We start from the raw sequence: 220,348 nt of genomic DNA on the forward strand, positions 1-220,348 counted from the left end.
GCGCCACGAATAGGACAGCTGCACGCAGTGGCGGTAGGCGCCGTCCGGCCAGCGGCCGACGGCATGGAGCGTCAGGGGCCGGCCGAGGCGGACGCGGCCCAGCACCAGCCAGGCCTCTTCGGCCGCGGGGCAGAGGGCGCGCGTCAGTCCGCGGCCGTCGCCTTCCGGCGCGATGGCGTAGATGGAGGTTTCGGTCGAACCAGTCGGCAGGACGCGCCGCACGGCGTCGGGACCGCCGCGCCGGATGTCGGCCGCGCCGCGCTGCGAGGTGGAGATGATGCGCCGGACGCTGATGGCGCCGAACAGGCCGCGGTCGGCCTCGAGCGTCACGCCGCGCGTCAGGGCCTGCGTCACCCGGTCGGAGGCATCATACGCGAGGTAGCGGGTCTCGGCCGTGGCCGGACCGGCGACGGAAACGATGGCGAGGACGGCGATCACGAGGCTGCGCATGTCACTTCATCCGCGATGCATAAGGCGAAACGGCGGCGCTTTTCCTCCCCATATCATGGGGAGGTGGATCGGCGCGAAGCGGCGAGACGGAGGGGCTGGTTCCCGACCACGACCGTTGCGCGTCCGAGAACCCCTCCACCACTTCGTGGTCCCCCTCCCCGCGGAGCGGGGAGGAAAACTAGTCCAGCGTGCGTTTGATCTCTTCGACCGTGAAGCACTCGATGTAATCGCCGGCCTTGATGTCCTGGAAGCCCTGGAAATGCATGCCGCATTCCTGGCCCGACGGAACCTCGTTGACCTCGTCCTTGAAGCGCTTGAGCGTCGTGAGGGTGCCGAGTTCCAGCACCACAACATCGTCGCGGATGATGCGGACCTTGGCGCCCTTGCGGACCACGCCCTCGGACACCCGGCAGCCGGCGATCTTGCCGGTCTTGGAGATGTCGAAGACCTGCAGCACGGCTGCGTTGCCGAGGAAGGTTTCGCGCTGCAGCGGCGCCAGCATGCCCGAGAGCACGCCCTTCATGTCGTCGAGCAGGTCGTAGATGATCGAATAGTAGCGGATCTCCACGCCCTCGCGCTCGGCGAGATCGCGGGCCTGTTTCGAGGCGCGGACGTTGAAGCCGAGGATCGGCGCCCCGGCCGACTTGGCCAGTTGCACGTCGCTCTCGGTGATGCCGCCGGCGCCCGACATGACGGTGCGCGCGCGGACCTCTTCGTTGCCCATCTTCTCCAGCGAGCCGACGATGGCTTCGGCAGAACCCTGCACATCGGCCTTGATGAGCACGGGCAGTTCCGAGACCTTCTTCGACTGCAGCTTCGACATCATGTCGACCAGCGAGACCTGGTTGACGCCGCCGGTGGCCTTCTCGCGCTTCACGCGGGCGCGGTACTCGGTCAGCTCGCGGGCGCGGGCCTCGCTCTCGACTACGGCGAACGGCTCGCCGGGGCTCGGCGCCTCGTCCAGGCCGAGGATCTCGACCGGAACCGACGGACCGGCTTCGGTCAGCTGTTCGTTGCGCTCGTTCAGCAGGGCGCGGACCTTGCCCCAGGCGGAGCCGGCCACGACGATGTCGCCGCGCTTCAGGGTGCCGCGCTTGACCAGGACGGTGGCGACCGGGCCGCGGCCCTTGTCCAGCTTGGCCTCGATCACCACGCCTTCCGAGGAGCGTTCCGGGTCGGCCTTGAGGTCCATGACCTCGGCCTGCAGCAGGATGCCGTCGATCAGACCGCTGAGGTTGGTCCGCTCCTTGGCGGACACCTCGATGATCTGGGTCTCACCACCGAGGCTTTCGGCGATGACTTCGTACTGCAGCAGCTCGTTGACGACCTTCTGCGGATTGGCGCCCGGCTTGTCGACCTTGTTGACCGCCACGATGATCGGGGCGTTGGCCGCCTTGGCGTGCTGGATGGCCTCGATGGTCTGGGGCATGACGCCGTCGTCGGCGGCCACGACCAGAACCACGATGTCCGTCACATTGGCGCCGCGGGCGCGCATCGCCGAGAAGGCGGCGTGGCCCGGGGTGTCGAGGAAGGTGACCCGCTGGCCGTCTTCCAGACGCACCTGATAGGCGCCGATGTGCTGGGTGATGCCGCCGGCCTCGCCCGCCGCCACGTCCGTGGTGCGAAGCGCGTCGAGCAGCGAGGTCTTGCCGTGGTCAACGTGGCCCATGATCGCCACCACCGGCGCGCGGGGCGTGACCGCCTCGTCGTCGATGGCGTCGGACAGGAAGCCCGTTTCGATGTCGGATTCCGACACGCGCTTCACGGCCATGCCGAACTCGTCGGCGACCAGTTCGGCCGTATCGGTGTCGATGACGTCGTTGATCTTCATCATCAGGCCCTGACGCATCAGGAATTTGATGATGTCGACGCCGCGCACGGCCATCCGGTTGGACAGTTCCTGCACGGTGATGACGTCGGGAATGACGACCTCGCGCGGACGGTTCGGCGCGTCGGTCGAGCCGCCCTTGCGCTTTTCCTTCTCGCGTTCACGCGCCCGGCGGACCGAGGCGAGCGAGCGCATCCGTTCGGCGGCGTCCTCGTCGCCACCGGCCACGGCCTGAATGGTCAGACGGCCTTCGCGGCGCTTCGGCTCGCCGCGCGTGCGGCTGACGGCCTTGCCCGGACCGGCGTCCGAGAAGCGCTTGTCGCGATCCTCCTCGGCCTTCGAACCCGCGGGACGGCCGAAGCCGGCGCGGACAGGGCGGGCGACGTCTGGCGTCGCGGGCGGAGCGTTCGGGGCCGGACGGCCGCCGGGGCCGGTGCGCGGACCACCCGGACGGGCGGCGCCGGGGGCGGGACGCGGATTGAGGGCCGAATAACGGACCGGTTCGGCCGGACGAGCGGCGCCGCCCTGCGGACGGGCCGGAGCCTGCGGGCGTTCGGCGTAGTTGCGCTCGCCGCCGCCCATGGCGGCTTCGCGGGCCGAACGGCCGCCGAAGGCGGGGCGCTCGGCGGGAGCACGGCCGGGATTGCCCGGCTTGGGCGCACGTTGGCCGAAATTGACCACCGGGCGAGCCGGCGGAGCCGGACGGGCCGGAGCCGCGGGCGCGGCGGCCTCGGTCGGCGCAGGTGCGGGGGCCGGCGTCGGGGTCGGTTCGGGAGCCTTGGCCGGCGCAGGGGCCGGTGCGGCGGCTTTCGCGGGCGCCTTGGCCGGAGCGGCGGCGGTCAGCTTGGCGGCCTCGGCGCGAGCGGCCTCAGCGGCGGCGCGGGCGGCGGCGGCTTCAGCCTGGGCCGCGCTGGCGGCCTTGTCGGCGGCGGCGGCCTGTTCGCGCGCGGCGGCGTCGCGGCGGGCGCGTTCGGCGGCGGCGGCGGCTTCGCGTTCAGCCTGCTGGCGGGTGGCCAGTTCGATGGCGCGGCGGCGGGCCTCCTGCTCGGACGCCGACAGACCGCCGGCTTCACGCGAGGGCGCGGCCGGACGCGGGGCCTGGGCAGCGGGCGCCTCGGTCTTCGGACGTGCGACGTCGAAGCCCTGCGGGCGCTGATGCCCGGGGACCGCGCCGACGCGGCGCTTGGTCTCGACCACCACGGTCTTGGTGCGGCCGTGGCTGAAGCTCTGGCGCACAGTGCCGGTCGAAACCGACCCCGCCTGCCGGGGCTTCAGGCTCAGGGGCGCGCGCGGTCCCGTCTGGGACGGAGTCCCGGTCGGGGTCTGCTGGCCGTCGTTGGTCTTGTCGTTCTCGTCAGTCATCCGGTCGCTTTACTCGGGACGGCGGGATATCCGCCATCGTCTCGTTCAAACACAAAAAGCCGTGCGTCGCCCCGCTCCCTCAGGAAGCAGAACCCCGCCCGCTCAAATCCTTGTCCGGGTCCTCAGCCGGCCTCGCACCCCACTCCGGGGGCAGAAGCGGTCGAAATCCCGCCAGTCGTTCGACCTCGAAGGTCCAGCGATCGGCCCGCCCGCCCTCAAGCAGGACGGCGTGTATCGCATTTTCCAGCCCGAGGGCCAAACTCAAATCGTCCGCCGTGAAGGCGCCGCAGACTTTCGGGGGCGGCGTCATGTGTTTCGCGAGCGAAAGCAGCTTGCCGCGACCGTCGGCGGATCCGTCCGCCGCCTCGATGATCCACGCGGCCTTCCCCGACCGCACATTGGCCACGGATTTCTCGAAGCCAGAGATAAGAACGCCCTCGCGCCGGGCAAGCCCCAACTGGTCCAGACAGCGCCGGAAAAGCAGGCTTTCGACCAGATCGGGCAGATCCGCCGCCGGCTTCAGCTGAGCCTTGGCAGCGCGCGAGAACAGGTTCTTCTTCACCGCCGCCTCGACGGAGGCGCGGTCGGCCGCGACCCACAGGCCACGGCCCGGCAGCTTGCGCGCCAGATCGGGAGCGACCGAGCCGTCCGGAGCGGCGACGAAGCGGATCAGGCGAGACTCGTCCATGACCTGGTGCGTCACCAGGTCCCGGCGCTCCCTATCGATCGTCGCTTCGCGCAGACTCATGGAGGGCCCGGTCTCCCATCACGCGTTTTCGGGCTGATCGGAGTCCTCGGCGAGGACCTCGTCTTCGTCGCCTTCCGGCGCCGCCGCTTCGTCGCCTTCGCCTTCAGCCGGCGCGAAGACGGCGTCGGCGTCGTATTCGCCCTCGTCCTCGTATTCCGGTTCCGGCTCGGGCTGCGGCAGTTCCGAGGCGTCGATCCAGCCGGCCGCGACGCGGGCCTGCAGGATCAGCATCTCGGCATCTTCCTGCGCCAGGTTGAAGCTCTCGAGCACGCCCGGGACCTTGACCCGTTCGCCGTTCTTGACCTCGTAGCCGCCGCGGATTTCATCGGTGGCCAGATCGGCCAGGTCCTCGACCGTCTTCACGCCGCCTTCGCCCAGGGCGACGGCGATCTGAAGCGTCACGCCCGGCACGTCCAGCACGCCGTCCTCGACGCCCAGCTCCTTGCGCTTGGTGTCCAGAATGGCGGCCTGACGGTCCAGCCAGTCGCGGGCGCGGGCCTGCAGTTCTTCCGCCGTCTCCTCGTCGAAGCCCTCGATGTCCGAGATTTCGTATGGCTCGACGAAGGCCAGATCCTCGACCGTGGCGAAGCCTTCGGTGACCAGCAGCTGGGCGATAACCTCGTCGACGTCAAGCGCTTCCTGGAACAGGGCGGTGCGCTCGGTGAACTCGCGCTGGCGGCGCTCCGAGTCCTGGGACTCGGTGATGATGTCGATCTGCCAGCCGGTCAGCTGCGAAGCGAGGCGGACGTTCTGGCCGCGGCGGCCGATGGCCAGCGACAGCTGTTCGTCGGGCACCACCACCTCGACGCGATCGGCTTCTTCATCGAGCACGACCTTGGACACTTCGGCCGGCGCCAGGGCGTTGACGATGAAGGTCGGCTCGTCGGGGTTCCACTGGATGATGTCGATCTTCTCGCCCTGCAGTTCGGCGACGACCGCCTGAACCCGCGAGCCGCGCATGCCGACGCAGGCGCCGACCGGATCGATCGAGGAGTCGTTGGACAGCACGGCCATCTTGGCGCGGGAGCCGGCATCGCGGGCGGCGGCGCGGATCTCGATCACGCCGTCATAGACCTCGGGCACTTCCTGGGCGAACAGCTTGGCCATGAAGCCGGGGTGCGAGCGCGACAGCATGACCTGCGGCCCCTTCGCTTCCGGACGCACGTCGTAGATGTAGGTGCGGATGCGGTCGCCGATGTTGAAGATTTCGCGCGGGATGGAGTCGTTGCGGCGCATGATGCCCTCGCCCCGGCCCAGATCGACGACGGTGTTGCCGTATTCGACGCGCTTGACGGTGCCGTTGACGATTTCGCCGACGCGGTCCTTGAACTCTTCGTACTGGTTGGCGCGCTCGGCGTCGCGAACCTTGCCCATGACGACCTGGCGAGCCATCTGGGTCTGCACCCGGCCGAACTCGAACGGCGGCAGGTTTTCGATATATTCCTTGCCGACGACGGCTTCCGGATCGCGCTTGGAGGCGTCCGTCAGGCGCACCATGGCGCTGTCGTTGAACTCTTCCAGTTCGTCTTCCGGCTGCCAGTCGTCCTCGACGATGGTGACGTGACGGGTCAGGGCCAGTTCGCCCGACTTGATATCGATCTTGGCGCGGATGTCGTGGTGGGCGCCGTAGCGCGACTTGGCGCCCTTCTGGATCGCCTCCTCGATCGCCTCGACGACGATCTCCTTGTCGATGTTCTTCTCGCGCGCGACCGCATCGGCGATCTGCAGCAGTTCAAGACGGTTCGCGGAAACGCCGGCGACAGCCATGCTCTTAGTCCTCGGTCTCAGTGTTATCGTTACGGGCGGCGCGCTTCTCGGCGCCCGCCTTCATCAGTTCGTCGGTCAGCACCAGCTTGGCGTCGACCAGCCATTCGAACGGGATCAGGGCGGTGTCTTCCTCCCCGTCCAGATCGATGGCGATGTTCTCGCCGTCGGTTCCGGCGATCATTCCCTTGAAGCGTTTCCGCCCCTCGATCATGCGATCGGTTTCCAGACGCGCCTCATAGCCCTCGAACAGGTCGAAGTCCGACTGGCGGGTCAGCGGACGGTCGACGCCGGGCGACGACACCTCCAGCAGATATTCGCCGTTGATCGGATCGGCGGCGTCGAACACCTCCGACACGGCGCGGCTCAGACGGGCGCATTCCTCGACGGCGATGTCGTGATCGGATGGCCGCTCAGCCATGATCTGCAGTCGCCGGCGCAGGGTGCCGCCCATCAGGCGCACGCGCACGATGTCGAGGCCCAGGCTCTCCGCCACGGGTTCGATCAGCTCCAGCAGAGCGCGGTCTTCGACGGTCTTGGCCTTCAAGGTCGGGTCCGGAATAAAACAAAAGCGGCGGGCCATCCGGCCGCCGCTTCAATCGGCGCCGTCGGACGCCGGTCTAACGATGTGAGGCGGCATATAGACCCGCGAAACCGGTTTGTCAGCCCCTGACGTCGCGGGGACCTCCGGACGCATTGCCAAGACTCTCGCACCCCGCCAGAACAGTTCGCGATGAAAGTGTACTGGATTGGTCTCGATACGCCCGGTCGTCTCGGCGTCTCGCGCAAGCCCGACGGCGGCGAAGCGCTGGATGGGCAGATCGCGAAACTGGCCCACGGCATGGTCGACCACGTCGTCAGCCTGCTGGAGCCCGAGGAGGCGGCGAAGTTCGGACTCGCCGACGAAGCCGCGGTCTGCGAACGGCACGGGGTCGGCTTCTACAACTTCCCCATCACCGACCACGGTCTGCCCGCCAATGTCGAACACTACCGCCGCGTGGCCCACGCCATGGACCGGCGGTTGCGTGCCGGTCAGGCGCTGGTCGTCCACTGCCACGCCGGCCTCGGCCGGGCTCCGTCGCTGGCCATCAGCGCCCTGATCGCCGGGGGCACGAACGTCGACGAGGCGATCCTGCGCGTCGGCCGCGCCCGTGGACGCCCGGTGCCGGAGACAGACGAGCAGTACGAATTCCTCAAGGCCTTGGCGGCGGGCGAGGTCTAGGCCCGATCTAGACCCTTACGAAGTCGAGGAAGATCGGCGCGGTGTCGCCCAGCTTCTTCTCTTCATAGCGGGTGACCACGTGATCGGCCGGCGCCCCGCGCCAGTCGTCGGCGCGATCCGCGGTCCACTCCAGCCCGGGCGTGCGCTCGAACCGCTCCAGCGCCCAGTCGGCATAGTCCTTCCAGTCGGTGACGAACCGCAGTCGGCCCCCCGGCTTCAGCAGGCGCACGATCTCTGCGGCGAATTCGTCCTGCACCAGCCGCCGCTTGTTGTGCCGCGCCTTGTGCCAGGGATCGGGGAACAGGATCATTACCCGGTCCAGCGACCCGTCGGGCAGGGCCGCCATCACGTCGCGGGCGTCGTCGCCGTGCAGGCGGACGTTCTTCAGCCCACGCTCGTCGACGTGACGCAGGGCCGAGCCGACGCCGTTCAGAAACGGCTCGCAGCCGATCATCAGCGTCTCCGGATGGCGGCTCGCCTGTTCGGCCAGATGCTCGCCGCCGCCGAAACCGATCTCGAGCCAGACAGCCTTGGCTTCCGGCATCATCGCCTGCGGATCGATCGGCCCGGCCGCCGGATCGGGCACGGCGATGGCCGGCAGAAGGGTGTCGAACAGCGCCGCCTGCCGCGGCTTCAGCGCCCGCGACTTGATGCGGCCGAACGAGCGGAGGGGGCCCCGGGTCTGGGGCGAGGGAGCGTCGGGGTCGGAAGACATGGGCGCCTTATAGGCGGTCGGGCGCGAGGCGCGAGTCCTTCACAACGGCTCCGCTGGCCCCATGTGATCCAGAGCACGGGAGCGCGTCATGACGGACATCATCGGCTGGGCCGCGGGCCTCGGTCTCGTCGGACTGGTGATATGGGCGACGGTCGCCGTGGCCGGCGGTCGCGGACGGCTGGCCTCGAAGCGCAAGGGCGGCGGCGTGCAGATGATGGCGGCCCTGCTGCTCGGCTTCGGCGCCGCGCTCGATCCGCCGCAGCGGCACGTGGCGGAGGCGAAGGATGAAACGCCGAAGGGCTCGCCCGAGAGCGGCGAGCCCGACGACTAGACCAGCGCCTTCAGCGCCTCGACCAGATCCGTCTTCTCCCACGAGAAGCCGCCGTCCGCGTCCGGCTCGCGGCCGAAATGGCCATAGGCGGCGGTGCGGGCGTAGATCGGCCGGTTCAGCCCCAGATGCTCGCGGATGGCGCGCGGCGTCGCGCCGCCGATCAGACGCAGCAGCTTCTGCTCCAGAATCGCTTCGTCGATCTTGCCGGTGCGGTGCAGGTCGACGTGGATCGACTGCGGCTCCGCGACGCCGATGGCGTAGCTGATCTGGATGGTGCAGCGATCGGCGAGACCGGCGGCGACCACGTTCTTCGCCAGATAGCGGCAGGCGTAGGCGGCCGAGCGGTCGACCTTGGTCGGGTCCTTGCCCGAGAAGGCGCCCCCGCCGTGCGGAGCCGCGCCGCCATAGGTGTCGACGATGATCTTGCGGCCGGTCAGGCCGGTGTCGCCGTCCGGGCCGCCGATCTCGAACACGCCCGTCGGATTGATGTGCCAGACCGTCTGGTCGGTGATGAAGCCCTCCGGCAGCACCGACGTAACCACCGGCCTGACCACCTCGGCGATCTCGGCCTGCGACAGGCCTTTGGCGTGCTGGGTCGACACCACGATCGAGGTCGCGGCGACCGGGCGGTCGTTCTCGTAGCGCAGGGTGACCTGGCTCTTGGCGTCAGGCTCCAGGCGGGTCTCACCGCCGTGGCGCAGCTCGGCCAGCTTCTTCAGGATACGGTGGCTGTAGGCCAGGGTCGCCGGCATCAGCTCCGGCGTCTCGTTCGAAGCGTAGCCGAACATGATGCCCTGATCGCCCGCGCCCTCGTCCTTGTTGCCCGAGGCGTCGACGCCGACGGCGATGTCCGCCGACTGGGCGTGCAGGTGGCACTCGTAGGACGCCGTCCGCCAGTGGAAGCCCTCCTGCTCGTAGCCGATGTCGCGCACGGCGGCCCGGACCAGCGGCTCGAGGCTGTCGATGATGCCCTGGGTGAACGCTTCGTTCTGTTCCTTGCTGTTCCCCGGCTGCGTCGCCCGCACCTCGCCGGCGAGCACGATGCGCTGGGTTGTCACCAGGGTTTCGCAGGCGACGCGCGCCTCCGGGTCCTGCGCCAGAAAGGCGTCGACCACCGTGTCGGAGATGCGGTCGGCGACCTTGTCGGGGTGTCCTTCCGAAACGCTTTCGGAGGTGAACAGGAAGGACGATCGGGCCAAGGCGGACTCCTGGGGCGCGGGAACGGCCGCCAGAGATATAAAGATATGTTTATATGTTCAAGGCGCAGAGCGTTCTTGAGCGCTCGATCGCCAGATCGCGAGCCGGCTCGCGGCCGGTTCTCCGGCCAGCCAGCGCTCGCCCACGCCCGCCAGCAGGCTGAGATCCAGCGCCAGCACAAGCCCCAGATGCGCTGAGATTTGGGGACGGCCCCGGAGATGCGGAACGAAGGGCAGTGCGACGTAAATCAACACGCCGAGCACCATGACCGCCGCCGCCGCGAACGGCCACCAGCGCGATCCCTTCATCGCCATGAAGACGAATGCAGCGAGCAGGGCGCTCTCCACCAGGGTGTCGTAGACCGGCACATAGGCGACCTCGAACCGCGTCAGCGGGAACGGAATGACGCCAGCGACCGCGAGCAGCTGCGCGGCAAGCCAGACCAGCACCACGGCGGCGCCGAACCGCTCGGGATGACCGCCCCTGAACCATGCGATCAGCAGGGTCAGCAACGTCGCTACGAGGGCGGCTGTCTGGAACGGGGTCATGTCAGGATCTCCGCGCTGCCGCGCCTCCGCCGGGTTCGAGAGGACCGACCCGGCGCAGCCTGTAAGGCTGGCTACAGGTCGGGATTGATCGCCAGATCGATCTCGCTGGCCTGTCCGGTGTAGGCGACCATCAGATCGGCGACCGCCTTGATCATCACGGCCACCAGCACGACCGCCAACAACAGAATCAGGACGCGATAGATTCCGCCGCGGGGCGGAGGGCGGTAGCCGAAGCGCCGCTCTGCATACTGCTCTGCGCTCCCACCTGCGCCATCACCCAGCCCGCGCTCAGCACCTGCTGCAGCAGCTCCCTCGGGCTCGCCTCCCGCGCGTCGTCCGCCAGTCCCCGCATCAGATGGCTGCGCACCGGATCGTTCGCGCCCAGCGGGCTGAACGCGTCCAGCGCGGCTTCGAGATCCTCCCACGTCCAGTGGGGAAGCGGCGTACTCGTCAATGCCATGGACTGTCTCCGTGTCGTCGGAGACATCAGCACCGGACGGACCGGCCGCGCCAATGGGGTCTTTCGGCCCTGGTACGTTTCGTTCCAGCAGCGCCAGCGCCGCCTTGCGCCGGTTCACGCCCAGCCGGCGGCAGGCCTCGTGCACGTGTTTCTTGACCGTGGCCTCGGACAGGCCCAGCCGCGCGGCGATTTCCTTGTCGGTCAGGAAAGCGGTGAGCCTCAGACATTCTTCCTGGCGGGCGCTGAGGCGCTGCGACATTCTACGCTCCGGTACAGCCGGAATAGCTACGTCCTGCGAACGTCGGCGTCCAGTAGCCGACACAAGGAAACGGCTCCGCCTTGCGGCGTGTCGTCGTGTTTCCAATGTCAGAAGAAGTGGTGCCGCTTAGGTGACTCGAACACCTGACCCCCGCATTACGAATGCGATGCTCTACCAGCTGAGCTAAAGCGGCCTTGGCGCGGCGGGCGGCTCTGCCCGCGCGAGAGGCGCTCTTTATACGGGAGGGGCGGGCTTGCCAAGCGCCTGCAGCAGCGCCGCTTCATCGGGGTGGACGGCGACCCGGACATCCAGCCCGCAGGCGGCGCTCAGCGGCGCCGCGGCGGCCTCGGAAATCGCGATGGCGGGCTGACCTGCGAACGGTCCCAGCGCCGCCAGCGCCCGCCCGGCCCGCGGCGAATGGATCAGCACGGCGTCGAACCCGACGGGCGCCGGAGCGCCGGTCTCGAAGGCCTCATAGACCGGCAGGCGCCGCACCTCGACACGGCCCGCGAGCAGTCCTGCCAGGTCGCCCGCCGGCTCGAGCGCTCCGGGCGCCAGAACGACGCCGGGCGCCGCCTCGGCCAGCAGCCTCGCCAGATCATCAATCGCGCCGCCGGCCGAGCGCACCTCAACGAAGCCCGCCGCCCGCGCGGCCTCGGCCGTGGCGTCACCGACCGTGAACACAGGCCGGTCCCGGGCCTCCGTGAGGACGGCGAAGGCCTCGACGCCGTTGCGGCTGGTGATGGCCAGCGCGGCGATCCCGGTCAGATCGGGCGCCGCCTGCGGGATCGGACGGATGGCCAGCAGCGGCGCGACCACCGGCTCGAGACCCAACGCCGTCAGCCGGGCGGCGGTGCGCGCGGCGCCGGGCTCGGCGCGAGTGACCCAGACGCGCCGGATCGGGCTCAGAGGTCGACCCGCTGGTCGCCCGCCGCGTCGCGGACCTCGGCGCCGAGCCGGAGGCCCAGGGCGCGAGCCTCGTTCACCGCATCGCCCGAAACGATGTCGGCGGCGATCTCTCCCACCCGCCGCCAGCGGGCCGATCCGTCGGGCGCCAGCATCTCGGTCGTCAGCCGCAGCCGGCCGCCGGCGATGTCGGCATGGGCCCCGATGGCGGTGCGGCACGAGCCCTCCAGCGCCGTCATGGCCCCGCGCTCCGCCGCCACCGCCAGCGCGGTCGCCGGATCATTCAGCGCCCCGACCCAGGTCGCCTCGCGGGCGTCGGCCCGCGTCTGCAGCGCCAGCGCCCCCTGACCCGGCGCCGGCAGGAAGTCGTCCAGCGCCAGCCGCTCGCGGATCACATCCTCGAACCCCAGCCGGTTCAGTCCCGACACCGCCAGCAGGATCGCGTCGAACTCGCCCTCGGCCAGCTTCCTCAGGCGGGTGTCGACATTCCCCCGCAGCATCTCGATCTTGAGGTCCGGCCGCAGCGCCAGCGCCTGGGCCTGGCGCCGCAGCGACGCCGTGCCCAGCCGCGCCCCCGCCGGCAGCTCGCCAAAGGATCCGAAGGCCTCGCTGACAAAGGCGTCCCGCGCGTCCTCGCGTGGCGGCACGGCGGCGATGCAAAGGCCGTGCGGCTGCTCGGCCGGAACGTCCTTCATCGAATGCACTGCCACGTCGACGCGGCCCTCCTGCAGCGCCTCCTCGATCTCCTTGGTGAACAGCGCCTTGCCGCCAATCTCCATCAGCCGCCGGTCCTGCACCCGGTCGCCCGTCGTGACGATCTCGACCAGAGGCACGGCCTCGACCAGATCGGCGTCGGCCACGCCGAGGGCCCGGCCGATGGCGCGCTGCATCATGCCCGACTGGGTCAGGGCCAGTTTCGAGCGGCGCGTGCCGATGCGGACGAGAGGAGCCATGAGAGTCGTTGCGCCCAGAGTTGCGCCGAGAGTTGCGCCCAGAATCGTTGCGTCAGGGGGTCGGGGTCGTTACCTCGACCGGATGAACCTGGGCGCGGACTATAGCAGCGAAGGGGGCCGGGCAACCGCGCGCGACCTGACCGTGCTCGGCCTCGAGACCAGCTGCGACGAGACCGCCGCCTCGGTGGTGCGGCTGACGCCCGACGGCGCGGCAACCGTCCTGTCCTCCGTGGTGCACAGCCAGATCGACGACCACGCGGCCTACGGCGGCGTCGTGCCCGAGATCGCGGCCCGCAGCCACGTCGAGATGATCGACGGAGTCGTCCGCCGCGCCATGGCCGAGGCCGCGCTCGACTATGACGGTCTCGACGGCGTCGCCGCCACCGCCGGTCCCGGCCTCGTCGGCGGCGTCATGGTCGGTCTCAGCTTCGGCAAGGCGGTGGCTCTGGCCCGCGACCTGCCGCTGATGGCGGTCAACCATCTGGAGGGCCACGCCGTCTCGGCCCGGCTGGGCGCCAGGGTCAAATACCCCTTCCTGCTGCTGCTCGTCTCAGGCGGCCATTGCCAGCTGCTCGAGGTGCGCGGCATCGGCGACATGACCCGGCTGGGCACCACCATCGACGATGCGGCGGGCGAGGCGTTCGACAAGGTCGCCAAGGCGCTGGGCCTGGGCTATCCGGGCGGCCCTGCGCTGGAGAAGCTGGCGGAGAACGGCGACGGCGCCCGCTTCGACCTGCCCCGCGCCCTGCTCGGCCGCAAGGACTGCGACTTCTCCTTCTCCGGTCTCAAGACCGCCGCCTCCCGCCTCGCCCACACCTGCGAGACCGATCAGGACCGCGCCGATCTCGCCGACGGCGTCCAGACGGCCATCGCCCGCCAGCTCAGCGACCGCTCCGACCGGGCCATGAAGGCCTATGCGGAACAGCATCAGCACCGCCTCTTCGTGGTGGCGGGCGGCGTCGCGGCCAACAGGACGGTCCGATCGACCCTCGAAGCGACGGCCGCGAAGAACGGCTTTGCCTTCCTCGCCCCGCCCATGGCCTATTGCACCGACAACGCGGCGATGATCGCCCTGGCGGGAGCGGAACGGTTGCAGAAGGGTTGGGTCTCCGACATCGACGCCGTCGCCCGTCCGCGCTGGCCGCTGGATGAAAAGAGCGCGCTCGCCGATCCGGCCCACAAGCCGGGCCGCAAGGGCGCCAAGGCTTAGGGATACCGAATGGAATTTCGCACGGCGGGAGTGATCGGCGCGGGCGCCTGGGGCACGGCCCTGGCCCAGGTCGCGGGCTGGGCAGGGCTCGACGTCCTGCTGCAGGCGCGCGAGCCGGACGTGGTCGAAAGCATCCGCGAGCGCCGCGTCAACGAGGCCTTCCTGCCGGGCATCACCTTGGACGACCACGTCAGGGTCACCTCGGAACTGGCCGATCTGGCCGCCTGCGACGTGATCCTCGCCGTGCCGCCGGCGCAACACATGCGCTCGACCCTGAACGCCTTCGCCGCCCACCACCGCCCCGGCGTGCCGGTGGTGCTGTGCTCCAAGGGTATCGAGCGCGGCTCGCTCAAGCTGATGACCGACGTGCTGGCCGAGACCCTGCCGAACGCCCCCGCCGCCGTCCTCTCCGGACCCAGCTTCGCCGCCGAGGTCGCCCGCGGCCTGCCCAGCGCCGTCACCCTCGCCTGCGCCGACGAGGCCCTCGGCGAGGCCCTGATGGAGACGCTGTCCGCCCCCGCCTTCCGGCCCTACCTCGCCACCGATCTGGTCGGGGCCGAGGTCGGCGGAGCGATCAAGAACGTCCTCGCCATCGCCTGCGGCATGGCCGAGGGCCGGGGTCTGGGCCGCAGCGCCCACGCCGCCCTGATCACCCGCGGTTTCGCCGAGATGACTCGTATGGGCGTCGCCCTCGGCGGTCAGGCGGAGACCGTCGCCGGCCTGTGCGGCCTCGGCGATCTGGTCCTGACCTGCTCCAGCCCCCAGTCGCGCAACATGAGCCTCGGCCTCGCCCTCGGGCAGGGCCAGACGGTTGAACAGGCGCTGGCCGGCAAGCGTTCGGTGGCCGAGGGCTATGAGTCCGCCCCCGCCGTCCGCGAACTGGCCGCCAAGATGGACGTCGACATGCCCATCTCCCTCGCGGTCGCCGCCCTGCTGAACGGCGAGACGACGGTGCAGGAAGTCATCGACGCCCTTCTGTCGCGCCCCCTCAAGGTCGAGCGGGACTAAGGCTTTCGATGACAGAGGCGACGGAACGCAAACGCGTCTGGAAGACGCCGCCGAACGTGCCCCTGTGCGCCGAAACCGACATCGCCGAGCCGGGCGCCCGCAGTTTCGTGCTGCAGATCGGCGAGGCCTTCTTCCACGGCTTCGTGGTGCGCAAGGACGGGCAGGTCGCCGGCTATGTCGACCGCTGCCCGCATCAGGGATTTCCGCTGGCGCTGGAGCTGGACCGCTATCTGACGCCGGACGGCTCGCTGATCCTGTGCGGCTGGCACGGGGCGGTGTTCGAGCCGCTGACCGGCGAATGCACCGGCGGCCCCTGCGCCGGCGGGCGGCTGACGCCCTGGCCCGTGGCGGTGTCCGGCGGCCTGATCCGGACCGCCTGAAGCCTTACTGCGCCGCCGGGTTGAAGAAGCCGACCATGGTTCCGAAGCCCGCGACCATGTCCAGCCACAGGGCGGTGTGGTCGGTCAGCTGTTCGACATCGCCCTCGTGGATCAGCACGTCGTACTGCACCACGGCGGTGTTCTCGCCGTTCTCGCCGGGCACGAAGAAGGCCTTCAGGAAGCGCCGGTCGCGGTTCCAGTCGTTGACCATGGTCTGGGTGATCGTCGCATTGGAGAAGCTGGCCGCGTATTGAACGTCGCCGCACACGTCGGCCTGGCAGCTGTAGAAGAAGATCACCCACGTCAGCGGACCGTCCGCGATGCTGATCCAGGTCTCGCCTTCGCGGCGGTTGATCTCGCTGACCGTACCGCCCTTGCTCGTCAGCCAGGCGCGGACCGCCTCGATCGACACCCCCGGATCGGTCGCGGTCTGAACCGGCGTCGGGATCGTGGCTGCGGTTGCCGGGGCGGCCATGGCCATGACGGCGGCGGCGGCGAGGGTAGCCAGACGGATCATCGGTTTCTCCTGCGAACACCGTCACCTGACGATGGACGCAGGGCGAAAGCAAGGCGTCAGTCGCGTTCCCGCGCCAGCCACTCCGCGCTGGCCATCTCGTTCAGACGCGACACGGTCCGTTCGAACTCGAACGCCCCGACCCCCTTCGGATACAGCGCCTCGGGCGGAGCTTCCGCCAACGCGACCAGCCGCGTCCCGGCCTCGTACAGGGCGTCGATCAGGGTGACGAAACGGCGCGCCTCGTGATGGTTGGCCGGACCTAGCACCGGCACGTCTTCGACGAACAGGGTGTGGAACCGCTCCGCCACAGCCAGATAGTCCTGCGGTCCCAGAGCCGTCCCGCACAGTTCGTCGAAGGTCGCGCGCGCCAGCCCGCCATCGGTGCGCGCGATGACCACGTCGCGGCCCAGCACCGTCAGGTGCGCCGGACACTCTGCCTGATCTCCCTTCAAGTCGGACCACAGGGTCTCGAACCCGGCCCGCGCCGTCTCGTCCGGCGGGGTGAACCAGACCCGATCGCCCATCAGCCGGTCCAGCCGCCAGTCCCGGGCCCCGGCCACCGACACCACCTCGCAGCGCGCTTCGATCAGATCGATGAAGGGCAGGAAGAGCTCGCGGTTGATCCCGTTCAGATACAACTGGTCGGGCGCCCGGTTCGACGTCACCGCCAGCACCACCTTCTTCTCGAACAGGGCCTCGAACAGCCGGCCCAGGATCAGGGCGTCGGCGATATCGGTGACCTGAAGCTCGTCGAAGCACAGCAGCCGTGCCTCCGAGGCGATCAGCTCGGCGACCGGGCGGATCGGGTCATCGCCCTTCGACTGTCCGAAAACAGCCTTGCGCGCCGCCGCGTCGCCCTCGCGCCACTGGCGGATCAGCCCATGCACCCGGGCCATGAAGGCGTGGAAATGCGCCCGTGTCTTCCGCGGCTCAGGCGCGCAGGCGAAGAACAGGTCCATCAGGATGGACTTACCCCGTCCCGGCGGGCCCCACAGATAGACCCCGCGAACCTCGGACGCGCCGCCGAAAAGCCCGCCCAAAACGCCACCAAGCGGGCCCTTGCGCGTCAGGTCGATCTCGACCCGCGCCAGCGCCTCGACCACCGGGACCTGCGACGGATCGGGGGTCAGCCGGCCGTCGGCCAGCCGCTTCTCATAAGCAGCGCGAATGCGTGATCCCATCGATCTCGGGCTTCGCACAGGCCGCCGCCGCTGAAAAGCGATTGCTTCGCGCCTGCGAAGGCCTACATGCGGAGCCTCCGCATTCACTGATACCTGCGCTCAAGCAGCGAGGCTCCGCGAGCCGAGCGTTAGCGCGTCCGAAGGACATACTGGCATGGGCTATAAAGTCGCCATCGTGGGCGCCACCGGCAACGTCGGCCGGGAGATGCTGAACATCCTCGAGGAACTCGAATTCCCCGTCGACGAAATGCACGCCGTCGCCTCGCGGCGGTCCAAGGGCGTCGAGGTCTCCTGGGGCGACCGCACCATCAAATGCCAGGACATCGACGGCTTCGACTTCTCGAAGGTGGACATTGTGCTGATGAGCGCCGGCGGCGACGTCTCGCGCGAATGGTCCGAGAAGATCGGCAAGGCCGGTCCCATCGTGATCGACAACTCCTCCGCCTTCCGCAAGGACCCGGACGTGCCGCTGATCGTGCCGGAGGTGAATCCGGACGCCATCAAGCTGGCCCGCAAAAAGAACATCATCGCCAACCCGAACTGCTCGACCGCCCAGCTGGTCGTGGCGCTCAAGCCCCTGCACGACGCCGCGAAGATCACCCGCGCCGTGGTCTCGACCTACCAGTCGGTCTCGGGAGCGGGCAAGGAAGGCATGGACGAGCTGTGGAACCAGACCAAGGCCATCTACGGCCTCGGCGACGCCACGCCGAAGAAATTCCCCAAGCAGATCGCCTTCAACGTCATCCCCTTCATCGGCTCGTTCCGCGATGACGGCTACACCGACGAGGAAGCCAAGATGTGGGACGAGACCCACAAGATCCTCGACCCGGCGATCAAGCTGACCGTCACCTGCGTCCGGGTGCCGGTGTTCGTGGGCCATTCGGAATCGGTGACCCTCGAGTTCGACCGTCCGATCAGCCCCGACGAGGCGCGCTCGATCCTGCGCGAGGCGCCGGGCGTCATGGTCATCGATAAGCAGGAGCACGACGGCTACATCACGCCCGTCGACGCGGCCGGCGAGCACGCCGTCTATGTCTCTCGCATCCGCAAGGATCATACGGTCGAGAACGGCCTGTCGCTCTGGGTGGTCTCCGACAACCTGCGCAAGGGCGCCGCCCTGAACGCCGTCCAGATCGCCCAGCTCCTCGATGAGACGGGCACGATCAAGCCGTCGTCCGGGTACCGCTCGATCACCGTCTGACCGTCCGATCGCCGCTCCCCCGGCGAAGGAGTTCCTCATGACCACCGCCACCGGCTCCGATCAGGGCCGCGCCGCCCTGCTGTCCGCCTTCGGCTGCTACGTCCTCTGGGGCGTGATGCCGCTGCTGTTCATGGGACAGGCGGCCGCCGGCTTCGACGCGCTCGAAATCCTCGCCCACCGCGCTCTCTGGGCCGTGGCGGTCGCCGGCCTGCTGGTCTTCCTGGCGAAACAGGGCGGTCAGGTTCTCGCTGTCTTCACGGCGCCCAAGACCCTCGCATGGCTGGCTCTCTCGACCGTCCTGATCGCGGTCAACTGGGGCATCTACGTCTGGGCCACCACCCACCACGCCACGCTGGAAGCGAGCCTCGGCTACTACATCAACCCGCTGCTCAACATGATCGTGGGCCTGTGGCTGTTCCGCGAGAAGATCGACCGCTGGGGCTGGATCGCCATCGGCCTCGCCGCCGTCGGAGTGCTGTTCCAGGCGCTGGCGCTGGGCCGCCCGCCGTGGATTTCCATCGTCCTCGCCATCAGCTTCGCCAGCTATGGCGTCATCCGCAAACGCGTGCCGATCGAGGCCCAGGCCGGTCTGCTGGTCGAATGCCTGCTGCTGGTTCCGTTCGGTCTCGCCTGGGTCCTGTGGCTCCAGCACACCGGCGCCGGCGTCGCCTTCGACAGTCCGGCGAACACCCTCTGGGCGCTGGCCAACGGACCGGCGACGGTCCTGCCGCTGGCCCTGTTCGCCTGGTCCGCCCGCCGCCTCCCGCTCTCCACCATCGGCTTCATCCAGTTCCTCGCCCCGACCCTCCAGTTCGCCGTCGGCGTCTGGGCCGGCGAGGCGCTGACGCCCCTTCGCATCATCTCCTTCGGCTTCATCTGGGGCGGAGCCGCCGTCTTCGCCGCCGCCGCCTTCTTCCGTCACCGCGCCGCCCGGCTGGCCTTGAAGGAGACGGCGGAACCGGCCTAGCCTCCGCCTCCCACCGGAGCGCGCCATGGCCGATGTCGATCAACCGCTGTCGGCCGCCCGCAAGCGCTGGATTCTCGCCGCCACGGTTCTCGGCTCCAGCCTGACCTTCATCGACGGCTCGGCGCTCGGCGTGGCCCTTCCGGCGATCCAGCGCGACCTCGCCGCCGGGACCGCAGCGGTGCAGTGGGTGACCAACGCCTATCTGCTGACCCTCGGCGCCCTCGTCCTGATCGGCGGCGCGGCGGGCGACCGGTTCGGGCGCCGACTCGTCTTCCTCATTGGCGTCGCCGTCTTCGCCCTCGCCTCCGTCGCCTGCGGCCTCGCCCCGACGGTCGAGCTGCTGATCGCAGGCCGCGCGGTGCAGGGCGTCGGCGCCGCCCTCCTGACCCCCGGCGCCCTCGCGGTGATCGGCTCGGCCTTCCCGCCGGAAGAGCGCGGCAAGGCCTTCGGGACCTGGGCCGGGGCTGGCGCCCTGTTCGGCATGATCGGCCCGCTGCTCGGCGGCTGGCTCGCCGACGCCGCCGACTGGCGCTTCATCTTCTGGATCAATGTCCCGCTGGCCGCCCTGACCGCCGCCCTCACTCTCAAGGCCGTCCCCGAAAGCCGCGACGACAGCGCCAAAGGCCTCGACTGGCGGGGCGCCCTGCTCGCCATGAGCGGCCTCGCCGCCCTGACATGGGCCCTGACCGCCGCGCCGGACCTCGGCTGGTCCAACGCGATGATCCTGTCCGGCCTGATCGGCGGCGTGCTCCTCCTCGCCGCCTTCCTGTTCGCCGAGGCCCGCGAGCGCCACCCGATGATGCCGCTGGGCCTGTTCCGGTCGCCGGTGTTCAGCGGGATCAATCTGCTGACGCTGCTGCTCTACTTCGCGCTCGGCGGAGCCATGTTCTTCCTGCCCTTCGACCTGATCCGTGTGCACGGCTGGAGCGCCACCAAGGCCGGCGCGGCCATGCTGCCCTTCGCCGTCATCATGAGCCTGTTCTCGGGTTACGCCGGCAGGCTGGCTGACCGTTTCGGCGCCAGACTGTCGTTGAGCCTCGGTCCGATCCTCGCCGGCGTCGGCCTCGCGCTCCTCGCCCTGCCCGCGCCCGGCGCCGGCTACGTCGATGGACCGCTCGCCGGCATGACCGTCATGGCCATCGGCATGACCCTCGCCGTCGGCCCGCTGACCGCCTCGGTCATGGGCGCCGTGCCCGAGGGCCATACCGGCGTCGCCTCCGGCATCAACAACGCCGTCGCCCGCGTCGCCGGCCTGCTCGCCATCGCCTTGCTGGGCGTGATCCTGTCGAGCGTCTTCGTCTCCGGCGTCGACAGCCCCGACGCCCGCGCCCTGCTGGGTCAGGTCATGGCCGGCGCCGACCTCGAGCCCGCCGCCCGCGACGCCTTCCACGCCGCCTTCCGCGCTGTGATCCTCACCTGCGCCGGCCTCGCCGTCCTGTCGGGCGTCATCGGCGGCCTGACCGCCCCACGCCGTTAGAAGACCGAGTAGAGCGCCTCCTGCAGCCGCACCGCCCGCGGGTCGCCGATCAGATGCGGCGACTGCCTGGTCATGACATAGGCCGCCGACAGCCCCGGCTCCGGATCGGCCCAGACGCAACTGCCGCCCCAGCCGTAGTGCCCGCGCGCCTCCGGGTTCGGCCCGAAGATCTCCAGGCCCCGGTTCGAGGTCCAGCCCGCGGCCCAGCCCATCACGAACGGCAGCACCTTGTCCTGCCCATGCACCCGCTCCCGCCGCGCCGCCTCCAGCGTCCCCGCCGACAGCACCTCGCGCCCCTCGAACGACCCCGTCGCCACCACCGCCATGATCCGCGCCAGATCGCGCGCCGTCGCATGCATGTTTGCCGAGGGAATCTCCGCCGTCCGCCACTCGGTCGCCTCGCGCGGCCCCGGCGACGAGCCCCGGTCGAAGAAGGCCGAGCGCTTGATCGCGTCCACCGTCCCGAGGCTCGGCGCCGCCGACGGCTTGCGCATCTGCGCCACCCGCCCGTGCTCGGCCGCCGGCAGGCCGATCCACAGATCCAGCCCGGTGAAGTCCGCCCGCAGCGCCGTCCCCATGCTCCGCCCGTCGACGATCCGGAACAGTTCGCCCGCCAGATAGCCGATGGTGATCGGGTGATAGCCGGACGCCGTTCCCGACTCCCACATCGGCGCCTGGGCGCACAGCCGCGCCAGCACCTTCTGACGATCGAACCAGTCCCCCGGCTCGATCGCCTCCGCAAATCCCGGCAGCCCCGCCTGATGGCTCATCAACTCGCCGACGGTGATCGCCTCCTTGCCGGCCTGTCCGAAGTCGGGCCAGTAGCGCGCCACCGGCTTGTCGTAATCCAGCAGCCCCCGCTCGACGCAGGTGGCGATCAGCAGCGCCATCACCGCCTTGCCCGCCGAAAACACGGGCGTCAGCGTGTCGGCCGCATAGGGCGCCGTCTGCGCCGTATCCGCCCAGCCGGCCCACAGGTCGATCACCGGCTCACCGCCGAGGCAGACGCTGAACCGCGCCGCCCGTTCGTTCAGCCCTTCCGGCGCATCGGTGAAGTTGGCGGCGAAGGCGTCCTTCACCGCCGCGAAACGGGGCGGACAGACGCCGTGGATGTCGGGGAGGTCGCTCATCCGCTCCTCCTACCGTCCTGCGCCAGCCAGTCCAGCACCCCCTCCGCTGCGACCACGCCCGAAGCCATCGAAGCCTGCAGCAGATAGCCGCCCGTCGGCGCCTCCCAGTCCAGCATCTCGCCGGCGACGAACACGCCCGGCAGGGCCTTCAACATCAACCGCCCGTCCACCGCCTCGAACCGCACCCCGCCCGCCGAGGAGATGGCCCGCTCCAGCCCCTGCACCCCGGTCAGGGTCAGCCGCACCGCCTTGATCCGCCGCGCCAGCTTGTCCGCCCCCTCCGGCAGGGCGCCCGGTATCTCGCGCAGCAGCCCGACCCCGACCGGCGACAGCCCCGCCGCCTTGCGCAGCCAGTTCGACACGCTGTCCTTGCCCCGCGATTTCGTCAGCCGCCCCGCCAGCTGCTCGACCGTCAGATCCGGCCGCAGGTCCACGACCAACGTCGCCGATCCGTCCCGCTCGACCGCGTCCCGCAGCGTCGCCGACAGCGCATAAACCGCCCCGCCTTCGATTCCATACCGCGTCACCATCGCCTCGCCGCGCACGGTCGCCTCGCCGATCGTCAGCGCCACCGGCTTGAGCGGCTGCCCGGCGAACCGCTCTGCGAACACCTCCGACCAGGCCACGTCGAAGCCGACATTCGACGGCCGGAACGGCGCCACGTCCACGCCCTCCGCCTCCAGCCCCTCGCGCCACGCTCCGTCCGACCCCAGCCGCGGCCAGCTCGCCCCGCCCAGCGCCATCACCACCGCATCGGGCCGCTCGATCCGCTCGCCCTCAGGCGACGAAAACACCCATCCGCCGTCCCGCCGCCCGACCCAGCGCGACCGCGTCCGCACCTCCACGCCCAGTTCCGCCAGCCGCCCCAGCCACGCTCGCAGCAGTGGCGACGCCTTCATCGTCCGCGGAAACACCCGCCCGGACGAACCCGTGAACACCGGCTGTCCCAGCCCCTCGGCCCAGCCCATCAGATGCGTCGGCGAAAACCGCTCCAGCCATCCAGCGACCGCGCCGCTCGCCCCGCCATACCGCCCGGTGAACGCCTCCAGCGTCTCCGAATGCGTCAGGTTCAGCCCGCCCCGCCCCGCCATCAGGAATTTGCGCGCCACGGACGGCATGGCCTCATGCACCACCACGCTCGCGCCAGCCTGAGCCAGCCGCTCGGCCGCCATCAGCCCGGCCGGCCCGGCGCCGATGACGTGCACGGTCTTGGGTAAGTTACTCATGGCGGACCCACTACGCTTTTCCACACCTCTGGGCGAATGGATCAGGTTGGCGCAACGCATCCCTCCTTTCTGCCATCCTCCGGCCAGCCACGAAGCGGCGCAGAGCGGGGGCTCGCCGGAGGATGACGAAAGGTAGGGAGCGCACACGAAACTCTGTCCGGGAACGGCCGTATCGCGCATACGCTTCCACACCATGAGCGTTGCATTTACCCGCGAGGAGGATCTGGAGGCTACCGCCGCCGATCTGCCCGACCGCCCGATCTCGCCCCACCCCAACCTCGTCACCCGCGACGGGCTGGCGCGGATGGAGGCCGCCCTCGCCGCGGCCCGCGCCGCCTACAGCGCCGCCCAGTCGAAGGGCGACATCGAGGCCGACCGCACCGCCATGGCCCGCGCCACCCGCGACCTGCGCTACTGGTCCGCCCGCCGCGCCTCGGCCCAGCTGGTCGAGACCGAGCCCGACGGCCGCGTCCGCTTCGGCGGCTCCGTGACCATCGAACGCGAGGACGGCCGCACCCAGACCTGGCGCATCACGGGCGAGGACGAGGCCGACCCCGCCGCCGGCTCCGTCAGCCACGTCTCGCCGCTCGCCGTCGCCCTGATCGGCAAGGGCGTCGGGGACGAGGCCGTGGTCGCCGGCCAGACCGTCGAGATCGTCGCCGTCGATTGACGGTTGTTGCAACGCTCAAGGCGCCCCACCTTGGGATCACACAGCGCGCCGCTCCCCGGCGCAGGCGCCAAGCGCCGGAAAGGAAGCCGCCGCCATGGCTCGCAAACCCAACTACAGCTTCGAACGTCAGGAACGCGAGCGCGCGGACGCCAAGAAAGCCGCCGAAAAAGCCGCCGCCAAGGCTGAAAAGCGCGCCGCAGCCCGCGGCGAGACGCCTTCGGAAGAGCCGCAGGACTGAAGCTGAGCCAAATTCGCCGAGGCGCGTTGATCGTCCGTGACCATCGGTCAGGGACGGGAGACGCGGGTGCGCGGCGAACTGGAGACCTATCAGGCCAAACGTCGCTTCGGTGAGACGCCGGAGCCGAAGGGCAGGAAGGGCAAGGCCCGCAAGGCCGGGCTGACCTTCCTCATCCAGCGCCACGCCGCCACCCGGCTGCACTACGACTTCCGCATCGAGCTGGACGGCGTGCTCAAGTCCTGGGCCGTCACCAAGGCGCCCTCGCGCGACCCCTCGGTCAAGCGGCTGGCCGTCGAGGTCGAGGACCACCCGCTCGATTACGGGACCTTCGAGGGGACCATCCCCGCCGGCAACTACGGCGCCGGCACGGTGCAGATGTGGGACCGCGGCACTTGGGAGCCGCAGGAGGACGACCTCGACGCCGCCTTCGCCCGGGGCAACGTCAAGATGATCGTCCACGGCGAGCGCCTGCAGGGCAAATGGGCCCTGATTCGGCTCAAGGGCGATCGCGGCAAACCCTCGAAGCGCAACAACTGGCTGCTGATCAAGGAGAAGGACGAGTTCGCCGTGCCGGGCGAGGGCGACGCCAATATGGAGATCGACGCCTCCGTCGTGACCGGCCGCAGCCTCGCCGAGATCGCCGAAGGCAAGAAACAGTGGGGCTCCTCGAAGAAGACCACCCGCGCGGCGCCCGCGAAGCCGGAGGCCCGCGCCGCCGTGAAAAGCCACGCCTCGAAGCCGCACCCCTTCGTGCCGATCCAGCTGTGCAAGATCGCCGACTACCCGCCGCAGGGGCAGGGCTGGGCGCACGAGATCAAGTTCGACGGCTACCGGCTTCAGGTCTCCGCCGGCGGCGGCCGGTCGACCATCCGCACCCGCAAGGGCCTCGACTGGTCCGACAAATTCCGCGAACTCGCGGCCGACGCCGCCCATTGGCCGGACGCCGTGGTCGATGGCGAGCTCTGCGCCCTGGCCGAAAACCACATGCCCGACTTCTCGGCGCTGCAGGCCGCCATCTCGGACCAGAAGACCGGCGACCTGGTCTATTTCGCCTTCGACCTGCTGTTCGAGGGACCGGAGGACCTGCGCCAGTTGCCCCTGTCTCACCGCAAGGCGCGGCTGCAGGCCTATATCGACCGCATCCCGAAATCCGCCTGCGGCCGCATCCGCTACGTCGACCATTTCGCCACCACGGGTCAGGCCATCCTCGAGAGCGCCTGCCGCATGGACCTGGAAGGCGTCATCTCCAAGAAGCTCGATGCTCCGTATACGGAGGGCCGTTCGACAACCTGGCTGAAATCCAAATGCCGGGGGCGCGATGAGGTGGTCATCGGTGGCTGGACCTCCGAGGGCGACCGCTTCCGTTCGCTGATCGTCGGGGTCGCCGACGAAGACGCCAAACAGGGCAAGGGACTGCGCCATCTCGGCCGCGTCGGCACCGGCTACAACCAGACCCTGCTCAAGACCCTGCTCCCTGCGCTCAAGAAGGCCGAGACGGACCATAGCCCCTTCGTCGGCAAGGCCGCGCCGAAGAAGTCCCGCGCTGGCGGCATGACCGTCCACTGGACCAAGCCGGTGCTGGTCGCCGAGGTCGAACACGGCGGCTACACCGACACCGGCTCCCTGCGCCAAGCCGCCTTCAAGGGACTGCGCGAGGACAAGCCCGCAGCCGAGGTCACACAGGATCCCCAGCCCCCCGCCGACCTGTCGAAGGAGAAGGGCCGCGTCTCCCGCCCCGCCGCCCTCGCGATCCCCGGCGAGACCCCGGCCGCCCCGGCGCGTCCCGCCGGCAAGGGCAAGCTGGTTGTCGCCGGCGTCACCATCTCCAATCCGGACAAGGTTCTGTGGCCGGCGGTCGACGGCCAGCGGGCGATCACCAAGGCGGAACTGGTCCGCTATTATGAAATGGCCGCCGAGCGCATCCTGCCCCACGTCGCCGACCGGCCCGTCTCCATCATCCGCACGCCGGAAGGCATCACCGGCGAGAAATTCTTCCAGCGCCACGCCATGCCGGGCTCCAACCCGCGTCTCAAGCTGATCGATGTGAAGGAGCGCAAACCCTATATCGGCGTCGTCGACGTGGGCGGGCTCGTCGCCATCGGCCAGTCCGGCGGTGTCGAGCTCCACCCTTGGGGCTGCAAGCCAGGCGATCCGGAGACCCCCGATCAGATCACCTTCGACCTCGATCCCGACGAGGGCCTCGACTTCAACGACGTCATCTCGGCGGCCAAGGTCCTGAAGCGCGAGCTGGAGGGCCTTGGCCTCAATCCCTTCGTCAAGACCACCGGGGGCAAGGGCCTGCACGTCGTCGTGCCCATCGCCACCGATGCTAATAGCCGGATCGAATGGGATCAGTGCAAGGCCTTCGCCAAGGAGATTTCAGAGATCGTCCGCCGCCGTGACCCCGATCATTTCACCACCACCATCGCCAAGAAGGCTCGCGGCGGGAAGATTTTCCTCGACTATCTGCGCAACGGCCGCATGGCCACCGCCGTCGCCCCTTGGTCCGCCCGCGCCCGCCCCGGCGCCGGCATCGCCTTCCCCCTGTCCTGGAGCCAGGTGAAGACCGGCCTCGACCCCAGGGCCTACACCCTCCACACCGCCGCCGCCCTGCTGAAGAAGCCCGACCCGTGGAAGGATTTCCGCGAGGGCGCGTTGAACTTGAGACCGGTGCTGAAGAAGGTGCTGTGAGCTTCCAGCTCGGTAGTCGTCATCCTCCGGCGAGCGTAGCGAGACCGGGGGATGACGAAAGTTAAGCCGCCTTCTTCTTCGCCGGAGCCTTCTTCGCCGCGGGCTTCTTCGCGGGGGCCTTCTTCGCCGGCGCCTTCTTCTCCGACCCTGCCGACCCCTTCAGACTCGCCCGCAGCGCCGCCATCAGGTCCACCACATTGGTGTCGTCCGGCTCCGGGGCCTCGACCAGTCCCTTGCCGCCCTTCTGCTTGGCCTTGATCATCTCCTTCAGGGCCTCGTCGTAGCGGTCCTTGAACTGGGACGGATCGAAGTCCGCCTCCTTCTGGCCGATGATCCGGGTGGCGATGTCGACCATGTCCTTGTCAGCCTTAACCGTCGGGATGTCGTCGAAATAGTCGTTCGCCTCGCGCACCTCGTCGTGCGGTCGCAGGGAGTAGGCGACCAGCCCCTTGCCCCGCACCTCCAGCGCGATCTGCCGTTCGCGGCCGCGCAGCACCAGACAGCCGATGGCGATCTTGCCCGCCGCCTTCATGGCGTCGCGGATGACCGCGAAGGCCTCGGCTCCCACGCCCTTCTCGGGCACCACATAGAAGGGATCGTCCCAGTACAGACGATCGATGTCGTCCTCGTCGACGAACTGGCCGATGTCGATCGTGCGCGTCGACTCCAGCTTGACCTTGTCGAAGTCGGCGTCGTCGAACAGGACGTATTCGTCCTTCGACACCTCGTATCCCTTGACCAGATCGGACCGTTCGACCGGCCCCGCGTCGGGGTCTGTCGGGACCATGCGGATGCGGTTGTTGGTCTCGGGATTGATGAGGTGAAAGCTGACGTGGCTCGACGACGACGTCGCCGTGTAGAGCGCCACCGGGCACGTCACCAGACTGAGCTTCAGATGCCCCTGCCAGGTTGGTCTCGCGGCCATGATCGCCTCCTCGTCGCTCTGTTCGCGACTCGAACGCGGGCGGCCGGGGATTCGTTCAGGCGTCCCGTTCCGCCAGCGTGTCTTCCAGCGCCTCGGACAGGCTGTCGATGCCATAGGGCTTGGGCAGCAGGCGGAAGGCCTCGCCCGTCGCGGCCGACGCCGCCTCGCTGAAGCCTGTCGTCAGCAGCACCGGGGTGGCCGGCAGCCGCCGTCGCACCTCCTGCGCCAGTCCCAGTCCGTCCATCTCGCCCGGCATCACCATGTCCGAGAAGATCAGGTCGAAGCCGGGGTCCTGCTCCAGCACCTCCAGCGCCTCCGCCGCGCTGGCCACCCGCACATGTGTGTAGCCGAGGTCGTCCAGCATATGGCCGACCCCCGCCGCCACCGCGTCGTCGTCCTCGACCAGCAGCAGCCGCAGATTGGCGTTTCGGGCTCCCGCCGCACCGTCCCGCGCCGGCGCCTTGACCGCCTCGGCCGGGGCCGGCGGCGTCTTGTCGGTGCGCGGCAGGCACAGGGTGAAGGTCGTGCCCTGACCCTCGCGCGACTCGACGCTGATCTCGCCGCCCGACGACTTCACGAAGCCGTAGACCTGCGACAGCCCCAGTCCCGTCCCGCGCCCGACCTCCTTGGTGGTGAAGAAGGGTTCGAACACCCGCAGCGCCACCGCCTCAGGCATGCCGGCGCCGGTGTCGGCGACCCGCAGGCAGACCATGTCCACCGCCTCGCCCGCCGCCTCCGCATTGCTGGCCGAGATGATCAGCCGCCCGCCCTGGGGCATGGCGTCCCGCGCATTCACCGCCAGGTTCAGCAGCGCCAGCTCCAGCTCGCCCCGGTCCGCCTCGACAGGCCAGAGCCCCTCCGGCAGGTCCAGCACCACCTCGATGTCCTCGCGCAGCGACCGCTCCAGCAGGAAGCGCAGGCTCTCGATATGCGCCCGCACGTCCAGCACCTCGGCCTTCAGCGGCGAGCGCCGCGAGAAGGCCAGCAACTGCCGGGTCAGGGCCGCGCCCCGCTCCACCGCCTGTTTGACGCCCGCGCTCAGGCTCGCCCGCCGTTTCGCATCCTCGGTCCGGTCCAGCAGTTCGATGCCGCTCGAGGCGACCATCAGCAGGTTGTTGAAGTCGTGGGCGATGCCGCCGGTCAGTCGGCCGATGGCTTCCATCTTCTGGCTCTGGCGCAGCGCCTCCTCGGCCTTCTCGCGCTCGATCATCTGCTGCTGCAGCAGGCTGTTGGCCTGCACCAGTTCCGCCGCGCGGTCGGCCAGCTGCCGGTTGGCCCGCCGCAGCGCCCCTTGCGCCACCGCCAGCACGATCACCACCAGCCCCGCCAGCCCCAGCACCAGCAGCAGGCCCGCATAGCGGCTGAACCGCTGCGCCGGCGGGGTCTCCAGCAGCTTCAGATGCACCACCCCCAGCTTCTGCCCCGCCTCCTCGACCGGCCGGGCGACCAGCAGGTTGCCGTCGTCGAACAGGGTCTCCCGCTCGATCGAGGCAGCCGAGTGGAAGATCGTCTCTCCGTCGCGGACGAAGCTGGCCACCATCCGGCCCCGCTCGTCATAGACCGCCGCCGCCAGCACGCTGGGATTGACCTGCACCGCGTCGACATAGTCCTGCGCCGCCGCGCGGTCGTCGAAGGCCAGCGCCCCGCTAACCGCCGAGGCCAGCAGGTCGGCCTGCGCCCCCGCCGCCCGCGCCGTCTGCACCCGCAACGCCTGCTCGTTGACCACCGCGATGGCGATGCCGGCGATCAGCAGCACCAGCAGCGAGGCCAGCGCCACCACCGGGAAACGGCTGGATCTCAGACGCGCGAGCAAGGCCATGCGCTCAACCTCCCCGCACGCTGAGCGCGAGGTTCAGCAGGCGCGAACTGATCGACAGCCCGCCGCGCGACGCCGCCTGCAGGTCGATGTGGAACCGCACCCGGTCGTCGCTCAGCACGAAATGCACCATGCCCCGCTCCGCCTGCACCGCCCCGTCCGTGACCAGCAGGATCGAGCGCGGCCCCTCCGGAATCATCCCGCCGCCCCCTTGGCCGACATAGAGAATGTGGCACCCGGCGGCGGCCTCCCGGTCCCCGGGCCGCCGGACCGTCAGCGGCCGCCCATAGGCCGTCTGGTTCTGCGCCGCCCGCTCCAGCGCGCCCCGGAACGGATCGCGGCCGGCGACGCAGATTACGACGGGCGACTGGGGCGCGGCGAACGCCCGCGGCGGCCACTCCACGAAGGCGGCGAACCGCACCAGGTAGTTGGCCTTGACCGAATATTCGAGGCTCGCCTGCTGGGGCGCCTGCGCGCTCGCGGCCTGAACCGGCGCCAGCCAGATCAGGGCGACCAGCATCCGCAATGCGCCCCGCCCGAGGATCATCTCAGAAATTCACCCGCAAGGCGGCGAAGACGGTTCGGCCGAACGCCCGCCGCCGCAGCGGGTCGCCCGTCTCGTAGCGCCTTTCCTCGATCAGGTTCTGCCCGGTTAGCGACAGTTCGAGCCGGTCCGTCATCCGCCAGCCCAGCCGCGCGTCCGCCTCGACATACCCCTCCGTCGAAGCCAGGTCGTCGACCGCGCGCAGCCGCACGTCCAGCTCCAGCGAATCCGTCAGATCGCTCTGCGAGCGCAGCAGCAGCTGATACTCCGGATCGTCGCCGATCGAGACCAGCCCGCTGATGTCGTCCGGGGTGATCTTCGCGTCATATTCCTTGTTCAGGGTGCTGAGCCCCGCACTCAGCCGCCAGCCGTCCGAGACATCGTAGCTGCCCCAGGCCTCTACCCCCCAGGTTTCCGCCTCGCCATTGTTCGTCAGGCGCAGCGGCAGGAAGGTCGCCGGCGTGATCGAGACGGTCCGCAGGTCGTCGTAGACGTTGTAGAAGGCGTTGATCGAGAACGATATCTGCGGCGTGGGCGTGGCCCTGTAACCCAGCTCGTAGGCTGTCACCGTCTCCGAGCGGAAATCCGCCCCGATCAGGAAGCCCGGCAGGGTCAGGTCCCGCTCGATGCGGTTCGGGGTCCGGCTGGCCCGGCCGACCGAGGCCCACAGCAGGTCGCCGCCCGGCCTCTGCCAGCCCAGCCGCACGTTCGGCAGGAATTCCTGCCCCGAGAAACTGTTGTCCTCGAACTTGGCCCCCAGCGTCAGGGTCAGGGCGTCCGTCAGGGCGATCTGGTCCTGCACGAACACATTGGTCAGGGTCATGGTCCGCTCGGGCGGATCGAGGAAGGCCCCGCCCGGCGCCGCCGCGAAGGCCGAGTCCACGACCCGGTGTCCCGCGCCGAGCACCAGCTGGTGGCGGCCCATGTCGAACGCCTGCTGCACCGCCAGATCAAAGGTGTCGGATTCCTCCAGCGACCCCGGCTCCTCCCGCTCGAACCGGTCGTAATAGGCCTGGACCTGCAGCTCGCCTCCGGCCAGCGGCCGAACCCAGCGGCCCAGCACATTGGCGCCCCGCACATAGGTCTGGACGCCCAGCATGTCCTCGTTGACGGCGACCTCGTGTTCGAACGCATCACCCTGCAGCGTCAGATGGTTCGCGCCGGCGCTCCAGTCGATCCTCGCGCCGCCCCGCAGCCCGTCCCCATCGTCGTTCGATCCATTACCGAGCGCGTCGAAACTCTCGTCCCGCGCAAAGGCCGTCAGATATGCCCGCCACGCGGCCGTGTCGCCCAGCGTGCCGCCGTGGCGGATCGACAGGCGCGCATCCTCGTTGCCGGCGCCGGCGCTGATCAGCGTGCCCTGCGTATCAGCGGCCGGGCGAGTGATGATGTTGATCACGCCGTTCATCGCGTTGGAGCCGTACAGGGCGCCGCCCGGCCCGCTGATCACCTCGATCCGCTCGACGTCTTCCAGCATCAGGTCGCGGGCGTCCCAGAACACGCCCGAGCTCAGGGTCGAATAGATGCTCCGCCCGTCGACCAGCACCAGCAGCTTGTTCGATGTCTCGTAGCCGTTGAAGCCGCGCGCCGTGATCGCATAGTCGACGGCGTTGACCCGCTGGACGTTCAGGTTCGGAGCCAGCCGCAGCGCCTCGGGCAGGCTGGTTACGCCCGACCGGCGGATATCGTCGGCGCTGATGACGTAGATCGCGGCAGCCGCGTTGGCCAGCGCCTCCGGGCGGCGGGACACCGAGGTCACCTCGACCATCGCCAGTTCTTCCAGCGAAAGGCGCGCGAGGTCCTGGTCCTCGCCCATGCTGACCTTGATCAGTTGCGGAGACGGCGGCGCGTCGGACGCGCGCGCCGCCTCCCCGGCGTGAGCCGCCGCCGGCATGACGAGAACAAGGGCCGCGACGGCCCCCTGCCCGAGATGACGCATCTTCACCTACCCCCTCGCGATCGTGCGATCGGATAAAACGCTGTGACCTGCAACCGGTTGCTGAACCGCAAACGAGCGGATCAGGCCGAGCCCGCGGCGAAGCTGCGCGCCAGCTTGCGCGCCAGTTCCGCCTGCACGAACGGCTTGTGCACGATCTGATGGTCGCCGACGCCCGTCAACGCCTCCGCGTCCGCATAGCCCGTCGCGAACAGAATCGGCACGCGCGGCCTCCGCGCCCGCAGCTCCCGCGCCAGATCGGCCCCGTTCATGCCGGGCATGGCGAAGTCCAGCACCACGGCGCTGATGTCCTGATGCCGCTCCATCATGTCCAGCGCCGCCCCGCCGCTGCCTGCCTCCACGACATTGTAGCCCAGGTCCGCCAGCAACCCGGCGGTCACCTCGCGAACCGCATCGTCGTCGTCGACGACCAGCACGACCAGATGCTCGTCATGCGCCGATGGGGCCGCGCCCGCCTCGTCACTCTCCGCCACTGGCGCAGCGCTGGCCTTGGGCAGATAGACCCGGATCGTCGTGCCATGGCCCGGTTCGGTGTCGATGCCGATGCCGCCGCCGGACTGTTTGGCCAGCCCGAACACCTGGCTCAGCCCCAGACCCGACCCCTTGCCGACCTCCTTGGTGGTGAAGAAGGGCTCGAAGGCGCGGACCCGCACCTCATCCGTCATGCCCGAGCCGTTGTCGCTCACAGCCACCATCACGTATTCGCCGGGCGGCGGCGCTTCCGGCGCGTCCGGCTCGCCGAGCGTCACATTGGCCGTGCTGATGGTCAGGGTTCCGCCGACGTCCATGGCGTCCCGCGCGTTGATCGCCAGGTTCAGGATGACCAGCTCGATCTGGGTGGGGTCGATCATCGCCGGCCACAGGCCATCGGCCAGCTGCGGCGCATTGATCTGGACGCTGCCGCCGATCGTGCTCTGCAGCAGATCGCGCATGCTTCGAACCGTGTCGTTCAGATCGACCGGCCTCGGCTCCAGCGTCTGCTGGCGCGAGAAGGCCAGCATCTGCGCGGTCAACCTCGCCCCGCGCTGCGACGCCTCGCTCATCATCGCCAGCCGGCGTTTCAGCACCGGGTCTTCCGCGTGCTTCCGCATCTGTTCGACGTTGCCGAGGATTACCGTCAGCAGATTGTTGAAGTCGTGGGCGATGCCGGACGTCAGCTGCCCGACCGCCTCCAGCCGCTGCGCCTGCCGCAGGGCGGATTCGACCTTCTCCCGCTCGGCGATCTGCGAGGCCAGCTGACGATTCGCCGCCTCCAGCTCGCCGGTCCGCTCCGCCACCCGGCGCTCCAGCAGCGCCTCGCCGCGCCGGATTTCCTCGATCCGCTCCCGCGCCTCATACTGCCGCCGACGCCCCCGTAGCGCCGTCTGAACCGCACTGACCAGCGTCGTCGGATGGAAGGGGCGCTCAAGGAAGCTGACGTTGCCCAGCGTCACCGACAGCCGCTGGGCCATCGGATTACGCTCGACGCTCCCACCGCGCTGGGTCAGCACCACGAAGGGGAAGTCCGACCAGGTCGGCTGCTCCTCGATCCAGACCGACAGGGCGGTCAGATCGCAGTCGCGCAGCGCCTCCTCGACGACCACTGCCAGACCCGCGCCCTCGTCCAGCCGCTCGTGCAGCATGTCGAGGCTGTTGCAGACCAGCGCCGGCACGCCCGCCTCCTTCAGGATGGCGGCGGCGATGGCGGCGTCTCGCCCGCTGGGAGCAAGGACAAGCGCGCGCTCGGAAAGGTCGCCCCCAAGGCTCATGCGGAGGCTTCGCCCATCAGGCCGGAGCCCTGACCCACGAAGTTGGGCACCCCCCGCAGCACGCCCTGGAAGCCATGCAGCGGCTCGCCCATCGTCAGACCCGTCTGGCCGATGTCGAACTCGCGGATAGTCTTCTCGTGGCCGCCCGCGCGCTTTTTGATCACCGAAACGGCCCGCCGCACATGGCCCGCCGCCTCAAAGTAGCGCAGCAGGATCACGGTGTCGGCGAGGTAGGTCACGTCGACCGGCGCCTTCATGTCGCCGACCAGGCCGTGTTGGGCCACGGTCAGGAAGGTCGAGGCGCCCTGACGGTTCAGATACTGCAGCAGTTCGTGGATGTGCAGCACCAGGAACTGCTCCTGCGGCATGGCCGCCTGGTATCCGTTCAGACTGTCGATGATGACGGTCCGGATCTGCTTCTTGCCTACGCAGTCCCTGACCCGCGAGGCGAACTCGCCCGGCGACAGCTCGGCCGCGTCGACCTGTTCGACGATCAGCGAGCCTTCCTCGATCATGGCTTCGAGATCGATGCCCAGCCCGCGCATGCGGTCGTAGAGCAGCCCCAGCTCCTCGTCGAAGACGAACAGCGCCGCCTTCTCGCCGCGCTTCACCGCAGCCACCGCGAACAGCAGCGCGAACAGCGACTTGCCCGTGCCCGCCGGCCCCAGGATCAGGGCGCTCGAGCCGCGCTCGACCCCGCCGCCCAGCAAGTCGTCGAGCCCCGACACGCCGCTCGTCGCCTGCGTTCGCTCGAAGACAGTGCGGTGCTCCGAGGCGACGATGCGCGGGTAGACCTCCAGCCCGCCGGTCTTGATGGTGAAGTCGTGATAGCCGCCGCGGAAACGCCGCCCGCGGTATTTGATCACCCGCACCCGCCGCCGCTCGGCCCCGTACTCCGGCGCCAGTTCCTGCAGCTGGATCACGCCGTGAGCGACGCTGTGCACCGTCTTGTCGTTGATGTCCGTGGTCAGGTCGTCGAGCAGCAGCACGGTCACGCCGCGCTTGGCGAAATAGTGTTTCAGCGCCAGCACCTGCCGCCGGTAGCGCAGCGATCCCTGCGCCAGCAGCCGGATTTCCGACAGACTGTCGACCACCACCCGCATCGGCTGCGTCTTCTCGACCGCCTCGAAGATCATCCGGGTGGTCTCGCCCAGCTCCAGGTCCGAAGAATACAGCAGGCTCTGCTGCTGCTGCTCGTCCAGCAGGCTTTCCGGCGGCACGAGTTCGAAGATGTCGATGCCCTTCAGCGACCACTCGTGCGACCGCGCCGTGGCCCGTAGCTCCTCCTCCGTCTCGGACAGGGTCACGTACAGGCAGCGCTCGCCGCGCTCCGCCCCATCCATCAGGAAGCTCATGGCCGCCGTGGTCTTGCCCGTGCCGGGGTTGCCCTCCAGCAGATAAATGCGGTCGCGCTCCAGCCCTCCCGCGAGGATGTCGTCCAGCCCGGCGATCCCGAAACGGGCCTGATCCGGTTTTGGTGCTTCCGCCTTGTCCTGCATGTTCAACAACGTCTCTGTGATTCAGCTTTGCCGTAACGCGCGACTTCGCAACGGGTTACATCGGAATTTCCCGGACCGCGGTCCGCCCGTCAGGCCGCCGGCCCCGACAGCACCACCCGCAATCCGGGCCGGGCTTTCTGGTATTCGACCGTCGCCCCCAGCTGCCCCGCCAGACTCTCGATCATTCGCGAGCCGAAGCCCTTGCCGGTCTCGCCCTGTCCCACGCCCTGATCGGTGACAATGAGCCGGATCGTACCGCGCACCTGCTCCAGCACGATTCCCAGCGGCCCCGGCTTGCCGCCATAGGCGTATTTCTGGGCGTTGATCATCAGTTCCGTCAGCACCAGCCCATAGGTCACCGCCCGCTGGGCCGGGACGCTGATGGGGGCCAGTTCGGTCTGTATATGCGACGCCCACTCCACGCCCGACGACAGCCCCATGTCCTCGATCAGCTCGCCGAAATACCGGCCGAGATCGATCGTCTCGAACTGGTCGGCCTTGTAGAGGCGGCTGTGCACCAGCGAGACGGCCTTCACCCGCCGCTGCGCCTCCTTCAGCACCTCCCCCGGCGACTGACCGCCGCCGTTGTCCCGCGCCTGCAGCGCCAGGAAGCTGGCGATCAGGCTCAGGCTGTTCTGCACCCGGTGATTGACCTCGCGCAGCAGGAAGTCCTGATGCTCCAGCCGCAGGTCCTTGTCCGCCACCGTCTCCTGCAGGCTCATGTTCACCGCCCGCATCTGCCGCATCGAGCGCAGGTCGAACAAGGCTTCGCGGAACCGAGCCGCGGTCTCGATCTCAGGCGTCGACCAGCGCCGCGCCTTGCCCCGCACCGTCTCGGTCCAGTCCTCGAAAGAGGCTCGCGGCGTCAGCTTGCCCGACGGGCCCGTCTTGACCGCCGCGTGCGGATCGCCGGCCCAGCGCACCACCTCGACAGTCTCAGCCCGGAACCACATCACCACGAACGGCTCCTCGGCCGATATGACGAAGGCCATCAGCCCGCTCGCCTCCGCCGACCACGCCTCCGCCGCCGGATAGATTTCCGCCAGACTGTTGGTGGTCACCACCCGCCCGGCCGCCGTCCTGGCCAGCCATTTGCCCAGCGCGACGATCGCGTCCCCGGGCGGGCAGACGCCGCCGCTTCGAACCGTCTTGCCGCGCATGACCGCCGCGCCATTGGCCTGCACCAGATCGACCGTCTGCTGCAGATTGGCCGCGAGCGAGGCCTCCAGCGGCTCCTCCAGCGGGATCCGCGCCAGCAGCTCGTCCTCCAGCCCGCGCAGCCGCACCCGCTCGCGATAGATGTCCGCCTCGTCCTTTGCCTTCAGCTGCCGCGCCAGCCCGCGCGCCAGCGCCGCCGCCGCGATCCGCACCTCATGCGTCATCAGCTTCGGCGTCGCATGGTGGCAGGCGATCAGCCCCCACAGCATGCCGTCCGTCACGATCGAGATCGAGGCCGACGCCCCCACCCCCATGTTGCGCATATACTGCATGTGCACCGGCGAGACGCTTCGCAGCACGCTGTCGCTCATGTCCAGCGGCGGCCCCGCCAGCGCCGGCCGCAGCGGCGCGGGCTCGTAACCGACGTCGGGGATGACCCGCACCGTATTGCGCACATACAGCGCCCGCGCCTGCCGCGGGATGTCCGTCGCCGGGAAGTGGTGGTTCAGGAACGACGCCATCCCCTCGGCCCGCGCCTCCGCCAGCACGCTGCCCGCCTCGTCGTCGAGGAAGCGGTAGATCATCACCCGGTCGAAGCCGGTCAGTTCGCGGAACTCCTCCGCCGCCCGCGCGGCCAGGCTGCGCACATTGCCCGCCCGTTCGAACGCCGCCGCCGCATGGTCCAGCCGCGACAGCAGGGCGATGCCCGTCTCCGGCGCCTGGCTGCTCCGCTCCGCCTCGACCACCCGCCGGCCGCCCGCCAGATGCGTCGTCACATCGTGCCAGACCCCGTCCGCCGCCTGCCAGCGCCCCGCGTACGACAGCCCCTCGGGCCGCTCCAGAGAGGCCACGGCCTCGGCGATCTCCGGCGTCAGCAGCGTCTCCAGCCGCGCCCCGACCCAGTCGTCCCGCCCGGTCAGCCGCTCGACCCCGCCCGCGCCCTGCACCACCGTCGACACATCGTCGTCCAGCACCAGCATGATGCCATGCGGCTGGATCGAGCCCGGGATATGGATCGGCTCGCGGTCGCAGTCGTTCAGCGCCGCCTCGACGGTCGTCTCGCTCACATCAGGCTCCACACAGCACCTTCGAAGCGTGTTCGAACCCGTCGACGCCCCCCGCCACGATCTCATCCCTGTCCGCCTCGCCCGTGCGATGCAGCCGGTCCAGCTCGGCCACGAAGGCGCGCCACCGCGCCCCCGCCGCTTCGCCATACGGATTCAGGAACCCCAGCCCGCGCGCGTCCAGCCCCCGCGTCTCCAGCGCACGATGGATCGTCCTGCCGCCCAGCGTCGATCCTTCCAGCACGTAGAGCCACCCCAGCGCCCGCCCCAGCGACCCGACCTCCGGAGCCTGCGGCGCGTCCGTTTCCACCGCCCCGCCCAGCAGGGCGAGGTCGGCCCGGATCAACGAAGCGCGCAACCGGGTTCCAGGTTCCAGTCCAGCGTGTGGAGCCAGCCACGGCGCCAGCCGCGCCTCCGCCCCCTCGTGCAGCGCCAGGAACCCCGCCACCAGCCGCCGCCGCTCACCGGCGTCCGCGACCCGCTCCACCAGATCCAGCGCCGCCTCCAGCCGTGCATGCGCCGCCCCCGTCGCCGCCCGCAGCCTCGCGATGATCTCCGGCGTCGCCATAAGGCCCCTCTGCCCGACCGCGCCGCCCCGCGCCAGACCGCTACCGTACACAGGCCCAAAGCGTCACAGGATGGGGCGTCACAGGATGGGGCGTCACAGCACCCGCACTCTCGGCCCCGCTCCGCCACGCCCCGGCATCAGGTCCGTGACCGCCCACACCAGCGCGTCCGCCCGGTCTGGCGAGCGCCCGCCGGCCTCCTCCCCGCCCAGCCCCATCAGCTCCTCCTCCAGCGCCTCCAGCCCGGCCGCGTGCGCCACCCGCCCCTGTTCGTACAGCGCCGCCACCGGCTCGGCCCGCGCCACCTTGCCCAGCGACGCATGCACCCGCCGCACCGCCATCGTCAGCCCCGAGGCCTTCAGCACCGCCTCGGCCATGGCCCCGCCGTTGTTGCTCTCGACCACCACCCGCGCCGCCCCGAATTCCTCCGCCGTCCGCCGCACCCGCGCGGCCCAGCACTCCGGCGACAGCCCCGCCGCCGTCCGGTCCGCCAGCACCATCAGCCGTCCAGCCCGCCGCCCGACCGCCACGATCCCGCACGCATCCCTCGGCCGCCCCGACAGCGTCCCCGCCGGCGGATCGACGGCGACCACCACCACCTCGCACGCCCCTTCCCACGCCGCCCCCGCTTCCTTCGCCCGCTCCACATCCGCCAGCGAGAACAGCGCCCCCTCCGCCTCCAGCAGCCTTCCCTCCAGCTCCTGCGCCGCCCGCCGCGTCCCGCCGTACAGATCCTGCATCGCCTCCAGAAACCCCGGCGCGAGGTTCGCCGCATTCGCCGCCGTCGGCGCATCCGTCCGCGCGCACGCGCTCTCCGCCAACACCCCCCGCATCAACCGCCCCGGCTTGGGCGTCGAGGTCAAAACCAGACGCGGCCCCTCACCGAGCCGCAACCCCAGCCGCAGCATCGCCAGCACCTCCTCCCCCCGCCCCCACGCGCACACCTCATCCCCCCAGGCCGCATGAAACTGCGGCCCCCTCAGCCGCTCCGGCTCCTCGGCCGAGAACAGCAGCCCGACCGCCCCGCCCGGAAACGTCACCCGCCTCAGCGACGGCACATATTTCGCCCCCGACCGGTACGGCAGGCTCAGCACCCCCGACGGCCCCTCCACCATCACCGACCGAGCGTCGAACAGCGTCGGCCCGACCAGGGCGATCCGCCCCCCGGCCCCCAGCCGCGCCGCCGTCTCCCACACCCACTCCGCCCCCGCCCGCGTCTTCCCCGCCCCACGCCCGCCCAGAAACACCCAGGTCCGCCAGTCCCACTCCGGCGCCCTCTGCCCGTCATGCGCCGTCCGCGCCCACATCGTCTCCCCCAGCGCCGCCGCCTCCAGCAGCCCCCCGCCCCCACTCACGCCAGAGCCTCGCGCCGCAGGAAGTCCAGCGCCGCCTGCCGCCCCCGCTCCGTCCCGTCCGGATCGCTCCCGTCCGTCCCCGCCGACCCCCGCGCCAGCCGCTCCAGCTGCCCCGCCAGCCGCGCATAGGTGTAGCTGCGCGCCGGCTGCGCCTCCCTCAGCATCAGGATCGCCGTCTCCGCCGCCGCCCGCGCCGCCTCCCCCAGAGACGCCCCTTCCGCCAGCGCCCGCACCGGCGCGTCCGCCGCGCAGCCGCGCCCCGCCCGCACCGCCTCATGCACCGCCCCCTCATCGAGGGCGCACGCCACCACCGGCTGATCCTTCCTCAGACAGCCGTGCTTGCTCACATGCGTATAGAGGGTCCGCTCGGTCCCCCCGAACCGCTCCGCCAGCGACTTCGCCGTCGCCCCCGCGCGATACAGCGCCCGTATCTCGGCCCACTCTTCCTGAGAGCGCCGGCAATACGGCCGCCCCGCCAGCCGCCCCTCGCCCCCCGTCCCGCCAATCCCCTCCATCGCCGTCTCCCGAGCCATCTCCAACAGCCCGAAAGTCTACCCCCGCCCGTTTGTGCGGCTGACAAGTCGCATCGAGAATCCCCCAACCCCCTGATCCCCCACGCCTTCGCCCCCACTATCCGACTATAAATCCCCGGATTGTCAGCACAGCGTCACGGCTCCGCCACTCCTTCTCCCCTCGAGGGAGAAGGTGGCCCGGAGGGCCGGATGAGGGGGCTGTTCCCTCCGCCCCAATCCCCGTCAGGCCCCAGCCGAAGTCTCCCCCTCCAACACCCCCAGCACCTCCCCGAACAGCGCCTGCGCCTCCCGGTCTCCCAGCGCCTCGAAGTCCACCCCCGCCGTCATCCGCTCCAGCCTTCGCACCACGTCGCCGCAGTCCGCCCGCGCCCCCGGCGCCTCGTCCAGCACCCATTCGGCGATGGCGGCGATGCTCTGCAGCGCCTCCTGGTCGGTCATCTGCCCGCCCTCCAGCCCCGCCACCGCCGCGATCTCCCCGATCTCGCGCAGCGCGCGGCGGCAGGTCTGTGGATCCCTGAATCTGGTCATCGCCGCCCAACGTCCCGCAACGCCACCGGTTCACCCCCCGTCTCCTCCCTGTCGCGCAGCGATGGGGTGGAGGAACGGTCGCCGGAGGCGATCGGACGACGGGACCGTCCGAAGCCGCGCAGCGGCGAAGGAGGGTGGAGGGGCGAAACAACCGCACAGGTCTCAGCCTGTTGCCCCTTCCACCCAGCCCGGCGCGCCCCGCGCGCCCGCCACGCCCAGCCCCGGCCGCCCGACCCGGCGCGGGTCAAGGACAGGCCGTCCCGGCCTGCCGCGCGAGCGGCGCGCAGCGTCCTTGAGGCGCGCCGGGGCGGGTGGCTCAACGATCGTCGCCACCGTGTATCGTTCCCGAGGGGCGGCTAACGGTTATGGCTAATGTCACTGGTAGTGCTACGCTTGCCGAACGTTGACCGCAGAGACGCTCCTTGCCTCTTCCTCGTCTAAGGCTTCTTCAGGTTGGGGATGTTCACCTCCCGGGTGCGGTGAAGATCAAGCGCGCCGTCGATAACAAAGACGGTCGGTTTCCGCTCGAACTCAGAAACATCATCGCCGACCAGCCGACGAAAGTGGTTTTCAAGGAAATCTACCGCCTCATGGAGCGTGGCGGCATCTCAGCCGCGCTCTTCATGGGCGATCTCACCGATATCGGCGATCAGGCCGGCTATCTCGCTTCGGCAAAGTACATCGCTCAAGCGCTGCAGCTTGGCACTTCCGGCGCTTTTGCCGGCCTTCCGATTGGTATCGTCCCCGGAAATCATGACATCAACCGCACCCTGGCCGCAGAGTCAGACCTAACGTCCAAATTCGGGCCGCTTCTGCAAGCAATGGCGCAGAACGGCTTGCCTCCGCTTCCCGTATTGAAGCCGATCTGGATGAAGGCCGTGAATGGGGCCGCTGTGGCGAACATCGCCCTTCTCAATAGTTGTTGGGGTTGCGGCTCCAAGGAATTCATCCCGCCGGAATTCCGTGAAGGCGTGTCCAAAGCCATCGAGGATGCATTGGCGCACCCGACTGACGACCCTGAGGCGCACGAACGCACCGTACGAGCCTATTATGACCGGCAGTTCGATACCCCAGCGTTCAGCGAGGACACGATTCGAGAGCTAGCGATCGAGGGGAGTGAGACTCAGAGGCGCGGTCTTCTCGTCGCGTGCGCTCATCATAATATCCTCCCCCAACGACTAACCCGCTTGGCTCCGTACACCGAGTTGGTGAACTCGGGAGCCTTTCGGAGCACGCTCGCTGAGATGGGGCGTCCTATTATTTATCTCCACGGTCACATCCACGAAGATCCCATTGAGATTCTCCAAGTGCCCGGCGGCGATCCTGTCGTCTCGATTTCCGCGCCGGCGGCGACCGCAGGCTTTAACATTCTCGATCTGGTATTCACTCGGAGCGGAATCCCGTTGAGTTGTCAGGTGACCGGCTGGCGCTTCAACGAATCTGGCATTTTGAGACCGCGGCGCCCCATCATTGTTCCTCTGATCGGACGGAAGACCCGCTCGACGAGCGGGCAGTTGGCGCAGCTGTACGGGGCCCTATTGGCCACTCACGATCTGTATTGGAGCGACGTGGTGAAGCTGGCCACAACAATCTACGACACAGATGTGGAGGCGAATGTCGAAGAAGCCTTGGAGCTACTTGCGTCAGATGGGAGTGTGTCGATCGAGAACTATCGTGAAGACCGTTCGTCTTGGATCGTGGGAGCCAGAATATGAACCCCACACCACTCAATCCCTTTAGGCCCACTCGTTGGGAGCACCAACGAGATGGGTTTCAGCTCATCTGGTTTACGAAGACGGCAGAACTATTGGCCGCAGAGAAATCTGTGTATGTGAGAGGAAGTCGGGGAAGCGGTAAAACCACGCTTCTTAAAAGTATATGCTGGGAAGATCTGTCGAAGAACACGTCTCTTCGGATGCAGAAGTCGTTATCCGATTTCGCTCATTTGGGTATCTACATTAGATTTCCAGACCACATGAGCAGTGCCGTGTCATTCTCTTCTTGGTCCGAGATTTACCCAGACGCTCCCGATCCTACGCTAGAGTTCCACCGATACTTTTCCTTGTTGGTCGAGTTGACCTGCGCCGAGCGGGCGCTAGTCGCGTGTCACGACCTCCGAGTAAACGCCTTTTTGGAGATTTCACCAGACCAAGAGTTGGCGTTAGCTCGGGGGGTCTTAGCCGAGTTTCCCGCCCTGCAAGGGTTCGCCGATGAGCCGCCGAAAACCTTTAGCCAAGTCTCGCGCTTAATGCGCACAGTGGTCCGTCGGATGAATGAGGCCGCAGGTCGCGGCTTGATCCAAGAACTAAATCAACGCCTTCCTGGCCGCGAACCCGGCGAACTGTTGGCCTACGTAGCGGCTCAGCTTTCAGCTTCTATTCGCCTTATAACCCCCTTGGGCAGGACGCAGCCTGCGTTCAAGTTTTGTCTGGACGATTGTGAGGTGCTTTCTCTCCTACAGCAGAAAAGCCTCAACTCCCTTGTAAGGACCAGTCAGTTTCCAGTCTCTTGGGTCGTGAGTTCGGTTGGCGCCTTCTACGACAGCACAGAAACTTTTCTTGGCCAGCAACCGCTCACAGATGCCGACCGGCGGGTCATTTCGTTGGATGATCGCGGGGACGAGGATTTCCGCGAGCTCTGCCAAGCTGTCGTGAGCCTCCGGCTGCTGTTTTCTGTCTCAGAATCGGTCAGGACCGCACACGCAAACAAGGCGCTGGCTGATTTTTTCCCACTGGACGCACGTTTGGGAAGGCGAGGTGTCAACGACATGATGGCGGTCATCGCCCAACGGTCGGCCAGTCCGATGCCAAAGTTGCTGGTATCTATTGCTGAGCGGTTCCAAGCGCTGGCCAAGGGTGCGTTTGGGATCGTTGGCGCGCCGTCAAAATCCCGCCCCCTGCCGCTGTACCAGACCTACCTACTCTTGCTGTGGCAGGGACGAGAAGACTCCTTCAAGGTCACGTTTGACGCACAAGATGAAGCGAAGCTGACTGCCTACGAAAGTTCTTACAACACACCGGCTTTCCAAGCATGGATTCGGCGTAAGCAAAGAGCAGCCTTATTGCACTTTGCGGCCGCGTTGGGCTTCCGGCGGCTTCCCTTGGGAGGGGCCGCCGCCGTCGTGTCCCTAGCGGACGGTTCGATCCGCGATTTCTTGGAAATCCTGGGAGAAATCTACGCTGCTTATGCCAAAGACCATCGCTTTGATATCCGGAGCACTGAGAGCCTTGAGCGGTTTGCGTCGTCCCGGACGCAGATAGGATGGGACACCCAAACAACGGGCATTTACAACGCCAGCGAAGCCTACATCGACGGAGTAAGCGGCCGGGCGGAGCGCACCGCAGACGCTGTTCTGCGGCTCCTCGACGGCCTCGGCCAACTCACCTCACTCCTTCAGTCGGACCCCTCAGACCCCACAGTTTTGGGTCGAGCAGAGCGTGGAATATTCTCGATCCGGTTCTCATCCCCGACGAGAAACTACATCGGAGATGCAGCGCCCAGCCGCGAACAGGCGGTATGGAAAGCAATCAGGCAGGCTGAGATCGCAGGCTACATTCGGACAACGGAAGCCCGCTCCAGCGATGCCAGCAAGACCACGGGCGAACCCGATCACCACGGCCGGACGATCTCCTTTCGTCTCCACCGGCGCTTCGCCCCTCACTTCAGGTTCTCATATCGGGGAGCTTATGAAGTTGTGACGATCGCCGCCACGGACCTGTGGGCGCTGTGCGATGAAAGGGTCCCGGTCGATGCGAAGGCTTGGGCTACCGACATGGCGAATCGCACGCCTCTGTCCGGTCTCGGCCAACTGCCACTTCAGTTCTACAGCGACGATCCCGATGCATAAGCCTCTGATCGTCGGAACGCTGTCTCTCCAACAGAGCGGGCCGCATACCTCCATAGATCTCTGCCGCGCTTACGATCTCGTCCTGTCAGCCCTGAGTTGGGAGCGCCGGGCGACCTCGGCCGTTTCTGCGATCAAAGAACTGAAAAGCCCACTCACTCTGCTCAAATTCGCCTCCTCGTCGGAGGAAATGGAAGCCGCAAAGGCGGAGAGTTTGAAGACCTTTCAAACTTTGACGGGCGAGATATCCATCGTTGAGCTGCAGGGTTCTACCCAGTTCCAGAAGAACGCGGACAGATTAGTCGATCTCATAACAGAGCGTGTGACAGTTGTTGGTCGACCTATCAAGATTCTTGTCGACATCACCTGCATGCCGAAAGCATACTCTCTATTCCTTATGGGGATGGGCTTTGCTAACGGCTACATTTCCCGTATCGACTGCATATATGCGGAGGGAGCATACTCGTTAGCAGATCCCAATACGGATCAATCACCAAATCCAGACCCGAGAAGCATCATTTCAGATGGTGAATGGGCCTCGCTGCAGGTGCCCTATTTCAGCGCGGATGTCGCGATCCCTAACAGCCGAGATATAATCGTAGCTATGGGAGGAGAGATCGGCCTTTCTCTACCATTCATAGAGAAATATGAGCCGGTAATGCTAAGTCTGGCGCTGATCACAGAGAGCATCGTTCAGCAACCAGAACTCCTTCTGCCAGGCGAACGAGCAGCTTTGGACGATTTGCTTTCAGAGCCCAACGCCGTCCGCATCAACGTCCCTCTGTGCGATGTATCTGCCTTGGCCGATCATGCAGTGACGTTCGCCCGCAGTTCCGGTTCTGAAGTCGTCAGCGCAATCGCTCTGGGCTCGAAGCCACACGCTTTGGCCCTCGGTTTGGCTGCGTTGAGCGAGCCGAACTTGGAGATAATCTGCCGTGTTCCGAAGCGGTACAAGCCCTTGGACGTAGCACCCCTTGGTCCAATCTGGCTCTACGAGATCGAGGACCGTTTTGAGCCGAGCGCCTACTTCTGAGGCAGCTGAGCTGTTCGGCGCTCGTTGGTGCCAGCGGCAGCCGCCAAAAAAAGGCGCCCCCGTCGCCGGGAGCGCCCTTCCTGTCTCAGCCTGTAGCGACCGAGCGACGCGGACCTAGAAGTCCATGTCGCCCATGCCGCCCATGCCGCCGCCCATGCCGCCACCGGCGCCGCCGGCCGAGGCCTTCTTCGGCGCGTCGGCCACGGCCGCTTCGGTGGTGATCATGATGCCGGCGACCGAGGCCGCGTCCTGCAGGGCGGTGCGGACCACCTTGGCGGGGTCGATGACGCCCATGGCGACCAGGTCGCCATACTCTTCGGTCTGGGCGTTGAAGCCGTAGGTGGCCGAAGAGTTCTCCAGCACCTTGCCGACCACGATCGAGCCTTCGACCCCGGCGTTTTCCGAGATCTGGCGGATCGGGGCCTGGATGGCGCGGCGGATGATGGCGATGCCGGCGGTCTGGTCGGCGTTGTCGCCGGTCAGGCCTTCAAGCGCGCGGGTCGCCTTCAGCAGGGCGATGCCGCCGCCCGGGACGATGCCTTCCTCGACGGCCGCACGCGTGGCGTTAAGGGCGTCGTCGACGCGGTCCTTCTTCTCCTTGACCTCGACCTCGGTCGAGCCGCCGACGCGGATGACCGCGACGCCGCCGGCCAGCTTGGCCAGACGTTCCTGCAGCTTCTCCTTGTCGTAGTCCGAGGTGGTGTCCTCGATCTGCTTCTTGATCTGGGAGACGCGGGCCTCGATGGCGGCCTTCTCACCCGTGCCGTCGACGATGGTGGTGTCGTCCTTGGTGATGGTGATCTTCTTGGCCTTGCCGAGCATGTCGATGGTGACGTTCTCGAGCTTGATGCCGAGGTCTTCCGAGATGACCTGGCCGCCGGTCAGGACGGCGATGTCCTCCAGCATGGCCTTGCGGCGGTCGCCGAAGCCGGGCGCCTTGACGGCGGCGACGCGAAGGCCGCCGCGCAGCTTGTTGACCACCAGCGTGGCCAGGGCCTCGCCCTCGATGTCCTCGGCGATGATGACCAGCGGCCGGCCGCTTTGGACGACGGCCTCGAGGATCGGCAGCATGGCCTGCAGCGAGGACAGCTTCTTCTCGAACAGCAGGATGAGCGGCTCCTCGAGCTGGGCCTCCATCTTGTCGGCGTTGGTGATGAAGTAGGGCGACAGGTAGCCGCGGTCGAACTGCATGCCCTCGACGACGTCGAGTTCGGTTTCGGCGGTCTTGGCTTCCTCGACGGTGATGACGCCTTCGTTGCCGACCTTTTCCATCGCCTGGGCGATCATCTGGCCGACTTCGGTGTCGCCATTGGCCGAGATGGTGCCGACCTGGGCGATCTCGGAGTTGGCGCTGACCTTCTTGGACGACGACTTGATGTCGGCGATGACGGCGGCGACGGCCTTGTCGATGCCGCGCTTCAGATCCATCGGGTTCATGCCGGCGGCGACGGACTTGAGGCCTTCCTGCACGATCGACTGGGCCAGGACGGTGGCGGTGGTGGTGCCGTCGCCGGCCTTGTCATTGGTCTTGGAGGCGACTTCGCGGATCAGCTGGGCGCCCATGTTCTCGAAGGCGTCTTCCAGCTCGATTTCCTTGGCCACCGAGACGCCGTCCTTGGTCGAGCGCGGGGCGCCGAAGGACTTCTGGATGATGACGTTGCGGCCTTTCGGGCCCAGCGTCACCTTGACGGCGTTGGCCAGGACGTTGACGCCCCGCAGCATCTTCTCGCGGGCGTCGGTGGAGAATTGAACTTGTTTCGCGGCCATGTGTGGCGGCTCCTAAATCGGTGTTGTCAGGGAAGAAGGGTCGACGCAGCGGCTCAGAGCACGCCCAGAACGTCGGATTCCTTCATGATGATCAGGTCCTCGCCTTCCAGCTTGACCTCGGTGCCCGACCATTTGCCGAACAGGATCCGGTCGCCGGCCTTCAGCTCGAGAGCGTTGACCTTGCCGGATTCGTCACGGGCGCCCGGGCCGACAGCGACGACTTCGCCTTCCTGCGGTTTTTCCTTGGCGGTGTCGGGGATGATGATCCCGCCCTTGGTCTTGGATTCCTCTTCCACGCGCTTCACGAGCACGCGGTCGCCGAGCGGACGAAACGCCATCTGTAGTATCTCCCAATCAGTTTCGATTTGAGCGCCCGGTCGCGGCTTTGGCAGCCGCAACCCCCGAGTGCTAACGCGAGCGGCAGGTAGGACCCGGCTCCGGCGCCGTCAAGGACTCCGTGGCCGAAAATTGGCCGCGGCGGTTCCGGCGATGAACGCCGGATGAACCCTCTTACCCCCGGCTGTTCAGGCGGACAGGCGCATACAGGAGCCTCATCGGCGCACATCGCGCGAAACCGGGAAAGGACCGACCATGAAGACGTTTTCGAAGATCGCCGTCGCCGCCCCCGCCATGGTCGGCGCCATGGCTCTCACCGTGTTCGCCGCTACCCCGGCCGACGCCCAGAGCCGCTACCGCGACCGTGACCGCGACAATGACCGCACGGGCGACGTTCTGCTCGGCGCCGCCGTCGGCGCGCTCGCCGGCGCCCTGATCGGCAATGGCGACGGAACCTATATCGCGGGCGGCGCCCTTGCCGGCGCGGCGGTCAGCGCCGGCTCTAGCAATGGCGACGACTGCGGATACTACCGCGGCGGCCGCTGCTACCGGAACCAGGGCCACTGGGAACGCGAGCACGGCATCGACAGCCGCGACTACAACTCCAGCTACCGCTACGAGCGCGACTATCGCAGCGACCGCCGCGATGAACGCCGCGACTACCGCTACGACCGTCGCTGGTAGCAGGTCTCCATTCGTCCGGCCGCGTGAGTATTGGCCGGGCGTGGGCGAGGAAGGCGGGCGCTGGAAACAGCGTCCGCCTTTTTCTTGATCACACCATCAACCGCTTCATCAGCTCGGCCGTCGAGGGATCCAGCCCGGCCGACGGCTCGCCCGCCTGAACGTCCTTCAGTATGGCCTTGGCGAGCACCTTGCCCAGCTCGACGCCCCACTGGTCGAAGCTGTTGATGTCCCAGATCACGCCCTCGACGAAGGTCTTGTGCTCATACAGGGCGATCAGCGCCCCCACCGCCTCCGGCGACAGGGCGTCCATCAGGATGGTCGTCGAGGGCCGGTCGCCGGGGAAGGTCTTGTGCGGCGCCAGCCGGTCGGCCTCGGCCGCATCAGCGCCCGCCGCCAGCAGCTCGGCCCGCGCGTCCTTCTCCGTCTTGCCGACCATCAGCGCCTGCGCCTGCGCCAGGGCGTTCGACCACAGCGGCGCGTCCCCTTCGCGCGCGTCCAGCGCGGCGTCAGAGGTATGGCCGACCACGACGAACTCCGCCGGAACCACCGTCGGGCCCTGATGGATTTGCTGGAAGAAGGCATGCTGGCCGTTGGTGCCCGGCTCTCCGAACACAATCGGGCCCGTAGCGGTGTCGACCGGGGTTCCGTCCCGCTTCACCCGCTTGCCGTTCGATTCCATCTCCAGCTGCTGAAGGAAGGCGGGCAGCCGCCGCAGACCATGCGCGTACGGAGCGACCGTCCGGGCGCCTCGCCCCAGACCCTCGACATTGAAGACCTGCGCCAGCGCCATCAGCACCGGGGCGTTCTTCTCCAGATCGGCGGTGGTGAAATGCTCGTCCATGGCGCGGGCGCCGGCCAGCACCCGTTCGAACACGTCCCAACCCAGCGCCACCGCGACGGAGAGACTCACTGACGACCACAGGGAATAGCGACCGCCGACCCAGTCCCGGAAACCGGAGGTCCGCCCGCAGCCCCATGCTTCCGCTTTCTCCGGTGCTGCGGTCACTCCGACGAGATGCCGGACCATGCGGCGCGGCGACAGGCTCTCGGCCAGCCAGGCCTTGGCGAGGTCCGCGTTGGCCAGCGTCTCCTGGGTGGTGAAGGTCTTGGACACGACCACAACCAGCGTGGTCTCGGGGTCCAGCCCCGCCAGCGCCTCGCCCATGTCGCGCGGATCGATATTGGCGACGAAGCGCAGGTCGATCGTCGGCTCCAGCGGCTTCAGCGCATCCCACAGCAGGCGCGGCCCCAGATCCGAGCCGCCGATGCCGATGTGGACGATGGCTGTGAACGGCTGTTTGGTCCCGCCCGTCTCGGCGCCCGAGCCGACGTCGGTCGCGAAGGCCGCCATTGCCCGGCGCGTCTCCGCAACCTCCTTCGACACGGGTTCGCCCAAGGCTCGGAACTCCGCGTCCTCTGCGGCCCGCAGCGCCGGGTGCAGGACGGCGCGCCCTTCGGTGTTGTTGACCGCCTCGCCGCCGAACAGGGCGTCCCGCCGCCCCTCGACGTCGCAGCTGCGCGCCAGATCGATGGCGGCCTCGAACCCTTCGGCGCTCCACGACTGTTTCGACAGGTCCACATACAGACCCGCGGCCTCGACCCCCATGCGCTCGACGCGGCGGCGGTCGGTGGCGAAATGGTGGACGATGCGGGTCCCCTCGTCCTTCCGCGCCACGGCGCGAAGCATGTCGAAAGCCTGGGAGCGAGCGGTCATTCGGCGAACTCGATGCGGAGGAGGGTAAACCCTCGTTTACGGGTGGGGCGTAAGCCGGTTCAACGCCGAATCGTGATTCGGCTCACAAATGAGTCCGCCCAAGAGGTTCCCCATGTCCTGCGGCGTCGCCCTCGCTGTCTCCCTGCTGCTCTCCGATCCGAACGTGGCCATCGCCGCGGCCCAGCCGCCCGCCGCCGTCGACGCGCCGGTCTCAGTCGCCGCAGAGCCCCTGTTCGCCGACATCGTGTTCCGCTCGGGCGCGCTCAAGGGCGTCGTCGACCAGTGGCGGGCGAACCTGGCCTCCACGCCGGGCTGGTCTCTGACGCCCGATGTCTTCGGCCGTTTCAAGACCGAGGCCGAAGGTCTCGCCGCCATGGACATGCAGGGTCATCTGGTGCTCAAGCAACGTGGCACGGACGGCGACCTGAAATGCATCCTGCGGGGCATTTCGGAAGACATTCCGGTCAAGGTCGCCGCCGTCGAGGCCGCCGCCACCCCGGCCGCACGAAGCGTCGCCCTCGATGAGCTGGCCTACCTGCTCAACGACAACGTCGAGGTCATCACCTCGCCGCCGCAGCCCGACGCCCAGTCGGGCGTGCCGACCTAGTTGCCCGCGCTCGCCAGCGCCTCCACCACCACGCCTTCGGTCAGCAGCTGCGGCAGGATGCGCGGCTCCGTCTTGCCGGGCGTGTAGAGCAGATAGAGCGGCACGCCTGAACGGCCGTGCCGTTGCAGCTCCGCGGTGATCGCGTCGTCGCGGCGCGTCCAGTCGGCCACCAGATAGACGGCGTTCGCCGCCCTCAACGCCTCGCGGGTCCGCGCGGACGTCAGGGCCCCGCCCTCGTTGATCTTGCAGGTCACGCACCAGTCGGCGGTGAAATTGACCAGCACAGGCCTACCCTCGGCGAGGGCCGCGTCCACCGCCCCGGTCGACCAGGGCGCGCTGGCCAGTCCCGCGGCGGAGTCCGGCGTCGGAGCGGGCTCGGCCGGCAGACGCACAGCCATGGCCGCCGACGCCAGCGACAGGACGAGCGCCACAACTCCGGACAACCCCAGCAGGACGCCCCGGCGCCCGACAGCCCGCTCCGCCTGCGCGAGACCGAGCAGCCAAACCGCCAAGGCCAGCAGCAAACCGCCCGCGAACAGCAGACCCAGCGCGTCGCCGCCGGTCTGCCGGCCGAACACCCAGGCCAGCCAGAGCGCAGCGCCGTACATCGGGAAGGCCAGCAGGCCCTTCAGCCGCTCCATCCACGGCCCCGGCCGCGGCAGGCGCGACAGCAGGCCGGGTGTCAGGCTGACCAGCACATAGGGCAGGGCCAGACCCAGCCCGAGCATCAGGAACACCATCAGCGCCATCGGCCACGGCATCAGCAGGGCCGACCCCAGCGCGACGGCCATGAACGGGGCGGTGCAGGGCGCGGCCACCACCACCGCCAGCACGCCGGTCAGGAAGGCGGCCGCCGTCCCGCCCAGCCTCGCCAGAGGGCCGGACCCGACACCCTGAAGTCCCGCGCCGACATGGAAGACGCCCGACAGGTTCAGCCCGACCGCCAGCATCAGCAGCGCCAGCCCGGCGATCACCGCCGGGGACTGCAGCTGGAAGCCCCAGCCCGCCGCCTGCCCCGCAGCCCTGAGCGCCAGCAGCACTCCGGCGAGCAGCAGGAAGGCTCCCAGAACGCCGGCAAGGAAGGCCAGCCCGTCCCGGCGGGCGCGCGGCGCATCATGGGCGGACCCGGCCAGCGCCGCCGCCTTCATGGCGAGGATCGGGAAGACGCACGGCATCAGATTTAGGATCAGGCCGCCCAGCAGCGCGAACAGGGCGGCCTGCACGAAGCCCGCCGTGGAAGGCGCCTCGTTGCCAGACGGCCGCCCTTCGGCCGCGGGCGCGAGGTCGCCCGAGCCGCTGGTCCCGGGCAGGGGCGGACCGACCTCCGCCGAGATCTCGAAATTTCCCACCGCGGTCGACAGCACGCCGCGCACAGGCCCCGGCGTCCGCGCCAGCCCGCTATCCGGCGTCAGGGCGAGGGTCAGCCCCTGTGGCCCGTAGCCGCCCGACTGCGTCGCCGCGTGGGTGATCACGCCCGCCTCGAACGGGAAGAAATAGCTCGGTCCGGGATCGCGCCCGGCCAGCGCCCCACCAGTCGCCGTCAGGGTGGCGGAGCCCTCGCCCAGGGTGATCCGGGCGGTCAGGCCCGCGGGCCGGGGCGCGGTCTGGACGATACGCTGGATGGCCGCGCCGTGCCGACGGTCCAGCGGCGCCGCGCCGTCGCGGATCGGCAGGTCGAGCGACAGGGTCAGTTCGTCGGGCACGCACATGTCGGCGCTGCACACGAAGAACAGCGCCTTGACCGTCAGGGGCAGGGTCGTCCCCGCTCGCGCGTCGGCGGGGATCGTCACCGGCACCGGTAGATAGACCTCGCCCGTATAGCCGAAATTCATCAGCGTCTTCAGACGCTGACGCTCCGGCATCGGCCAGACGATGTCTCCGGCCGTCGCTTCCGCCGGCAGCGTCCACGTCAGGGTGGTCGGGCCACCGGAATCGCCCGGATTGCGCCAATAGGTGTGCCAGCCCGGCTCGATCGCCTGCCGCACGGCCACGATGGCGGTGGAGCCCGGCGCCGCCCATTGCGACATGGGCACGAGCTCGGCGGCGATGCGCTCGGTGCGCTGCACGCTCCCGTCCTGCGCCGCTGCGAGCGACGGAACGAGCATGAGCCCGATCAGGACGAGGAATTTCAGGAGACGGATCACGGCGGCGACCTTAGCCGCGCCGACCCGCCCGCGTCACGCGTCGTGCTGTCTCAGATCAGCCCGGGATCAGCGCGGTGCGGCGTCCACCACCACTTCGGTCCGGCGCCGCATCGGCTCGCTGGCGCCCTCGGCGGTCACCGACCCCGACTCGCCCGCCACGACCACATTGAACACGGGCGAGGGCCAGCCCGCCGCCATCAGCGCATCCGCCACCGCCAGCGCCCGCCGCTCCGACAGGTCCAGATTGGCCGTGGGACCGCCCCGCGCGTCGGCCAGGCCGATGACCTGCACCGCGCGAATGTTGCAGCCCTGCAGCTGCGTCGCCGTCAGTCCGATGGCCTGCCGCGCCGCCTCCGTAAGCCCCGCCTCGCTGTCGCGGAAATAGACCTCGAACCGCTTCGGCGTGCACACCTCGGGCTCGGTCACCAGCTCGCTGCGGTCCCGCATGCCCGGTATCGTCGAACACCCGGCGACCAGCACCCCGGCGCCCAGCAAAATCCACAGCCCCTTCATCCCGCCCTCCTGTCGTAGAAAGGGCGGTTCGCCGATGACGAACCGCCCTGATCACTTACGGAAAACCACCCGCGCCTAGTAGCGGCGCTGGCCATTTTCCCAATAGCACTCGGACTGACGGCCGTCGTAGCAATAGTAGTACCGGCCTTGGCTGTCGCGGTAGCGCTGCTGGTTGTTACGGTCCTGCTGCGAGCCGCGGATCGCGCCGGCGGCGCCGCCCACGACCGCACCGATGGCCGCGCCGGTTCCGGCATTGCCGTCGCCGACGTTGTTGCCGATGATGGCGCCGGCGACAGCGCCGATGCCGGCGCCGATGGCGCCCTGACGGACCGTCTCATTGGTGCCGCCGTATCCGTCGCTCGCGCAAGCCGAAGCCAGCAGACCGGCGCCAGCGATCGCGATGATTGCCTTTTTCATGGGTGTATCCTTCATCCCTCGGGTTCGCCCCACGGGTGATAATGCTGGATAAGCGTGACGGTTCCCCCGCTATGCTGTCGGTTAAGCCTGTATTAGGCTTTACGGTATGCCGCACGGAGGGTGCGGATGGCCCCGAAAGGGGTTTGAGACGGGGGTTTCGTATGCGTTTTTCCGAACCGGTCCGCATGGCGGATGACGGCGATCACAGTCCCGTGTGGGCGCGCAGCAAGCGCCGGCGCGGCAATCCTTTCATCAGCCTGATAGTCACCCTGCTGGCCATCTTCGGCGTTCTGACGGCTGTTCTCGGCATCAAGGAGAAATCCTTGGCCGAAGGCGGGGCCATGATGGACGGCTGGATCGCCAAGGCCGTGTCGACGGTCAAGGGCGAGGCGCCCAGGGTCGCAGATCAGGCTGGCGACGCCGCCGGCGCGGCTGCGGTCAAGGCCGGTGACGCCGCCCAGGCCGGCGCGGCCGCGGCTTCGAACGAGCTGAAGAAACAATAGTCACGCTTCGGCCGTCCCGCCCGGAACATCGCTCCGGGCGGGACGTTCGGGCCGGATGACCGCGACCCTGACGCCGACGGCCGACCGTACACCCACGACCGAAACCGCGCTCGAGGCGGCGCCGGCCGCGGAGCCGCGCGTCCTGACCCGGCACGTGCCGCTGAACCGCGTCATCGTGCTGGTGAACCCGCTGTCAGGCAGCGTGGGTCCCCGCGCGGCGGAGGAAGCCGAGGCCCTGCTCGAGGGCTACGCCTGCGAAACCTCGGTGGTGACGCTGGAGCCGGGCCAATTCGACGTTCAGATTCAGGAAGCGTTCGACGCCAGGCCCGACGTCCTGTTCGTGCTCGCGGGCGACGGCACCGCCGGCAGCATCGCCGCACTGGCGGGCCCGGACGGCCCCTTGGTCGCTCCATTACCCGGCGGCACCATGAATATGCTGCCCAAGGCCCTTTACGGCACCGCCGACTGGAAGGCGGCCCTGAAGGTCGCGCTGGAGGAGGGTGCGCCTCAGTGCGTGGCCGGTGGCGAGGTCAGCGATGGGCACACCACCAAGGCCTTCTACTGCGCCGCCATCTTCGGCTCGCCGGCCCTGTGGGCCCCGGCCCGCGAGGCGATCCGCGTCGGAAAGCTGGGTCTCGCCTGGGCCTATGCGCGCCGTGCCCTGAAACGGGCCTTCTCGGGCCAGATGCGCTTCACGCTCGACGGCGGCATTCCCCGGCGGGCGGAAGCCCTGGCGCTGATCAGCCCAATGATCTCGCGGGCGATGGACGAGGACACCGGGCTCGAAGCCGCCGTCATGAACCCCGCCGATGCCGGACAGGCGTTTCGCATGGCGGCCCACGCTGTCTTCGACGACTGGCGCCAGGACCCGGCGGTGACCACCCGCGCGACCCAGCGGGTGGCGATGCGCGCCCGCTCGCGCATCCCGGCAGTCATCGATGGCGAGCCCATGCTGCTGCGCCACGAGGCGAAGGTCCGCTTCATCCGCAAGGCCTTCCAAGCTCTGGCGCCGATCCCGGCGGCGGCGGAGGACAGCGTCTAGTGGGGCGCATTCTCCAGTTCTCGGACGTTCATTTCGGCTGCGAACACCGGCGGGCCTGCGCGGCCGCGCTGGAGTATGCGCACGGCACGCCGTCCGACCTTATCCTGATCACCGGCGACGTCACCCAGAAGGGCTTCCCGGACGAGTTCGCCGCAGCCGGCGACTGGATCCGCCGCATGCCGGAGCCAACCTTCGTCATCGTCGGCAATCACGACGTGCCCTACTGGAGCCTGACGGCGCGGCTTTTCCACCCGTGGAAGGCCTTCGAACAGGCGATCGGCCACCCGGCCCACGACCATCAGTTCCTCAGCCCGTCGCTGATGGTGCGCGGCGTGGTCACGGCGCGTGGCTGGCAGGCGCGGCCCAACTGGTCCAAGGGGGTCATCGATCTGGCCCAGACCCGCAAGGCCGCCGAGGCCCTGCGTCAGGCTCCCGCCGGCGCCCTGCGCATCCTCGCCTGCCACCATCCGCTGGTGGAGATGATCGGCACCCCCATGACCGGGGACGTCAAGCGCGGCGACGACGCGGCCCTGATCTTCGCCGAGGCCGGGGTGGACTTGATCACGACCGGCCATGTGCACGTGCCCTTCGCCCTGCCGATCAATGTGGGCGACCACTGCTCCTATGCTGTCGGGTGCGGGACCCTGTCGCATCGCGAGCGCGGCGCGCCGCCCAGCTTCAATCAGATCGAGTGGGATGCGGGGGAGATCGTGGTCACGGCCATCGCCTGGACCGGCGACCGCTTCGAGCCCGGTCAGGTGTGGCAACTGCCGCGCCGTCAGGACACCCGCAAGCCGTCCACCGCGCCGGATCCTAACGTCGCCGGCGAACGCGAACGCGCCGCCACCTGATCTCCGGACAAACGAAAAGGGGCCGCGGCGAACCGCGGCCCCTTCAGTTTCTGCAGCCTGCGCAGATTCAGAGTCGTGTGCCTCGGCGTCCCTGGAAGAAGTGCACGATCAGCAGGATGATGAAGATGACGAACAGCACATAGGCGATGTTCATCGACAAACCCGCGACGCCACCGGCGCCCAAGGCGCCCGCGACCAATGCAAGCACGAGGAAAATTAGTGCCCAGCGAAGCATGAGCGTTACTCCCGAAAGTGTTGATCCAAAGGGGAGCGGCTCAAGACCGCGCCTGTCAGATCAACGTTTCGCAAGCTCTGGTGTTCCGCCTCAGCGGCGGCGGCGGCTGTGCGACTTCTCGGTGAAGGCCGCCGCGACCATGGTGGCCAAGGCAGGGTTGCGCAGGAAGATCCAGCCGCCCGCAAGAGCCGCCACCGTCCCGAGGATCGGCCGCTGCCTGAACAGGGTGTAGGCGCGCTCACCCATCCCCATGGGCTCATCATCCTCCAGTTCGTCCTCTTCCGCCTCGCGACGCAGGAAGACCAGCACCACGATGAGCGCGGCGAGGGCGAACAAAAGCATCGTCACGGCGGCTGCCGCGAGCGGCAGGAGAACGAGGCACAGGGCGTAGAATACGGTCGCCCCCAGCGCGATGACAGCGACCAGCGCCGCCCCCGCCGCCGCAGCGGCGGCGACGGCCTTCCTGACGACCTTCTGTCCCAGCCCGCCCAGCATCAGCGGCGACGGCCCGCGAGCAGCAGGCCGAGAACGACGCCGACACCGAGGGCGATCGCGGTCGACTGCATCGGGCGCTCCTGCACCCGCTCGGTCAGATAGCGTTGGGCCTCGTCCATCCGTTCGGAGGCTTCGTCGTAATACTCCCGGCCACGAACCCGGGCGGTGTCGTAATAGCCGCGGGCGCGTTCGCGAAGCACTTCGCTCTGCTCACGCAGACGGGCCTCGGTCTCGGCCGCCTTGGCGCGCAGGCGGGTTTCCGCCGCCGTCGCCTTCTCGCGCAGCCGGGCTTTCTCCTCGGCGCCGAGGGTTTTCAGATCGTCTTTCAGCGTATTGATGTCGTTCTTCACGGCTGTCCGTGCTGCCTTGGTGGTGGCCATGTGCGCGCTCCGCTTTGCAAGCTTGACGGTTAGATAGAGAACCCTGAGCCGGAACGCCACTGTGACGTGCCGGTTCCGCAGCGCAGCATGGCAGACGCTGGCGGAGCGGCGCTCGTCGTCCTAGAAACCGGCATGATCGATTGGTTGTTCCCGCCTCACCCGCCCGTCTCTCTTCCCATCCTCGGCAGGCGCGAACGGCTGCCGGTGCGCCGCATCCTCTGCGTCGGCCAGAACTACGCCGCCCACGCCCGCGAAATGGGCCACGAGCGCGCCGAACCCTTCTTCTTCTCCAAGCCCGCGGACGCCCTGGTCACCGACGGAGCCGATCCGCTTTTCCCGACCTCCACGTCGGACCTGCACCACGAGGTCGAACTGGTCTGCGCCATCGGCGAGGACGGGGAGATCGCCGGATGGGCCGTCGGCTGCGACCTGACCCGCCGCGATCTTCAGGCCGCCGCCAAGGCCAAGGGCCGCCCGTGGGACGCCGCCAAGGGCTTCGACCAATCCGCGCCTTGCGGCCCGTTGACCCTCGGCGCGCTGCCTGATCCGGCGGCCCCGATCACCCTGTCCGTCAACGGCAAGACCCGCCAGTCGGGGCGACTCGACGACATGGTGTGGGCTCCCGACGAGATTCTGGCTAAGGCCCGCACGCTCTGGGAGGTCCAGCCAGGCGACCTGATCTTCACCGGCACGCCCGAAGGCGTCGGCCCGCTTCAGCCCGGCGACCGGGTCGAGGCGACCATCGGCGGCCTCGAAACCCTGACCTTCACCATGAGGCCGCGATGATCCTGCACGGCTACTGGCGATCGGGCGCGGCCTATCGCACCCGCCTCGCCCTGAATCTCAAGGGCCTCGCCTACGAACAGAGCGGCGTTGACCTGCGCACAGGCGCCCAGCGGTCGGAGGCCTTCGTGGCCCTCAACCCGCAGGGCATGGTGCCGGCGCTCGAGGTGGACGGCGCTATCCTGACCCAGAGCCCCGCCATTCTCGAATGGCTGGAGGAGACCCATCCGACCCCGGCGCTGCTGCCGGCCGACGCCCTCGACCGGGCCCGCGTTCGCGCCATGGCGGCCTTGGTCGGCTGCGACATCCACCCGCTCAACAATCTCCGTGTCGGCAAGGCCCTCCGCGAGACCTTCGGCGCCGATCAGGCCGCCGTCGACGCCTGGGCCGCCCGCTGGATTCTGCCTGGCTTCGAGGCCTTGGAACGGCTGGTGGCGACCCACGGCAATGGCTGGTGCTTCGGTCCCACGCCGACACTCGCCGACTGCTACCTGGTCCCCCAGATCTATTCGGCCCGAAGGTTCAACGTCCCGCTCGACGCCTTCCCCCGCCTGCTGGCCATCGAAGCGGCGGCCCAGGCCCACCCCGCCTTCGTCGCCGCCCATCCCGACAACCAGCCGGACGCCGACTGAGTCAGGCCATACCCGTAGCGGACCTCCCGGTTTGATGGGTATCGTCCTCTGGGGAGGGCCGATGCAGAGCATCTTGATCTACATCCGGATTGTGATCAGCCATACGCCAGTCTGGGCATGGCTGGTTCTTGCTCTACTTTGCTTGCTCGGCATCCGCCGATTGCGGACACGCGCGACGTCGATTTGGGGGTTGGTGGCCACCCCGGCGATTTTTCTCAGCTGGAGTTTCGTCGGCGCCATACGCTTTGGCCAGGCCCTTGGGCTGGGGGTCGCGTTGGCCTGCTGGGCCGCCTGCATCGCGGTCGGGCTGCTGTCATTCAGGCTTGTCGGGCCGCCGCCAAGCACCTGGCTTGATGAACACCGCGTCGTCCGTCCGGGCTCGATCGGGCCATTGAGTGTCTATCTCGTCATCTTCGGCGTACGATACGGTCTTGAGGTCTGGGCAGGCTTCTTCCCGGAGAGAGCAACGCTCGCCGCCGCCCTGGCGCTTGTCCTTTCCGGGTTCATGGCCGGCCGGACAACAGGGGATCTGAGGTTCGCTGTGCTGGGAAGGCCAGCCCCGCTCGCCACTTCGAGCTAGGCCGGGGCGCGCACGCGGCGCGGCTGTTCGACCTGCCGGGAGTTCGGCGGATTCCGGGACCGACGACTCAGGCCAGGAACCGCTCCACGGCCGCGAGGAACCGCGTCGGCTGGTCGATCATGACCATGTGCTCGGCGCCTTCGATCCGCTCGAAGGTGGCCGGGCGGGGCAGGTTGGCGTAGGCGCCCCGGAAGAGGCTGTCCGCCCGGCTGCGCGGAGAGGCCTCGTCCGCGCTCCAGCCGTAGACCACCGTCACGGGCGCAGTGATGTCAGGCAGCCGGTGGCGCAGATCGACGGTCATCACCTCATAGAGCGCCTGCGCCAGAACCCGCCGGTCGCCGCCCTGCCAGCCCATGGATCCGAACACCGCATCCGCCGCGCCGCCCAGTTCGAGCCCCATCGCGCGGCCGCGGTCGCGCAATCCTTCGTCGCCGAGGAACTGCACCGCTTGGTAGGCCAGCTGGGCGATCGGCTCGACATCGCCGACCGTGGCGCCCGGACTGATCAGGGCGGGGAAGAAGGGCGAGGCGTCGACCGTCATCAGTCGGCCGATGCGGTCTCGCGCGTCCGCGGCGAGACGTATCCCGACCTGCCCGCCCATCGAATGGCCGATCACCGCGGGCCGCTGCAGTCCGGCCTCAGCGATGTAGCGGCGCAGCTCTGCCGCCACCGCGCCCATGATCGCCCCCCCGGCGTTGGCGCCCGCCGCCAGATCGCCGAAGCCCCGCACTGACACCAGATGCAGCCGCCGGCCCTCCCCCAGCCGCGCCGCCGTCCGGCTCCACACGGCCGAGGTCGAGGCCAGCCCTGGGATCAGCACCAGATCGGGGCCGCTCCCGCGTGCCTCCACCGTGATCCGGTTGGACTGGAACGGCAGCCGCGCCAGCGCCGGCGCCCCGCCCGCCATCCACAGCGCCGCGCCGCCGATCAGACCCTTGAGGATGTTTCGTCTTTGTTCCATCGCACCGTCGGTCTAGATTGCCCTCGCAGAACACGAGGGAGGTCCAGATGATCCAGCCGTCAGACGACGAAATCGTCTTCTACACCAACCCCATGTCGCGCGGCCGGATCGCGCGCTGGATGCTGGAGGAGCTCGGCCGGCCCTACCGCACCGTGGTGCTGGATTTTGGCACGACTATGAAGTCGCCCGAGTATCTGGCGGTGAATCCGATGGGCAAGGTGCCCGCCGTCACCTGGCGCGGCGTCACGGTCACGGAATGCGCGGCCATCTGCGCCTGGCTGGCCGACGCCTTCCCGGAGGCGGGGCTGGCGCCGGCGTTCGACGACCCGGCTCGCGGGACGTACCTGCGTTGGCTGTTCTTCGCCGCCGGCCCGGTCGAGGCGGCTGTCACGGCCAAGGCGCTGGACTTGCTCGCGCCTGCGGAGAAGGCGGGCATGGCGGGCTATGGCACCTTCGATCAGGTCGTCGACGCCTTGGAAAGCGCCGTCTCGGACGGCCCCTGGCTGCTGGGCGACCGGTTCTCGGCCGCGGACGTCTATGTCGGCAGCCAGATCGTCTGGGGCCTGCAGTTCAAATCCCTGCCCGAGCGAGACGCGTTCAAGGCCTATGCGGAGCGTCTGTCCGCGCGCGAGGCCGCTGTCCGGGCGCGTGGCATCGACGACGCCCTGATCGTGGCGGCGCAGGCGGGAAGTTGAGGCTCGGCTTTAGCCTTGGGCGGGGCGCAGGGCGCCGTCGAGGCTGGCGCGCTGGACCTGCGGACGGCGCTCGCCACCGGCCGCGATGATCCGGTCGATCCGGGTCTTTTCGGCGCGGAAGGCGGCCAGATCGGCGCCGGCGAGGACAGTGCCCTCGGTCGTGCGCACGCCGGCCGGATTGATCCGCCGGCCGCCCTGCCAGATTTCATAGTGCAGGTGCGGGCCGGTCGAGGCGCCGGTCGAACCGACGAAGGCCACGACCTGTCCCTGACGAACTCGCTGGCCGGCGCGAATGCCCCCGGCGTAACGCGACAGGTGGCCATAGCCGGTCTCGAGGCCGTTCGGGTGACGGATGCGGAGCCAGTTGCCGTAGCCGCCCCAGCGCCGCGCCTCGACGACCACGCCGTCGGCGGGGGCCACGACCGGCGTGCCGGTCCCGGCCGCGAAGTCGATGCCCTGGTGCATCTTGCGATAGCCGGCGATCGGGTGCCGACGGAAGCCGAAGGTGGACGAGACGCGGAAGCCCCGCTCCAGCGGCGTACGCATGAAGGCCGAGCGTGTGTTCTTTCCAGTGGCGTCGAAATACTGGGCTTCCTTCGCGCCGGCAGGCTGGAAGCGGTAGAAGGCCACGCCCTTCAGCTCGGCGTAGAGCAGGCCGTCGGTGCCAATGGTGCGGCCGTTCTCGGTGACGGTCCGTCCATAGACATAGGTGAACTCGTCCGTGGCGCGGATGTCCCGGTCCATGTCGAACTTGTGGGAGAACAGCTGACCGGCCTTGCGGCGGACGGCGGAGGGAACGCCCTCGCGCTGGGCCGACGCCGCCAGCGAGCCCTCGACCTTACCGTTCAGGACCACCGTCTCGTGGGTGACCTTTTCCTCGAGCGCACGCAGGCGCAGGGCGCCGTCGAAGGTGCGCGACACGGTGACCTGGCTGGCCGGGCCCGTGCGCATGGTCAGGCCGATCAGGCGCGGATCGCCCCGGCCGCCGCGCGGCTTGGCGATGGCGGTCTCGAACCGCAGACCGGCGCGAATTTCGCTCATGTCCATGGCGTTGGACAGGGTCGCGGCCACCGCTGAGGCTTCCTCCGGAGCGATGCCGGTGCGGCGCATGGCCTGTTCGAAGGTTTCGCCGCGGCGAATCTGGACGGGAATGGCTTCCGGCGCGGTCAGCCCCATGGGCGTGCCGGCGGCGGCGAAGGCCTGGGCCTCGATGACGGCCATCTGGGCGGGAGTCAGTGCGGGAACTTCTTCAGCCTTCGCGGGCTGGTATACACGTCCGGCAAGGAGGGCCACCGAGAGAGCCGCGACCGCCGTAAGGGCATGAGGCGCGAGACGCATCGGTTGGCGACGTGGATCGAACTGAGCCATCGGTCCCCGAAAACTGCGACGCCCACTGGCGCCCAAGCCACTAAGAAGCAAGGATCGCGCCTGAAGAAGCCCCCGGCGCGAGACAGGCCCTATAGCCCGTCCGTCCCATCATGGGAAGTCAGTTCGTTACAGACCGTTAACCGGAGCCATTGAGGGCGGTAAAGCCTGCGTGATGCGTCAGCTTATCGACGGGAGCCAACAGTGTATTGGCGACGTTTGAGCAAGGTATTCGGGGTCAACTTGCCTGCCTGCCTTGATCTGGCCGCCACTGCATTCAAAGTGGCTCATGCGCCACTCTACTGTGTTTCCATAGTCACGCCCGCTGTGCTGTTTCAGGAGCCCTGTTTGTTCATCGTTCGGGTCAAGGCATGACGGACGCCGTCTCCCCGGCGTCGGCCCCCACCCCGGCGCCCCGGCGGCGTGGAGGCCGCACCGGACGCCGCTTCCTGATCATCGTGGGCGCGCTGGTCTGCGTCCTGCTGGTGCTGGTCGGCCTGCTCTATCTCAATCGGCGGGCCGCCACGCGTCAGGTGCTGGTGGGCTGGCTCGAGCGGCAGGGCATCCCCGCCGACGTCGATATCGAGCGCGTCGAACTCGACAACATCGTCGCCAGCATCCGCATCGGAGATCCTCGCAACCCGGACGCCGTGGTCGAGCGGGTCGAGGTGGACTACGCCATCGGCGCGCCCTGGTCCAAAGCCGGCCTGGGCGTCACCCCCAGCCGCATCCGGCTTGTCCGGCCGGTGCTCCGCGCCTCGTTCCGGGACGGCGAATTCTCGCTCGGCTCGCTCGATCCGCTGGTCGAGAAATTCACGGGCCGTCCCCCGCGCCCCGACAGCCGGGGGCCGCTGGTGCTGGTAGAACAGGGCCGCGTCCGGCTCGACACCGACTACGGCCCGGTCGCCATCCTCGGCGACGCCCGCATCGACGACGGCAAGCTGATCCGGCTGGCGGCCCGAATGCCCGCCTCGAACCTGAAGAGCGGTGACATCGAGGCCCGCGGCCTCGCCGCCACGGTCACCGTCGACACCGTCGTGGACCGTTCGACCCTCCGCGCCACGGCCTCCGCCGATCAGGCGGCCTTCCCGGGCCTCTCGGGCGCCGGCGTCCGCCTGACGATCACGGGCGACCTGCCCTATCCCGATCTGAAGCAGCGCCGGGGCGACGGCCGCGCCCGGCTCGATCTCGGCCTCGTCGCCACCCGCCTGACCGCCGGAGACGTTTCCGCCCAGGACGCCGTCGCCCGGCTGACCTTCGACGGCCAGACCTCCGGCTGGATCGAAACCTTCCGCATTCAGGGCGCGGCCGACGCCGACCTCCGCGCCGCCCGCCTGCAGGGCCCCGACCTGTCCGCCAGCGCCGCCGCCGTCCGCTGGAACGACGCCCGCGCCACCCTCGCCCGGGATGACCGCGGCCTCAGCTGGCGTATCGATGGCCCCGGCAGGGTCTCCGCGGCGCGCGCCTCGGGCGCCGGGCTGGACGGCTCAGTCGTCACCCTGACCTCCCGAGCCCTGACCGCCGGCGGCCGGAACGGCGCCTTCGAGGTCAGCGGCCCCCTCGCCCTCGCGGCAGACCGCCTGGCGTGGGACGACCTGTCCCTGTCCGGCGCACGCGGCGCGGCCGATCTCCAACTGGTCTCGGACGCGGGTCTGCGCCTCGACCTGTCAGGCGGGCTGAGGGCGGCCCACGGCGCCTGGCCCCTGTTCGGCCCCGCCGCCCGGGACGACGGCGACGACCTGCGGGAGATGAAGCGGGCGCTCGGCGACTTCGCCGTCGACGTCCCCGCCTTCTCGGTCGCGGTCGGCGGCGCCGGAACGCGCGTCTCGCTCAGCCGCCCCGCCACCCTGCGCCCGGCCAACGGCGGCGTCCTCACCCTGCGCCCGGCCCGCAGCCCGATCTTCGCCGCCGCGCCGGGACAGGCCGGAGGCGGCGCCCTCTCGCTCACCGCCACACGCGGCAAGGGCCTGCCCGAGGCCGTTTTCGACATTCCGGCCTGGCGGCTGACAGACAGCGGGTTCACGGCCCAACTCGACGGCCGCGCCGCCCTGGACTTCGACCTCGCGCGAGGCATCCAGCTCCGCACCCGCGGTCGCCTCACCTCGGCGAACGGCCGGATCACCTATGTCGCGGCGGACTGCGTTCCGGTCACCGTGGAGCGACTTGAACTCGGCGAGAACGACGTCGTCGACATCTCCGGCCGCGCCTGCCCGTCCGGCCGCCCCCTCGTCACCATCGCCGATGGCGGCTGGCGGGCCGAAGGCGCGCTGGCTGGCGTCGATGCCTCAGCCCCCTTCCTCGCCCTGCATTTCCGCGACGCCAAGGGCCGCTTCACCGCCACAGGTGGCCCGCGGGGCGTCGGCCTCGATACCCGGATCGACAGCGCGTCCGTCGTCGACGCCACGGAGCCGCTGCGCTTCAACCCGCTGCAGGCCTCCGGCTCAGCCCGCCTCGCGAACGAGAACTGGACCGGCGCCTTCGACTTGGCCCGCGAAGGCGTCGCCCTCGGACGGCTGAACCTGGCTCACGACGGAGCCTCGGGGTCCGGCGGCCTGACCATAGACGCCCCGTCCGTCGTCTTCGCCGAGGGCGGCCTGCAGCCGTCCGACCTCAGCCCGCTCGCCGGGGATTTCGTCGGATCGCCCGCTACCGGCTCCGTCGCCTTCCAGGGACGGATCGACTGGCTAGAGGACGCCGAGGGCTCCAGCTCCGGCCGCCTGACCATCCCCGGCCTCGACTTCGTCAGCCCCGCCGGGCCGGTGAAAGGTCTGAAGGGAATAGTCGACTTCATCAGCCTCGCCCCGCTCGTCACCGCCCCGGGCCAGCGCGTTACCGCCGACCGCCTGGAGTCCGTCACCCCCCTGACCGACGTCACCCTGACCTTCGGCCTCGACAAGGCCGCCATCACCGTCGAGGGCGGCGAGCTCAAGGTCGCCGGAGGGACCATCCGGATCGAGCCTTTCGCCCTGCCGCTGGACCGCAGCCAGCCGTTCGGCGGCGTCATCGTGCTGGAGAATGTCCAGCTCGGTGAGGTGATCGCCGGCTCGGGCTTCGGGGACAAGGTGGCGCTCGACGCCGTCGTTTCCGGCCGCCTCCCGTTCACCTCCGACCCGGTCGACGGCATCCGCATCGCCGGCGGCTCCCTCGCCGCCGTCCAGCCGGGCCGCCTGTCGATTCAGCGCGAGGCCCTGGTCGGGCTCGAGGCGGGCGGCGGCGGCGAGGGCGTGCCGCCCAACACCGTGCAGGATCTGGCCTATCAGGCGATGGAAAACCTGTCGTTCGACATCCTCTCCGCCGAGGTGAACAGCCTCGACGCGGGCCGCATCGGCGTCCTGTTCCACATCCGCGGCCGCCACGATCCCCCGGTGCACCAGGAGCTGCGCATCGGCATCGCCGAATTCATCAGCCGCGAATTCCTCAATCGCGAACTGCCCCTGCCCTCAGGCACAGGCATCGACCTGACGCTCGACACGACCCTCAACCTGAACCAGCTGGTCGGCGACTTGCTGGAGCTGAACCGCGCCCGCAACGGCGCGCCTTCGGCCGCGGCCGCCGCCCCGCCTCCCGCCGAACCCGTCCCCACGCCATGATCATGCCGGCTTGGCCGTTCAGAACCCGTTCACCCTGTCCGGCGTTAGATCGCGGCGGATCAATACCGGAGACCCTGCCATGACCCGGACGCGCGCACGTCTCGCCCTGATCGGCTTCATCGCCGCCACCGGCGCCGCCGCCTGCACGCCCACGGTTCGGCTGCAGGTCGACCCGATCCAGATCTACGCCAAGCTGGACGCGGATATCCGCGTCCGTCTCGACAAGGAGCTTCAGGACCTCCTCGTCGAGAACCCCAACCTGTTCTGATGCGAAAGCCGCTTCCGATGTCGTTCCGCAAGCTCTTCGTCATCGCCGCCGCCGTGGCCGCCCTCGGCGTCGCGGCCGGCGCCGCCTTCGCCCAGACCTCGCAGCAGAAGGCCCTGATCGACGCCGCCAAGGCGCAGGGGACCGTGGGCGAACAGGCCGACGGCTTCCTCGGCTTCCGCCAGGGCTCGTCCGACCCGGCCCTGACCCAGGCGGTGACCGTCACCAACAACGCCCGCCGCGAAGGCTACGCCCGAAGCGCCCAGGCCGCCGGCGACGGCGCGACCACCGAGGCCGCCGGCGCCCGCGCCTTCCAGACCATCGTCATGCCGCGCATCCAGAGCGGCCAGTGGTATCGCAATACCCAGGGCCAGTGGGTCCAGCGCTAGGCCGGCGGCGCGGCTGATCCCGCCGCCATGGCTGGCCGGCCCTTCCGCCTGATCGGCAGCCTGCTCGTCGCCGCCGCCATTGCGGCAGGCGCGACCGTGGTCATCAGCGTGCTGTGGGCCGCGATCGGCGGCGGCGACCTGCCGCTGCATGGCTGGATCGCCCTTCTGATCGGCGTCTTCGGCACGGTCTGCCTCGCCTGGGTGCTGATGGCGCTGGCCTTCAAGTCGGACCGAGAGGGCTGGGACGACCGGGTCGACAACCGCTTCGATCCGGGACGGGACGAAGACGACAAGCCTTGAGCGCGTCCGCCGCCCGCGCGATAGGTCGTCCATGACCGACGCATCCGACCAGAGCCCGTCCGGGATCACCTACGCCGGCTATCTCGCGCTCGACGATCTGCTCGCCGCCCAGCATCCGCTGTCGGACGAACACGACGAGATGCTGTTCGTCATCATTCACCAGACCAAGGAGCTGTGGCTCAAGCAGATCCTGCACGAGGTGGCGCAGGCTCAGGAGCTGGTCCGCGCCGGCGACCTCGTCCCCGCCTACAAGAGCCTCGCCCGCGTCAGCCGCATCCAGGCGGTGATGACCATGAGCTGGGACATCCTCGCCACCATGACGCCGGCCGACTACCTGCGTTTCCGGGGGGTGCTCGGCTCCTCCTCCGGCTTCCAGAGCGACCAGTTCCGCCGCTTCGAATACATGCTGGGCCTCAAGGACGAGCGCTTCCTGCGGTTCCACGAGGAGCGGCCCGAGGCCCATGCGGCGCTGAAGTCGGCCCTCGCCGCGCCCAGCCTCTACGACGACGCCCTGGCCCAGCTCGCCGCCGCCGGCCTGCCGGTTCCGGCCGAGGTGCTGAACCGCGACGTCAGCACGGCGTGGGAGCCCTCCGAAGGTGTCGAAACCGCATGGCTCGAAGTCTATCGCGACACCACGCGCTGGTGGCCCTTCTACCAGCTGGCTGAAAAGCTGGTTGATCTCGACGACGCCCTGCTGACCTGGCGACACAAGCATGTCGTCACCGTCGAGCGCATCATTGGCCGCCGCCGCGGCACCGGCGGCACCGAGGGCGTCGCCTATCTGACCGAGACCCTGCAGCGTCGCTGTTTCCCCGAATTGTGGTCGCTGCGCACCAAGCTCTGAAGGAGCTCTGTATGCGAACCTACCTGCTGACCGCCCTGCTGGCCCTCGCGGCCTGCAATCAGCCGGACGCTCCGGCGCCGACCGCTCCCGTCGAACCCCTGCCCATTCCGTCGAAGCCGCCTCTCGTCGAGCCGCCGGCCGCGCCCGTCAGCATGGGCTTCGTGGACGCCGGCGGCGTGGAACGCCTTCAGCTCGCCTGCCGTGAAGACGCGCCGGCCTTTCGCATCACCGTTCCCGGCTTCCGGTCCATCGGCAGCGAGGACCGCCTGACCCTCGGCGTTGGCGACGAGGCTTTCGCCCACGCCGCCGATCTGGAGGCGTCCGGTCCGGGCGTGACCGGCGGCGGCCCGCTGGAAGCCGATCTCCTCGACCGTCTCGCTCGCGGGGAGCCTGTGCGGGCTGTCTATGGCGCCCAGTCCATCGGTCCGCTTCAGGCGGGGCAGCCGTCGGACCTGCCCGCCTTCACCCAACGCTGCCGGGGGTTGCAGACGCCCTGATCAGGCAACCAACACGGCCACGGCGCAGTTAAGCGACAGAGAACACGCGGAAATCTCGCCATGTCCAATGCCAATCGCCACGACATCCAGGTTCTGAACGGCCTGATCCAGACCACGCTCGACAGCGCCGACGGCTATCGCGCCGCCGCGACCGAGAGCGGCGATCCGGGCCATCGCGCGCTGTTCGAGCGCCGCAGTTTCGAGCGTCGTCAGGTCGCTGACGAACTCCAGTCCTCCGTCCGCGGCCTGGGCGGCGACGCCGCTTCCGACGGCTCGATCCTCGCCAAGGCCCAGCGGGCCTTCGCGGACGCCCGCCATGCCCTGATGCGTGACGAGGCCAGCATGATCGGCGCGGTCGAGACCGCCGAGGACGCCGTCCGCGACCGTTTTGAAAAGGCGCTGGAAGACAGCCGCATCTCGGCCACCACCCGCGAAACCATCCGCCGCGCCTTCGGCCGCGTCAGTGAGGGCCGCGACGAGCTCCACGACCTGCGCCACAGCCTCGAAGGCCAGCGCGACGCCGGCAACCGCCTGTTCCCGCACTAGACGGGGCGCACGAAAAAGGCCCCGGCGTTTCCACCGAGGCCTCTTCATATCGTTCGTGTGAAGCGATTTACGCTTCGGTGTCAGCCGGACCTTCGGCCTTGCCGGTTTCCGGCACCACGACGCCCTTGGGCGCGCGGACCGTCTGCTTCTCGGCGATCCGGGCCGACTTGCCGCGACGATCACGCAGGTAATAGAGCTTGGCGCGCCGCACGACGCCGCGACGCTTGACCTCGATCGCGTCGATGTTCGGGGACAGGATCGGGAAGACCCGCTCCACGCCCTCGCCGAACGAAATCTTCCGCACGGTGAAATTCTCGTTCACGCCGCCGCCGGCGCGGGCGATGCAGACGCCCTCGAAGGCCTGGATGCGTTCGCGCTCGCCTTCCTTGATCTTGACCATGACCCGCAGCGTGTCGCCGGGCTGGAAGTCGGGGATCGAGCGTTTCTCGATCAGGCGGGCTTTTTCTTCGGCTGCGATCGTCTGCAGGATGTTCATGTCATTCTCCTCGAGCTTTTGCGCTCTTTACCTGTGATTTGGCGGGGTCATGCCCCGCGGTCTTTTGCAGATGCGCCGCCCAGAGGTCTGGCCGCCGTTCCCGCGTCGTCTTCTCCCGTTGCTCTTCGCGCCATTGTGCGACCTTCTTGTGGTCGCCCGACAGAAGCACCTCGGGAATCTCCAGCCCCTCGAACGTCCGCGGTCGCGTGTACTGCGGATGCTCCAGAAGACCGTCCTCGAAGCTCTCCGAACTCAGGCTTTCGGCCTGACCCAGCACTCCGGGGATCAATCGAACGCACGCCTCGATCACCACCATCGCCGCCGCCTCGCCACCGGCGAGCACCGCGTCTCCGACGGAGACTTCCTCGAACCCGCGCGCGTCGAGCACCCGCTGGTCCACCCCCTCGAACCGGCCGCAGAGGACGGTGATCCCGTCCGCCTTCGCCCATTCCTTGACGCGCGCCTGGGTCAGGGGCCGACCCCGGGCGCTCATGTACAAAAGCGGCCGCGCCGGTCCGGATACGCTGTCGAGCGCCCTCGCCACCACGTCCGCCTTGAGCACGGCTCCCGGGCCGCCACCCGCGGGGGTGTCGTCCAGGAAGCCGCGCCTATCCTCGCTGAAGCCCCGAATGTCAAGGGTTTCGAGGCTCCAGAGCCCGCGCTCGCGCCACGCGGTGCCGATCAGAGACACGCCGAGCGGCCCCGGAAAGGCTTCCGGAAACATGGTCAGGACGGTGGCGGTGAAGGGCGGCGCGGTCATCGCGCGGCTCATAGCGCAATCACGCTCAGGCAGCGAGCCGCCGCGGGGTGAGCGGTAGCGCGCAACCTGCGCTCTGGCAGCGAGCGACCGCATCGCGAGCGCTAGCGCCCGCCGCCCGCCGCGATCCACGCGTCCACCTGATCCGCCAGCACATCCAGCGGCACCGAGCCCGACCCCAGCACCACCGCGTGGAAGTCGCGGATGTCGAACCGGTCGCCCAGCGCCGCCTGCGCCTTCTGCCTCAGCTCCATGATCTTCAGCTCGCCGATCTTGTAGCTGGTCGCCTGGCCCGGGCTGGTGATGTAGCGCTCCACCTCCTTGACGATGTCGCGCTCGCTCAGCAGTGAATTGGCCCGGAAATACTCGATAGCGTCCTCGCGGCTCCAGCGCTTGGCGTGCAGCCCCGTGTCCGTCACCAGCCGCACCGCCCGCCACAGCTCGGTCGAAAGCCGGCCGAAGTCCGAATACGGGTCCTGATAGAAGCCCATCTCCTTGCCCAGCCGCTCGGCGTACAGGCCCCAGCCCTCGGCGTAGGCGCCATAGCCGCCGAAGCGGCGGAACGACGGCAGGCCCTGCATCTCCTGCGCATAGGCGATCTGGAAGTGATGCCCCGGCGCGCCCTCGTGATAGCTGATGCCCTCGATCTGGGGCTTCAGCACCTGGGTCATGTCCGACAGGTTGACGTAGTAGATGCCCGGCCGCGAACCGTCCGGGGCCGGGGCGTTGTAGAAGGCGATCGAGGCCGTCGCCTCGCGCCAGGCCTCCACCGCGCGCACCTCCAGCGCCGCCTCGGGCAGGTCGCTGAACCATTGCGGCGCCGCCGCCATCACCTGGGCGATGAAGGCCCGGCTGTCGGTCAGATACTGCTCCTTGCCTTCCGGCGTGTTCGGATACTGGAAGCGCGGGTCGGTCTTCAGGAAGGCGAACATCTCCTGCAGCGATCCCTCGAACCCGACCTGGTCCATGATCGTCTGCATCTCGCCCTGCAGCCGTGCGACCTCGTTCAGCCCGATCTGGTGAATCTGGTCCGCGGTCAGGTCCGTCGTGGTCGAGAGCTGGAGCCGGGCGTTGTAATAGGCCTCGCCCTGCGGCAGCCGCCACACGCCGCCGTCCCGGTCCGGCATGGCCGCCGCCTGCTGCTGCACCTCCGCCAGAGCCGTCAGCACATGCTCGTAACCGCGCTTCCACTCTCCGGTCAGCGCCGCCCGGCCGTCCGCCAGCAACCGGTCCTTCTCGGCCTGATCCACCGTCAGCGCGGCCACCTTCTTCTGGAAGTCCGCCCACACCGGATTGTCGGCTCCGTCGTCGAACGGCGCGCCGGTGATGATGTTGCGGGTGTTGGCGATCGACGGTTCGAACACGAAATTCGGCGAGATCACCCCCGCCGCCGCCCGCTGGCGCAGCTCGGCCGCGATCTCGCCCATGACCCGCTCCGAGTCCTTCAGACGCGAGACATAGGCTTCGGCGTCGGCGACGCTGTCGATCCGGTGGTTGTTGATCATGAACACGGGGAGGCCCGTCGTCGGATTGCCGTTCGCCGCGAACTGATAGCCCCAGTCGCGCCAGCGATCGCCCAACCGCGCCTGCTCGACGCCGTATTCGAACAGCCGCCACGACATCCGGCTCTCGGCGCTTAGCGCCTGCGGATTGAACTGGTCGTTCAGCTGCGCGACCTGCCGCTCCATCAGCGCCAGCCCCCGTTCCGACGCCGCGTCGGTGTTGTCGTCCAGCTTGCCGTAGTCGCGCTTGATCCCCAGCGACGTCATCGTCTGCGGCGACAGGGCGATCCGCTCCTGGAACGCCTGCTCGAAGAACGCCGCCAGCCGCGCATCCTCGCTCTGCGCCGCGGCCGCCGCGGGCGCCGTCTCCTGCGCCAGAACCGCGACAGGGGCCCCCGCCAACACGGCAACGGCGCAGACGGTGGAAACAAGCAGACGACGCATGGAAACCCTCCCGAAAACTTCAGCCCGGGACCATCACCGCTCGCACCGTCCGGCGCAAGCGGGCGAGATGGTCAGGATTTCCGCTTGGCCGCGATCCTGGCGCTCTCGGCCTTCAGCGGCTTGGACACCGGACAGACCTCCTGCGCATAGGCGTGCAGGGTGTTGGCCAGATGGTCCGGCACCAGCCGGTAGTGCACGAACTGGCCCCGCTTCTCGCTCGTCACCAGTCCCGCGTTCTCCAGCACGGTCAGATGCTGGGACACCGCCGGCTTGGATATCTCGAACCGCGCCGCGATCTCGCCCGCCGTCATGTCGGCGTGGGCGAGATACGCCAGGATCTTGCGCCGGACCACCGACGACAGGGCTTCGAAGACGCGTTGCATGCCGCGACATTTAAGCGATTTGCTAACCGCTTGCCAGCGGCGTATTTCAGTGATTAAGTTATGTCTTAAATACTAAAGAGCTTGCGATGCTCGATCCGGACGATCCCTGCGCCGTGAACAGCCTGGTCGAGGCGCCGGGCTGCAGTCCGGTCGAGGGCCGCGTCGTCTGGGATCCCGCACACTCCATGTGGAACGGCGCCATGCTTGCGGCGACGCTCGTCCTGGGTCCGCTGACCATCAGCCCCATGGCCCTCGTGGTCTTCGCGGTCTCCACAGGAGCCTCCCTCCTGCTGGGCCACTCCGTCGGCTTTCACCGCCGCCTGATCCACGGCAGCTTCAAATGCCCGCTGTGGCTCGAGCACATCCTGGTCTGGGTCGGGACCGCCGTCGGCATGAGCGGCCCGTTCTGGATGATCCGCACCCACGACATGCGCGACTGGGCCCAGCGCCAGACGGACTGCCACGACTACCTCGCTCACCGCCGGCCGATGCTCATCGACGCCGTCTGGCAGATGCACTGCCGGCTGGAGCTGGCGGATCCGCCGGCGTTCGACCTCGGCCGCATCGGCTGCGACCGCTTCTATCGCTTCCTCGAACGGACCTGGATGCTGCAGCAGCTCCCGATCGCGGCGGTCCTCTATCTGATGGGGGGCTGGGACTTCGTGGTCTGGGGCGTCTGCGCCCGCGTCGCCGCCTCGGTGACCGGCCACTGGTTCGTCGGTCATCTGGCCCACCGGCGCGGCCCCCAGACCTGGCGGGTCAAGGGCGCGGGCGTTCAGGCGCATGATGTCCCGTGGGCCGCCATCCCGACCATGGGCGAGGCCTGGCACAACAACCACCATGCCTTCCCCGGCTCCGCCCGCATCGGCCTCTATCCCGGCCAGAGCGACTGGGGCTTCCGCTTCATCCAGCTGCTGGTGCGTCTGGGGCTGGCTTGGGACGTAAGAACGCCGGAGGGGATGACGGGGCGGAATGGGGTGCTTCAGGCGGCGGAGGTCGGGCGATGATGCTGCTGGTAACTCAAAGAGCTCCGGAAGCGCTGGTGACCGCGGCGGCGGCGGGCGGCGTGGCCACGGGAGCGGGATTCGTCCTCGCCATGGCAGGCACGACGCTGCCATCCAGCCTGCCGTCACCGCTCGTCGTCGTGACGGGGCTAGCGATGGCCGTGGTCATGCTCGGAGTTATCGCCGTCCTCGCGGCCTTCGTCTTTGCCGCAGGCCTTTTCATCGTCGGCCTGCCCGCTTGGGCGGCCCTCTACAAGCTCGGCTTCCGCGCGCGTGTCGACGTCATCGTGGCGGGCGGCGTCCTGACGGGAATAACGGTGGCGCTGCTTTTTCCTTGGTATGCGCTCAATCCGGATACGGCTGTCTTTCCGATGCTGATGATCCTGCCCGGCGCCTTCGCGGGCTGGACTTTCCACCGCATCGCCTATGGCAAGGCCGGACCAGCCCCCGCCTAAAACTCCCGCCAGCTGTCGCCGGGGTCGCGTTCGCCGGGGTCCACGCTCTGCTGGCCCCAGGCGACGATCATCAGCAGCTTGTGGCTGCGGATGCGGAACTCGCCGGTCATGGGCAGGACCGCGCCCAAGGGGGCCCCGGTCTTCGGCTCGTAGAGGAAGCCGGAGAACTCGGCGACGCCGACCCGGTCGCGGCGGCTGTAGACCGACAGCTCGGGGACCGACACGACGTTGAAGCTGTCATTGATCGGGATGCGCATCTCCGGCACCCCGAACACGCGCCGCATCTGCTCCAGCGACAAGGCGCCGGCGCGCAGCTCCAGCACTGCCTCGGCCTCCTGTTTCGATCCGGCCAGCGCATAGCCGGCTTCTGACAGGGCCCCGCGCACCGCGCTGACCGCATAGGGGGCGTTTTCGGCGCGGAAGAAGGCGTCGTCGACGAACACCCGCGTGCCCTGCGGGATCGGCAGGGTCAGGCCCTCCACGGCGCGGTCGGCGGCGCGGGCGACGAGCAGCTGCTCGGTCGCGGTCCGCGACGGATAGGTCTCGGACGTCGAGGCGCAGCCGGTCGACAGCGCGGCCAGCAGCAGGGCGGGGATCAGGGCCCTCAGCTTACCAGCTCCCGGTGTTGGGCATCGAGGCCCAGGGCTCGGCCGGCGCCAATGGCGCGCCCTCCTGCAGCAGTTCGATGGAGATGCCGTCCGGCGAGCGGACGAAGGCCATGCGGCCGTCGCGCGGCGGCCGGTTGATCGTCACCCCGCCGTCCATCAGCCGCTGGCAGGCGGCGTAGATGTCGTCGAACTTGTAGGCCAGATGCCCGAAATTGCGCCCACCGCTGTACGGCTCCGGATCCGGGTCCCAGTTGAAGGTCAGCTCCACCTCGGGCGACCGTTCGGCCTCGGAGCGCGCGCGATCCGCCGGCGCGGCGAGGAACACCAGCGTATAGCGGCCGGCCTCGCTCTCCATCCGCCGCACCTCTTCCAGACCCAGCAGGTCGCAATAGAAGCGCAGCGAGGCGTCGAGGTCCGTCACGCGGACCATGGTGTGCAGATAGCGCATGGTCTTCCGGTCCTTGGGGAGAGGCGGGAGGCGGCCTCTATAGCGACCGATGGCCGCGACCGCGACTCACGCCCTGTTTCGGCAGGTGCGCGCCGCCGCCACGGCTGCTAGAGCCGGTGCACGGGCGCCGTCGGGCGAAGTCCGGGGGATCCATGCTTCGCAAGCTCTACGACTGGGTGTTCTCGCTGGCCCGCAGCCGGCACGCCACGCCGGCCCTTGCCGTCATCTCCTTCGCCGAGAGCTCGATCTTCCCGGTCCCGCCCGACGTCATGCTGGCGCCGATGATCCTGGCCCGGCCGGACAAGGCCTATTTCTACGCAATGGTCTGCACCGTCGCCTCTGTGCTGGGCGGCATCCTCGGCTACGCCATCGGCTTCTACATGACCGATCTCGGCCTTTGGCTGATGAACCTGCTCGGCCATTCCGACGGCCTCGCCGAATTCCAGCACTGGTTCGACCGCTGGGGCTTGGCCGTCATTCTGGTCAAGGGCCTGACCCCCATCCCCTACAAGCTGGTGACCATCGCCTCGGGGCTGGCCGCCTTCAGCTTCCCGGTCTTTGTCGCCGCCTCCGTCGTCACCCGTGGAGCCCGCTTCTTCATCGAGGCCTGGGTGCTCCGGCGCTGGGGCCCGGCCATGCTGGCGCAGGTCGAGAAGCGGCTGGCCCTGTGGAGCGTCATCGGCATCGTGGTGCTGGTCGGCGCCGTCGTGGCGGTCAAGCTTCTCTGAGCGGGCGAGCCGCATCGACGCCGCGCTCCGGCCCGGCTATGAACAGGGTCAGATGAGAGGCCTTTATCGACTCCTGACGCGGTGGTGGACCGCCTTCGCCCTCGCCGCCTCGCTGGCGCTGCTGGGCGCGGCGCACGCGTTCGAGCGTTTCGGCGGCCTCGCGCCCTGCAACCTCTGCCTCAAGCAGCGCGAGGTCTACTGGGGCGCCGTGGCCATCGCCCTGACCGCCACCCTCTGGCATCTGGTCAGCCGGGGCAGCCGCGGCACGCCCCGCATCGCCGCCTTCATGCTGGCCGTGGTCTTCACCACCGGCGCCGTCACCGCCGTCTTCCACATGGGCGGCGAGAACAACTGGTGGGACCTGCCGGCCGCCTGCGCCGGCGGCGGCGACGTCAGCATCGAAAGCCTGGCCGCACTCGCGCTGGGCACGGCCCCCGCCGCCCCGCCCGTCTACTGCGACGCGGTGACGTGGCGCTTCCTCGGCCTCAGCATGGCAGGATGGAACGCGCTGATCTCGGTCGCATTGGCCGTGTTCAGCCTGTTCGCCGCCAAGAGGCCCAAGGATGCCCGTGCCCCCCGCCCCTGAATCCGCGGCTGAACCGGCCTCCGGGTTCGGCCCCGACTTCGAGCCTTGTGAGAGGGCTGCCCGGCCTGTGCGCCTGCCGCGTCCCGGCCTCGGCGCCAGCCGTCGCCGCCGCGCCGAAATCCTGCGTGTCGATCACGCAGGCGAATACGCCGCCGTCCACATCTACCGGGCCCAGCGCGCCGTCTTCGAAGGCCGCGCCGGCAAGGCGGCCATCGCCGCCGACATGGGCGAGATGCAGGGACAGGAAGCCGTCCACCTCGCCCGCTTCGAGGCCCTGCTCAACGCCGAGCGCGTCCGCCCCACCGTCATGACCCCGATCTGGCGACTGGCCGCGCTGGGCCTCGGCGCCGGCACGGCCCTGCTGGGCGAGAAGGCCGCACACGCCTGCACCGAGGCGGTCGAAAGCGTCATCGAGGAACACTACGCCGACCAGATTTCCGAGCTCGCGGATCGCGATCCCGACCTCGCCGCCGAACTGACCCGGTTCCGCGACGAGGAACTGGCCCACCATGACCACGCCGTCGGCCAGGGCAGCCGCGATGCCCCCGGCTACGGCCTGCTCAGCGCCGTCATCAAGGCCGGCTGCCGCGCCGCCATCAAGATCAGCGAACGGGTCTGACGTCGAACGCCAGCAGCAGCGTCCGCTGCCGCCCGCTGCCGTTGTCGTCGGACAGGATGTAGATCCGCACGCCCCCGCCCTGCGCCGTCGCCGCGATGCCTTCAAAATTGTCGACCGTCGACGGCAGGCTCAGTTCAACCAGCACGGGCCCGAGCGAACCGTCCCGCACCATTCGCCGGACCCGCGCCCGCACATCGACCGGCGGCCGGTAGCGCCGCTCGACGACCCAATAGCCGTCGCCAGACGGATCGCGATCCATGCCGGTGATCCGGTATTCGCTGTCCGGGATCGGCTCTGGCGGCGGGGCGACCACCACAGCGCAGGCATCGGGCGCGCACTCCCAGACGCCGCCGCTCTCGCCGGCCACGCGCAGGCAATGCCGGTTCCGCGACATCATCCGCTCCAGCGGCGAGTCTCCGCAGACGCGCTCGCCCGTCGTGGCGATCGCCTCCATCCCGTCGTTCAGTGTGAAGGCGAAGTCGGGGCGGGGCAGGGCGGTCGGGACCTGTCGCGGCGCATCCACCGGACCGTAGTCCCAGATGCGGTGATCGCGCTCGAAGCTCACCAGCACATCGCCGTCCTGGCTGACCGCCAGCCCTTCGGCGTCTCCATCCGCCTTGTCGATGATCGGCCGGCCGTCGAGCAGCGTCAGCCGCCGATGGCGCAGCGAGTCCACGCCTTCCAGACGACCGGTCGCCCCAAGGCTCAGCCGCCCGCGCACCAGATCGCCCGCGTCGGTGACCGAGACGAACTCACCACCGTCCAGCAGCTTCAGGTCCGACACGCTGTGCAGCGGCGAGTCCGGCTCCAGCACCCATTCGACGCCGCCCGCGAACCTGACACCCCGCGCCAGGGCGACCCCGCCGGGTATCCCCAGCCCGACCGGCCTCACCTCCGCTTCCGCCGCGCTCCAGCCGTTGCCCGCTCCGCTCCATACCGGCGCGGGAACCGCGGTCGCGCAGGCCGACAGCGCCAAGGCCATCGCCAACACCGCCGCAGCGGACAGTCTCACGCCGCTCGCCTTCGCCGCTTCGGCGCCGCCTTGGGCTCGCTGTCGAACAGCTCGGCCAGTTTCTCGATCATCACCCCGCCCAGCTGTTCGACGTCGACGATGGTCACCGCCCGCCGGTACCAACGGGTCACGTCGTGGCCGATGCCGATGGCGATCAGCTCGACCGGCGAGCGGGTCTCGATCTCGGCGATCACCTGCCGCAGGTGCTTGTCCAGATACAGGGCCGCATTGGCCGACTGGGTGGAATCGTCGACCGGCGAGCCGTCCGAGATGACCATCAGGATCTGCCGCGCCTCGGGCCGCGCCAGCAGCCGGTCGTGCGCCCAGTTCAGGGCCTCGCCGTCGATATTTTCCTTCAGCAGCCCCTCGCGCATCATCAGGCCGAGATTCTTCTTGGCCCGCCGCCACGGCGCGTCGGCGGACTTGTAGATGATGTGGCGCAGGTCGTTCAGCCGCCCGGGATTGCCCGGCTTGCCGGCGCTGATCCAGGCCTCGCGCGCCTGTCCGCCCTTCCACGCCCGGGTCGTGAAGCCGAGGATCTCGACCTTGACCCCGCACCGCTCCAGCGTCCGCGCCAGGATGTCGGCGCAGACCGCCGCCACCATGATCGGCCGCCCGCGCATCGAGCCGGAATTGTCCAGCAGCAGGGTCACCACCGTGTCGCGGAACGGGCTCTCGCTCTCGGCCTTGAAGCTCAGCGGCGACGTCGGGTCTGTGATGATCCGGGTCAGGCGGGCGGTGTCCAGCACCCCCTCTTCCAGATCGAAGGCCCAGCTGCGGTTCTGCTGCGCCATCAGCCGGCGCTGCAGCTTGTTGGCCAGCCGCGCCACCACCGACGACAGCGCCGTCAGCTGCTGGTCCAGCAGCGACCTCAGCCGGTCCAGCTCGTTCGGATCGCACAGCTCGGCCGCGTCGATGATCTCGTCATGGGCGGTGGTGAACACGCGATAGGCGTCGACGGCCCGGCCGTCGTCGCCGATCTCCTGCCGGTTGGGCAGGGCACCCTCATTCAGTTCCGGCCCCTCGTCCGAAGCGTCGCCGTCCGGGTCCGCCGGCGCGCCGTCCGGACGGCTGTCGCGCTCCTCGCCGGCGGTCTGGTCGTCGGTCGAGCCGTCCATCGACTGCCCTTCGCCGCCGCCGGCGTCGTCCTCCTCGTCCTGTTCGTCGGAGGCCTCCGGCTCCTGCGGATCGGCCTCGTCCTCGCCCTGTTCGTCCGAGGCGTCGTCCCCGCGTCCGTCGCCCGGATCGAGGTCCAGCGCCCGCAGCACGTCCTTCAGCCGCGCCGCGAACGCCGCCTGATCGTCCGCCACCTCGGCCAGCGCATCGATCTTCGCGCCCGCCTTCGTCTCCAGTTCGCCACGCACCATATCGAGCAGGGCGCCCGCCCCGTCTGGCGCCCGCTGCCCGGTCAGCCGCTCCCGCACCAGCAGAGCCACGGCCTCGTTCAGCGGCACCCGGTCGGCCGCCGCGGCCCGCAGGGCCCCACTCCGCTCCAGCCGCGTCAGCAGCGCCGCGTTCATATTGGCCCGCACACCCGCCAGCGACTGCGACCCCACAGCCTCCACCCGCGCCTGCTCGACCGCCTCGAACACATCGGCCGCCTGACTGTCGGACGGCCTCAGCCGGGCGTGCAGGGTCTCGTCGTGATTGGCCAGCCGCAGGGCCAGCCGGTCAGCCTGTCCGCGCAGCGAGGCGCTCTCCGGGGCGCCTGGGTCGCGCGGCGGATGGGGCAGGGTCAGGACGCCGTCGGCCAGCCGCGGTCCATCCGAGCCGAACACCACCTCGAGCTCCGACTGCTCGGCCAGCGCCCGCGCCGCATGAGCCAGCGCGCGCTTGAAGATTTCGGCGGGAGTTTCGGCGGATGCCATGGCGTCCGGTTAGCCTTTCCGCGGCCCGCTGAAAAGCGGAGCGGTCGATCCGCTCAGTGCGCTTCCGGCGGCCGCGCGGCGGGGCTCAGATATTCGCTCTCGGGCTTCGGCCGCGACGACAGGGCGAAGCGGCGGTCGCAATAGGCGCATTCGACGAAGTCGTCCTCGCCCATGTCCATATAGACCAGCGGATGGCCCAGGGCGCCGCCGCCGCCGTCGCACGCCACGCGCTTGGTCGAGACCACGATCTCTTCCGGCGGGGGGATGATCGCATCGGGGTGGCGGGGCGGCATGATCGACCTTGGGCTGGGAGGGCGCGTCGGTGCGATTTCCTAGGCGGGCCCGCCGCCGCCGTCAAACCTCGCGCGGCTTGCGGCGGAACATCCGGTCGAACAGAGCCTTGCGACGCTTGAAGATGGTCCAGCCGAGCGTGCCCGCCGCCACCCACAGGCCGATCTCGCCGATCACCGCCAGCGGCCCGCCGAACAGCAGCGCCTGCTGCACATCGAGATGCCCCAGCTTGAAGAAGACGGCGACGGCGGCGGATGAGCCATAGCCCAGAAGGCAGACCGCGAAGGCGCTCCAGCCGATCATCTTGGTGCGGGTCATCCCACGGCTCCGTCAAGGACGCTGTTCACAATGACAAGGAAGCTAGACATTCTCATCCGGATGTCAAGCACGTTTGACAAACCGGGGGGCTTGGCCCGGTCCCGCCCCGCGCCTACCTAGGCGGACCGCTCCGCCTGAAAGCCGCCCATGTCCGCATCCGAACCGCTCCCCGCCAACGCCATCGAGGTCCGCGGGCTGGAGAAGACCTACGCCGGTTCGAAGAAGGCCCCGCCGAAGACCGCCCTGCGCGGCGTCGACCTGGTGATTCCGCGCGGCTCGATGTTCGGCCTGCTCGGCCCCAACGGCGCGGGCAAGTCGACCCTGATCAACATCCTCGCCGGTGTCGTGAACAAGACGGGGGGCACCGCCTCCATCTGGGGCCGCGACATCGACAAACAGCCCCGCGACGCCCGCGCCGCCCTCGGCGTCGTGCCTCAGGAGATCGTCGCCGACGTCTTCTTCACGCCCCGCGAGGCGCTGGAGGTCCAGGCCGGCTTCTACGGTGTGCCCGCCAACGACCGCCGCTCCGACGAACTGCTCGCCGCCCTCGGTCTGACCGACAAGGCCCACGCCTATGTCCGCGCCCTCTCGGGCGGCATGAAGCGCCGCCTGATGGTGGCCAAGGCGCTGGTGCACAATCCGCCGATCCTGATCCTCGACGAGCCCACCGCCGGCGTCGACGTCGAGCTGCGCCGCCAGCTCTGGGAATACGTCCGCCGCATCAATGCCGAGGGCGTCACCATCCTCCTGACCACCCACTATCTCGAGGAAGCGCAGGAGCTCTGCGACACCATCGCCATCATGAACCGCGGCGAGGTCGTCGCCTGCGAACCCACGCCCCAGCTGCTGCGCCGCCTCGACACCCGCAACGTCGTGGTCACGCCCGAGGGCGAGCTCGCCGGCCCTCCGGCCCTGTCCGGTTTCGAGGTCACCCCCCGCCCGAACGGCGCCTTCGCGGTCAGCTACAAGAAGGGCCAGTCGTCGGTCGAACAGGTCCTCGCCGCCGTCCGCGCCGCGGGCGTCACCATCGCCGACATCTCGACCGAGGATCCGGATCTGGAGGACGTCTTCCTCGCCCTGACCTACGGCGACGCCACTCAGGTCAGCCCGACGAGGGACTGACGGCCCAAGACCACGCCGGAACCATCGGGATTCCGGCTCGCTATGCTGCGATGCAACATCCTGAACGCCGGATCCTTGAGGTCGAGGGGCTTCCGATCGCCTGCGCCCAGGTCGGAGAGGGCCGTCCCGTCGTCTATCTGCACGGCGCCCTGACCACGCTGGAGGAAGGCCTGACCGGCCTGGCCGCGACCCTCGCGCCCCGGTTTCGGATGACGGCCTTCGATCGCCCCGGCCACGGCCACAGCGGGCGGGACGCGGGAACCGGATCGGCGTGGCGGCAGGCGGAGCTCATCCATGCCGCCCTGACCATGCTGGGTCTGGAACGGCCGGTCATCGTCGCCCACTCGTTCGGCGGCGCGGTGGCGATGGCCCTCGCCCTCCGGTTTCCCGGGTCGATTTCGGGCGCCGTGCTGATCGCGCCGATCGCCTTCCCCGAGCCGCGTCCCGAGATGATGATGTTCGGTCCGCGCGCCCTGCCGTTCGCGGGCGACGGCCTGTCGCTCCTCGCCGCGCCGGCGGACGCGGTCATGCTTCCGGCGCTGTGGAACGCGATGTTTCTGCCCCAGCGGATGACGGCGGCTTTCCGCGACGGCTTTCCGTTCGAACTCGCGTCCGGACGAACCCAGCTCCAGGCCGATGGTCAGGAGGCCCTGGAGATGATCCGGAGCCTGGCCCGGAGCGCTCCGCTGTATGCCGCCTGTCAGACTCCCGTCCAAGTCCTTCAGGGCGACCGGGACCTCGTGGTGAACCCCTTGCTGCATGGGCGGCCTCTCGCGGCCGTGCTGCCGCGCGGCCGGTTCGTCAACCTGCCGGGACTCGGCCACATGGCCCACCATTTCGCGCCGGAGCGGGTCGCCGGGGCCATCGACGAGGTGTTCCTGCAGGCGGACGCCTAGACCACCATCACGGTCCCGATCAGCAGCCGCGCGCCCGCCCGGCCCAGCGTCCGGTCGGTCGCCGCCTGAAGCTGGGTCACCAGCCGCTCCACGTCCGGCGGCGCACCCGGCAGCAGGGCGTTGGCCGCCTGCTGAACCACCGTCGCATAGGCCGCCCTAAGCCGCGGCGCGGACTGCGCCACCCGGGTCCGCAGGGCGGCGTCGGCGGTGTCGAGGCCAGTCTCGACCGTCATCACCCCGCGCCGCCCGCCGGGCCGCGTGACATTGGCCGTGATGGTCGGCAGGCGCAGATAGCTGGCCTGCGTCGCGCCGGAGCCGCCGTTGGTCTTCGACGTCGAGTCTTTCAGTCCGAGAAGGGCGCGGCGATCCATCCGCCCACGCTAGCCGACAGCGTTTAAGGCCCGGTTACGCCGCCACCGCCGCCGGCTTCGGCTCCATCGGCCTCAGGTCCAGCAGGGCGAACAGGGCTGCGTCCTCGTCCTGCTTCGGATTGGGCGTGGTCAGCAGCTTGCCGCCGACGAAGATGGAGTTGGCGCCCGCAAGGAAACACAGCGCCTGCATCTCCGGGCTCATCGTCTCGCGCCCGGCCGACAGCCGCACCATGGCCTTCGGGCAGACCAGCCGCGCCACCGCCACCGTGCGCACGAACTCGATCGGATCGATCTCGCCCTCCCGCTTCACCCGGTCCCCCAGCGGCGTGCCCGTCACCGGCACCAGCGCATTGACCGGCAGGCTGTCGGGATGCTCCGGCAGGGTCGCCAGCGCGTGCAGCAGTCCGGCCCGGTCGCGCCGCGCCTCGCCCATGCCGACGATGCCGCCGCAGCAGGTGCTCATGCCCGCCTCCCGCACATGGGCCAGTGTCTCCAGCCGGTCCTGATACGTCCGCGTCGTCACCACCTCGGCGTAATACTCCGGCCCGGTGTCGAGGTTGTGGTTGTAATAATCCAGCCCCGCCGCCTTCAGCTGCCGCGCCTGATCCGCCGTCAGCATGCCCAGGGTGGCGCATGTCTCCAGCCCAAGCGACTTCACCCCCGCGATCATCGTCGCCAGCTTCGGCGTGTCGCGGTCCTTCAGCTCACGCCAGGCCGCGCCCATGCAGAACCGGCTGGCTCCGCCGGCCTTGGCCGCCATGGCCTCGGCCATGACAGCCGTCGCATCCATCAGCTTCTCGGCCTTCAGACCGGTCTGGAAACTGGCCGACTGCGAGCAGTAGCCGCAGTTCTCGGCGCAGCCGCCGGTCTTGATCGACAGCAGCTGACTCTTCTGCACCTCCGACGGGTCGAACCAGCGCCGGTGGACGCTCGCGGCCTCGAACACCAGCTCCATGAAGGGTCGGGCGAACAGCGCCTCCACCTCTTCCAGCGTCCAGTCGTGGCGGGGGATCGAAAGGTCACGGGTCATGGACCGGTTCCTGACGCAGGCGAACGCCTGCGGCAAGACCTCAGACGTCCATGATGATTTCGCCGCGCTTCAGGTCGATCACGATACGGTCGAACACGCCCAGCACGTCGACCCCCATCAGCATGGCGGGCGTATTCTCGAGCCCCAGCAGGCGGAAGATGTGGAAGTCGCCCATCAGCACGGCCAGCTTGTCCAGCACCAGCTCGTCGAAATGCACCGCCGACACGACCATGGCCTGGGCCGGGGCGGCGCGTCCGGTCGGCGACTGCACCAGCATCTCGCCCGTCGAGGCGGCGCGGCTCTGGAACGGGCGGGCCCCCGCAGCGGCGGCGAGCGCGGGATTGATCAGGGTGACCTGCGCGCCCGTGTCGACCACCGCCTGCACCGGCTGGCCGCGCACCAGCGCCGTCAGCACCATCAGTTCGGCGCCGCCCCCCTGCGGTGGCTGGAACCGAACCCGCGGTCGTACGACGCCGAGGAACTGGTCTGGATCGGGTCGCGACCGGTTGATCGAAGACCGGCCCTGACCGCGGAACCGCATGATCAGACGCTGGTCAGCCAGCAGGTCCAGCCCCAGCAGCCCGTCCAGACCGATCAGGCCGGGGCGCGAGCCCACCGCCATCCGCGCCTCGCCCACCGACAGGGAGCCGCTCGACAGGGTTCGCGCCCGAACCGCCGGAACGCGCTCGCGGCCGATCACCGTATTCATGTCCAGTTCGCCGGCGGGGGCGATCCCGATCCGTTCGACCAGATCGCTGGCCACCACCGAGGCGCTCGCCGCCGTATCGACCGCAAAGCGGAACGGCCCCTCGCCATTGATGAACACGGGCACCGTCGAGCGCCGGACACGGTCCGTCGTCTGGTCGGCGTGGAATTCGTCGATCTGGGTCTCTTGCGCGAAAGCGAGGCGTGGCGCCGCGAGACCGGCCAGCAGCGCGCCGCCCACAAGCCGCCGGCTGGGTCCGTCTGCCCTCATCGCGCTCCTCCCGATACGGATCGTTGCACGGAAATCCGTGGTCGGCGAGCGCTGTCCCCCAACCTGTCCGAAGCTTCATATAAGGATGTCCTTATATGTTCATTGCCCGGAACCGGCCGCCGGGCTATAGCGGCGCCCAATCCGACATACGCGCCCGATACAGGCGCAAGCATCCGCCGAGGCCTCCATGACCGACTACATCGTCCGCGACATTTCCCTCGCCGCCTTCGGCAATAAGGAAATCGCCATCGCCGAGACCGAAATGCCGGGCCTGATGGCGCTGCGGTCGGAATACGGCGCGGCCCAGCCGCTCAAGGGCGCCCGCATCGCCGGCTCCCTGCACATGACCATCCAGACCGCCGTGCTGATCCAGACGCTGGAGGCGCTCGGCGCCGAGGTCCGCTGGGCCTCCTGCAACATCTTCTCGACCCAGGATCACGCCGCGGCCGCCATAGCCGCCTCCGGCACGCCGGTGTTCGCCACCAAGGGCGAGACCCTGATCGAGTACTGGGACTACGCCCACAAGATCTTCGAATGGGCGGATGGCGGCTATCCGAACCTGATCCTCGACGACGGCGGCGACGCCACCCTGCTCTGCGTGCTCGGCCCCAAGGCCGAGAAGGACCCCTCAGTCCTGAACAATCCGCAGAACGAGGAGGAAGAGGCCCTCTACGCCGTGATGAAGCGGTATCTGAAGGAAAAGCCCGGCTTCTACTCCGCCATCCGCGACGCGATCGGCGGCGTGTCGGAAGAGACCACCACCGGCGTGCACCGCCTCTACCAGATGGCCGAACGCGGCGAGCTGCCGTTCCCCGCCATCAACGTCAACGACAGCGTCACCAAGTCCAAGTTCGACAACCTTTACGGCTGCCGTGAAAGCCTCGTCGACGCCATCCGCCGCGGCACCGACGTCATGCTGTCGGGCAAGGTCGCCGTGGTCTGCGGCTACGGCGATGTGGGTAAGGGTTCGGCCGCCTCGCTGCGTCAGGGCGGCGCGCGGGTGAAGGTCACCGAGATCGACCCGATCTGCGCCCTGCAGGCCGCCATGGAAGGCTATGAGGTCGTCACGCTCGAGGATGCCGCGGGCGATGCCGACATCTTCGTCACCGCCACCGGCAACAAGGACGTCATCACCGTCGACCACATGCGGGCAATGAAGAACAACGCCATCGTCTGCAACATCGGCCACTTCGACTCGGAGATTCAGGTCGCCGGCCTGAAGAACTTCAAGTGGGACGAGATCAAGCCGCAGGTCCACCACGTGGAATTCCCGGACGGCAAGAAGATCATCCTGCTGTCGGAGGGCCGTCTGGTGAACCTCGGAAACGCCACGGGCCACCCGTCCTTCGTCATGTCGGCGTCCTTCACCAACCAGACGCTGGCCCAGATCGAACTCTGGACCAACAAGTCGGCCTACCAGAACCAGGTCTACGTCCTGCCCAAACACCTCGACGAGAAGGTCGCCATGCTGCACCTCGACAAGCTGGGCGCGAAGCTGACCACCCTGAAGCCGGAACAGGCCGACTACATCTCCGTGCCGGTGCAGGGCCCGTTCAAGCCGGACCACTACCGGTACTGACCGTTCGTCCCCGCGAGGGGACGCGCCCTCAGGCCGCCAGCATTCGCTGGCCGAGGTCCTGATCGCGGTCCGCCAGGCCCGTCTCGAAGTCCATGAAGACGTCGATCAGCTCCTCGACGCCGACCGGCGCCGCGCCCGGGCTGAAGCGGAAATGCCAGAAGCTGACCACGTGCTGGATCGCGCCAAGCTGCTCGCCCAGCCGGGTGAACAGGCGCGGCGCCTGCAGCAGGAAGTCCCGGAACGCGCCCGGCCGCGAATCCTGCGTCAGCGCCGCATAGGCGTCGTCATAGATGCGCAGCGTTCCCGCCGCTTGGCCGCTGACGGTCGCGATCCGCTCGCCCAGCACGTGGCGGCCGCGGTCCAGATATTCCCGCGCCGTGCGGTCGACCTTGCCGTTCGGCTTCACCGTCGCAACGGCCTCGGCCACGGCCGCCAGTTCGGCGGTCAGGCTGGTCAGGACCCATTTGTAATAGAGGAAGCCCTTCCAGCAGAAGAGACCCTCCTGATACTCCTCGGGCCTCAGATGCAGGGTCTGGCGCAGCGCCTCCATCCGGTCGCCGGGCTCATTGGACAGAATCTTGCCCGCCAGCCGCCGGGTTGAACCGACCGCCTCGATGTCGTCGCCAAGGCTCAGCGTCACCAGCGGCCGGATTTCCGCCTCCACGAACTGAACCATCCGGCTCATGTCGCTCTCGCTGATCGAGAAATAGCAGGGCGCCGGCTCGACGCCCGCGCGGCGCAACTGCTCTCGCAACAGGAACGGGTCCAGCGAGGGAAGGGCGTCCATCAGCCGCAGCGTCGTCAGGTCCGGGTGGCCCGCCTCCAGTCCGAAGGCCTCGTGCATGATCCGTTCGAACCGCTTCTGGTCCACGAACACATAGCGGCCCCCGGTCTTCAGATCGGCGGCGTCGATCGGGATCACCACCTTGGTCGCCACCTGCCGCCGCATGTGAAACGAGTCCAGCTCGTCGCGGCGCAGGCGGTGCTTGATGATCAGGGCGCAGTTCAGGGCCGGGGTCTGAAAGACCGGCCGCGCCTTCCAGTCCGGGTCCCGGCCATGGTCGAGGCTGACCTTCAGCAGGTTCAGCACGCGCGCCGTCGAGGCCGAGCGTCTGAGATGCGCCAGATTGCGGATCGCGCGGTCTGTCATGAGGCCCCCGGAAAAATCCACCGAACCATGAATTGATGACCAACGGCTTAGCTTGACCATGCGCGGCGCTGTGGCGCTGGTTTCGCGGCGGAGCCGGCTCTAGAGTGACCGCATGAACGTACTCGACGTCCTCATCATCCTCGCCATCATCGCCGTGGCCATCACCCTCGCCTTCGGCATCCGCTCGCTCTACCAGACCGGTCCCGAGGCCCGCTCCCGCTCCAACAAGCTGATGCGGCTCCGCGTCGCGCTGCAGGCCCTCGCCGTCGCGCTTCTGGTCACCGGCATGTGGTGGAAGTCCACGCACGGGGGCTGACCCGATGGTGGTCCTGAACCGCATCTATACCAGGACCGGCGACGGCGGCGAAACGCGCCTTGCCTCCGGCGCCCCGGTGTCCAAGACCGACCCCCGCGTCGAGGCCTACGGCGCGGTCGACGAACTCAACGCCGTGATCGGTCTCGCCCGTCTCAACTCGGGCCAGCACGACCGCATCGACGCCATGCTCGGCCGTATCCAGAACGAGCTGTTCGATCTCGGCGCCGACCTCGCCACCCCGCACGACCCCGCCCCGAAATGGGAGGCCCTGCGCATCCTCGACAGCCAGGTCGAGCGGCTCGAAACCGAGATCGACTGGATGAACGACAGCCTCAAGCCGCTGGACAGCTTCATCCTGCCGGGCGGCTCGGCCCTGTCGGCGCATCTGCATCTGGCCCGCACCGTCTGCCGCCGGGCCGAGCGTGACGCCGTCCGCGCCCGTGAGGCCGGCTGCGACCTTTCGCCCGCCGCCCTGCGCTATCTCAACCGGCTGTCGGACCACCTGTTCGTCGCCGCTCGCCGCGCCAACGCCAACGGAGCCGACGACGTCAAATGGAGCCCCGGCGCGACCCGCTGAGCCCCTACTGTCCCGCGAGGGCCGCGCGCTGGCGCTCCACCTCGGCGTTCCGCTCGGCCTGGGCGGCAGCCAGACGGTCCTCGATCTCAATCAGCTCGCGGTTCTTGGCGTCGGAGGCTTCGGCCCGGCTCTGTCCCGGAGCCCGCCCCGTGACCTCCGCGATCGAGATCGGCCGCGCGCAAATCTTGGTGTCCCCGTCCCACCAGCCGCCGCCGCGTTCGCATCGGTCGCCCGGCGCGACCACCAGCGCCTGCCAGGCGAACACCGCCCCCACCAGCACGGCGAAGCTCGCCAGGAACAGCACGCTCAGTCGCTTCATGGTCAGCAGGCGGTGCATCGTCTCTTCCGTTCTCGTTCAGCGCCCCGGCGCCGCATCCCTTGACGCGGCGTTACGTTGACAGGCCGGGGCAGGCGTTCCATTCCCTGCCCGCACATTCCGGCGATCTGATGGACAGCGCAATGAAGGTACTCGTCCCCGTCAAACGGGTGATCGACTATAACGTCAAGGCCCGCGTCAAGGCGGACCAGACCGGCGTCGATCTGGCCAACGTCAAGATGAGCATGAACCCGTTCGACGAAATCGCCGTCGAAGAGGCCGTGCGTCTCAAGGAAGGCAAGGAGCATCACGCGGCGGGCACGGCGACCGAGATCGTCGTCGTCTCCATCGGCGTGACCCAGGCCCAGGAGACCATCCGCACCGCCCTGGCCATGGGCGCGGACCGCGGCCTGCTGATCCAGTCCGACAGCGACCTCGAACCCCTCGCCGTCGCCAAGCTGCTGAAAGCCGTGGTCGACGAGGAGAAGCCGGACCTCGTCCTGCTCGGCAAACAGTCGATCGACGGCGACAACAACGCGGTCGGCCAGATGCTGGCCGCCCTGCTCGACTGGCCCCAGGCCACCTTCGCCTCGAAGATCGAGATCGGCGGCGGCAAGGCGACTGTGACGCGCGAAGTCGACGGCGGCCTCCAGACGCTCGCCGCGACCCTGCCTGCGGTCGTCTCCGTCGACCTGCGCCTCAACACGCCGCGCTACGCCTCCCTGCCCAACATCATGAAGGCCAAGAAGAAGGAGATCGCCGTGAAGGCCACCTCCGACTACGGCGTCGATGTTGCCCCCCGCCTGAAAGTCCTCAAGGTCACCGAGCCGCCCAAGCGCGCCGGCGGCATCAAGGTCACGGACGCGGCCGATCTGGTCGCCAAACTCAAGACCGCGGGGGTGCTGTAATGGCCGTTCTCGTCATCGCCGACCGCGACGGAAACACCGTCCGCGACACCACCCACAAGACGGTCACCGCCGCCCTCGCCCTTTCCGGCGACGTCGATGTCCTGATCATCGGTCAGGGCTCGAAGGCCGCCGCCGACGCCGCCGCGAAGATCGCGGGCGTGCGCAAGGTGCTGCTGGCCGAAAGCGCCGGCCTGGGTCACCAGCTGGCGGAAGCGGTCGAACAGACCGTCGTCGGCCTCGCCGGCGGCTATGACGCGATCCTCTCGCCGGCCACCACGGACGGCAAGAATTTCATGCCGCGCATCGCCGCGAAACTCGACGTCGCCCCCATCTCCGACATCGTCGAAGTGGTCAGCGCCGACACCTTCGTGCGCCCGATCTACGCCGGCAACGCGCTGGAGACGATCCAGTCGTCCGACGGCAAGAAGGTCATCACCGTCCGTCCGACCACCTTCGCCGCCGCCGCTGAAGGCGGCTCGGCCCCGGTCGAAACCGTCGCGGGCGCCGACGCCGGCAAGACCGCCTTCGTCAACGAGGAGATGGTCAAGTCGGACCGGCCCGAACTCGGCGCCGCCAAGATCGTCGTCTCCGGCGGCCGCGCCCTTGGTTCGGCCGAGGAATTCCACGCCGTCATGGACCCGCTGGCCGACAAGCTGGGCGCCGCCGTCGGGGCCTCGCGCGCCGCGGTCGACGCCGGCTATGCGCCCAACGACTACCAGGTCGGCCAGACCGGCAAGGTCGTCGCCCCGGCCCTCTACATCGCCATCGGCATCTCGGGCGCCATCCAGCACCTCGCCGGGATGAAGGACTCCAAGATCATCGTCGCCATCAACAAGGACGCCGACGCCCCGATCTTCCAGGTCGCCGACTTCGGCTGGGTCGCGGACTACAAGACCGCCGTGCCGGAGCTGATGAAGGCGCTGGGGTAGGATTCGGCCCAGGATTGACTGAAGGGGGCGCGGTGCCACAGGGCCGCGCCTTTTTCGTTGGTCGGGGCGCTTGGTCTTGGCAGAGTGCAGGCGGATTTCGGCAGCGGAGCACCCCCAAGATGACCCCCTTGCAGGCTGTTAGCCGTGGCTACTGGACCGTCAACGGCGGCGTCATGTTCATGATGCTGGGTGTTCCGATCATGACCCATGTAATCGTGACGTCGCTCGGTCATCCGGAATGGGCAATGATGGCAGCGGGACTCGCCTTCCTCGTCAGTTGGCCGGCCGCTTGGCTGACGTGGTCCCTTCTCGTGACTCGCTGGAGGATTTGGGCCTACGAGCGTGTTGAAGACCTCGATGAGCTAAAGGCCGTCGGAGTGGCCGCCAAGCTCCTCTGGCCCGAAGGTCATTCCATGGCACGCACCGAGATTCGTACGCGAGCCCAACAGCAGCGCATTCGTAGCCTTGAAGATGCTTGGGCTCAGAAGCGTTCGGCCTAGAAGCTACGTCCCGAAATCCGCCGTCGCCCTCGACCGCGGCGGCCAGTCGCGCACCAAGATGCTGACGATCGACGGCCTCACCGACGACGAGCTCCACTCCCGCCTTACCGATCTGTAATGTTTCCGGCCTTGTCGGATCACGGCTGAGCCTCTTGTAATCCCCCCTCGTTCTGCGCCGCCGGCGCATCAGGGGAGCGTCCGATGATCGTCAACCGCCTGCGGGGCCCCAGCCTCGCCGCCCTCGCCTGCGTCCTCGCCGGCGCCCTTTCCCTTTCGGCCTGCGCCACCACCGGCGGAGACGAGACGCCCGCCGCCGATGGCTCGTCGTCCGCCGAGGCGCGTCAGCCGCTTCCGGCCGGTCTCGATTTCGCGAACAACCCCGATCCCTATCCCTCGACCTATCGAGGCCTCCCCCGCGAGAACATGGCCATCGTCGGCGGGACCGTCTTCACCGGCGCCGGCCAGCGGATCGACAACGGCGTGGTCATCGTCACCGACGGCCGCGTCGCCGCCGTGGGCGGGGCCTCGACCCCGATCCCGGCCGGCCACCGCCGCGTCGACGCCGCCGGCCGCTTCGTCACCCCCGGCATCATCGACGCCCACAGCCACCTCGGCGTCTATCCTTCGCCGGGCGTGCAGGGGATGAGCGACGGCAACGAGGCCACCAGCCCGAACACCGCCCAGGTCTGGGCCGAGCACAGCCTGTGGCCGCAGGACCCCGGTTTCAACGCCGCCCGCGCCGGCGGCGTCACCACCCTCCAGATCCTGCCCGGCTCGGCCAATCTGTTCGGCGGCCGCGGCGTCACCGTCCGCAACATCCCCTCGGTGACCATGCAGGGCATGAAGATGCCCGGCGCGCCCTACGGCCTGAAGATGGCCTGCGGCGAGAACCCCAGCCGCGTCTACGGCAGCCGCAACCAGTCGCCGGCCACCGGCATGGGCAATGTCGCCGGCTATCGCGCCGCCTTCATCGCCGCCCGCGACTACAAGGCCAAATGGGACAAGTGGCGCGAGGACGGCGAGGGCTCGCCCCCGACCCGCAACCTCCAGCTCGAGACCCTCGCGGGCGTCCTCGACGGCTCGGTTCTGGTCCAGAACCACTGCTACCGCGCCGACGAAATGGCGGTGATGATCGATATCGCCAAGGAGTTCGGCTACCGCATCACGGCCTTCCACCATGCGGTCGAGGCCTACAAGATCGCGCCCCTGCTGGCCCGCGAAGGCATCTGCGCCGACATGTGGACCGGCTGGTGGGGCTTCAAGATGGAGGCGCTCGACGGCATCGAGGCCAACGCCGCCATCGTCGACGCCCAGCCGAACAGCTGCGCCGTCATCCACTCCGACGACGCCGAACTGACCCAGCGCCTCAATCAGGAAGCCGCCGCGGCCCTCGCCGCCGGCCGCCGCATCGGCATGAACATCCCCGAGGAGCGGGCGATCAGCTGGGTCACCCTCAATCCCGCCCGGTCGCTCGGCATCGCCGACCAGACCGGCTCGCTCGAGGCTGGCAAGCGCGCCGACGTGGTGATCTGGAGCGCCAATCCGTTCAGCGTCTACGCCCGCGCGGATCAGGTCTTCGTCGACGGCGGCCTCGCCTTCGACCGCTTCAACCCGGCCTACCAGCCGGTGTCCGACTACGAACTGGGCCAGCCCGGCTACGGCATGCCTTCCGCCAACGTTCCGCAGGGAGCCCGCTGATGCGCCTCAGGACCCTCATCCTCGCGGCGGTCTCGGCCGCCGCCCTCGCCAGCCCCGCCCTCGCCCAGGAACTCACCGCCATCACCGGCGGCCGCGTCCTGACCGGAACCTCGGTGATCGAGAACGGCACCGTCGTCATCCAGAACGGCCGCGTCGTCTCCGTCGGGACCGGCGCCGCTCCGTCGGGCGCCCGGGTCATCGACGCCCGCGGCAAGGTCGTCGCCCCCGGCTTCGTGGCGGTCGACTCCGGCCTCGGCGGTTCGGAAATCTCCTCCGTCGGCGGCTCCGACGACCTGACCAACGGCGCCAACTCCATCAGCGCCTCCTTCGACGTCAGCTACGGCCTCGACCCGTGGTCCTTCACCCTGCCGGTCGCCCGTCTCGGCGGCATCACCCGCGCCATCGTCGTTCCCAGCCATCCCGGCGGATCGGCCGGTCACGAGCATCAGGACGACAGCGACTTCGCCGGCGTCGGCGAGGGCGGCTACCAGTCCCCCAGCCTGTTCGCCGGTCAGGCGGCCATCATCCATCTCGCCCAGGGCGGCGACATCCTCGTCAAGCCGCGCGTGGCCATGGTCGCGCCCTTCGGCGAGGCCGGCGCCGGCGTGTCCGGCGGCGCCCGCGGGGCCGAGTTCGTCCAGTTCAAGGAGACGCTCGCCGAGGTCCGCCTCTACGCCCGCAACAAGGGCGCCTACGATCGGGCGGGCCTGCGCGACCTCTCCCTGTCCCGGGCCGATCTCGAGGCCCTGATCCCCGTCGCCAACGGGACCATGCCCCTGATCGTCACCGTCCACCGCGCGGCCGACATTCAGCAGGTGCTCCGCCTCGCCCGCGAGGAAGGGGTCAAGGTCATCCTCGACGGCGCCGAGGAAGGCTGGCTGGTCGCCGACCAGATCGCCGCCGCCGGCGTGCCCGTCCTGCTCAACCCGATCTCCAACCTGCCCGGCAGCATCGAGACCCGCGCCGCGCGGATGGAGAACGCCGCCGCCTTGGACGCGGCCAATGTGACCATCGCCATCAAGGGCAACGAGGGCTCGATCCACCGTGCCCGCGAGATCCGCTACAACGCCGGCAACGCCGTCTCGCACGGCCTGTCCTACGAGTCGGCCATCGAGGCGATCACGGTCAATCCGGCTCGCATCTTCGGCATGGCCGGCCAGTTCGGGGAGCTCCGCCCCGGCGCGGCCGCCGACGTCGTGGTCTGGTCCGGCGACCCGCTCGAACCCCTCAGCATCGCCGAGACCATCTTCATCGGCGGCGCCGAACAGGCCCCCGCCAGCCGCCAGTTCCTCCTCCGTGACCGCTACGCCCGCGGCGAAGGCGCCATGCCCCCGGCCTACGGGCGGTAAAACGCTGTCTCCTCCCCGTTCGCTCTCCGCGAATGGGGAGGGGGACCGCTCGCGCGACTCAGCGCGAGGGGTGGAGGGGCGAAACCGCGCCTCGGTCTACCGCCCCTCCACCATGCTTCGCATGGTCCCCCTCCCCATCGCTGCGCGACAGGGAGGAGACGTGACGCTGTGCTTACAATCCGGAGATCTATAGTCGGATAGCGGAGAAAACCTCCCGCCTTTCCAGACACATGGCCTTTTCTCGACGCGACTTGTCCGGCTGACAAACCGGCGGCCGTATACTGCAGCCCTTCGTTTCCCGCCGGTCTTTGATAACTCAACCCGCCCGAGCCGTCCAGGCGCTTCAGCTGCTGCGCCGCTCCGCTGGCAGAGCAAAACAGACTCTACGGACTCTATGGACTGTATTTTTATGAGTTTCATCCGGGGAAAATCGCCGGGCCGCCGCCCCCCCCTCCCCGCCTTAAAACCAGCCCGATCTGTGGTATAAGACCTGCCTCCCGCCACCCAAGGACAACGCCTTGAGCCTCACGCTCGACCTTTCGCGCACGCCGAACGCCGCCCCCGCGGGGCCCGTCAACCTGTCCGGTCTGACGCGCGGCGAACTGCGTCAGGCCTTGGTCGACGCGAACATCTGCCCGCCGGAAAAGGCGAAGATGCGCGCTTCGCAGGTGTGGAGCTGGATCCACCACTACGGCGTCACCGACTTCGCAGCGATGAGCAATGTCGCCAAGGACATGCAGGCGAAACTCGCCGACCACTTCACCCTCGCCCGGCCCGAGATCGTCGAGCGTCAGGTGTCGAAGGACGGCACCCGCAAATGGCTGATCCGCACCGCCCCGGGCATCGAGATCGAGACCGTTTATATCCCCGATGTCGGCCGCGCCGGCGCCCTGTGCGTCTCGTCCCAGGTCGGCTGCACCCTCAACTGCACCTTCTGCCACACCGGCACCCAGAAGCTGGTCCGTAACCTGACCGCCGCCGAGATCGTGGCCCAGGTCCAGGTCGCCCGCGACGACCTCGGCGAATGGCCCTCGCCCAAGGAAGATCGCCGCCTGTCGAACATCGTCTTCATGGGCATGGGCGAGCCGCTCTACAATCTGGACCATGTCGCCGACGCCATCGACATCATCTCGGACAACGAGGGCATCGCCCTGTCGCGCCGCCGGATCACCGTTTCCACCTCCGGCGTGGTGCCGCAGCTCGACGCGCTCGGCACCCGCACCCAGGCCATGCTGGCGATCAGCCTGCACGCCACCAACGACGCCCTGCGCGACGTGCTGGTGCCGCTGAACAAGAAGTACAATCTCGAACAGCTGATGGCCGGCATCCGCGCCTATCCGGGCATCTCCAACGCCCGCCGCGTGACCTTCGAATACGTCATGCTGAAGGGCGTCAACGACAGCCCCGACGAGGCCCGCGCCCTGCTCAAGCTGATCGAGGGCATCCCGGCCAAGGTCAATCTGATCCCCTTCAATCCTTGGCCCGGCACCGACTACGAATGCTCGGACTGGAAGACGATCGAACGGTTTGCGGCCATCCTCAACAAGGCCGGCTACGCCTCGCCGATCCGCACCCCGCGCGGCCGCGACATCCTCGCCGCCTGCGGTCAGCTGAAGTCGGAAAGCGAGAAGGTTCGCGCCAGCGTCCGCCGCGCCGAACAGGCCGCCGTCGCCGGGACGGTCGAAGCCGCCTGACCGTCACAGAGCGACACCAATCTTGACCGACTGTGGCGCCGCGGCGCTTGCGGAATAGGGCGGGAATGGGGCACAGCCTCGGCTGTGTCACCCGCCCGGACCGCAATGGACTCCTCGTCTCTCACCCAGGTTCTCGAAAGCGCCGAGGTCCAGGCCTTCGCCTCGGGCTTCCCGACGACGGTCGCCCATCTGGCGGTGACGCTCGGTCTGCTGGTCGCCGGCGCGATCATCTACGCCCTGCTGACCCCGTGGAGAGAGATCACACTGATCCGCGAGGGCAACGCCGCCGCCTCCGTCGCCTTCGCCGGCGTCCTTGTCGGCCTCGCCATCCCCCTCGCCGTCAGCCTCAGCGTCTCGACCTCGGTCCGCGACATCGTCATCTGGGGCGTCGCCACCGTCGTGCTCCAGCTACTCGCCTTCCGCATCGTCGACCTGCTGCTGACCGGCCTGCCCCAGCGCATCCGCGAGGGCGAGGTCTCCGCCGCCGTCCTGCTGGCCGGCGCCAAGCTGTCGACGGCCCTGATCCTCGCCGCCGCCCTGACCGGCTGAGGCCATGGCCCGTCCTTCCGACTGGGTCGTCTACACCCTCGTCCTCGCCGCCCTGATCGGCGCCTCCCTCGGCCAGCGCGAGAACGCCGACGCCCCGCCCGCGCCGCCGCCGCCCGACGAGATGGAAGGCGCACTGCTCGGGCCGATCACCCCCTTCGATCCCGCCGTCACCGTCAACGCGCCGGACATCCCCTTCCAGCCTGCCTCGGGCACCGCCTTCTCCATCGCCGGCGAGGGCCGCTGGGTCACCGCCCGCCACGTCGTCGAGGGCTGCCGCCGTCCGGCGATCATGGTCGGGGGCGGCCGGGCCGTCGCCGCCGACGTCCGCCTCGCCCCCCGCGCCGACATCGCCGTGCTTCAGACCGCCGGCGGACCCGCCGCCATTCCGATCGCCACCGGCCAGCCGCTGCACAAGGGGCAGCGCGCCTTCCATCCGGGCTATCCGCAGGGCCGTCCCGGCGAGGTCACCTCCCGTCTGCTCGGCCGCGAGACCCTGCGCGTCCGGGGCCGCGGACAGCGCGAGGAGCCGGTGCTCGCCTGGGCCGAGGTCGGCCGCACTGACCTTCTGGGCGGCACACTGGCCGGCCTGTCCGGCGCGCCCGTGCTGGACAGGCAGGGCCGCGCCGTCGGCGTGACCATCGCCGAAAGCCCACGCCGCGGCCGCATCTACACCACAGCGCCCGACACCTTCGGCCCGGCCGTCCGCGGTCTGCAGAAGGCCGACGAGCCGCTGACCGGACGCACCATCGACGTCGACAACTATGGTCTGGTGGCCGACGACCTGCGCCGCGATCTCCGCGTGGCGCAGGTCGTCTGCCTGTCAGTCTGAGGCCTAGCGCAGCGCCGCCGAGTCGATATTCAGAGCCGACAGCGGGATCACCTCGACGTTCGGATATTTCGCCCGCAGCGCCTCTAGGAACTGCGACGCGTCGCCGACGATGACGAGGCTCGCGTTCGACGCCGGCAGATGCTCGGCCGCCGCGGCGCGGATCTGCGCCGGCGTCACGCCGTTCACGTCGTCGTCGTAGCTCGCCAGGTCCGACAGCGGCAGGCCGTACAGCGCCAGATTGGCGACCAGTCCGCCCAGTCCGTCCACCGTCTCCAGTGATCGTCCGAAAGCGCCGATCAGGGTCGCCTTGCGCGGCGCCAGTTCCGCCTCGGTCGCCTCGCTGCCCGACAGGCGGGCGATCTCGGCGAGGATCAGGTCGGCGACCTGCGGCACCGCGTCGTTGCGGGTCTGCGCCGAGGCCGAGAGCAGGCCCTCGTCCTCGCGGGCGCTCAGGCTCGAATAGGCGCCGTAGCTGAGGCCGCGCTTGATGCGGATTTCCTGGCTCAGCCGCGCCGAGAAGCCGCCGCCCATGACGCCGTTGGCGACCACCAGCGGGAAATAGTCCTCGTCGGTGCGGGCGATGCCGCGCATGGCGGCATAGACCGCCGCCTGACCCGCGCCCGGCTGATCGATCACGATGACCCGCGGCGCCACGGCCGGACCGGCGGGATCGGCGACCGGCGCGCGCGCCGCGCCCGCCTGCCAATTGCCGAACGCCTGCTCGGCGAGGGCGTAGGCAGCCTCGGGCGTGATGTCGCCCGAGAACACCAGCGTCGCATTCGACGGCTGATACATGCCGCCGTGGAAGGCCACGAGGTCGTCACGCGTGATCGTCGGGATCGTCGACGGCGTGCCCGAACCCGGGATCCCATACGGCGCATTGCCATAGACGGCGCGGGTGGCGGCGATCCCGGCGACGGGTCCCGGCTGGGACAGTTGCACGCGCAGACCGTTCAGCGTCTGGGTCTGCTCACGCTCCAGATCCTCCGCCGTGAAGGCCGGATTGCGCACCACGTCCGCCAGCAGCTCCATCACCTGCGGGAAGACATTGGACGGCGACGAGGCGAACACGTTGGTGAAGTCCACCCCCGCGCCGGCGCCGATGTTGGCCCCAAGCCGCTCGATCTCGGTGGCGATCTCGGGCGCCGAACGGGTGTTCGTGCCTTGGGTGAGCAGGGAGGCGGTGAAGTTGGCGACCCCCGCCTTGCCGCCCGCGGCGTCATCCGACGTTCCGGCCTCGAAGCTGAGGCGGGCCGAGACGAGCGGCAAGCCCGGCTTGGGCGCGACCAGCACGCGCATGCCGTTGGCCAGCCGGCGCTCGGCGACCTGAGGCGTGGCCGCCTCGACCGCGGCGCCCGGCTCGGGCAGCTGCGCGCGCTGACCTTCAGGCAGCAGGGTCACCGGCTCGCCCGCCGGAGCCAGCTCGGCCAAGGTCACCGGGGCGGTGAAGACCTCCTGCACCGTCGAGGCCGGATGGGCGTCGTCGGCCTGCAGATAGCGCATGGCGATGGCGCGATCGTCGCGCAGATATTGGCGGGCGACCCGCTGGATGTCGGCGACCGTGACGCGCTGGATGTCCGGGATGTCCCGGTCCGCCGCCGTCGGATCGCCGGTCATGATCAGCGTATAGCCGAGCTGGAAGGCCCGACCGTCGATGGTTTCAAGGCCGCGCAGGGCCCCGGCCACCAGTTCTGTCTTGGCCTCGGCCAGTTCAGCCTCGGTCACCGGTTCGTCCCGGATGCGGGCGACCTCGGCGCGCAGGGCGGCGAGACCTTCGTCGGCGGTCTTGCCCTCGCTCATGATGGCGAAGGTGTTGAGCACGCCGACCTGCTGCTGCTGGTCGGTCGAGGAGCTGGCGGTCGTGGCGATCTGCTGGCGATAGACCAGCGCCTGATACAGACGCGAGCTCTCACCGGTCGACAGGATGCCGTCCAGCACCGACAGGGCGGCGCGGTCCGGGTGATTGTAGGGGACGGTGGGCCAGCTGATCTGCACCATCGGCAGCGGCACATTGGGCCCGTAGAACGTCGCCTCACGGGCCGGGCCGTAGCTCTCGGGCACATTGTTGACCGGGAGCGGACGGGCGGGATTCTCGATGCCGCCGAAATAGCCGTCGATCCAGCGATCCAGCTGCGCCTGGTCGAAATTCCCGGCCACGATCAGATAGGCGTTGTCGGGCCGGTAGAAGGTCTCGTGGAAGCGCAGGACGTCGTCCATCGTCGCCGAGTCGAGATCGGCGATCGAGCCGATGCCGGGCCGGCGATAGGGGCTGTCCTGATAGATGAAGGCCTGGGAATGCAGGCGCTGGAACCGGCCATAGGGCGTGGACAGCACGCGCAGCCGGAACTCCTCCTTGACGACGTCGCGTTCGCTGCCGAACGAGGTCTCGTCGACGACCAGCGAGCCCATCCGCTCGGACTCCGCGAACAGCATCCGCTCCAGATGCTGGGCCGGGACGGTCTCGTAATAGTTGGTCAGGTCCAGATAGGTGGAGGCGTTGTTCGAGCCGCCGACGTCCTCGGTCAGCCGGTCGAAGGTCTCCTGCGGCAGGTTCCGCGTCGCCTTGAACATCAGGTGTTCGAACAGGTGGGCGAAACCCGAGCGGCCTTCCGGATCGTCCTTGGCGCCGACCTTGTACCAGACCTGCACCGTGACGTTCGAGGTCGCCGTGTCGCGCGCCGTATAGACCTTCAGCCCGTTCGGCAGGGTGCGCTCGCGGAAGCCCAGCGGCGGCACGACGATCGCATCGGGCGCGGTGGAGGCGACGGGCGCGTCATCGTTCATCGCCATGTCTGGCGACATGTCGGCGGCGGGAGCCGTGGCGCAGGCGGCGACGCCCAGCAGCAGGGCGGAGATCGAGGCGGCGGCGAACAGGCGGGACTTCATGGGAACGGCTCCGAAAGCCCGGCGCGTGCGGGCGAGGCGACCCTATCAGGGCCGAAACCGGGCGCACCTTACGGAGTCGTAATGAGTCCGGCTCAGTCCAGCCGGAGCGCCTCGGCCAGCAGCCGCGCCTCCGCCGCGCGGCTGGAGCCGGTGCGCCAAGCCACCACGATCTCGCGGCGCGGGGCCTTGGCGGAAATCTGCCGCACCACGACGCCGGGCATGTCGGCCAGACCGGCGCGGACCGCCATCTCGGGCAGGAAGCTGACGCCCAGCCCCGATGAAACCATCTGCACCAGGGTGTGCAGGCTGGTCGCGGCGAACACGTCGTCGCCCTTCGGCGGATCGATGTCGAAGGCGGCGAGCGCCTGATCGCGCAGGCAGTGACCGTCCTCCAGCAGGATGAGGTCCTCCGCCTTCAGCGAACCGGGAGGGATGGGGCCGCGCCCCGCCAGGGCGTGTCCGACCGGGGCGGCGGCCAGGATCTCGTCGTCACCGATCCGGGCGTGATCGATGCCCGCGGCGGAATAGGGCAGGGCGATCACTGCGGCGTCCAGCTGGCCGGCCTTGAGCCCCGCGACCAGACGGGGCGTCAGATCCTCGCGGATGAACAGCCTCAGCTTGGGATAGGCCTCGCGCAAATCCGGCAACCGCGCCGGCAGCAGGAAGGGCGCGACCGTCGGGATCACCCCCAACCGGAACCGGCCCGACAGCGGCTTGCCGGCGTTCCGCGCCGCCTCAACCAGATCCTCGGTGCGAGCCAGCACGTCCTCGGCGCGGCGCACGGCCTCGGCTCCGACCGCCGTCAGCTGGACATTGCCCCGGGTCCGCTCGACCACCGGGGCGCCGAGCACCTTCTCCAGTTCCTGCACCCCGGCCGACAGCGCCGGCTGGCTCACATGGGCGGCCTCGGCGGCCCGGCTGAACGAGGCGTGCTCGGCCAGAAGCTTGAGGTACTGGAGCTGGCGCAGGGTCGGAAGCATCCCTCCGACATAGGGCCTCGCTATCCTCGACGCCATGCTCATCCGCCCGCCCTATGGCCGCCGCGACCCGTCAGGATCGCGGCGGCGGAGGGTCAGACGGCGGCCGTGCCGAACTCTTCGTCGAGGGTGACGTCGAAGCGATCGGCGTTCATCACCTGCGTCCAGGCCGAGACGAAGTCGCGAACGAATTTCTCGCCCGCGTCGGATGAGGCGTAGACCTCTGACAGCGCCCGCAGCTGGGAGTTGGAGCCGAACACCAGATCAGTCCGGGTCGCCGTCCAGAGCTCTTCGCCGGAGAACCGGTCCGAGCCCACGAAGACCTCGTCGCCACGGTCGTCGACCTCCTTCCACGCCGTCCGCATGTCCAGCAGGTTGACAAAGAAGTCGTTGGTCAGCTGGCCGGGCCGGTTCGTCAGCACGCCATGCTTCGAGCCGCCGTGGTTGGCGCCGAGCACCCGCAGGCCGCCGACGAGGACGGTCATCTGCGGCGCGGTCAGGCCCAGCAGCTGGCTGCGGTCGACGAGCAGCTCCTCGGTGGGAACGTTGAAGCGGACCTGCAGATAGTTCCGGAAGCCGTCGACGCGCGGCTCCAGCACCGCGAAACCCTCGACATCGGTCTGCTCCTGACTGGCGTCGGTGCGGCCCGGCGTGAACGGAACCTCGATCGAAAAGCCGGCCGTCTTCGCCGCCTGCTCGATGCCGACCGAGCCGCCGAGGACGACGAGGTCGGCGACGGAGACGTTCAGGCCTGACGACGCCTTGATGTCCTCATAGACGCCGAGGACGCGCGACAGCTTCGCCGGCTCGTTGACGTCCCAGTCCTTCTGCGGGGCGAGACGGATGCGACCGCCGTTCGCGCCGCCCCGATGATCGGAGCCGCGATAGGTGGACGCCGAGGCCCAGGCCGTGCTCACCAGTTCGGCGACCGAGAGGCCGGCCGACGCGATCCGGTCCTTCAGCGCCTTGATGTCGGCGGCGCCGATCACGGGTCCCGACCGCACCGGGATCGGATCCTGCCAGATCAGGTCCTCGGCGGGGACTTCGGGGCCGAGGTAGCGGACCTTGGGACCCATGTCGCGGTGGCACAGCTTGAACCAGGCGCGGGCGAAGGCGTCGCCGAAATAGGCGGGATCGGCGCGGAACCGCTCCATGATCTTGCGGTATTCCGGGTCGACCTTGAAGGCCATGTCGGCCGTGGTCATCATCGTCGGCACGCGCTTGCCCGGCGTATGGGCGGCGGGCGCCAGCGTCTCGTCCGGATTGCCGACCGGCTGCCACTGCTTGGCTCCGGCGGGACTGCGGACCAGTTCGTATTCGTGGTCCAGCAGCATGTCGAAATAGGTCATGTCCCAGGTGATCGGCGTCGGCGTCCATGCGCCCTCGATTCCCGAGGTGATGGTGTGGTCGCCCATTCCGCTCTCGTGGCCCGAGATCCAGCCAAGACCCTGCTGGGCGATATCGCCGCCCTCGGGCGAGATGCCGACCTTCGACGCGTCGCCGGCGCCGTGGGCCTTGCCGAAGGTGTGGCCGCCAGCCGTCAGCGCCGCCGTCTCCACGTCGTCCATACCCATCCGCTTGAAGGTTTCGCGGATGTCGCGGGCCGACTGCAGGGCCTCCGGCACGCCGCCCGGACCTTCCGGGTTCACATAGATCAGACCCATCTGGATCGCGGCGAGCGGCTCCTCGAGCGCCATCTCCTTGTCGGGCTGGATGCGGGTTTCATTGCCTTCGTCGCCGACCCACTGCTCCTCCGTGCCCCAGTAGACGTCCTTCTCCGGCTCCCAGACGTCGGCCCGGCCGCCGCCGAAGCCGAACACGGGACCGCCCATGGACTCGATGGCGACATTGCCGGCGAGGATCATCAGATCGGCCCAGGACAGGTTCGCCCCGTATTTCTGCTTGATCGGCCACAGCAGGCGGCGCGCCTTGTCCAGGTTGCCGTTGTCCGGCCAGCTGTTCAGGGGCGCGAACCGCTGCTGCCCGGCGCCCGCGCCGCCCCGGCCGTCGCCGGTGCGATAGGTGCCGGCCGAGTGCCAGGCCATGCGGATGAAGAAGGGGCCATAGTGGCCGTAGTCCGCCGGCCACCACGGCTGGCTATCGGTCATCAGGGCATGAAGGTCGCGCTTGACCGCGGCGTAGTCGAGCTTCTTGAACGCCTCGGCATAGTTGAAGCCGTCGCCCATCGGATCGCCGGTCCGGCCCTGCTGGTGCAGAATGTCGACCGCCAGATGGTTCGGCCACCAGTCCCGGTTCGTCCGGCCCAGCAGGCTGCGCAGCGCCGCCGGCTTTTTCCTGGGATCGCTGAGGGGCGAGGGTCCGCCTGCGTTTCCGTCCATGATCTGTCCTCCCGGGGGTTATGATTATGGGAGGAGCCTAGGCCCGGGCGGGGCAGAGGGATAATCAATAAACTTTGTCGTCGGGATAAGCGAAGCTTACGCTTCTGTTTCGGCGAACCAGCGCATCCGGCAGGCCATGATCGCCGTCTCGCCGAGCCGGTCGACCAGTCGCCAGCTGATCACGGCCCCGATGGGCGCACCGACCGCGGGGATCAGCTGCGCCAGCTTCGCCAGGTCGATGTAGTCCCGATATTCCTGCTGGAAGCGCCGCCAGTCGTAGTCGTCGACGCCTTCCGCGCCGACGCTGGTCGCCATCCAGCCTTCGAGCGCCGCGAGGGCCTCCGGTCGCCGCTTGGGACTGGCGAACGCGAGATGGAAGATATGCAGCAGGAACAGCCGCTCGCGCGGCGCGCCGCCGCCCCAGCCATAGACGCTGACGATGTCCGCCAGCATCCGCACCTTGATCGCCATCAGGGCCGGGAAGTCGGCGGCGGCCAGAACGAAGCCGCCGGCGCCGGCGACGCCGCCCTCGACCCCGGCGGTGTTGCGCCAGGTCCGGATCAGGCCCAGCACCTTCGCTTCCCGCGCGGCCAGCGAACCGCCCGACGGCGGCCGCGCCTTCAGCACCTCCGATCCGGTGAGAATGCCCTTGGTCATGGCCTCGACACCGGCGGTGATGACGGCGTGGACCCGCTCCGGGATGATCCGATTGATCCGGTCCTGTGCGGCGCGCGACGCCTTGTCGAGCAGGCCGGGCCGCTTGAGCATCCGCGCCCGCCATGCCTCCAGCTCCAGGCGAACCGCACCCTCGTCGGCGACCGGGATCAGGTCCGTCGGCACCTCGTCCGGCGCGATGAACTCTGGCAGGGTCTCCGGTGGGCGGGGCATGCTCTCTCCTGACGCCGCGTCACGGTTGCAGGCGAATGCGGTCGGGTCTAGACCCCGCCCGACAGCGGTTTCGCAACCGCAAAACCTTCCTCCCGGAGACAGACAGTATGGCTCGCGCGAAGATCGCCCTTATCGGCGCCGGCATGATCGGCGGCACCCTCGCTCACATCGCGGCGCGCGAGGCGTTGGGCGACGTCATCCTGTTCGACATCGCCGAGGGCACGCCGCAGGGCAAGGCGCTGGACATCGCCGAAGCCACCGCTGTGATCGGCACGGACGTTTCGCTGAAGGGCGCCAACGACTACGCGGACATCGCCGGCGCGGACGTCTGCATCGTCACCGCCGGCGTGCCGCGCAAGCCGGGTATGAGCCGCGACGACCTGATCGGCATCAACCTCAAGGTCATGAAGGCCGTCGGCGAGGGCATCAAGGCGCACGCTCCGAACGCCTTCGTCATCTGCATCACCAACCCGCTCGACGCCATGGTCTGGGCCCTGCAGAAATTCTCGGGCCTGCCGAAGGAGAAGGTCGTCGGCATGGCCGGCGTGCTGGACTCGGCGCGCTTCGCCTACTTCCTCGCCGAGAAGACCGGCGTGTCGATCCAGGACATCAACGCCTGGACGCTGGGCGGTCACGGCGACGACATGGTGCCGATGGTGCGCCATTCGACCATCGGCGGTCTGCCGCTGCCGGACGCCGTGAGCGCCGGCTTCCTGTCGCAGTCCGAGCTGGACGCCATCGTCGACCGCACCCGCAAGGGCGGCGGCGAGATCGTCGCCCTGCTGAAGACCGGTTCGGCCTTCTACGCCCCGGCCGAGAGCGCCGTCGCCATGGCCCGCTCCTACCTGCTGGACCAGAAGCGCGTCCTGCCCTGCGCCGTCTGGTTGTCGGGGGAATACGGCCTGTCGGACCTCTATGTCGGCGTGCCCGCCCTGATCGGCGCCGGCGGCGTCGAGAAGGTCATCGAGTTCACCACCAACGACGGCGAAAAGGCCATGCTGGCGAAGTCGGTCGAGTCCGTGCAGGGCCTGATCGAGGCCTGCAAGACGGCCGATCCGTCGCTCGCCTGACCAGCGGAATGACCAAAGCTTAAGCTGACGCCCCGCGCGGGCGGCGGCATGAGGGGCCCGTCTCAACCGGACGGGCCCTTTTCCATGTTCGCCATCCTCGCCCTCTCCGCCGCCCTTGCCGCCGACCCCGTCGCGGCATGCGAGAGCCGGCTGCTGTCCTACGCCGGCTGGCGGGAGACTCCGGACACGGTCTGGAACCTCGAGGTGGGCAGCCACGCGGGTGGACGTCTGAGCTATTTCGGGGCGCAGCATTCCCGCGACCCGGCGGATCCGCAGTTCGTCGCGATCGAGGCCGCCTTCCGGGCCGCCGCGCCGTCGGTCGTCTTCTACGAGGGTCCGGATCGTGGCGTCGGGGCCGACGGACCAGAAACGATCTCGAGCCGCGGCGAGTCCGGCTATGTCCGGTGGCTGGCGGCGCGGGACGGGGTGGGGGTCACAGCACTGGAGCCGTCTCCGCTGGACCAGTTCAAGGCGCTGACCGAACGTTTCCCCGCGGATCAGGTCGAGCTGTTCTTCGTGCTGAGGGAGGCAGTCCGACTGCGGGATCGTGAGAACCTCTCAGGCGAGGCGCTGGACGGCGCGCTGGAGTCGCTCCTGTCCCGCCTGTCTGGCATGACGGCTGCGGCCGGCATCCAACTCCCGTTCGCCGATCTGGCCGGGCTTGAGGCGGCCTACGGACAGCATTGGCCGGACGGGCCCGACTGGCGAGTGGTCCCCTCCAACTGGTTCGACCCGCTGGCGAACGACGCTAAGACCGGCGGCCGGTTCATGGCGGCGATCAACGCGGCGTCCAGCGAGACCCGCAACGTCCACATGTATCGCGTCCTCGCGAAGGCGGCCCGCTCCGGAGACCGCGTGTTCGCCGTCGTGGGTCGAAATCACGTGCCGATGCAGGCCGAGGCGCTGCGCTGCGCCCTTGCGGTGGACTAGGCTCCAAACCGGCCCGTCGGCCCGGTGTCGAACCGTCGTTGCGGCACTCCGCTCCGGCTATGGCGCAGCGTCGGTTTCGCTCGCAATTCCCCCGGAAAATCCTATATCTTGACAGCTCCGGCGCGGACGAGATTCGCGGTCCGGAGACTGACGATTCCGGACGGTGTGATCGCCGTCTTTTCCGGCCCGCAACGGGCGATGATCCGACCGAATATATGACCGACCAGACCCCGCCATCCGACAACCTTGGGCGCCACGAAGACACCGCCGAAGAGGCCGCCTACGGCGCCGATTCCATCAAGGTCCTCAAGGGCCTCGACGCGGTGCGGAAACGTCCGGGCATGTACATCGGCGACACCGACGACGGGTCGGGCCTGCACCACATGGTCTATGAGGTGGTCGACAACGCCATCGACGAGGCGCTGGCGGGTCACGCCGACCTGGTTCAGGTCATCCTGAACGCCGACGGCTCGGTCACGGTCACGGACAACGGCCGCGGCATTCCGACCGACATCCACGAGGGCGAGGGCGTCTCGGCGGCCGAGGTCATCATGACCCAGCTGCACGCCGGCGGTAAGTTCGACCAGAACTCCTACAAGGTCTCCGGCGGCTTGCACGGCGTGGGCGTCTCGGTGGTCAACGCTCTGTCGGACTGGCTCAAGCTGGTCATCTACCGCAACGGCAAGCGGCACGAGATGCGCTTCGAGCGTGGCGACACGGTCGAGAGCCTGCGCATGACGGGCGACGCCCCGCTGCGCGACAGCGGCGGGCGGGCCGGTCAGCCCCTGTCGGGCACCGAGGTGACCTTCTATCCGTCGGTGACGACCTTCTCGCACATCGATTTCGACCTGAAGACCCTCGAACACCGGCTGCGGGAGCTGGCCTTCCTGAACTCGGGCGTGGTCATCAAGCTGCGCGACGACCGCGGCGCCGAACCGTTCGAGGAAATCCTGCACTACGAGGGCGGCGTCGAAGCCTTCGTGCGTCACCTCGACAAGTCCAAGACGCCGATCCTCAAGGACGTCATCGTCATTCGCGGCAAGAAGGAGGGGATCGAGCTCGATCTCGCCCTGTGGTGGAACGACAGCTATCACGAGACGATGCTGTGCTTCACCAACAACATCCCCCAGCGGGATGGAGGCACGCACCTTTCCGCCTTCCGCACCTCGCTGACGCGGGTCATGGGCAGCTACATCGACACGGCCGGGGCAGCCCGCAAGGAGAAGGTCTCCGTCTCCGGCGAAGACGCCCGCGAAGGCCTGACCTGCGTCCTGTCGGTCAAGGTGCCGGACCCGAAATTCAGCTCCCAGACCAAGGACAAGCTGGTCTCGTCCGAGGTGCGCCCCGCCGTCGAGGCGCTGTGCACCGAGGGCCTGTCGACCTGGTTCGAGGAGCACCCGGTCGAGGCCAAACTGGTCGTCGGCAAGATCATTGAGGCCGCCGCCGCCCGCGAGGCCGCCCGCAAGGCCCGCGACCTGACCCGCCGCAAGACGGCGATGGAGATCAGCTCCCTGCCCGGCAAGCTGGCCGACTGTCAGGAACGCGACCCGGCCAAGTCCGAACTGTTCATCGTCGAGGGCGACTCCGCCGGCGGCTCGGCCAAACAGGCTCGCAACCGCGAGAACCAGGCGGTCCTGCCGCTGCGAGGCAAGATCCTGAACGTCGAGCGGGCCCGCTTCGACCGGATGCTGTCGTCCGATCTGATCGGCACGCTTATCCTGGCGCTGGGCACCGGCATCGGCCGCGACGACTTCAACGCGGACAAGCTGCGCTATCACAAGATCATCCTGATGGCCGACGCCGATGTCGACGGCGCTCACATCCGGACCCTGCTGCTGACCTTCTTCTACCGGCAGATGCCGGAGCTCATCGAGCGCGGCCACGTCTACATCGCCCAGCCGCCGCTCTACAAAGTCTCCAAGGGCAAGCAGTCGCGCTACCTGAAGGATCAGGCGGAGATGGACTCCTATCTGATCGAGGAGGGTTCGTCCGAGGCCGAGCTGGACCTGCCGACCGGCGAACGCCGCACCGGCATGGACCTGCAGGCGCTGGTCCGCGAAGCCAAGGCGTTCAAGGCGGGCGTCGACCGCCTCAGCCAGCGTGCGCCGGCCTTCGCGGTGGAGCAGGCGGCGCTGGCCGGGCTGTTCGACGAGGCCGCTGCCGAACCGTCCAGGGCCGCCGCCCGCCTCAACCTCTACGCCGAGGAAGGCGACGGCGACTGGGCCGGCTCGCCGGGCGCTCAAGGCGCCGTCGTGTTCGAGCGCGTTCGCCGTGCGGTGACCGAGCGCATCGTCCTGGAAGAGGCGCTGATCCGCTCGCTGGACGCGCGCCGTCTGTCAGAGCGCGCCGCCGCCTTCGACGGCCTGTTCGACAAGCCCGCCGTCTATCGCCGCAAGGACAAGACCGTGACCATCCGCGGCCCGCTGGATCTGCTGGAAGCTGTTCTGGAGGCCGGCAAGAAGGGCATCGCCATCCAGCGCTACAAGGGTCTGGGCGAGATGAACCCGGAGCAGCTGTGGGAGACGACCCTGGACGCCAACGCCCGCACCCTGCTGAAGGTGTCGGTCGAGCATCAGGAGGACGCGTCGGACCTGTTCGCCAAGCTGATGGGCGACGTGGTCGAGCCGCGCCGCGAGTTCATCCAGGCCAACGCGCTGGACGCCGCCGTCGACGCCTGACGGGGCTCAGGAGGCGTCGGGGCGACCGGCCTCGACGAATGCCTGGATCGTCGGCCAGTGAGGCGGCACCGCGCGGGTGCCGTCGCACGCGATCTCCTTCAGATAGCCGGGCATGGTCTGTGGTCGCACAGGCTGCCATTCGGCTTCGGATTCCGGGTATTGACCAGACTCCGCCCCGTCGGGGCCGAACTCGACCACGCCGGCGGTCCGCCACTGGTTCGCGCCGCAGCGAAACTGATACATTTCCACCGAGTGGCTGAAATCCCCGGCCTCGCCAACGCGGGGTACGGTGGCGACCCGGATGGAGCTGACGCCGCCGTCCTCGGCGATACTGTCCACGTCGGCCATGAACGCATTGTTCGTGCTGCGCGAAAACGCCTGCCAAGTGTCGGCGGCGGCCGTTCCAGCGAACGCGAGGGCGGCCATGCCCATCAAAGCTGCGACTTTCATTGCGACCTCCCCAGATCAACATCGCCATGATGCGCGCCGCCGGCCCATTGGCAAGAGCCGGGTGCGGATCGTCTGACAGAATGAGGAGAATGGCGCACCCGAGAGGATTCGAACCTCTGACCCCTGCCTTCGGAGGGCAGTACTCTATCCAGCTGAGCTACGGGTGCGTCTGACGGCGAAAGCCGGGACGAAGGGCCTTACAGCAGGACCGGGCCGCTCTCAATCCCGAATGCGCAACCGGCTTGGCGAGCGCAGTTCCAGCGCCTAGCGTGCCGCCGCTCACGATGGAGACCCCGATGCGCGCGATCCTGATCAGCCTGCTTTGCCTTGTCGGCGCCTGCGCCACGCAACCGGCCGCCGTGGCCGATCCGTCCGGCGACAGTCTCGACGCAATCGCCCGCGACTACGTCGCCATGACACTTGAAATCGGCGAGCGGGAGGAGGGCTATGTCGACGCCTATTACGGTCCTCCGGAGTGGGCCGCCGCAGCCAAGGCCAATCCGCGGACCGTGCCGCAGCTGATCCAGGGCTCCGCTTCGCTGACCGAGCGTCTGAACGCCGTCTCGACCGCGGGGGCCGAGCCTGCGGTGGCACAGCGCAAAGCCTATCTGCTGGCGCACGTGTCGGCCGCCTCGGCGCGGCTGCGGATGCTGTCGGGCGAGAAAATGAGCTTCGCCGACGAGGCCGAGGCCCTGTTCGGCGTCCGCCCCGAACTGCGTCCCCTGTCGACCTACGACCCTGTGTTGGCGGAGATCGACGCCCTGCTGCCGGGCTCCGGCACGCTCGCCGAGCGCTACACCGAGTTCAAGTCGCACTATGTGATTCCCAAGGATCGCCTGCAGGCGGTCATGGACGCCGCCATCGCCGAATGCCGCCGCCGTACGGCGCGGCACATCACCCTGCCCGCCAACGAGAATTTCACCCTCGCCTTCGTCGGCGACAAGCCGTGGTCGGGGTATAATTATTACCAGGGGAATTCGCAGTCGAAGATCGAGATCAACGCCGACTTCCCGATCTATACGGAGCGGGCGATCGATCTGGGGTGCCACGAGGGATACCCGGGTCACCACGTCTACAACGCCCTGCTCGAGCAGACCTTCGTCCGGGGCCGCGGCTGGGTCGAGATGAGCGTCTATCCGCTGTTCAGCCCCATGTCGTTCGTCGCCGAGGGCAGCGCCAACTACGGAATCGACCTGGCCTTCCCGGGCAACGAGGGCACGGTGTTCGAACGCGACGTGCTGTTCCCGCTGGCCGGGCTCGATCCATCGACGGCGGAGAGGAAGGCGCAGCTGGGCGCGCTGACGCGGCGGCTGGCGCGGGCGGAATACACCATCGCCGACGCCTATCTGGCGGGACGGATCAGCCGGGACGCGGCGATCGAGCAACTGATGAAATACAGCCTGTCGGATCGCGCCAAGGCGACCCAGCGGCTGCGCTTCATCGACACCTATCGCAGCTACATCATCAACTACGGCCTCGGCCGGGACGTGGTGCAGGCGTGGGTCGAGCGGCAGGGGCCGGACCACTGGCAAGGCATGGAGACGCTGCTGAGCAGCCAGATCCTGCCGGCCGATATCGACTGACAAGGCGGCGGCAGCCTATTGGGCCAGCATGCCGCCGTCGATCTTGAACTCGGCGCCGGTGACGAATTTCGACTCGTCCGAGGCGAGGTAGAGGACGCAGTAGGCCACGTCGTCGGGCTCGCCGATGCGCTTCAGCGGAATGCCGCGCGCCAGCTTCTGGTGCGCCGTCTCCTCGTCGCCGCCGGCCATGGCCACGAACGGGTCGAGGATCGGCGTCTTGATGAAGACCGGATGGACCGAGTTGCAGCGCACGTTCCAGCCGCCCTTGGCGGCCTCGAGGGCGATGGTCTTGGTGTACATCCAGACGGCGGCCTTGGTGGCGTTGTAGGCCCCCATGCCGGGAGCGGCGGCGAGGCCGGCGACCGAGCTGATGTTGACGATCGAGGCGGCGCCGGACGCCCGCAGATGCGGCATGGCGTGTTTGCAGCCCAGCATGATCGACTCGACATTGACGGCCTGGACCCGCCGCCAGTTCTCCAGCGTGTCCTGCTCCGACCAGACGAAGTCGCAGCCGATGCCGGCGTTGTTGACGAGGATCGACAGCCCGCCCATCGCGGCGACTGATTGATCGATGACCGAAACCCACGCCGCCTCTTCGGTGACATCGTGGGCGAAGGCGAAGGCAGCGCCCGGATGTTCGGCGCTGATCGCGTCGGCGAGCGTCCGGGCCCCATCCGCGTTCATGTCGGTGACGGCGACCTTGGCGCCCTCGCGGGCCAGCATCCATGCCATGGCCTGACCCAGCCCGCCAGCGGCGCCGGTGATCAGGGCCGCCTTGCCTGCGACGCGGCCGGTCACGCCTTCGCTCCCATCGCTGCGGCGGCTTCGTCCATGAAGCGGGCCATGGCGACGTCGCGCTGCGTGACGCCGCCCGCGTCGTGAGTTGTCAGCACCACCTCGACCCGGTTGTAGACGTTGAACCATTCGGGATGGTGATCGACCTTGTCGGCCAGTAGGGCGACGCGGGTCATGAAGCCAAAGGCGGCGTTGAAATCGGAGAAGACGAATTTGCGTTCGATGGCGGGCCGGTCACCGGGGTGTGCGCGCCACGACGGGAGCTCCGCCAGAACCTCGTCCACGTCCAGCCGGTCAGCCATATCGCGTCACTCTCGCCTTGCAGATCGCCGCCCGACGGGCCGCGCTCGATCCTGCCTATCCCGCGCGTCGGGACCCGACAAGACGTCGAATTCCGACTCAGGAACAGAGGGACAAGCTTGGGCGTTACCGACCGTCCCCAATCGACGCGGAGCCCTGTCATGGACAATCTGTGGATCGCCGCGCTCGACCCCGCCGATCGAAAGCGGATCGAGCCGCACCTGAACGAGCGTCCCTTCTCCCAGGGTCAGGTCCTCTATGACGCGGGCGAGTCCGTCGGCGAGGTCTGGTTTCCGATGAGCGGCGTGGTCTCGCTGATGACCGTGCTGGACGGCGACAAGATGATCGAGACGGCGGCGATCGGCCGAGAGGGGCTGGTCGGGGTCACCTGCGGTCCTCTGAACGCCCGCGCCGCGAGCCGGGCGATCGCCCAGGTGGATGGCGTGTCCGCCTGCTGCCCCGCCGCCGTGTTCGCGGACGCCCTGAGCCACAGCGAAGGCATGCGCACCGCCTTGGCCAAATTCACGGAGAGCCTGTTCGCCCAGGTTCAGCAGATCGCGGCCTGTAACGCGCAGCACCGGCTGGACGAGCGGCTGGCGCGCTGGCTGCTGACCATTCACGACCGGGCCGACGCCGACCGGTTCGCCCTGACCCAGTCGGACATCGCCGGCATGCTGGGTGTGCGACGGGCCACGGTGTCGGAGGTGGGGTCGGCGCTCGAGGACAAAAAGCTTATCCTGCGTGGCCGCGGCTGGGTCGAGGTGCTGGATCGCAAGGCGCTGGAGGGCGCTTCGTGCGGCTGTTACGCCCTGATGCGGGGGGTGATGAAGGATCTCGGCGTGCCGCGGCCGAACACCTCGACCCACTGACCCTGCGGCCATGCGAACGGATGACGGCGCGGCGGCGAGGCGCTAGACCGCTGGCATGACCGACGCGGCCTCCACTGACACGCCTTCGGGCAAGACCTCATCGTTCGGCTTTCGCGACGTTGACGCGACCGAGAAGGTGCAGCTGGTGCGCGGCGTCTTCGACAGCGTGGCGTCGAACTACGACCTGATGAACGACCTGATGAGCGGGGGCGTGCACCGGCTCTGGAAGGATGCGGCGGCGGCGAAGCTGAACCCGCGTCCGGGCGAGACCATTCTGGATGTCGCGGGCGGGACCGGCGACATGGCGCGGCGCTATGCGAAGATGGCGCGGGCGGCGCAGCAGCGGCGCGGCGGAGCCGACGCTTCGGTCATCGTGCTGGACTACAACGCCGAGATGATCATGGCGGGGGTCGGCAAGGGCGGCGAGCCGGAGATGCAGTGGACCGTCGGCGACGCCATGGCCCTGCCGATGCCGGACGCCTCGGTCGACGCCTATTCGATCAGCTTCGGCATCCGCAACGTGGCCGACATTCCGCAGGCGCTGAGCGAGGCGCGGCGGGTGCTGAAGCCGGGCGGACGGTTCCTGTGTCTGGAGTTCTCGCGCCCAACGGCCTCGGCGATCCGCAAGGCCTATGACGCCTGGTCCTTCCACGCCATTCCGCGTATCGGCGGCTGGGTGGCGGGCGACCGGGACAGCTACCAGTACCTCGTCGAGAGCATTCGCCGCTTCCCGGACCAGCAGACCTTCAAGGCCATGATCGAGGCCGCGGGCTTCAGCCGGGTGACGGTGACCAACCTGTCCGGCGGCGTGGCGGCGATCCATCACGGGTGGGCGATCTGAGCCGCCGGATCGACCCCGCGACCCCGCCGCCTCCGCCCGCCACGGTGCCGGTGCGGCGGCCGTTCGACGCCAGCCTGAGACTGCTGAGCTGGGGCTGGGTGCTGGTCCGGCACGACGCCCTGCTGCCGCGCGAGATCACGCCGCTGCTGCCGGTGTGGGTGCGCTGGATCGCGCATCTGCTGCACGCCTTCACGGGGCGGGAGGCGCGGGACGGGCGGCCGGGGCAGCGTCTGGGCAAGGCGTTCGAGCATCTGGGGCCGGTGGCGATCAAACTGGGTCAGGTGCTGGCGACCCGGGCCGACATCTTCGGTGTCGAGTTCGCCCGCGACCTGGGCCGGCTGAAGGACGCGCTGGAGCCGTTCCCGGTCGATCAGGCGCGGCGCGAGATCGAGCGGTCGCTGGGCCGGCCGGTCGAGGCCCTGTTCACGGACTTCGGCGCGCCGGTGGCGGCGGCTTCACTGGCGCAGGCGCATCCGGCGTGGCTGGCGGACGGACGCAAGGTGGCGGTCAAGGTGCTGCGGCCGGGGGTCGAGCGGCGCGTGGCGCAGGGGCTGGATTCGATGCGGCTGGCGGCGCGGCTGGCGGTGCGGTTCGTCGCGCCGGCGCGGCGGCTGGAGCCCTCGGCCTTCGTCGAGACCATCGCACGGGCGCTGCAGCTCGAGCTGGACATGAGGCTGGAGGCGGCGGCGGCGTCCGAGCTGAAGGACATCATGGATAAGGCCAGCGGCTCGGGCGGCGGGCATATGACCGCGCCGGCGGTGATCTGGGACGGCGTCGGCAAGCGGGTGCTGACGCTGGAGTGGGCCCCGGGTCTGGCGATGACCGATCCGCTGGCGGTCGAGCAGCCGGGGCTGGACCGCAATGCGCTGGCCGACAATGTGGTGCAGGCCTTCCTGACGCAGGCGCTGGACTACGGGACGTTCCACGCCGACCTGCATGAGGGCAATCTGTTCTGCCATGCGCCGGCGGAACTGACGGCGATCGACTTCGGCATCGTCGGGCGGCTGGGGCCTTCGGAGCGGCGCTATCTGGCCGAGATCCTGTGGGGCTTCCTGAGCCGGGACTATGAGCGGATCGCCCGGGTGCATTTCGAGGCGGGCTATGTGCCGCCCGAGCATTCGGTCGAGGCCTTCGCCCAGGCGCTCAGGGCGGTGGGCGAGCCGGTGATCGGCAAACAGGCGTCGCAGGTGTCGATGGGGCGGCTGCTGGGCCAGCTGTTCGAGATCACGGCCCTGTTCGACATGCATCTGCGGCCCGAGTTGATCCTGCTGCAAAAGACCATGGTTTCGGTCGAGGGCGTGGCGCGGCGGCTGAATCCGGACCACGACCTGTGGGCGGCGTCCCAGCCGGTGGTCGAGCGCTGGATCCGGCGGGAGCTGGGTCCGCAGGCCCAGGTGCGGGACGCGCTGGAGGAACTGAGGGCCACGCTGAAGGCCCTGTCGCGGCTGGCGCAGAACCCGCCGGCTCCCCAGACCGTTATCGTTCGCGAGACCCGGGCGCCGGCCTGGCTGATCGTCTGCGTCACGCTGGCGACCGCGGCGTCGGCGGCCGCCCTTGTTCTGTCGCTTTGGCCCGCCATCGTCTGATCTCAGTCCGGAGACGACCCCATGAAGCCGCTTCTGCTCGCCGCCGCCGTCCTTCTCCTGCCCGCCGCCGCCCATGCCCAGGTGGCCGCGGGCGCGGTGCCCAACACCTTCGACGGTCCCGCCGCCCAGACCGCGCCGGCCCAGCCCGCGCCGGCTCCGGCCGCCCCGGCGGTGTCGAACACCCCGGCCAACGCCGCCTCCGAGGAGATGCTGCGGACCCTGATCGCCGGGGCGCAGGCGGGGGCGATGGACTACAGCCTGATGACCGAGGGCCTCGCCGCCGCGATCAAGCCGCAGGAGGCGACGGTCACGCCGCTGATTCAGGGCTTCGGCGCTCTGGTGTCGCTGGACTTCGTCGGCAGCCAGAACGGCATCGACGTGTTCAGCGCGGTGTTCGCCAACGCCGCCACCCAGTGGCTGATCGGCATCGACGAGGGCAAGGTCTCGGCCCTGCGCTTCCGTCCGGCCGAGTAGAACGCGCCTAGTCCGACAGGCCCGGCTTGCCGCGGCCGCTCTTGATCGTCGAGCGTTTCGCCTTGCCCTCGAGCCGGCGTTCCTTCGAGGCGCGGGTGGGGCGGGTCGGCACCCGGTAAACCGGCGCGATGGACGCCTTGTCGACCATGGCCTGGAGCCGCTCGATGGCGTCGGCGCGGTTACGCTCCTGGGTTCGGAAGCGGACGGCGGTGATCAGGATGACGCCGTCGAGGGTCAGGCGGCTGCCCGCCAGCTTCATCAGCCGCGCCTTGACCGCCTCGGTCAGCGACGGGGAGTTGCGCACGTCGAACCGCATCTGGACGGCGGTGGCGACCTTGTTCACGTTCTGGCCGCCGGGACCGCCGGCGCGGAAGAAGCGGAACTCCAGTTCGCTCTCGGGGATGGCGGTCATCGAGGGACCCGTTTGGCCATGGTCACGGCGCGGTCGAGGGCCTGAAGGAAGGCGGAGCGGTCCTTGGGTCCGAAGGGCGGTGGGCCGCTGGTGGCCACGCCCATGGAGCGAAGGTGTTCGCCGACGAGTCGTCCGGCGAGGGCCGAGCCGATCGAATCCGGGGTGAAGGACTGGCCGTTGGACTTCAGCGCCTGGGCGCCGGCCTTGAGACAGCGGTCGGCCAGCGGGATGTCGGAGGTGATGACGATGTCGCCCGGTCCGGCCCGTTCGGCGATCCAGTCGTCGGCGATGTCGGGGCCGGCGTCGACGACCACCTGCTCGATCCACGGCTCGCGGCGGGTGTTGATCCAGCCGTTGGAGACCACGAAGACCTTGAGGCCGTAGCGTTCGGCCACGCGATAGACCTCGTCCTTCACCGGGCAGGCGTCGGCGTCGATGAAGAGGCGCGGCAGGGTCATGGACGCTAGGTGTCTGTCCGGCGGCGCATTGTCAAAGTGCGGCTCGCGGATGCCGTTCCGGAAGGGCGGAGCCGCGCTTTCGGACCCAAAAACAGGGTCCAAAGAGTCCGAAGAGTCGGTTTTGCTCGATTATCGAATGATTTCAGGCCGGCAGGGCGTTGGCGCGCCTCTGGCGGCGCGGGTGGGGTGAGTTGTCAAAGACCGGCGGCGAAATGAACGCTGACATTATACGGCCGCCGGAAAGCGTGCGCAGAAGATCGGGTCGAGAAAAGGCGAAGGCGTTGAAAAGGCGGAGGTTCGTCCGCGCTATCCGACTATAGAAACGCCGATTGTAAGCACAGCGTCATGGGCCGTCGTCTCCTCCCTGTCGCGCAGCGATGGGGAGGGGGACCATTCCGGCTGAGTCGCCGGAATGGTCCCCCTCCCCGTTCGCGAAGAGCGACCGGGGAGGAGACGGGAGCGGTCCGCACTTCAGTCCGCGCCGTCCTCGATGCCGTGGATCTGGTGGTCGTCGAGGCCGAAATGGTGGCCGATCTCATGGATGAGGACGTGGGCGATGATCTCGCTGAGGCCGACGTCGCCGCGTTCACACCATTCGTCGAGGATCGGGCGGCGGTAGAGGAAGATGCGGCTGGCTTCGGCGGCCGGACCCATGCTCTCGCGGCGGCCGACATCGACGCCGTGGTAGAGGCCGGTCAGTTCGAACGGGTCCTCCATCTCCATCATGGCCAGCGTCTCGTCGTCGGCGAAATCGTCGATGCGAATGACGACGTCCCCGGCCAGCGAGCGGAACGGCTCGGGCAGGGCATCGAAGGCCTCCCGCGCCAAGCGGGCGAAGTCGTCGAGTGAGGGAGCGACCTGATCGGTCCAGCGACTGTTCATGCGGAGCCATATCGGGCTTAGCGAGCGTCCTCGCAAATCGCGCGGCGCGGGTTATGGTTACCGAATCGGTATTGGGCGGCCCGCGTGACGGGGCCGGGGCGCGGAGCAGATCGACAGGATGGCCGAGGCCGACATCGCCTATGTCGCGACCGCGGGCGCCGCGGGGCTGGCGCTGGCGCTCAGCGCCTGGGCGGCGCGACTGCGCGGCCGGCTCGCCGAGCGGGCGCAAGGCGCCGAGGCGGAGCTGTCGGCGGCGCACGCGGCGCTCGCCGACCGCGACGGGGCGCTGGCGGCGTTCGAGGACGCCCGGCTGGCGCTGACGCCCGATGGCCAAACCCGGCGGCTGGGCGCGACGTCGGCCTGGAACGCCATCACCCGCGAACTGGCCGGACAGGAGTGGCCCGAGGTCGATCCGGCGCTGGTCGTGCTGGACGCCGTGCGCGCGGCGGCGGGACCGCGGCTGGACGCCCTGATCGATCAGGGGGAACCGTTCGACGCGGTGCTGGACGGGGCCGGCGGGGCATGGGCGGTCGAGGGCCGATCCTCGGCGGGCGCGGCCTGGCTGCGTGTCTCACGGTTGGGACTGGTCGGCACGGCGGCGGAAAGCGGACTGGGCCTGCTGGCCGACGCCTATCCGGCGCCGACCTGGATCACGGATGCGGCGGGGCGGCTGGCCTGGGCCAACAAGGCGTGGCTCGCCGAGATGAAGGCCGACAGCGTCGACGCGGCGCGCGAGAAGGGGCTGACCTTCGATCGCGGAGCGGACGCCATTGTCGCGGAGGCGGGACGACTGCATCAGCGGCAGGAGGGGTTCCGCTGGACCACCGGCGGCGGGCGACGGCGGGCCTGGCGGATCGTGGCCGAACCGGCACCCGGCGGCGCAGGGGCGGTGCTGGCCTTCGCCCTCGACATGACCGAGGCGGAAGAGACGCGCGACACCCTGCGCCGTCACGTCGAGGCGCATGACGAGACGCTGAACCACCTCGCCGATGCGGTGGCCATCTTCGGCCCGTCGAAGCGGCTGGCCTTCCACAACACCGCCTTCCAGCAGCTGTTCAACATCGATCCGGCCTGGCTGGATGAGCGGCCGACGCACGCCGAGCTGCTGGACCGGCTGCGCCAGCGCCGCCTGCTGCCCGAGGTCATCGACTACGCCGGCTGGAAGGCCAATGAGCTGGACTTCTACGGGGCGTCGGAAGCGGCGCCGGACGACAGCTGGTCGCTGCCGGACGGGCGGACGCTGCGGGTGGTGCGCCAGCCGCACCCGCTGGGCGGCGTGCTGCTGCTGTTCTCGGACATCACCGACGAGCTGAAGCTGCGCAGCCGGTTCAACGCCCAGATTCAGGTGCAGAAGGCGACGCTGGACAAGCTGAACGACGCCGTGGCGGTGTTCGGTTCGGACGGCCGCATCCGACTGCACAACGAGGCCTTCGACACCTTCTGGAACGTGCCCGGCGAGGCGCTGGATGCGGCGGGCGACTTCGACGCCGTCGCCGCCCTGTGTCACCAGACCATGCCCGACCCGGCGCTGTGGCTGGGGCTGAAGGCCCGTGTCGCCGACCCCGATCCGGAAAGCCGTGTGCCGATCTCGGGCGAGGGACGGACGGCGGACGGACGCATCGCCTCGTGGCAGACCCGGCCGCTGCCGGACGGCGCGACCCTGGTGGCGTTCTCGGACATCACCGCCCGGCGCGGACTGGAGCAGGCGCTGGCCGCCAAGGCACAGGCGCTGGAGGAATCGACGGCGTTGAAACGCGAGTTCGTCGGCAGCGTCAGCTATGAGCTGCGTACGCCGCTGACGACCATCGTCGGCTATTCCGAACTGCTGGAAATCCAGGCCGATCTGCCGGAGCGCAGCCGTCAGCATGCGGGGGCGATCCGCGTCGCCGCCAGCCAGCTGGCCGGATCGATCGACGATGTGCTGGACATGGCCCAGATCGACGCCGGCGAGATGGAGCTGACGCTCGGCGACGTGCGGGTCTGCGACCTGCTGGACGAGGCGGCGGAGAAGGTGCGCGAGCGGATCGACGGAAGGGGCGCCATGCTGACGGTCATCTGCCCGACCGGGATGAAGCCGATCCGGGCCGATGCGCAGCGGGTCGGACAGGCGCTGGAGTATCTGCTCGACAACGCCGCGCGGGCCGTGTCCGAGGGCGGGGCCGTGACCCTGACCGCCGAGGCCGCGCCGGCCGAGGTCCGCATCCGCGTCGAGGACACCGGGCGGGGCATTCCCTATCACCTGCAGGCCCACGTCTTCGACCGGTTCGTGAAGCGCGAGCGCGGCGGGCCGGGCGTCGGTCTGGCGCTGGTCAAGGCTCTGGTCGAGCTGCACGGCGGCTGGGCCGAGGTGGAGAGCGAACCGGGCAAGGGTGCGGCGTTCATCCTGCACCTGCCGCTGGAAGCGACCGGCGTGGCGGCGGCGCCGGAGTTGCGGCTGGGCTAGATTGGTTTAGAGCGGCGGAGAACGCAGGATACCGCCATGGCCAAGCCGCTGAAAACCGCCCTGATCTACGACTTCGACGGCACGCTGGCGCGCGGCAACATGCAGGAGGTCACCTTCATCCCGTCGGTCGGCATGGGGATCGGCGACTTCTGGGGCGCGGCGGACAAGCTGACCCGCGAGGCGGATGGCGACAACATCCTGATGTACATGCAGCTGATGCTGCAGCGGGCGCGGGAGAACGACCACCCGATCACCCGCAAACTGCTGGCCGAGCACGGCGAGGACGTGAAGCTGTTCGACGGGCTGAAGTCCGACCTGACCGGCCCGGGCTGGTTCGACCGGATCAATGAGGTCGGGGCGAAATACGGGCTGGAGATCGAGCACTACATCATCTCCGCAGGCCTCGAGGAGATGATCGACGGCTGCCCGATCCGGCCCGAGTTCCGGCACGTGTTCGCGTCGAAATTCGTCTACGACCAGCACGGGGTGGCGATCTGGCCGGCGGTCGGCGTCAACTACACGACCAAGACCCAGTACCTGTTCCGCATCAACAAGGGCGTGTTGAACCACTGGGAGCACGAGAAGATCAACCGCTTCATGGCCGACGACGACAGGCCGGTGCCGTTCGAGCGGATGATCTTCCTCGGCGACGGCGATACCGACGTGCCGACCATGAAGATGATGCACACCAAGGGCGGCTTCTCGATCGCGGTCTATGACCCGCGCAATTCGGAGAAGGACCAGAAGAAGATCTACGGGCTGATCTCGGAGGACCGGGTCAATTTCGTCGCCGCGGCGGACTATCGCGAAGGGTCGGCGCTGGACCTGATCGTCAAGGGGCTGATCGGGCGGATCGCCATCAACGCCGGGACCATGCCCGAGGGCGTCTAGGCGCTAGCGGCCGCCGGCGCGCAGGAAGGCGGCGCGGGCTCCGGCGAGGCGGGACGGCACGAGGCCACGCAGCGAGGCGGCCCCGCCGCTGCGCTTGATGCCGGCCTCCATCCCCTTGCGCCAGACGACATCGGCCTCGACGGCGGTGGCCTGGGCCATGTCGATCAGCAGGATCTGGTTGGGCAGGGCGAGGTTGCGGTCGAGCCTGAGGCGCACGCCGGAACCGGACTGGTCGACGATCAGACAGGGCAGTTCCAGACCGGGCGAGACGACGAGACCGCGCGCGTTGGCGGGCGCGCGGGGCTCCAGTCTGCGGTCTTCGGGCCTGTTCATCGGACGATGGATACCGACTGACGGTTTCGATCCAGTTTCACCGTAACGCTTGAACGCACGCCGCCGGTCAACATGCGGCGGGTGATGCGCTCGAAATACTGGATGAAGCCGGCAAGGCGGGCGCGTTCTTCCGGCGGCAGGTCGGCGGGGGAGACGCCGAGCAGGTCGGCCTCCTGCTGGGCGCGCCAGTCGAGCACGATGTCGAAGCCGGGGGCCTGAAGGAAGACGACGGCGTCGAAGCGGGCGGCGAAGTCGGCATAGGGGCCGGCGACGAAGCCGTCGACGGCGCGGCGCCAGCGGCCGTCGGGGTCGTGGTCGCGTTCAAGCTCATTGATCGGGGCGGCGAGGGCGGGCTCCTCTTCGGGCAGGGCGGCGAGGCACCAGGCGTCGATCAGGATGGCGGACGGGCGGCCGGTGAAGCCGCGCCAGCGCTCGACCGGCCAGCGATCGTCGCCGCGCTTGTCGAAATCGGGGATCAGGGTCTCGTCGCCGGGGCCGGCGCCGGAAAGGTCGTCGATCAGCCGCTGGAGCAGGACGAGGTCATGCGTCCCCGGCGGGCCGCGGGTGACGAACAGGGGATGGACGTCACGGGACATGGCCTCGCGCTCCGCCCGGGTCAGATAGACGTCGTCGATGGAGATCTGGGCGGCGCCGAAGCGTTCGGCGGCGGCGCGGGCGAGGGTGGTCTTGCCGGACCCCTGGGCGCCGACGACGGCGATCAGCGCGGGCCGGTGCTTCGGACCGGCGTCAATCAGCTCGCCGACGAGGTCGACCAGATCGGGATGCGCGCGGCCCAAGGCGGGCTCAGTGCTGGGATTCGGGCAGGCGGACGATCAGGCCGTCGAGATCGTCGCTGACCCGGATCTGGCAGGACAGGCGGGAGTTCGGCTGGACGTTCTCGGCGAAGTCCAGCATCGACTCCTCCATGGCCGAGGCGCGGCCGGTCTCGGCGGCGAAGGCCTCGTCGACATAGACATGGCAGGTGGCGCAGGCGCAGGCGCCGCCGCAGTCGGCGTCGATGCCGGGGACGTTGTTGCGGATCGCGCCTTCCATGACGGAGAGGCCGTTCCTGACCTCGACGACATGCTCGCGGCCGTCGTGCTCGATGTATCTAATTTTGGCCATGAGCACCGCTCTTAGCGCGCAATTCGGCGCTGGCAATGCGGAACGATGCAAAGCGCCGAAGGTTGGCGCGGGCCATGAAGATTCATCACATCAACTGCGGCACCGACTGTCCGTTCGGCGGGGCGCTTATGGACGGATGCAGCCACGGACCGCTGGCCCGGCTGGTGTGCCACTGCCTGCTGATCGAGACGCCGTCGTCGGGTCTGGTGCTGGTCGATACCGGCTACGGGCTGAACGACGTGCGCCGGCCGCATCCGCGCACCAGCCGGCTGATGCACGGCCTGCTGAACATCCGCTTCCGCGAGGAAGAGACGGCGCGGCGGCAGGTGGAGGCGATGGGCTATTCGGCGCGGGACGTGCGCCACATCGTGCTGACCCATCTGGATTTCGATCACGCGGGCGGGCTGGAGGACTTCCCCGAGGCGCAGGTGCATCTGACGGCGGCGGAGCTGTCGGCGGCGCGGCGGCTGGACGGAGGGGTCACCTCGCGCAAACGCTACCGGCCGATGCAGCTGGACGGGGTGCGGAACTGGCGGGATTACGAGGCGACCGGCGGCGACGGCTGGTTCGGCTTCGAGGCCGTGCGCGATCTGGCGGGCCTGCCGCCGGAGATCCTGCTGATCCCGCTGAAGGGCCACACCTGGGGCCATGCCGGGGTGGCGGTGCAGGGGCCGGACGGCTGGCTGCTGCACGCCGGAGACGCCTATTTCTTCCGCGACGAGGTCCGGCGGCCGGAGCGGAAATGCACGCCGGGGCTGCGGCTGTACCAGAACCTGATGGAGGTCGATCGCGGCGCGCGGCTGGCCAATCAGCAGCGGCTGCGCGAACTGTCGCTGGACCGGAGCGCCGGGGTGCGGATGATCTGCGCCCACGATCCGGTGGAGTACGAGCGGGCCGCCGCCGGCGCCCCGCTCGTCTGATCCCCGTTCGTCTGATCCGATGGCCTAGTGGCCCGCGTGGCCGCCGGACGAGCCGCCGCCGTTCTGCATGGCCATGATCTGGTTGTAGTGGCGGGCGACGATCGGAACGGCGGCGCCGGCGGCGGTCTTGAGCTCGGCTGTGTCGCCGTTGCGCGAATAGCTGGTGTGCAGGGTCAGGGCTTCCTGGTGCGCCATGACCTGCTGCTGAATGTAGAGGTCGTCGCGGGCCATGCCCTGCGCCGCCTGAAGCTGGCGGATCATGTCGGACTTGCGCTGGTCGAGCGCCGGCGGCGGCGGGGTCATGCCGGCGGCCTGGGCGGCGCGCATGACGGTCTGGGTCGTCATCGTGTGGTGGTCGACCATCATCTGAGCGAACTCGCGGACTTCGTCGTTCCGGGTGGTCTGCATGACCAGCTGGCTGGACTGGATCTCGTAGAGGTCGCTGGCGCCGGCCATGCGCACGAACTCCATGGCGGCGGGGGCGGGCTGGTCCATGGCGGCCTCGGCGACCATGGCGGCCTCGCCGGTGGGCATGGAATTACAGGCGGACATCAGCGTGGCGGCGGCCGCGCACAACAACAGGCGTTTCATCGATCAGCTCCTGACGCGCGAAAGTGCGCGGGGAGCAACCGGGAGATGGGCCCGTCGTTCCTAAGTCAGAATCTGGCGAACCGGGGGGGTCGCTCAGACCGCTTCCGTCTTCTTCCGGCTCGGCGAGACCATCAGCTTCTTGGTCTCGGCGATGGCCTTGGCGGGGTTCAGACCCTTGGGGCACACCTGGGCGCAGTTCATGATGGTGTGGCAGCGGTAGAGCTTGAACGGATCCTCGAGGTCGTCGAGCCGCTTGTCGGTGGCGTCGTCCCGGCTGTCGGCGATCCAGCGGTAGGACTGCAGCAGGGCGGCCGGGCCCAGGTATTCGGTCTGGTTCCACCAGTAGCTGGGGCAGGACGTCGAGCAGCAGGCGCACAGGATGCATTCGTAGAGGCCGTCGAGCTTCGACCGCTCTTCCGGCGTCTGCAGACGCTCCTTCTCCGGGTCCGGTTCGTCGGACTGGAGGTAGGGCTGGATCGAGTCGTACTGGGCGTAGAACAGGGTCAGGTCGGTGACCAGGTCCTTGACCACCGGCTGGTGCGGCAGGGGCGCGATGGCGATGGTCGAGGACGAGCATTCGTCCCAGCCCTTGGTGCAGGCCAGGGTGTTGCGGCCGTCGATATTCATCGAGCACGAGCCGCAGATGCCCTCGCGGCACGAGCGGCGGAAGGCCAGCGTCGGGTCGATCTCATTCTTGATGTGGATCAGGGCGTCCAGCAGCATCGGCCCGTGGTCGTCGGCCGAGACCTCATAGACGTCCCAGCGCGGATCGGCGTCGACCTCGGGGTCGTAGCGATAGACCTTGTAGGTCTTGACGTTCTTCGCCCCGGCCGGGGCCTTGTGGACCTTGCCGGTCGTGGGCTTCGAGCCCTTGGGGAGGGTGAGCTGGACCATTCTAGTAAACCCGCGCCTTGGGTTCGATGTAGGAGACCTCGTCCGACATCGTGTAATTGTGCACCGGACGGTAGTCGATCTTCACCGCATCGCCGGGGACCTTCCAGGCGAGGGTGTGCTTCATCCAGTTCACGTCGTCGCGGTCCGGATAGTCCTCGCGGGCGTGGGCGCCGCGGCTTTCGGTGCGGTTCAGCGCGCCCTCGATGGTGACCAGCGCCTGATCGATCAGGTTGTCGTATTCCATCGTCTCGACCAGATCGGTGTTCCAGATCAGGCCGCGGTCCGTGGTCTTGATGTCGGCGCCGCCGGCGTGGATGGCGCGCAGCTTGGCGACGCCTTCTTCCAGCGTCTTGCCGGTGCGGAAGACGGCGGCGTCGGACTGCATGGCGCGCTGCATCTCGATGCGCAGTTTGGACGTGGGCGTCGAGCCGTTGGCGTGGCGGAAGCGGTCGAGGCGGGCGAGGTGCTCATCGGTGGCGGAGGCCGGAGCGCTCGGCACGGCCGAGGCCTTGTCCACCACCTCGCCGCAGCGCAGGCCGGCGGCGCGGCCGAACACCACGAGATCGGTCAGGCTGTTGGAGCCGAGGCGGTTGGCGCCGTGCACCGAGACGCAGGCCGCCTCGCCGACGGCCATCAGGCCGGGCACCACGGTGTCGGCGTTGTCGCCGACCTTGGTCAGGACCTCGCCGTGATAGTTCGTGGGGATGCCGCCCATGTTGTAGTGGACCGTCGGCAAGACCGGGATCGGCTGTTTGGTCACGTCGACGCCGGCGAAGATCTTGGCGCTTTCCGAGATGCCGGGCAGGCGCTCGTGCAGGATCTTCGGGTCGAGGTGGTCGAGGTGCAGGTGGATGTGGTCCTTGTTCGGACCCACGCCGCGGCCTTCACGGATTTCGATCGTCATGGAGCGCGAAACCATGTCGCGCGGGGCCAGATCCTTCACGGTCGGCGCATAGCGCTCCATGAACCGCTCGCCTTCCGAGTTGGTCAGATAGCCGCCCTCGCCGCGCGCCCCCTCGGTGATCAGGCAGCCGGCGCCGTAGATGCCGGTCGGGTGGAACTGGACGAATTCCATGTCCTGCAGCGGCAGGCCGGCGCGCAGCACCATGGCGTTGCCGTCGCCGGTGCAGGTGTGGGCCGAGGTGGCGCTGAAGTAGGCGCGGCCGTATCCGCCGGTGGCCAGGATCACCATCTTGGCGCGGAAGCGATGCAACTGACCGGTGTCGAGCTGAAGCGCGGTCAGGCCGGTGCAGGCCCCGTCCTGCATGATCAGGTCGAGGGCGAAATATTCGACGAAGAATTTCACCTCCCGCCGGACGGACTGGCCGTAGAGGGTGTGCAGGATGGCGTGGCCGGTGCGGTCGGCGGCGGCGCAGGTGCGCTGCACCGGGCCCTCGCCGAAGTTTCGGGTCATGCCGCCGAAGGCGCGCTGGTAGATCTTGCCTTCATCCGTGCGGCTGAAGGGCACGCCCCAGTGTTCCAGCTCGTAGACGGCCTTGGGCGCGTTGCGGACGAGGTATTCGATGGCGTCCTGATCGCCGAGCCAGTCCGACCCCTTGACGGTGTCGTACATGTGCCACTGCCAGCTGTCCTCGCCCATGTTGCCGAGCGAGGCGGAGATGCCGCCCTGGGCCGCGACGGTGTGTGAGCGGGTCGGGAAGACCTTGGTGACGCAGGCGACCTTCAGCCCCTGCTGGGCCGCGCCGAGCGCCGCGCGCAGGCCGGAGCCGCCCGCGCCGACGACGACGACGTCGTATTCGTGATCGATGAATTCGTAGGCAGCAGCCACGCGATCAGGCTCCCAGGCCGGCGGGCAGCGGGGCCGAACCCAGCGCCAGACGCACGATGAAGAAGACGCCCGCGGCGGCGGAGACGACGCACACCAGACCGATCAGGCCGAGCAGGGCGCCGCGCGAGGCGGGACGATGGATGTAGTCGTCGACGATGACCTTCAGGCCCATGTTCATGTGCCACAGGCTGATCAGCAGGGTCGCCGCGAGTAGCGTCGCGTTCACCGGCGAGCGGAACCACGCCAGCGCGCCGTCGTAACCGGCGCCGGACAGGGCCCAGCCGCTCCACAGGCCCCAGAGAGTCAGGGGGATCAGGATCAGCGACGACAGCCGCTCCTGCAGCCATTCGCCGGCGCCGTGGCGCTCGGAAACCTTGACGTCGTTGATGAAACGCTTCGGGCCGCTCACAGGACCACCTTCCCCGTCATGAAGAGGATCGCCCAGAAGGCGACGACGATGACCACCGCCGCGACCATGCTTACGATCGTCAGGCTGGTTGCGGATTTGGGCGTCAGGCCCGAGCCGGCGTCCCAGATCATGTGCCGGACGCCCGCGGTCAGGTGATAGGCGCCGGCGAGACTGAGACCGAACCAGATCAGCAGGCCGACGGGCGAGCCCATGATCGACGCATAGGTCTCATAGGCGCCCCGACCGAAGGCGGCGGCGGCCAGCCAGCCGACCACGAACAGGGCGCCGACGGACAGGGCCCCGGCCGCGATGCGGTTCAGGATCGAGCCCAGCATGGTCAGGTGGAAACGCCAGACCTGCAGGTGGGGCGACAGGGGGCGGACGCGGCCGTTCGGCTGGCGCACGAAACGGCCGGACTGGTCGTCGGTCGGATCGTTCGAAGCGTCGCCCGGCAGGGGAGAGGTCGACATATGCGAATGGTTCTCAGAAACCTGAGCGAAATCAGCCGCTCGAAATCGGTGAACAGGCTTTAGTCCAGCCGCGCGGCGGGGGTCAACGAAGGACCGGCGGGCGCGGCGACTCGTCCCCCGATGCGATCCGTCAGCCGGTCTGGTGGAGGCGGATTCGCGAGGCGGCCTCCTGCAGGACCTGGGCCCCGTAGGGCAGCGCCTCGCCCCGGCCCCAGACCGGATCGGGCCAAAGGCCGTCGTCATGACGGCGGCCGATGACGTGGACGTGCAGCTGGGCCGTGATGTTGCCGAGGGCGGCGACGTTGAGCTTCTGCACCGGTCGCAGCACCGCCTCTCCGAGCATGCGCACCACCCCGCCAGCGCGGACGACCTCGTCCAGCAGCAGGGCGCGTTCCGCCGGGGTCAGATCCTCGATCTCGTGCCGCCCCATCAGGCGCGGGATCAGGATCAGCCATGGGAAGCGGGCGTCGTCCTGAAGCCGCACCTGACACAGCGGCCAGTCGCAGACGACGATGGAGTTGGGGTCGAACGTCGGGTCGGCTTTGAACTCGGAACTCATCCGCCTTCGGTCGCCTGCGTCGGGCACGGCGTCAACCTGAGCCGTTCTAGTTCAGCGAATAGACGACGCAGGCCTGGTCCGTCAGTTCGCGCAGCGGCGGCTGGAGGGTCAGCCGGGCCGCCTCGATCTGCGCCTCGGACGGCGCTACAGCCCCGACCACCGGGGCCGGCGCGGGCGGAGGCGGCGGAGGGGGCGGACCCATGCGGGCGCCGGTGACGACAATGTCGCTGGAGTCGACGTCGGTGGGCAGGCCGCCCCCGCCGTAGGAGGGCCAGCCGGCCAGCACATCGGTCTGGCAGGCGCGACCGGTCGGATCGATGACCTTGACCTCGCCCAAGGTGGCGCCGGCGTTGGCGGCCGCTTCACGGGACCGGCGCGCGGCGTCCTTGACCGCTTCGCCCTGCAGCCAGGTCTTCACCGCGTTGTCGGGCTCGAGGTTGAACCAGACCTGGCCGATGGAGGTCGGCTGGGAGGCGACGATGGTGGCGTAGACACGCTCCAGCACCCGGGTGTCGCGGACGGTGACGCTGACCGTGGCGTCGGCCTGATAGCGTTCGATCCGGTCGGCGCGGACGTTGTCGCGCAGGATGCCGTCGGCGTCGCGGTACTGGTCGTAGAGGGGGCGGGTGGTCAGGGTCGTCTCGACCCGGACGATGTCGGCGCCATAGGCGGCGAGGGACTGGCTGAGGGCGCGGATCTGGTCGGCGGCCTTGCGCGAGGCGTCGGCGGCGGTGCGGTCGATCGACTGGAAGCTGGCGGCGAAGCCGGCGCGGTTCGCGGGCACCTGGGTGCGCACCTGCCCGACCGAGGCGATGACCGGCTCGCGCATCCACCACGGCGCGGGGACATAGCGTTCGCCGATGGTGGCGGGCGGGGTCTGGGCGGCGGCGACCGTGGGCACGGCGGCGGCGGCGAGCAGAACGGCGGCGATCAGTCGGTTCATCGGACGGGCTCCTGTTGCGCCCCGACCGTGCCGCCGGGCGGAGCCGCCGTAAACCCGGGGAGGACCAATCGTCAGGGCCCGTCAGGCCTATGATCTCTATAGAGATTATCTATCGATCAAAGCCGCTTCAGAACATTGACATTGTGCACTGCAACCGCCAATTCGCAGCTGCGGCGCCACCCTCCCCCCGGCGCTCAAAGTTTCCCAATCGCAAAACCATCTGGAGAACAGCGCATGCTGGGCGTCGGTCAAAAACTGCCGGAATTCAAGATCACGGGCGTGAAGCCCGGCTTCAACAGCCACGAGGAAAACGGCGTCTCGGCGTTCGAGGCGATCACCAACGACAGCTTCGAAGGCAAGTGGAAGGTCATCTTCTTCTATCCGAAGGACTTCACCTTCGTCTGCCCGACCGAGATCGCCGAGTTCGCCTCGCTGGCGCGCGATTTCGACGACCGCGATACCGTCGTTCTGGGCGGCTCGACCGACAACGAGTTCGTCAAGCTGGCCTGGCGTCGTGACCACGCCGACCTGAGCAAGCTGCCGATCTGGCAGTTCGCCGACAACGGCGGCAAATTCGCCCGCGCGCTCGGCGTTCTGGACGAGGCCGAGGGCGTCGCCCTGCGCGCCACCTTCGTGGTCGACCCGCACAACGTCGTGCAGCACGTCTACGTCACCAACCTGAACGTGGGCCGCGCTCCGGCCGACACCCTGCGTGTCGTCGACGCCCTGCAGACCGATGAACTGTGCGCCTGCAACCGCCCGGTGGGCGGCGAAACGCTCGCTGCGTAAAGGCGGCTGACCGAGCAATGGAAGGCGGCGGTGCTTGCGTCGCCGCCTTTTCGCTACTCGCTTGTTTTTTGGGCGCTATGCTCGGCTCGCGGAGCCTCGCGGCTTGAGCGCGATCGCGCCCGGTCACCAACATCCATGCGGCTCAAGCAGCGAGCGACCGCGTCGCGAGCGGTAGCCGCTTCCCGAAGGGAACCTGACAAAATGTCGATCGACGCCCTGCGCGACCTCATTCCCGCCTATGCCAAGGACATCTCCCTGAACCTCGGCTCGCTCGCGTCCGAGACCGTGCTGAACGACCAGCAGAAATGGGGCTGTTTCCTCGCCTCGGCGCACGCCATCGGCGTCGCTCCGGTCGTGAAGGCGATCGAGGCGCAGGCCGCGGCCGTGCTGTCGCCCGAGGCGCTGAACGCAGCGAAATCCGCCGCCGCCATCATGGGCATGAACAACATCTACTACCGGTCGCTGCACCTGATGAAGAACCAGGAATACACGACCATTCCCGCCCGCCTGCGGATGAACGTCATTGCCAATCCGGGCGTCGAGAAGATGGATTTCGAGCTGTGGTCGACCGCCGTCTCGGCCATCAACGGCTGCGGCGCCTGCCTCGACGCCCACGAGGGTGAGTTGCGCAAGCACGGCGTCCCGGCGACTCAGGTTCAGGCCGCCCTGCGCATCGGCGCCGTGGTCCACGCCGCCAGCCGGATCGTAGCCTCGGAGAGCGCGCTGACTGCGGCCGCTTAACCGTTTCTCAGCCGCGCCGTCCCATGCTGGCCTGAAGAGAGGCATGGGACGGCGTTGGGCATGACGAGAATCCGCGTGGGCGAGCGCGTGCCGCCGATCCGGCTTGGGAGGCTGCACGAAGGCTTCGTCACCAGCCAGAGTCTCGAGACCCTGTTCCAAGGCCGGCGCGGCATCGTCATCGGCGTGCCCGGAGCCTTCACGCCCGTCTGCACCGGATCCCATGTGCCGGACTTCGTCGAGCGCGCGCCGCAGCTCAAGGCGTCGGGCTTCGACTTCATCGCCTGTATAGCCAGCAACGATCCGTGGGCGCTGGACCTGTGGAGCCGTCAGCTGGATCCGGAGGGGCGGCTGATCTTTCTGTCCGACGGCAATCTGGAGTTCGTGCGCAAGACGGGGCTGACCCGCTCCGACCCGGACCAGTTCCTCGGCGAGCGGTGCCGGCGGTTCATGATGATCCTGAACGGGGCGGTGGTGGAGAAGCTGTCGGTCGAGGCCGAACTGGCTGCCCTGACCTGCACCCGTTCAGCGGACGTGCTGCTGGACGCCTGATCAGGCGCTCGGAGCCGGCGCCTCGCCGTATTCCAGATAGTACAGCCAGCGCTGGTAGCCGGCGCCCATGACCGCGTCGACGCCGTCGGCCATCGCCCCGATGCCCGGCCCTTCGACGACCATCATCCAGGTGGGCGTCCAGCCACGGTTCGCCGCCGGCCAGGTGACCGTCAGCTCGGCCTTGGTCGTCTTGCCCCGCATCGGACCGAAGGGGGCGCTGAAGACGAAGCTGTCCGGCCCGACCGAGACGGTGCGCCCATGGTCGAAGGCGGTCCCGTCGGGCAGTTTTTCGCACCAGCAGCCGCCGGGCGTCAGGTCGAGGCTGAGGTTGCTCGCCGAGCCGCTGTAGGTGTGGGCCGGGTCCCACCATTGCGGCAGGGCCGCGAGGGCGGGCGCGATGTCGTCGGGCGCAATCTCTACAGCGACGGCATAGCGAAGGGTGAAGCTGTCGGTGGTGCGGGACACAACCTCGGCGCCGGCCGGGGCGGCGGACAGCGCCAGAACCGCGGCGGCGAGCAAGGGTCTGAACATCGGAAATCCTCCCGCCGCCAAGGGGCGACGAAAGGCCTCCGCGGTCAAGTCAGGCCGCGGCGAAGGTCAGTGGCGCGCCCCAGAACTGGCTGACCAGATCGGACTGCGGGCCGGGCTGGCCGGAGGTCAGGAAGTCGCGGCGGCCCGAGCCGCCCAATGCGTATTCCGGGTGGCGCGCGAAATAGCGGTCCAGGGCGTCGGCGACGGCGGTCGGCTGGTGGATCACCGGCGTGCCGTCGGGCAGGGCGGCGGCGAACAGGTCGGCGACGATCTCATAGTGGGTGCAGCCGAGGATGGCCTTGTCCGGATGGCGGCCGATGCGGCGGCGGAGGGCGTCGACGTGGTCCTGCACCACGACCGTCAGCTCTTCGGCGGGCGCGCCCAGCTCGATCAGGCCGGCGAGGCCGGGGCAGGCCTCGGAGAAGACCGCCAGATCCTCGCGCCGCTTGTCGATCTCGATCTCGTAGACCCGGCTCATGGCCGTGGCGGCGGTGCAGAAGACGCCGGTGATCTCCAGCGCCTCGATCTTGTCGCCCAGCCGCTCGGCCTCATAGGTCCACGGCAGGCCCGTGGCGGCCTCGATGGTCGGGACGATGATGCCGAGCACATTGATCGGCCGGCCGTGCCGGGCGCGCGCCTCGGGGACCCAGGTCTGCTGCAGGCGGCGCAGGGCGATGGCGCTGGCGGTGTTGCAGGCGAGGACGATGACATTGGCTCCGGCCTCGAACAGCCGCTCGCAGCCAATGCGGGTCAGGTCGACGATCTCCTCGCCGCCGCGGCCGCCGTAGGGGGCGTTCGCCTGGTCGGCCAGATAGACGAAGTCGCGGTCGGGGAAGCGCCGCGTGAGTTCGCGGTGAACCGTCAGTCCGCCCACGCCGGAGTCGAATACGCCAATCGCCATGCGCGGGTGCTTAGACGCGCCGCCGGGCCCCGTCCACGCGGAAGATTTTCGCCCAACATTACAGGCTGTTCATGTGGCAGTCAGCGCAATCAAGGCCTAGGTTGCCGGAACGAACGGCACGGATGGAGCTTCCTGATGCACAGACGACACCTTCTTATCGCGGGAGGCAGCTTCATGGCCCTCTCGGGCTGCGCCTCGATGGGCGCTGGAACCGGCGGCGGCGGCGCCGCGCCCGACCCGGCCTCGCTGGCCGAGGAAGCGCGGATCGCGCGCGCCGTTCTGCCGGTACAGACGCCCCGCGCCGAACTGCTGCAGCCTTGGAGCGGCCCGTTCGGAGGCGTGCCGCCGTGGGACAAGGTGACCGCCGCCAAGCTGCGCGCCGCCCTGATCGAGGGCATCGAACTTCAGCGCAACGACTACAACGCCATCGCCAATAACCCCGAACCGCCGACCTTCGCCAATACCCTGGTGGCGATGCAGATGGCCGGCGAACCGCTGGATCTGGCCGGATCGATCTATGGCGTCATGACCTCGAACATCGGTTCGGACGACTACAACGAGGTCGACACCGAGCTGTCGCCCCTGCTGTCGGCCGCCGGCGACGAGATCAGCTTCAACGAGAAGCTGTTCCAGCGGGTCAGGACGGTCGCCGACAACGCCGACGCCATGGGGCTGAACGCCCAGCAGAAGCGGATCGCCGTGCGCAGCCGCGACAGCTTCATCCGAAGCGGCGCGGCCCTGAGCCCCGCGGGCAAGGCAGAACTGGGCCGGATCAATACGGCCTTGGCCAACGCCTTCACCGCCTTCAGCCAGAAGGTGGTCAACGACGAGAAGACCTGGACCGTCGTGCCGAACGAGGCCGGCATGGCTGGCGTGCCCGCCGACAACAAGGCCGCCGCGGCCGCCGCGGCGCGCGCCCGCAATCTTCAGGGCTGGGCGATCGTCAACACCCGCTCCAGCGTCGATCCGTTCCTGTCGTTCGCCAATGACCGCGGCCTGCGCGAGCAGGTCTGGCGCAAATTCGTCAACCGCGGCGACAATGGCGACGCCAACGACACCAATGCGACCATCGCCGAGATCGTCCGTCTGCGTCAGGATCGGGCGCGGCTGCTGGGCTACCAGAACCACGCCGAACTGCGGATGCAGGACACCATGGCCAAGACCCCGGCCGCGGCGTTCGATCTGATGAACCGGGTGTGGGCGCCGGCCAAGGCGCGGGTCGCGGAAGAGGTGGCGGACATGCGCGCCATCGCCGGCCACGACATCGAGCCGTGGGACTATCTGTACTACGCCGAGAAGGTCCGGAAGCAGAAGTACGACCTCGATCAGAACGAGCTGAAGCCGTATTTCGAGCTGAACAACGTCCGGGCCGGCTCGTTCGAGATGGCCCACCGGCTGTACGGCTTCACCTTCGACAAGCTGCCCCGCGGCGCGGTTCCGGTCTGGCATCCCGACGTCGTCGTCTATGAGGTCAAGGACGCGGGCCGCCACGTCGGCCTCTACTACACCGACGACTACGCCCGTCCGGGCAAGCGGTCGGGCGCCTGGATGACGACCTACCGGTCGCATTCGACGTTCGACGGCGACAAGAACACCCTCGGCTCGAACAACAACAACTTCATCAAGGCCGAGGGCGGCGAACCGATCCTGATCTCGCTGGACGACGCCGAGACCATGTTCCACGAGTTCGGACACACGCTGCACGCCTATTCGTCCAATGTGGTCTATCCGGCGCTGGGCGGCACGCCCCGCGACTTCGTGGAATATCCGTCGCAGGTGCACGAGCATTGGGTGCTGAGCCGCCCGATCCTGAACGGCTATATGAAGCACGTGCAGACCGGCCAGCCGATGCCGCAGTCGCTGGTCGACAAGATCGAAGCGGCGTCCACCTTCAACCAGGGCTATGCGACGGTCAGCTATCTGTCGTCGGCGCTGGTCGACATGGACCTGCACACGCAGTCGACGCCGCCGACCGACATCGACGCGTTCGAGAAGGCCTCGCTGGCGCGCTACGGCATGCCGAAGGAGATCGTGATGCGGCACCGCCTGCCGCAGTTCAATCACCTGTTCACGTCGGACGCCTATTCGGCCGGCTATTACAGCTACCTCTGGTCCGAGACGATGGACGCCGACACCTGGGCCTATTTCGAGGAGTCGGGCGACGTCTTCAATCCGGAGATCGCGGCCCGCTTCAAGTCGATCATGCTGGCTCCCGGCAACACCGTCGATCGCGGCGAGGCTTATCGCGCCTTCCGCGGCCGCGACCCGGACGTGCGGGCCCTGCTGAAGGTGCGGGGTTTCCCGACCAACTAAGTGGCCCTAACGCCCTGCGGGCTGCTTGAGGGCGCCGCGCGGAGCGCGGGAGAAGATCGAGAAGGCCCGGCGGAGTGATCCGCCGGGCCTTTTTCATGCGCGTTACGCCACCAGCGGGACGCGGCTGAGGGCGTAGTCGACCTGGGCGGCGCCGGGCAGAAGCGTGACCGCCTCGTCGCGGACGGCGGCCAGACAGGCGGCGCGGCCGCCGATCATCGGGGTGCTGCGGCACATCTTGCGCGCGGCCGACCGGACGCGGGCGTCGAAGGCGTCGGCGCCGGCGGCGGTAGAGAGGTCCAGATCGCCATAGGCGATGCGGACTTCATGGGCAGAGGCCGTACCCGCGGCGGCGGCGACGATCAGGACGGCGGCGAGAGAAGCGAGAGTTTTCATGGCGGTCTCCTGCGGAGAGCTGCGTCGCTCCTTGGCGGCGACGAGGCGGGAGATACGGCCACGCTGTTGCGGCTCGATGTGGATTTCGCGGCGAAATAGCGACGTCAGGTGAATTCGCGGAAAGCTTATCTGTGATCAGCCAGCGGGAGCAATTCCGCCGGTCGCCGGTTGCCGCCCGGAAAGGAGACATCGACATGGAAGCTTTCCCGTGGGGCGTCGTGATCGTCGGCGGCCCTGTCCTCCTCGCCGCGGCGCTGGTGTGGGCGAAGTTGCGCGCCGGCAAGGCCACCCGGCAGGCCGACCCGAACACGCCTTCGGACGATCCGTCGAAGGGGATGTAGGCCCGGCGCCGCCGCCGCCCCGGCCGCTCGCCTTGTCTTCGCCTGTCTTTTCCGCCATAAGCCGCCGCTTCCGACGCAAGTGAACCTCGCGTCTCCACCCACACGACCCCGGTTTCGACCGGACGAGGTGGGCGAGAACCCTCCGCCGACGTGATCGTCGCCGGAGGCGATTTCGCTATGGAGACCGTCTCACCCGCCGGATCGACGGGCCCTTCGGGCTGACGAGGTAGTGAATGTTCGAGGCTCTGAACGAGCGGCTGACAGGCGTCTTCGACCGGATCACCGGGCGCGGCGCCCTGTCCGAAAAGGACGTGGCCGAGGCGATGCGCGAAGTCCGCGTGGCGCTGCTCGAGGCCGACGTCGCCCTGCCCGTCGTCAAGGACTTCATCGCCTTCGCCACCGACCGCGCCACCGGCGAAGACGTCATCCGCTCGGTCAAGCCGGCCGATCAGGTGGTCAAGATCGTCTATGACGGTCTGGTCGAGATGCTGGGCGGCGAAGAGCCGACGCCGATCAATCTGAACGCCACGCCGCCGGCGGTCATCCTGATGTCGGGCCTGCAGGGCTCGGGCAAGACGACGACCTCGGCCAAGCTGGCGCTGCGGCTGACCAAGTTCGACCGGAAGAAGGTCATGATGGCCTCGCTGGACACGCGTCGTCCGGCCGCCATGGAGCAGCTGCAGACCCTCGGCAAACAGATCGAGGTCGCCACCCTGCCGATCGTGCCCGGCGAGAGCCCGGTCCAGATCACCCGCCGCGCGCTGCAGTCGGCCAAGCTGCAGGGCTATGACGTCCTGATCCTCGACACCGCCGGCCGCATCACGCTGGACGAGGCCCTGATGGCCGAGGTGGCCGAAGTGGCCGCCGTCGCCAGGCCGGTCGAGACCCTGCTGGTCGCCGACAGCCTGACCGGTCAGGACGCGGTTCGCACCGCCCGCGCCTTCCACGAGCGGCTGCCGCTGACCGGCCTGGTCCTGACCCGCGCCGACGGCGACGGGCGCGGCGGGGCCATGCTGTCGATGCGGGCCGTCACCGGCCTGCCGATCAAATATCTGGGCGCCGGCGAGAAGGTTGACGCCCTCGAGGTGTTCGACGCCCGCCGTGTCGCGGGCCGCATTCTCGGACAGGGGGACATCGTCGCCCTCGTCGAGAAGGCCTCGCAGGAGCTGGACGCCTCCAAGGCGGAGGCCATGGCCCGCAAGCTGGCCAAGGGCCAGTTCGACCTGAACGACCTTGCCAACCAGCTGCAGCAGATGAAGCGGATGGGCGGGCTGCAGGGCATCATGGGCCTGCTCCCGGGCGTGGCGAAGATGAAGGCCCAGATGGCCGACGCCAACATCGACGACCGCATGATCGCGCGTCAGGAAGCCATCATCTCTTCGATGACCAAGGCCGAGCGCAAGAAGCCGGACCTGCTCAACGCCAGCCGCAAGAAGCGCGTCGCCGCGGGCGCCGGCGTCGAGGTCCAGGAGATCAACCGGCTGCTCAAACAGCACCGGCAGATGGCCGACATGGTCAAGTCGATGTCCAAAGGCGGCGGCAAGGGCCTGAAACAGATGGCCGCCATGATGGGCATGCCCGGCATGGGCGGCGGCGGCGCCGGCGACATGGCCCGCCTGAAATCGCTGGGCGGCGGCAAGATGCCGGAGCCCTCCGCTGACGAAATGAAAGCCATCCAGGACCGGCTCGCCGGGCTGGGCGGCGGACAACTGCCGGGAGGCCTTCCCGGCCTGCCGGGCTTCCCTCCCAAGAAATAATCCGACCTCAAGAAAGAGACTGAAAATGCTGAAGATTCGTCTGGCCCGCGGTGGCGCCAAGAAGCGCCCGTACTACTACATCGTCGTCGCCGACTCCCACTCGCCGCGCGATGGCAAATTCATCGAGCGCGTCGGCACCTACAACCCGATGCTTCCGCGTGACGGCGAGCAGAAGCGCGTGACGCTGAAGGCCGACCGGATCGCCGAATGGCTCGGCAAGGGCGCCCAGCCGACCGACCGCGTCGCCCGCTTCCTGAGCCAGGACGAAGCTCTGGCGGGCAAGGTCAAGTGGACCCAGTCGAACAACCCGAATAAGGCCCAGCCGGGCAAGAAGGCCCAGGAACGCGCCGCCGAGCGCGCCCAGCGCGAAGCCGACCGCGCAGAGGCCGAAGCCGCCGCCAAGGTTGAAGCCGCCGAAGCCGCCCAGCGCGCCAAGGAAGAAGCCAAGGCCGCCGCCGAAGCCGCCAAGAACGCTCCGGCGCCCGAGCCCGAAGCCGCCGCTGAAGAGGTTCCGGCCGCTGAAGCCGCTGCCGAGGACGCTCCGGCTGCTGAAGTGACCGAAGAAGCGCCGGCCGAGGCCGCCGCCGAAGAAGCCCCGGCCGCCGACGCGACCGAAGAAGAAAAGACCGAGGCCTGAGGCCTTCGGACTCCGCTTCGGCGGAATGAGACGATCGGAAAGCAGCGTCCGGACGCCCGGGCGCTGCTTTTCATTTCTTGGGCGCCTGCCGCGCTTCGCGCTAGTTGAGGCGGCGATTTCATCACGAGGCGGCGATGCCGACGTACAGCAAGCTCATTCTCGTCGGCCAGATCGCCGGCGGGTTCGGGGTCAAGGGCGAGGTGCGGGTGACCGCATACACCGCCGAGCCCATGGCCTTGATGTCCTACGGACCGCTGCTGCGCGCCGACGGATCGGTGGGCCTGACCCTGACCTCGGCGCGGCCGGACAAGAACGGCGTGGTCGGTCGGGCGAAGGAGATCGCCACCAAGGAACAGGCCGACGCCCTGCGCGGGCTGAAGCTGCACATTCTCCGCGAACGTCTGCCGGAGCCGGAAGAAGACGAGTTTTATCTGACCGATCTGGTCGGGCTGGAGGCGCGGGACCCGGAGGGGATTGTGCTGGGCACGATCAAGTCGGTGCAGAATTTCGGGGCCGACGACATGCTGGAGATCGCCCCGGCGGCCGGCGGCCAGACCTGGTATCTGCCGTTCACGAAAGACGCCGCACCCGAGCTGCACATCGCGGACGGCTGGCTGCTGGCGGTCCGGCCCGTCGAAGTCGGCGAGCGCGAGCCCGACTGAACCTCGGCCGCTGCGGGGCGTTAGCCCGCCTCAACCACAAGGAGGCGTGCGCGCATGAGTATCTTCAGCTCGATCTGGGACCGGATCCGGGGCCATCGCCCGAAGGCGGCTCCCACGGCGCCGACTCCGCAGGCGGCGCCGACCGCGGCCCCGACCCCCGCCGCCCCCGTGGCGGCCGCCCCGGTCGACGTGGAGGCCGTTCTCGCCTCGATGGCTGATCTGAAGGGCGAACAGGCCGCGGGCAACTGGCGCACCTCGATCGTCGACCTGCTCAAGCTGCTGGGGCTGGATTCCAGCCTCGAGGCCCGCAAGGAGCTGGCGCAGGAACTGGGCGTCAACGCCGGCCCGCACGGCAGCGCCGAACAGAACATCGCCTTGTCGAAGGCGGTGTGGCGCAAGATGGCCGAGAACGGCGGCCTGGTGCCGGACTCGCTGCGCGACTGAGCCTGCAGGGGGAGCCGCAGGGGCGATCCGGCGTTTCCCCCTCATGCCCTCGAGCGTCATCCGCCGCTTCAGCTATGACGAACCGCACCGCCGCCTGCGCGTGACCTTCACCAGCGGCGACGTCTACGAATACGACGGGGTGCCGCCCGAGGTGAATACCGCCTTCCGCGAAGCCTTCTCCAAGGGGCAATTCTTCGGTCCGAATATCCGCGACCGGTATCCGTATCGGCGGGTGGAGCGGGGGTCGCACGCACACTGAAGCCGCCGGCTGTGCTTTTGTACGGGGCCGAACCGTGCCTATGGTGGCGCTTCGCGACCGATCGGAGTGACTGATGCGCCGTACCGTTCTCGCCCTGATGACCGCCGTCGCGCTGGCGGCCTGTCAGCAACCCGCCGAAACGCCGGCGGCCGAGCCCGCCGCGCCCGCTGCTCCGGCCCCGGAAATGCCCGCCGACTCGCCGCCTCAGGAAGAGGTCGATCCATCGGCCGCCACGGCCGGTGAGCCCGGCTCCTGCCTCAATGAGGTCGGCGCCGCGGCCTCGGCCAAGCTGGTCGAGCGCTGCATAGCCGTCAGCCCCGCGACCCATCCCCCGTGCAATGTCGCCAACCCTTGCGCCATGATCCAGGGGGAGATCGACCGGTCCTGCGACATGTACGGCCCCGGCGAGACCAAGCCGACGCAGTGCGGCGCTTAACGGTTCCTATAGCCTGAAACCCTAGTCTGGGCGGCCATGACCCCCGTCCAGACTCCCGCAGACCTGCGCCCCCTGACCACGCTTCGGTTCCTCGCCGCGCTGTGGGTGGTGCTGTTCGCGGCCTGGCCGCATCTGGATGTGAGCTTCGTCCCGGTCGCCGTGACCAGGGGCTATCTCGGCGTCGAGGTCTTCTTCGTCCTGTCCGGCTTCATCCTCAGCCACGTCTATCTGGAGGCGGCCGGCCGCCGGGAGGGCTTCAGCTATCGCGGCTTCCTGTGGGCGCGGATCGCGCGGGTCTATCCGCTGCATCTGGTCACCCTGGCCGGGATGATCGCGCTGGGCGTCGGCGCGACGGTGGCGGGGCTGACGGTCAGCGAAAGCCTTCTGGACTGGCGGTCCCTGCCAGCCCACCTGACCCTGACCCATGCCTGGGGGCTGGCGTCGAGCGCGGCCTTCAACCACCCGTCGTGGTCGATCTCGGCTGAGTGGTTCGCCTATCTGAGCTTCCCCGCCTTCGCCTTCGTCGCCTGGCGGATGCGCGAGCGGCCTGTGCTGGCCACGGGTATCGTCGCCGCATTGGCCGTGACCCTCTACGCCGTGTTCCAGCAACTGGCCGGTTTCTCGCTGACCGAGGCGACGTTCCGCTGGGGCGCGCTCAGGATCGTGCCGTGCTTCGCCCTCGGCTGCGCCCTTTACCTGATCCATCGTCGGGCGCCGGTTCGCCATGGGGCGCTGCTGGCGCTTGCGTCCGCGGCCGGTCTGCTGGTCTGCGCATCGCTGGGGCTGTGGGATCCGCTGGTGGTGCTCTGCGCCGGAGGGTTGATCCTCGGGCTGGGCGGCGTCGACAACAGTCGGGCGGGCGTCTTCGCCTCGAAGGCCGGGGTCTACCTCGGCGAGATTTCCTACTCGGTCTACATGGTCTGCGCCCCGGTGCTGTTGCTGGGCGTCAACGTCGCGGCGCGGCTGACGGGAGCCGATGACAAACGGCTTCACGTGATTGTGTGGCTGGGCGTGATCGCCCTGATCCCGGTGGCCGCGGCGGCGACCTATCACCTCGTTGAACGCCCGGCGCGCAAGGCTTTGCGCGGCTTGGCGGCGAGAAACGGTCAAGCTCGGGGAGACGGCGGCGGACAGGCGAATTCGCCTGAAAGGGTTCTTCAACCCTCCGAAACTATCGTCTAAGGCTGATTCCAGAGGCAGTCGGGAAACACGCCAGCATGATGAAACGGCTCACAGCCGCCGCGGTTGCGGCGACCCTCGGATTTTTTGCGCTGGGCGGCATGGCCCCCGCCGCGAAGGCCGATGAGCCGTACTGGCAGTGCGTGACCTTCGCCCGGATGTTCTCCGGCATCGAGATTTTCGGCGACGCCCACACCTGGTGGTCGCAGGCCCAGGACCGATTCCAGACCGGCCATCGTCCCCGCACCGGCTCCGTGCTGGCCTTCGAGTCCAGCGGCCGGATGAGCCGCGGCCACGTCGCCGTGGTGTCGGAAGTCCTGACCGACCGGGTCATCCGCGTGACCCACGCCAACTGGGGTGGCAGCCGCGGCAAGGTCGAGGAGAACGTCACCGTCGTCGACGTGTCCGCGGGCGGCGACTGGAGTGCGGTCAAGGTCTGGTACAATCCGATCAATGACCTCGGCACCTCCATCTATCCGACCTACGGCTTCATCTACAAAGCCCCGGCCGAGCCCTCGGACGGCCTGCTCATGGCCTCGGTTCCGGTCAGCGTCGGCCAGCCCTGAGCCTGACGCGGCCCCACGTCTGAGGGCCTTCTCATGATCCGTGTCTATCGCCCCGGCTGCCGGACCTGCGAACCGCACGTCGGGAAGCCTGCGGCCTGGACCCTGCCATCCGACGCGGTCTGGATCGATCTGGTCAATCCGACGCCCGATGAGGACCGTGCGGTCGAGGCGGCGCTGGGTCTGTCCGTCCCGACGCGGGCGGAGATGGCCGAGCTGGAAGCCTCAAGCCGCCTCTATCGCGAGAACGGCGCCACCTATGTCACCGCCGACATCCTGCATCACGGCGACGCGGACACGCCCGGGCTGGACCCGGTGACCTTCGTGCTCACCGCGGGACCGCTGGTCACGATCCGCTATTTCGATCCCAAGCCGTTCGCCCTGCTGATGGACAAGCTGGAGCGCGATCCCGGCCTTTGCGTCTCGGGCGCCGACCTGTTCCTGAACCTGATGGAAGCCATCATCGACCGGATCTCGGATGTCCTGTCGATCAACGCGGCCAAGGTCGAGGCCATCTCCAATCACGTCTTCAGCGGCCGCAAGACGGTGGGCTTCGAGAAGCTGATCACCAAGCTTGGTCACGCCCACATCGCCAACGCCCGCATCGAGCAGAGCCTCGCCGGCCTCGCCCGGATCTTCGCCTTCGCGGCGCTGGACGACCGGGTCGAGGCCCAGACCGAGACGCGCGAGCACATCAAGTCGCTGGCCCGGGACGCCCAGAGCCTGATCGCCCACAATCAGGCCGTGGCGGCCTCGATCAATTTCCAGCTGTCGGCGGCGCTGGGGATGATCAACATCGAGCAGTCGTCGATCATCAAGATTTTCTCGGTGGGGTCGGTGGCGCTGCTGCCGCCGACGCTGATCGCCTCGATCTACGGCATGAATTTCGACTTCATGCCTGAACTGTCGAAGCCTTGGGGCTATCCGGCGGCGCTGGCGGCGATGGTGGTGTCGGTGATGCTGCCGCTGGCGTGGTTCAAGAAGAAGGGCTGGCTGTAGCGCTGACGCTTGACCTGCGCCGTTCCGCCGCGCTCCATGCCGGCCGAACTCCGGAGACCTCCATGCGCGCCTTCGCCCTGACCGCCGCCGCCATTTTCGCCCTGAGCGCCTGCTCGCCGCCGGCGGAAGCGCCCGCCCAGCCCGATCCCGCGCCCGCCCAGCCCCCCGTGCTGGCCGGTGTCGATCTGACCAAGCCGTTGCGCGCCGTCGGCACCGAACCGTTCTGGGCCGTCGAGCTGACGGGGTCGGAACTGGTCTATTCCGGGGTCGACCGGCCCGAGCAGCGCGCCCCGCAGAAGCCGCCAGTCGTCCAAGGGACGATGGCGGTCTGGGAATCGAACACCGGCGCCGGCAATCCGATCAAGGTGACCCTGACCGCGACCGACTGCAGCGACGGCATGAGCGACCGCAGCTATCCCCTGACCGCCATGGTCGAGATCAGCGGCGAGATGCTGATGGGTTGCGCCGCCACGGTCAGCGCCCTGATGTCGACCGGCGAAAGCGGCCGCGTCGTCGACGGCGCCGCTGCCGCGGCGCCGGCCGAACCGGCGGCGCCTCAGCCCGTCGGCTGATCCCTGAGCGTTCTGAGCGCCCCCAGCCGGGCGAAGGCGATGGTCAGCGCCTTTCGGCGGGCGGGCGCCAGAGGCATGGAGATCGCGTCGCGCACCACCGCCCCGCCGAAGCCGTCGGCGACGATCAGGCCCGGCTCATCCGGCAGGATGTCCGACGGGAACTCCGGCGCCACGGCGAAATAGAACAGGTCGCAGTACGGCCGGTACTCGCCCCATTTGCGGTCGACCCGAAAGTCCTCGATCCCCGACTTGACCTCGCAGATGGCGATCTCGCCCCGCGGCCCCAGCGCCATGACGTCGGCGCGGCGGCCATTTGGCAGGCCGACCTCGAGCAGGGGGGCGAAGCCCATGTCCGCCATCAGCCGGGCGGCCCCACGCGTCACTGACAGCGTCGTGGCGGGGCGGCTGAACACCAGATCGATATGAAGGGCGGCGGCGGGCACGGGAGACTGTATGTTCCGTTTGTGTTCCGTTTTCAACCACGGCCGGTCCACCGCTTACGGCCAAGCTGTCCACAGCGGACGCCGTGCGCTGCGCGCGCACGGTTGGCGCTCTGCGCATAGAGGGTTTATTAACCATCGACCGAGGTTCTGCGAAGGTGCGAGACATGCTTGTGGACGACGATCCCGGCGCACGCCGCAACCACGGCGACAGCAAGGGCCTGTGGGTGATCAACGCCCTCGTCTGCACGCTCGTGGCGGTTCTCAGCCTGTACGTCCTCCGGCCGGACGACACCCGTCAGGAGGCGCGCTCGGCGATAGCGGCGGTCGAGTCCCTGCCCGCGCAGATCACATCGACGCCCGCGATCGCCGCTGCCCGCGACTAGAGGATGAACCGGCTCAGGTCCGCGTCCCGTGCGAGGTCGGCGACCTTCTCGCGCACCTGATCGCCGTCGAAGGCGATGGTCTGGCCGGCGAGGTCCGAAGCCTTGAAGCTGGTTTCTTCCAGCACCCGCTCCAGCACCGTCTGCAGCCGCCGCGCGCCGATGTTCTCGACGGTCGAGTTGGCGGCCACCGCCGCGTCGGCCAGGGCCGCGATCGCGTCGTCGGTGAAGGTCAGGGTGACATCCTCCGTGGCCAGCAGGGCCTGGTTCTGGCGGATCAGATTGGCCTCGGGCTCTGTCAGGATGCGCACGAAGTCGTCGCGGGTCAGGGCCTTCAGTTCGACCCGGATCGGCAGCCGCCCCTGCAGTTCGGGCAGCAGGTCTGACGGCTTGGCGACGTGGAAGGCTCCCGAGGCGATGAACAGCACATGGTCGGATTTCACCGGCCCGTATTTCGTCGAGACGGTCGTTCCCTCGATCAGAGGCAGCAGGTCGCGCTGCACACCCTCGCGGCTGACGTCGGCGCCCGACGCGCCTTGTCGAGCGGCGACCTTGTCGATCTCGTCGAGGAAGACGATGCCCTCGTTCTCGGCGAGCAGCAGGGCCTCACGGGTCAGGCTGTCCTGATCCAGCAGCTTGTCGCTCTCTTCGGTGATCAGCGGGCCGACGGCGTCGCGAACGGCCAGTTTGACCGTCTTGGTCCGGCCGCCGCCCAGCTTGCCCAGCATCTCGGACAGATTGATCATGCCGACGTTGCCGCCGCCCGGCAGGTCCAGACCCTGCATTGGCGAGGCGTTGTCGGCCAGGGACAGCTCGACCTCCTTGTCGTCCAGTTCGCCGGCGCGGAGCTTCTTGCGGAAGCTGTCGCGGGTGGCGGGCTGCGAGCCGGGTCCGACGAGGGCGTCGAGGATCCGTTCCTCGGCGGCCGCCTCGGCCTTGGCCTTCACGCCCGTGCGGCGCTTGTCGCGGACCATGACCAGCGCCGCCTCGACGAGGTCGCGCATGATCTGGTCGACGTCGCGTCCGACGTAGCCGACCTCGGTGAATTTGGTCGCCTCGACCTTGAGGAACGGCGAGCCGGCCAGCCGCGCCAGCCGCCGGGCGATCTCCGTCTTGCCGACCCCCGTAGGGCCGATCATCAGGATGTTCTTGGGCGTAACCTCGTCGCGCAGGTCCTCGGGCACGCGCTTGCGCCGCCAGCGGTTGCGCAGGGCGACGGCGACGGCGCGCTTGGCGTCGTCCTGTCCAACGATGAAGCGGTCGAGTTCGGAAACGATTTCGCGGGGAGAGAGGTCGGTCATGAGTCGCAGATAAGGCTGCCTAGCCTCCGGCGGGAGGGGGTGGCGGCGCTGGAGCCGGCGGCGGGGCCGGGATGAGCTGGGCGAGGACGATTTTCCAGCCGCCCTCCTGACGCTGCCACAGGCGGACATAGTGGCCCGTACGCGGCTGTCCATCGCGGGCCCAGGCCGCGGGGCCGTAGGTCCACACCAGATCGCCATAACGGGACGCCCCGCCACCATCGGTCGGACCGAAGCGGAAGGTCGACGGCCAGCCGGACAGGGCCTCGGCAAAGGCCTCGCGTCCGATTGCGGGCGGCCTCGGCGCGACATACAGGCGGCCATTGTCCGCCAGCAGGGCAAGATGGGCGGCCTTCTGGTCGCTCGCGGCGGCCGCGGCGAGCAGGGCCTCCTGTTCCCGGACCTCGTTCATCGCCCGCTCAGAACGCGGCCGGGGATTGGTCGACCCGTCGGCATAGGCGACTTCGAGCAGTTCAGGACCGGGGGGCAGGATCACCGGCTCCGTGTCCGGCCCCGGCACATCGGCCGCGCTGGCGCCCGAGCCGCCGTCGTAGACCCATTTCCACGAGCCGTCGGGCTGGCGCTGCCAGATGGTGAAATAATGCCCCGTGCGCTGGCCGTTCAGGGCCACGCCGCCGGTGGTGAAGCCCATGTCGCCGGACCGCGCGATGCCTGCGAAATTCGGCCACCACTCCAGCAGTGGCTCGTCGGCGGGGCGGGGCGCGCCGGGCGGATAGGCGTCGCTGACCCTGCCGGCCGTACCGCCGCCGATGACGATGGCGTCCGGCGTGGACCATTTGTTGAAACTGCCGCCGATGCCGAGCAGGCGTCCGTCGGCGGCGAAGGCGCGCTCGGCCGCCACGACTGGCGCGGCGTCCGGCGTCTGGGCCGACGCCGGGGCGGCGAACAGGATCAGGGGCAGGGCGAAGACGGCGAGATGGCGCATGAGGATCCTCCACCCGCCATGGAACGACAGGGAAGCGGAGCTGTCCCGTTAAATCCCTGTCAGGCTCAGTCCCGGGATCAGTCCAGCGTCTCCACGGTCAGATTGCCGTTGGTGTAGACGCAGATGTCGGCGGCGATGGCCATAGCTCGGCGGGCGATGGTCTCGGCGTCCATGTCGGAGTGGTCCAGCAGGGCCCGCGCGGCGGCGAGCGCGAAATTGCCGCCCGATCCGACGGCCGCCACGCCATGCTCCGGCTCCAGCACGTCGCCGACGCCGGTGACGGTGAAGATCGAGTGCCGGTCCGCGACCAGCAGCATGGCCTCGAGCCGCCGCAGGTAGCGGTCGGTGCGCCAGTCCTTGGCCAGGTCGACGCAGGCGCGGGCCAGTTGGTCCGGATACTGCTCCAGCTTGGCCTCGAGCCGCTCGATCAAGGTGAAGGCGTCGGCGGTGGCGCCGGCGAAACCGGCCAGAACCTTGCCGCCGGCCAGGGTCCGCACCTTGCGGGCCGCGCCCTTGACGATGGTCGGGCCCATGGAGACCTGGCCGTCGCCGGCGATCACGGTGCGGCCGTCCTTGCGCACCGCCAGAATGGTGGTGCCGTGCCAGCCGGGAGAGGGGGTGTCGTTCGCGTTCGTCATCCGCTTCAGATGGAGACCGAAATGCGGCGGGGCAAGCGGCTTTCGAAGCGATTCCAACGGCTACGCTAAGCCACATTCTCACCAATGTAACCCGTTACATTGACATTCTATACCCCAGAAATCGCCACAAGAAGGAAGCGTCGTGCTTCACCGCGTGATCTACGCCAGCGAAGCCGTCGGTCCGACCGGGGCTTCCACCCTGTCCGTCGCCCAGATCATCGGCGTCTCGGAGCGCAACAACCGGCGCGACCATCTGACCAGCTGCGTGATGTTCCATCAGGGACATATCCTTCAGGCCATCGAGGGTTCGCGCGTCGATGTCGACCGTCTGATCCGCCGGTTGATCACGGATCCCCGGCACACCGGGTTCCGCATTCTGATCGATACGCCGGTGCATGCCCGGCTGCTGGACGAGCCGATGGGCCTGTGCGGCGATCCGGCGGCCCTGCTGGACCGCGTGGGACTCGCCTGCCTCTCGCGCGTCACCGCCAACGAGGCCGAGGCCCTGCTGGATATCCGCAAGGCCGCGTGACGGGCGGCCCCGGACGCCGTAATCGGGGCGGGTGAGCTTTTCAGACGATGAGATCGAGCGCTACGCGCGCCATCTGGTGCTGGCCGAAATCGGCGGGCCCGGACAGCAGCGGCTGAAGGCCGCGCGCGTCGCCGTTGTCGGCCTCGGCGGCGTCGGCGCGCCGGCGTCCCTTTATCTGGCGGCGGCGGGGGTCGGCAGGCTGAGGCTGATCGACGACGACACCGTCGGATTGTCCAACCTCCAGCGCCAGATCGCCTTCTCGGACGAAGACGTCGGCGGCCTTAAGGTCGAGGCGGGCAGGCGGCGTCTGGAAGGCCTGAACCCCCATGTCGGAATCGAACGGGCCGCGGAACGGCTGACCGCCGACCACGCCGCCGGGCTGCTGGAGGGCTGCGATCTGGTCATCGACGGCACGGACGATTTCGAGACACGGTTCGCGACCAACGCCGCCTGCGTCGCCGCGGGCGTTCCACTGGTCTCGGGCGCCCTGGGTCGCTGGAGCGGACAGGTCGGCGTCTTCGCCGGCCGGCCCTGCTATCGCTGCCTCGTGACGGAGACGCCGCCCGACGCCGAGACCTGCGCCCGCGTGGGCGTGGTCGGCGCGCTGGCGGGCGTCGTGGGCTCCATGGCCGCCCTGGAGGCGATCAAGCTGATCACCGGCGCCGGCGAGGCGCTGACGGCCCGGCTGCTGATCTACGACGGACTGGCCGGAACCGCGCGGACGGTTCGGGTCGCGGCCGACCCCGCCTGCCCCGTCTGCGCCTAGGCGAAGGCCTGCCGGAACAGGGCGACGTAGCGGGTCATCAGCTCCTGCTCCCGGGCGTCTTCCCAGTCCGCATGCCCGGCGTCGTCGACCTCGATCAGCTCGACCGGCTTGCCCGCGCCCCGCAGGGCGTCGCGCATGCGGCGGGACTGGATGACCGGCAGGACGGGATCGTCGACGCCATGCACCAGCAGCACGGGGCAGGCGACCTCGCCGGCGCGGCGGCGGGGCGAGCCCGCTTCCAGCGCAGGCCCCATCGTCGACTGGTCGCCGATCCTCTTGGTCCAGAATTCGTAGATCGGCTGGCCCGGGCTGTCGTCGGTGCGGTCTTCCCACGTCAGCACATCGGGCAGGTCGTAGACGCCGGAGATGCCGATCGCCGCCTTGTACAGGTCCGGGCGTTTCACCGCCCCCATGAGGGCGGCGTAAGCGCCATAGCTGGTGCCCATGATGCCGACCTTCGAGGCGTCGAGACCCCTGGCGGAGATGGCATGGGCGACGGCGTCCTCGATGTCGTCCTGCATGAGGTCGCCCCAGCGGGTCCAGCCCTTCTGCGCGAAGCTCTGTCCATATCCCGCCGAGCCGCGGAAATTCGGCCGCAGCACCCACCAGCCCTGCGCCGCGAGCACCTGCACCTGCCGGTCCCAGCTCGGCGTGTCGCGCACCTCGGGCCCGCCGTGCGGCAGGACCACCAGCGGTCCTGCAGCCCCGCCCGGGGGCGCGGTCAGATAGGCCTCTATGGTTTCGCCGTCGCGGGTCCGCACCTGCAGCACCTCGCTGGCGCCCAGCCGCGTCGGGTCGAGTTCCCGCACCTGACCGACATTGACGATCGCGCGCGCCGTCTTGTCGTAGAAGAACCAGGCGCCCGGCTCCGCCGGCCCCTCCACAAAGGCGATGAACCGGTTCCGCGCCTGGTCGACGTCGGTGAAGTGCACGTTGCAGCTGTTGTCGAAGAAGCGGTTGAGCGCCCGGTGGTGCGCCGCGAGCGCGGGATCGACGAACTCATACTCCAGCCGGTCGCCATAATAGGCGGCGCCGAGATAGTTCCCGGCCGAGTCCCGCAGGCCAAAGGCCACATCGCGGCCGGGACGGGCGTTCAGCGGCGGACCCAGGGCCGTGGTGGTCAGGTCCATCTCCCGCACGCTCTGGACGTCTTCGTTGTCGAAGCGGGCGGTGACCAGCACCTTGCCGGGCGTCTCGCCGGCGCCCACCCACGAGAAGTCCGGGGCTTCGCGCACGCGCGTGCGGCGGGCCATCTTCCATTCGGTCTCGCCCGGCGCCCGAACCATGATGGTTTCAACCGTGCCCCGGCTGTTCATGTCGTGACGCAGCACCGGCACGCCGTCGACGGTGCGCCAGTGATAGGTGCCCGTCGCCCCGCGTTCGATCCGGGTCGCCGACCCCGTGTTCACATTGACCTTGTACAGGGCCATGACGCCGTCGGCGTCCCATGCGGCCATCAGCACATTTTCGGGATCGCTGGGCAGCAGATCGATGATGCGGCCCATGTCGAAGGTGTTGCGCATACGGGTGCGCTGATCGCTGAACAGCACGACCACATCGCCCGTCGCGGCATTCACCGAGACCACCCGGCGCATATAATATTCGACACCCTCGACCTTGCGGTTCGAGCCGGCGATGGACCGCGCCCGGGTCTCGCCCCTCAGGATGACGCTCGCGAGAACCCGGTCGTCGCTGGCCCACGAGATGGAGCTGACCAGGACCGGCCCCAGATCGATCCGGCTACGCTGACCCTCGGGGTCGGCGGCGTCGATGAATTCGAGAGCGCTGTGCAGCTCCTCGTCCGTGCCGAGGTTCTGCGCCACGGCAATCCGGTTTCCGGAAGGCGACAGGGCGGCGCCGCTGCTCAGGGTCGGCTTGAAGAACTCGCTCAGCGGATAGGCTGCGCCCTGCGCCCGCGCTGCGCCCGACGGCAAGACCGCGACGCCCGCCAGCGCCGCCGTTCCGGCCAGCAGGCCGCGCCGCGACAGGGCGGCTCGCGCCGCCTTCGATATTCCTGATTGCACGCCAAATCCCCCGGATACTCGCACCAATCAACCGGGCGTTGATCCCTCCGTCAAGCTTCGACTTACAGCATCGCCGGAATAACCCGGTCGGGCGGGCGGTGGCCGTTCTGGAAGGTGAGGATGTTGGCGATGACGCGGTCACCCATGTCCTGACGCGCCTCCAGCGTCGCCGAGCCGAGGTGGGGCAGGAGGACGACGTTGGCGTGCCCCGGCAGCCCGGGATGCACGGCGGGCTCATGCTCGTAGACATCCAGACCAACCCCGGCGATGGCGCGCCGGGCCACCGCCTCCGCCAGCGCCGCCTCGTCGATCAGGTCGCCACGGGCGGTATTGATCAGCAGGGCATGGGGCTGAAGCTTCGCCAGCCGCTGCGCCGAAAGCAGATGGTGTGTTTCGCGGGTCGCCGGGCAGTTCAGCGAGATGATGTCCATCCGCGCCAGCATCTGATCAAGGTCGTCCCAGTATATCGCGCCCAGTTCCTCGGCGATCATATCGGGGACCGGCTTGCGGTTGTGATAGTGGACCTGCATCCCGAACGCCCTGGCGCGCCGGGCCAGCGCCTGTCCGATCCGGCCCATGCCGACGATGCCCAGCCGCTTGCCCCACAGTTTGCGGCCGGTCATCCAGGTCGGGGTCCAGCCTTCGAACCGGCCCTCCGCCATGACCTGCGCGCCTTCGACGATGCGGCGGCTGACGGCGAGGATCAGCGCCATGGCGAGGTCCGCCGTGTCTTCGGTCAGAACACCGGGGGTGTTGGTGACGATCAGTCCGCGCCCGACCGCCGCCTCGACGTCGATATGGTCCACGCCCGCGCCGAAATTGGCGATCATCTTCAGCCGGTCGCCGGCGGCGGCGATCAGCGCGGCGTCGATCGTGTCGGTGATGGTGGGGACCAGCACGTCTGCCCGCGCCACGGCCGCCTCGAGCGCGGCCCGGTCCATCGGTGCATCGGTCAGATTCAGCTCGGCGTCGAACAGTTCGCGCATCCGCGTCTCGACCGCGTCCGGCAACCGTCTGGTTAATACGACCTTAAGCCTGGACGGAGACATTCGGAGCCTTCGAATTCACGGACGACCCAGTGTCTAGCAAAGCTCGTCACCGCATCCAAAGGCTGGCGGCCACGGCCGCCGCCATCTGCGCGGCCGTGCTGGCGGGCGCGGCGCAATCGATGCCAGACGGCCGGCCGACGCCGAGCGGTCAGCCGGTGCCGCGCTGGCTCTCTCTGAAGTCGTCAGAGGTTCACGCCCGGATCGGCCCCGGCCTCGATTACGGCATCCTGTGGGAATATCACGCCTCCGGCCTGCCCGTTCAGGTGATCGCCGAGACCCGGGAATGGCGCAAGATCTGCGACCCCGAAGGAGCCGTGGCCTGGGTTCACCGCAGCGTCGTTTCGAGCCGCCGCAGCGTCTTCAACGCCTCGGACCGCGAGGTGCCGATCCATGCCGGCCGTTCGGACACCTCGCCGGTACGAGCCCGGCTGTCACCCCGGACCCTCGTGTCCATGGACGAGTGCGAGGACGGCTGGTGCCGCGTGCGGGTCCGCCGGATGCGGGGCTGGGTGCGCCAGTCGGCCGTTTTCGGCGCGCAGGAGCGGCCACTGTGCAATGCGGCGCGGCCTGCCGGGACCGGCCGCGGTTAGGAGCGGCGCCCGACACGAGTGTTGAGCCCGCTCCCGCGCTCGTGTAACCCGACGGCCACACCCGGCCCCGGGCGGCCCTGCGCCGCCGGCCCTCTTGAGATGGAAGCGTCCGTTGACCCAACCTGACCGTCCGTCCTCGTTCGACTACGAGGCCCTGCTGGCCGCCGGGCGCGGCGAGGTCTTCGGAGAAGGCAACGCCAAGCTGCCTGCCCCGCCGATGCTGATGTTCGACCGCATCACGCAGATCAACGGCGACGGCGGCGCCCACGGCAAGGGCTATGTCGAGGCCGAGCTGGATATCCATCCGGACCTTTGGTTCTTCCAGTGCCACTTCATCGGCGACCCGGTCATGCCGGGCTGCCTGGGCCTCGACGCCATGTGGCAGCTCGTCGGTTTCTACCTGGGCTGGATCGGCGGCCCGGGCCGCGGCCGCGCCCTCGGCGTCGGCGAGGTGAAATTCACCGGTCAGGTCACGCCCGACATCAAGAAGGTCGTCTACAAGATCGACCTGAAGCGGGTCATCAACCGCCGACTGGTCATGGGCATCGCCGACGGGGTTCTCGAAGCCGACGGCGTCCCCATCTATACGGCGTCGGACATGCGCGTCGGCCTGTTCGGCGCGGCGGAACCCGTCGGCGGCTGAATCCGTCATTCAAGACCGCGGTCAACGCGGCGAGTTGAGATCAAGAAGGAAACCATCATGCGGCGTGTCGTCGTCACCGGACTGGGTATCGTCTCCTCGATAGGCACGGGCCAGGATGAGGTCACAGCCTCCCTGCGCGAGGCGAAATCCGGCGTGCAGGCCGCGCCCGATCACATCAAGCACGGCTTCCGCTCGCAGGTCTGGGCCCCGCCCTCGCTGGGCGTTACCGCCGAGGACTGGGCGCCGCTGGTCGACCGCCGCGCCGCCCGTTTCCTCGCCAACGGCACCGCCTGGGGCCACATCGCCTTCGAGGAAGCGCTGAAGGACTCGGGCCTGACGCCGGACGAGATCAAGTCCGACCGCGTCGGCGTCATCGTCGGCGAGGGCGGCCCCTCGACCCAGATCATCCTGCAGGCCGCCGAGACCACGATCGAGAAGGGCTCGCCCAAGCGCATCGGCCCGTTCGCCGTGCCCAAGGCCATGGCCTCCGGTCCCTCGGCGGTTCTGGCCACCTGGTTCGAGCTCAAGGGCGTCAACTATTCGATCAGCTCGGCCTGCGCGACCTCGGCCCACTGCATCGGCGCGGCCGCCGAACAGATCGCCTGGGGCAAGCAGGACGTGGTCTTCGCCGGCGGCGTCGAGGACATCGACTGGTCGATGTCGAACATGTTCGACGCCATGGGCGCCATGTCTTCCAACTTCAACGAAACGCCGGGCAAGGCCAGCCGCGCCTATGACAAGGACCGCGACGGCTTCGTCATCGCCGGCGGCGCGGGCATCGTGGTGCTCGAAGAGTACGGGCGGGCCAAGGCGCGCGGCGCGACCATCTACGCCGAGGTCACCGGCTACGGCGCCAACTCCGACGGCTACGACATGGTCGCTCCTTCGGGCGAGGGCGCCGAGCGCTGCATGCGGATCGCGCTGGAGATGGCCGGCAATCCGCGCATCGACTATCTGAACCCGCACGGTACCTCGACGCCGGTTGGCGACAGCAAGGAGATGGGCGCGGTGCGCAACGTCTTCGGCGACGACCTGCCGATGATCTCCTCGACCAAGTCGCTGACCGGCCATTCGCTCGGCGCGGCGGGCGCGCAGGAGGCGATCTACTGCCTGCTGATGATGAAGAACGGCTTCGCCGCCGAGAGCGCCCACATCGAAAACCTCGACCCCGAATTCGAGGGCATGCCGATCCTGCGCGAACGCCATGACGGCGAGCTGAAGCACGTCATGTCGAACTCGTTCGGGTTCGGCGGCACCAACGGCACCCTGATCCTGTCGAAGGTCTGACGCTTCCCCCTCGCCGCCGTCGCTGCTAACCGTCTGCGCAAATCACGAGGAGACGCGTCATGGCGAGCGAGAGCGGCTGGAACATGCCCACCGGTGAACTCATGAAGGGCAAGAAGGGCCTGATCATGGGGGTCGCGAACAGCAACTCCATCGCCTGGGGCATCGCGTCCCAGCTGGCGGCCCAAGGCGCGGAGCTGGCCTTCACCTACCTCGGCGAGGGTCTGGAGCGCCGCGTGCGCCCGCTGGCCGAGAGCGTCGGCGCCAGGTTGCTGATCCAGGCCGACGTCACCGACGACGCCTCCATGGACGCCGCCTTCTCCGAGCTGGAGCGCGAATTCGGCACGATCGACTTCGTCGTCCACTCGGTGGCCTTCGCCAACAAGGACGAGCTCAAGGGTTCCTTCGTCGAGAACACCAGCCGCGACAGCTTCCTGCTGGCCATGAACATCTCGGCCTTCAGCTTCGTCGACGTGGCCAAGCGCGCCTCCAGGCTGATGCCCAACGGCGGCTCGCTGGTGACCATGACCTACCTGGGCTCCGAGCGGGCCATCCCCAACTACAACACCATGGGCGTGGCCAAGGCCGCGCTGGAGGCGGCGACCCGTTACATCGCCCGCGACCTCGGGCCCAAGGGCATCCGCGTCAACGCCATCTCCGCCGGAGCCATGCGCACCCTGTCGCTGGCGGGTATCTCGGGCGGCCGCGGCATGATCAGCCAGGGCCGCGCCATGTCGGCGATGAAGGAAGACACCTCGATGGAAGGCGTCGCCGGCTGCGCCCTGTGGCTCTGCTCCGACCTCGGCTTCTCGACCACCGGCGAGGTCATCCACGTCGACGCCGGCTTCCACATGATGGGTCTGGCCGGCGACGACGAAGGCTGATCAGCGGCCCAGCGCGGCCCGCTGCATGGCGAACAGCTCCGCGCAGCCGCCGTCGGCCAGCTGGAACAGGCGGTCGAACTCGGTGCGGGTGAAGCCGCGCTTTTCGCCGGTGGCCTGAATCTCGACGATGGTCCCCGAGCCGGTCAGGACGAAGTTGGAATCGGCTTCGGCCGAGGAATCCTCCTCATAGTCGAGGTCCAGCACCGGCTGGTCGCTGCACACGCCGCAGGACACCGCCGCCACCTGATCGAGGATCGGATCGGCCTTCAGCACCCCCTCGGCGCGCAGGTAATCGAAGGCCGAGGCCATGGCGACCCAGGCGCCGGTGATCGCGGCCGTGCGGGTGCCGCCGTCGGCCTGGACCACGTCGCAGTCCAGAACCACCTGCCGCTCGCCCAGCGCCTTGAGGTCGACCACCGCCCGCAGCGAGCGACCGATCAGCCGCTGGATCTCCTGCGTCCGGCCGGTCTGCTTGCCCGCCGCCGCCTCGCGACGTCCGCGGGTGTGGGTGGCGCGGGGCAGCATGCCGTATTCCGCCGTCACCCAGCCCTGCCCCTTGCCGCGCATCCAGCCGGGCACATTCTCCTCGACCGAGGCCGTGACCAGCACCTTGGTATGGCCGAACGAGACCAGGCACGACCCCTCGGCATAGCGGTTCACACCGGTCTCCAGCGTCACGGCGCGGAGCTGGTCGGGGGTGCGGTTCGAGGGGCGGGCGGTCGACATGGGCGATTTCCTTGGCATGCCGCTTGGTGGGGACGGCGGGGCTGCTTATCCTGAAACCGTGAGCCTGTCCCCCGCCTCCTCCATGGCAGACATTCGATGAAGTCGCCGCTGCTGACCTCGACCGCGATGGAGTCCGGCAGCCTCGTGGCGCTGGACGAGCGGGCGCGCGACATCTTCCGCCGCATCGTCGAGAGCTATCTGCAGACGGGGGAGCCGGTCGGGTCGCGGACCCTGTCGCTGACCGGCGTGGCCCTGTCGCCGGCCTCGATCCGCAACACCATGCAGGATTTGACCCTGGCCGGCCTGCTGGGCGCGCCGCACACCTCGGCCGGACGCATACCGACCCACGCCGGCCTGCGGCTGTTCGTCGACGGTCTGCTGGAGATCGGCGACGTCGGGGCCGAGGAGCGGCGCGAGATCGACGCGCGGCTGGCGGGCAGCGGCCGCAATTTCGAGGAGGCGCTGAACGAGGCCTCGTCCCTGCTGTCCGGTCTGGCCGGCGGGGCCAGCATCGTCGCCAGCCCGGTGCGCGAAGCCGGGGTCAAGCACGTCGAGTTCGTGGCCCTCGGCCACGATCAGGCGCTGGCGGTGCTGGTCGGCGACGACGGCACGGTCGAGAACCGCCTGATGCCGCTCAAGGCCGGGGTCACGCCCTCGACGCTGCAGGAGGCCTCGAACTTCCTCAACGCACGGCTCAAGGGCCGCCCCCTGCACGAGGCGCGTACCGAGATGCGCACCGAAGTGGACGGCGCCCGGCGCGAACTGAACGCCGCCGCGGCCCGGCTGGTCGAGGACGGGCTGGCCGCCTGGTCCGGCGGGGCGGAGCGCGAGCGGTCGCTGATCGTGCGCGGCCGCGCCAATCTGCTGCAGGACCGGGACGCGGTGGAGGATCTGGAGCGGGTCCGGGTCCTGTTCGACGATCTGGAGCAGAAGGAACAGCTGATCGGCCTGCTGGACGGCGTCTCCACGGCCCAGGGCGTGCGCATCTTCATCGGCGCGGAAACGCGTCTGTTTTCGCTTTCGGGTTCCGCCGTGATCGCGGCGCCCTATATGACGGGCCGGCAGCGGGTTCTGGGCGCCATCGGCGTCATCGGGCCCGCGCGGCTGAACTACGCCCGTGTCATCCCGTTGGTGGACTATACCGCCCGGGTGTTGGGCCGGATTCTGGACGGACAAGAGACTTGAGCGACATTCACGACGACACCCCGAACTCCGAGGAACTCGCCGCCGATATCGGTGAAGCCGATGGCTATGACGCCGAACAGGACGACGGTCTCGGGCCTATCGACGCCCTGATCGCCGAGCGCGACCAGTGGAAGGACCGCGCCCTGCGCGCGGTGGCCGAGGCCGAGAACACGAAGAAGCGCGCCGAAACCTCGAACAACGACGCCCGCGCCTACGCCATCCAGAAATTCGCCCGCGATCTTCTGGGCGTGGCGGACAACCTCGAGCGGGCGCTGCAGGCGGCGCCGAAGAACGCCGAAGGCGGCGAAGCGGGCCTGATCACCGGTCTGGAGCTGACCCAGAAGTCGCTGCTGCAGGCCTTCGAGGCCAACAACCTCAAGCGCGTCGAGCCGCAGGCGGGCGAAACCTTCGACCCGCACCTGCATCAGGCGATGATGGAGCAGCCGTCTGATACGGTTCAGGGCGGTCAGGTGATCCAGACCCTGCAGGCCGGCTACGCCCTGTTCGGCCGCACTGTGCGCCCGGCCATGGTCGTGGTCGCCGCCAAGGGCTCCGGCGCCGCGGCCGGCAATGCCGCCTACGCAGCCGCTCAGTCGACCGGCGGCAATTTCGACGGCAAGGCCTAGCCCTTCAGCCGCGCCTCGAAGAACGCCAGCAGCTTCGCCCAGCCGTCGGCGGCGTCCGCGGCGCGGTAGCTGTCGCGGTAGTCGGCATGGAAGCCGTGCGGCGCGCCCGGATAGACCACGATCTCGCTGTCCGTCTGACCGGCGCGCTGCAGCCCGCTGCGCATCGCTTCGACGCTGGTCAGCGGGATGCCGCGGTCGGCCTCGCCATACAGGCCCAGAACCGGCGCCTTGAGGTCGTCGGCCAGATCGACCGGCCACGGCTGGCCGCTGCTGATCTGTTCCGGCGTCGCCTCGGCGGACGGGGCCAGACGGCCGTACCAGGCCACGCCGGCGTCGATGGTCGCGAACCGCGCCGCCGCCTGCCACACCACCTTGCCACCCCAGCACCAGCCGGTGATCCCGACCTTCTCGGCATTGGCCCAGAGCTGCTGGCTGGCCCAGTCGAGCGTGGCGGCGACGTCGCCCATGACCTGCTCATAGCCGGCCGCGGCGACGATCTGCTGCACCCGGGCCATCTCGGCCCCCGCCGGGTCCTCGACCCGCACGAAGAAGGCCGGGGCGACGGCGGCGTAGCCGGCCTTCGCCAGACGCCGGCAGACGTCGCGGATGTATTCATGGACGCCGAAAATCTCCGACACCACCACCACGACCGGGAAGGGTCCGTCGCCTTCGGGCCGGGCCACATAGGCGGGCAGCTGGAAGCCGTCGGGCGCGGAATAGGTCACGTTCTCGGCCGTCAGGCCCGACGTGTCCGTGGTCACCGGGCTTGCCTGCGCCGCCAGGGCCGCGGGCGCATAGCCGGCGAAGAACAGACCGCCGAGGCCGCCTGTCGCGAGGGCCCGGCGGCTGAAGCGGAAGTCGTCGGCCTCGGGGCCTTCGGGGCGGATCAGGTCGGGCATGGCGGCCTCCGTCACGGGAAAGCGGGACAGTGGCGCGTGTCATGGCGAGGGTCGAGTCACGGGCGAGTGATGGGGTGTCGCACCCCGGCCGCCTCACCGGGTCAGATAATAGTCCGCGATGCGGCAGACGTTGATGTTCTCGCGCACCAGCGTCTGGCCCCCCGCCAGCTCCGCCCGCAGGTCGTAGAGGCAGCCGCCCTGCCCGTCGTCGATCGTCACGGGCGTGCTGGAGCCGGTGGCCACGGGACTTCCGCCCAGCAGGTCGCCGCTGAACTCTCCGGTGCGCACATCCGCCGCCTGCAGCTTCTGAAGCACGACGCCGGTCTGGTTATGCACGCGGACGCGCCGGTTCTGGCCGTCGCGGGACTGGCCTTCGGGCGCGGCGGCGCTGGCGAGCCCTGTGGCGCCCAGAGTCGCGCCCAGCGAGGCGGCGATCAGGGCGGCTGTGAACAGTCTGCGGGCGAGCATGGCCCCTCCTCCTGACCCGCCCCCGGGGCGGATCGTTAACCGCACTATATGCCCTTGCGTGCTTCGTGACACATCTGACGGAGACTGACGTTGAATCGCGATCAGGCCTTGCAGCGGGGGGGTAGTTTCCCATATCGGCGACAGCCGCCCGAAAACCCCGCAGATCGTGGGGCTTTCCGGTCGGAACCGTACAATCGTGACACAGGGGCGGTCACGCGCGGCGCTTCGCTTTAAAAGGCCGCCGCACCGCCCGCTGCAATGGAGTGAAAGACCACCAATGGCCAAGATCATCGGCATCGACCTGGGCACCACCAACTCGTGCGTGGCCGTCATGGACGGCAAGAACCCCAAGGTCATCGAGAACGCGGAAGGCAACCGCACGACCCCGTCGGTCGTCGCCATCCAGGACAACGGCGAGGTGCTGGTCGGCCAGCCCGCCAAGCGTCAGGCCGTGACCAACCCGACCAACACCTTCTTCGCCATCAAGCGCCTGATCGGCCGCTCGTTCACCGACCCGGTGGTGGCGAAAGACAAGGACATGGTCCCCTACGAAATTTCGAAGGGCCCGACCGGCGACGCCTGGGTCAAGGCGCACGGCAAGGACTATTCGCCCCAGCAGGTCTCGGCCTACACCCTGGGCAAGATGAAGGAGGCCGCGGAGGCCTATCTGGGCGAGACCGTCACCCAGGCCGTCATCACCGTTCCCGCCTATTTCAACGACGCCCAGCGTCAGGCGACCAAGGACGCCGGCAAGATCGCCGGCCTCGAGGTCCTGCGCATCATCAACGAGCCGACAGCGGCCGCCCTCGCCTATGGCCTGGACAAGAACGACGGCCAGAAGATCGCCGTCTATGACCTCGGCGGCGGCACCTTCGACGTCTCGATCCTCGAGATCGGCGACGGCGTGTTCGAGGTGAAGTCGACCAACGGCGACACCTTCCTCGGCGGCGAGGACTTCGACCTTCGTCTGGTCGACTACCTGGCCGACGAGTTCAAGAAGGAGCAGGGCGTCGACCTGCGCTCCGACAAGCTGGCCCTGCAGCGCCTGAAGGAAGAGGCCGAAAAGGCCAAGAAGGAGCTCAGCTCCACGACCCAGTACGAGGTCAACCTGCCGTTCATCACCATGAACGCCTCGGGCCCGCTGCACCTGAATATCAAGCTGTCGCGCGCCAAGCTGGAGGCCCTCGTCGAGGACCTTGTCGCCCGCACCATCGATCCCTGCGCCAAGGCGCTCAAGGACGCGGGCCTGAAGGCCTCCGACATCGATGAAGTGGTGCTGGTCGGCGGCATGACCCGCATGCCCAAGGTGCAGGAGGCCGTGAAGGCCTTCTTCGGCAAGGAGCCGCACAAGGGTGTGAACCCCGATGAAGTCGTGGCGCTGGGCGCGGCCGTTCAGGCCGGCGTTCTGCAGGGCGACGTCAAGGATGTGCTCCTGCTCGACGTGACCCCGCTGACGCTGGGCATCGAGACGCTGGGCGGCGTGTTCACCCCGCTGATCGAGCGAAACACCACCATCCCGACCAAGAAGAGCCAGACCTTCTCGACTGCCGACGACAACCAGTCGGCCGTGACGATCCGGGTCTTCCAGGGCGAGCGTCCGATGGCGCAGGACAACAAGATCCTCGGCCAGTTCGACCTGATGGGGATTCCGCCGGCGCCGCGCGGCATGCCGCAGATCGAGGTCGCCTTCGACATCGACGCCAACGGCATCGTCCACGTCACCGCCAAGGACAAGGCGACCAACAAGGAACAGTCGATCCGCATCCAGGCCAACGGCGGCCTTTCGGACGACGACATCGAGAAGATGGTCAAGGAAGCCGAGGCCAACGCCGCGGCGGACAAGGCCCGCAAGGACCTGGTCGAAGCCCAGAACTCGGCCGACAGTCTGATCCACTCGACCGAGAAGGCCATGTCGGAACACGGCGACAAGATCGACGAAGCCGGCAAGACCGCCATCGAGGCCGCCATCGCGGACCTGAAGACCGCCAAGGACGGCACGGACGCGGACGCCATCCGCGAGAAGACCAACACCCTGGCCCAGGCCTCGATGAAGCTGGGCGAGGCCATGTATGCGGCCTCGCAGGGCTCGGGCGACGGCGCCGCCGCCGAGGCTCCGGCCGATGACGGCGTGGTCGACGCGGAGTTCGAGGAAGTCTCGGACGCCGACGCCGGCGACGAGAAGAAGAGCGCGTAAGCCACAGGCGCCGCGCAATCGCTACGGCCCCGCTTGTCACCTGACGGGCGGGGCCGTTTCATAAAACTTGCATCAGTCGGCCGGGCGCCCATGTCAGCCCGGTCAGCCGTCGCGGCACCCGCCCGAAAAGAGGCGGCGCCGGACCGGCAGGGTAAGAGGACGAACGCCAGATGGCGACGCGTGACTATTACGAGATTCTGGGCGTCGAGCGGACCATCGACGCCGCCGGCCTGAAGTCGGCCTACCGCAAGCTGGCCATGCAGCATCACCCGGACCGCAACGGCGGTTCGGAGGAATCGATGGCGATCTTCAAGGAGATCTCCGAGGCCTATTCGGTCCTGTCGGACGACCAGAAACGCGCCGCCTACGACCGCTTCGGCCACGCCGGGGTCAACGGCGGGGGCGGCAATCCTTTCGGCCAGGGCCAAGGCTTCGCCGACGTCAACGACATCTTCTCCCAAGTCTTCGGCGACGCGTTCGGCGACGTCTTCGGCGGCCGTCAGGGCGGCGGCGCCCGCCAGCACGGTCCGCGCCGCGGCTCCGACCTGCGCTACGATCTCGAGATCACGCTGGAGCAGGCCTACAAGGGCGCGGACGTCGATATCGCGGTGCCCACCACCGCCACCTGCGACACCTGCGACGGCTCGGGCGCCAAGCCGGGCACCAAGCCCACCACCTGCACCACCTGCCAGGGCGCGGGGCGCGTGCGCTCCGCCAACGGCTTCTTCCAGGTCGAGCGGACCTGCCCTCGCTGCGGCGGCAACGGCCAGATGATCGCCGAGCCCTGCACCACCTGCCACGGGCACGGCCAGGTGCGGAAGAACCGCAAGCTGCAGCTCAAAATCCCCGCCGGCGTCGACGACGGCTCGCGCATCCGCCTGTCCGGCGAGGGCGACGCCGGCCAGCGCGGCGGTCCGCGCGGCGACCTCTATGTCTTCATCTCCGTCACGCCGCACGAGCTGTTCGAGCGCGACAACCTCGACCTGCTGGTCACCGTGCCCGTGCCCATGACCACGGCGGCGCTGGGCGGCGAGATCGACGCTCCCTGCCTGACCTCCGAGGCCTGCGACGGCCGCTGCAAGGCGCCCGTGACCGTCCCGGCCGGGGCCCAGACGGGCAAGACCGTCCGCATCAAGGGCAAGGGCATGCCCCACCTGAACGGCAAGAACCGCGGCGACCTCGTCGTCGAACTGTTCGTCGAGACGCCGACCGACCTGACCCCGCGTCAGAAGGAACTGCTGGAAGAGCTTGCCGCCTCGCTGGGCGACACCCAGACGCCGCGCAACTCGTCCTTCGCGGGCAAGGCCAAACGCTTCTGGGCCGACATACTGGGCGACGCGAAAGAAACGGCGCAGTGACGCCAGCCGGGGGGCATCCGATGAGCGCCATCTTCCACGCCGGCATCTCCGGCGCTCGCGGCCGGATGGGCCGGGCCGTCTCGGCGGTGCTGGACGCCCGCGAGGACGTCGTCGTCTCCGCCCGCTTCGACCGGGGCGAAACGCCCGACCTGTCGCTGTGCGACGTGATCATCGACTTCTCGACGCCAGCCGCCTCGGTGGAACTGGCCCGCGCCTGCGCCGAACGCGGCGGCCCGGCTCTCGTCATCGGCTCCACGGGCCTGTCGCCGGAACAGGACGCCGAAATCCTCAAGGCGGCCGAGACCGTGGCCATCGTGCGCAGTGGAAACTTCTCGCTCGGCGTCAACATCCTGATCGGACTGGTCGAGCACGCCGCCCAGCGCCTCGACGCCCGCGACTGGGATATCGAGGTGCTGGAGACGCATCACCGCCGCAAGGCCGACGCCCCCTCGGGCACCGCCTTGATGCTCGGCGAGGCCGCCGCCAACGGCCGCGACGTCGACCTCGCCGACGTCCGCAGCGCGCCTTGGGACGGCATCACCGGCGAGCGCGAGACGGGCCGCATCGGCTTCGCTTCGCTGCGCGCCGGCGGCGTCATCGGCGAGCACACCGTCCTGTTCGCCTCGGACGACGAGACCCTGACGCTCAGCCACTCGGCCATCGACCGGTCCCTGTTCGCCAAGGGGGCCGTCGCCGCCGCCGCCTGGGTCCGCAACCGCAAGCCCGGCCTCTACGACATGCAGGACGTGCTCGGGTTCCGGCAGGCGTGATGCCTGGCAGGCTCACGCCTGCAAGAGCGCTATCGCTCGCCGCGCGGCGGCTTGCTGCTTGAGCGCGGTCCTGGGCGAAGCGTCAGGCCTCAGTGCGCGTGGTGGTGCCTACGCCGACCCAGGCCGCCGGTGAACAGCGACTTGATGAAGAAGAACACCGCGATGACGATCGCATAGCCGAGGAACAGGGCCAGCACGCCCATCCAGAAGGTCAGCGTCAGCAGGTCGGGCAGCACCAGGGCGCCGCCGTCCAGCATCGGCCGGATCACGCCGATCGCCACATGCACCAGCGCCGCGCCCAGCGCCGTCGCCCACAGCCGGCTCCACGCCGGCATCAGCAGCGCCGCGAGCACCGCGATCAGCAGGCCCATGACCTGATTGACGCCGTCGAACCCGCCCTGGGCCAGACCGAACACGCTGCCCAGAAACACACCGATCGAATCGAACAGGGACTCCATACGCCGACCTCCGTCATCCTGCGGCCAGCTTGGCCGTGAGCAGGGTTAACGCCGGTCGGCCCAAATGGCTCCGCTTATCGTCCCGTCGAGCCGAATCCGCCCGCGCCGCGCGCCGTTTCGTCCAGCGTTTCGACCTCGACCATGGCCGCCTGTTCGCACCTTGCAATGACAAGCTGGGCGATGCGCTCGCCCCGCTTGATCACGAACGGCTCCGGGCCATGGTTGATCAGGATGACCCCGACCTCGCCGCGGTAGTCGCTGTCGATGGTGCCCGGCGAGTTCAGGCAGGTCAGGCCGTGCTTCAGCGCCAGTCCCGACCGCGGCCGCACCTGGGCCTCATAGCCCTGTTCAAGCGCGATCTTCAGCCCCGTCGGGATCAGCGCCCGCGCCCCGGGCATGAGGATGATGCTGTCGCCCTCCGCCAGCGCCGCCCGCAGGTCCATCCCGGCCGATCCGGAAGTCTCATAGGCCGGCAGCGGCAGGCCCTCGGCATGCGGCAGGCGTTCGACGCGAACGGTCGTCATGGTCGGCGTATCCTCAGGCCTTGAAATGATCGGCGATCCGCATCGCCAGCTTGCGGGCCACGCCGCTCTTCGGCTGGCGCGGCCAGCTTTCGACGTCCCCGCCGCGCGTGAACAGCGTCACCGCATTGCCTTCCGAGCCGAACACGTCGTCCGACACGTCATTGCCGACGATCCAGTCGCAGCCCTTGCGCGACAGCTTGGCCCGGGCGTTGGCCTCCAGATCCGTCGTCTCGGCGGCGAAGCCGATGACCAGCTTCGGCCGCAACTTACCTGGAGCCGAAACCCCCGCGAGGATGTCAGGGTTTTCGATCAGGGCCACTGACGGCGGCCCGCCCGGGGCCTTCTTGATCTTGCCCGAGGCCACGCCGTCGACCCGCCAGTCAGCCACCGCCGCGCTCATCACCGCGATGTCGGCCGGCAGGGCCGCCTGCACCGCCGCCTGCATCTCTTTCGCCGTCTCGACCCAGACCCGCTCGACACCCACCGGCGCCGCGAGGGCCACCGGCCCGGACACCAGCGTCACCCGCGCCCCCAGCTCCGCCAGCGCCTCGGCGATGGCGTAGCCCTGCTTGCCGCTGGAGCGGTTGGTCAGGCCTCGCACCGGATCGATCGGCTCGAAGGTCGGCCCGGCCGTGACCACCGCCGTGCGTCCCGCCAGAGGCCGTCCGTCCGGTCCCGCCAGCAGTCCCTCGATGGCGGACAGGATCGCCGCCGGCTCCGCCATTCGGCCGGGCCCGAACTCGCCGCAGGCCATCTCGCCCTCATCCGGGCCCACAACGGCGACGCCATGGAAGCCGTCGAAGCCTTTCAGCCGCTCGACGTTGGCCTGCACCGCCGGGTGAAGCCACATGCGAACATTCATCGCCGGCGCCAGCAGAACCTTCTTGTCCGTGGCCAGCAGGGTGGTGGAGGCGAGGTCGTCGGCCAGGCCGTTGGCCGCCTTGGCGATCAGCCCGGCCGTGGCCGGCGCCACGACCACCAGATCGGCCCAGCGCGACAGCTCGATATGGCCCATGGCCGTCTCGTCTTCGGGCATGAACAGCGCCTGCCGCACGGGATGGCCGGTCAGGGCCGCCAGCGACATCGGCGTGACGAACTCGGCCCCGGCCGGCGTCAGCACGCTCATGACCCCGGCCCCGGCCTTCTTGAGTAGCCGCACCAGCTCCAGCGCCTTGTAGGCGGCGATGCCGCCGCCGACGATCAGCAGGATCTTGCGTCCGGAAAGCGTCGCCGCGGGGGTCATTCCGTTGATCTAGCGATCCCGCCCCCCGGCGTCGAGGGAGGCGACCCCAAACAAGAACATTGCAAGAACAAAATAACGGCGTTATGGACTCCCGGCGGGTTGAACCACGGAGGGTGCGATGATCGGCAGGACGTTGAGGACGGTATCGATGACAGGCGCGGCGCTGGCGCTGCTGGGCCTGCTGGGCTGCGGCAATGGCGGCTCGGCGGTGGAGACGCGAGACCGGGCGGCGGAGGGGGCGGAAGCCGTTTTGACCTCGGCCGCCGGAAGCACGGCCGAGGCGGCCGAGACCGTTCCGGAAAAGGCGAAGCCGGCGCTGACCGCCAACCGGCGCGAAACGGTGGACGCCAAGATCGCCCGTTTGTTCGAGCGCAACGGCGCCGATTTCGGCGCGGCGTCGGCCGAGGACTATCTGGCCAAGGTCCAAGCCTTCACCGGCCGGCCGCCGGCGGGAACGGATCGGGTCGAAAGGCCCAATGGCGACGTCCTGCTGTATCAGGCCTCGACCAACACCTTCGCGGTCGTGTCGCGGGACGGCGTGGCCAAGACCATGTTCAAGCCGCGCGACGGCGCCGCCTACTGGGCCGAACAGAAGGCGGCCGCTCCCACCTTCGGGCGGGGCAGGGCCTCTTCGTCAGAGTAGGGAGGCTGGACGGGCGTTACGCCTCGTCCGTTTCCTTGCGGTCGGCCATGTCGCGGATCAGCTCCAGCGCCAGCTTCTGCTGGCGGCTGGACAGCTGCGGGGCAAGGCGCCCGATCTCGATCGTGTAGCGGGTGGCCGGGAAGTCGTGGTCGAACGCGCCGCCGCCCTCGGCCATTCCGGCCAGCTGGGCGCCCGTCAGGCCTTCGAAGAAGAAGCCGATGTCGACCTTGAAGAAGCGGGCGATGTCCCAGAGCTTGGAGGCCGAGATGCGGTTGGCGCCCTTCTCGTATTTCTGGATCTGCTGGAAGGTCAGGCCCAGGGCCCGGCCGAGATCGCTCTGGTTATAGCCGAGCGCCAAACGCTTCTCGCACACGCGCCGTCCGACGTGCCGATCCACGGGATGAGGTCCGTCCTCGCCCTTGCCTCTCGCCATTGTCCGTCTTGCCTTCTCGTGGGTGAAGCTTGGTCTGAATGCGCCTGCTTCGGCCCGCTGTCACGGAAAAACGCTCAGTTTTCGGCCTCGGTGCAGCCTTGGGTTGATCAAGCGTTTCCGCACCTCACCGACGACGGGAAAAGCGCCGAACACAGGTTAATTTGCGCGGGTCAGCCGGCGCCGAAGCCTCTGTTCGACAGCGAGGGGAGACAGCGCCAGAAGCAGGCCGAGCGCGAACAGCAGGTCGCCGAACCGGCCATACACGGTGGCCGGTCCCGGCTCGGGCAGTCGCGCGTCGATCACGCCGCTCTCGCCCGGCTCGAGGCGCTGGTCGCCCACCACGCGTCCCCACGGATCGATCATCGCCGACACCCCGGTCGGGGTGGAGCGGACCACCGGCAGACCCGTCTCGATGGCACGATAGCTGGCGAGGTTCAGATGCTGCTGCGGACCGGAGGTTCGCCCGAACCAGGCGTCATTGGAGATGTTGGCGATCCAGCGCGGCCGCTCCGCCGCGCCGGGCGTGAAGCCGGGGTAGAGGCTCTCGTAGCAGATCAGCGGCTGGACCCGGGGCAGTCCGGGAATCGAGATCGGAGCGGGTCTGGCGCCCGCGCTGAAGTCCAGCGGCATATGCGTCAGGCTGCGAACACCCAGCGCCCCCATCACCGCGCCCGCGGGCAGGTATTCGCCAAACGGCACCAGCCGGTATTTGTCGTAGGTCGCCGTGATCCGCAGGCCGTCGCCGCCCTCGTCCGTCAGGGCCAGCAGGCTGTTGTAATAGCGCGCGCCATCGGGCGCCGCCGGGTCCGCTACGCCGCGTCCGAGACCGAGGATCAGGCTCTGGCCCGGCTGGACCGCGCGGGCGATGGCGACGGCGTCCGGCGATCCGGGTGCGAACACCTGATTGGCCGAGGCGGGCAGCGCACCTTCCGGCCAGATGATCACGTCCGGGATCACCGCCCCCGGCCGCGCGGTCAGGTTCACATAGCGGTCGACGATGTCCTGATAGGCTTCTGGCGTCCATTTTGACTCCTGCGCCACGTCCGCCTGGACAATCCGCACGACCGTGTCGGTGAAGTCGGGGCGCGCCGCCGAAAGCCGCACGGTTCCGCCGATCAGAAGCGCCGACAGAGCCAGCACGCCCAGCACCGCCGCCCCGATACGGGCCTTGCGCGGTCCCGCGCCCGCCAGCGGGCCGAACGCCGACACCGCCGCGACCGTGACGAGGCTCAGCCCATAGACGCCCACGACGGAGGCGAACTGTGACCCGGCCGACCCGGCCTTCCAGCTCGCTCCGGCGGGGTTCCACGGGAAGCCGGTCAGCACATGGCCGCGCAGCCATTCCAGCAGGCAGAACAGGCCCGCGAACACCAGGACCCGGCCCACGCCTGACGGGGCGAACCGACGGTACAGCGCCGTGGCCGCGCCCCAGAACAGGCCCAGGCCGATCGGCAGCAGCGAGGCCGCGAACGGCGCCATCCACGCCTGTTCGGGATTGACCAGAAAGGCCTCGGCCACCCACCAGCAGCTGATGAAGAAATAGGCGAAGCCGGCCAGCCACCCCATCCAGAAGCCGCCGCGCGTCGTCGCCGACCGCTCGGCCAGCAGCATGAGCAGGGGATAGCCCAGCAGACCGGGCAGGATTCCGAACGGCGGATGCGCCAGCGCCGCCCCGGCGCCGGCCAGCAGGGCCAGGGCGATGCGTCCGAAACGCAGAATCAGGCGGTCGCGGCGGGAAGCGGGGTCAAGCGTCAGCATCGGCCCTGTATGGGTCCGCGACGCCCAGCGTGGCAAGGATGGACCGTTCCTCGGCCTCCATCTCCTCCGCCTCGCCTTCGTCCACGTGGTCCCGGCCCAGCAGGTGCAGCACGCCGTGCACGGTCAGGTGCGACAGGTGGTCGGCCAGCGACTTGCCCTGCGCCTGCGCCTCCGCCGCGCAGACGCCGTAGGCCAGCACGAGGTCGCCGAGGTGCGGCGTCGCGCTCTCGGCTGCGGGGAACGACAGCACATTGGTCGGCCGGTCCTTGTCGCGGAAGCGGGCGTTCAGGTCCTGCACCGCCGCGTCGTCGGTCAGCAGCACCACGACGTCGCCCTCGACGGTTCCCAGCGCCGCCGTCGCCGCCCGCTGGGCCACCGCCGCCGCTTCTGGCAGGGCCGCCGTCCAGGCTTCGTCCTCGACCTCGACCTCGATCACCGGCCCGTGTCTTCCAGATCGGCGGCCGGGCGGTGAGCCGAGGCGTCGGCGTCATAGGCCCGCACAATGCGCTCGACCATGGCGTGGCGGACCACGTCCTGGGCCTGGAAGGTCTGGATGGCGACGCCCTTCACGTCCTTGAGGATGCGCAGCGCGTGGCTGAGGCCGGAATCGCGCGGGTTCAGCAGATCGACCTGCGACGGGTCGCCGGTCACCACCATCCGCGCGCCCTCGCCCAGCCGGGTCAGCACCATCTTCATCTGCAGCCGCGAGGTGTTCTGGGCCTCGTCGACGATGATGAACGCGTGGGCCAGCGTCCGGCCGCGCATGAAGGCGATCGGCGCCGCCTCGATCTCGCCCTTGTCCCGCCGGCGGCGCACGTCGTCGGGTCCGAGGATGTCGTTCAGCGCCTCCCAGATGGGCGCCAGATAGGGGTCGACCTTCTCGTTCAGGTCGCCTGGGAGGAAGCCCAGCTTCTCCCCCGCTTCGACGGCCGGCCGGGTGATGACCAACCGGTCGACCTGCCCCCGCCGCAGCAGCGAGGCGCCGTAGGCGGCGGCCAGAAACGTCTTGCCCGTCCCCGCCGGACCGACGCCGAAAGTCAGCTCGCAGCGCGACAGCATGTCCAGATAGTTGGCCTGTGCCGCCGTCTTGGGCGCGATGGCCCCGCGCCGCCCGACCGGCAGGGCCACGGCGTTGGGGGCCACGGTCCCCTGCCCTTCCCTCGGCTGGGTCGCGGCCGCGCCCAGCGCCGTGCGCACGTCCGCCTCGGTGATCTCCGCCCCACTTTCCGAGCGTTTGGCGAGGGTCTCGATCACCCGCTTGGCCTGCGCCCGGTCGCGGGTCGAGCCGTTGATGGTCACCCCGCCGCCCGGCGCCTCGACCAGCACCTTGAACGCATCCTCGATCAGGGCGATGTGGCGGCTGTGCGGACCCACGACGGCCCGCAGGGCGGCGTCGTCCAACGCCAGGAACTCACTCTCACGCGCCATCAAGCGGCCTTCTGTTCAACGAGGCGGCCGGTCAGGGAATTCTGCTGGCCGGTCAGGATCTCCACCAGAACGATCTGGCCGATCAGGTGATCCGCGTGATCCACATGCACCGACTGCAGCCAGGGCGAGCGACCCACCGCCTGCGCCCGCGACGCATGCCGCCCCGGCCGCTCGAACAGCACCGGCATGACCATGCCCGCCCGCGATGCATTGAAGGCGATCTGCTGTTCGGTCAGCAGGGTCTGCAGCGCCTGCAGCCGCGCCTTCTTCAACGCGCCCGGAACCTGCCCGGCCATGGTCGCCGCCGGCGTGCCGGGCCGCGGCGAATACATGAAGCTGAAGGCCGAGGCGTAGGTCACCCGCCGCACCAGATCCATCGTCTGCTCGAAATCGGCGTCCGTCTCACCGGGGAAGCCGACGATGAAGTCGCCCGACATCGCCATGTCCGGCCGCGCCTCGCGGATACGGTCGATCAGCTCGACGTATTTCGTCCGCCCGTGCTTGCGGTTCATCAGCCTCAGGATGCGGTCCGATCCCGCCTGCACCGGCAGGTGCAGCCACGGCATCATCTGCGGCAGATCCCGGTGCGCCGCGATCAGCTCATCGGTGAAGTCGTTCGGATGGCTGGTCGTGTAGCGAATCCGGTCCAGCCCGGAGACCTCCGCCAGGGCGAAGGCCAGCCGCGCCAGAGTCGACGGCGTCCCGTCCGCCCCCTCGCCATTGTAAGCGTTGACGTTCTGCCCCAGCAGGGTGACCTCGCGCACGCCGCGCGCCGCCAACTCCCGCGCCTCCGCCAGCACGTCCGCGACCGGCCGCGACCACTCGGCCCCGCGCGTATAGGGCACGACGCAGAAGCTGCAGAATTTGTCGCACCCCTCCTGCACCGTCAGGAAGGCGGTGACGCCCTCCCCGCCGCGCGGGACCCTGAGGGCGTCGAACTTCTCGTTTGGTGCGAAGTCGGCTCCGATCCTCTCGCCCCGCGCCCTCGCCGTCCGCGTCAGCAGCTCCGGCAGCTGGTGATAGGCCTGCGGTCCGACGACCAGATCGACCGCCGGCTGCCGCCTGATGATCTCCTCGCCCTCGGCCTGGGCGACGCAGCCCGCCACGGCGATGATCATCGAATTCTTCGACGTCCCGCTTTCCGTATTCGAATTCCTCGCCCGGGCGTCCTTCAATTCCCTCAGCTTGCCGAGCTCGGAATAGATCTTCTCGGCCGCCTTCTCGCGGATGTGGCAGGTGTTGAGGATGACGAAGTCGGCGTCCGCCGCCGTGTCCGTCGCGGCATAGCCCAGCGGGCGCAGCACATCGGCCATCCGCTCGGAGTCATACACGTTCATCTGGCAGCCGTAGGTCTTGATGAACAGACGCTTCGGCGCGGCGCCCGCCTCATCCTTTCCCGGCTGCGAAACAAGGGTTTCGGTCATACGGCGTCAGCCGATGTCGGCTGGGTCCACGCGCGCCGCGTGCCGCTTGAAGATCAGTCCCTCGCGGCTGGACGGCTCCGCGCCGTCGATCGGCTTGCCGTAGAGCTCCAGCTTGTGGCCGATCAGTTCGAAGCCCAACCGCTCGGCGATCTCCGTCTTCAGCCGCTCGATCTCGGCGTCGAAGAACTCGATCACCTCGCCCGTGCGGGTGTCGATCAGGTGGTCGTGATGGTCATCGCCCGCCTCCTCGTAGCGCGACCGCCCGTCACCGAAGTCATGCTTCTCAACGACCCCCGCTTCCTCGAACAGCCGCACCGTGCGGTAGACGGTGGCGATCGAGATGTGCGGATCGATCGACGAGGCGCGGCGGTACAGCTCCTCGACGTCGGGGTGATCCTCGGCGCTGGACAGGACCCGGGCGATGACGCGCCGCTGCTCGGTCATGCGCATGCCGCGCTCGGCGCAGAGTTTCTCGATCCGGTCCATGGCGGGAGAATAGGCGGGCGGCGCGCCCTAGGGAAGCGCGGCGGACAAGTTGAGAGCCAGTAGCAGGGCGTCACGGCGCGACCCGTCGGCGGAGGCGTAATAGCCGGGCCGCCGCCCCGCCTCCGCGAACCCCGCCCGCGCGTACAGAGCCCGCGCCGCAACATTGTCCTCGGCCACCTCGAGAAAGACCCGCACAGCCCCTCGCGCCGCCGCCGCCAGTACCCCTTCGCCGACCAGTCGCCCGCCCAGCCCGCCGCGCCGCGCCCCGGGCCGCACCGCCAGCGTCAGGATTTCCGCCTCGTCGGCCACCGCCCGCATCAGGATAAAGCCGTCCGGACCTTCGACCGCGAAAACGCCGAACTGACCCAGCAGATCGGCAAAGGCATGCTCGCTCCACGGCGTGTCGTGCGGGCCGTCGAAGGCCCCGGCGTGGAGCTCAGCCAGCCGCGCCGCCTGCCGGTCCGGGCCGCGCCCATCCTGCGGAGCCTCGCTCGTCACGTCGTTGGCCGTGGCTGGCCCGGCAGTCGGGTGGGCGGTGTCGCATCCGGCGCGCGCAGATAGACCGGCCGCGGCGGGTTCGTCGCCGGGTCCGCCGCCGCCGCCAGTCGGACCAGCGCCTCCGGAGCCGGTCCCTCCAGATCGAACACCGCCGCGCCCGGCACGCCCTCGGCGATCAGCCCAGCGCCCGACCCGACCAGCCGCGCCCCCTCGCCCAGCATCACCGCCCGCTCCTGTGCGGTCTCGATCGGCAGGGCCTCGGCCGGACCCTCCGACACGCCGTCCCGCCAGAAGCGGGCATAGACCTGTCCCCGCCGCGCATCGATGACCGCCGCGACCGCTCCACCCTCGCCCACCGACGCGGCCAGTCCGTCGAGCGTCGAAATCCCCACCACCGGCCGGTCCAGCGCCGCCCCCAGCCCCTGGGCGAAGGCCAGCCCGACCCGCAGCCCGGTGAAGGACCCCGGCCCGACGGTCACGCCGATCCGGTCGATCCTCCCGAACCCGCCCGCCTCGGCCACGGCGTCGCGGGCCATGCCCGCCAGCCGCTCCTGATGCCCCTTGGTCATGGCCTCCGAGCGCAGGCCGAGCACCCGCGCCTCGCCGTCCTCGACCTCGAACACCCCCGCCGTGCACAGGCCCAGCGCCGTATCGATCACCAGCACCCTCATCGCCCCGCTCCCACGGAGCCGGCATTCAGTCGTCCCGCGCCAGCGCCCTCACCACACGGGCCACGGCCTTGCGCACGTCGCGGTGCTCGATCAGCGGAAAGGCCGAGGCCACGGCCCGCCCGTCCGCGCTGGCGGTTATGTGCCGCAGCGCCTCCCAGCTGTGATCCGGCGTCTCGCGCGCGGTGGGCACGGGCGGGAAGAAGGCCTCGACCGAGGTGGCCAGCACCGTCGCCACCCGATGCAGCCTCGAGGCCGAGATGCGGTTCTGGCCTGTCTCGTATTTCTGCACCTGCTGGAAGCTGATGCCGATCTGCTGCGCCAGCGCCGTTTGCGACAGCCCCATCGCCGAGCGCCGCAGACTGATCCGCGCGCCGACATAGGCGTCGACTTCCTCCGGTCCACCCACTCTCGCCATGGCTCCGCTCCCTCTGTTCGCGACGGAACAGTTTCATGGAAACGGGAATGTTGCAACGATTTCGTTTCATCTAGACATCCATCCGCGCGACGACGGCAGAGACCTGCCGGGTGTCGGCCCGGGCGATCCGCTCCTCGCCGCCGCGCACGCCGCGCACCGTCAGCGCCTCCGCGTCGGCGCTGTCGTACAGCCGCACCCGCACTTCGCCATCGGCCATCTCGATGACGCAGCCCTGATCCCGCCGCGGCCACCGCCCCGGCTCATACTCCAGCACCACCCCCGACGCCGCCCACGGCGACAGGTCGTCGTTCGACAGCTGCAGCCGCCGCGTTCCACCCGTCGGCGGCCCCGGGTAGGCCCGGCCGGTATTCTCCATGCCCGAAGCCGAAGTCTCTGATGCGGCCGGCGGCACACTCAGCTGCAGCGCCAGCTCTTCCGCCGACGATCCTATGGCCGTCGTCAGCCGCCGCTGCACGTCGGGCCTGAACAGCCCCGGCCGCTTGCCTGATTCATAGAGACCCCAGCCCTGGCTGGTCATGCCGACCCGCTCGCCCGCCTCGGCCTGGCTCAGCCCCGCCTCCCGGCGCAGGCCCGCAAGCGCCTCGCCGAGGCGCCGGGCGTCGCTGTCGCTCTCGAACCGGGGCATGTTTGGACAATGACGCAGGCGCCGCCCAGAGGCGAGGACGGATTTGTTTCAGGCAGGACTACGCCAGCGCATTGGATCGACTGTTCGCGCTCAAGCAGCGAGCCGCCGCGCGGCGAGCGATAGCGCCCTCGCTTAAATGACCTGCTCGACCCGGGTCACTTCGGGCACATAGTGTTTCATCATCTGCTCGACGCCGGCCTTCAGCGTGGCCGAGCTCGACGGACAGCCGGCGCAGGCGCCGCGCATGCGCAGGCTCAGAACCCCCGTCTCCTCGTCGAAGGTGTCGAACAGGATGTCGCCGCCGTCCTGCGCCACCGCCGGCCGGATGCGGCTGTCCAGCAGCTGTTTGATCTCGGCCACGATCTCGCTGTCCTCGCCGTCGGGCGAGACACTGTCGAAGGCCCCGCCGCGCAACAGCGGCGCGCCCGAGACGAAATGGTCCATGATCGCCGCCAGGATCGGCGCCTTCATCTGCGGCCAGTCCAGCCCGGCCGGATCGCGCGTCACCGACACATAGTCCGAGCCGAAGAAGACACCGGCCACGCCCTCCAGCTGGAACAGGGACTCAGCCAGCGGCGAGGCGGCGGCCTCGTCGATGGTCAGAAACTCGCGCGGCTCGGCCGACACATCCCGCCCGGGCAGGAATTTCAGCGCGTTCGGATTCGGCGTCGGTTCGGTCTGGATGAACATGGCGCTCAGATGCGCCCGCGAGACGGCGGGTTCAAGTCCCGCACACCGTCCCGTGCCGGTGAGAAGAAGAGCCATTGCGCTCATGCAGCGAGGCGCCGCGCGCCGAGCGTTAGCGCCCCCTCTTCACATCACGCCAGATCCTCGATCTCTTTCTCGGTCAGCTCGCCCGGCACGATCGTCACTGGCAGCTTGCGCCCGGTGAAGGCCGCGCCCTGTTTGACCACCGCCGCCACCAGCGGCCCCGGCGCGTTCGATCCCGCCGCCAGCACCAGGATCTTGATGTCGGGATCCTCGCCGACAACCTTGCGGATGCAGCCCTGCGCATCGCCGCGCTCGATCAGCAGGATCGGCGTCGAACCCGACCGCTCCGCCGCCTCGGCGGCCCAGCCGTTCAGCGTCGATTCCGCCTCGGCCCGCGTCTGGCGCTCGATCTCCTCGCGCACCCCGGCCCAGTGGGCGTCGGACGCCGCCGGCGGGATGACGCGCAGCATCACCACATGGCCGCCGGTCGAACGCGCCCGCCGCGCCGCATAGCGCAGCGCTCCCTCGAACTCCGGACTGTCGTCGACGACGACGAGGAATTTACGCGGCATCGGCCTCTCCCTCAGCACGGGCACGCTAGCAGATCGAACCCGCCCGCGCGAAGCGCCACGCCGCGTCGGGTCGGGAGGTCCCGAAGGGCTGGCGACCGCGGCCCCCGAAGGAAAGTTTCGTCAGCCTGCTGACGAAGCGATCTCCCGGATGACGCTGTTGGCGATCGTCAGCTTGGCGAAGGTCCAGCCGGCCCCCGACGCCTCGATCTCGTCGACCGAGGCGCGAACCCCCTCGACGGTCTTCTGGCGCGGTCCGATCCAGGCGTCGACGGCCTGTTCCGCCGTCAGTTCGCTGGCGCCGACCGAGGCGTCCGCCGAACGGGCCACGGCGCGGGTCAGCGCCACCTGCTCGTTCATCAGATCCTCAATCAGACGGCGCACCGCCATCCGGTCGAAATGGTCGGCGGAGGGGGTCGCCCCCGCCGCCGCGCGCAGCCGGTCGAAGTCGAAGGCCGCGCCCACCTGGTGGTACAGGGTCGCCATGGCCGGCTCGGGCCAGCCGGCCTCGCGCGCCAGATCGCCGATGTCGGCGGTGGCCACCAGCGGCTGCAGCATGGCGAAGTCGCGCGCCATCTCCTCGCTCGCCCCATAGCCGGTGAAGGCCGCGATCCGGGCTTCCAGCCGCGCCTGTTCGAAGCGCGACAGCACCGAGGCGCCGGCGGCGCGCAGGGCGTCGGCGGCGGGCCGGTAGGCGGCGATCAGCCCATCGACCGTCGCCCCCTCGCGCATCGCCCGCCGGGCCAGCCAGAAGGTCTGGCGGCGCAGCACGGTGGCGATCTCCTGATAGAGGACGATCTGCGCCTCGGCCGGGATCTTGAGGTCCAGTGCCGAGACCTGATCCCAGGCTTCGTCGAGCCGGAAGATCTGACGCGCCGCCTCGAAGGCGATGACCATCGCCCCGGTGTCGCACCGGGCCGACTGCCGCAGCCGCTCTGGGAAAGTCGGGCCGCACATGTTGACGATCTCGTTCGACAGGATCGTCGAGATGATCTCGCGGCGCAGCCGGTGGCGCTGCATGTCCGCTTCGAACTTCGCCAGCGGGGCCGGGAAGTAGCGGACCAGTGTCTGTTTGAAGAAGGCGTCGTCGGGCGCCTTCGACGAGACGATGTCGTCGAAAAGCTCCAGCTTCGAATAGGCGGTCAGGACCGCCAGCTCCGGCCGGGCCAGCGGCGTGCCCGCCGTCTTCATCTCGGTCAGCTTGAGATCGTCCGGCAGGCCCTCGACCTTGCGGTCCAGCTTACCCTTGCCGCCGAGCCACTGCATGAAGCGCTGCTGCGCGTCGAGCGCTTCGGCGCCCTCGGCCTGCTGCAGGCTGAGCGCCAGCGTCTGGTCGTAGTTGTGGACCAGCACCTTCAGCCCGACCTCGTCGGTCATCGAGGCCAGCAGGGCGTTGCGGTCCTCCGCCTTCAGCGCGCCCGAGGCGATGGCCGCCCCGGTCAGTATCTTGATGTTGACCTCGTGGTCGGAGCTGTCGACCCCGGCCGAGTTGTCGATGGCGTCGGTGTTGATCCGGCCGCCGTTCCTCGCGAACGAGATGCGGCCCGCCTGGGTCAGGCCGAGGTTGGCGCCCTCCCCCACCACGGCCACGCGCAGCTCCGGCCCGTCGACGCGGATGGCGTCATTGGCCTTGTCGCCGACCTGCAGGTCGGTCTCGTTCGGCGCCTTCACATAGGTGCCGATGCCGCCGAGGTAGAGCAGTTCCGCCGGCGCCTTGAGGATGGCCTTCATCAGCGTCGCGGGATCGACCGCGTCCTCCTCGATCTCCAGCAGGGCCTTGATCTCGGGCGTCAGCTCGATCGACTTGGCCGAGCGCGGGAAGATGCCGCCGCCGCTCGAAATTTTCGACTTGTCGTAGTCCTGCCAGGACGAGCGCGGCAGTTTGAACATCCGGTCCCGCTCGACCCAGCTGGTCGCCGGATCGGGATTGGGATCGATGAAGATGTCGCGGTGGTCGAAGGCCGCCACCAGCTTGATCGCCTTCGACAGCAGCATGCCGTTGCCGAACACGTCGCCCGACATGTCGCCGACGCCGACGACGGTGAAGGGCTCGGTCTGGATGTCCTTGCCCATCTCGCGGAAGTGGCGCTTGACCGCCTCCCACGCGCCGCGGGCGGTGATGCCCATGACCTTGTGGTCGTAGCCGACCGAGCCGCCCGACGCGAAGGCGTCGTCCAGCCAGAATCCGTAGTCGGCCGAGATGCCGTTGGCGATATCCGAGAACGTCGCCGTGCCCTTGTCCGCCGCCACGACCAGATAGGGGTCGTCACCTTCCCACATCACCACATCCGCCGGATGGGTCACGGACCCGTCCGCCGTGATGTTGTCGGTGATGTCCAGCAGCCCCGACAGGAAGGTCTTGTAGGCGCGGATGGCCTCGGCCTGCTGCGCGTCGCGATCGCCGCCGGCGCGCACGATGGCCGGCAGGTTCTTGGGATAGAAGCCGCCCTTGGAGCCGACCGGCACGATGACGGCGTTCTTGACCTGCTGCGCCTTGACCAGCCCCAGCACCTCGGTGCGGAAGTCGTCGCGGCGGTCGGACCAGCGCAGCCCGCCGCGCGCCACCGGTCCGAAGCGCAGGTGCACGCCCTCGACGTGCGGCGCCCAGACGAAGATCTCGCGGAACGGCTTGGGCAGGGGCAGGTCGTCCAGCTCGCGCGAGGCGATCTTGATAGAGATGTGCGCCTTCGGCTGGCCGTCGGCGGCGGTCTGGAAATAGTTGGTCCGCTTGATCGCCATGATCAGCAGGGCCAGCCGCCGCAGGGCCCGGTCGTGATCGAGGCTCTTCACCTCCTGCAGCAGGGTCATCAGCTTGGCCCCCTGCTCGTCGACGTCCGACTTGCGCGACGCCGCGTCGCCGCCGGCGGCCGGATCGAATTTGCACCGGAACAGGGACAGCAGTCCGCGCGCCACCGACGGATAGTCGCGCAGCGCCTCTTCCTGCACCGCCTGGCTGGGGTCGAGCCCGGTCTGCTGGCGATAGCGGGCGAGGGTGCGCACCAGCGCGGCCTCGCGCCAGCCGACGCCCAGCTCCAGCACCAGCCGGTTGAAGCCGTCGCTCTCCGTGCGGCCGGTCCAGACCGCCAGGAAGGCCTCTTCGAACGGCCCGCTGACGTCGTCGAAATGCAGGTCGCCGCCGCGGGGATCCTCGAGCAGGAATTCGTGCACATGGATTTCGGGATCGCCCGTCGGGCTCAGGGCGTGGCCCCACTCTTCGAGCGTCTTCAGCCCCATGTCCGCGAGGATCGGCAGCACGTCCGACAGCGGCACCGCCGCGCCCCGCCGATACAGCTTGAAGCGGAAGTTCAGCGGTCCGTCCTCGTCGGTCCGGAACGCCCGCACCGCCACGGGATCGCCGCCGTCGTTCAGCCCGCTGTCGTTCAGCTGGTCGATGGCCTGCAGGTCCCGCACCGCCTCATCGGCGTCGTAGCGGTCGCGGTAGCCGGCGCCGAAGGCCCAGGCCCAGCGATGGCTGAGCGGACCCACCTGCACGTCGTCGATGTCGGCGTCGCGCAGGGCGCTCTCGAAGCGATCGACCCAGCTGCGCCCGGCCTCGGCGATCTTCTCGTCCAGCTCGGCCAGGTCGGGGCAGGGGTGATCCCCCGGCGTCACGCCGATGATGTAGTGGATGCGGACCAGCGGCTGGTCCGACAGCTGCGGATACCAGGCCGACAGCCGGCCGCCCCACTCGTGCGCCAGAATGCGCCCGATCCGCTCGCGCACGCCCGGATTGAAGCGCTCGCGCGGAATGAAGGTCAGGACCGAGACGAACCGGTCGAACGGGTCCTTCCGCGTGAAGCTCTTGATCCGCGGCCGGTCGTGCAGGTGCAATATGCCCAGCGCGATCTCCAGCAGCTCGTCCTCGCCGATCTGGAAGAGCTCGTCGCGCGGATAGTTTTCGAGGATGTTCTTCAGCCGCTTGTAGCTGTGCGACCCCACCACCTTGTCCGCCCGGGCCAGGGCGTTGGCGACCTTGCGGCGCAGCAGCGGCACCTCGGTCGACATCCGGTCATAGGCCTCGGCGGTGAACAGGCCGACGAAGCGGGTCTCGCCCGACGGCCGGCCATCCGGCCCGAACCGCTTGACGCCGATGTAGTCCATATAGGCGCGGCGATGCACCCGCGAGCGGGCGTTGGCCTTGGCCACCGTCACCGGCTCGGACAGGTTCAGCTGCTTCTTCATCGACTTGGTCAGCACGGCCGGCTCGTTGGCGCGGCGCAGCACGGTCCGCTCCGGATCGGCCAGTACGCCCAGGCCGGCGCCCGACTGCGACAGCGGCGCCTCGGCCTCGTAGCCGCCGTCCGCTGTGCGCGGGAACTCATAGTCGCGGGCGCCGAGGAAGACGAAATGATCCGCCTCGAGCCAGCGCAGGAAGGCGAGGTTCTCGGCCAGCACGTCCGCGTCCACGCCCGCCACACCCGCTTCCAGATGGGCGATCGAGCGGGCCATCAGGGCGTTCATGGCCGCATGATCGGCCACCGCCGCCCGCACGTCGCCCATGGTCTCGGCGAGGCTCTCGCCCAGCGCGTCGCGCCGCTCCTGCGGCACCGGGTCCATGACCACGATGATCAGGGAGGTGCGAACCCCGCCCATCTCCACGATCGGATGGAACATCGAGCGCACGGTGACCCCGGCCTCGGCCAGTTCGCCCATGACGCTGTCGACGAGGAAGGGTCGGTCGTCCTGGATCAGGGCGATGCTGTCGTAGCCGGTGGACCGCGCGTCCGCGCCGTTCAGAGGGCCGAGGGTGATCAGGGCCGCCTCGCCAGGCTTGCGCCCGGCCGCGGACTTCCACACCGAGGCCAGCAGATGCGCCAGATCCGCGCCGCCCAGTTCCGGCGTCTCGTCGGCCACATAGTCTTCATGGGCCTGGGCGAGGTAGGTGCAGGCCGGCTCGCTGCAGGGGCCGCCGACCGCGGTCGCGAAACTCGCCTCCAGCGCCTCCAGCGTAATCGCCTGAGGGTGCGTGGGGGCGGAAGCGCCGGGCATGGGGGTCTCTTTTCGGAACGCGGCCTCGGACGGACCGCCAGGGACGTCGCCAGACTAGGCCGGTTCGCCGCTTCGGCAAGCCGCCCGTCCTGACCGGGTTCACCTAGGACAGGCCGCCCGCGGCGGGAACCCCCAAAACGACGAAGGCCGGCCCCTTGCGGAGCCGGCCTCGCCTTCCGTCCGGAAATCCGGACAGGATCAGAAGCGGACGTTCATGCCGATGCGGAACGAGTGCAGCGCGAAGGAATCGGTGCTGCGCGTCAGGTCAGTGCCGGTGGTGTTCGGCGCGAGAATGAACGGATTGGTCGCGGGCGTCGTGCCCGTGTTGCCGACGCGGATGTTGTACTCGCCGGTTTCCAGGTCCGTGTAGATGTATTCGGCGTTGAACGTCAGGCTGGGGGCCAGACGCCACTCCACACCGCCGCCGAACTGATAGCCGTCGGCGTCGTCCTCGTCGGTGGTCGCCGTGAAGCTGTTGGCGGTGTTGTTGGTGTTGAAGCTGTTCTCCACCTTGCCGTAGGCGGCGCCGCCGGTGACGTACAGCAGGGCCGGGCCGGCCGCGTAGCCGAGGCGGGCGCGCAGGGCGGCCATGTGATCAAGGCTGCGGGTCAGGCTGTAATAGGCCGGGGTGGTGCTGAAACCACTGACGCTGTCCTCGGCGTCCACGGCGGCGATCTCGCCGACCGCGCCCACGACCCAGCGGCCGAACTGCATGTCGTAGCCCAGCTTCACGCCGCCCTCGACGCCCGAGGCGTCGTCGTCGCAGCGGGTCTGGCCGCTGCTGGCCTGATCGCCGCAGAAGCCGGGGCCGAACGCGTTCTGGCCGCCCGAGGTCAGCACCGTATCGTCGTAGTCGCCGTCCAGATCGCGGTCGAAGACGAGGGTTTCATCGGGCTCTTCGTCCGGCTGGATGAAGCCGCCGAACACGCCGACGTACGGGCCCGACCAGTCGGGAGCGGATTGCGCGAGGGCCGGCGCGGCGACGCCGGTCAGCAGCAGCGTCAGGGACGCGGCGGAAATGGTCTTCAGCATGAGTTGTCGATCCTTGAGATTGGTGTTGGCCCACCCCTCCAGCCGCACCAACGCCGCCTCGCCGCCCGCGTTCCGGCAAAGCTCGGCCCCGCCCGCAATCCCGCTCACTCCTTCAGGAGGCGTGACATTTCCGCATCTGGACCCCATGCCGGCCCAACCCGGATACGACAAAGCCGCCGGACTTTCGTCCGGCGGCCTGTCGGATCGGCGCCCAGGAGGGGGAGGGGTGGCGCCGATCTCTGCACCGCGGCGTTGGGGGGAGGGGAGCCGCGGCGACAGGGATGAGATAGGCGCCGGTTGTGGCCAATCAAGGGCGTTAAGAGGCGTCTTTGGGGCCCGGCCTGCGGCGGGTTGACGCGGTCGGGGCGGGCCGTTCGGCCTCCTCGTCGGCATAGGGCTCGCCGTCGCCGGATAGCAGGATCGCCATCCAGCGCGAGCCCTTGAACTCCGCCAGAATGGCCATGGCCATGACCGCCAGCGGCGTGGACAGGAACATGCCGACCACGCCCCAGACCTTGCCCCAGAACGCCAGCGCCAGCAGCACCACCACCGGATCGATGTTCTGGTTGTCGCCCTGCATCCGCGGCTGGATGAAATTGCCGCTGACGAACAGGATGACCTGAAGTCCGCCCAGCAGGATCAGCGCCGGCCAGTAGCTCTCGAACTGCACCAGGGCGAACAGCGGCGGCGCCAGACCGGCCACGGCCCCACCCAGCACCGGAATGAAGCCGACGATGAAGATGACAAAGGTCCAGAACTCCGCGTTCTGCAGCCCCACGGCCCGCATCAGCAGCCAGGCCGCGGCGCAGATCATCGCCCCGGTCACCGTCTGCACCCACAGATAGCCCTCGACCCCGCCGCGCACCCGCTGGAACACCTCCAGCGCCTCACCTCGCGCGGTCCGGTCCGGGAACATCCCCACCAGTTTGCGCCGGAACCCGTTCTGCGACGCCAGCAGGAAGCCCAGGTAGATCATCACGAAGATGGTCCCGGTCACCACGCCCTGCGCCTGCCGCGCGACGATGGACAGGTAGCTGGGGATGTCGGCCCGGGCGAGCAGCTCGGTCGCCGTCGGCGCCGCGTCCACATTGAACAGGGCGTAGGCGTCGGACAGTATCTGGTCGAGACGCGGCCCCAGCAGCACCGCGTCATCGGTGGTCTGAACGAAGAATCCGCGCGCGCCGTAGAAGATAATGGCGACGGCGATCAGAAAGCCGACCGTGACAAGCAGCAGGGCGGCGACCCCCGCCCATCGCTCGGGCACCGGCGTCCGCGTGGCGAGGCTGCGCTTCACCCCGTCGATCATGATCAGCAGGAAGATGGCCATGGCCAGCGGCGTCAGGATGTCGCTGAGCCAGTAGACGGCGGCTCCGGTAGCGACGACGGCTATCGCCACCAGCGCATTGCGCGCCACGGTGGACGTCGGAACGGTGATCGGCGCTTTCATCGGCATATGGTCAAGGTCCCGGGGTTCGCCGTCAATCGGCCTTGAACCGCCACGCCGGGCGGTAGAGCATGAGCGTCAAGCTTGTGCAGGAGTTCCCACCATGACCGAGACCGCGCCCGCCCTGTTTCTCGGCCAGTCCTTCGCGGAAGACGGCGGCGAGGCCGAGGTCCTCCTGCTCAACCGCGCCAACCGCCACGGGGTCGTCGCCGGCGCGACCGGCACGGGCAAGACCGTCACCCTGCAGATCATGGCCCAAGGCTTCTCGGACGCGGGCGTGCCGGTCTTCTGCGCCGATGTGAAAGGCGACCTGTCCGGCATCTGCGTGCCCGGCTCGCCGAATGAGAAACTTCTCGCCCGCGCCGCCGGTATGGGGCTGACGCTGCAGCCGAAAGCGGCCCCGGTCGTCTTCTGGGACCTCTACGGCCAGAAGGGTCACCCGATCCGCACCACCGTCAGCGAGATCGGCCCGGTGCTTCTGGCCCGGATGCTGAACCTCAACGACGTGCAGGAAGGCGTGCTGTCGGTGGTCTTCCACGTCGCCGACAAGGAAGGCCTGCTCCTGCTCGATCTGGACGACCTGCGCGCCATGCTGGTCCACGTCGGCGAGAACGCCGAACGCATCGGCCGCGAGGTCGGCAATGTCGCGCCCGCCTCGATCGCCGCCATCCAGCGGTCGCTGCTCCAGCTGGAACAGCAGGGCGGCAAGGCCTTCTTCGGCGAACCGGCCTTGCGGCTCGAGGACATGATGCGCACCGGGCTCGACGGCCGCGGCCAGGTCAATGTGCTTGATGCGACCAAGCTGATGGCCAGCCCGCGCCTCTACGCCGCCTTCCTGCTCTGGCTGCTGTCCGAACTGTTCGAACAGCTTCCCGAGGTCGGCGATGCGGACAAGCCGCGCCTCGTCTTCTTCTTCGACGAGGCTCACCTGCTGTTCAACGACACGCCGGACGCCCTGCGCGAAAAAGTCGAGCAGGTGGTGCGCCTGATCCGCTCCAAGGGCGTCGGCGTCTATTTCGTCACCCAGAACCCGGCCGACATTCCCGACAGCGTCCTGGCCCAACTCGGCAACCGCATCCAGCACGCCCTGCGCGCCTATACCCCGTCCGAGCAGCGGGGCCTCCGGGCCGCTTCCGACAGCTTCCGCGCCAATCCGGCCTTCGACACCGCCGACGCCATCCAGGCCCTCGGCGTGGGCGAGGCCCTGGTCTCGACCCTCGATGAGAAGGGCGCGCCCAACGTCGTCTCGCGCACCGCCATCCGCCCGCCGGACAGCCGCCTCGGCCCCGCCACCGACGCCGAGCGCGCCGCGGTCATGGCCGCCAGCCCGGTGCGAGGCCTCTACGACACGCCGGTCGACCGCGAGTCCGCCGAGGAACTGCTGTCTGCACGCCGAGGCGAGGCCGATCAGGCCGCCGCCACCGCCGATGCCGCCGCCGCCCGCGCCAAATCCGACGCCGCCGCGGCGAAGGAAGCCGACAAGCTCGCCGCCGCCCGCGCGAAGGAACAGGCCAGCCAGCAGGCCCAATACGAGCGCGAAGCCGCCCGCTCCCGCGCCCCTGCCCGCCGCTCGACCCGCGAAACCCCCATCGAGGCGGTCACCAAATCCGTGCTGCGCACGGCCGGTTCGACCCTGACCCGCGAACTCCTCCGCGGGGTATTGGGCGGTCTTCGGCGGCGGTAGAGGTCGCGCGAGTGCGCGCAAATCCTCTTCCTCTATCGTCATCCTCCGGCAAGGCGCTTCAGCGCCGCGACCGGGGGACCCAGCGGCGCGCGAGAGCGCGACGCTGTCGGGAACGCCGCTGCGGGAGTCCTCTGCCTGAACAGATCGCCTTCGGCGCCGCTGGGTCCCCCGGTCTCGCTCCGCTCGCCGGAGGATGACGAAAGCGGAATTGCTGCGCTGCAAATCCGACTGCTGTCTCCATACTTTGAACAGCCAAGCTGCTGTTTCCATTCGACAACCCCAATTTGCCAGCGTCACGAACGCGCCGCAGGAGAGACCGGCGGCATACTCCCCCCATCCCGTTGACGGGGAGGGCGTCGGATCCACGTTCCTCGATGGCGACGGGCTGTGGTCGAGCGATGAAGCCCGGGCGATGGAGAGTCCGGGGGTCCTCGCGGGCAGGGATGGATCCTGCCTGCTTGCTCGCCGCGCGCTTCAGGTGGGGTTGAGGACGTCGTAACAGCGGCGGTAGGCCCCCCCGCGTCGGCAGTCGTGAGGCTGTCGCCGTGTGATCCGTCAAAGGCCCGAATGCAGGGCCGCCAGTCGGAGGGCGTGTGGAAAACGACTGCGCGGGGCGTCTGTCTCGTCGAAACGGTACTAAAAACTCATCACCGGGCGAGACCCGGCGACCCCGCACCCTCCCCAACCGCTTCACCCGAAGCGGCGGTCAGCCATGCCCGATGTCCACTCCGGTCTTTGACAATTAAATCAGGCGCGCGGGACCAGCAGCCACATCCGCAGCGGATGCCTCACCGCGCCGGCTTCCTCGCCGGCGGCCTCGCCCCGACCCATGTACAGATCGGCCCGGACCGGTCCGCGAATGGCCGAGCCGGTGTCCAGCGCCACCACCAGTCCCCGGTATCCGCCGCGCGCACCCGCGAGATGGCCGCCGTCGGCGCTGATCCAGACCAGATCGCCATAACGCCAGTGCGCCGGATCGACGGCGATGGCGCGCCGCGCGGGCAGGGGGACGCCCGCCGCGCCGTTCGGATCGCCGCCGTCGTCGGGATCGAGGCTGAAGAAGATGTAGCGCGGATTGAGCGCCATCACCGCACGCGCCTCCGGCCCCCGGTGCGCCGCAAGCCAGGCCCGGATCGCCTCGCCCGAGGTGCCGTTCGCCGGCAGCAGGCCCTGATCCGCCATCGGCCGGGCGATGCCTGCGAATTTCTGGCCGTTGTCCGCGGCGTAGGCGGCTCGCGCCTTCGACCCGTCCTCGAAGGTCAGATAGCCGGACCCTTGGATCTGCATAAAGAACAGATCCTCGGCCCGCATCCACGCCAGCGGGGCAGCGCCCGACGCGGCTTGCGGGTCGGCCTCGATCTGCGCCCGCGGCGGCAGGGTCTGGCCGCGCGTCCAGCCGGCGGGAGGCGCCAGCACCGGCATGTCGAACTCGCCGCCGGGCCGCCGCCGGGCTGAATATTCCGGAGCGAAATAGGCGGTCAGGAGACCGGGCCCGCCATCGGGCGTCTCTGCCGCGACCACCGAGAAGCCGCTCTCGAAGAAGGCCCGGGCCATCGACGGCGTCACCGGCTTCGAGGTGCGGCGGATCTGCATGGCCCGGTCGCACTGCGCCCGCGCCCTCGGCTCGCGGGCCACGCGGCAGCTATCCGTCCATGCGTTGAAGGCGGCCAGATGATCCTCGTCGGCCCAGCCGGGCAGGGTCACGGGACTGAAACCGGTCGGCGCGGCAGGCTCGTACGGAACCGGCTGGTTCGGCGCCGGCGGCACGGCGGGCAGGGGCAGGATCGGGGCGCCCGCCCCGCCACACCCGGCCAGAAGGACGGTCAGGGCGCCCGTCAGCGCGAGCGCCGCGGCTCGCAGCGTCCGCCTCACGCCGCAGCGGGCTCGGTGCGGGCCAGCAGCCAGTTCGGATCGCTGGCGCCGAGGGTGCGTTCGAAGGTCCAGACCTCGGCCACGCGGCGCTCCTCGACTTGCTCCTCGGCCGCCGGATCGGCGGACTTCACCCGGTTGCGCAGTTCGGCGAGGAAACGAACCTTGGCGATGGCGCGGTTCTCTTCGGCCGTGGCCAGTTCCAGATCGGCCCGGGCGGGATGCAGGAACTCGACCGTCTCGGTTTCGCCGCGGGTCTCCCGCGCGGCGATGCCGCCCTCGAACGAATCCATCACCACCGGGGTCAGCAGGGGCTTGAGCGTCTCACGGTCGCCGGCGGCATAGGCCCGGACGATGGTCTCATGCGCCTGGCGCGCGCCCTCGAGGAAGCGAACCGGGTCGAAATTCGGATCCCGGGCCTTGAGCCCGGCGATGGAGGCAAGGGTGGCGGCGTCGATGACGCTGGCCCGCGACCCGCTCGTCTCCGTCGGGGCGGTCGGCGCCGGCGGCTGGGCCCGGGCGTCGTCCTCGGGCTGCCGCCCGACCTTCTTGCCCAGCACATTATAGAGCTGGAACAGCACGATGGCCGCGATCACGGCGAAGATGACGATCTGGACCTGGACCGGTGGCACGGGCATTCCCTGACTGGCGCCCCGTGAACGCGGGGCGCGGTGAAACGACGATTAGGGACTGATATGGGGCCGCGCAAGGCGAACGGCCTCCCCCTCGCCCCGGCGGCGGATCGCCACGGGCCCCGCCGCTGGGTGCCCGCCGGGCGAGCGTCGTTGCCGCAACGGGCGCCGCATGCTAGTCGCCGCGCCTTCCGGGCCCGGCCAGCCGCGCCCCTCACGCCATTCCAGCAGACCTTCCGCCATGACCGACGCAGCCCCGCCCGCCGACGCCGCCACCACGCCTGTGCAAGGCGAGCCCGCCGGCCCCGGCTTCCGCATCCTGGCCCAGTACGTTCGCGACCTGTCCTTCGAAAACCCGAAGGCCCCGGACTCGCTGCGCATCGAGGGCAAGCCCGCGATCGACCTCGGCGTCGAGATGAACGCCCAGGGCCGCAAGGACGGCCTGTTCGAAGTCGAGCTTCGCCTGACGGTCAAGGCCTCGACCGACGCCATGACCGTGTTCAATGTCGAACTGCTCTACGGCGGCCTGTTCGCCCTGTCAGGCGTCGCCGAACAGGACATCGAGCCGCTGCTGCTGATCGAGTGCCCGCGCTACCTGTTCCCGTTCGCCCGGGAGATCATCGCCGGCGCCACCTCGGACGGCGGCTTCTATCCGCCCTTCATGCTCGACCCGATCGACTTCGCCGGCATCTATATGGCGCGCCAGCAGCAGATCGCCCGCGGTCCGGCGGAACCCGCCCAGGTCTGATCGGTCAGGCCGCTTCGGTGGCCGTGTCGACGTCCAGCCCGTAGGCCGTCCACAGCGAGCGGTCCTTCAGATTGGCCCTCAGGAAGGCCAGATGCGCCGCCCGCTCGGCCTCGGTCGAGCGCGGCGCCAGCGGCCTCGGGCGCGGGCCGTATCCGCCCGCGGACGCCGTCGCGACATTCGCCGCCACGGTCCGGGCGGCCGACAGATCCAGCCGCCGCTCCTTGCCCCCCTTCAGTTCCAGATAGACCTCGGCCAGCAGCCGGGCGTCGATCAGGGCGCCGTGCAGGCTCCGCTCGACCAGGCTGATCTTGAACCGCTTGCACAGGGCGTCCAACGAATTGGCCATGCCCGGAAACCGGCTCTGCGCCAGTTTCAGCGTGTCGATCCAGCGCGTCTCCTCGATCAGCTCGTGCCCGCACAGGCCGCACTCATAATCGATGAAGGAGCGGTCGAAGGCGGCGTTGTGCGCGATCACCGGCGCATCGCCTATGAACTCCATCAGGCCCCTGACGACATCCTTGAACTTTGGCGCGTCCTTCACCTTCTCGTCGGTTATCCCGTGCACCCGGATGGCGTCCGGCGGGATCAGCCGCTCGGGATACACCAGGGTATGATAAGTCCGGCCGGTCGGCAGCAAATCCTCGATCTCGATACAGCCGACCTCGATCAGCCGGTCGCCCGTCTTCGGGTCAAAGCCGGTGGTTTCGGTGTCGAGAACGATTTCGCGGGCCATGGCCCTTATTGAATCGGTTTGGCGTCCGGCGAAAGCCCGCGCCGTGGAGATGTCCAGTCCGGCGCCAGAACCGTCCCCACGATTTCCCGCACCTGCGCCCGCGCCGCCTCGAGCCCGCCGCCCGTATCGACAATGAAGTCCGCCCGGCGCCGCTTGTCCGCATCCGGCAGCTGCCGCGCCAGAATGGCGTCGAACCGCTCGCGGGTCATGCCCGGTCGCGCCAGCACCCGCTGCGCCTGCACCTCCGGCGAGGCGGTCACCACCACCACCGCATCCACCGCCTCGTCGCCCCCGGTTTCGAACAGCAGCGGGATGTCCAGCACAGCCAGCCGCACCCCGCGCCGCTCCGCCGCCTCCAGATCCTCCAGCCGGCCCTTCAGCACCAGCGGATGCACGATGGCCTCCAGCTGGCGGAAGGCTTGGGCGTCCTGCCCCAGCGCCGCCGCCAGCCGCGTCCGGTCCACGGCGCCGTCGACGACCACGCCGGGGAAGGCCTCAGCCACCGCCTCCACCGCTGCACCGCCCCGGGCATAGAGGCGATGCACCGCTTCATCCGCGTTCCAGATCAGCGCGCCCTCGTCGGCGAACATCGCGGTCGTGGTCGTCTTGCCCATGCCGATGGACCCGGTCAGGCCGAGCACGATCATGACGCCTCTCCCAGTTCGGCGAGAGCCAGAGCCCGCACCTCGACCGCCGGCGGCTCTATGTCGAAGAAGGCCCTGAACGAGGGCCGCGCCTGACCGATCAGCATGGCCAGCCCGTCAACGACGGTCAGTCCCCGCGCTCGCCCCGCCGCCAGAAACGGCGTCAGCAACGGCCGGTACGTCATGTCCATCAGCACCGCGTCGGAGCGCAGGCTGACACCATCGATCTCCGGCGGCGCACTCAGCGCATTGACCACCAGAGCCGCCTCGCCGACGGCCTCGGGCGCCGCGACCCGGATACCCAGATCCCCCGCCAGCACCTCCGCCCGCTCCACCGTCCGGTTCAGAACCGCGACGTCAGCGCCTGCGCCCTTGAGCGCCGCCGCCGCCGCCCGCGCCGCGCCGCCGGCGCCGAGGATCACAACCGGGCGGCCGGCGACCGCGAGTTCCGACGCCTGCTCCGCCAGCGCCGCCATCAGACCTTCGCCGTCCGTGCTGTCGGCCCGAACCCGCCCCCCTTCGAAGATCAGCAGATTGGCCGAGCCGCACAGCCGCGCGGTTTCGCTGACCTCGTCCGCCACCGCCAGGGCCGCCGCCTTGAACGGTGCGGTGACATTCAGTCCGCGCAAGGCGCCAGATCGGCCCTCGGCGACCAGCGCCTCAAACGCCGCCTCGTCCGCGGGACCGAAGGCGCGGTAGTCGGCGTTCAGGCCCGCGGTCTTGATCCACGCCCTGTGGATCAGCGGGCTCAGCGAATGCGCGATCGGCTGCCCGGCGACGCCCGAAAGCGTCGTCATGTCGCCAGCACTCCGGCCCGACGCAGTTCAGCGAGGACGGGCCAGAGCGGCATGCCCAGGACGGTGAAATAGTCGCCGTCCACGGCCTCGAACAGCTGGGACCCCATGCCCTCAAGCCGATAGGAGCCGACGCAGGACAGAAGCGCCTCGCCCTCCGCCGCCACATAGGCGTCGAGGAAGGCGTCGGAGAAATCCCGCACCCGCAGGGTCACGCTGTCCACCCCGGACCAGACCACCTGTCCGTTCCGCGCCAGCGCAGCGCCGGAGTGCAGCTGATGTTCCCGGCCCCGCATTGACGCGAGCCGATCTCTGGCTACGGCCAGTGACGTCGCCTTTGAGACGAGGCCTCCGTCAAAGGCGAGGGTCTGGTCGGCGCCCAACACCCAGGCATCGGGATCGTGGCGCGAGACCGCCAGCGCCTTTACCCGCGCCAGCTCGACCGCGAGCCCGACTGCATCCGCGGGGTCATGGACCGCCTTGACCGAATCCTCGTCGACGTCGGCGACCTGCACCGAGAACGGCACGCCGGCGCCTTCGAGCATCGCCCGCCGCGCCGCGCTCTTCGAGGCGAGGATCAGCCGTTCTCCGCTCACCAGCTGGTCCCCACGCGGTGTGTGCGCCGCTCGTTCAGCACATTGATGATCGCCGCCGCCGTCTCCTCGACCGAACGGCGGGTCACATCGATGACCGGCCAGCCGCGGCGTTCGAAGGCCCGGCGCGCCTTGACCGTCTCCTCGCGCACCGCCTCGTGGTCGGTATAGGTCGAGGCCCGCCCGGCGTTCAGCCCGTCCAGCCGGTTGCGGCGGATCTGCACGAGCCGGTCCGGCGAGACGGTCAGGCCGATGATCAGGGGGTTCTTGAGCGCTGTCAGTCGCTCGCCGTCCTCCTGTCCCGGCACCAGCGGCACATTGGCGGCGCGGATGCCGCGGTGGGCGAGATAGATGCAGGTCGGCGTCTTGGAGGTGCGGCTGACCCCGCACAGCACCACATCAGCGCCCTCCAGCTGCTCGGTCGTGCCCTGGCCGTCGTCGTGCGCCATGGCGAAGTCGAGCGCGGCGATGCGGTTGAAATAGTCGGTGTCCAGCGCGTGCTGGGCCCCTACCCGGGTCGAGAGGGCGGCGCCGAGATAGCGCGACAGCGCGCCCACCAGAGGATCGAGCGCCGCGATCTGCGGCATATCCAGCCGCCGGCAGCCCTCCTCGAGCTGATCACGCAGTTCCCGGTCCACCAGGGTGTGCAGCACCACGCCCGGCGAGGCCGCGATCTCCTCCAGCACCCGGTCCATCTGCTTGCCGGAGCGGACGAGGGCGTAGATGTGCTCGATCGGTATGACCCCGTCGAACCGGGCCACCACCGCCTTGGCCATGGCGTTCAGCGTCTCGCCCGTGGAGTCCGAAACCAGATGGACGTGGAAATAGGTCGCCAGTCGGGAGACGCCGGCGGGTCGGACCGCGCTCATGAAGTCGGCTCCGGGGATGGACTCATAGGAAGCTGTCCATGGCGGCGAGACTCCTGTGGACGGGGCCGGGCGCCGATCGTCGCGGCCGGTGCGTCGATCTCTATAGCCGGGCGCGCCAGCCGCCGCGAGCGGGGATGAAAGTGGACGAGGGCGGGGGTCAATGGGCGAGTCATCCAGCGGCGTCTTCCCGCGCCGAGCCCGGGTGTGGACAGCCTTAACAACTCCTTAACGGCGCCCATCCGCGTCCGCCCCCGCCAACGCCCTGAAGCCCGCCCGTTAAGGCCTCGTTAGGATTTGTCCCCGGTTTCACCAGCCCGGTGGACGCCCGTGGAAGACCGCCCGCCGCCTTGCGGAAAACCCGCCCGGCGGGGCCGGATCGAGCCTGCTTATCCCCGTCATCCCCGGCCCTGCCTTCTTCCTCCATTCTTCAAGAATATCTTTCATTGAAGGATTAGGGGGTGCGACACCGGCCCGGGCTTGAGCGGGACCCGGCCCCCCGGTAAGCCCGACATCAGATGACCGTCTCCAACACCCCCCTGTTGCTCAAGGTTCTCGCCGGCGAGGCGACGCCGCGTCCACCGGTGTGGTTCATGCGCCAGGCGGGGCGGTATCTGCCCGAGTACAGGGCTCTGCGGGCGACGACCCCCGACTTCATCTCCTTCTGCCTCGATCCGGAAAAGGCCGCCGAGGCCACGCTGCAGCCGATGCGGCGGTTCGGCTTCGACGCCGCCATCGTCTTCGCCGACATCCTGCTTATCCCGCGAGCACTGGGGCAGGACGTCTGGTTCGAGGCGGGCGAGGGGCCGCGGCTGGGAACCCTGCCGCCGGTGGAGGCGATGCGCGATCAGACGGCGGACGCGGGCGAGGCCCTGAAACAGGTCGGTCAGACCCTGTCGATCGTGCGGGGACAGCTGGAGCCGCACCGGGCCCTGATCGGCTTTGCCGGGGCGCCGTGGACCGTGGCGACCTATATGCTGGACGGCGAGGCGCGGTCGATCGGCAAGGGGGAACGGGCGCAGGCCCGGACCTATGCCTATTCCGAGCCGGAGAAGGTCGCGGCCCTTCTCGACGTCCTCGTCGAGGCCACGGCGCATTATCTGAAGATGCAGGCCGACGCCGGGGCGCAGGTGCTGAAGATCTTCGAGAGTTGGGCCGAGGGTCTGCCCGAGGACCTGTTCGAAAGTCTGGTCCTGAAGCCGCATCAGGCGCTGGTGAAGCGGGTCAGGGAGTTGGGGGTGACTGTGCCCCTGATCGGCTTCCCGCGCGGGTCCGCAGCCCTGGCTGAGCGCTACGCCTCTGAGTGCGACGTGCAGGCTGTGGCGCTGGATACCGCCTGTCCGCTCGAGGTCGGGCGGCGGGTGCAGGCGATCAAGCCGATCCAGGGGGCGCTCGATCCTCTGCTGCTGCGCGCCGGCGGACTGATGCTGGACCGCAGGGTGGACCAACTGCTCGACGCCTGGGGGCAGGGGCCGTGGATCTTCAATCTGGGCCACGGGATCCTGCCGGACGTGCCGATCGCCCATGTCGAGCAGGTGCTGAAACGGATCGGCGCCCAATGAGGACGCTCGCCGGCCGCCGCATCGCCGTGGTGCTGTTCAATCTGGGCGGCCCGGATGATCAGGCCTCGGTGAAGCCCTTCCTGTTCAACCTGTTCAACGATCCGGCGATCATCGGGCTGCCCGGCCTGATCCGCCGGCCGCTGGCCCGGCGCATCTCCAGCCGTCGGGAAAAGATGGCCCAGGCCAACTACGCCCTGATGGGCGGCGGCTCGCCCCTGCTGCCTGAGACGCGGAAGCAGGCGGCGGCGCTCGAGGCGGCCTTGGCGCCGCGCCTGCCGGAGGACGAGGTCCGGACCTTTGTCGCCATGCGCTACTGGTCGCCCCTGACGGAGCAGACGGCGGCCGAGGTGGCGGCCTTCGGGCCGGACGAGATCGTGCTGCTGCCCCTGTATCCGCAGTTCTCCACCACCACGACGGAGTCGTCGCTGAAGCGCTGGAACGCCGTCTATGCGGGCTCCGGTGAGAGCCGCACCGTCTGCTGCTGGCCCGAGGCCTATGGCTGGGTCGACGCCCAGGCCGACGGGGTGCGGACCCAACTCGACAAGGCCGGGAGCCGCCCGGTGCGGGTGCTGTTCTCGGCTCACGGCATTCCGGAGAACCTCGTCCGTCGCAAGGGCGACCCCTATCAGGAGCAGGTCGAGAGCACCGTCGCCGCGGTGGTGGGCCGTCTCACGGAGATGGGCCGGCCGGTCGACCATGCGATCTGCTACCAGAGCCGCGTCGGGCCGCTCAAATGGCTCGGCCCTTCCACGCCCGAGGCGCTGGAGCAGGCGGCGAAGGACGGCGTCGGCGTCGTGATCGTGCCGATCGCCTTCGTCTCCGAGCACGTCGAGACCCTGGTCGAGCTGGACATCGAATACGGCGAGCTGGCCCATACGCTCGGCGTCGCGCCCTATCTGCGCGTTCCGGCGGTCGGGACGACGCCCGCCTTCATCGACGCGCTGGCCGAGGCCGCCCTGCATGGCCTGTCGCGAACCGGCGTCGCCCCCTATGGTCCGGGTTGCAAGGGGGACTGGAAGGCCTGTCCCTGTCAGGCGGAGAGCCGGGCGCGATGAGTTTCGACGCCTTCAACATCGTCCGTGGCCTGCATATCCTCGCGGTGATCGCATGGATGGCCGGGATGCTGTTCCTGCCCCGGCTGTTCGCCTACGACGCGGAACAGCAAGGCAAGGCCGAGCCGCTGAAGTCGGAGATGCAGTCCCTGTTGCGGGTCTGGCAGGGCCGTCTGCTCAAGATCATCATCAATCCGGCGATGACGGCGGCCTGGGTGTTCGGCGTCTGGATGATCCTGATCCATGTCTATGGCTATGGCGAGGGCTGGGCTTTCCTCGCCCGGCCGTGGATGGCGACCAAGCTGCTGGCGGTGGTGGCGCTCAGCGGCTGGCATGGCTTCCTGAGCGGCGAGCTCAGGAAAATTCAGGCCGGGACCTCGATCCGCACCAGCCGCTTCTGGCGCATGACCAACGAGATTCCGTTCCTGATCGCCATCGTCGCGGTGCTGTCGGTGACGACCGAGTGGACCTTCGGCTGACCGGCTTTTGGCACTGTTTCGGAATTCGGGGCGCCAACCGTGCCAAACGGAATCCCTGATAAGAAACAACACCGTGGCTTGGATTCGGCGTGGTCTGCGATGCAAACCGTGCCAGATTATGTGAAATTCGGCCACTGAAGGCGCCGCTGGACGCCCGCGCCTGCTCCTGATTTTCAAAGACCTGACGTCGCTGTGGGACACCTCGTTTCGACATGGGGACGCGCCGAAAGCAGACAAGACCGGGCGAGGAATAAATTCCTTTCGCCCCCGCTTGCGAACCGCTCACGCTTGACCTGATCGTCCCGGCGTGGTTTCGCTGGTCGCGAACCGATCCTGGCCTCGCCGGACGGTCCCTCTCTTACAGCGACGCCTGCCGGATCGACCCTGCGGGACCCACGCCGCCCTCCCTGCCGGCCTCCGGGCCAACATCGCCAGCCGCTTCGACCCCGCCGTTTCGCGGGCGCTCCTGCGTGCACGCCTGAAGAAGAACACCATGACCGACGTCCGCGACACCGATCCCACCACACCCGAGACCGAGACGCTCGACGGCGACCTGCCGACCAATGAGGTCGCGGCCGCCGACCTGCCCATGGTCGATCAGGAGGCCGACGAAGACGAGGACGACGGCGAGCCGATCGTTCCGAACGGCCGCATCACCCTGGCGGAGCTGAACGAGAAGACGCCGGCCGATCTGGTCGCCTTCGCCGAGGGGTTGGAGATCGAGAACGCCTCCAACCTTCGCAAGCAGGATCTGCTGTTCGCCATCCTCAAGGCCCTGGCCGACGAGGAAGTGGAGATCATCGCCGACGGCGTGCTGGAAATCCTGCCGGACGGCTTCGGCTTCCTGCGCAGCCCGGACGCCAACTATCTTCCGGGTCCGGACGATGTCTACGTCTCGCCGTCGCAGATCCGCCGCTTCGGCCTGCGCTCGGGCGACACCATCCACGGCGCCGTGCGCGGCCCGCGCGAGGGCGAGCGCTATTTCGCCCTTCTCAAGGTCGACACGATCAATCTGGAAGACCCGGAAACGGTCAAGACCAAGGTCCTGTTCGACAACCTGACCCCGCTCTATCCCGAAGAGCGGCTGCACATGGAGATCCAGGATCCGACGCTGAAGGACCGCTCCGGCCGGGTGATCGACATCGTCGCCCCGCTCGGCAAGGGCCAGCGCTGCCTGATCGTCGCCCCCCCGCGGGTCGGCAAGACGGTGATGCTGCAGAACATCGCCAAGTCGATCGAGAAGAACCATCCGGAGGTCTTCCTCATCGTCCTGCTGATCGACGAGCGTCCGGAAGAGGTCACCGACATGCAGCGCACGGTGAAGGGGGAGGTGATCGCCTCGACCTTCGACGAGCCGGCGACCCGCCACGTCGCCGTCGCCGAAATGGTGATCGAAAAGGCCAAGCGGCTGGTCGAGCACAAGAAGGATGTCGTCATCCTGCTGGACTCGATCACCCGTCTGGGCCGCGCCTACAACGCCACTGTCCCGTCCTCGGGCAAGGTCCTGACCGGCGGTGTCGACGCCAACGCCTTGCAGCGGCCGAAGCGCTTCTTCGGCGCCGCGCGGAACGTGGAGCAGGGCGGTTCGCTGACCATCATCGCCACCGCCCTGATCGACACCGGCTCGCGGATGGACGAGGTCATCTTCGAAGAGTTCAAGGGCACCGGTAACTCGGAAATCGTCCTGGACCGCAAGGTCGCCGACAAGCGGATCTTCCCGGCCATCGACGTGCTCAAGTCCGGCACCCGCAAGGAAGAGCTGACGACGCCGAAGGATCAGCTGGCCAAGACCTACGTCCTGCGCCGCATCCTGAACCCGATGGGTCCGCAGGATGCGATCGAGTTCCTGATCGACAAGCTGCGCCAGTCCAAGAACAATGCGGACTTCTTCCAGTCGATGAACACCTGAGGACGGCGGCGCGGTAGGGTCGCTGTTTCACGTGAAACAGGAGCGTCAGGATGAAGGTCACTGTCGAGGTCGACTGCACACCCGCCGAGGCGCGCGCCTTCATGGGTCTGCCGGATGTCGAGCCACTGAACGATCATCTCGTATCGGAGATGAAGCGGCGGATGGACGAGAACATCACCGCCATGCAGCCCGAAGAGCTGATGAAGACCTGGACCAGCTTCGGCCTTCAGGCGCAGGATCAGTTCCGCAAGCTGATGGAAGCGGCGGTCAAGCCGTGAACTTCGCCGTCTCCTCCCCCTGCGGGGGAGGGGGACCATCCGAAGGATGGTGGAGGGGTGAATCCCCAACGCTGTCGGATGCCGTTTCGCCCCTCCACCGCTTCGCGGTCCCCCTCCCCATTTCATGGGGAGGAGACAGGTGACCGCCGACACCATCTTCGCGCTGGCCACGCCTCCGGGGCGGGGGGCCATCGCCATCATCCGGCTGTCGGGACCCGGGACGGACGCCGCTTTGACCGCGCTCGGCGCCGGGGGGCTGAAGCCGCGCATGGCGTCCCTCCGCGATCTAACCTTCGACGGCCGCGTGCTCGATCAGGCCCTCGTCCTCCGCTTCCCTGCGCCGAACTCCTACACCGGCGAGGACTGCGCGGAGCTGCATCTGCATGGCGGCCGGGCCGTGGTCGAGGCCGTCGGCGAAGCGCTGGTCGCTCTCGGCCTGCGTCCCGCGGAGTCCGGCGAATTCACCCGCCGCGCCTTCGAGAACGGGCGGATGGATCTGGCCCAGGCCGAGGCCGTGGCGGACCTGATCGACGCCGAGACCACGGCCCAGGCCGCGCAGGCGCTGGGGCAGCTGGACGGGGCTCTGTCCGAGACCTATTCCGGATTCCGCCGGGACCTGCTCAAGGCGCTCGCGCTGGTCGAGGCCGAAATCGACTTCCCGGACGAGGAGGTGCCTGACAATCTCGCCAGCACCGGCGGCCCCGTCCTCGACGGCCTGATCGCGGATCTCAAGGCGGCGCTCGCCGATGCCCGTCGTGGCGAGCGAGTGCGCGAGGGTTACCGCATCGTCCTCATTGGCGAGACCAACGCCGGCAAGTCGTCGCTGTTCAATGCGCTGGTCGCGCGCGAGGCGGCCATTGTAACGCCGATCGCCGGCACGACCCGCGATGTGCTCGACGCCGACCTCATCATCGGCGGCTATGCGGTGACCCTGTCCGATACCGCGGGCCTCCGGGAAAGCGAGGATCCCATCGAGGCCGAGGGCGTGCGCCGGGCCCGGGCGCGGGCGGAGCAGGCGGACCTGCGAATATGGGTCCGCGCGCCCGGCGATCCGGAAGGACCGGCCGCAGCCTACGCCGGCCCCGACGATCTTCTGGTGCTCACGAAGGCCGACGTCAGTCGGCCCGATGCGACGCCGGATCGCGAGTCGCTGGTGATCAGCACCATGACGGGGGAGGGTCTGTCAGCTCTCCACAGCTGGCTGTCGGCGCGACTGGCGCGCGACCTGTCGGGGAGCGACTTCCCCGCCGTCACACGGGAGAGACATAGGCGCAGACTGGCGGACGCCCTCTCTTCCGTCGAGGCCGGCCGGCGAGCGCTCGATCTTGCTCCCGAGATGGCGGGCGACGATCTGCGCCGCGCCGCCGAGAGCCTGGCGCGGGTCACGGGCGCCATCGGGGTAGAGGACGTCTTGGGCGAAGTCTTCTCGACCTTCTGCATCGGCAAGTAGCGTTTCACGTGAAACAGCCCTACGGCGCCGGTGGCGAAAGCGGCTATTTTCCCCTATGTCCCCGCCCATGAAGCGTTTCGACGTCATTGTCATCGGAGGCGGGCACGCCGGCTGCGAGGCCGCGGCGGCGTCCGCGCGCGCCGGGGCGGCCACGGTCCTTCTGACCCAGAAGCTCGCGACCATCGGGGAGATGTCCTGCAACCCGGCCATCGGCGGGCTGGGCAAGGGCCATCTGGTGCGCGAAATCGACGCCATGGACGGCGTCATGGGGCGGCTGGGCGATGTGTCCGGCATCCAGTTCCGCCTGCTCAACCGGTCCAAGGGCGCGGCGGTGCAGGGTCCGCGCAGCCAGATCGATCGCCGCCTCTATCGCGAGGCCATGCAGGCCGAACTGGCCAACACGCCCAATCTGACCCTGATGGCGGGCACGGCCGAGAGCCTGATGCTCGACGGCGGCCGTGTGGTTGGTGTGGTCACAGGCGAGGGGACCGAAGTCCGCGCCGGCGCTGTCGTGCTGACGACCGGGACCTTCCTCAACGGCGTGATCCACAAGGGCGACCAGCGCATTCCCGCGGGTCGTCACGGCGAGGCGCCGTCGACAGGTCTGGCCGCCGACCTCTATGGCGCCGGTCTGTCGATGGGACGGCTCAAGACCGGCACTCCGGCGCGGCTGGACGGGCGAACTATCGCTTGGGACCGGCTGGAGATGCAGGCGGCGGACGACGAGCCGGTGCCGTTCAGTTTCCTGACCGACCGGATCGATGTGCCCCAGATCGCCTGCGGCGTGACCCACACCACGGCCGAGACGCACAGGATCATCGCCGAGAATCTTGGCGACAGCGCGGTCTATGGTGGGCATCTGTCGGGCCGCGGCCCGCGCTACTGCCCCTCGATCGAGGACAAGGTGGTGCGGTTCGCCGACAAGACCTCGCACCAGATCTTCCTCGAGCCGGAAGGGCTGGACGACCCGACCGTCTATCCCAACGGCATTTCGACCTCGGTGTCCGACGCGACCCAGGCCGCCTTCCTGCGCACCATCCCGGGGCTGGAGGCGGTGGAGGTGTTCCGCTTTGGCTACGCCATCGAATACGACTACGTCGACCCGCGCGAACTGACGCCGGCGCTGGAGGTCAAGAAGCGGCCGGGCCTGTATCTCGCCGGTCAGATCAACGGCACCACAGGCTATGAGGAGGCGGGCGCCCAAGGGCTGCTCGCCGGGCTGAACGCGGCCCGCGCCGCCGCCGGTTCGGACCCGATCGTCCTCGGACGGGACCAGGCCTATATCGGCGTCATGATCGACGATCTGGTCACACGTGGCGTGACCGAGCCCTACCGGATGTTCACCAGCCGGGCCGAATACAGATTGACGCTGCGGGCCGACAATGCCGATCAACGGTTGACGCCGCTGGCCATCGAGGCGGGGATCGTTTCGGGCAAACGGCGGGCCGCGTTCGAGGCCAAGGCCGGGCTGCTGGACGAGGCTGCTGCGCTGGTTCGCGGCGCGACCTATACCCCGAAGGAGGCCGGGGCCTTGGGCATCGCGGTCAATGCGGACGGGCAGCGGCGGTCGATTCGCGACCTGCTGGCCTTCCCCGGCGTCGACCTGACCACCTTCGAGGCGGCGCATCCGCAGATCGCCGCCTGGCCGCGTCAGGTGCGTGAGCAGGTCGAGATCGACGCGGGCTACGCCGGCTATCTGGACCGCCAGGCCTCGGACGCCGAGGCCCTGCGCCGGGAGGAGGCGTTGGCCATACCGGTCGACCTCGACTACGCCGCCATCGGCAGCCTCTCGAACGAGGTGCGCGAGAAGCTGACCTTGATCCAGCCCCGCACCCTGGGGCAGGCGGGGCGGATCGAGGGGATGACGCCGGGGGCGCTGACCGCCCTGCTGTCGCACGTGAAACGGACCCGGGTGGCGGCGTGACCCCGACCGAGTTTCAGGCGCTAACGGGCGCCGACGATGCGAAAGTCGCCGACCTAGAGAGCTTCATCGCCCGCCTGACCGAGGCCAATGCGGTGATGAATCTCGTCGGCCCGGACAGCCTGCCGGACGTCTGGAACCGGCACATATGGGACTCGGCCCAGCTGCTGGAGCTCGCGCCCGCCGCCTCGACCTGGGCGGATCTCGGCGCGGGGGCAGGCTTCCCGGGCGTGGTTCTGGCGATCCTGCTCAAGGGACGTCCCGGCGCTCACGTCTGGCTGGTCGACAGTCTCGGCAAGCGCTGCCGATTCCTGCAGGAGGTGGTCCAAGCCCTCGCCCTGCCGGCGACCGTGATCAACGGCCGGGCGGAGGAACAGACGCTCAGGGTCGACGTCGTCACCGCCCGCGCGGTCGCGCCGATGGAGAAGCTGCTGGGCTATACACAGCCTTATCTACAGCGCGGCGCACAGGGGCTGTTTCTCAAGGGGGAAAAGGCCGAGGCTGAGTTGATCGAGGCCCGCAAGGTCTGGCATTTCGATAGCGACCTCTCCGTCTCGCGCAGTGATCCGCGCGGCCGTCTCGTTTCCGTCCGGAGCCTCCGCCGTGTCCATAGCCGGTAAGACTCGCGTCCTCGCCGTATCGAACCAGAAGGGCGGCGTGGGCAAGACCACGACGGCGATCAACCTCGGCACAGCGCTGGCCGCGATCGGCGAGAAGGTGCTGATCGTCGACATGGACCCGCAGGGCAATGCCTCCACGGGTCTGGGTGTTCCACGTGAAACACGGCGGGTGACGATCTACGACGTCATCGTCGACGGGCGTTCGGTCGACGACTCCGCCGTGCAGACCGCCGTGCCGGGGCTGCATATCATCCCGGCCGACGCCGACATGTCCGGCGTCGAGATCGAGCTGAGCCAGGCCGATCGCCGCTCCTTCCGCCTGCGCGACGCGCTCGCCGGTCAGGGGGCTGAGGGGCAGACCCGGTATGACTATGTCCTGATCGACTGCCCGCCCTCGCTGAACCTGCTGACGCTGAACGCCATGGCTGCGGCCGACGCGGTGCTGGTGCCACTGCAGTGCGAGTTCTTCGCGCTGGAGGGCCTGACCCAGCTGATGAAGACCATCGACATGGTGCGGCAGAGCCTGAACCCGACGCTCGAGATTCAGGGACTGGTGCTGACGATGTACGACCGCCGCAACGCCCTGTCGGGGCAGGTGGCGGCGGATGTGCGGAGCCATTTCGGCGACAAGGTTTATGAGGCGGTGATCCCCCGGAACGTCCGCGTGTCCGAAGCCCCGTCGTTCGGCAAGCCGGCGCTGATCTACGATCTGAAATGCGCGGGCAGCCAGGCCTATCTGCGTCTCGCCCGCGAGGTGGTGGCGCGTGAGAAGACGCGGCGGCTGCAGGCCGCCTGATGACCTTTAGCAGAACGGAATCAGTGTCTTGAGCGAACGTCAGCGCGGTCTCGGCCGGGGATTGTCGGCCCTTCTCGGCGAACAGGCGGGCGAGGCCGTGCCGGTCGACGGCTCGACTGCCCCCGCCGGTGTGCGCATGGCGCCGATCGAGGCGCTGAAGCCCAATCCGGACCAGCCGCGCAAGATCTTCGGTCAGGCGGAACTGGCCGAGCTGGCCGAGTCGATCCGCGACAAGGGCGTTCTGCAGCCGATCCTCGTCCGGCCGCAGCCGAACGAGGACGGCGTCTTCCAGATCGTCGCAGGCGAACGGCGCTGGCGCGCGTCCCAGCTGGCCCGCTTGACCCAGGTGCCGGTCATCGTCCGCGAGATGGACGATGTGGCGGTGTTCGAGGTCGCCATCATCGAGAACGTCCAGCGGGCCGACCTCAATCCGCTGGAGGAGGCGGACGCCTACCGACTGCTGATGGAGCGTTTCGGGCGCACCCAGGACGCCGTCGCTGGCGTAGTCGGCAAGAGCCGCAGCCACGTGGCCAACACCCTGCGCCTGCTGCAGCTGCCGGAGGAGGTGCTCTGGTACGTCCGCCACGGCAAGATGAGCGCGGGCCACGCGCGCGCCCTGATCACCGCGCCCGATCCGGTCGCGCTGGCGGAGCGGATCGTCAACGAAGGGCTCAACGTGCGTCAGGCCGAGGCCCTGGCCCGTCAGGCGGCCGAGGGTCCGAAGCCGGGCAAGGCCAAGGCGCGCGGCTCGACCGGGTCAGGCGACGGCGGCGCCGACATCGCGGCGCTGGAGCAGGACCTGACCGACGCGCTGGGCCTGCAGGTGCAGCTGACAGACCGGGGCGGCAAGGGCGAGCTGACCTTGCGCTATGCAACGCTGGAGCAGCTGGACGACCTGTGCCGCCGCCTGATGCGCGGCTGACATGGACGGGCCGGCCGACGAGGTCATCGATCTCTACAGCCGCCGGGCGCTGGACTGGGACGCGGACCGCGGTAAGGCCCTGATCGAGAAGCCGTGGCTCGACGCGTTTCTGGCGGAGATCCCGCCGGAGGGCTCGATCCTCGACCTCGGCTGCGGCTCGGGCGAGCCGATCGCGCGCTATCTGATCGAACAGGGACGGCGGATTACGGGCGTCGACGCCGCGCCCGGTCTGATCGACCTGTGCCGCCGCCGCTTTCCCGGCCACGACTGGCGCGTGGGCGACATGCGCGGGCTGGATCTTGGCCGGACGTTCGACGGGCTGATCGCCTGGCACAGCGCATTCCACCTGAGGCCGGAGGATCAGAGCGCGTTGTTCGCCGTCTACGCCCGGCATGTCGCGCCCGGCGGCGTGCTGATGTTCACCAGCGGCACGGAGGAAGGCGAGGTCGTCGGCGCGTGGCGGGGTGAGCCGCTGTATCACGGAAGCCTGTCGGCGGCGGAGTACCGGAGGGCGCTGGATGCGGCCGGGTTCGACCTGCTGCAAAACCGTATCGACGATGCGGAGACGGGCGGCGCGACGGTGTGGCTGGCGCGTGCTAGGCTCTCCGTATGACCGACAAACCGACCAATCCGACCGCCGAAGCGATGAAGAAGGCCCTGGCCGCCAAGAAGGCCGGCGGGAGCGGGGCCCACAGCGGCCTGCAGGGGGCGGCCCGGGCCGAGGAAAAGGCCCAGAAGGCGCGCAACGTGGCGCTGGCGAAACCCGCCTTCCGCAAGGCGTCAAAGCGGGGCTGACGCCCTAGAGCCCGAGCCGCCGCGCTCGGGCGGCGATCTCGAGCAGCAGCCGTTCGGCGATCAGCTGGTCCGGCGAGCCCGTGGTCTTGGTGGCGATGTCGGCGGCGTTGACGCTGTCCAGCACCCTGTCGAGGTCTTCGAGACGCCAATTGCGCGCCTGCCGCAGCATCTCGGCCTCCTGTTTCCAGAACACGCCGGCGGCCTTGGCGGCCTCCTTGGCCCCGGCGCCGTTGGCCTGAAGTACATTGATGCGGCGCAGCTTGCCGAGATGGATCGAGGCCTGACGCACCGCCATGACCGGAGACTCGCCCTCGGCGAGCGCGCGGCGCAGGCCGGACTGGGCCGGGGCCGGTCGGCCGCCGAAGGCCTGCAGCGCCGCGTCCTGCAGCGAGGCGTCCGGCTCGACACCCAGATGCAGCTCCAGCTCCGCGACATCGATGGTCTTGCCCGAGCCGGGACCAATGTAGAGCACCAGCCGCTCGATCTCCTGCCGCATCAGGCCGCGCTCGCGGGGCAGGCGGGCGACGAACCGGTCCAGCGCGTCCTGTGTCAGGCCGACCTTGTCGGCGGCGAGCGCCTCGCGGGTCATCCGCGCCACGTCGCCGGTCTCGTCCTCGTAGCAGGCGATGGCGACCGCCGCCTGCGCCGCCTCCGCCGCCTTGCGCAGGGCGGAGTCGCGGCCCAGAGCGCCAGCCTCGATGACCAGCATGGCGTCGGGATTGTAGGCGCCGTCGGCGTGGTTCTTCAGGGCGGCGGCCAGCATCTTGTCGATCGAGGCCTTTTCGGATCCGAGCCGGACCCGGACCAGCCGGCGGCCGCCGATCATCGACAGCGCGGTCAGGGCGTCGTCCAGCCTCGCCTCGTCGCCATCAATGTCGCTGTCGGTCAGGACGGTGACGTTGAAGGGGTCGTTCAGGTCCGGCGTGATCGCCTTGCACAGCTGGATGGCGCGCTCGGCTACGCCGGAGCGGTCCTTGCCGTGGATGACAGCGGCGCGCACCGAGCGGTCGGGCGATTTGAGGAAGCGGTCGACCTCCGGCCGTTTGGCGAGGATCATCGCGGGCCGGTCACGGGCGGTCCGACAACGCCAGCAGCAGGTCGAGCCGAATCTGGCGCGCCAGTTCGGCCGCCGCGCGCTCCTCGCCGTCCTGCTGGGCCGCGATGGCGGCGTAGGGCTGGTCGGCCGCGGCGTAGGTCGTGGTGACGGTCTCCACACCGGTCAGGGGCTCGCCGCCGCCGGAGACGGGCGTCAGGATCCATGCGCCCCGCACGGTCAGTTCATAGCGGGTGGCTGTGTCGTCGATGCGTCGGCCGAGCGGGCGGCGCGACTGCTCGACGGTCGTCTCCAGACGCCACAGCGGCGCCTGCTGGGCGTCGCGGCCCAGCGCGTCCTCGAGCTGTTCGCGCAGCCGGTAGCCGAGGCGGTCGTCCTGCGTCGTCACGGCGATCCGGGACAGGCTGGAGCCCGCGCCGGAGCCGCCGTACATCGGGGTAAAGCCGCAGCCGGCCAGCGTCAGGGCCGCCAGTCCCGAGAGCGTGACAAGGACCCGAGCGGCGCGGCGCATCAGCCGACCACCAGATTGACGATGCGATCCTTGACCACCACGATCTTCCTCACCGTCTGACCCTCCAGCCGCGCCTGCACCTCCGCGTCGGCCATGACGATGGCTTCCACCTCGGCCGGCTCCAGCCCGCGCGCGACGCGGATTTCGCCCCGCCGCTTGCCGTTGACCTGGATCGGCAGGGTGACCTCGTCGTCGGCCGCCAGAGCCGGATCGTACACCGGCCACGGCGCGTCGAGGATCATCCCCGCTTCGCCCAGCCGCGTCCAGCCTTCCTCGGCCAGGTGAGGGGTGAAGGGGGCGACCAGCCGGAGCAGGGCCGAGAGCGCCCGATGCTTCGCCTCGCCGCCCGCCTTCGCGTGATCGCGCACGGTGGCGACGAAGGCGTAGAGCTTGGCGATGGCCGAGTTGAAGCGGAAGCCGGTGATGCCCTCGGACACCGCCTTGATCGCCTTGTGCGTCTCGCGGACCAGTGAGGCGTTGGCCTGTTCGTCGCCGGCGACGCCGGGATCGAAGCCGTCGACCTCGGCCCAGACGCGCTGGACGAAGCGGCTGGCGCCCTCGACACCGCCGGGGGTCCATTGCACGTCCCGCTCGGGCGGGCTGTCGGACAGGACGAAGAGCCGGCCGGCGTCGACGCCATAGGTCTCCACGATCTCCTGCGGGGCCACGACGTTCTTCTTCGACTTCGACATCTTCTCGATGTCGCCGATGGTGAGGGTCTCGCTGGTGGAGAGCTGGCGCGCCGAGCGTTTGCCGCCGTCGTTGGACAGTTCGACGTCGGTCGGCTCGACCCAGCCGCCGTCGGCGCGGCGGTAGGTCTCGTGGACGACCATGCCCTGGGTGAACAGACCGGCGAACGGCTCGCGTACATTCATCAGCCCGGCGTCGGACAGGGCGCGCGACACGAAGCGGGCGTAGAGCAGGTGCAGGACGGCGTGTTCGACACCTCCGATGTACTGGTCGACCGGCAGCCATTTGTCGGCCGCCGCTTTCGAGATCGGTTCGGCCGCCGTCGGGTCGGCGAAGCGCGCGAAATACCAGCTGGAGTCGACGAAGGTGTCGAGCGTGTCGGTCTCGCGTGTCGCGTCTTCGTGACACGAGGGGCATTTTACGTGTTTCCACGTCGGATGACGGTCCAGCGGGTTGCCCGGCGTGTCGAAGGTCACGTCCTTCGGCAACTCCACCGGCAGGTCGGCCGCCGGGACCGGGCCGCACGAGGGGCAGTGGACGATCGGGATCGGGCAACCCCAGTAGCGCTGGCGGCTGACGCCCCAGTCGCGCAGGCGGTAGATGGTCGCGCCCAGCCCCTGACCCGCCGCCTCGATGCGCCGGATCGCCTCGGCCTTGGCCGCCTCGATCTCCATGCCGTCGAGGAAGTCCGAGCCGAAGATCAGGCCCGGACCGGTGTAGGCCTCGTCCGCCACGCCGAAGTCGTCTCCGGCGCCGTCCGGACGGACCACCGGGATCACCGGCAGGCCGTATTTGCGGGCGAAGTCGAGATCGCGCTGGTCATGCGCGGGGCAGCCGAAGATGGCGCCGGTGCCGTATTCGGACAGGATGAAGTTGGCGATCCAGACGCTGACCTCACGGCCGTCGAACGGGTGGACGACCTTCAGGCCGGTGTCGTAGCCGACCTTCTCCGCCTGTTCGATCTCGGCCTGGGTCGAGCCGCCCTTGCGGCATTCGGCGATGAAGGCCGCGGCGGCGGGGTCGCGCTCCGCCAGCGCCCTGGCGATCGGGTGATCCGGGGCGATGCCCATGAAGGAGGCGCCGAACAGGGTGTCGGGGCGGGTGGTGTAGATTTCCAGCCCGTCAGGCGCGGCCTCGGGCGCAGCGCCCGACCAGCGCCAGGTCATCTGCAGACCTTTGGAACGACCGATCCAGTTCTCCTGCATCAGCCGGACCTTGTCGGGCCAGCGGCCTTCCAGCTCCTTCAGGCCTTCGATCAGGTCGTCGGCGTAGTCGGTGATGCGAAGGAACCACTGGTTCAGCTTGCGCTTCTCGACGATCGCTCCGGAGCGCCAGCCGCGGCCGTCGACGACCTGTTCATTGGCCAGGACGGTGTTGTCGACCGGATCCCAGTTGACGATCGAATCCTTGCGGTAGACCAGCCCCCGCCTGAACAGTTCGAGGAACCACGCCTGCTGCTGGCCATAGTAGGCCGGGTCGCAGGTGGCGAACTCGCGCGACCAGTCCAGCGACAGGCCCAGCAGCTTCAGCTGGTCGCGCATGGCGGCGATGTTGGACCAGGTCCAGTCGCCGGGGTGGATGCCCCGCTCGATGGCGGCGTTCTCGGCCGGCAGTCCGAATGCGTCCCAGCCCATCGGATGCAGCACGTCGAAACCCTGCGCCCGCTTCGAGCGCGCCACCACGTCGCCCATCACATAGTTGCGGGCGTGGCCCATGTGGATGTTGCCCGAGGGGTACGGGAACATCTCGAGGACGTAGTATTTGGGCCGTCCGGTCTCGCCCTCGGGCGTGCGGAAGGCTTCGGCGGCCGCCCAGCGGGCCTGCTGGCGGGGTTCGGCGGTCTTGGGCTCGTAACGGGCCACGGGAATCCTTCAGGCGGCTCCTAAAGGGCGGGCCAGAAGGAGGCGGTGGGTGTCGGGAGGGTTAGCCGGCGTTCTGCAGGTTGAGCTGGCGCGCCTTGGTCAGGATGGCGTTTTCCAGATCGGTCTCGGTCTGGGCCGCCACGGGAGCGCCGACCCAGCCGCCGCTGGCGTCACGGGTTTCCTTGGTCACCGTGACGTTCAGCGCATCGGCGCGAAGGCGGGTGTCGAGGATGAAGACCGTCGCCTTGAAACGCTCGTTCGGCGTCTGCGGGTCGGTGTACCAGTCGTAGTTGACGACGCCGCCCCACGGATCGGCGTTGGCCAGCGGCATGAAGCTGAGGGTGTCCAGGGTGGCGCGCCACAGGAAGGCGTTGACGCCGATACCGGTCTGACCGGCCGGGACGGGCTTGGCCCCGCCGCCGAAGCCCGGAATCCCGCCGCATCCGCCCAGCATCAGACCCGAGGCGATCAGGGCGATCGCTGCGCCGCGAACCAGCACCATCGAGACTCTCCATTCGATCGAGACGTGCGGCGGGCCGTCCCGCGCACGCGCCGGCTCACCCACGGGGGCGTAAAGCCGAAGCGACGCTCTATAACACGGCGAAAAGGGGCGATGACAAGGCGAAGTCGCATCCCGCCGCCGGTTCACGCCGATCGGCGTCCACTGACGCCTTGAGGGCGACTTCCCAGCCGTGACGCTCGCGCCACAGGAGTCCCGCAGAGTCTTGCGGAACCCGGAGTAACGGACCACGTTTCGTTGACCGGGCTGACCAGCGGTGTCTAATCGCTGGCAAGGACCGTGGCGAAAGCTTCGTCGCGGCGTAAAGGGCAGGACATGCGCAAGAAGAGCGCCGTCATCGCTGGACTGGCCGCGGGCCTCGCGCTCCTGGCCGTGGCCGACGCCGCCTCGGCGCAGGCCGCTTCGTCGCGCGCCCGTGCGCCCGCCGTCAGCCTGTCCGAAGCCCAGACCGCCCGCTCCGCCGCCACGCCCGCCGGCCAGTCGCGCCTGCGCTTCACCGAGCGCGGCCGCTGGGGCCTCGATCTGAACCTGAGCCAGCCCGTCGGCCGCGAGAGCAATCTCGGCGACGTCGAGGCCGGGGCCTACTACCGCGTCAATCCACGCCTGCGGGTTGGCGCCACCGCCGGTCTGGCCGAGCCCGAGGCCGATCCGGCCCGCGCGGCCCAGAGCGACCGCCGCGCCGCGCCGCGCTTCCGGCTGGAATCGATCTTCCGCTTCTGATCCGGATCAGTCCGGGCCGAACGCCGCCCGGATCGCCGACACCCCGGCCAGTCCGCATGCGCCCGAGCCTATGAGGCCGCGCGCGTTGCCTGCATCGATGCCGCCGAGGGCATAGACGGGCGTCCTTGCCTTGCCGACGAGGGCGGAGAAGGCCTCCATCCCCAGCGGCGGCCTGCTCGCCGATGCTCCGCCCGCCGCGAAGACAGGCGACAGAACTGTCGCGTCCAGCCCTTCAGCGTTCGCCAGCGCCTCCGCGGAGTGAACCGCGCCCGTGATCCGCCAGTCGGGCCGGGCGGCGGCGAGGGCGGGGGCCTGCGTCAGCGCCCGCTCCGGCAGGTGAACGCCGTCCGCCTCCACCGCCTCGGCCAGTTCCGCATCCAGCCCGACCAGCAGCAGACCATCTCGTCGCCTCGTAGCCTCGCGCAGCCGGAGGCCGGTTTCGCGCGCGTCGGAGGCCCCGAAGGCGCGGAACACCACGCCCGATCCGGCCGGCAGGCGCGCGGCCGTCTCCCACGGTCGGGGCGTGCGCTCGGGGTCGGTGAAGAACAGAAGCGGCGGCAGGTTCGGCCGCGGCCTGCCCGCCGCGCGGCTGACATTGGCCGCGTCCCGTGCGAGGACGCTGGCGACCTCCCACAGGATCTCCGCGTCGGACCGGTTCATGGCCTCCTCTTCTCCCGATCCCGCCGATACGTCCAGCGCCGTCGCAGAGCGGTTCGCCGTGGTGCGCCGCCGGATCGCCGACGCCTGCCGAGGCGCCGGGCGCGATCCGGCCGATGTCGTTCTGACCGCCGTCACCAAGACTCAGCCGCTGGAGGCGCTGCAGCAGGCGCTCGCCGCCGGCCAGCGAGTGTTCGGCGAGAACCGGGTGCAGGAGGCCGAGGCCCACTGGGCGGACGTGCGCGCCGCCACGCCCGATCTGGAACTCCGCCTGATCGGGCCGCTTCAGACCAACAAGGCCGCCGACGCCGTGGCCCTGTTCGACGTGATCGAGACGCTTGACCGGCCGAAACTGGCCGATGCCCTCGCCGCTGCGGCCGAAAAGAGCGGGCGGATCCTGCGTGTTCTCGTGCAGGTCAACAGCGGGGCCGAGCCGCAGAAGGCCGGCGTCCTGCCGGAGGCGGCCGACAATCTGATCGAATACGCCCGCGCCACGGGCCTTATCGTCGAAGGCCTGATGTGCATTCCGCCCGCGGACGAGGCCGCCGGGCCGCATTTCGCCCTGTTGCGCAAGATCGCCCGCCGCAACGGTCTGGAGGTGCTGTCGATGGGCATGAGCGGCGACTACGAGACCGCGATCCGCTTCGGCGCGACCCATGTTCGGGTCGGATCGGCATTGTTCGGGGAACGAAATCGCCCCGAAACGCCCTCTAGAGGCTGAAAACCGCTCCGCTTCGGCTCCTGCCCTTGGCGGAAGGCCCGACGCTCGCCATTCTGGTACCCATGCCCACGCCCAAGACGATCCTCATCATCGACGACGACGACGACCTGCGCGAGGCGCTGGCCGAGCAGTTGGCCCTGCACGAGGCCTTCCGGCCGGTGCAGGCGGCGACCGCCGCCGAGGGCGTCAGGCTGGGACGGGAGACCCGGGCCGACCTGATCCTGCTCGACGTCGACCTGCCGGACATGGACGGCCGCGAGGCCTGTCGGTTGCTGCGCAAGGACGGCGTCTCGACCCCGATCATCATGCTGACGGGCCAAGCCTCGGACGCCGACACGGTGCTGGGGCTGGAATCCGGGGCCAACGACTATGTCACCAAGCCCTTCCGTTTCGCCGTCCTGCTGGCTCGCATCCGCGCCCATCTGCGCAGCCACGAACAGTCGGAGGATGCAGTCTTCCGCATCGGCCCCTACGAATTCCGGCCCGCCGCCAAGGTCCTGATCGACGACAAGGCCCGCAAGGTGCGGCTGACCGAGAAGGAAACCAGCATCCTGAAATACCTCTACCGCGCCGGGGCCAAGGCCGTGTCGCGCGAGGAACTTCTGACCGAGGTCTGGGGCTACAACGCCGGCGTCACCACCCACACGCTTGAGACCCACATCTACCGCCTGCGCCAGAAGATCGAGCCCGAGCCGGGTCAGGCGCGGCTACTGTTGACGGACGCGGGCGGTTACCGGCTGCAGCCCTAAAGCCTCAGACCTCGAGGTCCATCGTCACCGGGGCGTGGTCGCTGGGCTGGGTCCATTCGCGGACGGTGTCGTGGATACGGGCCGATCCGGGCTTCACGGCGGGCGTCAGGCCGGGCGAGGTCCAGAGGTGGTCGAGGCGCAGGCCGCGATTGGATTTGCGGAAGTCGGCGGCGCGATAGCTCCACCAGCTGGCCAGTTTGGTCGGTTCCGGTATCTGGTCGCGGATCACGTCACAGAAGCCGCCGGCCGCCTGCAGCCGGCGCAGGGTTTCGACCTCCAGCGGCGTGTGGCTGACGATCTTCGACATGTAGCGGTGGTTCCAGACGTCGTTTTCGCCCGGCGCGATGTTGAAATCGCCAGCGAGCACCAGCGGGCGCTGACGGTCACGGCCCGACATTTTGGCTGTCAGGCGCTCGTAGAAATCCATCTTGTGATCGAATTTCGGGTTCAGCGCCCGGTCCGGCGTGTCGCCGCCGGCGGGGATGTAGAAATTCTGCACCTCGACGCCATCGACTACGACGCCGACGCAGCGGGCGTGGCCCTCGCGGCAGACATCCAGCCTCGGCGCCTCGGTGATCGGCTTGCGGCTGGCGATGGCGACGCCGTGCCAGCCCTTCTGACCGCCGATCTTCAGATAGGGCAGCCCCATCTCTTCGAAGGCGCCGCGAGGGAACTGGTCCTCGAGGCATTTGATCTCCTGCAGGCACAGGACGTCGGTCCCGCTTTCCGAGACGAAGCGGGCGACCTGATCGATGCGCAGACGGACGGAGTTGATGTTCCAGGTGGCGATGCGAAGCATCGGATGGCTCTAGCAGTCGTCGCGGCCGGCGCCCAAGCGAACCAGAAAAAGAGACGCCCGGTCCTTGCGGGCCGGGCGTTCAAAGGTTCGTCTCTCTCGCCGCCGGGAAGGGGATGAAATCCGTAGCGGTTCAGACCGGCTCCCGCCGATCTGTGACCAAAACAACACGCCCGACAGAAAAAGTCAAGCGCGCCACCCCGGCGGCTGCGAGCGAATTCTCGCGGCAGGCGACCTAGTTGCGGCGCGGGCGCTGGGTCGGGTCACGCAGCTGGAACAGGCTGGCCGCGAGGCCCGAAGCCGGGCGCAGCGTGGTCAGCTGGGTGCGGGTACGGCCGCCCTGGGCGTCGACGATGGTCCACTCCTGCAGACGCAACGGGTTGCCGGCGAATGCCAGAACCACCGAGCCGTCGTTCGGGCGGCGCGAGTCGCGGGCGGTGATGGCGAAGGCGCCGGACTCCATCCGCGTCACGCGGTCGATACGCACGCCCTGATCCAGACGGACCGTGCGGGCGAGGAAGGTCGACAGGGGCGTCTGGCCGAGCGGCACCTGACGGAAGGTGTTCAGGCGCGGATCGTAGCGCTTCACGTTCGAGCCGTCCGAGACGACCAGCAGGCCGGCCGGGTTGGTGTATTCGAAACGCATCTTGCCCGGACGCTGCAGGTAGAAGCGGCCTTCGCGGCGCTGGGCGCCCGAGGTCTCGACAAAGGTCCCCTGGGCCGAGGTCAGCCCCTGCAGATAGGTCTGGGCCCGGGCGAGGACGGCGCGGTCCTCGGCCGACAGGGTCGCCTGAGCGTGCACCGGGAGGGCGGCGACAGCGGCGAGAGCGGCGGATCCGAGCGCGAAAGCGCGGCGTGAGACGGTCATGATGTCTTCTCCCGTTCGGGATGGTTGGAAGTCTGCCGTCTTGCGGAACGGGTCTGGCGAGGTCGTGACCCCAGCCTGACCATATTCAGGCGCTCCGATGAAGGCCTGTTCAGCTACGTCCGGCAGACGGCGGCCCGGTCTAACGCCCCGAGGCCGCCACCGTTGCGGCCGGCAGTCGACCTCGGCGACCTACATCGGCGGCGGACCGGCCAGGATGTCGCGCTTGCCGGCATGGTTGGCGGGGCTGACCACGCCCTCCTGCTCCATCCGCTCGATCAGCGAGGCGGCGCGGTTGTAGCCGATCTGCAGGCGGCGCTGGACGTAGCTGGTGGAGGCCTTGCGGTCGCGGGTGACCACGGCCACGGCGCGATCGTAGAGGTCGTCGCCCGATCCGCCGCCGCCCTCGTCGAAGCCGCCGGCGTCGCCGTCGCCGTCCGGATCGTCGGTGATCAGGTCGAGGTATTCGGGCTCCGCCTGGGCCTTCAGGTGCCGGCAGACCGCCTCGACCTCCTGGTCCTCCACGAACGGGCCGTGCAGGCGGGTGATGCGGCCGCCGCCGGCCATGTAGAGCATGTCGCCCTGGCCCAGCAGCTGCTCGCCGCCCTGCTCGCCGAGGATGGTGCGGCTGTCGATCTTGGACGTGACCTGGAAGCTGATCCGGGTCGGGAAGTTCGCCTTGATGGTGCCGGTGATGACATCGACCGACGGGCGCTGGGTGGCCATGATCAGGTGGATGCCGGCGGCGCGGGCCATCTGGGCCAGACGCTGCACCGCGCCCTCGACGTCCTTGCCGGCGACCAGCATCAGATCGGCCATCTCGTCCATGACCACGACCAGATAGGGCATGGGTTCGGGGCGGATCTTCTCGGACTCGTAGACGGGTCGGCCCTGATCGTCGAAGCCGGTCTGGACCGTGCGTTCGAAATGCTCGCCCTTGGCCTGCGCCTCGCGGGCGCGCTCGTTGTAGCTGGCGATGTTGCGCACGCCGAGCTTGGACATCCGGCGATAGCGGTCTTCCATCTCGCGCACGGTCCATTTCAGCGCGACGACGGCCTTCTTGGGATCGGTGACGACGGGCGCCAGCAGGTGCGGGATGCCGTCATAGACCGACAGCTCCAGCATCTTCGGGTCGATCATGATGAAGCGGCACTCGGCCGGGCTGTGCCGGTAGAGGATCGACAGGATCATGGCGTTGACCCCAACCGACTTGCCGGAGCCGGTGGTGCCGGCGATCAGCAGGTGGGGCATGCGCGCCAGATCCGCGACATAGGGCTCGCCGCCGATGGTCTCGCCCAGCGCCAGCGGCAGCAGGTGCGAGGCCTTGTCGTATTCGGTCGAGGCCAGAAGGTCGCGCAGATAGACGGTCTCGCGCTTGGCATTGGGCAGTTCGATGCCGATGGCGTTGCGGCCCGGAACCACGCTGATGCGGCAGGCGCGGGCGCTCATCGAGCGGGCGATGTCGTCGGACAGGGCGACCACGCGGCCGTGCTTCACGCCGGGTGCAGGCACCAGCTCGTACAGGGTGACGACCGGGCCGGGGCGGATCTGATCGATGACGCCGCGGACGCCGAACTCCTGCAGCACGCCTTCCAGCATCTTCGCGTTCTGCTTCAGCGCCTCCTCGTCGACCGAGGCGACGCGCTTGGCCGGCTTGGTCAGCATGCCGAGCGGCGGCAGGTCGAAGCCCGTCGAGGGGCGGGCGAAGTCGAAGGCGGCCTGGCTGTCGTCCAGCTCGCGGCGTGAGGCCTTGGGCGCCTTGGTCGCGGCGACCTTGGGTTCGGGCGCGTTGCGGGCCGGGACCGGGTCCTGCCACGGCGGGCCGTCGTCGGCCTCGAGCGAGACGGGCGCGTAGTCCTCCGGCTCCGGCTCGGGGCGGGGGCGCGGCGGGGTCTTGGGCCGGCGGGCGGTCGGCGGCGGCGGCGCGGCCGAGCGGCGGGATCCGCGCGCCCACTCCATGCCGTCGCCCAGATCGGAAATGCGCAGGCCGATGGCGTAGCCGAGGCTCCACAGGCTGATCGGCAGGAACATGACCGCTGCGCCGATGGCGGCTCCCGGCAGGCGCAGGGCGCCGAAGGCCATCCGCACCAGACCGACCAGCGCGTCGCCCCACAGGCCGCCGAGTCCCGCCGCCAGCGGCCAGGCGGCCGGCTGGGCAAGAGCGGACAGGGCCGCCGACAGGCTCAGCACGCCCACGGTGGCGGACAGGGCCTTGAGCGGGGAGGGCTTGAGACGCTGCTGGATGGCGTCGCCGATGGCTCCCGCCAGACCGAAGGCGATCAGCAGCAGGGCGGCGGGCCAGGCGGCCAGTCCCAGCGACTGCATGAACAGGTCCGCGAACAGCGCGCCGTTCAGGCCCAGCCAGTTGCTCGGAGCGATGGAAGAGGCGGCGTTCAGGCTGGGGTCGGCCGGGTTCCACGAGATCAGCGCCGCCAGCAGCAGGGCGGCGAGCAGGGCCTGCAGCACGCCGCGGAAGCGCACCACGAACGGCGCGGCCCACAGGATGCGGGCGCTCTCGAAGGCGCGGTGGCCGAGGGCGAGGGCGGCGGACATGGCGGGCGGCGAACTCCGGCGAAACGATACAGGGCCGGTTGTCGCCTGTTCAGGGTTAAGAGGCTGTTTACCCACCGCGACCTCGTGGCTCTGGACGGAGCCCGCGCGCGGCGCGACAACCGCCCCATGAGCCAGTCCGACCGTTACGAAGTCATCATCGCCGGAGCCGGCATGGCGGGTGCGACCTTCGCCCTCGCCGCGGCGCAGGGCGGGCTGAAGGCGGTGCTGGTCGATCCGCAGCCGTTTTCGGATCAGCTGGCGCCGACCTTCGACGGCCGGTCGACGGCGATCGCCTTCTCCACCTTCCGGATGCTGGACGCGCTCGGCGTGGGCGAGGCGCTCAGGCTGCACGCCTGCCGCATGGACCGCATCCTCGTCACCGATGGGCGGCGGCCGGGAGCGGCGTCTCGGGCGGCGTCATCGGCCTTCCTGCGCTTCGACGCCGACGAGATCGGCGACCGCACCGATGGCGAGCCGCTCGGCTATATGGTCGAGAACCGCCGCATCCGCTCGGCGCTGGCCGAGGCCGTGACCGCCGCCGGCATCGAGGTGCGGGCGCCCGCGGAGGTCGTCTCGGTCGAGGCGGGGCCGGCGCGGGCTCGGGTCACGCTGGCTGACGGCGCCACGCTGGAAGCGCCGCTGGTGGTCGGGGCCGAGGGGCGCGGCTCGCGGGTGCGGCGCGAGGCGGGGATCGAGACGGTTGGCTGGGGCTACGGCCAGAGTGGCGTCGTCGCCACGGTTCGCATGGCCCGTGACCACGGCAACGTCGCCCACGAATATTTCCTGCCGTCCGGACCCTTCGCCATCCTGCCCCTGACCGACAGCCGGGCCAGTCTTGTCTGGACCGAGACGACGCGGCGGGCCGAGGCGCTCAAGGCCTGTTCGGACGAGGCCTTCCACGCCCATCTGATGCGGCGGTTCGGGGACTTCCTCGACGATGTCTCGGTTGTGGGGCCGCGCTTCGTCTATCCCCTGTCGCTGCAACTGGCCGAGCAGTTGACCGCCCCGCGCACCGCCCTGATCGGCGACGCCGCCCATGCCGTGCACCCGGTCGCCGGACAGGGGTTGAACATGGGGCTGAAAGACGCCGCCGCCCTGGCGGAGGTGCTGATCGAGGCGCTTCGCGTCGGCGAGGACATCGGCTCGGAGACGGTGCTGGACCGCTACGCCCGCTGGCGGCGGTTCGACAATGCGGCGCTGGCGGCCGGCTTCGACGGCTTCGTGCGGCTGTTCTCAAACGACATCGCGCCGGTGCGGCTGGCCCGCGACCTCGGCATCGCCGCCGTCAACCGCATCGCCCCCCTGCGCCGCGCCTTTATGCACGAGGCCGGCGGGGCCACCGGCGACCTGCCGCGGTTGCTGCGTGGGATGAGTCTTTAGTTTGCCCGGGGCTCGCGACGCGGTCGCTCGCGGGTTGAGCGCGGGACCGCTCAGTCCAGCTTCCGCGCTTCTTCCGCCAGCATGATCGGCACGCCGTCGCGGATGGGGTAGGCCAGCTTGGCGCCCTTGGAGATCAGTTCCTGCGCCTCGCGGTCATAGGTCAGCCGGCCGCGGGTCACCGGGCAGACCAGCGTCTCAAGCAGCCGGGGATCGACGGAGGCGGGGGTGTGGAAGGCGTCGCTCATGCCGCATCTATTGCATTGAAGGGGCGTCGCCGTCGCCTGTTTCGGCGGCGTCGATGGTCATCAGGGCCGTCAGGACGTCAGAGCGGTCGGTCAGGCTGGCTGCCTCCAGCAGCGCCTGTTTCTCGGGCGGATCGAACGGCAGGGCCATGGACAGGCTGTTGATCAGGGCCTCGGGCGGCGCCGTCTCGGCCGTATCCCAGTCGATGTCGAGGCCGCGCGTCTCGAGATAGGCGCGAAGGGCGTCGAGCAGGCTGTCCCGGTCCAGGCCGACATCGTCCACCGGCGGCGCGGACAGATCGGCCGCGAACGGGGTGAAGTCGGCGCGGACCTGACGATAGGGCGTCTGGGTCGGCAGTTCGCTGGCCAGGCGGAACCGGGCGCAGCCGGTCAGGGTGATCAGATAGCGCCCGTCCGAGGTCTCGGCGAAACTGGTGATGCGGCCCGCGCAACCGACCGGTGACAGCTTGGGCGCGGTGCGCGATCCCGGCTGCGGCTGGATCATGCCGATGATCCGGTCGCCGGCCATGGCGTCGTCGATCATGTTCAGATAGCGCGGCTCGAAGATGTTGAGCGGCAGCTGGCCGCGCGGCAGCAGAATGGCGCCGGGCAGGGGAAAGACCGGAATGACCTGCGGCAGGTCGGCGGCCCTGACATAGCCCTGAGCCATCTCCTCTCCCCCTAGGCGAACAGGATGGAGGACAGGCGGCGGCGGCCGTCGCGGGCGATGTCCGAGGCGGCGCCCGCGGCCTCGAAGACGACCAGCAGCTGCTTGCGGGCGGCCTGTTCGTTCCACTCGCGGTCGGCGGCGACGATGGCCAGCAGACTGTCGACCGCCCCCTTCAGATCGCCCGCCGAGGCCTGGGCCAGCGACAGGTCATAGCGGGCCTGGTGGTCCGACGGATCGGCGGCGACGCGGGCTTCCAGTTCCGCCGAGGCTCCGGTCGGCGCGGCCGAGGCGAGCGATAGCTGGGCCCGGACCGACTGGACCTGTGCGTTCTTCGTTTCCGCCGGGGCCATGGCGATGGTCTGGCGGGCCTGATCGACGTCCCCGTCGGCCAGATAGACGCGGGCCATGCCGGCGATGGCGCCTTCGTGCGTGGGCTCCAGCGTCAGCACCTGGGCGAAGGCCTGCGCGGCCCCGCCGAGATCGTTCAGCGAAAGCGATTCCTCGCCCATCGACATCATCTGCTCGATGTCGGAGTCGGCGCTGGTCCCGCCGGTCAGCTTGTCGATGAAGGCCTTGAGCTGGCTCTCCGGCACCGCGCCCTGGAAGCCGTCGACCGGCTGGCCGTCGACGAAGGCATAGACGGTCGGGATCGACTGCACCCGAAGCTGGCCCGCGTATGCCGGGTTCTTGTCGACGTCGATCTTGACCAGTTTCACCGCCCCGCCGGCGGCGCGGACGGCCTTCTCCAGCATCGGCGTCAGGGTCCGGCACGGCCCGCACCAGGTCGCCCAGAAGTCGACCAGCACCGGCTGCGACTTCGACGCCTCGACCACATCGGCCATGAAGCTGGCGTCGGAGCCCTCCTTGATGAGGTCGTCAGGCGTGGTGGTGGGGTCGGCTAGGCTCATCGATCGGTCCTGTCGGTGCGTAGGTCTAACGCGGCAGCCCCAAGATGGTCGCGGCGGCCTTTCGTCTCAAGGGATAGACGCCCGGGACGGCTCAGCTGGGTTCGCCGCCGGCTCCTGCCGGACTCAGCTTCCAGCGGATCTTGGTCTCGGAATCGGTCCGGGCCGACCCGCGCACCACGATCTGCAGCGAACGCCGGGTCAGGCCCTCGTCGACATGGACCGAAGGCTCGATGGCCACGTCGGGTCCGTCGGTGCGGAACCACCAACCCCGGCCGGAGTGGCCGCGCAGCAGGATCGAGCGGCGATCGCGCGCCAAGGAGGCCTGCACCCCGGGCTCGAGCTGGAACCGCACCGCATAGGGCGCGGCGATGGCGCGGACGACCTCCTTCTGGCCGGGCGCGGGGTGCAGCCGTTCCTCGGCGCGCAGCTCGTCCAGCCGCTGGTCGAGATAGAGGCGGCGCTGGTGCAGCAGGCCGAAGTCGTGAACCCAGCCATCGTGCTCGGCCTCGAGCCAGACCGCGCCCTCGCCGTCGCGGCGATGGACGTCGAGATGCAGCGGCCGCGCGATCAGCCGCTGGCCCAGAAGATCGCCTTTCCAGCCGCCCAGCGGCGCGCCGGTCGAGGTTTCGCCCAGCGTCAGCGTCGAATGGCCGGGGGCAAGGCGCAGCCCCTGCCGGTCGGCCGCGCGGGGGCTCCAGCCGCAGCCGGTGATCAGCCGGTCGCGGCCGCAGACGATCTCCAGCGCCAGAGGCTGGGCGCAGGCGGCGGCGGACCAGGCGCCCCGCGCCGGAGCGGCGACGTCGGCGGCGACGGTTAGCAGCGGACTGCGAATGCGGGCGATGCCGCCGACGGTTCCAGTCGGCTCGGAGGCGGTCTCGTCGTGGGCCAGGGCGGCGGCCACGCGGGCCGGGTTCGACGGGCCTCCGCCCTGCATGGTGATCAGGCGCCCGTCGGGCAGGGTCTGGAACCGGGCCGCGACGGTCAGCCGGCGGATCGCCGCTCGCACCGGATCGGGCACCGCTTCAGACAGCTGGCCCAGCGCGTCCTCCAGCGTCAGCAGGTCGAGCAGCAGTTCGAGGCCCGCTTCCGGACTGCGCGAGGCGTGTCCGCCGTCTTCGCCGACGGTGCGAGACAGGGCGGCGGGCAGGGCGCGCAGGGCTCTACGGCGCAGCGCGGCGCCGGGCGCTCCGGCGAGCACGCAGCCCGCCACCGCCGCTGCGACCAGACGCTCCGCCTTCGCTGCTGCGCCGCCGGGCGGACGCAGCAGCTGCCGCGCCTGACGGCCGAGCACGTCGGCGAGCCGGACCCGCTCGGCCTCGGTCGCGACCTGTCCCATCCGGCGCGCGGCGCAGGCGAGATTGGAGGTCCGGCGCGCGAGAATAACGGGGTCCCATGCGAAGGGAGACCAGCGGGCGAAGACCGTCGCCCAGGTCAGGGTCAGACGCAGGGCCTCGCGGGCCCCGCGCTCTCCCTCAAGCATCAGCGACGGCAGCCAGGCAAAGGCGTGCAGTTCGACGGCGAAGGCGCGGGTCGGGCTGGGCCGGTTCCACGGATCCTCGGGCGCGGCTGCCTCGAGGCTGGAGCCTGCGAGAACGAATTTGCCACCGAGCGCCGCCTTGCCCACCGCGCCGTCGACCGGTCGGAAGTCGCGCGGGGTGGCGGCGAAGGCCTGGGCCACCCGGCCCTTGAGGGTCATCGCATAGCCAGGCAGGCCGTACAGCTCGATCCACAGCTGGCGGGTCAGCAATCGGCCGGCGAGGGCGGGCCACAGCCCGGGGCCTGTCGCCGCGTCCGTGGTCCGCACCGGCGTCCGCATCGGGGCGCCGCGCAGGCCGGGGATGGCGCCGGGCGCGGGCGCGTCGGCTTCGGGCCGGGAGAAGGGGCCGAGCGGGCTCATGTCGCCGTGGGCTGGGCGGCCTTCAGGGCCCGGATGTTGTCGGCATAGGCAGCCGCGCCGCCCTTGAACACCGCGGTTCCGGCGACCAGCGCATCGGCCCCGGCGGCGACACAGGCGCCGGCGTTGGCCGCGGTGACGCCGCCGTCGACCTGCAGGTGCGCTTTCGACCCGGCCGCATCGAGCAGGGCCCGGGTCCGCTCGATCTTGCGCAGGGTCGAGCCGATGAAGGACTGGCCGCCGAAGCCCGGATTGACCGACATCAACAGTACGAGGTCGACCAGCTCGATGACCTCCTCGACCACGGACACGGGCGTGCCCGGGTTCAGCACCACGCCTGCCTTGGCGCCCAGCTGGCGGATGCGGCCGAGGGTCCGATGCAGGTGCGGCCCGCTCTCAGGGTGGACTGTCAGATAGTCCGCCCCGGCCTCCCGATAGGCCTCAAGCCACGGATCGACCGGGGCCACCATCAGATGGACGTCGAAGGGCAAGGTGGTGTGCGGCCTTAGTGCCTTCACCACATCCGGACCGATGGTGATGTTGGGCACGAAATGCCCGTCCATCACATCGACGTGGACCCAGTCGGCGCCGGCGGCCTCCAGGGCAGCGACCTCTTCTCCCAGTCGGGCGAAGTCGCTGGCGAGGATCGACGGGCAGATCAGGGGCGCGGGCATGGTCCGGGGATAAGGCGGGTCGCGGGCCGTAGCAAGGCGCGGACTGGGTTTACGGCCAGTCAGCAGCTACACGGTTCGGTCATCGCCCCGCAGCGCGCTGGAGGACCCGCATGAGCGAACATCTGGCCACGATCGAATGGAGCCGGGACGGGCAGGAGTTCGCTGACCACCGCTACAGCCGCGCCCACGACTGGCGCTTCGACGGCGGCGCGGTGGTTCGCGGCTCGTCGGCCCCGACCAGCGTGCCGGTCCCCATGTCCGATCCGGCCGCCGTCGATCCGGAGGAGGCCCTGGTCGCCGCCGTGTCCAGTTGCCACATGCTGTTTTTTCTCGCCTTCGCGGCCAAGGCCGGCTTCGTCGTCGACCGCTACCGGGACGAAGCCTCCGGCGTATTGGGCCGTGACGACCGGGGCCGGATGTCTATCACCACGGTGACCCTCCGGCCCGAGGTGACCTGGTCCGGCGAGACACGACCGGATGCGGCTGCGCTCGGCGATCTGCACCACAGCGCGCACGAGGCCTGCTACATCGCCAACTCCATTCGCGCGACGGTGACGGTCGAGCCGCGCTGAAACGAAGCGCGGACAGCCGTTCACAGGCCGGAACAAATGAGGCACAAGGCGGCGATGCCCGCCGACTCAATCTCCGCCCCCGCCTCGCCGTCGCTGGCGGATGCGCGCGCGACGCTGGAGCGGGTCTGGGGCCACGCCGACTTCCGCGGCCGTCAGGCGGAGGTGGTCACGGAGGTTCTGGCCGGCCGGGACGTGCTCGCGGTGCTGCCGACCGGTGGCGGCAAGAGCGTCTGCTATCAGATCCCCGCCATCCTGAGGTCCGGCCTCGGCCTCGTGGTTTCGCCCCTGATCGCCCTGATGACCGATCAGGTCGAGGCGCTGCGGCAGCAGGGTGTGGCGGCCGCGCGGCTCGATTCCGGCGTCTCGCTCGACGATCGGTCGGAAA

General features: G+C 69.1%; 229 protein-coding genes and 2 tRNA genes (2 of these 231 only partly in view). 107 read left to right on the top strand and 124 right to left on the bottom strand.

Annotated features, from left to right (window positions below; genetic code table 11):
- The 5 genes from GGQ87_RS03980 to rimP all read right to left on the bottom strand — a co-directional run.
- Positions 1-450, bottom strand: partial view of a hypothetical protein gene (locus GGQ87_RS03980; RefSeq protein ID WP_168045400.1) — the 5' portion only. 63 nt of this gene lie to the left of the window's left edge; the window shows 450 of its 513 coding nt (coding positions 1-450); its start codon is at positions 448-450; the stop codon falls past the left edge of the window.
- Between the two features lie 178 nt (positions 451-628).
- On the bottom strand, positions 629-3,640 hold the full coding sequence (gene infB, locus GGQ87_RS03985) for a translation initiation factor IF-2 (protein ID WP_168045401.1): 3,012 nt from the start codon (positions 3,638-3,640) through the stop codon (positions 629-631).
- Between the two features lie 79 nt (positions 3,641-3,719).
- A complete protein-coding gene (locus tag GGQ87_RS03990; protein ID WP_168045402.1) occupies positions 3,720-4,388 on the bottom strand; it encodes an RNA-binding protein in 669 nt (222 codons plus the stop codon).
- Positions 4,389-4,406: 18 nt separating this feature from the next.
- Complete coding sequence (gene nusA, locus GGQ87_RS03995) at positions 4,407-6,155, bottom strand: transcription termination factor NusA (RefSeq protein ID WP_168045403.1); 1,749 nt, start codon at positions 6,153-6,155, stop codon at positions 4,407-4,409.
- 4 nt (positions 6,156-6,159) lie between these two features.
- Positions 6,160-6,699 (bottom strand): ribosome maturation factor RimP, encoded by a 540-nt coding sequence (gene rimP / locus GGQ87_RS04000; protein WP_168045404.1) that lies wholly within the window; start codon positions 6,697-6,699, stop codon positions 6,160-6,162.
- Between the two features lie 186 nt (positions 6,700-6,885).
- On the opposite strand from rimP, the gene GGQ87_RS04005 reads away from it, so the two are divergent.
- Positions 6,886-7,374: a protein-tyrosine phosphatase family protein gene (locus GGQ87_RS04005; protein ID WP_168045405.1), complete on the top strand. Its 489-nt coding sequence runs from the start codon at positions 6,886-6,888 to the stop codon at positions 7,372-7,374.
- A gap of 7 nt (positions 7,375-7,381) precedes the next feature.
- On the opposite strand, the gene trmB is transcribed toward GGQ87_RS04005, so the two are convergent.
- Positions 7,382-8,089: a tRNA (guanosine(46)-N7)-methyltransferase TrmB gene (trmB, locus tag GGQ87_RS04010; protein WP_168045406.1), complete on the bottom strand. Its 708-nt coding sequence runs from the start codon at positions 8,087-8,089 to the stop codon at positions 7,382-7,384.
- 88 nt (positions 8,090-8,177) lie between these two features.
- On the opposite strand from trmB, the gene GGQ87_RS04015 reads away from it, so the two are divergent.
- Positions 8,178-8,420 carry a hypothetical protein gene (locus GGQ87_RS04015; protein ID WP_168045407.1) on the top strand — a complete coding sequence of 81 codons (243 nt, stop codon included), beginning with the start codon at positions 8,178-8,180 and terminating at the stop codon, positions 8,418-8,420.
- On the opposite strand, the gene metK is transcribed toward GGQ87_RS04015, so the two are convergent.
- From metK to hemC, 6 genes are all read right to left on the bottom strand, one after another.
- Complete coding sequence (gene metK / locus GGQ87_RS04020; protein ID WP_168045408.1) at positions 8,417-9,619, bottom strand: methionine adenosyltransferase; 1,203 nt, start codon at positions 9,617-9,619, stop codon at positions 8,417-8,419. The two genes, GGQ87_RS04015 and metK, sit on opposite strands and share 4 nt — an antisense overlap.
- 57 nt (positions 9,620-9,676) lie before the next feature.
- Positions 9,677-10,165: a hypothetical protein gene (locus GGQ87_RS04025; protein ID WP_168045409.1), complete on the bottom strand. Its 489-nt coding sequence runs from the start codon at positions 10,163-10,165 to the stop codon at positions 9,677-9,679.
- Between the two features lie 71 nt (positions 10,166-10,236).
- Positions 10,237-10,884, bottom strand: a complete 648-nt coding sequence (locus tag GGQ87_RS04030) for a helix-turn-helix domain-containing protein (protein ID WP_168045410.1) — start codon at positions 10,882-10,884, stop codon at positions 10,237-10,239.
- A gap of 117 nt (positions 10,885-11,001) precedes the next feature.
- Positions 11,002-11,077: transfer RNA gene (locus GGQ87_RS04035), tRNA-Thr, on the bottom strand.
- Between the two features lie 41 nt (positions 11,078-11,118).
- Positions 11,119-11,793 (bottom strand): uroporphyrinogen-III synthase, encoded by a 675-nt coding sequence (locus tag GGQ87_RS04040; RefSeq protein WP_168047301.1) that lies wholly within the window; start codon positions 11,791-11,793, stop codon positions 11,119-11,121.
- Entirely contained in the window at positions 11,790-12,743 is a 954-nt protein-coding gene (hemC, locus tag GGQ87_RS04045) for a hydroxymethylbilane synthase (protein WP_168045411.1), read from the bottom strand. The genes GGQ87_RS04040 and hemC overlap by 4 nt, the downstream gene beginning before the upstream one ends.
- 82 nt (positions 12,744-12,825) lie before the next feature.
- On the opposite strand from hemC, the gene tsaD reads away from it, so the two are divergent.
- From tsaD to GGQ87_RS04060, 3 genes are read left to right on the top strand one after another with little or no spacing between them, the layout of a single operon-like run.
- The gene (gene tsaD, locus GGQ87_RS04050; protein WP_168045412.1) at positions 12,826-13,953 is read left to right on the top strand and encodes a tRNA (adenosine(37)-N6)-threonylcarbamoyltransferase complex transferase subunit TsaD; all 1,128 of its coding nucleotides are present in this window, start codon (positions 12,826-12,828) and stop codon (positions 13,951-13,953) included.
- A 9-nt stretch (positions 13,954-13,962) separates the two neighbouring features.
- Positions 13,963-14,961 carry an NAD(P)H-dependent glycerol-3-phosphate dehydrogenase gene (locus GGQ87_RS04055; protein ID WP_168045413.1) on the top strand — a complete coding sequence of 333 codons (999 nt, stop codon included), beginning with the start codon at positions 13,963-13,965 and terminating at the stop codon, positions 14,959-14,961.
- 8 nt (positions 14,962-14,969) lie between these two features.
- Positions 14,970-15,341, top strand: a complete 372-nt coding sequence (locus GGQ87_RS04060) for a Rieske (2Fe-2S) protein (RefSeq protein ID WP_168045414.1) — start codon at positions 14,970-14,972, stop codon at positions 15,339-15,341.
- Between the two features lie 4 nt (positions 15,342-15,345).
- Here the strand turns inward: GGQ87_RS04060 and GGQ87_RS04065 are convergent, their stop codons facing one another.
- Positions 15,346-15,858 (bottom strand): YbjN domain-containing protein, encoded by a 513-nt coding sequence (locus tag GGQ87_RS04065; protein ID WP_168045415.1) that lies wholly within the window; start codon positions 15,856-15,858, stop codon positions 15,346-15,348.
- 56 nt (positions 15,859-15,914) lie between these two features.
- Entirely contained in the window at positions 15,915-17,039 is a 1,125-nt protein-coding gene (zapE, locus tag GGQ87_RS04070; protein WP_168045416.1) for a cell division protein ZapE, read from the bottom strand.
- 154 nt (positions 17,040-17,193) lie between these two features.
- Here zapE and GGQ87_RS04075 point away from each other — a divergent pair, with 154 nt between their 5' ends.
- Genes GGQ87_RS04075 through GGQ87_RS04085 form a run of 3 tightly spaced genes read left to right on the top strand, consistent with a single transcriptional unit; the run spans position 17,194 to position 20,684 of the window.
- Positions 17,194-18,240: an aspartate-semialdehyde dehydrogenase gene (locus GGQ87_RS04075; RefSeq protein ID WP_168045417.1), complete on the top strand. Its 1,047-nt coding sequence runs from the start codon at positions 17,194-17,196 to the stop codon at positions 18,238-18,240.
- Positions 18,241-18,277: 37 nt separating this feature from the next.
- Complete coding sequence (gene rarD / locus GGQ87_RS04080) at positions 18,278-19,207, top strand: EamA family transporter RarD (protein WP_168045418.1); 930 nt, start codon at positions 18,278-18,280, stop codon at positions 19,205-19,207.
- 25 nt (positions 19,208-19,232) lie between these two features.
- Positions 19,233-20,684 carry an MFS transporter gene (locus GGQ87_RS04085; protein ID WP_168045419.1) on the top strand — a complete coding sequence of 484 codons (1,452 nt, stop codon included), beginning with the start codon at positions 19,233-19,235 and terminating at the stop codon, positions 20,682-20,684.
- Here the strand turns inward: GGQ87_RS04085 and GGQ87_RS04090 are convergent.
- Both GGQ87_RS04090 and GGQ87_RS04095 read right to left on the bottom strand, forming a co-directional pair.
- Positions 20,681-21,814 (bottom strand): serine hydrolase domain-containing protein, encoded by a 1,134-nt coding sequence (locus tag GGQ87_RS04090; protein WP_168045420.1) that lies wholly within the window; start codon positions 21,812-21,814, stop codon positions 20,681-20,683. The genes GGQ87_RS04085 and GGQ87_RS04090 overlap by 4 nt on opposite strands.
- Positions 21,811-23,040 carry a BaiN/RdsA family NAD(P)/FAD-dependent oxidoreductase gene (locus tag GGQ87_RS04095; RefSeq protein ID WP_168045421.1) on the bottom strand — a complete coding sequence of 410 codons (1,230 nt, stop codon included), beginning with the start codon at positions 23,038-23,040 and terminating at the stop codon, positions 21,811-21,813. The genes GGQ87_RS04090 and GGQ87_RS04095 overlap by 4 nt, the downstream gene beginning before the upstream one ends.
- Before the next feature lie 193 nt (positions 23,041-23,233).
- Here GGQ87_RS04095 and greA point away from each other — a divergent pair, with 193 nt between their 5' ends.
- The 3 genes from greA (at position 23,234) to ligD (ending at position 26,639) form a co-directional block, all read left to right on the top strand.
- Positions 23,234-23,710: a transcription elongation factor GreA gene (gene greA, locus GGQ87_RS04100; protein ID WP_168045422.1), complete on the top strand. Its 477-nt coding sequence runs from the start codon at positions 23,234-23,236 to the stop codon at positions 23,708-23,710.
- A 94-nt stretch (positions 23,711-23,804) separates the two neighbouring features.
- Complete coding sequence (locus GGQ87_RS04105; RefSeq protein ID WP_168045423.1) at positions 23,805-23,948, top strand: hypothetical protein; 144 nt, start codon at positions 23,805-23,807, stop codon at positions 23,946-23,948.
- A gap of 66 nt (positions 23,949-24,014) precedes the next feature.
- Positions 24,015-26,639 carry a DNA ligase D gene (gene ligD / locus GGQ87_RS04110; protein ID WP_168047303.1) on the top strand — a complete coding sequence of 875 codons (2,625 nt, stop codon included), beginning with the start codon at positions 24,015-24,017 and terminating at the stop codon, positions 26,637-26,639.
- A 61-nt stretch (positions 26,640-26,700) separates the two neighbouring features.
- Here the strand turns inward: ligD and ku are convergent, their stop codons facing one another.
- The 11 genes from ku to GGQ87_RS04165 all read right to left on the bottom strand — a co-directional run bounded on the left by ku (position 26,701) and on the right by GGQ87_RS04165 (position 40,332).
- Positions 26,701-27,564: a non-homologous end joining protein Ku gene (ku, locus tag GGQ87_RS04115; protein ID WP_168045424.1), complete on the bottom strand. Its 864-nt coding sequence runs from the start codon at positions 27,562-27,564 to the stop codon at positions 26,701-26,703.
- Between the two features lie 55 nt (positions 27,565-27,619).
- Positions 27,620-29,383: an ATP-binding protein gene (locus GGQ87_RS04120; protein ID WP_168045425.1), complete on the bottom strand. Its 1,764-nt coding sequence runs from the start codon at positions 29,381-29,383 to the stop codon at positions 27,620-27,622.
- Positions 29,384-29,387: 4 nt separating this feature from the next.
- Entirely contained in the window at positions 29,388-29,927 is a 540-nt protein-coding gene (locus GGQ87_RS04125) for a TOL_0243 family YfiR-like periplasmic protein (protein ID WP_168045426.1), read from the bottom strand.
- Between the two features lies 1 nt (position 29,928).
- Positions 29,929-31,863 (bottom strand): TOL_0244 family TonB-dependent receptor, encoded by a 1,935-nt coding sequence (locus GGQ87_RS04130; protein WP_168045427.1) that lies wholly within the window; start codon positions 31,861-31,863, stop codon positions 29,929-29,931.
- 80 nt (positions 31,864-31,943) lie between these two features.
- A complete protein-coding gene (locus tag GGQ87_RS04135) occupies positions 31,944-33,629 on the bottom strand; it encodes a response regulator (RefSeq protein ID WP_168045428.1) in 1,686 nt (561 codons plus the stop codon).
- Positions 33,626-35,128, bottom strand: coding sequence for an ATPase domain-containing protein (locus tag GGQ87_RS04140; protein WP_168047305.1), 1,503 nt, complete (start codon positions 35,126-35,128; stop codon positions 33,626-33,628). The genes GGQ87_RS04135 and GGQ87_RS04140 overlap by 4 nt, the downstream gene beginning before the upstream one ends.
- Before the next feature lie 89 nt (positions 35,129-35,217).
- On the bottom strand, positions 35,218-37,353 hold the full coding sequence (locus tag GGQ87_RS04145; protein WP_342448298.1) for a histidine kinase dimerization/phosphoacceptor domain -containing protein: 2,136 nt from the start codon (positions 37,351-37,353) through the stop codon (positions 35,218-35,220).
- Between the two features lies 1 nt (position 37,354).
- On the bottom strand, positions 37,355-37,918 hold the full coding sequence (locus tag GGQ87_RS04150) for a biliverdin-producing heme oxygenase (RefSeq protein WP_168045430.1): 564 nt from the start codon (positions 37,916-37,918) through the stop codon (positions 37,355-37,357).
- A gap of 93 nt (positions 37,919-38,011) precedes the next feature.
- A complete protein-coding gene (locus GGQ87_RS04155; protein ID WP_342448299.1) occupies positions 38,012-39,271 on the bottom strand; it encodes a terminase large subunit domain-containing protein in 1,260 nt (419 codons plus the stop codon).
- Positions 39,268-39,786, bottom strand: a complete 519-nt coding sequence (locus GGQ87_RS04160) for a helix-turn-helix domain-containing protein (protein WP_168045431.1) — start codon at positions 39,784-39,786, stop codon at positions 39,268-39,270. The genes GGQ87_RS04155 and GGQ87_RS04160 overlap by 4 nt, the downstream gene beginning before the upstream one ends.
- Before the next feature lie 240 nt (positions 39,787-40,026).
- Positions 40,027-40,332 (bottom strand): hypothetical protein, encoded by a 306-nt coding sequence (locus GGQ87_RS04165; RefSeq protein ID WP_168045432.1) that lies wholly within the window; start codon positions 40,330-40,332, stop codon positions 40,027-40,029.
- 422 nt (positions 40,333-40,754) lie between these two features.
- On the opposite strand from GGQ87_RS04165, the gene GGQ87_RS04170 reads away from it, so the two are divergent.
- The 3 genes from GGQ87_RS04170 to GGQ87_RS04180 are packed head-to-tail and all read left to right on the top strand — an operon-like array spanning position 40,755 to position 45,209.
- Positions 40,755-42,047, top strand: a complete 1,293-nt coding sequence (locus GGQ87_RS04170) for a metallophosphoesterase family protein (protein WP_168045433.1) — start codon at positions 40,755-40,757, stop codon at positions 42,045-42,047.
- Positions 42,044-44,179, top strand: a complete 2,136-nt coding sequence (locus tag GGQ87_RS04175; RefSeq protein WP_425339266.1) for an ORC-CDC6 family AAA ATPase — start codon at positions 42,044-42,046, stop codon at positions 44,177-44,179. Before GGQ87_RS04170 ends, GGQ87_RS04175 begins: the two co-directional genes overlap by 4 nt.
- Entirely contained in the window at positions 44,172-45,209 is a 1,038-nt protein-coding gene (locus GGQ87_RS04180) for a hypothetical protein (RefSeq protein ID WP_168045435.1), read from the top strand. Before GGQ87_RS04175 ends, GGQ87_RS04180 begins: the two co-directional genes overlap by 8 nt.
- A 114-nt stretch (positions 45,210-45,323) precedes the next feature.
- Here GGQ87_RS04180 and groL read toward each other — a convergent pair whose 3' ends face one another.
- Both groL and groES read right to left on the bottom strand, forming a co-directional pair.
- A complete protein-coding gene (groL, locus tag GGQ87_RS04185; RefSeq protein WP_168045436.1) occupies positions 45,324-46,976 on the bottom strand; it encodes a chaperonin GroEL in 1,653 nt (550 codons plus the stop codon).
- A gap of 53 nt (positions 46,977-47,029) precedes the next feature.
- On the bottom strand, positions 47,030-47,314 hold the full coding sequence (gene groES / locus GGQ87_RS04190; RefSeq protein WP_168045437.1) for a co-chaperone GroES: 285 nt from the start codon (positions 47,312-47,314) through the stop codon (positions 47,030-47,032).
- A gap of 253 nt (positions 47,315-47,567) precedes the next feature.
- On the opposite strand from groES, the gene GGQ87_RS04195 reads away from it, so the two are divergent.
- A complete protein-coding gene (locus tag GGQ87_RS04195; protein ID WP_168045438.1) occupies positions 47,568-47,996 on the top strand; it encodes a hypothetical protein in 429 nt (142 codons plus the stop codon).
- A gap of 88 nt (positions 47,997-48,084) precedes the next feature.
- Here the strand turns inward: GGQ87_RS04195 and pgi are convergent, their stop codons facing one another.
- Positions 48,085-49,710, bottom strand: coding sequence for a glucose-6-phosphate isomerase (pgi, locus tag GGQ87_RS04200; RefSeq protein ID WP_168045439.1), 1,626 nt, complete (start codon positions 49,708-49,710; stop codon positions 48,085-48,087).
- A 112-nt stretch (positions 49,711-49,822) separates the two neighbouring features.
- Between pgi and GGQ87_RS04205 the strand changes: the two genes are divergently transcribed.
- A complete protein-coding gene (locus GGQ87_RS04205; protein WP_168045440.1) occupies positions 49,823-50,317 on the top strand; it encodes a hypothetical protein in 495 nt (164 codons plus the stop codon).
- Here the strand turns inward: GGQ87_RS04205 and GGQ87_RS04210 are convergent.
- The 3 genes from GGQ87_RS04210 to GGQ87_RS04220 all read right to left on the bottom strand — a co-directional run bounded on the left by GGQ87_RS04210 (position 50,314) and on the right by GGQ87_RS04220 (position 53,391).
- A complete protein-coding gene (locus tag GGQ87_RS04210; protein WP_342448300.1) occupies positions 50,314-52,461 on the bottom strand; it encodes a protein-disulfide reductase DsbD family protein in 2,148 nt (715 codons plus the stop codon). The genes GGQ87_RS04205 and GGQ87_RS04210 overlap by 4 nt on opposite strands.
- Positions 52,462-52,527: 66 nt before the next feature.
- Positions 52,528-52,974, bottom strand: a complete 447-nt coding sequence (locus GGQ87_RS04215; protein WP_168045441.1) for an OmpA family protein — start codon at positions 52,972-52,974, stop codon at positions 52,528-52,530.
- Positions 52,975-53,049: 75 nt separating this feature from the next.
- A complete protein-coding gene (locus tag GGQ87_RS04220) occupies positions 53,050-53,391 on the bottom strand; it encodes a YMGG-like glycine zipper-containing protein (RefSeq protein WP_168045442.1) in 342 nt (113 codons plus the stop codon).
- 161 nt (positions 53,392-53,552) lie between these two features.
- Between GGQ87_RS04220 and GGQ87_RS04225 the strand changes: the two genes are divergently transcribed.
- From GGQ87_RS04225 to GGQ87_RS04235, 3 genes are read left to right on the top strand one after another with little or no spacing between them, the layout of a single operon-like run.
- Entirely contained in the window at positions 53,553-53,894 is a 342-nt protein-coding gene (locus GGQ87_RS04225) for a hypothetical protein (protein ID WP_168045443.1), read from the top strand.
- Between the two features lie 55 nt (positions 53,895-53,949).
- On the top strand, positions 53,950-54,936 hold the full coding sequence (locus tag GGQ87_RS04230; protein ID WP_168045444.1) for a diacylglycerol/lipid kinase family protein: 987 nt from the start codon (positions 53,950-53,952) through the stop codon (positions 54,934-54,936).
- Positions 54,936-55,787: a metallophosphoesterase gene (locus GGQ87_RS04235; protein WP_168045445.1), complete on the top strand. Its 852-nt coding sequence runs from the start codon at positions 54,936-54,938 to the stop codon at positions 55,785-55,787. Before GGQ87_RS04230 ends, GGQ87_RS04235 begins: the two co-directional genes overlap by 1 nt.
- A 67-nt stretch (positions 55,788-55,854) precedes the next feature.
- Here the strand turns inward: GGQ87_RS04235 and GGQ87_RS04240 are convergent, their stop codons facing one another.
- The 3 genes from GGQ87_RS04240 to GGQ87_RS04250 form a co-directional block, all read right to left on the bottom strand.
- Positions 55,855-56,022 (bottom strand): DUF1328 family protein, encoded by a 168-nt coding sequence (locus GGQ87_RS04240; RefSeq protein WP_168045446.1) that lies wholly within the window; start codon positions 56,020-56,022, stop codon positions 55,855-55,857.
- Positions 56,023-56,112: 90 nt separating this feature from the next.
- Positions 56,113-56,517, bottom strand: coding sequence for a hypothetical protein (locus GGQ87_RS04245; RefSeq protein WP_168045447.1), 405 nt, complete (start codon positions 56,515-56,517; stop codon positions 56,113-56,115).
- Entirely contained in the window at positions 56,517-56,897 is a 381-nt protein-coding gene (locus tag GGQ87_RS04250) for a glycine zipper domain-containing protein (protein ID WP_168045448.1), read from the bottom strand. Before GGQ87_RS04250 ends, GGQ87_RS04245 begins: the two co-directional genes overlap by 1 nt.
- Before the next feature lie 132 nt (positions 56,898-57,029).
- On the opposite strand from GGQ87_RS04250, the gene GGQ87_RS04255 reads away from it, so the two are divergent.
- The 3 genes from GGQ87_RS04255 to GGQ87_RS04265 are packed head-to-tail and all read left to right on the top strand — an operon-like array spanning position 57,030 to position 58,892.
- A complete protein-coding gene (locus GGQ87_RS04255; protein ID WP_168045449.1) occupies positions 57,030-57,683 on the top strand; it encodes a fumarylacetoacetate hydrolase family protein in 654 nt (217 codons plus the stop codon).
- On the top strand, positions 57,680-58,312 hold the full coding sequence (maiA, locus tag GGQ87_RS04260) for a maleylacetoacetate isomerase (protein WP_168045450.1): 633 nt from the start codon (positions 57,680-57,682) through the stop codon (positions 58,310-58,312). Before GGQ87_RS04255 ends, maiA begins: the two co-directional genes overlap by 4 nt.
- A gap of 34 nt (positions 58,313-58,346) precedes the next feature.
- A complete protein-coding gene (locus GGQ87_RS04265; protein ID WP_168045451.1) occupies positions 58,347-58,892 on the top strand; it encodes a DUF6622 family protein in 546 nt (181 codons plus the stop codon).
- A gap of 67 nt (positions 58,893-58,959) precedes the next feature.
- On the opposite strand, the gene GGQ87_RS04270 is transcribed toward GGQ87_RS04265, so the two are convergent.
- On the bottom strand, positions 58,960-59,853 hold the full coding sequence (locus tag GGQ87_RS04270; RefSeq protein WP_168045452.1) for an alpha/beta fold hydrolase: 894 nt from the start codon (positions 59,851-59,853) through the stop codon (positions 58,960-58,962).
- Positions 59,854-59,900: 47 nt separating this feature from the next.
- Here GGQ87_RS04270 and GGQ87_RS04275 point away from each other — a divergent pair, with 47 nt between their 5' ends.
- A complete protein-coding gene (locus GGQ87_RS04275) occupies positions 59,901-60,548 on the top strand; it encodes a glutathione S-transferase family protein (RefSeq protein ID WP_168045453.1) in 648 nt (215 codons plus the stop codon).
- Positions 60,549-60,557: 9 nt separating this feature from the next.
- Here GGQ87_RS04275 and GGQ87_RS04280 read toward each other — a convergent pair whose 3' ends face one another.
- Positions 60,558-61,916: a M23 family metallopeptidase gene (locus tag GGQ87_RS04280; RefSeq protein ID WP_168045454.1), complete on the bottom strand. Its 1,359-nt coding sequence runs from the start codon at positions 61,914-61,916 to the stop codon at positions 60,558-60,560.
- 368 nt (positions 61,917-62,284) lie between these two features.
- Here GGQ87_RS04280 and GGQ87_RS04285 point away from each other — a divergent pair, with 368 nt between their 5' ends.
- The 7 genes from GGQ87_RS04285 to GGQ87_RS04315 all read left to right on the top strand — a co-directional run bounded on the left by GGQ87_RS04285 (position 62,285) and on the right by GGQ87_RS04315 (position 68,344).
- Positions 62,285-65,503 (top strand): intermembrane phospholipid transport protein YdbH family protein, encoded by a 3,219-nt coding sequence (locus tag GGQ87_RS04285; protein ID WP_168045455.1) that lies wholly within the window; start codon positions 62,285-62,287, stop codon positions 65,501-65,503.
- A gap of 79 nt (positions 65,504-65,582) precedes the next feature.
- Positions 65,583-65,771 (top strand): YnbE family lipoprotein, encoded by a 189-nt coding sequence (locus tag GGQ87_RS04290; RefSeq protein WP_168045456.1) that lies wholly within the window; start codon positions 65,583-65,585, stop codon positions 65,769-65,771.
- Positions 65,771-66,157 (top strand): YdbL family probable chaperone protein, encoded by a 387-nt coding sequence (locus GGQ87_RS04295; RefSeq protein ID WP_245161412.1) that lies wholly within the window; start codon positions 65,771-65,773, stop codon positions 66,155-66,157. Before GGQ87_RS04290 ends, GGQ87_RS04295 begins: the two co-directional genes overlap by 1 nt.
- 27 nt (positions 66,158-66,184) lie before the next feature.
- Positions 66,185-66,457: a hypothetical protein gene (locus tag GGQ87_RS04300; protein WP_168045457.1), complete on the top strand. Its 273-nt coding sequence runs from the start codon at positions 66,185-66,187 to the stop codon at positions 66,455-66,457.
- Between the two features lie 31 nt (positions 66,458-66,488).
- The gene (locus GGQ87_RS04305) at positions 66,489-67,301 is read left to right on the top strand and encodes a tryptophan 2,3-dioxygenase (RefSeq protein WP_168045458.1); all 813 of its coding nucleotides are present in this window, start codon (positions 66,489-66,491) and stop codon (positions 67,299-67,301) included.
- A gap of 11 nt (positions 67,302-67,312) precedes the next feature.
- On the top strand, positions 67,313-67,798 hold the full coding sequence (locus GGQ87_RS04310) for a hypothetical protein (protein WP_168045459.1): 486 nt from the start codon (positions 67,313-67,315) through the stop codon (positions 67,796-67,798).
- 60 nt (positions 67,799-67,858) lie between these two features.
- On the top strand, positions 67,859-68,344 hold the full coding sequence (locus tag GGQ87_RS04315) for a PA2169 family four-helix-bundle protein (RefSeq protein ID WP_168045460.1): 486 nt from the start codon (positions 67,859-67,861) through the stop codon (positions 68,342-68,344).
- A gap of 67 nt (positions 68,345-68,411) precedes the next feature.
- Here GGQ87_RS04315 and rplS read toward each other — a convergent pair whose 3' ends face one another.
- The 4 genes from rplS to GGQ87_RS04335 all read right to left on the bottom strand — a co-directional run bounded on the left by rplS (position 68,412) and on the right by GGQ87_RS04335 (position 71,926).
- Positions 68,412-68,840, bottom strand: a complete 429-nt coding sequence (gene rplS / locus GGQ87_RS04320; RefSeq protein WP_168045461.1) for a 50S ribosomal protein L19 — start codon at positions 68,838-68,840, stop codon at positions 68,412-68,414.
- 1 nt (position 68,841) lies between these two features.
- Entirely contained in the window at positions 68,842-69,600 is a 759-nt protein-coding gene (gene trmD / locus GGQ87_RS04325) for a tRNA (guanosine(37)-N1)-methyltransferase TrmD (protein ID WP_168047313.1), read from the bottom strand.
- 101 nt (positions 69,601-69,701) lie between these two features.
- Positions 69,702-71,543 carry a DUF885 domain-containing protein gene (locus GGQ87_RS04330; RefSeq protein ID WP_168045462.1) on the bottom strand — a complete coding sequence of 614 codons (1,842 nt, stop codon included), beginning with the start codon at positions 71,541-71,543 and terminating at the stop codon, positions 69,702-69,704.
- Between the two features lie 71 nt (positions 71,544-71,614).
- Positions 71,615-71,926 carry a metalloregulator ArsR/SmtB family transcription factor gene (locus tag GGQ87_RS04335; protein ID WP_168045463.1) on the bottom strand — a complete coding sequence of 104 codons (312 nt, stop codon included), beginning with the start codon at positions 71,924-71,926 and terminating at the stop codon, positions 71,615-71,617.
- Positions 71,927-72,012: 86 nt separating this feature from the next.
- Here GGQ87_RS04335 and GGQ87_RS04340 point away from each other — a divergent pair, with 86 nt between their 5' ends.
- Positions 72,013-72,933 (top strand): acyl-CoA desaturase, encoded by a 921-nt coding sequence (locus GGQ87_RS04340; RefSeq protein WP_168045464.1) that lies wholly within the window; start codon positions 72,013-72,015, stop codon positions 72,931-72,933.
- Positions 72,930-73,385, top strand: coding sequence for a hypothetical protein (locus GGQ87_RS04345; protein WP_168045465.1), 456 nt, complete (start codon positions 72,930-72,932; stop codon positions 73,383-73,385). The genes GGQ87_RS04340 and GGQ87_RS04345 overlap by 4 nt, the downstream gene beginning before the upstream one ends.
- On the opposite strand, the gene GGQ87_RS04350 is transcribed toward GGQ87_RS04345, so the two are convergent.
- Positions 73,382-73,993 carry a DUF6655 family protein gene (locus GGQ87_RS04350; RefSeq protein ID WP_168047315.1) on the bottom strand — a complete coding sequence of 204 codons (612 nt, stop codon included), beginning with the start codon at positions 73,991-73,993 and terminating at the stop codon, positions 73,382-73,384. The genes GGQ87_RS04345 and GGQ87_RS04350 overlap by 4 nt on opposite strands.
- Before the next feature lies 1 nt (position 73,994).
- A complete protein-coding gene (locus GGQ87_RS04355; protein WP_168045466.1) occupies positions 73,995-74,441 on the bottom strand; it encodes a VOC family protein in 447 nt (148 codons plus the stop codon).
- A 152-nt stretch (positions 74,442-74,593) separates the two neighbouring features.
- On the opposite strand from GGQ87_RS04355, the gene GGQ87_RS04360 reads away from it, so the two are divergent.
- The 3 genes from GGQ87_RS04360 to GGQ87_RS04370 all read left to right on the top strand — a co-directional run bounded on the left by GGQ87_RS04360 (position 74,594) and on the right by GGQ87_RS04370 (position 76,374).
- Positions 74,594-75,169: a YqaA family protein gene (locus tag GGQ87_RS04360; RefSeq protein ID WP_168045467.1), complete on the top strand. Its 576-nt coding sequence runs from the start codon at positions 74,594-74,596 to the stop codon at positions 75,167-75,169.
- A gap of 52 nt (positions 75,170-75,221) precedes the next feature.
- On the top strand, positions 75,222-75,755 hold the full coding sequence (locus tag GGQ87_RS04365; protein WP_168045468.1) for a disulfide bond formation protein B: 534 nt from the start codon (positions 75,222-75,224) through the stop codon (positions 75,753-75,755).
- Between the two features lie 67 nt (positions 75,756-75,822).
- On the top strand, positions 75,823-76,374 hold the full coding sequence (locus tag GGQ87_RS04370) for a demethoxyubiquinone hydroxylase family protein (RefSeq protein ID WP_342448301.1): 552 nt from the start codon (positions 75,823-75,825) through the stop codon (positions 76,372-76,374).
- Here GGQ87_RS04370 and GGQ87_RS04375 read toward each other — a convergent pair.
- The 4 genes from GGQ87_RS04375 to GGQ87_RS04390 all read right to left on the bottom strand — a co-directional run bounded on the left by GGQ87_RS04375 (position 76,358) and on the right by GGQ87_RS04390 (position 79,863).
- The gene (locus GGQ87_RS04375; protein WP_342448302.1) at positions 76,358-77,386 is read right to left on the bottom strand and encodes an esterase-like activity of phytase family protein; all 1,029 of its coding nucleotides are present in this window, start codon (positions 77,384-77,386) and stop codon (positions 76,358-76,360) included. The two genes, GGQ87_RS04370 and GGQ87_RS04375, sit on opposite strands and share 17 nt — an antisense overlap.
- Complete coding sequence (gene cobT / locus GGQ87_RS04380) at positions 77,383-79,254, bottom strand: cobaltochelatase subunit CobT (RefSeq protein ID WP_168045470.1); 1,872 nt, start codon at positions 79,252-79,254, stop codon at positions 77,383-77,385. The genes GGQ87_RS04375 and cobT overlap by 4 nt, the downstream gene beginning before the upstream one ends.
- 53 nt (positions 79,255-79,307) lie before the next feature.
- Positions 79,308-79,547, bottom strand: a complete 240-nt coding sequence (locus GGQ87_RS04385) for a zinc-finger domain-containing protein (RefSeq protein WP_168045471.1) — start codon at positions 79,545-79,547, stop codon at positions 79,308-79,310.
- Between the two features lie 61 nt (positions 79,548-79,608).
- Positions 79,609-79,863 carry a hypothetical protein gene (locus GGQ87_RS04390; RefSeq protein WP_168045472.1) on the bottom strand — a complete coding sequence of 85 codons (255 nt, stop codon included), beginning with the start codon at positions 79,861-79,863 and terminating at the stop codon, positions 79,609-79,611.
- Positions 79,864-80,010: 147 nt separating this feature from the next.
- On the opposite strand from GGQ87_RS04390, the gene GGQ87_RS04395 reads away from it, so the two are divergent.
- Together GGQ87_RS04395 and GGQ87_RS04400 are read left to right on the top strand one after the other, a co-directional pair.
- The gene (locus tag GGQ87_RS04395; protein ID WP_168045473.1) at positions 80,011-80,985 is read left to right on the top strand and encodes an ABC transporter ATP-binding protein; all 975 of its coding nucleotides are present in this window, start codon (positions 80,011-80,013) and stop codon (positions 80,983-80,985) included.
- A gap of 50 nt (positions 80,986-81,035) precedes the next feature.
- Positions 81,036-81,881 carry an alpha/beta fold hydrolase gene (locus GGQ87_RS04400; protein ID WP_168045474.1) on the top strand — a complete coding sequence of 282 codons (846 nt, stop codon included), beginning with the start codon at positions 81,036-81,038 and terminating at the stop codon, positions 81,879-81,881.
- Here GGQ87_RS04400 and GGQ87_RS04405 read toward each other — a convergent pair.
- Genes GGQ87_RS04405 through GGQ87_RS04415 form a run of 3 tightly spaced genes read right to left on the bottom strand, consistent with a single transcriptional unit; the run spans position 81,878 to position 84,258 of the window.
- Positions 81,878-82,252 (bottom strand): Tat pathway signal protein, encoded by a 375-nt coding sequence (locus GGQ87_RS04405; protein ID WP_168045475.1) that lies wholly within the window; start codon positions 82,250-82,252, stop codon positions 81,878-81,880. The two genes, GGQ87_RS04400 and GGQ87_RS04405, sit on opposite strands and share 4 nt — an antisense overlap.
- Positions 82,253-82,286: 34 nt before the next feature.
- Positions 82,287-83,282: a biotin synthase BioB gene (gene bioB, locus GGQ87_RS04410; RefSeq protein WP_168045476.1), complete on the bottom strand. Its 996-nt coding sequence runs from the start codon at positions 83,280-83,282 to the stop codon at positions 82,287-82,289.
- A 40-nt stretch (positions 83,283-83,322) separates the two neighbouring features.
- Positions 83,323-84,258, bottom strand: a complete 936-nt coding sequence (locus GGQ87_RS04415) for an aspartyl protease family protein (RefSeq protein ID WP_168045477.1) — start codon at positions 84,256-84,258, stop codon at positions 83,323-83,325.
- 187 nt (positions 84,259-84,445) lie between these two features.
- Between GGQ87_RS04415 and ahcY the strand changes: the two genes are divergently transcribed.
- Complete coding sequence (gene ahcY, locus GGQ87_RS04420; RefSeq protein ID WP_168045478.1) at positions 84,446-85,837, top strand: adenosylhomocysteinase; 1,392 nt, start codon at positions 84,446-84,448, stop codon at positions 85,835-85,837.
- A 28-nt stretch (positions 85,838-85,865) separates the two neighbouring features.
- Here the strand turns inward: ahcY and GGQ87_RS04425 are convergent, their stop codons facing one another.
- Positions 85,866-86,987: a hypothetical protein gene (locus GGQ87_RS04425; protein ID WP_168045479.1), complete on the bottom strand. Its 1,122-nt coding sequence runs from the start codon at positions 86,985-86,987 to the stop codon at positions 85,866-85,868.
- Positions 86,988-87,099: 112 nt separating this feature from the next.
- Between GGQ87_RS04425 and GGQ87_RS04430 the strand changes: the two genes are divergently transcribed.
- Positions 87,100-87,303, top strand: coding sequence for a twin transmembrane helix small protein (locus GGQ87_RS04430; protein WP_168045480.1), 204 nt, complete (start codon positions 87,100-87,102; stop codon positions 87,301-87,303).
- Between the two features lie 4 nt (positions 87,304-87,307).
- Positions 87,308-87,880 (top strand): cob(I)yrinic acid a,c-diamide adenosyltransferase, encoded by a 573-nt coding sequence (locus GGQ87_RS04435; RefSeq protein ID WP_168045481.1) that lies wholly within the window; start codon positions 87,308-87,310, stop codon positions 87,878-87,880.
- Positions 87,881-87,884: 4 nt separating this feature from the next.
- Here the strand turns inward: GGQ87_RS04435 and GGQ87_RS04440 are convergent, their stop codons facing one another.
- Positions 87,885-88,217 (bottom strand): hypothetical protein, encoded by a 333-nt coding sequence (locus tag GGQ87_RS04440; RefSeq protein ID WP_168045482.1) that lies wholly within the window; start codon positions 88,215-88,217, stop codon positions 87,885-87,887.
- A 122-nt stretch (positions 88,218-88,339) separates the two neighbouring features.
- On the opposite strand from GGQ87_RS04440, the gene GGQ87_RS04445 reads away from it, so the two are divergent.
- The 8 genes from GGQ87_RS04445 to GGQ87_RS04480 all read left to right on the top strand — a co-directional run bounded on the left by GGQ87_RS04445 (position 88,340) and on the right by GGQ87_RS04480 (position 96,652).
- Positions 88,340-89,104, top strand: a complete 765-nt coding sequence (locus GGQ87_RS04445; protein ID WP_168045483.1) for an electron transfer flavoprotein subunit beta/FixA family protein — start codon at positions 88,340-88,342, stop codon at positions 89,102-89,104.
- A complete protein-coding gene (locus tag GGQ87_RS04450; RefSeq protein WP_168045484.1) occupies positions 89,104-90,033 on the top strand; it encodes an electron transfer flavoprotein subunit alpha/FixB family protein in 930 nt (309 codons plus the stop codon). The genes GGQ87_RS04445 and GGQ87_RS04450 overlap by 1 nt, the downstream gene beginning before the upstream one ends.
- 119 nt (positions 90,034-90,152) lie before the next feature.
- On the top strand, positions 90,153-90,533 hold the full coding sequence (locus GGQ87_RS04455) for a hypothetical protein (protein WP_168045485.1): 381 nt from the start codon (positions 90,153-90,155) through the stop codon (positions 90,531-90,533).
- Between the two features lie 201 nt (positions 90,534-90,734).
- Entirely contained in the window at positions 90,735-92,231 is a 1,497-nt protein-coding gene (locus tag GGQ87_RS04460) for an amidohydrolase (RefSeq protein WP_168045486.1), read from the top strand.
- Positions 92,231-93,580: an amidohydrolase family protein gene (locus GGQ87_RS04465; RefSeq protein ID WP_168045487.1), complete on the top strand. Its 1,350-nt coding sequence runs from the start codon at positions 92,231-92,233 to the stop codon at positions 93,578-93,580. The genes GGQ87_RS04460 and GGQ87_RS04465 overlap by 1 nt, the downstream gene beginning before the upstream one ends.
- A gap of 518 nt (positions 93,581-94,098) precedes the next feature.
- On the top strand, positions 94,099-95,274 hold the full coding sequence (rlmN, locus tag GGQ87_RS04470; protein WP_168045488.1) for a dual-specificity RNA methyltransferase RlmN: 1,176 nt from the start codon (positions 94,099-94,101) through the stop codon (positions 95,272-95,274).
- 105 nt (positions 95,275-95,379) lie between these two features.
- A complete protein-coding gene (locus tag GGQ87_RS04475) occupies positions 95,380-95,823 on the top strand; it encodes a DUF350 domain-containing protein (RefSeq protein WP_168045489.1) in 444 nt (147 codons plus the stop codon).
- Between the two features lie 4 nt (positions 95,824-95,827).
- Positions 95,828-96,652, top strand: coding sequence for a S1 family peptidase (locus GGQ87_RS04480; RefSeq protein ID WP_168045490.1), 825 nt, complete (start codon positions 95,828-95,830; stop codon positions 96,650-96,652).
- Between the two features lie 3 nt (positions 96,653-96,655).
- Here GGQ87_RS04480 and GGQ87_RS04485 read toward each other — a convergent pair whose 3' ends face one another.
- From GGQ87_RS04485 to GGQ87_RS04500, 4 genes are all read right to left on the bottom strand, one after another.
- Positions 96,656-99,538 carry a M16 family metallopeptidase gene (locus GGQ87_RS04485; protein WP_168045491.1) on the bottom strand — a complete coding sequence of 961 codons (2,883 nt, stop codon included), beginning with the start codon at positions 99,536-99,538 and terminating at the stop codon, positions 96,656-96,658.
- Between the two features lie 92 nt (positions 99,539-99,630).
- Entirely contained in the window at positions 99,631-100,518 is an 888-nt protein-coding gene (locus tag GGQ87_RS04490) for a hydrogen peroxide-inducible genes activator (RefSeq protein ID WP_168045492.1), read from the bottom strand.
- Positions 100,519-100,610: 92 nt separating this feature from the next.
- Positions 100,611-102,854, bottom strand: coding sequence for a catalase/peroxidase HPI (gene katG, locus GGQ87_RS04495; protein WP_168045493.1), 2,244 nt, complete (start codon positions 102,852-102,854; stop codon positions 100,611-100,613).
- A 96-nt stretch (positions 102,855-102,950) separates the two neighbouring features.
- Entirely contained in the window at positions 102,951-103,742 is a 792-nt protein-coding gene (locus tag GGQ87_RS04500; protein ID WP_168045494.1) for an EcsC family protein, read from the bottom strand.
- Between the two features lie 107 nt (positions 103,743-103,849).
- Between GGQ87_RS04500 and mdh the strand changes: the two genes are divergently transcribed.
- The 3 genes from mdh (at position 103,850) to gyrB (ending at position 108,420) form a co-directional block, all read left to right on the top strand.
- Entirely contained in the window at positions 103,850-104,812 is a 963-nt protein-coding gene (mdh, locus tag GGQ87_RS04505; RefSeq protein WP_168045495.1) for a malate dehydrogenase, read from the top strand.
- 84 nt (positions 104,813-104,896) lie between these two features.
- Positions 104,897-105,742: a hypothetical protein gene (locus GGQ87_RS04510; protein WP_168045496.1), complete on the top strand. Its 846-nt coding sequence runs from the start codon at positions 104,897-104,899 to the stop codon at positions 105,740-105,742.
- Between the two features lie 215 nt (positions 105,743-105,957).
- A complete protein-coding gene (gene gyrB / locus GGQ87_RS04515) occupies positions 105,958-108,420 on the top strand; it encodes a DNA topoisomerase (ATP-hydrolyzing) subunit B (RefSeq protein WP_168045497.1) in 2,463 nt (820 codons plus the stop codon).
- 6 nt (positions 108,421-108,426) lie between these two features.
- Here gyrB and GGQ87_RS04520 read toward each other — a convergent pair whose 3' ends face one another.
- Both GGQ87_RS04520 and GGQ87_RS04525 read right to left on the bottom strand, forming a co-directional pair.
- Entirely contained in the window at positions 108,427-108,870 is a 444-nt protein-coding gene (locus GGQ87_RS04520) for a surface-adhesin E family protein (protein WP_168045498.1), read from the bottom strand.
- Between the two features lie 90 nt (positions 108,871-108,960).
- Positions 108,961-109,037 (bottom strand) — tRNA-Arg (locus GGQ87_RS04525).
- A gap of 129 nt (positions 109,038-109,166) precedes the next feature.
- On the opposite strand from GGQ87_RS04525, the gene GGQ87_RS04530 reads away from it, so the two are divergent.
- Entirely contained in the window at positions 109,167-110,453 is a 1,287-nt protein-coding gene (locus GGQ87_RS04530; protein ID WP_168045499.1) for a hypothetical protein, read from the top strand.
- A 15-nt stretch (positions 110,454-110,468) separates the two neighbouring features.
- On the opposite strand, the gene GGQ87_RS04535 is transcribed toward GGQ87_RS04530, so the two are convergent.
- Positions 110,469-111,251, bottom strand: coding sequence for an SDR family oxidoreductase (locus tag GGQ87_RS04535; RefSeq protein ID WP_168045500.1), 783 nt, complete (start codon positions 111,249-111,251; stop codon positions 110,469-110,471).
- Positions 111,248-111,550, bottom strand: a complete 303-nt coding sequence (locus GGQ87_RS04540; protein WP_168045501.1) for a 4a-hydroxytetrahydrobiopterin dehydratase — start codon at positions 111,548-111,550, stop codon at positions 111,248-111,250. Before GGQ87_RS04540 ends, GGQ87_RS04535 begins: the two co-directional genes overlap by 4 nt.
- 159 nt (positions 111,551-111,709) lie before the next feature.
- On the opposite strand from GGQ87_RS04540, the gene GGQ87_RS04545 reads away from it, so the two are divergent.
- The 4 genes from GGQ87_RS04545 to GGQ87_RS04560 are packed head-to-tail and all read left to right on the top strand — an operon-like array spanning position 111,710 to position 115,318.
- Entirely contained in the window at positions 111,710-112,417 is a 708-nt protein-coding gene (locus GGQ87_RS04545) for a Crp/Fnr family transcriptional regulator (protein ID WP_168045502.1), read from the top strand.
- 55 nt (positions 112,418-112,472) lie between these two features.
- On the top strand, positions 112,473-113,258 hold the full coding sequence (locus tag GGQ87_RS04550; RefSeq protein ID WP_168045503.1) for a class I SAM-dependent methyltransferase: 786 nt from the start codon (positions 112,473-112,475) through the stop codon (positions 113,256-113,258).
- Positions 113,246-114,844 carry a 2-polyprenylphenol 6-hydroxylase gene (gene ubiB / locus GGQ87_RS04555; protein ID WP_168045504.1) on the top strand — a complete coding sequence of 533 codons (1,599 nt, stop codon included), beginning with the start codon at positions 113,246-113,248 and terminating at the stop codon, positions 114,842-114,844. The genes GGQ87_RS04550 and ubiB overlap by 13 nt, the downstream gene beginning before the upstream one ends.
- A 21-nt stretch (positions 114,845-114,865) precedes the next feature.
- Positions 114,866-115,318 carry a hypothetical protein gene (locus GGQ87_RS04560; protein ID WP_168045505.1) on the top strand — a complete coding sequence of 151 codons (453 nt, stop codon included), beginning with the start codon at positions 114,866-114,868 and terminating at the stop codon, positions 115,316-115,318.
- Positions 115,319-115,325: 7 nt separating this feature from the next.
- Here GGQ87_RS04560 and arfB read toward each other — a convergent pair whose 3' ends face one another.
- From arfB to GGQ87_RS04575, 3 genes are all read right to left on the bottom strand, one after another.
- Positions 115,326-115,730 carry an alternative ribosome rescue aminoacyl-tRNA hydrolase ArfB gene (gene arfB / locus GGQ87_RS04565; RefSeq protein WP_168045506.1) on the bottom strand — a complete coding sequence of 135 codons (405 nt, stop codon included), beginning with the start codon at positions 115,728-115,730 and terminating at the stop codon, positions 115,326-115,328.
- Complete coding sequence (locus tag GGQ87_RS04570) at positions 115,727-116,188, bottom strand: YaiI/YqxD family protein (RefSeq protein ID WP_168045507.1); 462 nt, start codon at positions 116,186-116,188, stop codon at positions 115,727-115,729. Before GGQ87_RS04570 ends, arfB begins: the two co-directional genes overlap by 4 nt.
- Before the next feature lie 471 nt (positions 116,189-116,659).
- Positions 116,660-117,070, bottom strand: a complete 411-nt coding sequence (locus tag GGQ87_RS04575; RefSeq protein WP_168045508.1) for a metallopeptidase family protein — start codon at positions 117,068-117,070, stop codon at positions 116,660-116,662.
- A 118-nt stretch (positions 117,071-117,188) separates the two neighbouring features.
- Between GGQ87_RS04575 and GGQ87_RS04580 the strand changes: the two genes are divergently transcribed.
- A complete protein-coding gene (locus GGQ87_RS04580; RefSeq protein ID WP_168045509.1) occupies positions 117,189-119,513 on the top strand; it encodes a PAS domain-containing sensor histidine kinase in 2,325 nt (774 codons plus the stop codon).
- A 36-nt stretch (positions 119,514-119,549) separates the two neighbouring features.
- Positions 119,550-120,404 (top strand): HAD family hydrolase, encoded by an 855-nt coding sequence (locus tag GGQ87_RS04585; RefSeq protein WP_168045510.1) that lies wholly within the window; start codon positions 119,550-119,552, stop codon positions 120,402-120,404.
- Between the two features lie 3 nt (positions 120,405-120,407).
- Here the strand turns inward: GGQ87_RS04585 and GGQ87_RS04590 are convergent, their stop codons facing one another.
- From GGQ87_RS04590 to GGQ87_RS04600, 3 genes are read right to left on the bottom strand one after another with little or no spacing between them, the layout of a single operon-like run.
- A complete protein-coding gene (locus GGQ87_RS04590) occupies positions 120,408-120,737 on the bottom strand; it encodes a PilZ domain-containing protein (RefSeq protein WP_168045511.1) in 330 nt (109 codons plus the stop codon).
- A complete protein-coding gene (locus GGQ87_RS04595) occupies positions 120,734-121,534 on the bottom strand; it encodes a kinase (protein WP_245161413.1) in 801 nt (266 codons plus the stop codon). The genes GGQ87_RS04590 and GGQ87_RS04595 overlap by 4 nt, the downstream gene beginning before the upstream one ends.
- A 7-nt stretch (positions 121,535-121,541) precedes the next feature.
- A complete protein-coding gene (locus GGQ87_RS04600; protein WP_168045512.1) occupies positions 121,542-121,862 on the bottom strand; it encodes a 2Fe-2S iron-sulfur cluster-binding protein in 321 nt (106 codons plus the stop codon).
- Between the two features lie 74 nt (positions 121,863-121,936).
- Between GGQ87_RS04600 and GGQ87_RS04605 the strand changes: the two genes are divergently transcribed.
- Positions 121,937-122,782 (top strand): MBL fold metallo-hydrolase, encoded by an 846-nt coding sequence (locus tag GGQ87_RS04605; protein ID WP_168045513.1) that lies wholly within the window; start codon positions 121,937-121,939, stop codon positions 122,780-122,782.
- Positions 122,783-122,806: 24 nt separating this feature from the next.
- Here GGQ87_RS04605 and GGQ87_RS04610 read toward each other — a convergent pair whose 3' ends face one another.
- The 7 genes from GGQ87_RS04610 to GGQ87_RS04640 all read right to left on the bottom strand — a co-directional run bounded on the left by GGQ87_RS04610 (position 122,807) and on the right by GGQ87_RS04640 (position 128,437).
- Positions 122,807-123,373: a DUF4142 domain-containing protein gene (locus GGQ87_RS04610; protein WP_168045514.1), complete on the bottom strand. Its 567-nt coding sequence runs from the start codon at positions 123,371-123,373 to the stop codon at positions 122,807-122,809.
- A gap of 93 nt (positions 123,374-123,466) precedes the next feature.
- Complete coding sequence (locus GGQ87_RS04615; protein WP_168045515.1) at positions 123,467-124,267, bottom strand: succinate dehydrogenase iron-sulfur subunit; 801 nt, start codon at positions 124,265-124,267, stop codon at positions 123,467-123,469.
- 1 nt (position 124,268) lies between these two features.
- Complete coding sequence (gene sdhA, locus GGQ87_RS04620) at positions 124,269-126,056, bottom strand: succinate dehydrogenase flavoprotein subunit (RefSeq protein WP_168045516.1); 1,788 nt, start codon at positions 126,054-126,056, stop codon at positions 124,269-124,271.
- Positions 126,057-126,060: 4 nt separating this feature from the next.
- Entirely contained in the window at positions 126,061-126,465 is a 405-nt protein-coding gene (gene sdhD / locus GGQ87_RS04625; RefSeq protein ID WP_168045517.1) for a succinate dehydrogenase, hydrophobic membrane anchor protein, read from the bottom strand.
- Entirely contained in the window at positions 126,462-126,935 is a 474-nt protein-coding gene (sdhC, locus tag GGQ87_RS04630) for a succinate dehydrogenase, cytochrome b556 subunit (protein ID WP_168045518.1), read from the bottom strand. The genes sdhD and sdhC overlap by 4 nt, the downstream gene beginning before the upstream one ends.
- A gap of 130 nt (positions 126,936-127,065) precedes the next feature.
- On the bottom strand, positions 127,066-127,494 hold the full coding sequence (locus GGQ87_RS04635; protein ID WP_168045519.1) for an HIT domain-containing protein: 429 nt from the start codon (positions 127,492-127,494) through the stop codon (positions 127,066-127,068).
- Positions 127,495-127,540: 46 nt separating this feature from the next.
- Positions 127,541-128,437, bottom strand: coding sequence for an SIMPL domain-containing protein (locus GGQ87_RS04640; RefSeq protein WP_168045520.1), 897 nt, complete (start codon positions 128,435-128,437; stop codon positions 127,541-127,543).
- Between the two features lie 234 nt (positions 128,438-128,671).
- Here GGQ87_RS04640 and GGQ87_RS04645 point away from each other — a divergent pair, with 234 nt between their 5' ends.
- The 3 genes from GGQ87_RS04645 (at position 128,672) to GGQ87_RS04655 (ending at position 130,516) form a co-directional block, all read left to right on the top strand.
- Complete coding sequence (locus GGQ87_RS04645) at positions 128,672-129,226, top strand: peroxiredoxin (RefSeq protein WP_168045521.1); 555 nt, start codon at positions 128,672-128,674, stop codon at positions 129,224-129,226.
- A gap of 201 nt (positions 129,227-129,427) precedes the next feature.
- A complete protein-coding gene (gene ahpD / locus GGQ87_RS04650; protein ID WP_168045522.1) occupies positions 129,428-129,967 on the top strand; it encodes an alkylhydroperoxidase, AhpD family in 540 nt (179 codons plus the stop codon).
- Between the two features lie 60 nt (positions 129,968-130,027).
- Complete coding sequence (locus GGQ87_RS04655) at positions 130,028-130,516, top strand: peroxiredoxin family protein (protein WP_168045523.1); 489 nt, start codon at positions 130,028-130,030, stop codon at positions 130,514-130,516.
- On the opposite strand, the gene GGQ87_RS04660 is transcribed toward GGQ87_RS04655, so the two are convergent.
- Positions 130,517-131,047, bottom strand: coding sequence for a hypothetical protein (locus tag GGQ87_RS04660; protein ID WP_168045524.1), 531 nt, complete (start codon positions 131,045-131,047; stop codon positions 130,517-130,519).
- Positions 131,048-131,096: 49 nt separating this feature from the next.
- On the bottom strand, positions 131,097-131,948 hold the full coding sequence (locus GGQ87_RS04665) for a glutamate racemase (protein ID WP_168045525.1): 852 nt from the start codon (positions 131,946-131,948) through the stop codon (positions 131,097-131,099).
- Positions 131,949-132,083: 135 nt separating this feature from the next.
- Between GGQ87_RS04665 and GGQ87_RS04670 the strand changes: the two genes are divergently transcribed.
- A complete protein-coding gene (locus GGQ87_RS04670) occupies positions 132,084-134,261 on the top strand; it encodes a M3 family metallopeptidase (RefSeq protein ID WP_168045526.1) in 2,178 nt (725 codons plus the stop codon).
- A 102-nt stretch (positions 134,262-134,363) separates the two neighbouring features.
- On the opposite strand, the gene GGQ87_RS04675 is transcribed toward GGQ87_RS04670, so the two are convergent.
- Positions 134,364-134,654: a UrcA family protein gene (locus GGQ87_RS04675; RefSeq protein ID WP_168045527.1), complete on the bottom strand. Its 291-nt coding sequence runs from the start codon at positions 134,652-134,654 to the stop codon at positions 134,364-134,366.
- A gap of 194 nt (positions 134,655-134,848) precedes the next feature.
- Here GGQ87_RS04675 and GGQ87_RS04680 point away from each other — a divergent pair, with 194 nt between their 5' ends.
- The 11 genes from GGQ87_RS04680 to GGQ87_RS04730 all read left to right on the top strand — a co-directional run bounded on the left by GGQ87_RS04680 (position 134,849) and on the right by GGQ87_RS04730 (position 142,503).
- Positions 134,849-134,995 (top strand): hypothetical protein, encoded by a 147-nt coding sequence (locus tag GGQ87_RS04680; protein WP_168045528.1) that lies wholly within the window; start codon positions 134,849-134,851, stop codon positions 134,993-134,995.
- Between the two features lie 233 nt (positions 134,996-135,228).
- On the top strand, positions 135,229-136,752 hold the full coding sequence (ffh, locus tag GGQ87_RS04685; RefSeq protein WP_168045529.1) for a signal recognition particle protein: 1,524 nt from the start codon (positions 135,229-135,231) through the stop codon (positions 136,750-136,752).
- Positions 136,753-136,777: 25 nt separating this feature from the next.
- Positions 136,778-137,389: a 30S ribosomal protein S16 gene (gene rpsP, locus GGQ87_RS04690; RefSeq protein WP_168045530.1), complete on the top strand. Its 612-nt coding sequence runs from the start codon at positions 136,778-136,780 to the stop codon at positions 137,387-137,389.
- 134 nt (positions 137,390-137,523) lie between these two features.
- On the top strand, positions 137,524-138,051 hold the full coding sequence (gene rimM / locus GGQ87_RS04695) for a ribosome maturation factor RimM (protein ID WP_168045531.1): 528 nt from the start codon (positions 137,524-137,526) through the stop codon (positions 138,049-138,051).
- A 54-nt stretch (positions 138,052-138,105) separates the two neighbouring features.
- Entirely contained in the window at positions 138,106-138,495 is a 390-nt protein-coding gene (locus GGQ87_RS04700) for a DUF3597 domain-containing protein (RefSeq protein WP_168045532.1), read from the top strand.
- A 43-nt stretch (positions 138,496-138,538) separates the two neighbouring features.
- A complete protein-coding gene (locus GGQ87_RS04705) occupies positions 138,539-138,754 on the top strand; it encodes a KTSC domain-containing protein (RefSeq protein ID WP_168045533.1) in 216 nt (71 codons plus the stop codon).
- 73 nt (positions 138,755-138,827) lie between these two features.
- Complete coding sequence (locus GGQ87_RS04710) at positions 138,828-139,190, top strand: hypothetical protein (RefSeq protein ID WP_168045534.1); 363 nt, start codon at positions 138,828-138,830, stop codon at positions 139,188-139,190.
- Positions 139,191-139,226: 36 nt separating this feature from the next.
- Positions 139,227-140,372, top strand: coding sequence for an acyltransferase family protein (locus tag GGQ87_RS04715; RefSeq protein WP_168045535.1), 1,146 nt, complete (start codon positions 139,227-139,229; stop codon positions 140,370-140,372).
- A 35-nt stretch (positions 140,373-140,407) separates the two neighbouring features.
- Complete coding sequence (locus GGQ87_RS04720; RefSeq protein WP_168045536.1) at positions 140,408-140,935, top strand: CHAP domain-containing protein; 528 nt, start codon at positions 140,408-140,410, stop codon at positions 140,933-140,935.
- A gap of 33 nt (positions 140,936-140,968) precedes the next feature.
- Entirely contained in the window at positions 140,969-141,931 is a 963-nt protein-coding gene (locus tag GGQ87_RS04725; protein WP_168045537.1) for a magnesium transporter CorA family protein, read from the top strand.
- 62 nt (positions 141,932-141,993) lie between these two features.
- Complete coding sequence (locus tag GGQ87_RS04730; protein WP_168045538.1) at positions 141,994-142,503, top strand: COG3650 family protein; 510 nt, start codon at positions 141,994-141,996, stop codon at positions 142,501-142,503.
- Here GGQ87_RS04730 and mmcB read toward each other — a convergent pair.
- A complete protein-coding gene (mmcB, locus tag GGQ87_RS04735) occupies positions 142,488-142,946 on the bottom strand; it encodes a DNA repair putative endonuclease MmcB (RefSeq protein WP_168045539.1) in 459 nt (152 codons plus the stop codon). The two genes, GGQ87_RS04730 and mmcB, sit on opposite strands and share 16 nt — an antisense overlap.
- Positions 142,947-143,101: 155 nt before the next feature.
- Between mmcB and GGQ87_RS04740 the strand changes: the two genes are divergently transcribed.
- Positions 143,102-143,329: a hypothetical protein gene (locus tag GGQ87_RS04740; protein WP_168045540.1), complete on the top strand. Its 228-nt coding sequence runs from the start codon at positions 143,102-143,104 to the stop codon at positions 143,327-143,329.
- Here the strand turns inward: GGQ87_RS04740 and hslU are convergent.
- The 3 genes from hslU to hslV all read right to left on the bottom strand — a co-directional run bounded on the left by hslU (position 143,326) and on the right by hslV (position 146,208).
- Positions 143,326-144,627, bottom strand: coding sequence for an ATP-dependent protease ATPase subunit HslU (gene hslU / locus GGQ87_RS04745; RefSeq protein ID WP_168045541.1), 1,302 nt, complete (start codon positions 144,625-144,627; stop codon positions 143,326-143,328). The genes GGQ87_RS04740 and hslU overlap by 4 nt on opposite strands.
- Positions 144,628-144,646: 19 nt before the next feature.
- Complete coding sequence (locus tag GGQ87_RS04750; protein WP_168045542.1) at positions 144,647-145,570, bottom strand: DUF4440 domain-containing protein; 924 nt, start codon at positions 145,568-145,570, stop codon at positions 144,647-144,649.
- Positions 145,571-145,647: 77 nt separating this feature from the next.
- On the bottom strand, positions 145,648-146,208 hold the full coding sequence (gene hslV / locus GGQ87_RS04755) for an ATP-dependent protease subunit HslV (protein ID WP_168045543.1): 561 nt from the start codon (positions 146,206-146,208) through the stop codon (positions 145,648-145,650).
- A 142-nt stretch (positions 146,209-146,350) separates the two neighbouring features.
- Here hslV and GGQ87_RS04760 point away from each other — a divergent pair, with 142 nt between their 5' ends.
- Both GGQ87_RS04760 and GGQ87_RS04765 read left to right on the top strand, forming a co-directional pair.
- Positions 146,351-146,740, top strand: a complete 390-nt coding sequence (locus GGQ87_RS04760) for a BLUF domain-containing protein (RefSeq protein WP_168045544.1) — start codon at positions 146,351-146,353, stop codon at positions 146,738-146,740.
- 31 nt (positions 146,741-146,771) lie between these two features.
- Positions 146,772-147,506, top strand: coding sequence for a molybdopterin-synthase adenylyltransferase MoeB (locus GGQ87_RS04765; RefSeq protein WP_168045545.1), 735 nt, complete (start codon positions 146,772-146,774; stop codon positions 147,504-147,506).
- Here GGQ87_RS04765 and GGQ87_RS15605 read toward each other — a convergent pair.
- Positions 147,503-149,530, bottom strand: coding sequence for an alpha/beta fold hydrolase (locus GGQ87_RS15605; RefSeq protein ID WP_168045546.1), 2,028 nt, complete (start codon positions 149,528-149,530; stop codon positions 147,503-147,505). The genes GGQ87_RS04765 and GGQ87_RS15605 overlap by 4 nt on opposite strands.
- Before the next feature lie 62 nt (positions 149,531-149,592).
- Entirely contained in the window at positions 149,593-150,579 is a 987-nt protein-coding gene (locus tag GGQ87_RS04775; RefSeq protein ID WP_168045547.1) for a 2-hydroxyacid dehydrogenase, read from the bottom strand.
- Positions 150,580-150,608: 29 nt separating this feature from the next.
- On the opposite strand from GGQ87_RS04775, the gene GGQ87_RS04780 reads away from it, so the two are divergent.
- The 4 genes from GGQ87_RS04780 (at position 150,609) to GGQ87_RS04795 (ending at position 153,980) form a co-directional block, all read left to right on the top strand.
- Positions 150,609-151,169: an SH3 domain-containing protein gene (locus GGQ87_RS04780; RefSeq protein WP_342448303.1), complete on the top strand. Its 561-nt coding sequence runs from the start codon at positions 150,609-150,611 to the stop codon at positions 151,167-151,169.
- A 112-nt stretch (positions 151,170-151,281) separates the two neighbouring features.
- Positions 151,282-151,812 carry a 3-hydroxyacyl-[acyl-carrier-protein] dehydratase FabA gene (gene fabA / locus GGQ87_RS04785; protein WP_168045548.1) on the top strand — a complete coding sequence of 177 codons (531 nt, stop codon included), beginning with the start codon at positions 151,282-151,284 and terminating at the stop codon, positions 151,810-151,812.
- 57 nt (positions 151,813-151,869) lie between these two features.
- Positions 151,870-153,099 carry a beta-ketoacyl-ACP synthase I gene (gene fabB / locus GGQ87_RS04790; RefSeq protein WP_168045549.1) on the top strand — a complete coding sequence of 410 codons (1,230 nt, stop codon included), beginning with the start codon at positions 151,870-151,872 and terminating at the stop codon, positions 153,097-153,099.
- 83 nt (positions 153,100-153,182) lie between these two features.
- Positions 153,183-153,980: an enoyl-ACP reductase FabI gene (locus GGQ87_RS04795; RefSeq protein ID WP_168047324.1), complete on the top strand. Its 798-nt coding sequence runs from the start codon at positions 153,183-153,185 to the stop codon at positions 153,978-153,980.
- Here the strand turns inward: GGQ87_RS04795 and rph are convergent, their stop codons facing one another.
- Positions 153,981-154,706: a ribonuclease PH gene (rph, locus tag GGQ87_RS04800; RefSeq protein ID WP_168045550.1), complete on the bottom strand. Its 726-nt coding sequence runs from the start codon at positions 154,704-154,706 to the stop codon at positions 153,981-153,983.
- 126 nt (positions 154,707-154,832) lie between these two features.
- On the opposite strand from rph, the gene hrcA reads away from it, so the two are divergent.
- Together hrcA and grpE are read left to right on the top strand one after the other, a co-directional pair.
- Entirely contained in the window at positions 154,833-155,891 is a 1,059-nt protein-coding gene (gene hrcA, locus GGQ87_RS04805) for a heat-inducible transcriptional repressor HrcA (protein ID WP_168047326.1), read from the top strand.
- 47 nt (positions 155,892-155,938) lie between these two features.
- Positions 155,939-156,517 (top strand): nucleotide exchange factor GrpE, encoded by a 579-nt coding sequence (gene grpE, locus GGQ87_RS04810; protein WP_425339276.1) that lies wholly within the window; start codon positions 155,939-155,941, stop codon positions 156,515-156,517.
- Here the strand turns inward: grpE and GGQ87_RS04815 are convergent.
- Positions 156,514-157,416 carry a dienelactone hydrolase family protein gene (locus GGQ87_RS04815; protein ID WP_168045552.1) on the bottom strand — a complete coding sequence of 301 codons (903 nt, stop codon included), beginning with the start codon at positions 157,414-157,416 and terminating at the stop codon, positions 156,514-156,516. The two genes, grpE and GGQ87_RS04815, sit on opposite strands and share 4 nt — an antisense overlap.
- 93 nt (positions 157,417-157,509) lie before the next feature.
- Complete coding sequence (locus GGQ87_RS04820) at positions 157,510-157,884, bottom strand: hypothetical protein (protein WP_168045553.1); 375 nt, start codon at positions 157,882-157,884, stop codon at positions 157,510-157,512.
- 277 nt (positions 157,885-158,161) lie between these two features.
- On the opposite strand from GGQ87_RS04820, the gene dnaK reads away from it, so the two are divergent.
- The 3 genes from dnaK (at position 158,162) to dapB (ending at position 162,206) form a co-directional block, all read left to right on the top strand.
- Positions 158,162-160,078 carry a molecular chaperone DnaK gene (gene dnaK, locus GGQ87_RS04825; RefSeq protein ID WP_168045554.1) on the top strand — a complete coding sequence of 639 codons (1,917 nt, stop codon included), beginning with the start codon at positions 158,162-158,164 and terminating at the stop codon, positions 160,076-160,078.
- 170 nt (positions 160,079-160,248) lie between these two features.
- Positions 160,249-161,436 carry a molecular chaperone DnaJ gene (gene dnaJ / locus GGQ87_RS04830; RefSeq protein ID WP_168045555.1) on the top strand — a complete coding sequence of 396 codons (1,188 nt, stop codon included), beginning with the start codon at positions 160,249-160,251 and terminating at the stop codon, positions 161,434-161,436.
- Between the two features lie 20 nt (positions 161,437-161,456).
- Positions 161,457-162,206 carry a 4-hydroxy-tetrahydrodipicolinate reductase gene (dapB, locus tag GGQ87_RS04835; RefSeq protein WP_168045556.1) on the top strand — a complete coding sequence of 250 codons (750 nt, stop codon included), beginning with the start codon at positions 161,457-161,459 and terminating at the stop codon, positions 162,204-162,206.
- Positions 162,207-162,295: 89 nt separating this feature from the next.
- On the opposite strand, the gene GGQ87_RS04840 is transcribed toward dapB, so the two are convergent.
- The 3 genes from GGQ87_RS04840 to coaBC all read right to left on the bottom strand — a co-directional run bounded on the left by GGQ87_RS04840 (position 162,296) and on the right by coaBC (position 164,431).
- Positions 162,296-162,664, bottom strand: coding sequence for a hypothetical protein (locus GGQ87_RS04840; protein WP_168045557.1), 369 nt, complete (start codon positions 162,662-162,664; stop codon positions 162,296-162,298).
- A 74-nt stretch (positions 162,665-162,738) separates the two neighbouring features.
- Positions 162,739-163,188, bottom strand: coding sequence for a dUTP diphosphatase (dut, locus tag GGQ87_RS04845; RefSeq protein ID WP_168045558.1), 450 nt, complete (start codon positions 163,186-163,188; stop codon positions 162,739-162,741).
- Between the two features lie 13 nt (positions 163,189-163,201).
- On the bottom strand, positions 163,202-164,431 hold the full coding sequence (coaBC, locus tag GGQ87_RS04850; RefSeq protein WP_168045559.1) for a bifunctional phosphopantothenoylcysteine decarboxylase/phosphopantothenate--cysteine ligase CoaBC: 1,230 nt from the start codon (positions 164,429-164,431) through the stop codon (positions 163,202-163,204).
- A gap of 148 nt (positions 164,432-164,579) precedes the next feature.
- Between coaBC and GGQ87_RS04855 the strand changes: the two genes are divergently transcribed.
- A complete protein-coding gene (locus GGQ87_RS04855) occupies positions 164,580-165,074 on the top strand; it encodes an S-type pyocin family protein (protein ID WP_245161414.1) in 495 nt (164 codons plus the stop codon).
- 16 nt (positions 165,075-165,090) lie between these two features.
- On the opposite strand, the gene GGQ87_RS04860 is transcribed toward GGQ87_RS04855, so the two are convergent.
- From GGQ87_RS04860 to GGQ87_RS04930, 15 genes are all read right to left on the bottom strand, one after another.
- On the bottom strand, positions 165,091-165,507 hold the full coding sequence (locus tag GGQ87_RS04860; RefSeq protein WP_168045561.1) for a helix-turn-helix domain-containing protein: 417 nt from the start codon (positions 165,505-165,507) through the stop codon (positions 165,091-165,093).
- Positions 165,508-165,663: 156 nt separating this feature from the next.
- The gene (lnt, locus tag GGQ87_RS04865) at positions 165,664-167,265 is read right to left on the bottom strand and encodes an apolipoprotein N-acyltransferase (RefSeq protein WP_168045562.1); all 1,602 of its coding nucleotides are present in this window, start codon (positions 167,263-167,265) and stop codon (positions 165,664-165,666) included.
- Positions 167,252-167,701 (bottom strand): rRNA maturation RNase YbeY, encoded by a 450-nt coding sequence (gene ybeY, locus GGQ87_RS04870; RefSeq protein ID WP_168045563.1) that lies wholly within the window; start codon positions 167,699-167,701, stop codon positions 167,252-167,254. The genes lnt and ybeY overlap by 14 nt, the downstream gene beginning before the upstream one ends.
- A complete protein-coding gene (locus GGQ87_RS04875) occupies positions 167,698-168,693 on the bottom strand; it encodes a PhoH family protein (protein ID WP_168045564.1) in 996 nt (331 codons plus the stop codon). The genes ybeY and GGQ87_RS04875 overlap by 4 nt, the downstream gene beginning before the upstream one ends.
- Positions 168,693-170,117, bottom strand: a complete 1,425-nt coding sequence (gene miaB, locus GGQ87_RS04880) for a tRNA (N6-isopentenyl adenosine(37)-C2)-methylthiotransferase MiaB (protein ID WP_168045565.1) — start codon at positions 170,115-170,117, stop codon at positions 168,693-168,695. The genes GGQ87_RS04875 and miaB overlap by 1 nt, the downstream gene beginning before the upstream one ends.
- 6 nt (positions 170,118-170,123) lie before the next feature.
- Positions 170,124-170,603, bottom strand: coding sequence for a Fur family transcriptional regulator (locus GGQ87_RS04885; protein WP_168045566.1), 480 nt, complete (start codon positions 170,601-170,603; stop codon positions 170,124-170,126).
- 27 nt (positions 170,604-170,630) lie between these two features.
- Positions 170,631-171,101 carry a GNAT family N-acetyltransferase gene (locus GGQ87_RS04890; RefSeq protein WP_168045567.1) on the bottom strand — a complete coding sequence of 157 codons (471 nt, stop codon included), beginning with the start codon at positions 171,099-171,101 and terminating at the stop codon, positions 170,631-170,633.
- The gene (gene tsaB, locus GGQ87_RS04895; RefSeq protein WP_168045568.1) at positions 171,098-171,772 is read right to left on the bottom strand and encodes a tRNA (adenosine(37)-N6)-threonylcarbamoyltransferase complex dimerization subunit type 1 TsaB; all 675 of its coding nucleotides are present in this window, start codon (positions 171,770-171,772) and stop codon (positions 171,098-171,100) included. The genes GGQ87_RS04890 and tsaB overlap by 4 nt, the downstream gene beginning before the upstream one ends.
- 25 nt (positions 171,773-171,797) lie before the next feature.
- Positions 171,798-172,187 (bottom strand): helix-turn-helix domain-containing protein, encoded by a 390-nt coding sequence (locus tag GGQ87_RS04900; RefSeq protein ID WP_168045569.1) that lies wholly within the window; start codon positions 172,185-172,187, stop codon positions 171,798-171,800.
- A gap of 70 nt (positions 172,188-172,257) precedes the next feature.
- On the bottom strand, positions 172,258-172,833 hold the full coding sequence (locus GGQ87_RS04905) for a helix-turn-helix domain-containing protein (protein WP_168045570.1): 576 nt from the start codon (positions 172,831-172,833) through the stop codon (positions 172,258-172,260).
- A gap of 132 nt (positions 172,834-172,965) precedes the next feature.
- Positions 172,966-173,523, bottom strand: a complete 558-nt coding sequence (locus tag GGQ87_RS04910; RefSeq protein ID WP_168047328.1) for a NifU family protein — start codon at positions 173,521-173,523, stop codon at positions 172,966-172,968.
- A gap of 128 nt (positions 173,524-173,651) precedes the next feature.
- Entirely contained in the window at positions 173,652-174,116 is a 465-nt protein-coding gene (locus GGQ87_RS04915; RefSeq protein ID WP_168045571.1) for a universal stress protein, read from the bottom strand.
- A gap of 120 nt (positions 174,117-174,236) precedes the next feature.
- Complete coding sequence (locus tag GGQ87_RS04920; RefSeq protein ID WP_168045572.1) at positions 174,237-179,102, bottom strand: NAD-glutamate dehydrogenase; 4,866 nt, start codon at positions 179,100-179,102, stop codon at positions 174,237-174,239.
- Positions 179,103-179,300: 198 nt separating this feature from the next.
- The gene (locus tag GGQ87_RS04925; protein WP_342448304.1) at positions 179,301-180,242 is read right to left on the bottom strand and encodes an outer membrane protein; all 942 of its coding nucleotides are present in this window, start codon (positions 180,240-180,242) and stop codon (positions 179,301-179,303) included.
- Positions 180,243-180,450: 208 nt separating this feature from the next.
- The gene (locus GGQ87_RS04930; RefSeq protein WP_425339267.1) at positions 180,451-181,587 is read right to left on the bottom strand and encodes an AI-2E family transporter; all 1,137 of its coding nucleotides are present in this window, start codon (positions 181,585-181,587) and stop codon (positions 180,451-180,453) included.
- Between the two features lie 94 nt (positions 181,588-181,681).
- On the opposite strand from GGQ87_RS04930, the gene GGQ87_RS04935 reads away from it, so the two are divergent.
- On the top strand, positions 181,682-183,262 hold the full coding sequence (locus GGQ87_RS04935) for a helicase HerA-like domain-containing protein (protein WP_168045573.1): 1,581 nt from the start codon (positions 181,682-181,684) through the stop codon (positions 183,260-183,262).
- A gap of 747 nt (positions 183,263-184,009) precedes the next feature.
- Here GGQ87_RS04935 and GGQ87_RS04940 read toward each other — a convergent pair.
- Together GGQ87_RS04940 and timA are read right to left on the bottom strand one after the other, a co-directional pair.
- Positions 184,010-185,134: an MltA domain-containing protein gene (locus GGQ87_RS04940; RefSeq protein WP_168045574.1), complete on the bottom strand. Its 1,125-nt coding sequence runs from the start codon at positions 185,132-185,134 to the stop codon at positions 184,010-184,012.
- Complete coding sequence (gene timA, locus GGQ87_RS04945) at positions 185,131-185,769, bottom strand: TIM44-related membrane protein TimA (protein WP_168045575.1); 639 nt, start codon at positions 185,767-185,769, stop codon at positions 185,131-185,133. The genes GGQ87_RS04940 and timA overlap by 4 nt, the downstream gene beginning before the upstream one ends.
- Positions 185,770-186,004: 235 nt before the next feature.
- Here timA and secB point away from each other — a divergent pair, with 235 nt between their 5' ends.
- The gene (secB, locus tag GGQ87_RS04950) at positions 186,005-186,511 is read left to right on the top strand and encodes a protein-export chaperone SecB (protein WP_168045576.1); all 507 of its coding nucleotides are present in this window, start codon (positions 186,005-186,007) and stop codon (positions 186,509-186,511) included.
- A 4-nt stretch (positions 186,512-186,515) separates the two neighbouring features.
- On the opposite strand, the gene dnaQ is transcribed toward secB, so the two are convergent.
- Genes dnaQ through GGQ87_RS04975 form a run of 5 tightly spaced genes read right to left on the bottom strand, consistent with a single transcriptional unit; the run spans position 186,516 to position 190,144 of the window.
- The gene (gene dnaQ, locus GGQ87_RS04955) at positions 186,516-187,244 is read right to left on the bottom strand and encodes a DNA polymerase III subunit epsilon (RefSeq protein ID WP_168045577.1); all 729 of its coding nucleotides are present in this window, start codon (positions 187,242-187,244) and stop codon (positions 186,516-186,518) included.
- 5 nt (positions 187,245-187,249) lie between these two features.
- Positions 187,250-187,891, bottom strand: a complete 642-nt coding sequence (gene coaE / locus GGQ87_RS04960) for a dephospho-CoA kinase (RefSeq protein ID WP_168045578.1) — start codon at positions 187,889-187,891, stop codon at positions 187,250-187,252.
- Positions 187,888-188,685, bottom strand: a complete 798-nt coding sequence (locus GGQ87_RS04965) for a shikimate dehydrogenase family protein (protein ID WP_168045579.1) — start codon at positions 188,683-188,685, stop codon at positions 187,888-187,890. Before GGQ87_RS04965 ends, coaE begins: the two co-directional genes overlap by 4 nt.
- Positions 188,682-189,278: a Maf family protein gene (locus tag GGQ87_RS04970; protein WP_342448305.1), complete on the bottom strand. Its 597-nt coding sequence runs from the start codon at positions 189,276-189,278 to the stop codon at positions 188,682-188,684. The genes GGQ87_RS04965 and GGQ87_RS04970 overlap by 4 nt, the downstream gene beginning before the upstream one ends.
- Positions 189,275-190,144 carry a pyruvate, water dikinase regulatory protein gene (locus GGQ87_RS04975; RefSeq protein WP_168045580.1) on the bottom strand — a complete coding sequence of 290 codons (870 nt, stop codon included), beginning with the start codon at positions 190,142-190,144 and terminating at the stop codon, positions 189,275-189,277. The genes GGQ87_RS04970 and GGQ87_RS04975 overlap by 4 nt, the downstream gene beginning before the upstream one ends.
- Positions 190,145-190,659: 515 nt before the next feature.
- On the opposite strand from GGQ87_RS04975, the gene hemE reads away from it, so the two are divergent.
- The 12 genes from hemE (at position 190,660) to GGQ87_RS05035 (ending at position 201,925) form a co-directional block, all read left to right on the top strand.
- Positions 190,660-191,703 (top strand): uroporphyrinogen decarboxylase, encoded by a 1,044-nt coding sequence (gene hemE, locus GGQ87_RS04980; RefSeq protein WP_168045581.1) that lies wholly within the window; start codon positions 190,660-190,662, stop codon positions 191,701-191,703.
- Positions 191,700-192,758, top strand: coding sequence for a ferrochelatase (gene hemH / locus GGQ87_RS04985; protein ID WP_168045582.1), 1,059 nt, complete (start codon positions 191,700-191,702; stop codon positions 192,756-192,758). The genes hemE and hemH overlap by 4 nt, the downstream gene beginning before the upstream one ends.
- The gene (locus GGQ87_RS04990) at positions 192,755-193,234 is read left to right on the top strand and encodes a CopD family protein (RefSeq protein ID WP_168045583.1); all 480 of its coding nucleotides are present in this window, start codon (positions 192,755-192,757) and stop codon (positions 193,232-193,234) included. The genes hemH and GGQ87_RS04990 overlap by 4 nt, the downstream gene beginning before the upstream one ends.
- Positions 193,235-193,727: 493 nt before the next feature.
- A complete protein-coding gene (gene rho, locus GGQ87_RS04995) occupies positions 193,728-195,143 on the top strand; it encodes a transcription termination factor Rho (RefSeq protein WP_168045584.1) in 1,416 nt (471 codons plus the stop codon).
- Positions 195,144-195,193: 50 nt separating this feature from the next.
- On the top strand, positions 195,194-195,421 hold the full coding sequence (locus GGQ87_RS05000) for a DUF6489 family protein (RefSeq protein ID WP_168045585.1): 228 nt from the start codon (positions 195,194-195,196) through the stop codon (positions 195,419-195,421).
- Between the two features lie 124 nt (positions 195,422-195,545).
- Positions 195,546-196,871 (top strand): tRNA uridine-5-carboxymethylaminomethyl(34) synthesis GTPase MnmE, encoded by a 1,326-nt coding sequence (mnmE, locus tag GGQ87_RS05005; RefSeq protein ID WP_168045586.1) that lies wholly within the window; start codon positions 195,546-195,548, stop codon positions 196,869-196,871.
- Positions 196,872-196,938: 67 nt separating this feature from the next.
- Positions 196,939-198,795, top strand: coding sequence for a tRNA uridine-5-carboxymethylaminomethyl(34) synthesis enzyme MnmG (gene mnmG, locus GGQ87_RS05010; RefSeq protein ID WP_245161415.1), 1,857 nt, complete (start codon positions 196,939-196,941; stop codon positions 198,793-198,795).
- Positions 198,792-199,412: a 16S rRNA (guanine(527)-N(7))-methyltransferase RsmG gene (rsmG, locus tag GGQ87_RS05015; RefSeq protein ID WP_168045588.1), complete on the top strand. Its 621-nt coding sequence runs from the start codon at positions 198,792-198,794 to the stop codon at positions 199,410-199,412. The genes mnmG and rsmG overlap by 4 nt, the downstream gene beginning before the upstream one ends.
- Positions 199,402-200,208 carry an AAA family ATPase gene (locus GGQ87_RS05020; RefSeq protein ID WP_168047336.1) on the top strand — a complete coding sequence of 269 codons (807 nt, stop codon included), beginning with the start codon at positions 199,402-199,404 and terminating at the stop codon, positions 200,206-200,208. Before rsmG ends, GGQ87_RS05020 begins: the two co-directional genes overlap by 11 nt.
- Positions 200,209-200,236: 28 nt before the next feature.
- Entirely contained in the window at positions 200,237-201,130 is an 894-nt protein-coding gene (locus tag GGQ87_RS05025; RefSeq protein ID WP_168045589.1) for a ParB/RepB/Spo0J family partition protein, read from the top strand.
- A 1-nt stretch (position 201,131) separates the two neighbouring features.
- Complete coding sequence (locus tag GGQ87_RS05030; protein WP_168045590.1) at positions 201,132-201,743, top strand: class I SAM-dependent DNA methyltransferase; 612 nt, start codon at positions 201,132-201,134, stop codon at positions 201,741-201,743.
- Positions 201,740-201,925, top strand: coding sequence for a hypothetical protein (locus tag GGQ87_RS05035; RefSeq protein ID WP_168045591.1), 186 nt, complete (start codon positions 201,740-201,742; stop codon positions 201,923-201,925). Before GGQ87_RS05030 ends, GGQ87_RS05035 begins: the two co-directional genes overlap by 4 nt.
- Positions 201,926-201,929: 4 nt before the next feature.
- Here the strand turns inward: GGQ87_RS05035 and holA are convergent, their stop codons facing one another.
- The 4 genes from holA to GGQ87_RS05055 all read right to left on the bottom strand — a co-directional run bounded on the left by holA (position 201,930) and on the right by GGQ87_RS05055 (position 206,544).
- Entirely contained in the window at positions 201,930-202,982 is a 1,053-nt protein-coding gene (gene holA / locus GGQ87_RS05040) for a DNA polymerase III subunit delta (RefSeq protein WP_168045592.1), read from the bottom strand.
- Between the two features lie 10 nt (positions 202,983-202,992).
- Complete coding sequence (lptE, locus tag GGQ87_RS05045) at positions 202,993-203,490, bottom strand: LPS assembly lipoprotein LptE (protein ID WP_168045593.1); 498 nt, start codon at positions 203,488-203,490, stop codon at positions 202,993-202,995.
- Positions 203,490-206,042 carry a leucine--tRNA ligase gene (gene leuS, locus GGQ87_RS05050; protein WP_168045594.1) on the bottom strand — a complete coding sequence of 851 codons (2,553 nt, stop codon included), beginning with the start codon at positions 206,040-206,042 and terminating at the stop codon, positions 203,490-203,492. Before leuS ends, lptE begins: the two co-directional genes overlap by 1 nt.
- 61 nt (positions 206,043-206,103) lie before the next feature.
- Positions 206,104-206,544, bottom strand: coding sequence for a DUF3576 domain-containing protein (locus GGQ87_RS05055; protein ID WP_168045595.1), 441 nt, complete (start codon positions 206,542-206,544; stop codon positions 206,104-206,106).
- A 333-nt stretch (positions 206,545-206,877) separates the two neighbouring features.
- Here GGQ87_RS05055 and GGQ87_RS05060 point away from each other — a divergent pair, with 333 nt between their 5' ends.
- Positions 206,878-207,282, top strand: a complete 405-nt coding sequence (locus GGQ87_RS05060) for an NtrZ family periplasmic regulatory protein (protein WP_168045596.1) — start codon at positions 206,878-206,880, stop codon at positions 207,280-207,282.
- A 6-nt stretch (positions 207,283-207,288) separates the two neighbouring features.
- Here the strand turns inward: GGQ87_RS05060 and GGQ87_RS05065 are convergent, their stop codons facing one another.
- Positions 207,289-207,942 carry a thiamine phosphate synthase gene (locus tag GGQ87_RS05065; RefSeq protein ID WP_168045597.1) on the bottom strand — a complete coding sequence of 218 codons (654 nt, stop codon included), beginning with the start codon at positions 207,940-207,942 and terminating at the stop codon, positions 207,289-207,291.
- Between GGQ87_RS05065 and GGQ87_RS05070 the strand changes: the two genes are divergently transcribed.
- Positions 207,941-208,660 carry a YggS family pyridoxal phosphate-dependent enzyme gene (locus tag GGQ87_RS05070; RefSeq protein WP_168045598.1) on the top strand — a complete coding sequence of 240 codons (720 nt, stop codon included), beginning with the start codon at positions 207,941-207,943 and terminating at the stop codon, positions 208,658-208,660. The two genes, GGQ87_RS05065 and GGQ87_RS05070, sit on opposite strands and share 2 nt — an antisense overlap.
- 62 nt (positions 208,661-208,722) lie before the next feature.
- Positions 208,723-209,409, top strand: coding sequence for a response regulator transcription factor (locus GGQ87_RS05075; RefSeq protein WP_168045599.1), 687 nt, complete (start codon positions 208,723-208,725; stop codon positions 209,407-209,409).
- Between the two features lie 4 nt (positions 209,410-209,413).
- Here the strand turns inward: GGQ87_RS05075 and GGQ87_RS05080 are convergent, their stop codons facing one another.
- From GGQ87_RS05080 to GGQ87_RS05090, 3 genes are all read right to left on the bottom strand, one after another.
- A complete protein-coding gene (locus GGQ87_RS05080) occupies positions 209,414-210,208 on the bottom strand; it encodes an exodeoxyribonuclease III (RefSeq protein ID WP_168045600.1) in 795 nt (264 codons plus the stop codon).
- Positions 210,209-210,440: 232 nt separating this feature from the next.
- Positions 210,441-211,073 (bottom strand): LolA family protein, encoded by a 633-nt coding sequence (locus GGQ87_RS05085; protein ID WP_168045601.1) that lies wholly within the window; start codon positions 211,071-211,073, stop codon positions 210,441-210,443.
- Positions 211,074-211,262: 189 nt separating this feature from the next.
- Entirely contained in the window at positions 211,263-213,623 is a 2,361-nt protein-coding gene (locus tag GGQ87_RS05090) for an FtsK/SpoIIIE family DNA translocase (protein ID WP_168045602.1), read from the bottom strand.
- Positions 213,624-213,749: 126 nt separating this feature from the next.
- Here GGQ87_RS05090 and GGQ87_RS05095 point away from each other — a divergent pair, with 126 nt between their 5' ends.
- Entirely contained in the window at positions 213,750-215,003 is a 1,254-nt protein-coding gene (locus GGQ87_RS05095) for a UbiH/UbiF/VisC/COQ6 family ubiquinone biosynthesis hydroxylase (protein WP_168045603.1), read from the top strand.
- Between the two features lie 50 nt (positions 215,004-215,053).
- On the opposite strand, the gene GGQ87_RS05100 is transcribed toward GGQ87_RS05095, so the two are convergent.
- The 5 genes from GGQ87_RS05100 to rpe form a co-directional block, all read right to left on the bottom strand.
- Entirely contained in the window at positions 215,054-215,248 is a 195-nt protein-coding gene (locus GGQ87_RS05100) for a Trm112 family protein (RefSeq protein ID WP_168045604.1), read from the bottom strand.
- A gap of 7 nt (positions 215,249-215,255) precedes the next feature.
- Positions 215,256-215,915, bottom strand: coding sequence for an LON peptidase substrate-binding domain-containing protein (locus GGQ87_RS05105; RefSeq protein ID WP_168045605.1), 660 nt, complete (start codon positions 215,913-215,915; stop codon positions 215,256-215,258).
- Between the two features lie 11 nt (positions 215,916-215,926).
- A complete protein-coding gene (gene trxA / locus GGQ87_RS05110; RefSeq protein WP_168045606.1) occupies positions 215,927-216,823 on the bottom strand; it encodes a thioredoxin in 897 nt (298 codons plus the stop codon).
- A 91-nt stretch (positions 216,824-216,914) separates the two neighbouring features.
- Entirely contained in the window at positions 216,915-218,720 is a 1,806-nt protein-coding gene (locus GGQ87_RS05115) for a heparinase II/III family protein (RefSeq protein ID WP_168045607.1), read from the bottom strand.
- Positions 218,717-219,391, bottom strand: a complete 675-nt coding sequence (gene rpe, locus GGQ87_RS05120; RefSeq protein ID WP_168045608.1) for a ribulose-phosphate 3-epimerase — start codon at positions 219,389-219,391, stop codon at positions 218,717-218,719. The genes GGQ87_RS05115 and rpe overlap by 4 nt, the downstream gene beginning before the upstream one ends.
- A gap of 110 nt (positions 219,392-219,501) precedes the next feature.
- Here rpe and GGQ87_RS05125 point away from each other — a divergent pair, with 110 nt between their 5' ends.
- Both GGQ87_RS05125 and recQ read left to right on the top strand, forming a co-directional pair.
- Entirely contained in the window at positions 219,502-219,963 is a 462-nt protein-coding gene (locus GGQ87_RS05125; protein ID WP_168045609.1) for an OsmC family protein, read from the top strand.
- Positions 219,964-220,017: 54 nt separating this feature from the next.
- Positions 220,018-220,348, top strand: partial view of a DNA helicase RecQ gene (gene recQ / locus GGQ87_RS05130; protein ID WP_168045610.1) — the 5' end (the start) only. 1,538 nt of this gene lie beyond the right edge of the window; the window shows 331 of its 1,869 coding nt (coding positions 1-331); it begins with the start codon at positions 220,018-220,020; its stop codon lies beyond the right edge, outside the window.

Origin of the sequence: Brevundimonas alba (assembly GCF_011927945.1) — a bacterium.
Taxonomy (GTDB): Bacteria; Pseudomonadota; Alphaproteobacteria; order Caulobacterales; family Caulobacteraceae; genus Brevundimonas; species Brevundimonas alba.

Coding starts and splice junctions, on each gene's coding strand:
- mnmG (WP_245161415.1), top strand. CDS start 196,939: ATGAAGCGTTTCGACGTCATTGTCATCGGAGGCGGGCACGCCGGCTGC.
- GGQ87_RS04355 (WP_168045466.1), bottom strand. CDS start 74,441: ATGCGCTATCTGCACACCATGGTCCGCGTGACGGACCTCGACGCCTCG.
- tsaB (WP_168045568.1), bottom strand. CDS start 171,772: ATGAGGGTGCTGGTGATCGATACGGCGCTGGGCCTGTGCACGGCGGGG.
- GGQ87_RS04615 (WP_168045515.1), bottom strand. CDS start 124,267: ATGGTCCAGCTCACCCTCCCCAAGGGCTCGAAGCCCACGACCGGCAAG.
- GGQ87_RS04665 (WP_168045525.1), bottom strand. CDS start 131,948: ATGGCGATTGGCGTATTCGACTCCGGCGTGGGCGGACTGACGGTTCAC.
- GGQ87_RS04860 (WP_168045561.1), bottom strand. CDS start 165,507: ATGGCGAGAGGCAAGGGCGAGGACGGACCTCATCCCGTGGATCGGCAC.
- lnt (WP_168045562.1), bottom strand. CDS start 167,265: ATGCTGACGCTTGACCCCGCTTCCCGCCGCGACCGCCTGATTCTGCGT.
- GGQ87_RS04280 (WP_168045454.1), bottom strand. CDS start 61,916: ATGGCTCAGTTCGATCCACGTCGCCAACCGATGCGTCTCGCGCCTCAT.
- greA (WP_168045422.1), top strand. CDS start 23,234: ATGAGCGTTGCATTTACCCGCGAGGAGGATCTGGAGGCTACCGCCGCC.
- dut (WP_168045558.1), bottom strand. CDS start 163,188: ATGACGACCGTTCGCGTCGAACGCCTGCCGCATGCCGAGGGCCTGCCG.
- ku (WP_168045424.1), bottom strand. CDS start 27,564: ATGGCCGCGAGACCAACCTGGCAGGGGCATCTGAAGCTCAGTCTGGTG.
- GGQ87_RS04530 (WP_168045499.1), top strand. CDS start 109,167: ATGCGCGCGATCCTGATCAGCCTGCTTTGCCTTGTCGGCGCCTGCGCC.
- dnaK (WP_168045554.1), top strand. CDS start 158,162: ATGGCCAAGATCATCGGCATCGACCTGGGCACCACCAACTCGTGCGTG.
- GGQ87_RS04590 (WP_168045511.1), bottom strand. CDS start 120,737: ATGAACAGGCCCGAAGACCGCAGACTGGAGCCCCGCGCGCCCGCCAAC.
- GGQ87_RS04775 (WP_168045547.1), bottom strand. CDS start 150,579: ATGTCTCCGTCCAGGCTTAAGGTCGTATTAACCAGACGGTTGCCGGAC.
- GGQ87_RS04140 (WP_168047305.1), bottom strand. CDS start 35,128: ATGCAGGACAAGGCGGAAGCACCAAAACCGGATCAGGCCCGTTTCGGG.
- GGQ87_RS04445 (WP_168045483.1), top strand. CDS start 88,340: ATGAAGGTACTCGTCCCCGTCAAACGGGTGATCGACTATAACGTCAAG.
- groL (WP_168045436.1), bottom strand. CDS start 46,976: ATGGCCGCGAAACAAGTTCAATTCTCCACCGACGCCCGCGAGAAGATG.
- GGQ87_RS04795 (WP_168047324.1), top strand. CDS start 153,183: ATGCCCACCGGTGAACTCATGAAGGGCAAGAAGGGCCTGATCATGGGG.
- GGQ87_RS04435 (WP_168045481.1), top strand. CDS start 87,308: ATGGTGGTCCTGAACCGCATCTATACCAGGACCGGCGACGGCGGCGAA.
- GGQ87_RS04935 (WP_168045573.1), top strand. CDS start 181,682: ATGACCGAGACCGCGCCCGCCCTGTTTCTCGGCCAGTCCTTCGCGGAA.
- timA (WP_168045575.1), bottom strand. CDS start 185,769: ATGCCCGTGCCACCGGTCCAGGTCCAGATCGTCATCTTCGCCGTGATC.
- GGQ87_RS04360 (WP_168045467.1), top strand. CDS start 74,594: ATGCTTCGCAAGCTCTACGACTGGGTGTTCTCGCTGGCCCGCAGCCGG.
- maiA (WP_168045450.1), top strand. CDS start 57,680: ATGATCCTGCACGGCTACTGGCGATCGGGCGCGGCCTATCGCACCCGC.
- hslU (WP_168045541.1), bottom strand. CDS start 144,627: ATGACCGACCTCTCTCCCCGCGAAATCGTTTCCGAACTCGACCGCTTC.
- dnaQ (WP_168045577.1), bottom strand. CDS start 187,244: ATGGCCCGCGAAATCGTTCTCGACACCGAAACCACCGGCTTTGACCCG.
- GGQ87_RS04175 (WP_425339266.1), top strand. CDS start 42,044: ATGAACCCCACACCACTCAATCCCTTTAGGCCCACTCGTTGGGAGCAC.
- GGQ87_RS04670 (WP_168045526.1), top strand. CDS start 132,084: ATGCACAGACGACACCTTCTTATCGCGGGAGGCAGCTTCATGGCCCTC.
- katG (WP_168045493.1), bottom strand. CDS start 102,854: ATGGACGGAAACGCAGGCGGACCCTCGCCCCTCAGCGATCCCAGGAAA.
- GGQ87_RS04005 (WP_168045405.1), top strand. CDS start 6,886: ATGAAAGTGTACTGGATTGGTCTCGATACGCCCGGTCGTCTCGGCGTC.
- GGQ87_RS04840 (WP_168045557.1), bottom strand. CDS start 162,664: ATGGAGTCCCTGTTCGATTCGATCGGTGTGTTTCTGGGCAGCGTGTTC.
- GGQ87_RS04605 (WP_168045513.1), top strand. CDS start 121,937: ATGAAGATTCATCACATCAACTGCGGCACCGACTGTCCGTTCGGCGGG.
- tsaD (WP_168045412.1), top strand. CDS start 12,826: ATGAACCTGGGCGCGGACTATAGCAGCGAAGGGGGCCGGGCAACCGCG.
- rarD (WP_168045418.1), top strand. CDS start 18,278: ATGACCACCGCCACCGGCTCCGATCAGGGCCGCGCCGCCCTGCTGTCC.
- GGQ87_RS04075 (WP_168045417.1), top strand. CDS start 17,194: ATGGGCTATAAAGTCGCCATCGTGGGCGCCACCGGCAACGTCGGCCGG.
- GGQ87_RS04450 (WP_168045484.1), top strand. CDS start 89,104: ATGGCCGTTCTCGTCATCGCCGACCGCGACGGAAACACCGTCCGCGAC.
- GGQ87_RS04675 (WP_168045527.1), bottom strand. CDS start 134,654: ATGAAAACTCTCGCTTCTCTCGCCGCCGTCCTGATCGTCGCCGCCGCC.
- GGQ87_RS04485 (WP_168045491.1), bottom strand. CDS start 99,538: ATGAAGTCCCGCCTGTTCGCCGCCGCCTCGATCTCCGCCCTGCTGCTG.
- GGQ87_RS04015 (WP_168045407.1), top strand. CDS start 8,178: ATGACGGACATCATCGGCTGGGCCGCGGGCCTCGGTCTCGTCGGACTG.
- GGQ87_RS04750 (WP_168045542.1), bottom strand. CDS start 145,570: ATGCGCCATCTCGCCGTCTTCGCCCTGCCCCTGATCCTGTTCGCCGCC.
- GGQ87_RS04635 (WP_168045519.1), bottom strand. CDS start 127,494: ATGAGTTCCGAGTTCAAAGCCGACCCGACGTTCGACCCCAACTCCATC.
- GGQ87_RS04975 (WP_168045580.1), bottom strand. CDS start 190,144: ATGAGCGCGGTCCGACCCGCCGGCGTCTCCCGACTGGCGACCTATTTC.
- GGQ87_RS04265 (WP_168045451.1), top strand. CDS start 58,347: ATGGGTATCGTCCTCTGGGGAGGGCCGATGCAGAGCATCTTGATCTAC.
- lptE (WP_168045593.1), bottom strand. CDS start 203,490: ATGCGCCGCGCCGCTCGGGTCCTTGTCACGCTCTCGGGACTGGCGGCC.
- GGQ87_RS04255 (WP_168045449.1), top strand. CDS start 57,030: ATGATCGATTGGTTGTTCCCGCCTCACCCGCCCGTCTCTCTTCCCATC.
- GGQ87_RS04090 (WP_168045420.1), bottom strand. CDS start 21,814: ATGAGCGACCTCCCCGACATCCACGGCGTCTGTCCGCCCCGTTTCGCG.
- GGQ87_RS05080 (WP_168045600.1), bottom strand. CDS start 210,208: ATGCTTCGCATCGCCACCTGGAACATCAACTCCGTCCGTCTGCGCATC.
- GGQ87_RS05070 (WP_168045598.1), top strand. CDS start 207,941: ATGGCCTCCTCTTCTCCCGATCCCGCCGATACGTCCAGCGCCGTCGCA.
- ffh (WP_168045529.1), top strand. CDS start 135,229: ATGTTCGAGGCTCTGAACGAGCGGCTGACAGGCGTCTTCGACCGGATC.
- GGQ87_RS04120 (WP_168045425.1), bottom strand. CDS start 29,383: ATGGCCTTGCTCGCGCGTCTGAGATCCAGCCGTTTCCCGGTGGTGGCG.
- GGQ87_RS04135 (WP_168045428.1), bottom strand. CDS start 33,629: ATGAGCCTTGGGGGCGACCTTTCCGAGCGCGCGCTTGTCCTTGCTCCC.
- GGQ87_RS04720 (WP_168045536.1), top strand. CDS start 140,408: ATGATGAAACGGCTCACAGCCGCCGCGGTTGCGGCGACCCTCGGATTT.
- GGQ87_RS04095 (WP_168045421.1), bottom strand. CDS start 23,040: ATGAGTAACTTACCCAAGACCGTGCACGTCATCGGCGCCGGGCCGGCC.
- GGQ87_RS04920 (WP_168045572.1), bottom strand. CDS start 179,102: ATGCCCGGCGCTTCCGCCCCCACGCACCCTCAGGCGATTACGCTGGAG.
- rpe (WP_168045608.1), bottom strand. CDS start 219,391: ATGCCCGCGCCCCTGATCTGCCCGTCGATCCTCGCCAGCGACTTCGCC.
- GGQ87_RS04640 (WP_168045520.1), bottom strand. CDS start 128,437: ATGAACCGACTGATCGCCGCCGTTCTGCTCGCCGCCGCCGCCGTGCCC.
- GGQ87_RS04065 (WP_168045415.1), bottom strand. CDS start 15,858: ATGATCCGTCTGGCTACCCTCGCCGCCGCCGCCGTCATGGCCATGGCC.
- GGQ87_RS04725 (WP_168045537.1), top strand. CDS start 140,969: ATGATCCGTGTCTATCGCCCCGGCTGCCGGACCTGCGAACCGCACGTC.
- GGQ87_RS04250 (WP_168045448.1), bottom strand. CDS start 56,897: ATGGCCACCACCAAGGCAGCACGGACAGCCGTGAAGAACGACATCAAT.
- GGQ87_RS05065 (WP_168045597.1), bottom strand. CDS start 207,942: ATGAACCGGTCCGACGCGGAGATCCTGTGGGAGGTCGCCAGCGTCCTC.
- GGQ87_RS04660 (WP_168045524.1), bottom strand. CDS start 131,047: ATGTTCAGACCCTTGCTCGCCGCCGCGGTTCTGGCGCTGTCCGCCGCC.
- GGQ87_RS04275 (WP_168045453.1), top strand. CDS start 59,901: ATGATCCAGCCGTCAGACGACGAAATCGTCTTCTACACCAACCCCATG.
- GGQ87_RS04705 (WP_168045533.1), top strand. CDS start 138,539: ATGCCCTCGAGCGTCATCCGCCGCTTCAGCTATGACGAACCGCACCGC.
- GGQ87_RS05055 (WP_168045595.1), bottom strand. CDS start 206,544: ATGGTGCTGGTTCGCGGCGCAGCGATCGCCCTGATCGCCTCGGGTCTG.
- rph (WP_168045550.1), bottom strand. CDS start 154,706: ATGTCGACCGCCCGCCCCTCGAACCGCACCCCCGACCAGCTCCGCGCC.
- GGQ87_RS04965 (WP_168045579.1), bottom strand. CDS start 188,685: ATGACGACGCTTTCGGGCGTCGCCGGGCAGCCGATCGCGCATTCGCTG.
- GGQ87_RS04160 (WP_168045431.1), bottom strand. CDS start 39,786: ATGGAGGGGATTGGCGGGACGGGGGGCGAGGGGCGGCTGGCGGGGCGG.
- GGQ87_RS04585 (WP_168045510.1), top strand. CDS start 119,550: ATGGCCAAGCCGCTGAAAACCGCCCTGATCTACGACTTCGACGGCACG.
- GGQ87_RS04580 (WP_168045509.1), top strand. CDS start 117,189: ATGGCCGAGGCCGACATCGCCTATGTCGCGACCGCGGGCGCCGCGGGG.
- GGQ87_RS04025 (WP_168045409.1), bottom strand. CDS start 10,165: ATGACCCCGTTCCAGACAGCCGCCCTCGTAGCGACGTTGCTGACCCTG.
- GGQ87_RS04455 (WP_168045485.1), top strand. CDS start 90,153: ATGACCCCCTTGCAGGCTGTTAGCCGTGGCTACTGGACCGTCAACGGC.
- gyrB (WP_168045497.1), top strand. CDS start 105,958: ATGACCGACCAGACCCCGCCATCCGACAACCTTGGGCGCCACGAAGAC.
- GGQ87_RS04500 (WP_168045494.1), bottom strand. CDS start 103,742: ATGCCCCGCCCACCGGAGACCCTGCCAGAGTTCATCGCGCCGGACGAG.
- rplS (WP_168045461.1), bottom strand. CDS start 68,840: ATGAACATCCTGCAGACGATCGCAGCCGAAGAAAAAGCCCGCCTGATC.
- GGQ87_RS04875 (WP_168045564.1), bottom strand. CDS start 168,693: ATGGCGCGTGAGAGTGAGTTCCTGGCGTTGGACGACGCCGCCCTGCGG.
- GGQ87_RS05105 (WP_168045605.1), bottom strand. CDS start 215,915: ATGGCTCAGGGCTATGTCAGGGCCGCCGACCTGCCGCAGGTCATTCCG.
- GGQ87_RS04680 (WP_168045528.1), top strand. CDS start 134,849: ATGGAAGCTTTCCCGTGGGGCGTCGTGATCGTCGGCGGCCCTGTCCTC.
- zapE (WP_168045416.1), bottom strand. CDS start 17,039: ATGGGATCACGCATTCGCGCTGCTTATGAGAAGCGGCTGGCCGACGGC.
- GGQ87_RS04245 (WP_168045447.1), bottom strand. CDS start 56,517: ATGCTGGGCGGGCTGGGACAGAAGGTCGTCAGGAAGGCCGTCGCCGCC.
- GGQ87_RS04365 (WP_168045468.1), top strand. CDS start 75,222: ATGAGAGGCCTTTATCGACTCCTGACGCGGTGGTGGACCGCCTTCGCC.
- trxA (WP_168045606.1), bottom strand. CDS start 216,823: ATGAGCCTAGCCGACCCCACCACCACGCCTGACGACCTCATCAAGGAG.
- GGQ87_RS04205 (WP_168045440.1), top strand. CDS start 49,823: ATGTCCTGCGGCGTCGCCCTCGCTGTCTCCCTGCTGCTCTCCGATCCG.
- GGQ87_RS04700 (WP_168045532.1), top strand. CDS start 138,106: ATGAGTATCTTCAGCTCGATCTGGGACCGGATCCGGGGCCATCGCCCG.
- GGQ87_RS04030 (WP_168045410.1), bottom strand. CDS start 10,884: ATGTCGCAGCGCCTCAGCGCCCGCCAGGAAGAATGTCTGAGGCTCACC.
- GGQ87_RS04510 (WP_168045496.1), top strand. CDS start 104,897: ATGTTCGCCATCCTCGCCCTCTCCGCCGCCCTTGCCGCCGACCCCGTC.
- GGQ87_RS04645 (WP_168045521.1), top strand. CDS start 128,672: ATGCTGGGCGTCGGTCAAAAACTGCCGGAATTCAAGATCACGGGCGTG.
- GGQ87_RS04310 (WP_168045459.1), top strand. CDS start 67,313: ATGCGAACCTACCTGCTGACCGCCCTGCTGGCCCTCGCGGCCTGCAAT.
- GGQ87_RS04085 (WP_168045419.1), top strand. CDS start 19,233: ATGGCCGATGTCGATCAACCGCTGTCGGCCGCCCGCAAGCGCTGGATT.
- bioB (WP_168045476.1), bottom strand. CDS start 83,282: ATGACCCGTGACCTTTCGATCCCCCGCCACGACTGGACGCTGGAAGAG.
- GGQ87_RS04330 (WP_168045462.1), bottom strand. CDS start 71,543: ATGCGTCGTCTGCTTGTTTCCACCGTCTGCGCCGTTGCCGTGTTGGCG.
- GGQ87_RS04425 (WP_168045479.1), bottom strand. CDS start 86,987: ATGACAGACCGCGCGATCCGCAATCTGGCGCATCTCAGACGCTCGGCC.
- GGQ87_RS05100 (WP_168045604.1), bottom strand. CDS start 215,248: ATGAGCGACGCCTTCCACACCCCCGCCTCCGTCGATCCCCGGCTGCTT.
- GGQ87_RS04910 (WP_168047328.1), bottom strand. CDS start 173,523: ATGTTCATCCAGACCGAACCGACGCCGAATCCGAACGCGCTGAAATTC.
- ahpD (WP_168045522.1), top strand. CDS start 129,428: ATGTCGATCGACGCCCTGCGCGACCTCATTCCCGCCTATGCCAAGGAC.
- GGQ87_RS04915 (WP_168045571.1), bottom strand. CDS start 174,116: ATGCCGCGTAAATTCCTCGTCGTCGTCGACGACAGTCCGGAGTTCGAG.
- GGQ87_RS04305 (WP_168045458.1), top strand. CDS start 66,489: ATGACCGACGCATCCGACCAGAGCCCGTCCGGGATCACCTACGCCGGC.
- ahcY (WP_168045478.1), top strand. CDS start 84,446: ATGACCGACTACATCGTCCGCGACATTTCCCTCGCCGCCTTCGGCAAT.
- mdh (WP_168045495.1), top strand. CDS start 103,850: ATGGCTCGCGCGAAGATCGCCCTTATCGGCGCCGGCATGATCGGCGGC.
- coaBC (WP_168045559.1), bottom strand. CDS start 164,431: ATGACCCCCGCGGCGACGCTTTCCGGACGCAAGATCCTGCTGATCGTC.
- hrcA (WP_168047326.1), top strand. CDS start 154,833: ATGGAGTCCGGCAGCCTCGTGGCGCTGGACGAGCGGGCGCGCGACATC.
- GGQ87_RS04395 (WP_168045473.1), top strand. CDS start 80,011: ATGTCCGCATCCGAACCGCTCCCCGCCAACGCCATCGAGGTCCGCGGG.
- GGQ87_RS04905 (WP_168045570.1), bottom strand. CDS start 172,833: ATGCCCCGGTTCGAGAGCGACAGCGACGCCCGGCGCCTCGGCGAGGCG.
- miaB (WP_168045565.1), bottom strand. CDS start 170,117: ATGACCGAAACCCTTGTTTCGCAGCCGGGAAAGGATGAGGCGGGCGCC.
- hemH (WP_168045582.1), top strand. CDS start 191,700: ATGAGGACGCTCGCCGGCCGCCGCATCGCCGTGGTGCTGTTCAATCTG.
- GGQ87_RS04520 (WP_168045498.1), bottom strand. CDS start 108,870: ATGAAAGTCGCAGCTTTGATGGGCATGGCCGCCCTCGCGTTCGCTGGA.
- GGQ87_RS04490 (WP_168045492.1), bottom strand. CDS start 100,518: ATGCTTCCGACCCTGCGCCAGCTCCAGTACCTCAAGCTTCTGGCCGAG.
- GGQ87_RS04715 (WP_168045535.1), top strand. CDS start 139,227: ATGACCCCCGTCCAGACTCCCGCAGACCTGCGCCCCCTGACCACGCTT.
- rpsP (WP_168045530.1), top strand. CDS start 136,778: ATGCTGAAGATTCGTCTGGCCCGCGGTGGCGCCAAGAAGCGCCCGTAC.
- GGQ87_RS04225 (WP_168045443.1), top strand. CDS start 53,553: ATGCGTTTTTCCGAACCGGTCCGCATGGCGGATGACGGCGATCACAGT.
- GGQ87_RS04575 (WP_168045508.1), bottom strand. CDS start 117,070: ATGAACAGTCGCTGGACCGATCAGGTCGCTCCCTCACTCGACGACTTC.
- GGQ87_RS05090 (WP_168045602.1), bottom strand. CDS start 213,623: ATGTCCGCCGCCCTCGCCCTCGGCCACCGCGCCTTCGAGAGCGCCCGC.
- GGQ87_RS04240 (WP_168045446.1), bottom strand. CDS start 56,022: ATGCTTCGCTGGGCACTAATTTTCCTCGTGCTTGCATTGGTCGCGGGC.
- GGQ87_RS04415 (WP_168045477.1), bottom strand. CDS start 84,258: ATGAGGGCAGACGGACCCAGCCGGCGGCTTGTGGGCGGCGCGCTGCTG.
- GGQ87_RS04220 (WP_168045442.1), bottom strand. CDS start 53,391: ATGAAAAAGGCAATCATCGCGATCGCTGGCGCCGGTCTGCTGGCTTCG.
- trmD (WP_168047313.1), bottom strand. CDS start 69,600: ATGACCGCGCCGCCCTTCACCGCCACCGTCCTGACCATGTTTCCGGAA.
- sdhC (WP_168045518.1), bottom strand. CDS start 126,935: ATGTCGACCTCTCCCCTGCCGGGCGACGCTTCGAACGATCCGACCGAC.
- hemC (WP_168045411.1), bottom strand. CDS start 12,743: ATGGCTCCTCTCGTCCGCATCGGCACGCGCCGCTCGAAACTGGCCCTG.
- GGQ87_RS04430 (WP_168045480.1), top strand. CDS start 87,100: ATGAACGTACTCGACGTCCTCATCATCCTCGCCATCATCGCCGTGGCC.
- GGQ87_RS04550 (WP_168045503.1), top strand. CDS start 112,473: ATGACCGACGCGGCCTCCACTGACACGCCTTCGGGCAAGACCTCATCG.
- GGQ87_RS04540 (WP_168045501.1), bottom strand. CDS start 111,550: ATGGCTGACCGGCTGGACGTGGACGAGGTTCTGGCGGAGCTCCCGTCG.
- groES (WP_168045437.1), bottom strand. CDS start 47,314: ATGGCGTTTCGTCCGCTCGGCGACCGCGTGCTCGTGAAGCGCGTGGAA.
- cobT (WP_168045470.1), bottom strand. CDS start 79,254: ATGGCATCCGCCGAAACTCCCGCCGAAATCTTCAAGCGCGCGCTGGCT.
- GGQ87_RS04855 (WP_245161414.1), top strand. CDS start 164,580: ATGACAGGCGCGGCGCTGGCGCTGCTGGGCCTGCTGGGCTGCGGCAAT.
- GGQ87_RS04345 (WP_168045465.1), top strand. CDS start 72,930: ATGATGCTGCTGGTAACTCAAAGAGCTCCGGAAGCGCTGGTGACCGCG.
- GGQ87_RS05030 (WP_168045590.1), top strand. CDS start 201,132: ATGGACGGGCCGGCCGACGAGGTCATCGATCTCTACAGCCGCCGGGCG.
- GGQ87_RS04385 (WP_168045471.1), bottom strand. CDS start 79,547: ATGCCGCCCCGCCACCCCGATGCGATCATCCCCCCGCCGGAAGAGATC.
- GGQ87_RS04465 (WP_168045487.1), top strand. CDS start 92,231: ATGCGCCTCAGGACCCTCATCCTCGCGGCGGTCTCGGCCGCCGCCCTC.
- GGQ87_RS03990 (WP_168045402.1), bottom strand. CDS start 4,388: ATGAGTCTGCGCGAAGCGACGATCGATAGGGAGCGCCGGGACCTGGTG.
- GGQ87_RS04215 (WP_168045441.1), bottom strand. CDS start 52,974: ATGAAGGGGCTGTGGATTTTGCTGGGCGCCGGGGTGCTGGTCGCCGGG.
- dapB (WP_168045556.1), top strand. CDS start 161,457: ATGAGCGCCATCTTCCACGCCGGCATCTCCGGCGCTCGCGGCCGGATG.
- GGQ87_RS04570 (WP_168045507.1), bottom strand. CDS start 116,188: ATGACCCTGCCGCGCCTCTTCATCGACGCCGACGCCTGCCCGGTGAAG.
- GGQ87_RS04180 (WP_168045435.1), top strand. CDS start 44,172: ATGCATAAGCCTCTGATCGTCGGAACGCTGTCTCTCCAACAGAGCGGG.
- GGQ87_RS05125 (WP_168045609.1), top strand. CDS start 219,502: ATGAGCGAACATCTGGCCACGATCGAATGGAGCCGGGACGGGCAGGAG.
- GGQ87_RS04480 (WP_168045490.1), top strand. CDS start 95,828: ATGGCCCGTCCTTCCGACTGGGTCGTCTACACCCTCGTCCTCGCCGCC.
- holA (WP_168045592.1), bottom strand. CDS start 202,982: ATGATCCTCGCCAAACGGCCGGAGGTCGACCGCTTCCTCAAATCGCCC.
- GGQ87_RS04125 (WP_168045426.1), bottom strand. CDS start 29,927: ATGATCCTCGGGCGGGGCGCATTGCGGATGCTGGTCGCCCTGATCTGG.
- GGQ87_RS04900 (WP_168045569.1), bottom strand. CDS start 172,187: ATGGCGAGAGTGGGTGGACCGGAGGAAGTCGACGCCTATGTCGGCGCG.
- coaE (WP_168045578.1), bottom strand. CDS start 187,891: ATGATCGTGCTCGGCCTGACCGGGTCCATCGGCATGGGCAAGACGACC.
- GGQ87_RS04105 (WP_168045423.1), top strand. CDS start 23,805: ATGGCTCGCAAACCCAACTACAGCTTCGAACGTCAGGAACGCGAGCGC.
- GGQ87_RS04885 (WP_168045566.1), bottom strand. CDS start 170,603: ATGGACCGGATCGAGAAACTCTGCGCCGAGCGCGGCATGCGCATGACC.
- pgi (WP_168045439.1), bottom strand. CDS start 49,710: ATGACCGCTCGCTCCCAGGCTTTCGACATGCTTCGCGCCGTGGCGCGG.
- hemE (WP_168045581.1), top strand. CDS start 190,660: ATGACCGTCTCCAACACCCCCCTGTTGCTCAAGGTTCTCGCCGGCGAG.
- trmB (WP_168045406.1), bottom strand. CDS start 8,089: ATGTCTTCCGACCCCGACGCTCCCTCGCCCCAGACCCGGGGCCCCCTC.
- hslV (WP_168045543.1), bottom strand. CDS start 146,208: ATGACGAACGCGAACGACACCCCCTCTCCCGGCTGGCACGGCACCACC.
- GGQ87_RS04710 (WP_168045534.1), top strand. CDS start 138,828: ATGCGCCGTACCGTTCTCGCCCTGATGACCGCCGTCGCGCTGGCGGCC.
- GGQ87_RS04990 (WP_168045583.1), top strand. CDS start 192,755: ATGAGTTTCGACGCCTTCAACATCGTCCGTGGCCTGCATATCCTCGCG.
- GGQ87_RS04060 (WP_168045414.1), top strand. CDS start 14,970: ATGACAGAGGCGACGGAACGCAAACGCGTCTGGAAGACGCCGCCGAAC.
- rimM (WP_168045531.1), top strand. CDS start 137,524: ATGCCGACGTACAGCAAGCTCATTCTCGTCGGCCAGATCGCCGGCGGG.
- GGQ87_RS04315 (WP_168045460.1), top strand. CDS start 67,859: ATGTCCAATGCCAATCGCCACGACATCCAGGTTCTGAACGGCCTGATC.
- GGQ87_RS04820 (WP_168045553.1), bottom strand. CDS start 157,884: ATGCTCGCCCGCAGACTGTTCACAGCCGCCCTGATCGCCGCCTCGCTG.
- GGQ87_RS04390 (WP_168045472.1), bottom strand. CDS start 79,863: ATGACCCGCACCAAGATGATCGGCTGGAGCGCCTTCGCGGTCTGCCTT.
- GGQ87_RS04150 (WP_168045430.1), bottom strand. CDS start 37,918: ATGGCGACGCCGGAGATCATCGCGAGGCTGCGGGCGGCGACGGGGGCG.
- GGQ87_RS05115 (WP_168045607.1), bottom strand. CDS start 218,720: ATGAGCCCGCTCGGCCCCTTCTCCCGGCCCGAAGCCGACGCGCCCGCG.
- GGQ87_RS05075 (WP_168045599.1), top strand. CDS start 208,723: ATGCCCACGCCCAAGACGATCCTCATCATCGACGACGACGACGACCTG.
- GGQ87_RS04600 (WP_168045512.1), bottom strand. CDS start 121,862: ATGGCCAAAATTAGATACATCGAGCACGACGGCCGCGAGCATGTCGTC.
- nusA (WP_168045403.1), bottom strand. CDS start 6,155: ATGGCTGTCGCCGGCGTTTCCGCGAACCGTCTTGAACTGCTGCAGATC.
- rho (WP_168045584.1), top strand. CDS start 193,728: ATGACCGACGTCCGCGACACCGATCCCACCACACCCGAGACCGAGACG.
- GGQ87_RS04270 (WP_168045452.1), bottom strand. CDS start 59,853: ATGGAACAAAGACGAAACATCCTCAAGGGTCTGATCGGCGGCGCGGCG.
- GGQ87_RS04290 (WP_168045456.1), top strand. CDS start 65,583: ATGACCCGGACGCGCGCACGTCTCGCCCTGATCGGCTTCATCGCCGCC.
- GGQ87_RS04285 (WP_168045455.1), top strand. CDS start 62,285: ATGACGGACGCCGTCTCCCCGGCGTCGGCCCCCACCCCGGCGCCCCGG.
- GGQ87_RS05085 (WP_168045601.1), bottom strand. CDS start 211,073: ATGACCGTCTCACGCCGCGCTTTCGCGCTCGGATCCGCCGCTCTCGCC.
- arfB (WP_168045506.1), bottom strand. CDS start 115,730: ATGACCGCCATCCCCGAGAGCGAACTGGAGTTCCGCTTCTTCCGCGCC.
- GGQ87_RS05000 (WP_168045585.1), top strand. CDS start 195,194: ATGAAGGTCACTGTCGAGGTCGACTGCACACCCGCCGAGGCGCGCGCC.
- GGQ87_RS04730 (WP_168045538.1), top strand. CDS start 141,994: ATGCGCGCCTTCGCCCTGACCGCCGCCGCCATTTTCGCCCTGAGCGCC.
- fabB (WP_168045549.1), top strand. CDS start 151,870: ATGCGGCGTGTCGTCGTCACCGGACTGGGTATCGTCTCCTCGATAGGC.
- GGQ87_RS04440 (WP_168045482.1), bottom strand. CDS start 88,217: ATGCACCGCCTGCTGACCATGAAGCGACTGAGCGTGCTGTTCCTGGCG.
- GGQ87_RS04340 (WP_168045464.1), top strand. CDS start 72,013: ATGCTCGATCCGGACGATCCCTGCGCCGTGAACAGCCTGGTCGAGGCG.
- dnaJ (WP_168045555.1), top strand. CDS start 160,249: ATGGCGACGCGTGACTATTACGAGATTCTGGGCGTCGAGCGGACCATC.
- GGQ87_RS05035 (WP_168045591.1), top strand. CDS start 201,740: ATGACCGACAAACCGACCAATCCGACCGCCGAAGCGATGAAGAAGGCC.
- GGQ87_RS04475 (WP_168045489.1), top strand. CDS start 95,380: ATGGACTCCTCGTCTCTCACCCAGGTTCTCGAAAGCGCCGAGGTCCAG.
- GGQ87_RS04560 (WP_168045505.1), top strand. CDS start 114,866: ATGAAGCCGCTTCTGCTCGCCGCCGCCGTCCTTCTCCTGCCCGCCGCC.
- GGQ87_RS05095 (WP_168045603.1), top strand. CDS start 213,750: ATGAGCCAGTCCGACCGTTACGAAGTCATCATCGCCGGAGCCGGCATG.
- GGQ87_RS04545 (WP_168045502.1), top strand. CDS start 111,710: ATGGACAATCTGTGGATCGCCGCGCTCGACCCCGCCGATCGAAAGCGG.
- secB (WP_168045576.1), top strand. CDS start 186,005: ATGACCGACGCAGCCCCGCCCGCCGACGCCGCCACCACGCCTGTGCAA.
- GGQ87_RS04335 (WP_168045463.1), bottom strand. CDS start 71,926: ATGCAACGCGTCTTCGAAGCCCTGTCGTCGGTGGTCCGGCGCAAGATC.
- GGQ87_RS04195 (WP_168045438.1), top strand. CDS start 47,568: ATGAAGACGTTTTCGAAGATCGCCGTCGCCGCCCCCGCCATGGTCGGC.
- GGQ87_RS04460 (WP_168045486.1), top strand. CDS start 90,735: ATGATCGTCAACCGCCTGCGGGGCCCCAGCCTCGCCGCCCTCGCCTGC.
- infB (WP_168045401.1), bottom strand. CDS start 3,640: ATGACTGACGAGAACGACAAGACCAACGACGGCCAGCAGACCCCGACC.
- GGQ87_RS04815 (WP_168045552.1), bottom strand. CDS start 157,416: ATGCCCGACCTGATCCGCCCCGAAGGCCCCGAGGCCGACGACTTCCGC.
- GGQ87_RS04295 (WP_245161412.1), top strand. CDS start 65,771: ATGCGAAAGCCGCTTCCGATGTCGTTCCGCAAGCTCTTCGTCATCGCC.
- GGQ87_RS05060 (WP_168045596.1), top strand. CDS start 206,878: ATGCGCAAGAAGAGCGCCGTCATCGCTGGACTGGCCGCGGGCCTCGCG.
- GGQ87_RS04300 (WP_168045457.1), top strand. CDS start 66,185: ATGGCTGGCCGGCCCTTCCGCCTGATCGGCAGCCTGCTCGTCGCCGCC.
- mnmE (WP_168045586.1), top strand. CDS start 195,546: ATGGGGAGGAGACAGGTGACCGCCGACACCATCTTCGCGCTGGCCACG.
- GGQ87_RS04230 (WP_168045444.1), top strand. CDS start 53,950: ATGACCGCGACCCTGACGCCGACGGCCGACCGTACACCCACGACCGAA.
- GGQ87_RS04055 (WP_168045413.1), top strand. CDS start 13,963: ATGGAATTTCGCACGGCGGGAGTGATCGGCGCGGGCGCCTGGGGCACG.
- GGQ87_RS04165 (WP_168045432.1), bottom strand. CDS start 40,332: ATGACCAGATTCAGGGATCCACAGACCTGCCGCCGCGCGCTGCGCGAG.
- GGQ87_RS04930 (WP_425339267.1), bottom strand. CDS start 181,587: ATGCCGATGAAAGCGCCGATCACCGTTCCGACGTCCACCGTGGCGCGC.
- GGQ87_RS04130 (WP_168045427.1), bottom strand. CDS start 31,863: ATGCGTCATCTCGGGCAGGGGGCCGTCGCGGCCCTTGTTCTCGTCATG.
- GGQ87_RS04655 (WP_168045523.1), top strand. CDS start 130,028: ATGACGAGAATCCGCGTGGGCGAGCGCGTGCCGCCGATCCGGCTTGGG.
- GGQ87_RS04400 (WP_168045474.1), top strand. CDS start 81,036: ATGCAACATCCTGAACGCCGGATCCTTGAGGTCGAGGGGCTTCCGATC.
- GGQ87_RS04405 (WP_168045475.1), bottom strand. CDS start 82,252: ATGGATCGCCGCGCCCTTCTCGGACTGAAAGACTCGACGTCGAAGACC.
- GGQ87_RS04610 (WP_168045514.1), bottom strand. CDS start 123,373: ATGAAACGCCTGTTGTTGTGCGCGGCCGCCGCCACGCTGATGTCCGCC.